This window comes from Nostoc sp. DSM 114161, assembly GCF_052692665.1.
On record NZ_CP195141.1, the window covers coordinates 6321269 to 6551954 of the forward strand.

Genomic DNA, 230686 nt, shown 5'->3' on the forward strand with positions numbered 1-230686 from the left:
CTCGTCCGCCACTGCGGGTAAATTTGATGGCATTGGACAATAAATTCCAGACAATTTGCTGGAGGCGGGCAGGATCGCCAGACACTTGTCCAATATTAGGTAATAAGGTGTCAATTGAGATCGACTTAGCTACGGCTGCTGTTCTTACGGTATCGAGGGCGGCTTCAATGATGAAAACCAAATTGACGGAGGTTACATTTAAGCTGAGTTTGCCGCGGACGATTTTAGCAACATCAAGCAGATCGTCAATTAATTGAGTCTGCAATTTGGCATTGCGTTCGATGGTAGCTAGGGCTTCGTTAGTTTTGGTTTCACTGAGTTTGCGCGTTTGTAATAACCTTGACCAGCCAAGTATGGGACTCAGGGGCGATCGCAATTCGTGGGAGAGAACAGCCAAAAAATCATCTTTGATGCGATTTGCGCGTTCGGCGGCTTCTCGTGCTGCTTGTTCGCGCCGCAGTAGTTGTTCCCGTTCTGCCTCAGCCCGTTTTTTCTCAGTAATGTTGAGAACTGTACCGATGAAGCGAATAGCTACTCCTGCCTGGTTGAAAAAGGCTTTTCCCTTTGCCGCAATCCACCGTTCTATGCCGTCTTCCATGCCCACGGTGCGGTACTCAATGTCATACTCGCCGCCGCTTTCAGGATTGAACGATTGTAGTACAACCTCATGGGTGCGATCGCGGTCTTCTCGATGTATGCCTGCCAGGAAAATATCGTAGTTGACTTCGGCTTTGGGCGACAGTCCAAACATGGCTTTGCATTGCTCGTCCCATTGCAATACTTTTGTAATTGGGTTGAAGTCCCAGGTTCCTAACTCGGCTGATTCCAGGGCGAGTCGCAGGCGATTTTCACTTTCACGCAATGCTGCTTGTGTTTGTAGGAGATCGGTTATATCAGTATTAGTGCCAAACCAGCGCAAAACCTCACCTTGTTCGTCACGCACCGGAACGGCGCGAGAGAGAAACCAACGATACTGTCCATCTTTACCGCGTAAAGGGAAGGTATCCTCCCAGATTTCGCCTGTTTGAATACAGCGATAAAACTTTTGAAACACTCGTTCAAAATGGTCTGGGTGTTGTACTTGCTGAGAACCCTTGGACTGCATTTCTTCCAAGGTGAAGCCTGTGTAATCAAACCAGCGTTGATTGTACCAGAAGATCTGCCCGTTTTTGTCTGCCATCCAAGCAAACTGGGAAATGTTTTCTGCCAAGGTGCGGAAGCGGTCTTCACTCTCCCTGAGTTCCTGTTGTACCTTGGTAATTTCGCTAATGTCCATCACTGCTACCCCGACTCCGATCGCTTCACCATTAGGCAAACAAACAGGGTAGTGATTGGCAATTGTATGGCGAAATACACCGGGTCTGAGTTCGCCATTGAATTCCAGATTCAGGACGGGTTGTTGAGTTTCCATCACCTGGAGGAGTAAAGGAGCAAACTGAGATGCTATCTGAGGCACAGATTCCCACAAGGTGCGTCCTAAATGCTCATTTAAGGGGACTTCATTGATTTTTGCTAAAGCTTCGTTGGCATACAGAAACCGTAACTGGCGATCGAATAAGGCTAAGGCAATGGGAGATGCTGCCATAAATGCCTGAACGATGGCTTCACTACGCTGACGTTCTAATTCGACTTGTTTGCGATCGCTAATATCTCGCCAAGCAACGATACCGCCTGTAATTTCCCCTTTGGAGTTATAAATGGGGCCAGCGTTACACAAAACGACAATTTTTTGTCCGTCGGGTTTTCGCACTACCCATTCTTCATTGGTGACGACTTCACCTTGCTTAACAGCACGAGTCAGGGGTAAGGCCTCAGCTGTCGCCCTAGTTATGCCATCAGTACAAAAAATATCCCAGGCTTCTACGTGTTGTTCGGCGGGAATGCCCTCAAGCACCTGTGGCGATCGCCCAATCAATTGTTGACCGTAGCGGCTGACTTGGCGTATCCTCACATCAGGAGCATCGGCAATGGTGATTCCTTCCGGAATGTATTCCATCAGCGCATCTAGAATTTGTCTGCCTGCTTCTGCTTCCTCGATTTTTTGTTCTAAAGCAAGTTCAATTTGTCGGCGCTCATCAATGTCAATCACTGAACCGATGTAGCCTTTAAGTTCACCATTTTCTCCAAACCAGGGATTGGCTGCATCGATTACCCAACGATATTCTCCGTCCTGACGGCGCAATCGATATTCTAAGCGAAATGCTTCGTGACGCTCATTTGCCTGCAAGAAGATGTCTCTAGCAAATTCCCGGTCTTGTGGATGTAACGCATCTAACCAGCCAAAACCCAACCCTGTTGTTTCGGTTTGTCCGGTGAATTCACACCACATTTTGCTGAGGTAAGTACACTCACCAGTAGCATCTATCACCCAAACCATCATTGGTGCGTTATCCGCCATGTTACGAAATCGTTCTTCACTTTGACGCAGTGCTATTTCTACCTGAACCCGCTGGGTTACATCCAAAATAACCCCAAGGGCGCCGCGGATTTGATTTTTCTCGTCCCGCAAAGGAGTGGCAGATGCCAATATCTGGCGCACTGTGCCATCACCGAGCAGGATTTCAAATTCTCGATCTCGCACGTCTATACCCAATCTGGCAGCCACTTGCATCGGCAAGTTTTCTGCTGGTATTTCTTGGCCTTTTTCAAAGACTCGATAAGCAGGTTGCTCGTCGCTGGGGGCACTTTTAGAGATTTTGGCACCAGGAGGAACGCCTAGCAATTGCCGAATGTAGGCATTACTTTCCATTTGAATGCAAGTTGGATCTGTGGCGATCGCAATACCCACAGGAATTATATCTAACAGCGTTTGCAGTTCGCTCACCCGATTTGTCAATTCCCTGTTGAGTTGTTCGATGGCAGCTTGGGCTTGTTTTTGCGGCATTAAATCCATAGCGAAGATTAAATGCTCATCGCTGCGTTCCATCCACTGGGTTGCACTCAGCAAAACGCAAATGCGCCCTCCATTTCGATGTAGTAACTGCGTCTCTTGCGGCGGGAGAAAGCCCTGTTGCTGCACTTGCTTGACTGCTTGCTCGCTACTTGCAGAAAACTCTGGAGGGATAAAGTCGCGCCAGTTAATACCTTGTTGCTCAAACTCTTGCCGGGTGTAACCGTGGAGGTTGAGCATATCGTCGTTGATGACTCTGACTTCGCCGCTGACTGAGGCAATGCAAATGCCGATGGGAGCCTTTTCTATCAAATGTTGTAGCTTGTGTTGCTGTTGTTGCAAAGCGGCTATGGTCTGGTGCAGTTGGAACTCTAAATGTTTGCGTTCTGTAATATCGCGCCAAGATGCAACAAACCCATCATTTAACTTGGTTGCTCGAATATCAAACGCCCGTATCAACTTTTGGTCGCCAAAGGAGTCTTCGTAGACTAGCGAATCTTTGATTAATGGCTCTCCGGTTTTCACTACCCGACAATACTCGGCAAATAGCCCTGTTTCTCGATGAGCAGGGAAGATTTCACATAATCCTTTGCCAATTTGCATTTGTTTGGGCATCCGGTTATTTTCGCAGGCGGCTGCATTCAAATAATCGATGCGAAAGTCTATTATTTCCCCGGACTCATCTCTGATGGATGAGAAGATACCAAAGCAGTCGAGCATATTTTCCACTGATGTTTGAAATTGCTCGTGGCTGCAAAGTTGTTTTCCTCGTAATTCGGCATTTTTCATCGCACTGTGCATGGCTTGGCGCAAATTATCGCCAGTCATGCGGTCTTTTACCAAATAATCTACCGCTCCACTCTTGAGGGCTTGCACTGCTACCTCTGCATCAGGGCTGCCAATTACTACAATTGGGGGGCACTGTTGCCCCATTTGTTCGCTTAGTTGCCCGATAAGATCGATGTTGCTAAATTGAGAAGAATTTAATTCTAAGAGAATGACATCAATTTGTTGCGATCGCAATAATACCAAAAAATGAGTGTTAAATTGTTGTTTAATAATTTTGTATGTAAAACTCTCATCAAGTTGTAAATGATGCTCATAATCCTTATCGTCCTCATCAGAGCCAGCAATTACAACAACAGTCCGCTGAGTTAACATACTTACATACCCAATTGGCAAAATTAAAATTCAGTCGCAGACACTAATAATAAAGGATTTTCACCAGAAGTAATTGAGTTATTTTTATTAGTATTAATGTTGTCGCTCATAACTCAAATACTTTTCTCGTTCCCTCTCCCTATCATTGGGTTTGAATCCCCCACAACAAACTTGGCAAGTGTTGATGGGGCTTGAAATTCTTTATCAAACGGCAGTCCTGTTCCCTCCTAGTAAAATATATCCGAAGATAGAAGAAATTGCACTTGGTTTTACAACTAATTTGTCAACTCAAGTATAATATTTACCTATGTAAGGGTTTCATGAATTTGAATTAATACAGCACTTATTCGCTGAAACTTAAACCTGGTAATGATTTGAGTCTCGTGAATATTTTCTTTCCAAATCAACTTTTAACCTTTGTAGGTATTTGTCAATGTTCGTCATCGTCAAATATGTCTAAATTTGGAGAAAATAGTAGCTATTTTCGGGTTAATTCTACCTTTATATTGCTATTGAGTATCAAATTCATCAGTGTTTAAATTCAGTAATCTCTGATTTATTGCCTATCCAAAGTATTATAAATATATTGGTCTTTCTAACTAAAGATAGAAGTTGAAAAAATTTGAAATTCGTAGGATTTGAAGCGGAAACTTATTTTTGTTGATGTAGTTTGAAAATAAGTTTTACATTTTTCACTCATGCGAAGTCAATTTTACATATCAGTAGAAGAAAAGGAAAAAATATTTTGTACGGAATTAATTAGGTACGGTGTACCATACGAAAAAGCTCGAAAAGCAGCACAGATTTTGGCCTCTGGTCAACCTGATGAGCTTTTGACACCTGAAGAAATTTTAATTGTCAAAGATGCTTGTAAAATTTGGTCAAAGCAGCATAAACGCTATCAGCGCTTGCAATCTATTATGCAAGAATTAGAGAACTGCAAATTTGATATTAAAGATAATAAAAATAAAGATTAACTTTCAAGCCAGCTACCGAATTGTTAAAGAGTGCATTGATAAAATTTAACAACACTTTGAGCGATTGCAGCGATGTCTAACTTTGTGTTGTCATAATCAATAGTGAAAATACTTAAAAATAAAAATGCTGAGTGCTATCATCATCGGATAAGTCTTTTTCCTTGGAACCTTCTGTCTTCTACTTAAAACTGGTTGTAATTTTTTATAGCTGATAAGGTGTAAAACTATGACTCATGCTTGTTGTGGCCCTGGCTACGCTTCTCCAGAAGCAGCCAGCAAAGCTGAAAGAGAAAAAGTGCTTTATGCGATCGCTCTCTACACTGGTACTGGCATCGAACAACCAGATTATCTTGCCACCGTAGACGTTGACCCCAATTCTCCCACTTATTCCCAAGTGATTCATCGTCTATCTATGCCTTACATTGGCGATGAATTACATCACTTTGGTTGGAACGCTTGTAGCTCTTGTCACGGCGATGCTGGTAAATCCCGCAGATTTACCGTCATACCTGGGCAACGTTCTAGCCGCATCTATATTGTTGATACCGCAGATACCAAAGCGCCAAAACTGCACAAAGTCATTGAACCACAAGAAATTCAAGAAAAAACCAATTTAACCGCACCCCATACAGTACACTGTCTAGCAGATGGCCACGTAATGATTTCCATGCTGGGCGACAGTCAGGGAAATGGCCCTGGTGGATTTTTGTTACTAGATGAAAATTTTGACATTGCTGGACGTTGGGAACATCAAGCCGAAGGTATGCGGTTTAACTATGACTTTTGGTATCAGCCGCGTCATAACATCATGGTGAGTAGTGAATGGGGCGCACCCAAAACCTATTATCCGGGTTTTGACCTAAACGACGTAGCAGCCGATAACTACGGCCATCACGTACATTTTTGGGATTGGTCAACACGAGAAATTATCCAAAGTTATGACTTAGGACAAGAAGGATTAATTCCCTTAGAAGTGCGCTTTCACCATAACCCCGACAGCACTCATGGGTTTGTCGCCGCAGCACTCAGTAGTAATGTTTGGCATTGGCACAAACCTAACGGTCATTGGCAAATAGAGAAAGTAATTGATATAGCTTCAGTAGAGGTGGAAGGTTGGCCGATACCAGTGCCATCTTTGATTACTGATATTTTGATTTCCATGTGCGATCGCTATATTTACTTTTCCAATTGGTTGCATGGAGATATCCGCCAATATGATATCAGCGACCCATCCCATCCCCGACTCACCGGTCAAGTTTGGTGCGGTGGTTTGTTGGGTAACGCTGGTGAAGTTCGAGGTCATAAATTGGCTGGCGGCCCCCAAATGCTACAGCTGAGTCTGGATGGCAAACGGCTTTATGTGACAAATTCCCTATTTAGCACTTGGGATAATCAGTTTTATCCTGATTTATCCAAAACCGGCTCATATTTATTACAAATTGACTGCGACACCGAAAATGGCGGACTCAAAATCAACGAAGATTTCTACGTTGACTTTGGCAAAGAACCAGCAGGCCCCTCTCGCGCCCATGAGATGCGCTATCCTGGCGGTGATTGCACTTCAGATATTTGGATCTAACCCGTTCTATTTTGGATTTTAGATTTTAGATTTTGGATTTGAGGTTTTGGATTCTCACCTGCCCCTCTGCCCCCCTGCCCCCCTGCCCCTCTGCCTCCTAAAGTAGAATTCAATCATGATTGACCTCAACGCCGAAGCTTGGGAAAAACGGTATCAAGAAAATCGAGATCCTTGGGATTTGGGCTGTCCGGCTCCACCATTTATTAATCTTCTGGCATCAGTTCAAGCCCCCAAACCCGGACGAATAGCAGTTCTAGGCTGTGGAAGCGGACAGGATGCGATGTTATTTTCAACAGCAGGGTTTGATGTCACTGGGTTTGATTTTGCTCCCAGCGCCATCGCCCGTGCCTCTACTATTGCCAAAGCACGAGAACTGAACGTTCAATTTTTACAACGCAACATTTTTGAATTGGAACCAGAGTTTTTACATAGTTTTGATTACGTATTAGAACATACTTGTTTTTGTGCCATCGATCCAACGTTGCGATCGCAATATGTACGGGTTGTAAAAAACTTGCTACGTCCCAATGGTCAACTGATTGCCCTGTTTTTTACCCATAGTCGGTTAGATGGCCCCCCGTTTGGCGTGAAACCGCAGGCAATTTTGGATAGCTTTTCACCCTACTTCGATATCATCTTGTTTAAGGCTGCGAAGGATTCTATCCCCGCCCGCAAAGGCGAAGAACATTTAGCAATTTTCCAGGTGACATCGAGCTAGCAACCACAACCACCTGAGGCTGCTTCCTCGTCCTCTGCTGTAAAGAGCTGCTTTAAATCGTCCAGCGCTCCACCCGATAGCACCCCATAGCCCAATACGCTTGGTGTTAAGGAAATTTATCTGTTAAGACAGGCAGGGGAGGCAGGGGAGGCAGGGGAGGCAGGGGAAGCAGGGGAAGCAGGGGGAGAAATACTATATCTGATTGCAACTTAGTATGAACCGAACCTTCTGCCTCCTGCCTTCTGCCTTCTGCCTCCTGCCTCCTCTCTAATTCCAGACTACACGCGATTCCCGGAAGGATATTGATGTCCTAAGATGGTATGGGGTTTGTAGGGTTCTTCCAAGTAATTACGTTCTCCATCTGAAAGCTTCAAATCCACAGCTTCAACTGCTTCTTTGAGATGTTCGATTTTACTAGCGCCAACGATTGGCGCTGTCACACCCGGTTGATGCAATAACCAAGCTAGGGCTATTTGTGATGGTTTGACACCGCGTTTTTGCGCTAATTCAACGACGCGATCGACAATTTGAAAATCTGAATCTTGATAGTAGAGTTTGTGGGCAAATTCGTCGGTTTTTGCCCGCACAGTTTGACCGTAGTCTTCTTTGCTGCGATTACCAGCTAGGAAGCCTCGCGCTAAGGGACTCCAGGGAATAATTCCAATTCCTTGGTCTAAAGATAGAGGGATGATTTCTCTCTCTTCTTCTCTATAAACTAAGTTGTAGTGGTTTTGGATGGATACAAAGCGATTCCAACCGTGTTTGTCAGCCAGGAAAAGGGCTTTGGCAAACTGCCATGCGTAAACGCTCGATATCCCCAAGTAACGAACTTTACCTATTTTTACGAGATCGTGTAGTGCTTCTAAGGTTTCTTCAATTGGCGTTTCGTAGTCCCAACGGTGAATCTGGTACAAATCCACATAATCTGTCTGTAGACGCCGCAATGAGGCATCAATGCTATCAAAAATATGTTTGCGAGATAGTCCGCGATCGTTGGGGCCGTCACCGACTTTGCCATGAACTTTAGTAGCAATAACTACTTGGTCTCTTTTGGCAAAGTCTTTTAATGCTCGTCCCAGGATTTCTTCGCTGACACCCAAAGAATAAACATCGGCGGTGTCAAAGAAGTTAATCCCCAACTCCAAAGCCAGTTTGATAAAAGGGCGACTTTCTTCTTCTTCTAACACCCATTCTCGCAATTTGCGATCGCCATAAGTCATGGTACCTAAAGCAATGCGCGATACTTTCAGTCCACTTTTTCCGAGATTTACGTATGCGGTCATACTGTTTGCTCTACTTTTTGATAACGTTGTGATAGTTCTAAAGCCAGTTGGGAAGCTCGATGTGCTTCATCGGTGCGTCCTAGCTGGCTGTAAGTGTTAGCCAATTCCCGCTGAATTATGGGAATGTTGCTGCGGGCAGCTTGGCGTTTTTCCAAAACATTCAAGGCTTGGTGATACTGCCTTTGGCGGATCAAAGCATTAAGATAAATTTGCTCAAATAAATCTCGTTGAGCGTGAGATCCACCTGTGGATTGCAACTCTGGCAATACTGGCTCTAGTTGGGCGATCGCTTCTTTCAAATCTCCACGAGCATAGGCTATCATCCCTTTAGCTGCGGGTATTCCAATGTCTGCCCAAGTACGCCTAGCATAGGGTAATACTTTTTCGGCATGATCTTGCATACTCTCTAACATTTGGGCCGCCCAGTCTTCTTTACCCCCCCGCACCAATGCATAAATGTACTGCAAATCCAGGAAGGCGAGGACGTGTTCGTGTATCCGTGGTTGTAAATAACCTGCAAGTTCCTGCCAGCGCGAACCCACATCTACACCGCGTAACTCTAGCCTGAGCAACAAAGCGATCGCATTAATCTGTTCGCGACCGCTGTCTTTTTTCGCCCGTCCCCAGATACGGGTGTCATATATTTCCACCACCTTGGCAAAATTTTCAATATCCAGGTAGTAAAGAGATGTATGCCACCAAAGATGTCCATAAAAAGCCGAGCTAGTATATTCCCAAGTATCACTTAGACTTTCCATTAAGGTAATCCCTTCTTCGAGGCGTCCTGCGGTTTCTAACACATGAGCAATGGCGTGATGCGCCCAACGATTATCTCGTTTGAGTGCGATCGCTTGTCTTGCGTATTTTTCTGCTTCTGGTATCTGATGGCACTCTTCTAGTCCAAATGCCAGCATCCCGTAGATATAGGGATTATCTTGATTGGCGGCGAAAACTTTTTCAGCGATGCCCAGCATTCCCTGGCTGTTACCGCAATTTCTATAGTGAAATTGGGCTATATGCACTGAGACTAAATCGCGGGGATAAACAACAGTAATCGCTTCATGATAAGCGATCGCTTGCTGGATATCGCGGTTTGCCCAAGCTTCTATTGCTGCAACGTAAAGTTTTTCACGCTCGTTGGCTGTTTTGAGGTTTGCTTTAGCCGCATTCAGATAAAATGTTGCCTGGGTTGAGGCAACACCACCAGCAAACAAGTAAAATGCGGCAACTTGAGCATTGGCGATCGCACAAGTTGGATCTGCCTCAACTGCTTTGAGAATCACATCAGCATCGTTCCCGACGCTAAATAATCGATCCACAAAGCTATTAATGGCATCTACCGCAGCCGATGAATCGGTAGTAATTTCCAGTCCAAATGAATCTTTGACCATTGTTTTCCCAGAGCATTGCACAGCTACAAGGGTTACTTTGCAAAAGCTAAGTTATAAACTACTGTATATCAATCAGATAACCGTAGATAATAATTATTAGATTAACAATTTTCGATAAGTAATGCTGTCATGGCGATCGCTTTTGTGGAAAATCAGGTAGTTGTTGGCTGTTAACAGTCATCAGTCAACACTCAACCTCAAGACTAATTTGTATGAAAAGTTACCAAGTGCAACTTGTTAATCGCAATAACTTCATTGTAGAAGTATCAGAAAGCCAATACATATTAGATGCTGTAGAAGCCACGGGTTTGCGGTTACCTGTGGGTTGCCGATACGGTGCTTGCATTACTTGTGCAGCGCGTCTAATTGAGGGTAAAGTCGAACAGTCTGGGGCGATCGCCCTCAAATCTGCACAGGAAGCAATGGGCTATGTTTTACTTTGCATTGCCCATCCCCGCTCAGATTGCAAGTTTGAGGTGGGTGTGGAGTGCCAAGATGAACTTTACATTAATCCGTTTAAAGGTCGTCGGTGATAAAGGAGGCAGGGGGCAGAAGGCAGTCCAGATGAAGCAAGTTTTAAGCCTTATCGAAATAATCGGGTCTAAAATCTCGCCTTTTAAGGCAAAAAGTTAGGCAAGCGGGGTATAAATCCCCGTTACAAAAACGGCCTCCTGCCTCCTGCTTTCGTTAAATGAAAGTGGTTTTTTCCCCAATCCCCAGCCATAAGTTAATCAGATTTCAAATTTGGGAAGAATAAAGTCTGGTGAGATTACGCAAGCGACTGTAATTCATAAAATGAGGCTTTAATCCCTATGAGTTCTGATTTTCAACCGCCACCTAAAAGCTTGTCCATTTTGGCTTCCGTTGGAGGAGTGGTGACAGCTGTTGTCGCGATCGCTGGTTTTAATTTTTGGTCAAAACAAATTTCTCCAACTTCTGTTGAAAAACCTGAAATATTAACATCCAAGACAGCTGCACAAGCAAAGGAACCCGTACCAAAGACTCCTTTGACTGCTCAAGAAACTGAAACTATTGCCAAGCTTGACGCTACATCTGTAGTTTTACCAGGGGAACCCATTCCTCCTAACCAATTGACGATAGCCATCACTCCTTATGTTGCTCCTGGTGCAGGATCGTTAACAAAAGAGGAAATTGCCACTGCTCGTCAAGCTTGGTCATACTTCCAGCGTAACTGGAATGACGAAACTGGCTTGGTTAATTCCGTTGATGGCTTTGCCGGCGTGACTATGTGGGATCAAGCAGCAGCGATCGCCGCCTTAGTCAGTGCTAGAGAACTCGATATCGTGCCTGCGGCTGAATTTGATGCCAAAATGACCAAAATGTTGAAAACGCTGGCATCTATACCCTTATACAAAGAAGAACTACCCAACAAAGTCTACAATGCCAAAACCCTCATACCCGTTAATTATGGCGAACTAGAAAAACGGGAAGAAATTGGTTGGTCTGCCATTGATTTGGGGCGGATGGCAATCTGGCTGAAGATTGTTGGTGCCAAGTATCCCGAAATGCGATCGCTTTCCAAGGACGTTTGGAAACATTGGCAAGTCAAGCGCCTTACCAACAATGGGCGAATGTACGGTACTAGCGTCATCAAAGGTAGAGAACAGTATAACCAAGAAGGTCGCTTGGGCTACGAGAATTATGCTGCCTATGGTCTGAATCTTTGGGGCTTGGATGTTAATAAAGCCTTAGATTATCAGTCTCATACTGCCTTCGCAAATCTTTACGGGCAAGGAATTCCTTACGACAAACGCGACTATAAAAAATCTGAAGCTAATAATTACGTTTTGAGCGAACCTTATATATTAGACGGTATTGAAACTGGGTTTCAAGCTTTGCCCAAAGCCTACGCCGATAGAATTTTAGCTGCTCAAGAATCTCGCTATCAAGCGACAAAACAATTAACTGCCGTCACCGAAGACAACTTGGATAGGCCTCCCTACTTTGTTTACAGCAGTTTGTTTGTCAACGGAGAACCTTGGGCTACCATCACAGACACTCGACAACAGCGTAATGATTTGCGCTTTTTAAGTGCTAAGGCAACAGTAGGCTGGCATGTGCTTTATAACACTGGTTACACCCGCCAGTTATTTGATTTCGTCCAAGCCAACCTCAAGTCAAAAGATGGCTGGTATAACGGTTTTTATGAATCTCTGCGTCAGCCGAATAAAACTCTGACAGCCAATAATAATGGTGTGATTTTAGAGAGTCTGCTATACAAGCAAGTCGGACAACCGCTTACCATTTGGGCAGGAGTTAAGAAAAGTAGCAAGTTATCAAAATAGGGTAGGACTTACGCAAACTCTAGGAACTCTTGGCGTTCTTCTCTACGAGACGCTGCGCGTACCCTCCGGCAAGTAAGCTACGCACAGCGTGTCGCAGACAAGCGTTCTGTAGGAAAAGCGTCTACGATAAATTAAGCGAAGTTGGCTATTTTTGCGTAAGTCCTGAATTATTAAAGTGAAACGGTATTAGCCACCTCTCGCCGCAACACATAGCGTTGATGAAGTTTGTTTCCAAATTGCTGGGGTGGCGCTATGCGTATCACTTCAAAACCCTGCTTCTGCCAAAAAGCAAATCCTAGCTGATTTTCTTCCAGAACAGCTAAAAATACATATTGCGCTTGTTGCTGTGCCACCCAACTTTCATAAGCTTGGTAAAATTGAGAGCCTAATCCTTTGGTTCGGTGTTCTGGAGCCAACATCATTAAACCTATCCACCAACTTTTATTATCAGGATAATGCCGAATACTTTCGAGCATTCCTATAAGATTGTCATCTGGAGTAAATAAACCAAAAATAAATTTATCTTCTATAGTTTTACCTTCAGGTAAAGCTAAAAATTCCTCAGCAGCAGCAGAAGGTAGAGGCGGATGCCCATCCGTCATAATAGCGTAGTCAGTACATTGCTCGAAAAGGTGCTGAAGAATTTTCTCATCACTTGGGTCTAGTCTTGTTGCTATGTGAGCTGCATTATGTAATATTAATTTATTTAAATTATCCATATAGATTTAATAGTTTTAAAAACAAAGGCTTTGAAAAATCTCAATATATGAAGTTTATTATTGATTAGTTTTCTCTATGATTTACAAGAGGTGAAATATCTATATAACAGAGAAAACCATTTTTTATTTTAGATGTTAATAACACCTTATTTTCAGGATTTCTGGGTATTTTTTGGCTTTCATAACGTTTTGAATCTGGTTGCGAGGCTTACTGATTTGATATTCAGTAAAGTGAATTTGAGAATTAGCTATTTCTGCCTCATGTTCTCGATAATATAGTAGACAACTACCTAAGCTAGGCACAGGGTGTTCAACCTCTTTAATTGGGATTTGCCTGGGGTTATCAATCAAGTAGGAATAAAACTTCAGATGTATATAGTTTAGCGAGGAAAGTTGATTCATGAAGATAACTTCTTTGGGATTTCGATCTACAGCAGCTTGAAGAGACTCTTTAAAATTCAAGCTGTCCATAGCTTTGGCGCTATAAGGTGGGTAGAATATAAAATAATTAAACTGATAGCCAATTATTTCAAATAAAAGAAAGATTAGTACGCAGGTAATTAGACCTTGCTTTCGATAATAATTTGGAATTGATAAGATAAATTCGATGGCATAGCAAGAGATCGTTAATATGTAATAAGCGATCGATAAACTCCTCAAGGCATGAGGAGAAACTCCCGAAGTTAATGCAGCAGCCACAGGTGATAACAATAAGTTAATTAAAATAAAGATATTAAATTTATTGAAAATTAGCTTTTTGCTAATCAAAATATTTATTAGACCTAGCAAAAAAAGAAACCAAGTTATGCTAAAAATAACCCCTCCATACCCAGTTGCATGTCGTAAATTTGTATCGCCGCTTCGGATCAAAAAGTCTGGCGACCAATACTTAATATAATTTTGAATAAATATGAGTACTTTATCAAATATGGGTATAGATTTATAAATGTAAGAAATTTTACTAAATCTCGCTGTTAAACCGCTTGGGTTATTAACTAAAAACAGGATATACGGAATCAAACAAATAAGGAATGTTAATGTGATACCTATTAGCTTCTTGATGTTATTTCGTTCATAGTAAACCACCCATAATGAAATTAACATCAAGAATGACAAGATACGAGCAGTAGGATATGTATATACAGAAGTACCCAAAGCTAACCCGCAAAGCAACACTTTAAAGTAATTGAACTTCCCTTCTTTGCGTTCATGAAATATCATCCACACGAAAAGTGCAGTTGCAGAAATAGCAGCTAGTTGAGAAATTACTTCAAAACCAATTCTAGATACTGTAAAGAAGTGTGGTAAGAATCCAAAGGATACAAGAGCATAAAACAAAAGAATTTTGCTTCCTTGAAATATTTTATAAATCAGAATCAGTGTAAAAATTAAAGACAGAATGTAAAAAGTAAAGCTAGTGAATCTGAGATTGAATTCTGATATTCCAAACAATTTAAATATCAAAGCAACAGCGTATATATAAATAGGGGCCTTGTAATCATTAAAGCTTCTAAAGTATGTGGGAAAGTAGGTGCCGTATTCATCCATTCCCGTTTGACCAATTAGAGCGGCGTTGTAACCGATAGCAGATTCATCAAGAAAGAAACCAGTTGGTATCTCATCTAATTGATAGAGGTGAGCAATTAAAACGGCTATAAAAATGGCTATAAATACTAGTGCAACTACAAAATTGTAGCTTCTGTTTGCGTATGCTCTAGAAATGAAAAAATCTCTAACGTTCTCCCAATTCATATTCAAAATCCTCATATAAAGGTACATACATATAACGTGCTTATGGGATTTTCCCATGATTAGCCGTCTTGATATGCCAAACTCTAAAAGTTTAGGCAATCAGGTTTAGTACACTTGCACGAGGTAAATTTAAATAAAAAAACACTTTGACTAAAAGTGCTAGCCTTAGCTCAACCGGATCGCCGCCGTAGAGGTATGCCCTGTTTGCTCCCCAAATCAGGACTTGCGTTTGTACATTGTTTGTGAAATACTACTTACAAAATACGGTAAATCGGTAAAGATTAAGTATTTTGCTAAATTTACCAACAAAGATTCCTACCTCAAAGCGATTGGAAGCTAATCTCAAACGATGACAAACACAGAAATTCGCACTAGTCAGGTTAAAGTCCCCAACGGTGATTTACAAATCGACGCTTACTTAGCGGAACCGGCACAAAAAGGAACTTTCCCAGCGGTGATTGTAATTCAGGAAATCTTTGGGGTAAACATACACATTCGGGAAGTTGCTGAGAAATTTGCCAAACAGGGGTATGTAGCGATCGCTCCGACTTTGTTTCAACGCACTGCTCCCGGTTTCGAGGCTGGATACAATCCTGAAGATATCGAAAAAGGGAGACAATATAAGGAGCAAACCAAAGCAGAGGAAATATTGAGCGATATTCAGGCTGCGATCGCTTATTTGAGAACTTTACCGAATGTGCAAGGGGATGCGATCGGTTCCATTGGTTTCTGCTTTGGCGGTCACGTCGTTTACTTAGCTGCTACATTACCAGATATTAAAGTTACCGCTTCCTTTTATGGTGGTGGGATTACAAACTCAACTCCCGGCGGTGGAGAACCAACCATTACGCGCACTCCCGATATTAAAGGCCCCATCTATGCATTCTTTGGTCTAGAAGATCGAGGAATTCCCTTAGAACACACACAACAGATTGAAGCTGAATTAAAGAAATATCAAATTCCCCATACCATCTTCCGCTACGAGGGAGCAGGACATGGTTTTTTCTGCAACCATCGCGCTAGCTATAATGCCGAAGCTGCTGCTGATGCTTGGGAAAAAGTTGTAGAACTGTTCCAAAAGAATCTTCAGCTGCAAACAGTCTAAAAATCAATACACCGTACACCGTAGGGGCAAAACAGCTGGGCATACGTGCCAACTTAACGTCAAACCCTGGTGAAAACGTGATGAGCGAGTTCTACTCACTTACTATCAAGATCCGCGTTACCCCACCCCGGCTTTGCTGGCGCAAAACCTCCCCTCCCCTTGCTAAGGGGAGGGGTTGGGGGTGGGGTAAAATGCCTGTGGGATAAGCGTTTGAGCTTAAGTTGACACCAATGACACCTGTAAAACCCCTACCAACGAACACAGCAAATAAAAACCAACTATTACACCCATGATTACTGCCTTCAAACAGCCACGAGTGAAAATTTTTCAAAAGTTTTCACTATTCGTATTACCAGGATTATTAACAATTTCAACAACCTTAGTTAGTTGCTCAGTCGAAACCCCAAAAGCAGAAAATAAGACTACTGGTTTTCAAGCCAAACTTGTTCGCATGGGATATCAAAGTTCTGGGGATATTGTTAGACTCAAAGGATTGATTGAAAAGCGTTTGCAACCTTTAGGCGTTTCCGTTGAATGGGCGCAATTTGCCGCCGGGCCACAACTGATGGAAGCGATGAATGTGGGTAGAGTTGATATTGGTTCTGTAGGCGAAACTCCCCCAATATTTGCTCAAGCCGCTGGTACATCTTTGGTTTATATTGCTAGCAACAAACCAAGTACTGGTAAAGGAAGCGGCATTATAGTTCAAAAGAATTCACCTATTCGTACTTTAGCTGACCTCAAAGGGAAAAAAATAGTTTTTCAAAAAGGTTCTGCATCCCATTATTTATTAGTAAAAGCCTTAGAAGAAGCTGGTTTAAAATATAGCGATATTCAAGCCCTGAGTCTACCTCCTTCAGAAGCCCGCGATGCATTTATTCAAGGAAAAATTGATGCTTGGGTAACTTGGGACCCTTATTTAGCAGTGGCAGAAAAAAAGGCAAATGCCCGTGTTTTGAGAGATGCTAGCGGCATTTCTACTCAAGGCGGATATTATATGGCAGCGCGAAAGTTCGCTACAGAAAATCCCAAATTAGTGCGATTAATCCTTGAGGAAGTAGATAATACAGGCCAATGGGCTGACAAAAATCGAGCAGAAGCAGTAAAACTTATTGCTCCTCATTTAAAAATCGATGAAGATATTTTAAAAACAATGGTTTCAAGGCGCAATTACGGCTTAAGACCAATTACTCCAGAAATCATGGAGAATCAACAGAAAATTGCCGATTTATTCACTAGGGAAAAAATAATTCCTAAATCTATCAGTATTAAGGAAGCGATGCTGACTACTGAACAATATGCAGCTATCACCCCAGAAACTATTACTCAAAGCAGTATTAGATAGTGAGTGACTGGGGACTGGGGACTGGGGAAGATGAGGGAGATAGAAAGAGAAATAACTAATGACCAATGACAAATGACAAATGACAAATGACTAAATTTGAAACAGAGGGATTATGGAAGTTTTTTGGTATTTGCCTACACAGGGAGATGAGCGTTATTTAGGCACTACAATTGGTAGGCGTCCAGCGACTTATCCTTATATGCAACAAATTGCCCAAGCTGTTGATAAATTGGGTTATGGCGGGATGTTAATTGGTACTGGACAAAAACAGGATACCTGGATTGTAGCTAGTTCTTTGATTTCAGTTACCGAACGTTTGCGGTTTCTTGTGGCTTTTCGTCCGGCAATTATGTCGCCTTCTTTAGCAGTGAGGATGGCCGCTACTTTTGACCAGATTTCTAATGGTCGAATTATTTTAAATGTGGTGACTGGTGGCGATACGAAAGAACTAGCTAAAGATGGAATTTTTCTAGAGCATGACGAGCGTTATGAACTGACTGATGAATTTTTAACAATTTGGCGATCGCTAATGCAAGGTGATGAAGTAACCTTTAATGGTCGCCATCTGAAAGTTGCAGGTGCAAAACTGCAATTTCCTCCCGTACAAAAGCCTTATCCGACTTTATATTTTGGCGGTTCTTCCGATGCTGCTCTCCAAGTTGCTGCTAAACATATTGATGTGTATTTAACTTGGGGCGAACCACCAAATCAAGTTGCCGAAAAGATTGCCAAGGTACGCCGATTAGCAGCAGAACAAGGTAGAACGGTACGTTTTGGAATTCGGATGCATGTCATAGTCCGGGAAACTACGCAACAAGCTTGGGATGCAGCTAACGAATTGATTCAGTATGTGGATGATGAAACCATCGCTGCTGCACATCGGCGCTTTGCTCAATCGGAATCAGAAGGACAACGCCGCATGGCGCAACTACATAACGGTAGTCGGCAAAACTTAGAAATTAGTCCCAATTTATGGGCAGGTGTTGGTTTAGTGCGTGGTGGTGCTGGAACTGCCTTGGTAGGAGATGCAGATACAGTTGCAGCGCGAATGCTGGAATATACCGATCTAGGCATTGATACCTTTGTATTTTCGGGGTATCCCCATCTCGAAGAAGCCTATCGAGTCGCAGAATTATTGTTTCCCCGTTTACCAGTGCAAACGCCAGCGTTAGCATTACCGCAACAAGTTGCAAGTACATTCAGCGAATTTGTTACCAAAACAGATTTACTCAAACCGCAACCTGTTTAAAGGGCATGGGGCATTGGTTACTAATTCTTGTAAATAGGGGAAACAGAAATAATGAGTACGAAAAAACGTCAACTGAGACTGGGTGCATTTTTATCAAGCAGTGGTCATCATATCGCCTCATGGCGACATCCCGAAGCACAGGCGAATGCTGGTTTGAACTTCCAGCATTACAAAAGGCTGGCACAGACGGCGGAACGCGGTAAGTTTGACATGATATTTTTTGCAGACGGTGTAGCTGTCCGCGCTCGCAATCAAGAACCTGACGTTTTTAGCCGTAATGGGAAACTCGTGCAGTTTGAACCCCTCACCTTGTTGTCGGCTTTGTCTGTGGTTACAGAAAATATCGGTTTGACGGCGACAGTATCGACTACTTATAACGAGCCTTATCACCTCGCCCGGAAGTTTGCGTCGCTAGATTATCTCAGTGGTGGTCGTGCCGGTTGGAATCTTGTCACCTCTGCCACTGAAGCAGAGGCGCTGAATTTCAATCGGGAAAAGCACATGGAGCATACGCTACGCTATGAGCGTGCCCGTGAGTTTGTAGATGTGGTAACAAAGCTTTGGGATAGTTGGGAAGATGATGCTTTCCTCCATGACAAAGAGTCGGGTATTTATTTCGATCCAGATAAGCTACACACTCCCAACCACAAAGGCGAGCATTTTTCAGTGCGCGGGCCGTTGAATGTTGCCCGTCCCATCCAAGGTTATCCGGTGATAATTCAAGCTGGTTCATCTGAGGATGGTAGAAATTTGGCTGCTCAAACCGCGGAAGTAATTTTCACTGCCCAGCAGACCCTTGCAGAAGCCCAAGCGTTCTATGCAGATGTGAAGGGGAGATTAGCTGAATATGGACGCTCCCCTGACCATCTCAAAATTATGCCTGGTGTGTTCCCGGTAATTGGCAAGACTGAGCAGGAGGCTAAAGATAAATTCGATCGCATTCAGGAATTGATCGATCCGGTGGTCGGTTTAAATTTGCTGGGAACGATGATTGGTGGATTTGACTTATCTGGCTATCCTTTGGACGGGCCGTTGCCAGATTTACCAGAAACAAATGGTGGCAAAAGCCGCCAGAAACTCTTGATTGATTTGGCTAAAAGAGAGAATTTAACCATTCGAGAACTGTATTTATGGACGGCTGGTGCGCGTGGGCATCGTCAGATTTTGGGTACGCCAGAACAAATTGCCGACCAGTTAGAAGATTGGTTTGTCAATGATGGGGCGGATGGATTCAATATTATGCCTCCCTGGTTACCTGGAGGTTTAGATGAGTTCGTAGATTTAGTGATTCCTGAACTGCAACGTCGGGGTCTGTTCCGCACAGAGTATGAAGCAGCAACTTTACGCGAGAATCTTGGTTTACCTCGTCCGGTAAATCAGTTTAACAAAGTTAGCGATCGCGAAGTGGCGATCGTCTAACTTCTGATAAAGCGATTTTTGGAGCAAAAAGGCTCAAGCATTCCTGCCTGAGCCATAATTAAATTCAAATTAAAGATTAGCTTCAAGAGCTAAATCTTTAAATTTTAGTAACGATTGCGGAAGTTACTGTTTCCCCGATTACCAGCAAAGGAACCTCTGCTTTCTTTGGGCTTAGCCTTATTTACTTTTAGGTCGCGTCCCATCCACTCAGCACCATCAAGAGCATCAATGGCAGCTGTTTCTTCGGCATCTGTGCCCATTTCTACAAAACCAAAGCCACGCATACGACCTGTTTCGCGATCGGTAGGTAGCTGAACCCGCTTTACAGCACCATATTCTGCAAATACGGCATTTAAAGTTTCTTCTGTAACATCATAAGAAAGATTGCCTACATAAATTGACATAAACTGTCTCCAAAATCATAGAGGTGTAGAGACTTAGATTTCGGAGAAAAGTCTGTGAATACCAAAAGGAAAAAGCCTGTCAATAATAAAAACAAACAAGGTCACCGAATCAATTCTCATTTTTTATTCTTACATAGTAGGTAAATATTTAGGCAGAGTTTTTGTAACTGTTACGAAAAGTAATCTAAGCAATTCCTAGCTCCGTAACTGGAAATAATTAAACGTCAAATCGTTTATTTTTGACAGTTTTGATGCGTTATCAAAACACATGCATATTAAAACAATTTAAGCAACTCACTCAAGCTATATATTTGAGTATCTGGAATACAGATATCTTGTGAGAGAATTTTTTTAGAACGATTAATCCAAATACCTCTAATGCGGATTTTCTGCGCTCCTTTGATATCTCGACTTAGATTATCGCCCACCATCGCAGCATTTTCAGCAGAGATGCCAAGCTTATCAAGTGTTAACTTAAATATGCGCGGATCTGGTTTGCCAAATCCTTCTTCTCCAGAAATAGTGATGCATTCAAAATATTGGAATAGGTTAGTTTTTTCTAATTTTTCATGTTGTAAATCTGAAATTCCGTTGGTAATTAAAGCCAAGCGATAATTTTGGCTTAGTTGCTTGAGCGTTGATTCTGTTTCGGGAAATAAAATCAGGCGTTGGCGTAATTCATTTCCAAATAAATCAACCAATTCCCGAACAAACTTTGGATCGTTTATTTGAAATTCAGCCAAAGCATTTGACCAAACTTCATATCTATAATTATGAATGCGATCGCGGATAAATTGCAAGTTGCGATCGCCACCGATGAACTTTCCCCACAATCCTTCCCAATATCCAATACCAATGCGATCGCAGTATTGAATGTTAGCAAAAGCATTCCATAATTGACGACCATGATTTTTGACTGCATGGTATAACTTTTGAGTATCGATGCCATATTTTTTGTGGACTAGCTCACAGATTGCCAAGAATGCTGCTTCAACAGCCGCTACCTCAACAATTAGCGTATCGTCTAAATCGAAAATGATGCTTGCCCAATCTCCTAATTTACTCATGTCTGTAAATATGTTTTTGTCTACAAATTTAATTTGAACATGGGCGGGCAATACGCCCCAGCCCACAAAAGTTTAATTTAAATATGTAAACTATAGGAATCCGGTTTGATTTTTGAAAAAAATCCGTACACTTCTAATCCCCTTCTTAACTATTGCCTATTGCCTGTTACCTGTTCCCTGCCTCTACGAGTAATTTCAAAAATCAAATACTAGTCCTATATATGTTTTTCAGCTTCATCAAAATTAAGGCTTGATTTCTGAAGGAGTCAAAGCAGTATATTGTTCTGAGGAAAGTGCTACTTCTCTAACATTGATTTTCTTGGTGATGAATTTCTGTTCATAGAACAAGTCAGCAATCTTTTGCTGGCCTGAGAGAATTTCATCAGTAATCGGTCTTAAAGTATAACGCCTGCGCCTGACTACTTTTTCCAACGTTGGAATATCTAGCTTGGCATCACGCGCGATTATTTCAGCAACATCTCTTGGGTTTGCCTCTGCCCATTTGCCTACATTGTTAACTTCTTCAAGAATAATTTTCACGAGTTCCGGGTTATCTTTCACAAAGCTGCGTGCTGCTAACCAGTAGCCTCCTTGGGTTGTAATTCCCTTACCGTCTCGGAGAATCCGAACTCCTACAGTTCTCTGAAACTCGGCAAGCTGGGGATCGTTAATTACACCTGCATCGATGCTACGGCGAAGAAAGGCTGCGCGAGTTTCTGGTGATATGAGATTTACATATTTGACATCACTCAATTTCAGTCCTACTTCCTGCAAAGCCTTCACCACAAAGTATTGACTAGCAGTTGCTCTTTGAAAAGCCAGGGTCTTACCCTTTAAATCTGCTAAAGTCTTGATTGGGGAGTCTTCGTGTACTACGATCGCAGTTCCTTCTCCAGTTGCAGGTTTAGTACTAGCAATATAAACAAAAGGTATGCCAGTTGCTTGGGCAAAGATAGGAGGAGTTTCACCAACAGCACCAACATCCAAACTTCCTACATTCATCGCTTCTAGAAGTTGTGGCCCAGCGGTAAATTTTGCCCATTCGACTTTAATACCTAGTGGGTTCAAGCGTTTCTCTAAAACTTGTCGAGATCGGGTTATATCTCCAGCCGTCATATAGCCCATTCTTAATACCTTTGTCTTGATGCCACTAGGGGCAGCAACGGCGGCTTTTTCTGGTGTATTTGGTGCTTTACAACTAACTAAACTCGTAGATACAGTAAATACTCCAGCTATTAATAAGATTAAAAAGTTGGGTTTTTTAGCTAGCATAATTTCCTACTCCCTTTCTCAGGTTTAATCAAACAGCAATATTGGCGTCAGTCCCCAGAATTATCGAATTGAATTCTGTTTCAATCGTGGATGAATAAACAGGTTGAAATACCCCAGTAAATTGAAAATATACTGGACTACAATTAGTAGCGATCGCTACTCCTAACTAATTAATTTTGAATTCTCAAGGTTTAACTTCTGAAGGAGTCACAGCAGCATATTGTTCAGAAGAAAGCGTTGCTTCTCTAACATTAATTTTCTTAGTGATAAATTTCTGCTCGTAGAATAAGTCAGCAATTTTTTGCTGTCCCGACAAAACTTCTTGGCTCAGCGGTCTTAATGTGTAAAACCTACGTTTTGATACGAGTTCTAGTGTCGGGACATCAATTTTTGCTTCAGGCGAAATAAGTTCGGCTACTTGATGCGGGTTAGCTTCAGCCCATTTACCAATGGTATTGACTTCTTCTAAAATAATTTTCACTACCTCAGGGTTATCTTTGACGAAATTACGCGAACCTAACCAATAGCCTCCTTGGGTTGTAATTCCTTTACCATCTCGGATAACGCGAATACTGCCAGTTTTTTGAAATAGGGCAAGGTGGGGATCGCCAATCACAGCTGCATCAACAATTTTACGTTCAAATGCTGCACGAGTTTCTAATGGTGTGAGGTTGATGTGTTTAATATCGCTAAGTTTCAATCCTGCTTCTTCGAGGACTTTAATGACGAAATATTGTTGTGCTGTCGCTCTTTGAAATGCTAGTCCCTTGCCTTTGAGATCGGCTATTGTCTTAATAGGGGAATCTTTATCGACTACAACAGCAGTTCCTTCACCGGTCCCAGGTTTCGTGCTACCAACATAAACAAAAGGTACGCCAGATGCTTGAGCAAAAATAGGCGGAGTTTCACCCACAAAACCGAAATCTACACTCCCTACATTCATTGCTTCTAGAAGTTGCGGGCCAGCAGCAAATTTTGACCATTCAACTTTAATTCCCGATGGATTTAAACGTTTTTCTAACACTCCTTTCATCTTCAGTAGATCTCCGGCCGTCATATAACCCATGTGGAGGACTTTTGTCTGAGCACTAATCTTAGTGCTATTAGAAGCGTTAGCAGCTTGCTCTGGTGTATTTGGCGCTTTACAACTAACTAAACTTGTCGATAATGTGAATATTCCACCTACTAAGAATAGTAGAAAGTAATTAAATGACTTGAAACGAGATTTGCTGGATATTTCTACCATAATGCACTAGGAAGTTTTGAATGTTTTTGCTTTTTCAGCACTAAAGATTTGCCCTTTGTACTATTGACAATTGGCTGAAAAGTTATACGACAGGTTGTAGCCGATTAATTCTAGAACTTACCCACTCAGATCCCCCAACCCCCTCAAAAAGGTGGCTTTATTTCCCCCTTTTTAAGGGGGATCGGGCTTTCAGGCTTCAGTGCGTAAGTCCTAAATTCAATTAAGCAGCTTTGCAAATGCCGGATAATCCAGATCGGCTTTTATTTACGGTAAGTCGATAGGATTACAGTATTTTGTAGTTGCACGGATATTATCATAGACTCTTTCAAGAATCAAGCAGCAGATTTAAGCGCACCACTAAAGTAATACCGTTTCACTTTAAGGTTGATACATTTAGGCAAGCAGGGGAGCAGGGGAGCAGAGGGGAAAGAATTTATATCAGGATTTTAGTGAAATGGTATAAGGGTTTAGTAAGGGTTTTGCTTATGGTTGGTATCGAAAATTTTATATAAGTGTTAAGTAGCTGGTAGTAACACTCACTTAAGCTTCAAAACCTTCACAGCAGATGCTTTTTGGGCTAAAAATAAATCAAATGAACTCAACATACTCAACAATTGTTCCATCAGGATGCATGGCTAGCATATTAACTCCAGTGGGAACTTTGTTAGGTTCCGTCAGAATTATTGCACCTTGCTGAGTCAGTGCTTCTCGAAAATCATTGAGTGAGTCAACGAGAAATGTTGCGTGTGTACTTTTGAATGGCGAGAGTGCTTCGGCTGAACCGGCAATTAAAAGAATAGAACCAACGCCAGCGAGTTCCAACTCGGTTTCGGAATATTGAAACCATAACCAGCATTTTTCTGTAAAGAGATTTTCATAGAAAGCGATCGCCTCATCCAAGTCTATGGGACTAAGATAGACTCTAGTTAGTACTTTAAGAATTTGCATTGCGACCTGTCTATTAGGTGGCTATTGTATTCGAGCTTGTTAGTGAATTCGGGTATTAACCACCCAAAGGACTACCTTGGAAACTTTTCCAACGCAGTGGCCGCTTTTAAGTGCTGAATTGTTACCTTGAAAACAGGTCTTTAACTCTGTGTTCGCCTATTTCAAGATAACGTTACTCGCCATCACTCAAAATTCATTCCATTTCTACACCTTTAGACCAGTCTCAGTCATCTGTATGGTTATTACGAATATATATACATGCTTAAGTACCATTACCTAATTTCAGGAGCGTGTAATAAGTAGTCACGCAAAATTAGATTCATTCATGGAGAGAGTGAATAGAGTTGGGGGTTGGGGAATGGAAAAATACTGTATCTAATTAATTTTTAGTTCTCAATTCTTCTTCAATATCTTAATAAATTTATTTAAAGTTGTTTGATATTTGTCTCCAGCTTCCCATAATAAATCATTATGGCTAGCCTGCTCAACCCAGAAAGAAAGTTTTGGTGATGATGCAGCAGCAAACAATTTTTCTCCATGAGCAAAAGGAATAATTTCATCTGCTTTTCCATGTACTACTAACACAGGACAGTTAATATTTTTAATTTTGTCAATATTAGAAAATTTATCAAAAGGTAAAATGCGGAATGGTATTATTACTTGAAATGCTGAAATAAAAGTACTTTCAACAATTAAACCTGCTACTGGTTTTTGGGCTGCTAAATTGACAGCAGAACCACCCCCTACAGAACGTCCCCATACTATAATTTTTTGTGGTGATATTTTTAAGTCTTTTGTTAAGTAGTTATAAGCGCTATCAATATCCTGATAAGCATTCTTTTCTGTGGGGACACCTTCACTTGTACCATAGCCGCGATAATCATAAGATAAAACGCTAAAACCCCAAGCGTGTAATTGCTCTAAAGTTTGTTTAATATTACCTAAATCTTCTGCATTACCGTGAGCATAAAGAATAGTATAATCAGCTTTAGGGTTATACAAATATCTAGCAGAAATTTTGGTGTTGTCAATAGCTCTTAATTTGATAATCTCCCGATTATCTTGATAACTAGACTGTTGTGGTAAAAAAATCATACTGTCTGCTCTGAAATAGACATACAAGCCAAAAAATACATAAATAGAAATTAAAGATTTTATCAATCTCTGCCAGGTCAAATCCCCGATTATTATTTTTAGTAATTGCTTTTTATTCATATTTAATTTTTCTTAAATTTTAGGTTTTGTTAGTAGTAAAGTAGTTGAATAAAATTTCTATAATTAATAGTTTTTTTGCAAAGCTAAGTACACCTTTATTCCTTTTTATCTGTTCTCCAACCCTGTTACCTCTCTTTAAAAGAGATTCCTATATATATTTGCAAATCACAAAACAAAGAAATTTGCTCGAATTACCCTCTACAAGAGGGCTGATAATTTCTTATTTACATCTTTCCCCATTGTTGAGTCAGGCTAACAGATGTGGTGTAAAATAATGATTCGGGTAAGCTAGGCGATCGCACTCAACACAAAGCATGGAATGTTTTGGCGATCGCATTGTCTCAAGGATGCACAAAGCCCTGTTTAGAGTAGCGCAGGCAAGGCATCTAAGAAGATGTTACTGATTTTGCCACGTAATTGAGAAAAACATTATTCTGCTTGTATTCAAGATAGGCGATCGCTCCATTCGCCTAAACTTGAAACATAAAACTTAAAATATGTTTATTATCCTTTAAAATCATTTGCAGAGATTTAGGTACCAAATATGGCTGATATTGTTGATATTGCTGTTAATGCTGAGTCTTTCAAAACACTAGTAGCGGCTGTACAAGCTGCTGGTTTAGTAGAAACATTAAAAAGTCCCGGCCCTTTCACCGTCTTTGCTCCCAATGACGATGCTTTTGCTAAGTTACCACCCGGCACCATTCAAACTCTGTTACAAAATATTCCGCAGCTAACGCGTATTTTAAAATATCATGTCGTTTCTGGAAAGCTCTTTGAGACAGATTTGGCAGAACTTGGTACCGTGAATTCTGTAGAAGGTTCACCGATTAAAATTAGTTCTTCTGATGGTTTTGAAGTTAAAAATGCCACAGTTCTAGCAGCAAATATCGAAGCTGATAATGGTGTAATTCACGTTATCGATACAGTGATTTTGCCTGGTTAATTCGGTCAGGGTGGGCATTCCCCACCCTAACTATACAAAATTTTTAGGATTCATTAGCATTAGCTATTGTTACTATAAGAACTTAATTGAATTGTTTAAATAATGTTAAAATTTCAATTTTGTTACTCTCGACCTATGCTAAGGTGGATTTCAATATATAGAAATAAGTTACATTAAATTATAGGTTTCTAACATTATCCCCAGGATCTTGATGTTCGATTTCAACACCTTAACTGAGTTCTCTCGCGCAAACTGCGTCAGTATTTGTGCATTTCTTGTACCAGCCAATTTGCTGGCCACAATTTTGACAATGATTTTGACAGCACTACGTCGCCCATCACATCAAATCTGGCAGTCTGCGGCAATTGCCACTTTTTTCGCTTCCGTGATGATCTTGCACGTATACACTTGGTTTATGATTGGCGTGGTGATGGCTCCTACTTATATTTTGATGTCTTTAGCAATCACCTGTTTGCTAACAAATTTGGCAGCAATTCTTTTTCACAGACGCTACGCTAATAGCCCTAGTCTTTCCAATAATGCCTGATGTTTTTTGTCATTTGTCATTTGTCATTTGTCCTTTGTCTTTTGTTTAGAGACTGACAAATACAAAAATATGCAATTATTTCTTCAAAATCCCTTATTTACTAATGACCAATGACCAATGACTAATGACTAATAACTAATGACTAAACCAATTATTTGGGTACATGGAGACTGTCTGAGTCCATATAATCCCGCGCTACAAGAATACCCTGATGCTCCTGCTATTTGGGTTTGGGACGAGGCTTTAATTGAGGAATGGCAACTCAGTCTTAAACGCTTGACGTTTATTTACGAGTGTTTGCTAGAGTTACCTGTTGTCATTCGCCGTGGTAATGTGGTGCAAGAAATTCTGACTTTTGCTCAAGAACAAAAAGCAGACTTAGTGGTGACAGTAAATAGTCCGAGTCCCAGGTTTGATGATATCTGCAATCAAATTGAGCGTTCCCAAAAATTGGAAGTTTTAGAGGTGGAGCCATTCTTTGATTATGATGGCTATATTGATTTGAAACGATTTTCGCGTTATTGGAAAGTGGCTCAAAATTATGTTTTTGAGTAGGTTGGTTGTAGAATTTTAGTGTATGGCGATCGCTCAAGTCTAAAATTATCAACCGATCTTATAAAGTTGGGAATTTTGTTGTTTAATTACAAGACTGTTTCAAACTTTCTTCATCTTCTCGATGAGTTGGTCTGTCTCATTAGTTCTGAAGGGTTAGCAATGGTCAGATCCCCGACTTCTTCAAGAAGTCAGGGATCTTTCGTAAAGCCTATCTTTTTAATTAGCAGTTCCTCAGCTTGTTCTTATAGACAAGCTGAGAAAAGTAATTTATTAATAGTCTAATTGTCTGGGGTCAAAATTTTCTTGATAACTTTTTCTTTCAGTTCCAATTTATTTTGTTGGATGGCATCCAACTCTTTTTGTAATTCGGGTAAATGCTTTTTGATATCCCTTAGAACTGTAGTATCGGTGTCTCCAGTGTTGACTACTGTATCGGCTTGTGCCAGTTTTATAGTATATTCAGCGATTTTACTATCAGAATCTACAATTGTAAGAATTGCCAAAAAGTTAGTTAAATCTGATAATTGCATATTTCACTCCTGATTTGAAATAAAAAAATTAGTTAACCAGCTATAACAAAATTGTTTGGAGAAATATTACCTTTTAACAAGCTTTTGAGTATGCTTGTTAAACTTGATTCTTTAAGTTAGTTAATGCTATTAACGTTCCTAAAGAAATTGTATTCTTTCATGAGTTTTGCTGGTAGCAGCTATTAGTAAATAAACAGCTTTTTTACTAAATTGACTACATTTATAGATATTCTGAAAATTGAGGCAAAATTACAAGGACAGTTAAGACAGTTAAGAAATTAATTGAGACAGTTAAGACAGTTAAGAAAAATTCAGTGCCGAACGTGTATAAACGAGTTTACAAAAATACTGATTTCAGCTTTCAAGATTTAGAACAAGCAGAGCAAAACAAAATACTTACCATTTCTCGCAGCCGCAAACCGCCAGATCGTCGAGAGCAACTCCACTACCTCCCCATCCGGTGTATCGACAATCCACCCGCTCAAGCAATTTCGCTTCAAGTTGATTCAATATATGAAGTCTTCAACTTACTGACCGCATTCTCATGCTAAATTACTAAAGCTTGGGGTTGGGAAACTCCGGTGAAATTCCGGGACTGTGCCGCAACTGTGATGGGATCGCCTAAGTCAGAATGCCAACTCTCAGGATGTCCTCAGGACATACTCGCCGTCTACTCCCTGCGTTGCACGGGGAAGGAGTTCTCAGTTTGCTTTCAGGATTTGCCACTTGTCCTGGCTTGTTTTATCCTACACCCGCCGAAGATGGTATACTGTCTCGTATGAGAATCCCAGGCGGGATTATTAGTAGCGAACAGTTTTCCGCGATCGCAGATATAGCAGACCAGCATGGCGGCGGCTATGTGGATGTGACTAATCGAGCTAATTTGCAAATCCGCGAAATCCGCACTCAGATAAATTCTCAAGTTCTCAACCACCTACAGGATATCGGACTCGGTTCTCGCAATACTGATATAGACCACATCCGAAATATTATGACCAGCCCAACTGCTGGTATCGATCGCCAAGAATTAATTGACACTCGTCCTTTTGTTCGAGCTTGGGATAATTATATTGCTATACATCCGGCATTATCGGCACTGTCAGCAAAATTTAGCGTTTGCTTTGATGGTGGTGGAATAGTTCGAGTGAGCGATCGCCTAAATGATATCCTATTTGCCGCTGTCTTAGTTGATGGTAATGTTTACTTCCGCCTTTATCTTTGTGCGGGTGCAAAGAAAGAACCACCAAGCGATACGAAAATTTTGTTAACGCCAGACGATTGTTTACCCGTCTTGGCAGCGTTAACAGATGTCTATCTGAATCATAGCGATATTAGCGATCGGCCTCGGCTACGTTTGAGAGATTTATTAAATACTTTGGGTTGTGAAAATTATCTTCACCAAGTTCAGCAACGTCTACCTTTTACTCTTTCCCGCCGCGAAACATCCCCAGTTGGACAAAAAATAGATCCTAACTCTCAGCATCTTGGCATCCATTCCCAACGCCAGCAAGGATTATTTTACATTGGTGTCGTCTTACCTCTTGGACGAGTGGAGAGCGGACAAATGCGGGGTTTAGCAGATTTAGCAGCAAAATACGGCAGTGAAATCAGGCTAACCCCTTGGCAGAATTTACTTTTAACAGATATTCCTCAACAAACACTTACCCATGTCCAAAATCAAATTACTCTTTTAGGATTAGATTCCTCAGCCACCAATATCAAGAGTTCATTAATTGCTTGTTCTGGTAACAAAGGTTGTGCCGCCTCTGCCACCGACACCAAAAGTCATGCATTAGCATTGGCGGAATATCTTGAAAATCGCCTTACTCTCGAACGCCCAATTAATATTCATTTTACTGGTTGCCAAAAATCCTGCGCCCAACACAGCCAAGCTGACATCACCCTACTCGGCGTCAACTTCGAGGCAGACAATCAAACAGTCGAAGCCTATCACATTTATCTAGCTGACACCAACAGCAGCCACAAATTCGGCCGCGAACTATACCAATATGTCACCTTCCCCGAACTACCTCCATTAATAGAGCAAATCTTACAAGTCTATAAAATTCAACGCCAAAATTTTCATGAATCCTTTCGAGAATTTGCCAATCGATATCCACTTTCCCAATTACATAATTAATGACTCCCTTCAATCGAATTTCTCTGTGTTCTCTGCGCCTCTGCGGTTAATTAAATTAAATATCTATCAACAAATCAATCTAAAATCCCAAATTGAATGCCCGACTACATCCGAGACGCCAACGAAATTTACCGCAATTCCTTTGCCATCATCCGCTCAGAAGCCAACCTAGATGTCCTTCCTCCAGATGTAGCGAAAGTTGCAGTACGTCTCATCCATGCCTGTGGAATGACGGATATCGTCACAGACTTAGGATATTCACCAACAGCAGTACAATCCGCAAGGGCAGCCCTAGCCGCAGGAGCAACCATTCTCTGCGATTGCCGCATGGTTGCTGAAGGTGTAACCAGGCGGCGCTTATCTGCCAACAATGAAGTTATCTGTACCCTCAACTATCCGGAAGTCCCAGAGCTTGCTAAACATCTCGATACTACAAGGTCGGCAGCGGCTTTAGAATTATGGCGATCGCACCTCGAAGGATCGGTAGTAGCAATTGGCAATGCTCCCACCGCACTATTTAGACTATTAGAAATGCTCGATGCAGGAGCGCCGAAGCCTGCTATAATATTAGGCTTTCCTGTGGGGTTTGTCGGTGCAGCCGAATCGAAAGCCGCATTGGCAGCAGACAGCAGAAATGTACCATTTTTAACATTACACGGTCGGCGCGGCGGTAGTGCGATCGCCGCCGCCGCAGTTAACGCCTTGGCAACGGAGGAAGAATAATGAATACCAAAGGTCGTCTTTATGGAATTGGTGTCGGCCCTGGCGATCCAGAATTATTAACTCTCAAGGGGCTGCGGCTATTACGTGCGGCTCCTGTGGTAGCCTATCAATCAGCTACAGATAAAGAGAGTATTGCTAGAGGAATCGTGGCGCAATATCTCACCGGGGATCAAATCGAAGTGTTATTTCACCTCCCCCGCGCCTTGGAACCAGAAAAAGCCAAGTCTATTTACGACAAAGAAGTTGAACCAATCGCGGCTCATTTAGCAGCAGGTCGAGATGTGGTGGTGCTGTGTGAGGGCGACCCCTTTTTCTATGGCTCCTTCATGTACCTGTTCACGCGGTTATGTGACGAGTACCAAACAGAAGTTGTCCCCGGAGTTTCCTCACTGATGGCTTGCCCAGTAGCTTTGGGCGTACCTTTCACCTACTACAATGATATTCTCACAGTCTTGCCTGCCCCCCTGCCAGCAGAAGAACTGACCACGCAATTGTTGATGACCGATGCAGCGGCAATTATGAAACTAGGTCGTCATTTTACCAAAGTGCGGGACGTTCTGCATAAATTAGGTTTAGCATCGCGGGCAAGATATATTGAGCGAGCAACAATGACACAGCAACGCATTCTACCCTTAGATGAAGTCGATCCCGCAGAAGTACCTTATTTCGCAATGATCGTGATCCCAACCAAAAATCGACTATAAAACTTGTCGAACTCACGTTTAGTTAATAAAGTGGGTAACTTGAGTAAATAACACACAAAGATAAATCCATGCTCATGTTACTCTTCAAAGTTGGCAATGAGCGGTACGCCATCGCCTCTCAAGATGTTGTAGAGGTGATACCGCTAGTTTTGCTGAAAACCTTGCCACACAAACCAGAACACATCGCTGGTGTATTTAACTATCGCGGATGCATTACACCAGTCATCGATTTATGCCAGTTGATGCAGGGTAAACCCTGTAGCGATAATTTGAGTACGCGGATTGTATTAGTTAATTATTGCGGCCCTAATAATACCAAACATGTTTTAGGTTTAATGGCACAACAGGTTGTGGAAATATTGCACAAGTCTGAAAGTGAGTTTGTTGATTCTAATATTCAAATAGATGCTGCGCCATATTTGGGCAAGATGATATTAGATGACAAGGGCATGATTCAGTGCATTCGTATTGAATACTTGTTGTCTGAAAGCGAGCAAATTAATCTCTTGCCTGAAAGAATTTTAAACAAAGCAATTTAGATTGGTGTGAAGATCGCACAAATGGCACAATCTGTCATCGAAGCTTTACTGAGAAGCAAAATTGGTTTAGATGTTAATTCAATTGGTTCTGCGGCGATCGCCAGTGCCATTTATCAACGAATGGCAGATTGTGGTATAAACCAGATGTCTAGCTATTTGGAACATTTGCAAGATTCTCCTCAAGAATGGGACATACTAATTGACAGTGTGATTGTCCCAGAAACTTGGTTTTTTCGCGAACCAGAATCATTTGCATTTCTCAAACGTTACGTATTATCAGAATGGTTGCCAAAAAAACCGCAAGGTGTATTGCGGGTTTTGAGCGTACCCTGTGCCACAGGTGAAGAACCATATTCCATTGCGATCGCCCTCTTAGAAGCAGGATTAACACCTGCTCAATTTCACATCGATGCTGTTGATATTAGCAAACAATGTTTATTAAAAGCCCAACGAGGAATTTACGATAATTACTCGTTTCGTGGCAATCATCTTTCTTTTCAGGAACGCTATTTTCAATCAATCAATTCAAAATATCACCTGCGATCGTCAGTCCAAACCCTGGTAAATTTTATCAACGGCAATTTAGCTAATCCTAACTTTTTAGTTAATACACAGCTTTATGATGTAGTTTTTTGCCGCAACTTATTGATTTACTTCGATAGCACCACTAAAGAACAAACTATTCGCATCTTAGAAAAGTTACTCATCGAAGGGGGTTTATTATTTGTTGCCCATGTTGAAGCTGCGTTACTGATGAAAACTCAGTTTTTCTCAATGCACCAATCTTCAGCAGTTGCCTATAAAAAGTTGAGTAACCATCAAAATTTTGTTGAGAAAAATTATACTATTCCCAGCAGTTATAAACCAACAATTAATCCTCAATTATCAACACAAAAACGCTACACCTTTCCTATCAAAGACAGGGTGGAAGTTCCTCCCCAAAAACCGATAGCTGCAAACAACCCCAACACAGACTTATTAGATCTAGCTAAAACTGCTGCCGATCGAGGTTGCTTAGATGAGGCCGTGCAACTATGCAACGACTATCTCAACGAAAATCAAATGAATGCTGAGGCTTATGTTCTCTTGGGTGAAGTGCAACAAGCAATGTCGCACAACGAGCAGGCTGCACAGTCTTTTCGTAAAGCAATTTATCTACAACCTGGCCACAAAGCGGCATTGATTCATCTAGCCTTGCTTAAGGAACAACAGGGAGATAAGGTTAGTGCTAGTCTGCTTTGGCAGCGGATTTACAGATTGCAGCATCAGAAAAATGATGCTATGGAGTTGGAATAAATAGGCTTATCCACACTAATATGCTCAATACAGCATATTGCAAATGAATGAAATACAAAGCTTGAGGATTAAAGCTAGATATTTACTATAATATTTTATTTTTTATTTACCTGTATATTAATAAGCTTAATTAGCTTAACAAAGCTTATTAATTTTGAAGCTAATAGTTGTTAATTTAGCCTCCAATTTGGGAATTTTAGTGACTGGAGGTTTTTTGCCTTTGATATCAGTTAACAACAGTATATCTAATACCAATTTTGAATTTTTAATTTGGAATTCGATGTATTTTGCAATTGGCTATTTTAAGTATTAATACTATCTAGCCTCTTTAATCTCAAGTTACAAAATTTAAAGTTAACAAATTATTTATATAGTATGTTAGGCTTGATTATTTCAGATTATTAGATGGTCAAAAATTAAAATGTTGAATAGTTGGAAACTCAAAGATAGAACTTTACTAGGATTTTCTATCCCTACAATTTTAATCTTCGTTTTTAGCGTCATAGTTTATATCACTACAAATCAGGCAGCAAGAACCTATAAACAAGTGGCGTTTTCACACGAAGCTATTATCGGAACAGATGATATGGTTTTGGGTATAGCGAATATGGATCGGACAATTCGCCGATATTTATTTGATACGAAAAAGCATCACGATGCTCTAGAGAGATATATAAATTATAAACAAACTTTTCAAGATGGTTTAAATCATGTATTGAATATTTCTGAAGATAAATTACAAAAGCAAAGATTACAAGATATGCAGAAGATGTTGGAGGAATTTGATAGTTTTGTTCAAGATATTATTAGAACGCCGAATATTGATAAAAATAAATTTGTGATTGAGAAATATATGGAGCGTTCCAAAGAAGTAAATGATAAATTTTTTCAAACAAACCAACAGTTTCAGAATCGAGAAAAAGAAATCATGGGACAAAGTATTGAAGGTACAAAAGTAATGCTCAACTTTATGAGCTTATTAGCGGTGCTGGTGACACTTTTAACTATAGCGATCGCAGCTTTTATAACTTCCATAATTTCCAAGGCTTTGGGCAGTAGAGTCTCTACTGCTGTAAATGTAGCAGATAAAATTTCTGCTGGCGATTTAACTTCATCTTTGGCTGAAAATCAATCAAATACTAAAGATGAAATCGGACAACTTTTGGAATCTTTTAAAACTATGACCCAAAAGCTGAGTAGTTTAATTCGTCAAGTACAAAGCTCAGGTATTCAAGTAATGACCTCAGCTACCCAGGTAGGTGCTTCTGGTAAACAATTAGAAGCAACACTCTCAGAACAAATTGCCTCTACTAATCAAGTCACAGCCACAGCTAAGGAAATTGCCGCCACCTCCAGAGAACTAGTCAACACAATGGAACAAGTGGTAACGATGTCGCAAGCCACAACTACAGCCGCTAGTATCAGCCAAAAAGATTTGATGCGAATGGAAGCAAGTATGGGACAGTTAGCAGAAGCAACCAATAACATCGCTGCTAGATTGGGAATCATCAGCGAAAAAGCTAACAACATTAATAATATTGTCCTGACAATTACAAAAGTAGCCGACCAAACTAATTTGCTGTCGTTGAATGCAGCCATTGAAGCCGAAAAAGCAGGAGAATATGGCTTAGGTTTTGCCGTAGTCGCTAGAGAAATTCGCAGATTAGCAGACCAAACCGCAGTCGCTACTCTCGACATAGAACAAATGGTCAAACAGATGCAATCTTCCGTGTCTACAGGGGTAATGGAGATGGACAAATTTGCGGCTGAAGTTGGGCGGAGTGTGGCAGATGTTGGCAGTATCAGTACGCAGATTGGGCAAATCATTCAACAAGTGCAAAATCTAAACCCGCGTTTTGAATCTGTAAATAAAGGGATGGAAATTCAGTCAGTAGGGGCGCAACAAATTAGCGATGCGATAACGCAGTTGAGTAGTACTTCAGTGCAAACTGCTGATTCCCTGCGGGAAATTAATAATGCCATCGCTCAACTCAATCAAGTCGCCCGTGGCTTGCGTCAGGAGGTATCTATTTTCAAGGTTAAGAACGAGAATATTTCATCCTTAACTCCGCTAGATGCGACTGCTTAGTGAAGAGGCAGAGGGGCAAAAAAAACTAATGACTAATGACTAATGATTACTACATCTTTACCATCTCAGATTGAGTCTTGTTGGAATGTAATTGGTATTGAAGGCGATCGCTCCTGTCCGCAACTATCCATACACGCTCACTGTCGCAATTGTCCAGTTTATTCGGCAACATATCCTAATACCAATTCTTTATGAAGCTGCGCTAAATAAGGCTTCAAGAATAAAGTCGTAAGAAGTGAGAGAGGCAATCATCGAAGGTGTAATTTCTTTGAGGACATCAGTTAACTTGTGCTGTAGTTGTGTGAGAGTTTTACAATTTTCCCATTGGAGTTGAGATTTGAGAAATTCCCAAAACCGCTCAATTGGGTTGAGTTCAGGAGAGTGAGGAGGTTGAAAAATCGGGATAATGTTATCTGGGATATCGAGAGCTTTAGCTTTGTGGAAAGATCCTTGGTCGAACTGGATAACCGCAATATCATCACCAAGATCAGCAGATAGCAACTTCAAAAAGTGTTGAAAACAATCAGCATTCAGGTAGGGGAACTCATAGAAAAAGCTGTATCCACTTAGAGGTTCTACAACTCCGTATAAATAAAAATTTTCACGTTGCCATTGACTTAAGCCCACAGGTTTAACTCCTCTAGCTGTAATCAAACGTCCTGCAATTGTCTTTAATCCTAAACGTGTTTCATCCTGACCGGAGGCGGAGCGTCTCCGGCTCCGCACAAGTACCTCAATCGTTTCCCCGCTCCAAATTCCTCCTGCAAGAATTTGAATGCTAAAGGCAGTTTTTTTTAAAGTGAGATAGACTTTGTGGGTGTTGTTTGGTACTTTGAGGACGAGGCACTTTTAACTTCGCACCCAAACGCTGGCGAACAATTTCATAGACTGTTTTGTAGGCAAGTGAAACCCCTAATTCGCTCTTGAGCCATTGTTGAATTTGGCCATAGCTAGTAAACCCAGATGGCTCCTGTAACCGCTGTTCCAAGCGTTCTAAGTCTGAACCAATAATGCTCGGAGCTTTTCCGGGTGCATGTTTGACTTCAAGCAAGCCCCTTGTTCCTTGATCTTTATACTTCCTTACCCAACGAGTTATGGTTGCTACCAGAGCGTCCTAAACGTTCTGCAAGCGATCGCCTGCTGCTAACTTGACCACTCTTGAGCCAATAGAGCATTTGTAATCTTTCTTTACTGCTTGCCGTGGTGGCATGTTTGACAGCTTTCTCCAATTCTTCTTGGCTTTCTGAAATCTCAATTTGGAATGGACGACTCATCACAAAGTTACTCAATGCACCCATCTATAAGTTTGACCTAGTTTGGCGCATCTTCATACAGAATTGGTATAACTTACTAGAACGCCCAACACCAGAACACTATCGTCATGAGTGGACGCAATTACTGGCTCAATCTCAAGGCGAGAAAAATCTGCAAATGCCTAGCTACACCGTCGCCACAACAGAAACATTGACAGTTGTGATTTTTCGTTTGCAACGAGAATGGCTGGCACTTCCCGCTCAAGTCTTTAAAGAAACGACTCCTCCAAGCGTGATTCATACCCTACCCCATCGCAACAACCAAGTTTTGCGGGGCTTAATCAATATTCGCGGTGAATTGCTGTTATGTGTTTCCTTAAACCACTTGTTAAATATCGAATCTAGCGATACTCCCCTATTGCTGAGTTCAGTGGTGCATTCCCGCATGGTGGTAATTGAAAAGGCTGGTAACGCTTGGGTGTTTCCAGTAGATGAACTCTATGGTCTACACCGATTCCCTCGTCAGGAATTGCACGATGCTTCCAGGAATATGACTCAAGCAGCCCAAACCTACACTCAAGGGTTATTTTCCTGGCAACCTGCTAATTTCCAGACATCCCACACTGTCAGCTATTTGGATGATGAATTATTATTTACCACTTTGGCGAGGAAGGCGCAGTAATCATGGAAGACTCCGATCTCAGTCAGCTTTCTTTGTTGGATTTATTCAACATGGAAGTCAAAACTCAGGTTGTGGTGCTGAACAACTGTTTGTTGGCGCTGGAAACAAACCCCGATCCTAAATCAGAATTAGCAGCCTTAATGCGGGCAGCCCATTGTATTAAAGGCGCAGCTAGAATTGTCCAAATTGAGCCGGCTGTCACCCTAGCTCATGTCATGGAAGATTGTTTTAGTGCGGCTCAAGCTGGAACAGTTACTTTAACTGCCGATAGCGTTGATGTTTTGTTGCAAGGGGTAGATTTGCTGCAACACATAGCCCAAAACCCCAATCTGCAACCAGGAAATAATCCTCATATACAATCGCTAGTGAATGCGATCGCTAATCTTTCGACTTCTGTAAATATCCCGGTAGTTGTTCCACAGGTAAATATCTTGCAGCCAACACCGGAGATAGAATCTCTGCAACCGGAAATCATCCCCTCCCCAGTTGAAGAATTAGTTGCTACCCAAAACCGGAGTGTACGAGTAAGTACAGATAATCTCAATCGGTTGATGGGATTAGCAGGAGAAACAATAGTGGCAACCAAGTGGTTAGAGCCATTTACAGACTCTTTTTTAAAGGTCAAAGCTAATCAAGTAGAGCTATCTAACCTAGTGGCTAAGTTACAAGAATTATTGAGCGATCGCCCACTCGATAAACACATTAAAGAACATTTGAGCGCGGTATATCAAAAAGCCAGCGAATGCAGTCAATTAATTAGCGATCGCCAAAACGAATTAGAATCATTTTCTCAACGGTCTGGAAATCTTGCCCAGCGCCTCTATCGGGAAGTAATTGCAACGCGAATGTGTTCCTTTGCTGAGGGCGGACAAGGATTTGGGCGCATGGTACGCGACCTCTCCCGCCTGCTGGGTAAACGCGTGAAGCTGGAAATTAAGGGTAAGTATACCTTAGTAGACCGAGATATTCTCGACCGATTAGAAGCGCCTTTAACTCACATCCTCCGAAATGCGATCGATCACGGCATCGAATCTCCCCAAGACCGACTAGCCGCAGGCAAACCAGAAGAAGGAAAAATTGAAATCGAAGTTGTCCATCGTGCTGGGATGTTATTTATCACTATCTCTGACGATGGCCGGGGAATTGATGTCGAGTTTTTGCGTCAAGAAGTCGTCAGAAAACAAATGACGAACGCAGAAATGGCAGCCCAGCTGACGGAAGCTGAATTAATGGAGTTTCTGTTATTACCTGGGTTCTCTACTACCCAGGTTGTTACGGAAATTTCTGGTCGGGGTGTAGGGTTAGATATCGTCCATAGCACAGTGCGGGAAGTTGGCGGGACGCTGCGGGCAGTTTCTCACCCAGGAAAAGGTATGGCCTTTTACTTACAATTACCCCTTACCCTATCGGTAGTTCGCACTCTGTTAGTTGAGATTGCTGGCGAACCATATGCTTTTGGGCTGGCAAGAATCGAACAAGTGCTGATGTTATCCAAGTCAGAGATTGCTGTTTCAGAAAATCGCCCGTTTTTCTTACTGAACAATCAACCTGTGGAGTTAATTTCGGCGCGTCAAGTTTTAGAGTTACCCTCACCGGCGGTAAATCCAGACTTACTACCAGTGGTTGTAATTAGCGATCGCCTCAACCATTATGGATTAGTCGTTGACCGATTTCTTGGCGAACACAGTTTAGTTGTTCGTCCTTTAGATTCCCGCCTCGGTAAAGTCCCCAACATTAGCGCCGCAGCCCTTATGGATGACGGTTCTCCAGTATTAATTGTCGATGTCGAAGATTTAGTACGTTCTATTGCTAAGGTGTTTTCTAGCGGGCAACTTAGCCAAGTGAATCAGTCGGGGCGTCAGGTACTAACTAAAACCTACAAGCGCGTGCTAGTTGTCGATGATTCAATTACCGTCCGCGAAATGGAACGCAAACTTTTAGAAAATAACGGTTACAAAGTTGATGTAGCGGTTAATGGTATTGATGGTTGGAATGCAATCCGCAGCAGCGATTATGATTTGGTAATTACAGATATTGATATGCCACGGATGAATGGCTTTGAACTCACCAGCCAAATCAAAGCCCATGCCAAGTTGAAGCAAATACCTGTGATTATTGTCTCCTACAAAGACCGCGAAGAAGACCGAATTCAAGGCTTAGAAGCTGGTGCAGATTACTATCTCACCAAAAGCAGTTTTCATGATGACACATTGCTAAGGGCGGTAATTGACTTAATTGGTGAGGGTTAATTAATGAGAATTGCCATTGTCAACGATATGCGGATGGCGGTTGAGGCGCTGCGGCGCGTTTTAGCCACAATACCAGACTATGATTTGGCTTGGGTTGCGTATGATGGTGAAGAAGCTGTTAGCAAATGTGCAGTTGATACCCCCGATTTAATATTGATGGATGTCTTGATGCCGTGCATGGATGGAGTGGAAGCCACACGGCAAATTATGAGCAAATCTCCTTGTGCAATTATGATGGTGACTGTCAGCGTTAATCAATATGCTGGCAATGTATTGGAAGCCATGACTTATGGAGCTTTGGATGCAATCAATACACCTGCTGAGGGTAGTGTAGGTCTACTCAAAAAAATTAGCACGATCGCTAAATTAATTGGTGTATCTTCCCAAGGACGAACACTCAAAAAAACCAGAGTTTTTCAAAAATCTTTACCCCCACTAATTGTTATTGGCACTTCCACTGGCGGTCCCCAGGCATTGGTTCAGATTCTCTCACAATTTCCCCAAGACTTTCACGCTGCTGTAGCGATCGTTCAACATTTAGATGCTCAGTTTGTTCCAGGTTTTGCAGCTTGGTTAAATGAGCAAATTCTCTTACCTCTAGAAATAGCAGGTAAAGGTTCTAGACCGCAACCAGGAAAAATTCTTTTAGCGGGTACAAATCATCATCTCGTCATGGGTTCTAACCTGAGTTTTGACTATAACGAACAACCTTCAAATTGCGTTTATCGTCCATCAATTGATGTGTTATTCAAAAGTGTGGCAGATCGTTGGACTGGACAAGGAATTGGGGTGTTACTTACAGGTATGGGAAGAGATGGCGCTCAAGGTTTAAAACTCTTGCGGGAAGCTGGCTGGCACACCATTGCCCAAAACCGCGAAACTTGTGCTGTATATGGTATGCCCAAAGCTGCGGTGGAATTGCAAGCCGCCGTGGAAGTTTTGCCAGTGGATGCGATCGCTCCTGCTTGTACCAAGTTATTACGGATGTCCGCAAACAAACCTATATAAAATAATTTTTATCCCGTGAATTTACTGTTCTTTAATCAAATAAAATGGATTGAATTTAGATTTCTATCTTCAAATTTTTGTCTGAATTAAAGTATTTAATCCATTTTATTTACAATATGTAAATATTTTTACTTTTATATCCCTTAAGTTATAATCAACTGAATAATATCAATAAATATTTAACAATTATTAATAATTATATGAGCCAGCAAGTCAACCATATCTCTCAATTGCAACAAGCAGAAATATTATTACCTAGCTTGAGTATAAAATTGGCATCGACAGACTGTGTAAATGAAGTCAAACTAAACACAGAAAATGTCAATGTTTTGCTAATCGACGACCAAAAAATAATTGGTGAGGCAATCAATAGAATTATTGCTAACGAAGCGGATATTATTTTTAATTACCTCAGCGACTCAACTCAAGCGATTCAAAAAGCGATCGCTATTGAGCCAACGGTGATTCTTTTAGATTTGATCATGCCAGACATGGATGGCTTAATGCTGCTGCGTTGGTTTCGTTCTCATCCTTCAACTCGTGATATTCCCATCATCATGTTATCGAGTAAAGAAGAAGCAAAACTCAAAGCAGAAGCCTTTGCTGAGGGAGCAAATGACTACTTAATTAAATTACCTGATGCCATTGAGTTAATTGCCCGCATCCGCTATCATTCCAAGGCTTACAATAATCTCAAAGCACTCTCAACTGCAACTGCAACTGCCAAACTACAAGCACAGGAACTAGAACATACTGTACGCAAATTGCAAACAACTCAAGTGCAATTAATTCAAACCGAAAAAATGTCTAGTTTGGGCAGAATGGTTGCAGGATTAGCCCACGAAATAAATAATCCCATTAATTTCATTCATGGTAATTTTAATTATCTCCACGAACATATTAACACTCTTTTACATTTGATAGAATTTTACCAAAAAGAGTATCCAGAAGCGCAAAAAATAATTTCAGATGAGATTGGCGAAATCGACCTGAATTTTATCATAGATGATTTTCAAAAAATTATTTTATCTATGAGATTAGGAACTCATAGAATTCAGGAAATTATGGTTTCTTTAAAAAACTTTTCTCGCCTCGATCAATCTGATAAAAAAGCTGTAGATATTCATGAGGGAATTGAAAGTACGCTATTTCTGCTCAATCATCGTCTCAAGCAAAAAATAGAAGTAATTAAACAATATGCTAATCTTCCGCTAGTAGAATGTTATCCAGCACAATTAAATCAAGTATTCATCAATGTTATTAATAATGCAATAGATACTTTATTAGAAAACTCAAATCATCAAAATCAAAAACAAATTATTATTAGAACTGAAGTAACCGATTTAGGAACTATCAAAGTTAAAATTATAGATAATGGCTCTGGTATTGCTCCAGAGATACAAACTAAAATATTCGATCCTTTTTTTACAACTAAACCTGTTAATAAAGGTACAGGTTTAGGTTTAGCAATTAGCTATCAAATTATTGAAAAACATCATGGCAGTATTTACGTAAAGTCTCAACCTGGTGATGGGGCAGAATTTATCATCGAAATTCCAGTTAGAGTCACTAGTTAATAGCGAAGGTATCGTTTCCTACGCCCTTATACAGTTTCTTTTTGAAGTCCAAGATGCGGTATTCTTCTGTCAAGTTGAAAGCCCACACTTTACCGTTAGGGAGCGTGTGGGTATACAACCATAGATTCATTTTTACAAGCGCTGTAGCAAATTCAAGCCGTGGGTATCAGTACCGCAGGTATTGAAAAGAAGATATTCATCAGCCAATTTTTGCACTTGTTGTGATTCTACAGCGCTGGGTTTCCAAGGATTGGGGTTATTGTAGGCATAAAAAGCTTCCACGCCATCAATACCCTTTTCGGCCGCAGCTGGAATTAAATCAAAATGCGATCGCTTGTAACGCGCAGGATGAGCTAAAACTGCCAATCCCCCAGCTTGATGAATAGCAGCGATCGCGTTATGTGCTTGATATTCTTTACCTGTAGTCGGCCTTCTTTGCAAATAGGGTTTGATACTAGGGTGTTCTAGGTCGAAAGCGTAACCCAAAATGTGAACTTCTATGTCTAAAAGGTTGGCATTGATTTCCACACCGCTCCACAATATAGGAGTGCTTGCGCCAGGATTATTCCACTTCCAATCCTCTAACCAAGCTTGTGCTGCTTGATAGCCGCCAATACCATGATGATCGGTAATCGCTAGCCCTTTTAGCCCAATAGCGATCGCCTGTTCCATCAATGTACTCGGCTGCAACCTGCCGTCCGAATGGACGGTGTGCATGTGAAAGTTGAATAACGTCGGACAACTATGTGCATCAATGTTCTGGAATACTTGCCTCAACAGTTCTCTGGAAGCAGTAGTGCGGGCCAAATTTACAACCATAACCCCTCTAGAAAAAAATATATATTCCTAACACACTAAAACGCCACACCTACACATGAGAAATACTCACAACTGTAAATTAGTGCTAACAGCTAATTTCTCAGCTTTATTAGCAAATTTTTCGATATGTTAAGACTACGTTAGCAAATCTCAACGTCAGTAGTCATGATTAGTTTGAATTCCCTCAAAAATTAGTAGGTAATAAATATTGCATCTTAATTTTGAGCGTATGCTTAAACAAGCTGTACTAAGTACCTTATACAGTAATTCATCAGTAGAGAAAGTAACTCTAATAACCTAAACAAAAATTTTATTCTTTGTATAAAAAATATCTATCACAATGGTAATCCCACTAATTCTCCTGAACCTGTAATGACTTCACCGATGGCAAAAGCTGGAATTTCATTTGAGTGAAAGTGGCTGATTGTCTGCTCAACTTCATCAGGTGACACTAGCAATACAAATCCAATTCCCATATTGAATGTGTTGTACATGGCTTGGGGACTGACTTCTCCTACTTCAGCTAGCCACTGAAATACAGGGGGAACATTCCAACTGCTGTTATCAATTTTTATTGCTTGACCTTCTCCCAAACATCTAGGCAAATTTTCTGGCAAACCACCACCTGTGATGTGAGCCATACCATGAATTGACAAACCTGCTTTGAGTGCTGTTAAAACTGGTTTGACATAAATGCGCGTGGGTTTGAGAAAAGTTTCGCTGATAGTTTCACCGCTTAACAATTCTGGAGTATCGCTCCAAGCAAAGTTGCCATCATTAACAATCTTTCGTACTAAACTAAAACCATTACTGTGTACGCCTGTACTAGCAAGGGCGATCGCTACATCTCCGACTTTTACTTGAGAGCCGTTCAACATCTGGCTTTTTTCGACAATTCCCACACAAAACCCAGCCAAATCGTACTCACCCACTTGGTAGAAACCGGGCATTTCTGCCGTTTCTCCCCCCAATAAAGCGCAACCAGCTTGCTTGCATCCAGAAGCGATACCCGCAACCACATCAGTTAATTGCTCTTTGTCCAACTTCCCGGTTGCGACATAATCTAAAAAAAACAGCGGTTCTGCACCAGATGTCAGCACATCATTAACGCACATCGCCACCAAATCAATCCCGACAGTATCATGGCGGTTGAGAATGTGGGCGATTTTCAGCTTTGTTCCCACACCATCTGTTCCAGAAACCAAAACAGGTTCCTTAAAACCCCCTGGTAGTTGAAAGCATCCACCGAAGCCACCTAATCCACCAATTACCTCCGGTCTGAAAGTACTGTGAACCAAGTTGCGAATTTGATTTACAAAGCCTCGACCAGCCTCAACATCAACTCCTGCATCCCGATAATCCATTCCTGACTACACCCTTATGAATTTAAGTTAGAAATCAGAAATTACCAAAATTCCTAACTCTTGTACAGACGCGATTCATCGCGTCTCTTTAAAATACCTCATCTTCAATACCCTGCCACCATTCCCCCAAATTCATCAAGTCTTGGAAAATATCTTCCAATTCTTTGTTGTAAGCATCGTCTGTTAACGTAGCTCGACGCTCTTGCAATTTTTTGAGACGCAATTGAACCAATAGCCAAGGTTTAGTAATGCTATTCGTTGCCTCGATATATTGTGCTAATTCTTTACTATCCATATATTTTAAAATCTTACTATTTTTAAGATACAGGAGGCAGCACTCTTCTAGATCCTGTAAAAACTCGCTCTGTGAAGGGATTGGGGACTAGTAGTCTGGCAAGACAACTTGGCGGGGTAAAGGAAAAGGGGGAAGGGGGAAACGTTTTTTATCCCTTACCCTTTTCCCTTTAACCTTTCCCCAGCCCTCACCCAGCATTTTTGGCTTGGCAGACCGCTTGGGACTGGGAATTAGGGAAGAGTTTTCCCAATACCCAGTCTCCAGGTTTACGGAGTTGCAAGGAAGTTAGCAGGGGGAGTGCTACGACCATTACGACCAACAGCTGGGATTTCCGTCAAGGCATCTGTCGCTTTTCCGGTACCGTCGTTGGTGACGGAGATTTCGTTTCCTGGATGTCCATTGGGGATAAACAACTGCGGATGATCGAAGGGTGCTTTTTCGTAACGAACTCGATTGTCAGTTAGCGACTTCAAGAAAGCCACAAGTGCCTCTTTGTTTTCGTCGCTCAGATTCAACACAGGAAGGCGGGGTACATTTGCATTGTCGTCCCCAGCGCCGCGACTGTAGAAATCGACCACTTGCCGCAGGGTCAACATTCCACCATTGTGCATATAGGGGGCAGTGAGTTCCACATTGCGGAGCGTAGGAGCTTTAAAAAGTCCATCTGCTTCCACAGGGCCAGGTGTAATATTAGGTGCTTCACCAAAGACCTCCTGGAATTTTCCTTGTTGAGCTAAACGTGCTTCGGATAAGGGTCGCGATACAGGTAGCCCATCATCAGCCCCCAGACCCAGGTCTTCAAGCTCTGGTCTGACCCCAATCTTGAAGAAACCCGTGTCTTCGATAGGATTTCCCGGCGCTGGTGAGCGTGTGAGTCGCCCACTGTTCTGGACATTTCTCACTGAAGCAGCAGTGAATTCTGCTCCGCTATGACAAAATATACAAGCATTGGCGGGGTTCTCAAAAATAGCTTTACCCTGTTGCTGCTGGGGAGTTAGGGCGTTAGTGTTCCCTTCTAAGAACTGGTCAATGGGCGCATTGTTAGATACTAATGTAGACTCATACAGTTGAACCGCTAGCCCGAAGAACAGCGAAAAGTTGTACTCCATTTGCGTATACTCTTCAGTAGTGCTTGAGAGATCTGGCAGCAGTACGACTTTCCGGGTATTACCGTTGGCTTTATCAACCTGGATTAACTGGGTAGATTGCCACCACTCTGGTTTGAAGGCTGCTTGGATCATTTGGCTGTAAGTCAGCGTCGTCAGACCCTTTTGAGGTGCTCTGCTGTACTGACCTAGTACACTGTCATCGGGATGGACAATCTGCTTTCCAAGGGGTCTTAAGGGAAGTAACTGTTGAGCGAGTTCTCTAGGAAGAAGCAGCTTCTTGCTCTTGACAACATCGAATATCTTGTCGAGCAACCCAAACCCAAATTTGTCACCAATCTCCTCAAACGTGCGCCCATCTGCCGACATCTCAAACGAACTGAGTGGCGGCCCCACTGCTTGGGAAGCTAGAGATGCATTTTTAAGTTGAACGGTGAGTGGTTGTAGTGGACTTAAGATGCTTGATGCTTTATAGACCTTGGCATTGGGGTCTCTCGTGCCAAAGGGATTAACCCCATTGAAAACGTTCTGTGCGCGTCCGTCCCAAAAGTTGCGGAAGTTGAACGCCGCATTAATCACAGTTGGCGTGTTGCGCGGCTCCACACGACGGGTTTCGATACCTCCCACATTGAATACCGGATCGTCCACAGGAATACCAGGATCGTTATTAACAAACTTGGAATTAAAAACTCCTTGGGAGGAGGCGACATCATTACTGTCCGAGAGAATGGCAGAAAAACGGTTATTTGGGTCTGCCAGTTTGTGGAATGGGTAATCTTCTGGCTTGAGTGTGGAGTTTGGCTGACCGATGCTGAAAGTATTATCGGGATTCGGAGTTTTATCTGCATTCACTCGCAAAATCCCTGGACTAAGCTGGTTTTTAGCTCTGTTATCCGCACCGGCATGGAAGTGGCAACTGGCACAGGAGGTGATGCCATCACTACCAACTTGCATATCCCAAAAAAAAGCCTTTCCCAAAGCGATCGCTGCAGTTTTATTCTTAACGAATTCTCCGAGATTGTCCGGTTCTGGAACCGTCACCGTCTTTAGGGAAGCTATCGTTGGGGGCGATACTTGCGCTGATACAGTATGTCCCGCTAAAACGGCGATCGCAACCAATAGTGCGATCGTGGTAGCGCTTTTGATTTTCCTAGATAACCTTGATACCAGATTGGTAAGTCTGGCTAGCGCACCAGCCACATAAGTGGCTCCAAATTGGATTTTCCTCATGTTTTACTATGAAGGTTAATTTTATCAAGAGTTGAAGCATTACTACTCCACTCTCAAATCTGAAATTTTGTTGTATTTTCTTACACACAAATTTTAAAATATCAGCTTTTTTATACTAAAGTAAGTAGGTAAGAATAAATCAAACTATGTTACAAAATATAAAAACTTAATTTGGCTTATATTGAGGGTTTTAGCCCTATTTTTTGACTAAAATAATCAATGCCAACCTTCAATTATTTACACCCACTTTCTCATAGCAATTAAATTTGGAAATGTCCGATTATACCCAAGTAATACATGTATATATAACGCCGGGAACCTTCAGTAGTCGCTACCACGAAATGAGAAACAGGGAAAAATAAATAACGAATAAAGCCGTACTAATTTTTGTTACACAAATCAAAAAGAAATCCTATATAGCCTTTCCTTGTCTGCTCAGGTACAAATCTCTGCGTAGCTCTGCGCTTTACTCAGCGTCCCTGGAGCATTTCAAAATATTATCTGTACCTCAGTTAACCGGGAATCGGTATAGTCTCTTTTTAATAGAGAAAAAATCCTCAAATCATGGAATTGTCCTTTCCAAAATGCATATTCTCTTAAAAGCCCTTCCTCCACAAATTGCAAATTCCCTAACAATTTGATAGAGGCAGTATTCTCTGGTATAACAAATGCTTCAATGCGATTCAGATCCAACTTGTGAAAACCCCAGTGAATGATAGCTCTTAAGGCTTCTGTCATTATGCCCTTTTTCCAATATTTTCTTGCAAGTTCGTAGCCAATTTCTGCCTGGAAACAGTTTTTAATGCTATAACCACAGGAACCAATAATTACATTATCTTCTTTTTTAGCTATTCCCCAGCGAATACCTTGTTTATTTTTAAATCGCTCTGCACGACGCTCAATTATAAACTGAATTTGCTCTAAACTAGTGAGAGTTTCTAAGTCATGATACTTTGTTACTTCATCATTTGAAAAAATCAGAAAAACTGCTGGTACATCAGCTAGTTTTGTTTCCCGCAAAATTAAATTTTCAGTTGTTAGTTCAGGAAAATTGTTGAAAGCAGTACTGAAGTTTTCCATATTAGTAAATGAGATAGACACAGCTATAGGTGTTATAGATGATTTGTGAAATCTTACATTTAGGCTGTTGACTGTTAACAGCTACCACTAACATTTTTAACAACTCAAATAGGATTGCTATAGTTGATAAGAAAGTTTTTACTCTTGATTTCAGTCTCAGCTTTTTTGGTATCTTTTTCAACTCTGCTCTAAATAGAACTGCTATGTATAAGTAAGTGGACACAATTATTTAGAAGACGCATTTCGACCCTTCTCTACGAGAGGCTTCGCCAACGGCAAGCTCAGGGCATCGCTGCGCTCAATGCTCGAACCTTGAGAAAATGAGGGTTGAGTTTCGACTACGCGGTAATCGAGCGTTCGCGTAGCGTCTCGTAGAGAAGTCGAGATTCAACTTCCGCGAAGTCGAAACCCGGCAACCTCAAGTTAAGTTTAATTTAGTCCTTCTATTTAGCAGTTAACAATCAAAAGTCAACCATCAACATTCAAATACGGTTCGGTTAACGTGTTTATTCCTCGAAGATCTCCCCAACCTCCTTAAAAAGGCTTGCTCATAACCCTCTTTTACCCCCTTAAAAAGGGGGTCGCCGTAGGCGGGGGGATCTTAACCGAACCGTATTGGTCAGCATTCCCCCTCACCCAACAAACCAAAAACAGCCACGACACAAGATCGTGACTGCTGGGAATTTATTGATAACTGTTAAAAGCTACTGTCACAGCCAGTTAAAAATCGGCTGTTGATTAAGCTCTTGCAAGGTTTTCAGCAACGAAGTCCCAGTTGACTAAGTTATCTAGGAAATTCTTAATGAAGGCTGGACGGGCGTTTCTGTAGTCAATATAGTACGCGTGTTCCCAAACATCCAAGGTTAAGAGTGCCTTCTGGCCATGAGCTAGAGGGTTCTCTGCATTTGGTGTTTTAATCACTTTCAGCGTACCGCCATCATCAATTAACCAAGCCCATCCACTGCCGAATTGAGTTGCAGCTGCGTTAGAAAACTCTTCCTTGAATTTGTCGAAGCTACCAAAATCTTTATCAATCTTGGCTGCAAGGTCACCGGTGGGTGCGCCACCACCTGCTGGTTTCAAGGAATTCCAAAAGAAGGTGTGGTTCCAAACTTGGGCTGCGTTGTTAAAGATTCCGGTTTTAGAGGAGTCATTGAAGGAAATTTGGATCACCTCTTCTAGAGACTTATCAGCAAGTTCTGTACCTTCAGTCAACTTGTTGAGGTTATCTACATAGGCTTTGTGATGCTTGCCATAGTGGTACTCGAAAGTTTCAGCTTTCATACCATACGGTTCTAGAGCATTAATGTCGAAAGGTAGGGGGGGCTGTACAAATGCCATTGTGTGAAATCCTCTCTTTAGCGGTTTCCAGGTTTAAGCTATTGCAGAAGCTTAGAAAATTAGCAGCTTTTATTTTTGGCAGTTTTATGTCTTTTATGATGAAACATAAAACTTAACATCGTCATTTTACTACCAAAGTGAAGATAAAAACAAAGTACTCGTCTAATAAGTAAAATAAGTCAAACTGCTAGGGAATAATGGCTATAAATAAAAATGACTAATATTTCATAGCTAAAAGCCAATATTGCAATCTGATTTGAAACACATCAATCGCAAGGCTTATATTTCCGAATTCTCTAATAAGTCACAGACTTTTTTGTTCAGCAATAATTCAGGATTGCTATAACAATTGGTATTAATACGAATTCTCTATGAAGATGGACATAACAAGACCCCCCTGTAGTCCCCCCTTGCCAAGGGGGGACGGCGACAGCCGGGGGGCAAATATATGCAGCTTCACAAACAAACGGTATAAGTAATTAAAAACAGCAATTAAAGCTTTGAAACTTCTACCTTTAGTTAGATGAATTGCTATCTAAATAATCAGTCGAAAGCTAGATGAATTAATTCTTAAAAAAAATTACTGTTTTGAAAAAGTTTTGCATAAAATTAAATTCATCAAAAATAAAACTATTTAATATCTATCTGAATTTTGGCTTTGTGTCTAGGTGTAGGAAATCTACAGTTATGGAGGTAGTACAGGGCATTCCGCTCGTATCAACAAGGTTATTTCATTATCAATAAACTCCAAAAGCACCTCATTAATCTCTGCTTATTGAAAAAGATTTTAGAGATTGCCTTGAAGTTTACAAAATTAAATCAAACAGTAAATGCTGAAGCTGATTTTTTCGTTGATTCTTAACCTTGGTTATGAGAAGTCTAATTTAGATGCGTTTGCCTTAGAGTCTGCCTCCTTACAAAGCATAAAAAGAAACTAATGAAACACTTTACCCTGTTTACTTTCCTGTATCTAGTAGCGGGAGTTTGCCTAAGTGCGATCGCACTTGGGCATCGTGACATCGCTCAAAACCATAAAACAATCCTGCTAGTTAATGCTGGACTGTTATACCTTGTCACTGTCCTCAGTACCTTTCCATTTTGGCGACAAGGCTTTATACGCAAGCAAGAGAGACTGCGCGATAAACCTGCTTGGGATCGAAATTTTTTCAAGATCTCATCTTTGCTCATCATTGGATTGACGCTTTTTATAGCGATCCCTGACTTGGTGAGTCACAACTGGGCGATCGCCTCCATCGCCAGAGCATCTGCCGCGCCACTGCTCATTCTGGGAAGTGTAGAACAACTCTTAGTCAGAAGCCAAATTCGGCAATAATACCAATTACTAGACAGGCAGCATAGAACCAGACAAACGCATCTTTGCTAACTAATCATTAGTAAGCACAAGAGCATAACAGAAGCGGCAGACAAGGTGACAGTAGCAGAGATTGATTAAATGGTTGTTCTCCTGTCTCCTTGTCCTGTTCGGTGGCTACCACTCAGATAAACGTTGCTGGTAGTAGTTAACGATTTGTGCTGTGACTTGAGACACGTCTAAACCGTCTGTTTGCAGTTCGATCGCATCTGCCGCTTTTTGCAAAGGAGAAATTTTACGCGTACTATCTTTGGTGTCACGTTCGGCAATGTCGCGTTCGAGTTGTTCTAAACTCACTTGGGGTTGACCAAGTTTTTGAAAATCTTGCTGGCGGCGACGTGCGCGTTCGCTAACAGAAGCGGTTAAGAAAATTTTCACTTCGGCATCGGGGAACACATGAGTACCAATGTCCCGGCCTTCAGCTACTAAACCGCCTTTTTTACCCCAGCTTTGCTGTTGTTTAACCAGTGCTTGACGTACAGCGCTTTGTGCTGCGATCGCGGATACTTGAGAGGTGACCTCAACCGTGCGAATTTCTTGGGTAACATCAATACCGTTAATCCAAACCCGCACGGGAAATTGTAAATCCTGGGTGGGAGTAAGTTGAATTTGACATCGGCTAGCTAATTCGGCGATCGCACACTCATCATTAATCGCAATACCCTTTTGCAATACCAACCAAGTCACAGCGCGGTACATTGCTCCTGAATCTAAATACACTAAATTCAGCTTTGCTGCTACTTGACGCGCCACTGTAGATTTTCCAGCACCGGCTGGGCCATCAATGGCGATGATGGGTTGACGATCGCGCAAAATAATATTATCAATCAAGCGTGTAGAACCCAAACGTGCTGCGATCGCCAGCATTCCTTCCTCCTGAACTTTATCTAATGACATCAACGTAGTCGGTTCAACCAATTCAATATATTCCACTAAAAGCGTGCTGACCATTGTCAGTTCTTGCTGTATTATTGCTATCAACTTGCTGCCATTACGAAGTCCTTGGCGAAACGCAGCTTCAGCTTTTAGCAAGCCGCGATACAGCACCGCTGCTTGCTCTTTTTCTGTTGCAGTCAAATAATGATTGCGAGAACTCAAGGCAAGACCCGATGCTTCCCGTACTGTTGGACAAGCAACAATCTCCACTGGCAAATTTAAATCAGCTACTAGCCGCTTAATAATTGCCAGTTGCTGACCATCCTTTTGACCGAAGTAGGCTCGGTCAGGCTGTACCAAGTTGAAAAGCTTGGTCACAATCGTAGCGACACCCTGAAAGTGACCCAGCCGAGAACGACCACACAAGCCTGTTATCATAGCAGATGGGGGGATAACTTGTGTAACCTTTGATTCTTGTATACTTTTCTGGGGTACCGTCATCTCTTCCGGAGTCGGCGCAAAAATCGCATCTACCCCAAATTGTTCGCAAAGCTGTTGGTCTTGCTCTAAAGTCCGCGGATAACGTTCGTAATCCTCATTAGGGCCAAATTGCAAGGGATTGACGAAAATACTGACAATCACCGTGGAATTTTCTTGCCGCGCCCGTTGAATCAAGCTTAAATGACCTTGATGCAAATTCCCCATTGTCGGCACCAGACCGACTGCCGTCTGATGCCAGCCACTCGTTTCATCTAGTGCCATTTCTGGAACCGCAATCAGCTTGTTTTCCAAGCAGCGTTTAGTTAAATAGCAGCGTAAAGCCGCAACTGTCGTCAACAGGCGCACAAAAATACCCCTAGTTCTCTCATCCCTCCCCCGTTAGTTTATATCTGAAATAGAGGAGATGGTTGAACTAGAGGAATTTAGTATGGGCATTGGGCAAACAGGGCATGGGGAAAGGGAAAGGGGTAAGGGGAAAAGGGTAAAGGAATAAATTTAATCTTTCCCCTTTTCCCTTTAACCTTTCCCCTTGCCCCAGGCCCCAGCCCCTTTATCTTCCCAAAACTTCAACATGCACTGGTGCAACACCACTACCCATCATTCCTAAAATTCGAGCAGCACCAGCGGACAAGTCAATGATTCGACCCCGAATGTAGGGGCCTCGGTCATTAATCCGCACCACTACAGAACGACCATTGCGGGTGTTGGTCACGCGAACTTGTGTGCCAAAGGGTAGGCTACGGTGGGCTGCGGTCATTCCTTCTGGGTTGAATCTCTGGCCGCTAGCAGTACGATTGCCGGAACCGTCATAGCCGTAATAAGAAGCTATGCCTCTGAAGGCAGCTCGGACTCCGCCGACGGCAATCTCCTGCGGTAGCTTGCGTATTGATACTGGCTGACGCGCTGGCATGTTTGCAACCTCGCTTAAGGGCGATGCATTGCCTAGTAGTCTCCGCAAACGATTGGTTGCTTGCAATGCATCTTGCGCCAGATTGTTGGTGGTATCTGCTAGCCGCGTACCTTGATTGATTTCTACTAATTCTTCGCCGTTAACTTTGATTGTATAGCGATCGCCAGATCCCGGTTCTACAGGGAGACTCTTACCTTGGGGAAGATTTGCAACTTTAGATTCCCCGCCTGCTTTCCAACTTACGGTAATCTTGCTCGCGTCTATATTTTCCCGGTTTAACTGGTTAATTTTAGCTGCTATTACTCCAGCTATCTCAACCGGATCGTTGTCAACAGAATTAATCTGATTATTTGCTCCGGCTACATTTCCAACACTCGCCGTTTTTGGTGAGTTGCTAGCAATAAGGGCGTATGATTGTACGCCCTCTGTTTCGTTTATTGCACCAACTTTTTTAGTCTCAACACTTGTATCTGATACAGAACTCAAAAAGGTGAGAACGGGAATATTTTTGATATAAAGAGTTGCCGCCTTACGTCCTCCAATGTTGTAAGGATGAATTTGTGTAATCACAGCATCCGAGGTTTGCTCCCCTGCTCCTGATTTGTACTCTCCCACTTTCACCACATCAGATGCAGGCGATTTTGGGGCAGCTAGCGCATTTCCCTTGGTGGTTTGAGTACAACCAATTGAAGGTATTCCCAAAACAGTCAGAGACAGAGCAACAATTGTCCAGAAATGTCTTTGATTCATGCGTCCAATTTTAAAGCGACTGTAGAACTTAAGAGAACTTAAGTCTTATAATTTTTGGGATTTTTACGTAGTAAATACGTGAATTCCCTTGCTAAAAACTCGAATTCGTTCCGCTTTCACTTTGTATTTTGTAACTGCAACAGACTAGCATGAACCTTTTAGCTTGGGGATCAGGGTTTTACCGTAATTCTTGACAACTTTACCCAAAACAAATTGGTATTTTCACCGCGAAACCTTGCTTGAATGCGGATTTTGACTATGTAACGTTTTTTTCGGCAAGCCAAAATTTTCTTAACAAAACTTTACATTTTTTGGGAGCGAAACTCATAGCACCTTGTCGGCATAAGTTTCTAAGGCTCACAATCATGTGTGTATTCTATATGACATTATTTTGTACGGTTTTCTTTAGATAGTTAATATAACTTTAATTAAATGGCATCGGCACAAATACTCAAAAATTCTTATTTTATTAAATCTTTAGATTTTCTTATAAATACTCTGTAATGGGAGTTAGAGATAAAATCACCGTCCAAATCAGTGGAAGTTGATTATCTTTTTTTTGAAGTATTTTCTAGCTAAATTAACCACGATTTGTATTATTCATAACTAGGTTAGATTTAGTAATTTATATAACTTGCTATACCAGTATTACTGTGTATAAAAAAAAGAATAGTACGCAAGCGAAATTTTTTTATGATTAATCATAAAAAAATTGGAAAAGCTTGCCGATCGCTTCTAGGTAATTTTTATAATGTAATAAAAATTACATTGAATATTTTTATATCTAAGTATGGTTCGACAATAGGGAGTACGCAATGGGCAGTAGAGAAAGATTAATTGCCTCTACCTTAAGGTATACATTATTTTTTCACGCAATCAGCTTGAATTGCTATATGTGTGGCAAGTTTTTCGTAAAATGCTATCAGCTTCGTAGCAAACCAAGTAAATTCAGGAGATTTAGAAATAGACTCGTCATCATTATTAACTGTTCTCAACGACTTGCATTCCCAGTACAAGTCATTGGGCGAGGGTGCAGTAGCCAAGTACATTCCGGAACTAGCAAAAGTAAACCCAGACTTGTTTAGTATTTGCATTGCTACCGTAGATGGTCAAGTTCATAAAGTTGGGGACTGGGAGCAGTTCTTTACGATTCAGTCGATCTCCAAAGTATTTGCTTATGGACTTGCTTTAGAAGATCGTGGGCGGGATTATATGTTGACGAGAGTTGGCGTCGAACCGACGGGGGATGCATTCAACGCGATTATTTTGGATGAGCAATCGAAGCGGCCTTATAACCCAATGGTAAACGCTGGAGCGATCGCCACCACTAGCTTAATCAAAGGATCTGGCGCCACCGAACGTCTGAATCGGATGCTGGAGATGTTCCAGCGATATATTGGCCGCGATGTGTTCGTTGACATATCAGTTTTTACCTCAGAACGGAGTACCGGACATCGCAACCGCGCAATGGCACACTTAATGCTCAACTTTGGGATGATAGACCCCAACATTGAAGAAGCATTGGATCTTTATTTTCAGCAGTGTGCTGTGCTGGTGAATTGCCAAGACTTAGCAGTGATGGCGGCGACTCTGGCCAATAGAGGTGTTAACCCCATTACCAAAGAACGAGCAGTAGATAAGCCTTACATCAAAGATATTTTGAGCGTGATGTACACCTGTGGAATGTACAACTTTGCAGGTGAGTGGGCTTACAAAATTGGTATTCCGGCGAAAAGTGGAATTTGTGGCGGAATTATTGCCGTTGTACCAAATAAAATGGGCATTGGAGTTTTTTCGCCACCGTTGGATGTACGGGGTAATAGCGTGCGCGGGGTAAAAGTGTGCGAAGAACTTTCCCAAAGATTGGGTTTACATTTATTTGACTGTTCAAATGAAGAGGCAAAATTTGAGTAAATTAGAAAAACTAAAAAATAAACTTACCAGCGTTAAGCGTTTAGCTTGGAAACCAATTGTTCGAGAAGGCGATGGAGGTTTAACTGCATCAAAGTTTGGTGGTAAACCTTGGCTAAATGCCGATGAAGAATGGCCTATTTGTCCAAACTGTGGTAAGCCGATGCAGTTATTTTTACAACTTAATCTAGATGAGCTTCCGCAAAACTTAAACACTAAATTTGGCAGTGGAATACTTCAATTCTTCTACTGCACAAATGAAATTATAGTAGAGCATGATACTGGATTGTTTGGAAGAACAGTTGAAGAATGCGAAACTTTAATGATGAACTTACCTCATGATATGCCAATCAAAGGAAGAATTGGCAAATATGTAGATTGGGAAGGGGATATTGGAAAGGTAAAAATTTTAGCTTGCGAACAAGATTGTGTTAGTGATTGTGAAGGCTGGTCTCCATTTTCCAGATGTCAACTTGTGAGAATTGTCAAGCAAAAAAATTATCATACATTTTTTGATATTCCAGAAATAGGAAATTTGTTTGAACCTAAGTTAATTGTTGGATGGGAAGAAGTAAATGACTATCCTAATTGGATAGAAATTGATGACTTGGAAATTAGGCTAGATGAAGATGAAAAAGATTTTTTAGATGAAATTTTAATGGAAGAACTTCATCAAGGTGGCGATAAATTAGCAGGTTGGGCTGATTGGGTACAATATCCTGAATATCCAAATTGCCCAATTTGTAACCATCCAATGAATCAATTTGTATTTCAGCTTGAGTCAGATGATAATATTCCATATATGTGGGGTGATGGAGGAGCAGGCTATATTGTCCAGTGCTCACAGCATCAAGAAATAGTAGCTTTTTTCTGGCAATGTGCTTAAAGATTTTGAATCAAGAGCTAAAGAGAATTAGTTTCATAAAAAAGCACAGCGATAGCTGCTAAGTAAGCGGACACAATTATTTAGAAGACGCATTTCGACCCTTCTCTACGAGAGGCTTCGCCAACGGCAAGCTCAGGGCATCGCTGCGCTCAATGCTCGAACCTTGAGAAAATGAGGGTTGAGTTTCGACTACGCGGAAGTTGAGCGTAGTCGAAACTCAACTTCCGCGAAGTCGAAACCCGCCAACCTCAAGTTAGGTTTAATTTAGTCCTTCTACTTATAAATAGTAAATAAATTATTGAGAAATAAAAAATTTAACCCGATCGCCTTTTACTAAATTATCTTTTTAATCATAGCTATTTGAACTTATCTATTACTGCTTGCAGGTACTTTTTAGAGGCGGCTTCTGCTTGAGAACGGATAATCAATGGGGTTTTTAATTCAGCGCGAAGCTGGCAGTAAAAGCTAATGGTATATTGGAGCGATCGCGCAATTTCTTGGGCATCGTGTTTAGCAGGAATAGTCTCGCGAAAATCGCTCACCAAAGATGGAATTTCCTTTTCCAGATTCCTCACACCGCGTGGAAGCAGTCCAGCTTGGACTTTGGCTAATGGCGCTAGGACTTGTCCGCGCAGAAAAGAAAGAAAATCAATGAGTTCAAAAAGTTCGCCTCTTCCTAATTTCATTGCACCGTAGTGTACCCACACCCAGAAACGGTCTTCAATCCACTGTTGGTCTACGGGTGGATAGTTTCGCGGGTTTTCACAAACAGCCAAGCTTAGTAAATTTCCTCGCTCCCAAAGAACGATAGGATTTTCTATGCGGTTTGTTTGGAAATGTTCTAAAAGCAAAAACTTCAAATCGACGTGTACGAGAGGTTCGTCATAGAGACAGATTAACAATCTGGGTTCGCCGACGTGTTCGCCAGTAAAAGCAGCCAGCAGTTTTCCCAGCTTGCTGGCTAAAAGCTGACGTTCCTGTAAAACTTGTTGATAATGAGCATCATCGACAACGATAATTAGATCGAGGTCAGAATACTCATCCATTTCTCCAGTTAAATAGGAACCAGCGATCGCTACACCTAGCAAACGTTCATCCGTTTTTAAGTTTGCCAGAATTTGCTCTAGTAGTTCTCGTTGTGGTTCGGGAACAGCCATATTAACTCCAATTTAGCGATCGCAAAACAGAGTATGGGAGACAAGGAAGTGTGGGGAGTGTGGGGAGTGTGGGGGGATGGGGGGGGAAAGACGAAATGGAGGAGTGTGGGGAGTGTGGGGAGTGTGGGGGGAAAGACGAAATGGAGGAGTGTGGGGAGTGTGGGGAGTGTGGGGGGAAAGATTTCTTCCCACACCTCCAACACCTCCCACACCTCCCACACCTCCCACACCTCCTGTTTGCCCCAATCCCCACTCACAATTCTTCTGCTTGGGGAAGTGGGAAGATTTCACCATCTAAATAAGCTTGAAAGTGTTTCTGGAAGTACAACCAAGAAGTCATATCTTCACCATCAATAAAGCCTTTTGGCGCTTTTTTATATAAAGGAATACGGTTATTGATTTCGTCTTGGAGGAATGAGGGGAGGTCACTTACACCATTGACTTTGCTGCCAAATGCACTGTAGATCAGTTGACCGGGGCGATCGCCCATTTTCATCCAGGGAAGCCATTGACCAATTCTATCCCAACCCAGTTTCAGTTCAGAAACTGAGTTGAGTGCTGGATTGAATAAATCTGCTGTTGGCACGGTTAATTTAAATAATTCTGCTGCCTGATAAATTGGATGTGGGCTGTATTCGGCAAACTTGGGATCTTCTGCTAAAGGATTGGGGTAATAGGGGAATATATCAAAAATGAAGGTTGTACTGTCACCATCTACTTGTGCGGGAAAATTTCCCTTAAATATGCCCTGCACTGGATTATTTGCAACGTGGATAACTGGAACTGTCTCCCCTGTCCAAGGATTTTCCCATTTCCTCAACACTTCCTCTGTTTGTGGATTTAGGTAGTAAGTCAGTTCCCTAGAAGTAAAATCCCAGCTACCTTCTTCTGTGGGAATACACCTGCTAACACTCAAGCCGAATATTTTAAACAAAAGTTGTCTTTTCTCGCCGGGGATCAAAGCGTAAATTTTACCTTTCCAGATTAGAAAAGTGGATTCGCTAGGGTCGAGGGAAGAACGAGTTTTCACCCAGTGCTGCGCTTCAAGTTCTTGGATTTGGGCAACCATCTAAAACATCCTTTGTGTATGGATAACAAAAGGATAAGCGAATTTGTCATTAGGTATTGGGCATTGGGCATTGGGCATTGGGCAGAGGGGCAGAGGGGCAGAGGGGCAGAGAGGCGCGGAGGAGAAAGAACTTGTACAAAAACTCTCCCCTGCTCCTCTGCTCCCCTGCTCCCCAATCACCAGTCCCCGATCCCTGAATCAAGTTGCTTATCTAAACAGCTAAATAAATACACCCAAAAAGGTAAAGAACTGTTAATTGCAATTAGCCGTACTAAATGGCCAGTTGTGACGATTTCAACATTATGATTTAGTGCTAGGGAAACTAGAATCATTTCTGCTGAGCCTCCTGGTGCTGTGACTAAAAGACAGGTTAACCAGTCCCAAGAGGTTAATTGCATGGCAAGTATAGCAGCGATCGCTCCAGTTGCGAGGGTCATTGTCACAGATATCAAAGCATAGCCGACAGTCCGCTTGGTAAAGTTGGGTTTGTCTCCCCAATACTCACCAATGGTGATTCCCAGCAGCATTTGACCGAATAAGTTAATTAAAGGCGGTGGAGTAAAGCTAATATCGCTCGCAAAAGGCAGCGAATTGAGTAAAGGATTAAACCCGATACCAATTAACAATGCACCAAAAAAATCGCCTGCGGGAATTTTGAAAAATATAGCCGGATAAACTACTAATGCAGTAATTACAAGTAACAATAAAAGTAATCCTAGTTGAGATGGATCGAAATTGAGCAAAGCACTTTTGACGGGTAGTGTTTGCATCCAGGAATTACCAACTAATGTTCTAGCGATGAAGGGAAACAGAAAAACTACTGAGGTAACGCGAATTGCTTGAACTAAAGCAACCAAGCTTACATCTTTATTGTAATCAGCAGCGATCGCTGCCATGATTCCTACCCCACCAGGAACCGTAGCTAGCATTGCTGTCAATAGGTTGGTTTTGCTGATGCGGGAGTAAATGTAACCAATACAACCGCCGGTCAGCAACAGAAACAATGTGAGAAAAATAAAGATGGGAATACCAGAACCAATATTAGCTAAATTAGTATGAGCATTGGAAGCGCCGACGGTTAAGCCTACAAGTGCCATTCCCACTTTTCTGGCAGTGCGGTTTGGTTTGGGCAAATATTCATAGAAAATTCGACACCCTTGGAGAACTACTACACCAGCTGCAATCCCAGCAAATATCCAAGCAATTCCACCAATGTGAAACTTTGCTAGACCTATGCCCACAGGCAATGCTAAAAGTATTTCCAGGGCAAGAACAATTGATTGTTTTACAAATAATTGTTGCTTGGTAACAGTAGGATTTTTATGAGTATGTTCTTCTAGGTTGGGAGCAACACTGAGACTTTGATTCATCGATATAAGCTTTATTATTAATTTAATACTAATTTCAATACCTTAGCCATTCTTTTGTGTTATCTTCTTTAATTTAGTCCATTAGACATATTGCCATTAATGTTAAGGGCGGGCGAGACGCCCACCCCACAATAAATGAATAGTTGAATATTTTTTGTTTAGAACTTCCTATAAATTACTGATTTTACTTACCACAAGGAACGGGGTTGGAATTTTCTTGTTTGTATGGCTTTTTTGTTAAAATTTCTACTTGATTTACCTGCAATTTGCTGTATATTAGCTTATTGTCAATTCTCACTTATGAAGTCTGCTTTTAGGGGGATGTTGGGTTTTGCTATAGCTTAACCCAACGTACTTTTATTTTTAACTGAATTCTGATTCAATCTTCATCGAGCGCCGGAAATACTTCCTCAAATTGCCACAATCTGTCTTTATTTTCAACGAACCAAATACGAGTTTCTGGAGTTAATTTACTCCAAATGTCTTCAGCAGGAACGTGAGGAGATGCATATTGATACTGCTGACCAAGCGATTTCAAATTATTTGCTACATCGCTGGGAATTCCGAATTGTTCCCAGTCAATTTTTATATTTCTTCCCGAAACTCCTGCTGTAGGATCGAAAATCAATTGTGCAGTTCTGACTAAATCAGCAAAGTGTTTCGGTTTGAGTTTGGTGATTTCCTGAAGTAGTGATTCGTGATGTTCTGGAGGCATTTTACTAGCAGTGGTGAAGAGTTTTAGTGTATTAAATTAGTCAACAGTCGAACAGTTTTTCACTTGCAAATCGTAAAACTGTTCGCGAATAACTGATTTTTGAACTTACTGCCAGAGATTTATATCCCCATGTTTCTAGCTTAGCGCCGAGTCGCTAACTTCATTATGACTAAGATTATGGATTAGGGATTAGGCGTTGGGAATAATTTCGATTCCATTTCAGAGTCATTATGTACCTAATTCTCACTGCGCTTTGCTGACGTAGGAGTTGCGAGTTCCCCAATTCCTATTTTAGATATGACATTTAATTAAATATTGCAGATTTTACTTTAGCTAATCATTTTCGATCAGAACTGTAACAGCTGCGATCGCAATCAACATTTCGTCATTTATATCGTTGAGTTCAGGAATCGCTCGTCCTTGAACTACCATTCCTCCAGATTCTACTGTCAGAGTTTTTTGACCAAATGGTAGTACGGCTAGTACTTCCTCTTGCCTAACTTTTTCTGGGTATGGTACTGCTACTTGCACTTCGACAATCATTTCATTGGGATGGCTTAAACCAGCCACTTCCCAAACACCAGGTAAAGCATTATGAGCGATCGCATTGCGTACCGCCCTAGATGCTGCTACTGTTGGTTCTTGTCCATGCTGATCTACTCCCATCCCCATTTCAATTATCAATCGTTTACGCGCCATTAAAACCTCCGGCAAATTTTTCACCTTACGTCAAAAAGAGGCACAAGGGCAGGGGGGTGGAGGCGCAGAGGGGAAAGACTTGTTGGAAGTTCTCGCCTTGTTACCTTGTCTGCCCATCTCCCCAGACTCCCGCCCTGCGGGAAGCTAAAGCTATTCTTCCTCATCCATTTGGAAGCCTTTAGAGGGTATGCAATAACTTACTCAGACGCTCTGAGTAACTTTTCATTACCTTGATGGCAAACATTGGTGTTTCCTGAACCGCAAACAGAAATGCTTTTTCATCGAGGAAAGCAAGTTTGCAGTTTGTTTTGGCAATGGCTGTGTAAGTTCTATTTTTTACCCCTACAAGTATGCCCACACCAAAAACTTCACCTATATCAATGGTTTCTACAACTTTACCATTGACTAATATATCTACTTGCCCTTCCACAATGCCGTACATGATATCACCAGTCTGCCCTTCTTCAAAGATGACTTCGCCTAGTGAAAATACTTTAGGATTGGGTTGTTTTTGAAATATACCGACTGTGACTACAGGACTTAGCATTAGAGCAACACCAAAATTCTTAGTTTTTGAATGAAACCTTTAGATAGGCATCATGAGAACCCAGAAAAGTATACTACTTTCTGTTGCTTGACTCCAATTTCCGCAACATTTCTGATTAGTTAAGAAACAATTAACGAATGTTAAAGCTGGATTTATCCACTTCAAATACCAATACAGTTAAGTTAAGACTCGATTCTCCCTAACTTTTCAAACGCCTTCTAAGGGTAATATTTGCTATTTCCTTAATTTATCTAGTTCAAGTGTTACAGATTGCAAAATGCTAAACCGCAAAGTCAAAATTATAGCTGCACTGGCTAAACCAATTGCTAACCCGCACCAAAGACCAATTGCTCCATACCCTAACCATATACCCAAAGCATAACCAATAGATAAACCAACACCCCAATAAGAAAAAATACCAATTAACATAGGAATTCGCGTATCTTTTAGCCCTCGTAATGCTCCGGCTGCTGTGACTTGGACTCCATCAAAAATTTGAAAAATTGCAGCCACTACAAGCAATTTAACTGCCAAGTTGACTACATCTTCATTGCTAGGATTGTTAATGTCGAGGTAAAGAGAAACAACCGACTTTGGTAATAACCAAAAGATAATCCCTGCAATAGCCATAGACAAACCACCTAAGCTAATGCCCACATATCCAGCTAGGCGAATACCGACTAAATCTTGCTCTCCGGCTAATTGTCCAACACGTACAGTTGTTGCTAAAGAAATACCAAGTGCAACCTGAAAAGATATAGAAGCTGTCTGCAAGGCAATTTGATGGGCAGCTAGGGAAGTGGTTCCTATTTGCCCTAATATAAATGTGACAACTGTAAACAGCCCTCCTTCCACTGCAATTAACCCACCAATGGGCAATCCAACTTGAAAAATTTGCCAAAAGATGCGCCAATTTTCTTGAGTGAAAATGTAGCAAAATGAAGTGTGAAATATGCGATAACTTATAAATCGATGCTGGCTATGTATATAGGTTGCTAAAGCAATAAACATACTCCAAAGTGACAATGTACTCGCCCAACCAATCCCAGCTAGTCCTAAAGCAGGTAGCCCCAGTTTGCCAAACATCAAAACATAGTTCGCTGCAATGTTAAGCAAAGTACCTAACACAACAACGATCGCAATCAACTGCGCCTGAGACACAGCAGAAAGAAAACTTTTGAGTACAGCAAAGCCCAAACTAGGGATAAAACCCAGTGCGATCGCTCTTAAATAAGTTTCTGCTAGTGCTGCTGTGGCGGCATTCTGACCCAATAACAGTAGTAAAGTCCCTCCATTCCAAAGTAGTATTACAATCGGTATCCCCAACAGCAGAGATATTCCCAATCCTTGCTGGACAATCTTGCTTACTCGTTCGGGCTTTCCAGCTCCGTATGCTTCGGCAACTAAAGGACTAACAGCAGAAACAATACCCGTAGTAATTAAAAGCAAAAAAGTAAATATCGCAGCTCCCAAACCTCCAGATGCAATAGTCTGACTTCCCAACCAACCCATCATTACAGTATCCACAAAGCCAGTTGACGATTGAGCAAGTTGCGCTGCTACCAAAGGAACAGCTAATAAGAGACATTGTTTAATTTCAGATATCAATCTGTCTCTACGGCTCGTGTTATTCATGAAGCTAAAAAAATATCTCTAATAAAATGGACTAAAATTTGGATAGCTAAATAGCAGTTAATTTCTTGTAATGAATCCCTACACTATCCTTAATCAGACCGAACTTCAGCGTGTTAGTGATGGCATGACCCGACCCTTATTAGAAAATTGCGAGGCTGCCTCACATATCCTTATTTTAGTCTGGCCGCAACTTGGGGATTTTGATAGTCTTGAATATGCGTGGTGGTTACAGCGCGAAGCTGAAAAATTACCTCCGGAAAAACTTGCTATTCGCGCAGTGGGAATTGGCGATCGCGCCTCTGGAACAAGATTCTGTGAATATACCGGATTTCCACGCCAAAATTTATTTGTTGAACCTAATGCACAACTACACCAGCAACTCAAACTTTATTCTGGTTTGAATTTTCGCGTCCCTGGGCTTTCTCCATCTGTGAAAGCTTGGCTAAATCTAATTTTAATGTGTGCGGGGTTGGGAAGTCCTGGAACGTTAAAAGAAGTTTTTCGAGGATACAAGGGCGATCGTCAAGCCCCTCAACTCATTGAAGATGATGAAATTATTCAAGCTACTCCTCTACCTGCTTTTAAAGGCTCGTTTTTCCAATTAGCCGGCGGAAATGGATTTCAACGTCCCTTTGAATTAGCTACTCTCCGGCTACGAAATATGGTGGAAGTTCTGAGCAATTGGCGCACTTATGTACCTAATTCTGCCTATTTAACTCAGCGTGGTGGAACTTTTCTGTTCGATTCCAAAGGTCAGTTACTTTACGAACATCGAGATCCAGGAATTCTAGGCTTTGCTGCTAATATGAGTCAGCCCTTGTCATTTTTATCTTTTATCGAAACAGATACCTTTACCTCATCTTACTAATTTTTGATTGCTAATTAAATAACTGAATCTCTACATCAGAAGTTGAAAATTTATTACTCAAGAGATACGCACCTGCGCCAAGCATTTTATACCGTAAAAGGGTAAAATTCAGGCTCAGATCGTGACAAACTTTACTGTTGGCGACTATTTAATACACCGTCTGGCGCAGATTGGCATCAAGCATATCTTCGGTGTTGCTGGAGACTACAATATGGAGTTTCTCGATTCAATTGTTAAATGCGATCGCGTCGAGTTAATTCCCGCTTGCAACGAACTCAACGCCTCCTACGCTGCCGATGGCTATGGTCGAATTAATGGTGTTGCCGCATTAGTAACTACCTTTGGTGTTGGCGAACTCAGTGCGATTAATGGTATTGCTGGGGCTTACGCGGAACACGTTCCTGTGGTAGCAATTACTGGCTCTCCTGCTACTAAAATTCAATCATCCCACTCAATTGTTCACCATACCCTCGGCACTGGTGATTTTTCTCTGTTTGCCCAGATGTATGAAAAGGTAACGGTAGCTCAAGCGTATTTAACATCAGATAATGCCACAGCTGAAATTGATAGAGTTTTGGGCGTCTGTCTTCTCAAAAAGTTGCCTGTCTACATCTCCATACCTATGGATGTTGCTAAACATGAAGTCGCTGCACCATCTGATTCATTTCCCCTTCCCTCCTTCCAAAGCGACCTGGATACTTTAGCTGAAGTTGTTGATGCTTGTGTAGCGATGTTGGAAAAATCCACCCAACCAGTGATTCTTGCTGATGTTGGTGTGACTCGTTATCGCTTGCATCAACAATTGCGAGAATTGTTAACAGCTACTGGATATCCTTATGCCACTCTGAACATGGGCAAAGGGTTGCTGGAAGAAACCCATCCCCAATTCATTGGTATCTATGGTGGTGCTGCTAGCCAAGAAAATGTCCGAACGCGTATTGAACAAGCAGATTGTGTTTTGAGTATCGGTGTCTTGATGACCGATCTCAGCACAGCCAAGTTTTCTGCCAAACTCGATCCCGGTCGTACTATTGAATTGCATGGGGAATATGTAAAAATTAAACGTGCTTTATACAAGAATGTAGCTATGGCTGATGTGCTTCCTGCTTTAAGCCAAAGGTTGCAGCACCGCGATGCCCAAACGCTAAATTTTAAGTCAGCAACAGAGAATTTAGATCCTGGCTTTACAACTCCTTTGCAAAGTGATGATGCAACTATTACACAACGGCACTTTTGGTATAGATTCGCTGATTTTCTCCAAGAAAATGACATTATAGTTGCCGAAACTGGAACTTGTTTATTTGGTGCCTCTGTCGTACCCCTGCCAAAAGCAGCGACCTTTATTGGACAAGTGCTTTGGGGTTCTATTGGCTACTCTGTTGGTTCATTACTTGGCTGTTGCGTTGCCGCGCCACAACGTCGCTCTATTTTATTAGTTGGTGACGGATCTTTCCAAATGACGGCACAAGAACTATCGACTATTTTCCGCTACGATTTCAAACCGATTATTTTTCTGATTAATAATGATGGATACACCATAGAACGTGATATTCATGGCGAGCGGATGCCGTATAACGATATTCAACCTTGGAATTATCATCAGCTACCTGAAGTTTTTGCTGGCAACGGCTGGGGAGTTAAAGTCAGTAATCAATCTGAGTTAGAGGCTGCATTGCAAAAAGCCGAACAAAACCGCGATCGCCTTGCTTTTATTGAAGTGGTAATGGACAAAATGGACAGTCCAGAAGTTCTTTTAAAGGTGTTGCAGCCATAAATCAATATACTGCCTCTCGCTATAGTTGCTAAGTTAGGCGGTGTCACAGAGTTACGAAACTGCGATCGCTCTGTCAACTTAGAATTTCCATGTTCGCAGATCTCTCTTAAGTCAGAGATCTATTCTGTGCTGCGGTAGAAGATTTTTTGATTCTACTTGAGTATTCTAGTTGAGAACCAAATATCAGAGAAATCATCGATTTCCTATTCATTAACCAATCCTCAGTTTCTTTCCCAGAGAGATATATCTCTTTTAGGTTTATGCTCTTAGCAAACAAATACTACTAAAACAATAATAGAAACAATGGCTAAAAGAAACAAAGTTAATAATAGCAAAAATGATTCGGAAGGCGATATAGTTTTATCATCTAATGAATCCAAAGAGATAACTAAAACAATTAATATAGATGGCAAACGCCCAGTCGATCCTAGTAACATCGAGGTTAAGAAAACTATTGACATAGATGGCGATCGGCCAATTGTAAAAAACGAAAATCTTAGCACTCAAACAATTGATATAGATGGTCACCGCCCAATTGGTAAGAGCAATTTTGAAGAGCATGACACGCTAAACATAGACGGTAAACGTCCAATCGATCCTAATGATTTAAAGGTTGAGGCTATTCTTGACATAGACGGCCAACGTCCCATCGGTAAGAGTAATTTTCAAGTTCGAGATACTCTAAATGTAGACGGTAGTCGCCCAATAGTTTCAGATAACACTGTTGATTCGCCTTTCCCAGTGGATTACTTAGAATAAAATCCAAACTTAATTAATTGCCGATAGTTTGCATATCTAAATTTACAGCAATTTGCAGATGAATAGACCACAGTAGGGGCTTTAGCATTGTTCATTGGTGTCAACTTAAGTTCAAACACTTATCCCACAAGCATTTTACCCCACCCCTAACCCCTCCCCTTGGCAAGGGGAGGGGCGATTTTGGCTTTAGACAAAATCGGGGTGGGGTAACGCGGATCTTGATGCGAAGTGAGAGAACTGAATATCACATCTTTATAAGGGTTTCACGTTAAGTTGACACCAATGAACAATGTTGTGCCCTTACGATAATTTAGTATTCAAGCATGTATTCCATCCAAATGAAAACCGCTGTAATACAACTCTTGTGGGGTGGGCCGAAAAGCCTGCCCTATTTATGCAAGTTAAAAATGGAACAGCTTATGTTCAAAAAATAGCATAAACTAAGTATAAAATGTATTTAAATTAACTAAATTTTTACTCTTAATTGTCGTTACATAGTTATTAATTTTCTCGGCGATTTACTTGAATATAGTACGTTAACAACCCCAAACCAGACAGATATAATGTCAAAAATATGACTTTATAGCCGATATTTATATGACTAAAGTAAATATTTAAAATGCCATAATTGCCTAAAATCATAGGTTATGCCTAAAATTTATAGGTATGATGCTTATAAAACATTAGACTTTACGGACTTGTGCTATTAACCTGAATATTTAAGGTTATTAATTGCAAAAAGCTTAATTCCGTGTCAGTGGATATAATTAGCTAAGGAGTGCGTTAATTGTTCCAAAATGTTACTTTGTTCGGTGTGCTTGCGATCGCTATTGGTGCAATTCCTGGTGCGCTGGGTCGGTATTATCTAACTGAATTTTGCAAAAGAGCCATAGGTATAAACTTTCCTTACGGCACTTTTATTATTAATTTCACAGGCTGTTTACTAATGGGCTTTTTCTTCACCTTATTTAAGGGGATAAAAGGATTTCCACCTGAGATAGATTTATTGGTCAGAACTGGTTTCTTGGGTTATTATACAACCTTTTCAACTTACGGATACGATACATTCATGCTGTGGCGAAATGGTAAGCAGGGAGCCAGTATTTTTTATTGGGCTGGTAGTGCGATTTTAGCAGTAGTTGGTATTATATTAGGCAATCGTTTAGCGCATCTATTTGTGAAATAATAACGATTCTCTTCAACAAAAATATTAATCTGTATCCAATTAGTTAATTACAAAGGAAATTTTAATAATGCAAAATAGTTTTATCCGCACTGTTATGGCGATCGCTTTGGGTGCGATTCCCGGTGCTTTAGGACGCTACTTGATAACTGAATTGACCAAAGGAATTGTTGGGAAAGATTTTTCATATTATGGTACGTTTTTTATTAATGTAACTGGGTGTTTTATCATTGCTTTGTTTTACACCTTAAACGAGCAAAAGTTTAAAAGCCTTTCACCTCAAATTCGGTTAGCGATCGCCACTGGTTTTTGCGGTGCCTACACCACATTTTCGACTTACGGATTAGAGACTTTTACCCAAATAGATAAAGGCAATACAACAGTAGCTTTCATCTATTGGTTAGGCAGTATGGTAGCTGGCACGATCGCTGTGCAATTGGGTGTAGTTTTAGGTAGCCTTAATTCTAAATCTAGCATTAGTGATTAATATGAAAATAGACAAATTTTTATTAGCTCAAAATATGGCGTTTTTAATCGCCATTCCGCCAGAAAGTAATTTAGCAAAATTGTTGTCTTTTTGTTTAACAGGGAACAGCCAATAGTTTAATACTTAATCGAGCAAAATTTATTTGAAACGAAAAGGTCGTGGTCTGGCAATTCCATAACCTTGAGCATAATTTACTCCCAGGTTTTGAATGACTTCTAACACAGCCTTATTTTCTACAAACTCAGCAATAGTTTGGAGTCCCATCACTTGACCAATTTTATTGATAGCGTCTACCATTGCTAAGCTAATCGGCTCTTCTACAATATGTTTGACAAAACTGCCATCGATTTTGAGATAATCTACTGGTAGATTTTTCAGATAACCAAAAGAAGACATACCGCTACCAAAATCGTCTAAGGCAAAACAGCAGCCAAATTCCTTGAGCGAGCGAATAAATGCAGCAGCTTTACCCAAGTTTTTGATGGCGACAGTTTCAGTAATTTCAAAGCAGATTGCTGTGGGTGGTATTTTGTATAAAATAAATTGTTCGCAGACAAAATCAATGAATCGATCGTCATTTATACTAGCGCCAGAAAGATTAATTGTATACAAAGAGCCACGACTGTTTTTAAGCGATCGAGAATCATGCCATTGAAAATTCCCCTGTTGCGCGAGATTAGCAAAAAACGTGTGAATCACCCAGCGATCGATAGTTTGCATGAGATTGTAACGTTCAGCTGCTGGAATAAACGCCATTGGTGACACCACCTCACCCGTTTCATCGATTAGCCGTAGGAGAACTTCGTAATGCTCTGTTAAAGAATAAGTCTGCGATACGGGAACGATAGATTGGTAGTAAAGGCGGAAACGATTGTCTGCCAGCGCTTGATTGATTCTTCCTACCCATTGCATTTCGCCACGTTGCTTTACTAGCTCAAGATCGTTCGTTTGGTAAACATGTATGCGATTAGACCCTTGATTTTTCGCAACATAGCAAGCTGTGTCGGCAGCACTTAAGGCAGTGTTCGTATTGTCGGTATCTGCGTCGATCGCAACTAAGCCGATGCTGACGCTCAAATTAAAAATTTTCTCCTGCTTCCACACGAAGCGAAAGTTTTGGGCTGCTTCACGTAGCTGCTCGGCAATTAATAATGCTGTATCTAGAGAACAATTATTGAGTATGATGCCAAATTCATCTCCGCCTAAACGTGCAAATGTGTCATTAGAACGCAGATAAGTTTTAAACAAACTAGCAACTTGGCACAGTAGTTCATCGCCAGCAATATGACCGCAAGTATCATTGACAATTTTAAACTGATCTAAATCTAAATAACATAATGCGTGCTGTTCTTTGGCAGACTGAGCGCTCCTTACAGCTTCTATTAAACGATTTTCAAACTCGCGTCTGTTAACTAGTCCAGTCAAAGCATCGTGGCTAGCTTGCCAGGATAATAAACGTGCCAAATCGCGGTTTTGGCTAACATCGCGAAACACTAAAACAACACCAATGATTTGACCGTCCCTAGTACGAATCGGTGCAGCGCAGTCTTCAATGGACAACTCTGTGCCGTTGCGGGTAATTAAAACTGTGTGGTTAGCTAAACCCACGATCGCACCAGAAAGCAAAACTTTTTCTACTGGGTTTTCTACGGTTTGACGGCTAATTTCATTAATAATTCTAAAAACTTCTGTCAACGGCAAGCCTAGTGCCTCGCTTAAACTCCAGCCCGTCAGGACTTCTGCAACTGGGTTAAGATATTTAATCGAGCCACTTCCATCAGTTGTAATGACGCCATCGCCAATAGATTGCAATGTCACTAAAGCCAATTCTTTTTCTTGAAAAAGAGCTTGTTCTATAGATTGGCGCTCGACAATTTCTTCTTGTAACCGTCCCAGAATCGCTAACAATTCCCTTGTGCGTGAAGACACTCTCTGTTCTAGCTCTTCATTTGCTTTTTTAAGCGCTTTTTGCGATCGCTGACGCTGGCGATCGATCGCGTTGAGCGAACGAGCATTCCACCAAATTAGCATTACAAAGACAATAATATTCAAAATGCTTAAGGCACAAAGTCCAAATTCAGCAGTATAAATTTGCATTCGGTAACCAGCTAAAACTAGCCAGCATATAACTGGCGGAAACGCAATTGCGGCGGGTAATAAAAACCTCGCCACAATCCCACCTGCATTTTTACTGGTGAGTACGACCATCAACCCACGGTTTGGACAGGCAAATAAAATCCCATACGCTAGCAACAACAATGCAACTGCTGTATGCACTGCAATTGATGTTAAGGAGCCAAATCTATAAAGAAACGCGTTGCCATATATGTACCCCAATAGCCCCATTCCGGCAATGAAAAATGCCACTATTGCACATACTTGAGCTAGTAAATATTTAGGTGCAGCCAAATTCAACAGCAGTAGACTTAATCCAAGTAACACAAAAATAAACGCTGTATGAACTGCCATTCGACCAGGAGCCGCATCACCTAGCGGGTCAATTCTGGTATGAAAGAAGATTTGGTCAATGCCAAGGTCTACGTTGAAGGCATACTGAATTAGTGTCAACAGCCCAATTAATAAGACAAAAAAGGCACAGGCTTTAGCAGTACTACGTATTATGGCAATTCTCGGTTGCCAATGCCACAGCCATAAAGATGTTCCCCCCAAAATCAAACAGATAGCTGTGTTAGCTTTCATAGCTACCCATCCCGGCACAATGCTTTTGAGAACTGTAATATCTTCTATCCAACCAACGATCGCAGCACAGCCAACTAAGGCAACTACAATACTCGCTTTTTGGGAAAAAGACCGGAATAAAGCGTTAAGTGCGGGAGCCTGATATCGAGATTGGACATCATGAATAGCCATAGCTTTATTTAATAAGTAACTACCAACTATTATGCTATCTGCTGTTTATCATAGAAATTAACTAGATGCAAGTACTTGAGTTCGACTAGAAAACAAAGTTTTTCGAGTGTGAATTACATGAAGTGCGATCGCCAAAGTCTATTTCAGAAAAATTTTTAGTATCATAATCCTTAATATTTCTCTAAGATAATTGATGAAAAATATTTATTTTGAGGGCCGCTTCGCTTTAACATAAATTCAAATTTTTGGTACTTCTCACTCACTTGAATAGACATTTTATTGCTAACAATTCTTTTCAAATAATTTACAAAAATTATCGAAAATAAAAAATATTTTTTATTTTAGCTTTTTCTTCTATGATACTGGAAATAGTCAAGATCCCGGACTTATTTAAAAAGTCGGGGAGCTTTTTGTTCGTAATAAATATGTTATAGAAAAACTCACTGCGATCGCATTTATTACAGTGTCAGGAGAGCGAAAAAGGTAAACACTCCTTTTGAATTGAAGAATTCAGAATTCAGGAGTCAGAACAAGCATCAACTCAAATCAGCACAAGATGATTTAAGCGATCGCTAATTCTGTTCTTAGAGGATGTTTGAAAGCACCGTCTTCAAACCAAAAACCCAGTCGTGATGACCGGGTTTTTGGTGGGCTATATGACCCCAAGGTTAGTTATAGAAGTTATATATTAGTCTTTCGTTGTTCTAATAACTGCTACAACGTCGAGATTGCGAATTCCAGAAAACTAGTTAGCGCTTACACCTTTACCTACCAAACATCAAGCTGCTTGCTAAATTGTAAAATTTTATACAAATATGAGTCCTCTTGCAAAAGTGCTTTTGCACTCTTGTGGGAAAAGGGACTCATGTTAAAGGGGAAAGGGAAAATACCAAACCTTTCCCCCTTTCCCCTTCCCCTTTTCCCGACTTCTGCAAGAAGTCTATTGTGGAGTGCGATCGCCAAAAAATTATTTGAATTATGGGACTATGATTTGATTACAAAAAACTCCCCCTCAGCTTTAAAAGCCTGATTTCTTACTCCCTACTCCCCATTGTTTCCCCACGCAAACAATTTAAAAAATCAAATCATAGTCCTATATTCTAACTACAGTTAACTGCTGAAGCTGAGTTTACCTTTGTTAAATCTCCAGTGAATATGGCTGTATATTTATAAGGTGATGAACCAGAACAAGTCATAGGATTTGTATTAGCGCGACGGGGAGTCCACCACGAATCTGCATTCACAGTCAAATTGATACCATTCCATGATAATCCTGTAATAACTAAAGAGTTAGTTTTGCCATCATTAGCCTTTTTTGCAGTCAAAAATGTGGCATAGTAAACGCTACCATTTTCTGGATTAATTTTTGCGATGATTGCCACTTTAGGGCCGCCACCGCTTCCATAACTACTTAGCCAACGACCGCTAGCAAAGCGTCGAAAATCATTACCAGGCTGGCTACCGGTGGATGAAAAAACGCCGTACAAAACGTTTCCCCCATCCGAAAATAGTCCGTAGCCCGTACCATCATCATTAGTTGTTTCGTAATCGCTGCGACACCATTTTTTGATGCCATTGTCAAAACGGATGATGCGAGGGTCTTTGTTTAGAGATGATACTTGTTGATAACCAATATAGATGTTTGTTTGCCCAAAACTCACTCTGGGGCCATTTTTATTTTTGATAGTTGTCTCGCTGTCATTGCATGTAAAGCTCACACCTTTACCAATAGATGGCTGTGTAGTAGTTTGGGCAATAGCTGAAGTAATGGGTAAATCAGCAGCCAATACTACTGATAAGAATGAAAATGCCAGATATTTCGGCAATTTACGGCGATAAATCATTAAATTTGTGTGGTTAAAATGTCCAAAAGGACACCATATCACAAAGTTTCCCTAATTAGTAACCCCTAAACAAAATCAGCCATTTTTTATTTTGGGTTACCTGTAGGATCTTGATAAGTTCCTCAAACGCCACTTGCTTTAATAGCGTTTAACTGGTGGGGTAGCACAGCTAGCACAGCTAGCTTGTGGGAAAATATAACAGGACTGATATTTAATTTTTGTGAAGCCAGATACAACTCAAAAGCCTGCTTTCTGGTCGCCTAAGCAAATAAGTTATTCAAATAAAACCATAAAAATTTATCAAAATAAAGATTTCTGATTTTTCTTTAGATGAGATTAATAAAAAGATAAAAAGGAGTGACGAGATTTGATATTATTTACACCTCATCTATCACTCCTAATAACTTGCGCGTTGATAAGCTGTTACGCATTGTTAAATTACACCAGTTTAGTAGTTCATTTATCCTCTAACTAAAGAAACGAATATTTGTTAAAATTTTATGTGTTCTTCTATACATTGTTTTATAAAGTTATAAAATCTATTTTTCCATTGAAAATATAGTAGTTTAACTATTGCTCGTTCTCAGTAGTCTTACTTTAACTGTATAACAGCGATATATATTGACAATTCATTAATCTCAAAGGTATCTAAAAACACAAATAAAGTTAACTAAGATTATATATCTTTGGTAGTAGTGGCATGATTCTTGTGATGGAAGTTTGGTAATAATGGAAACAATTACCATTAAGGTTCAATAATTAAAGGAGTAAGATAGCGCATTTAACAAGAGCGATCGCTTAAGGTCGAAATCCACGTTTTTCAAGTGTCCTGTCCGTTATAGCTTATCTTTTATTCATAATTTTGACAGGCTAATCATTTATTCACAAATCAGCATTTAACTGAGTTTACAGAATTTTCTTACCAAAGGTAGAAGTAATACTTAAGTAAATGCTATAAGCTATACATTTAAAACTCTCTGCTTGGCAAAAATATTAATGTTTACTAAGCAATTTTTAGATTCAATTTATATTAAATGTCTAGAGCTAATTGTGATATGTGTCATTTAAAAAACTGACTCGGCTGTAGCATTTTGAGACATAAATTGTTGAAAACCCTCAGTAAAGGTTTTTTCATCAATCAAATTGAACAATAATTGCAGCTGCATGAAACTTAAATTCGTTACTCAACAAAATTATCAATGCTGCAATTTTCTAAATCTTTAGCTAGTAGATTTATTTTGCTCAACCTCTGCAAGTAAGTAGTGGGAATTTAAGGTGAACATAGAAAAATTTATTCAACGCGCAGAAGTATTGCACAAGCGTTTAGCAGATTTATACCAAACTGCTAGCGTATTGCCTTGGATTCCACCAGATCTTCTGCCACAGGCTTTTAAGGAACTGTATAGCACCTCAAAGATAGTCCAGTTAGCGGCAGAGGAATTGCATCAACAAAATGAGGAACTAATACAAACACGCAATTGGCTAGAAGCAGAACGTCAGCACTATCAAGATTTATTCGAGTTAGCGCCGGATGGCTATTTAGTCACTGATACAGAAGGTATCATTCAAGAAGCTAACCAGACAGCAGCTAAGTTATTTAATGTTTCAAAGCATTTTCTAGTGGGCAAACCAATGATTAATTTTGTCCCACTAGAAGAACGTCAACAGATTCGCAATGAACTTATAGAACTATCCCAATCACTCAGAGGTAAAGAGTTATTAATACGTTTGCAACAAAGTCACGGCGAATTATTTGATGCTGCTTTGACAGTGCTTGTTGTTCGTAATTCGCAAGGAAAAACAACTTATTTGCGCTGGATGATACGTAATATTTCTCAACGTCAGCCTTTAGAATCAGCAGTAGTCAAGAATAATGGCAGCGATTTGTTTGCTGGTCATCCCGTGCATAAATATTCTAAAGGAGAAACTATTCCTCTCAATCCATTGGTAATTTGGTATGTTTGCCAAGGTTTGGTGAAGCTAACTACTTACTGTGAAACAGGCGAAGAAATACTATTAGGATTGGCGGCAGCAGAAATGGTTTTTGGTAGTAGTTTGACTTCTCTAAACATTTACCAAGCAGTAGCCCTTTGTGATGTCGAGTTAGTGTCAATTTACACAGCAGATCTAGCAATTTATCCAACTATCAGTCATACTCTTTTACCAAAAATTAATCAGCGATTACAGCAAACAGAATCTTTTTTAGTCATTTCTGGAAGGCGACGAGTACAGGAACGTTTACACTATCTATTACGACTTTTGAAACGAGAAATCGGGGAAACTGTACCGGAGGGAACTCGTTTAAGCGTTCGTTTAACTCATGAAGATATTGCTAGTGCTTGTTGTACTACGAGGGTAACAATTACACGATTGATAGGTAAATTACAAGACCAAGGTGTAATTGATTTTGATTCAAAAAAACATATGATTTTGAAAAATTTAGATTAATGATTAATGCCTTGATAAATAAAAAATATCAAACTATTTATTAGACCTCTTGCAAAAGTTCTTTTTGCAAGAGGTGGGAAAAGGTTAAAGGGGAAAGGGAAAATAACAAACCTTTCCCCATTTCCCCTTCCCCTTTTCCTGACTTCTGCAAGAAGTCTATTGTGGGGTGATACCATAGCATAGACCCAACTGTTCGCCAAGTTACTCAAGTCATCATCGGCACCCGTGTTCCCATCTCTATTATCATCGGTTTCCTTGCAGGTGATATGAGCAAAGAAGAAGTTATGCAAGAATACAAAGTTACTCAAACACAGTTTGAAGCTGCTTTGGCTTATGCTGCCGAGCTTGTCAAGCAAACTGAAGTTATTGCTTTGGGAGCATAAGTTTTGAAAATATGCCTCATTGGTACTCAGACTACAAATATCTAGTACTGCTATCTTTAGGCTGTGGGGTAACAATGGAGGTTAGCGGACTCGAACCGCTGACATCCTGCTTGCAAAGCAGGCGCTCTACCAACTGAGCTAAACCCCCGTAAAATTAAAATAGCGGGTAACTTTGTTTGATTTCGTTATTGTAACTTATATTGTTCAATTACTAAAGGGATGAAGCCAGAAAATATCCAAGTCGTCGCAACACTATATAAATTCGTCAAGCTGCCAGATTTTGCCGAGAAACGAGAACCTTTGCTGTCCTATTGTCAGGAGCAAGGTATTAAGGGAACAATTTTGCTGGCAGAAGAAGGAATTAACGGTACTATAGCAGGTTCGCGTCAGGCGATCGATTCTGTTCTCTGGTTTTTGCGTTCCGATCCTCGTCTAGCTGACCTAGAACACAAAGAATCTTATACCCAAACTCCACCTTTTGAGCGGATGAAGGTGCGGTTGAAGCAAGAAATTGTCACTTTAGGGTTGCCAGAAATTGACCCAAACGAACGAGTCGGCACTTATATCACTCCCCAAGAATGGAATGATTTAATTTCCGACCCAGAAGTAACTGTCATTGATACCCGCAATGATTATGAGGTGAATATCGGTACTTTCCAAGGAGCAGAAAATCCGCAAACTGTGTCATTCCGGGAATTCCCCGATTATGTGCGGCAACACCTCGACCCAACAAAACACAAAAAAGTTGCTCTGTTTTGTACGGGTGGCATTCGCTGTGAAAAAGCCTCATCCTTTATGCTTAGCCAAGGCTTTGCAGAAGTCTATCACCTTAAAGGCGGCATTCTCAAATATTTAGAGGAAATTCCACCCCAAGAAAGTTTATGGGAAGGAGAATGTTTTGTCTTTGATGAACGGGTAGCCGTCAGTCATGGGTTGGAGGAAGGAAGTTATGAGTTATGCCTGTGTTGTGGGTATCCCATTTCTGAGGAAGATAAATTATCTCCCAAATATGAACAAGGTATCTCCTGTGCTTATTGTTTTGATAGCCTGACTGATGAAAAAAGAGCGCGTCAGCAAGAAAAATGGCGACATTACCAAACCCAACTTGCTAATAAAAATAAGGAATAGATTGGGTATGGGGCATGGGGCATGGGGCATGGGGCATTTGTCATTTGTCATTGATTATTCTCCACGTCCCTGTGTCTTTGCGACTCCCCGCGTCTCCTTTTAAGCCACCAGGTATTCTCAGCTTGGCATAATCGCCGCCGAGTTGAACCTTTGAAGGTGATTGGTGTAGGACTACACAGCATCTTTGAACTGCGGCTTGGTACTCTCGCCATTGCTTACGAATTGCAATACTTCCAGCATCATCACCTAAATCCGAAAATCTTAGCCCTGCGCGAATCAGCCAAACTTCCACATCTGTTGTTTCACCCACCATTTCGGGAATGGGATCGATATTTTTCATGAGTAATCTCTTATACAAGCATATAAAATTGATAATTTCACTCTAAGAGAAAGTATTAATAATAGCCAATAGCATTTGTTTTCAAAATCATAAATAAAAATGATTAATATAAAAATTGAGATCTGAGTGTAGACACTCAGATCTCAGAGGATAAATCGCGATCGCACTTATCAGATATCATTAGCTTCTGAATCAGCTGTTGCGATCGCTAGAAGCGATAACCCAATCCGGCTTGGAAGCTCACGGCATCAGCATCGCTGTTTCTATAAGCGTCAATGCCCCATTTGGTATCACCATAGGCGATGACATTGTTAGCAACTTCTGATTCAACACCAAGGGTGACTACAGGTGCATTGCGATTGCCTAATGGGCTGTTTTGACCTTCGTCAGTTATGAAAGAATAACCACCACCGAAGTAAACGTTAGTGTTTTTGGCGATGGGTGCATCATAAGTAACTATGGGCATAATGGCAGCAGAATCACCACCGTACAACACAGAACCCCGCAGTGAAACAGGTGCATTGGGAATAGCGTAACGTCCTTGAACGTTTCCACCAAGTTGTGCGCCATCGTTTCCTTGTCCGCCACTGGTTGCACCAGCCGCAATACCAGCACCAATATAGTTACCGTTAGTACCGTTAGTACCCGCTGTTTGGGCAGAAGCAATACCACCTGAAAGAATTATGGAAGCAGCAGCGAGGAAAGAGGCAGTTAATTTTGTCAGTTTCATAAGATTCTTCTTACTAGAGTTAGGTAATATCAATGTTCTCTATTACCAGAATCTCTTTTTTTACAAAATGTAACCTCCCACACTCGGTTCACCTTGGTGGTTGAATTGTTTTTCACCCAGTAGGGTGATATAATCGCTAACTTAAAATTTAATTTGAGTTGTTATTCCTCCCCGTCCTCTGCGTCCTCTGCGGTTGCTTCGGTTACCTGTGCGTAAGCTCTCTTTTTTTTCCCAAAGCGCTGACGCAGACGAACCACAAAAGTATTCACCTCTGGTATTTTCATCCATGCAGCGATCGCCGCAAACACAGCGATTCCCACGCAGCTAGATATACACAGCTGCAACAGTAAAACCACTAAACCTGTTTTACCTAAAACTTGCCCAGAAGCAATTAAAGTTCCATAACTGGCTGCTCCAGCTACCACACTTCCGGCTGTTAAACCGAGAATTGGCACACTCCACTCACGCCAAGGTAAACCATTAATTTTGCGATCGAGCAGCCACAACAGCATCAATAAAGAACTGCAATTGACACCCACTGTTGCTAATACTAAACCAGGTGCGCCAAAAGGCCCGACCAAAATCCAATCGAGTGCAGCATTAAGAAAAATATTAAAAGTACTGATGCGAAAGGGTGTCTGTCCATCGCCCAAAGCATAGAACACCCGCACCAAAACATCACGCCCTAAATAAACAAACATCCCAATGCCGTAAACAACTAGCAACTCGGAAACTAACTGCGTCGCATCCCCCTTAAAAGCACCGCGTTCGTAAACCACCTGGACAATGGGTACAGATAGCGCCACCATCAACGCTCCCAAAGGTAACATGGTGACAGCACTAAGTAACAGTCCCTGACGAATACGTAATTTTAAGTCGTCCCAATGTTCTGGAGCTGCAAGCTTGGCAAATATGGGTAATAACGGCAACAAAATGATATTAGAAATAATTCCTAAGGGAGTTTGCACCAGCAAATTAGCATAGTTGAAACCCGCAGCAGCACCAGGGATAGGACTCGCGAAGTAAAGCACAGTCGCAAAGTTAATTGGCATCATCCCTGAAGAAATTGTTGCCGGAGTCATGATTTTAATTACTTCTTGGACTGCTGGGGTTTTAAAATCAAACCGCAGCCGCAATGTACCTAGTCCTAACCGCCACTGGACAACTAGCTGTACTAACCACTGGAGAATTGCCCCTGCCAAGGTTCCCCAAGCTAACACCATACCACCGATGAAAGCGTATTCTGGCTTGATTATGTCCTTACCCAGTTGCATAGTCATGAAAGCAATGCCGATGACAACTGTGATGCTGGATAACAGAGGACTAATGGAGAGTAACCAATATTGATTAGCAGCATTGAGAGTACCGAAGCCAATACCAATTAATCCAGAAAATAAAGCCATCGGGGCCATGATTTGGATTTGTTCGATCGCGATCGCTCTGGTTGTAGGATCTAAACCGTGACCGACTAAATCAACAATTTCATCTGCCAAGAAAATTTGAGCGAATGTCAGCACTAACAGCAATCCACCCACCAGTGTTGTCACTGTTTCCACTAGGGGTGCGGCTTCTTGTTGTCTGCGCTTGGCTAAAACACTGACGATCGCACTGTGTAATGGCCCATTCACACCACCTAGTAATATCAATAGAAAGCCAGGAATAATATAAGCGTAACTATAGGCAGTAGCAGCCGCACCAACACCAAAAGCAGCAGCGATGGCTTGCTGCCGAATTAAGCCAAAGATTTTACTAATTAATGTAGCAATGGCAACAATGCCAGCAATTCCAGCAAAAGAACGAGAGGGTTTTTGGTCTTGTTGTGTCACGAAAAATACCTGAATACTCTTGCAAAGTCCATACCTGAAAACATTTAACCTAAATTTTATGGTCTGTCAGGCTGATTTTAATAAGTCAGTCATTAGTCTAACGGTATATTAGCCAAGTGCGTAGACACAAAGCGGCTTGTTGTCAGACATCGCCTTTTCCCTTGGAGACGTACTAGAAGGAGTGGCAAAGCGATCCCCACAAAACCACAACAATATTTCATTAGGCAAGTGCCAACTACTGCCTGTATACATATTTTTATGTATGTTTAAAAACGTTAAAGTTTTATACCAACTTATCTTATACTCAGGCATTCGATCGAATTAGCGAACAAAGTACTAATAGACTTTGCACTTTGTCATTTGTATTTACAAAAGATCGATGACTAATGACTAATACTTCTGGAGCAAGAGGCTGCGCCAACGACTTACTTCGACTTCTCTACGAGACGCTACGCGTAGCTTGCTTCCCGGCAGGGGTACGCTCAGTACAAGTCACTCAGGACAAGTGACCAATGACTAATTGTTAACGACTTGTGAAGATAAGTCAAGAAAGGGGAACTATAACAATAACCATCTTCTTTACAAGAATTGGATACTTCAAAAAGAAGTTTGTCATACTCAGAAGCTTGACACTCTTCAACCTGACAAAGTTTGACATCATAAATTTTTGTAAAACATCCCTAAAATCAATAGCAATGGAACTCAATTCAACTTTCGCGGAAAATCAACTTATATTGTCAAGCAGTCAACTTCAAGAACAACTAGAGAAACAAAAGGCTCTGGCGAGTGTGATTGTAAGAATTCGGGAGTCTCTTGAGTTAAAGACGATTTTTCAAACTACAGTTACAGAAGTGCGCCAGTTGCTCAATGCTGACCGAGTTGGAGTCTTCCAATTCGATCCTGAAAAAAACTGGGAAGGAGAATTTATTTCTGAAGATGTTGCAGTTGGTTGGACTTCAGCAATGGCAGTCAAAGTCCACGATCGCTGCTTTGGAGAAGAATTTGCTGCTAGTTATCAACAGGGAAAAGTGCAAGCAGTTTCTGACATTTATGAAGCGGGACTGAGTGATTGCCATATAAAAATTTTAGGTCAATTTCAAATCCGTGCCAACCTTGTTGTTCCTCTATTGCGAGAGAATAAACTATGGGGATTAATTTGTATTCATCAGTGTAGCGAGGCTCGTAATTGGAAAGAATCAGAAATTGAATTTATTCGCCAAATTGCTGACCATTTAACAGTTGCCATCCAACAAGTAAAGCATCTTCATGAAGTCCAATTACAAGCTGCAAAATTAGCTCAAGCAGCCCAGCGCGACCAAGTAATCGCTCAGCTTGTTGATACAATTCGTTCGCCTCTCGATATTGACACCATCTTTAAAACAACAAGTGAAGAAATACGCAAACTACTGCAAGCCGATCGAGTTGCAATTTTTTGCTTCCATGCCGATTGGAGTGGTAGCTTTGTAGCTGAATCATTTGCCGAAGGGTGGACTCCCTTAGTTGGAATTCAAGGAGCGATCGCTGATACTTATTTACAACAAACTCAAGGAGGACGCTACCTTAAAAATGAGACATTTACAGTTAACGATATTTATCAAGCTGGATTAACAGATTGCCATGTTACTCTGTTAGAGCAATTTCAAGTAAAAGCCTTTGTAAGTGCGCCAATTCTGCAAGGAGATAAACTTTGGGGAATTATTGCTGCTTACCAAAATGCCTCAACTAGAGAATGGCAATCCTATGAAATCGAATCTTTAAGTAAAATTGGCACACAAATTGGTGTCATACTGCGACATCACGAATTGTTAGCACAAGCCCAGTATCAAGCAGAACAACAAAAAACATTAACCAGCGTAATTACTCGCATTCGCAAGTCGCTGGATTTAGATACGATTTTTCAAACTTCTGTCACGGAAGTCCGGCAGATGTTACAAACAGACCGAGTGGCAGTTTTTCGTTTCGACCCTCAAAAAGACTGGGAAGGAGAATTTATTTCGGAAGATGTTGTCACTGGATGGGACTCAGTAATCGCAGCCAAAGTATACGACCATTGTTTTGGAGAACAGTTTGCTATTAATTATCAACAAGGTCGGGTGCAAGCAGTAGCAGATATTTACGACGCGGGATTAAGTGAATGTCATGCAGTAATTCTGGGAAAATTTCAAGTGCGGGCTAATCTTGTGGTTCCCTTATTAAAGCAAGGTGAATTATGGGGGTTATTTTGCGTCCATCAATGCAGTAATCCTCGAACTTGGCAACCTTCGGAAATTGAATTTGTTAGCCAAATTGCAGAAAATTTGGGGGTTGCTTTACAACATAATAAACTTTTACATGAAGCTCGATATCAAGCAGAACAACAAAAGATATTAACTAGTGTTATTGCTAGAATTCGAGAATCTTTAGATTTAGATACTATTTTTCAAACTTCTGTTACAGAAATGCGGCAACTACTCAAAGCCGACCGAGTAGGGGTGTTCCGTTTTAATCCTCAAAATGATTGGGAAGGAGAATTTGTTTATGAAGATGTGGCTGATGGTTGGACTTCAGCAATCGGAGAACAAGTTTACGATCACTGCTTTAGCGAACATTTTGCACCGCTTTACGCCCAAGGTCGAGTAAATGCGATCGCTGATATTTATCAAGGAAGTTTTCAAAGCTGTTATGTGCAAATTCTAGCAGCATTTCAAGTACGTGCTAATATGGTCGCTCCACTTTTGAAAAAAGGCGAGCTTTGGGGCTTACTGTGTATTCACCAATGTAACGCTCCTCGTCAATGGCAACCATCAGAAATTGAATTTGCAACTCAAATCGCCGAACAATTAGGAGTAGCATTAAAACAAGATTCCTATATCAAACAAGTTCAAATGCAAGCTGTCCAGTTAGCAGAAGCTACCGAACGGGAAAAAGCAATGGAACGACAAGAATTATTAGCTGCAACTATTGATAAAATACGTCAATCGCTTGATATTCAAACTATTTTTAGAACCACTACTCAAGCTGTGCGAGAGCTACTCGAAGTCGAGCGAGTCGCAATTTACCGCTTTAACTCAGATTGGAGCGGTAAATTTGTAGCAGATTCTTTTAAAGATGGTTGGAAACCTGTGGTACAAACTCAACCATTGATTCTAGAAAATTTTGAAGATACAGATGATGATAATGAACTTCCACGCAACGAAACTTTCGTTCCCATTCGTCAAGGTGAAAAACTATGGGGTTTGTTAGTTGCTTATCAAAATTCCCAACCGCGTTATTGGAAAGAAGAGGAAATTAATCTTCTGGCTCAAGTGGGAGTGCAGTTAGGAATTGCGATTCAGCAAGCAGAATTGCTCGAACAAACTAAACGTCAAACTTCAGAACTTACTCAAGCCCTGCAAGAACTAAAACAAACTCAAAGCCGATTAATTCAGGGTGAAAAAATGGCTGGTTTAGGACAACTTCTGGCTGGAGTTGCTCATGAAATTAATAACCCGATTAGTTTTATTTTTGGCAATCTTATACATTTAAAAGAATATACTCAAGAAATACTGGATGCTGTAAAATTTTATCGTCAACTTCCAGATGTGCAAAAAAAATTTGAAAAGACTGATTTGGACTTTATTATTGAAGATTTACCCAAAACAGTTGATTCTATGCAGATAGGAGCAGAGCGCATTCATGAGATTGTGCTATCACTGCGGAATTTCTCTCGTACAGACGAAGCGGAATTGAGAGCAATAGATGTTCATGAAGGATTAAATAGTACTTTACTGATTTTAGGGCATCGGTTGAAAAGTAATAGCGATCGCCCAGCTATTGAGGTTATTAAAGAATATAGTACGTTACCTTTACTCGAATGCTATCCCGCACAATTAAATCAGGTATTCATGAATCTCCTGAGTAACAGTGTTGATGCATTAGAAGAAAAATTTAAAACTATCCAGCAAAAATATTTAAATTCAAGAGAAAAACGTCTCAGGATTCCCTTGACTATTTGGATTAGTACCCAAATAGTTAATAAGCAAGTTTTAATTAGAATAGCTGATAATGGTTTGGGTATGCCAGAGGAAGTGCGATCGCACATTTTCGATCCCTTTTTCACCACAAAAGAACCAGGTAAAGGTACAGGCTTAGGATTGTCTATTAGCTATCAAATTGTGGTTGAAAAACATCATGGTGAAATTAAATGTTTGTCCAAACTCGGAGAAGGAACAGAGTTTTTAATTAAAATTCCCACTGATAATTAATGTCGGACACATCATGTACTGACAAAATGTTTGTAGAGACGTTGCAATGCAACGTCTCTACATGGATTTGAATAGCGAAAAATTATATCAAATTTTAGTCAGGGGACATGTTGCTATGTTCGTTTGTAGTCAATATAGTTTAGGATAATTTGGAATGCGATCGCACTAATTCCTTTTGAGCTATAGACACCTACTAATTTGCAGCGAGAAAACTTTTTATCATCTTAACTATTTCTTGTTTCTCTTCAAACCCAGAACTATAGCACCCAGTCAAAGGTACGGTTTCACTAGATGCCAACATTAAGGTAACTCGATAAACAAAGCCACCTTCGCTAGAATCAGACTTTTCAACTTTAATATCAACAATTTCATTCAACGAGTACAAAAAAACCGCTTTACCCAATTTCCCAAACCATCGATAGCGGCTGATAGTTAAACTATTTGATTCTTTATCAAAATTACAGTTAATAAATGAACCTGCTGCTATGATGAGTAAACCTACTAAAAAGAAAAATAGGGTTCCGCCAATTGCAGCATAAACGCCTGCGGTATCATCTTGCGTAACTACTAAACTTTTTTCTAAAGGCTCTGCCAAGAAATTCTTAATTTTTAATATGATTAACTTTGCTTCTTCTAAAGAATAATCGCTGTAACTAATTCGTCTAAATGGAATACTTTCTGTATTAGTTAATAACTCAACTGGATATGTATAGAATACTTTTCCTTCCTTATCAGTTTTAGTTTGTTTTTCTAAACGAGTTCCAATTAATCCAGAAATTTCTTTTTGGCTTTTTTGATTACTAAAAAAATCAAACTCTCTCAACTGACATATAATTGTTGATGATTTTTGTTCAATACTGGAAGCTTGCAAATTTTGTGGTACGCGTTCACAACTTAGTTGTGTGACTGGTATAATCGTAAAAATAGTATATAAGCAAATTATCCCTATTTGTGCAATAAATAACCCAATAAATAGAAACCACTTTGGTTGAATAGTAAAGTTAAGTTTATTTGGCGTTTGCTCATCAATTTTGAAATTTTTACCTCTGAGAAAATACCAAAATAAAAGCAGATTAGTAATTAATAATATATAACCTAATAAAGAAGGTTGATTTTCCATTTTTTGAGTTAAATATCTCTGTTTTACATCTCAACGCTCAGATTATCTAATTACAACCCAAACTATCTCGCGTTGACACACCTGTAACTGGATTTACGCCATCGGCTCTTTCACACAATAGCGACACTTGATAGCGGTCAATTAAAGCATCGCTAAAATCAGCGCCAGTGACATCAGCATCATAAAAGCGGCTGCGGGTTAAAGTTGCTTCTGTAAAAATGGCATTTTTCAGATTAGCACCATCCATAGTGACGCGATCGACTAAAGCGCCAGTTAGGTTCGCACCTTCCAGATTTGCTTTTAATAAAACTCCTTTAGTCAGAATTGCGTTGGTTAAATTCGCGCCTTGAAAATTTGCCCCTCGCATTTCTGCAGCGACAAAAGTTACACCCGCCAAATCAGTATGGGAAAAGTCGCGATTTTCCAAATTTGTACTGTTGTAGTTGATTGTGTTTAGTTGAGCAAAAGCAGGTTTGGGATTAAGTACTATCCACATAAATGCTAGTATCAAAATTACAATCAAACCCAAAAAGCGGAATAAAATCTTTTTCATAACTTTAATTATTAGTCATTAGTTATATCTTACAAAGCGATGAGCGCCGGAAGCCGACGCTCATAACTTGCGGTTTATCATTTGTTCAATGACTAATGCAATGCCCAATAGACCTCTTGCAAAACCCCACCCCCAACCCCTCCCCTTAGCAAGGGGAGGGGAGACAAAGCGTAGCTTTGGCGGGGTGGGGTTCTTCTTTTTGATTTATGCAAGAGGTCTAATGACTATTTCCAATCTTTCCCAATACGAATTGTCAGGTCAGATTCTAAATCACCAATAGCCGCTACCTCGATTTGACCCAAACCTAAGATTTGTTGCAAATCAGCCCCAACTTGTCGGTTGCCTTTTTGGACAACAATCTGAGTTTGACGTTGGGTATCTGGCCAATCAGGAACTTTGTAAATATTAGTAAAGCCTTTCTGTTTAAGATAAGCAATAACTTTTTCAGTTAACTGAGGTTGATTGGAAGCATTTTGAATAGCAATTTTGAGGTTAGGAACCCGACGGGTATCTGGCTTAAGACCAGGTACATTTACCCCAACATAATCATTCAGCAGGCTTTGTTGTCCGGTCATGTTCAGCCAATAGCTATCAGGGTCTTTGCTAAAGCGGCTAAAGGTACCAGGCAAAACGGTCATTTGGAAGTTATCTCGATCTAAGTTCAGACCGAAATTGACCAACGCCATCATTTCTTCCATTTTCAGGTTGGTGTCAAAGTATTTTCGCATTAGGCGAGTTAATTGAGGCAACCTGGGTAAGAGAGTGGGGCTATTGAGGCGTTGCAGCAGTGCTGCGATGAGTGCTTGCTGACGCTGCACCCTTGGCAGATCTCCCAAACCGGGTTCGCGGAACCGGGCAAATTGTTCTGCTTGTTCGCCGTTGAGGGTTTGCCAACCACTAACCAAATTAATCGACAGCTGGCTACTGGAGTCCTTATATTCCATTGATTGGGGAACAAAGACTTCAACTCCGCCTAATTGATCGACTAACTGGCGTAAACCGCTGGTAGAAATGCGAATATAGCGATCGATTGGGGCATTGTTTAAAGTACGGCTAACTACCCGTGCAGCCAAAACTGGCCCGCCTTGGGCATTGGCATCAGATACTTTAGTTAAACCCTTTTCTCCCTTTTCTGGGATCGCAATCATCGTATCTCTGGGGATGGAAAGTACCCGTACAGATTTTTCATTAGGGTTGAGGCGTACTAGCAGCATAGAGTCGCTTTTACCAGCAAAGCTTTCTGGCGAACCGTCAACAGTACCCTTGACTGGTTCAATCCCCATAATTAGGATGTTCATCGGTCGTGAAAGCTTGTACTGAGAAATTTTGCTCCATAGCTCGCCCGGTAGCGGGATTTTTTGCTCGTCCTTAGTACCGGTTCCTAAATCATCATCTGTTCGATCTAAATTGCTCCATAAAGGAGTCCATAACGCTAACGTTGACACCAGCAGCCCTGATAATATGATGCCGATAACAATCGTCATGAACCATAACAGCCATCGAGGCATGGTCAAGCCCAATCTCTCATAAAGCTGATTGGGAATTGCACCCACCGATTCGACAACGCTACGGTTGGTATTTGCTGGCGCTTTGAGTTCGACCTCTTCTTGGGGGTCTGCTACTGATGGAAGTGTTGCTTGATTTTCCGGATGTTCGAGTTCCGGCGATCGCACTTCATCTTCAAATACTACTTGCCCAGATGTGACCTGATTTTCCGACCATTCGACTTGTTTTATCACGATTATCTCCCCACTGAACCACTCCCTAAAAGTATGTTAATGCAAGCTACAAATATTGCCAGTGGAAAACCTCACTGTAAACTTGTAATGTTCTTCAGTAGACGTGTATGACAACATGAATACTTTATTGTTCCCTGTAATCCTTGCTGGTGGTAAAGGCGAACGTTTTTGGCCTTTAAGTCGGCGAGACCGACCCAAACAATTTTTAAGTCTTGATGGTAGCTCTAGAAGCTTATTACAAGCAACCGCCGATCGGTTGTTAAAACTCGCTGGCGGGTGGGATTCCTTGTGGGTAATCACTTCTAGTCAGATAGCCGAAGGGGTTAGACAACAATTACCCGATCTACCATCTAGGAACTTACTAATTGAGTCAGAAGGAAGAGACACCGCTGCCGCCGTTGCTTGGACAAGTTTAGAAATCAAACAACGTTATGGTGAAGACGCTGTGATTGGCTTTTTCCCCGCTGACCACTGGATTGCCGACCAAGAGGCGTTTGCACGCACGCTAAGTGCAGCTGTGCAACTGGCGACGACCACAGAAGCCATCGTCACACTGGGGATCAAGCCTACTTTTCCATCAACCGGTTACGGTTACATTGAACAAGGTGAAAAAATAGGTAGCTTTAATGAGTTGCCAGCTTATCACGTCAACCGCTTTACTGAAAAGCCCAACCGTGAAATAGCAGAAACTTTTTTATCTACGGGACGTTTTAGCTGGAATAGTGGCATGTTCGTCTTCCGGGCAGGAGTTGTTCTCAAGGAACTACACACCCATGCTCCAGAAATCATCGAACCATTACAACAACAGGGGCCTAATGTCTATCCCCAGTTACCTAAGAAGAGTATAGACTATGCACTCATGGAAAAGACAAGTCTAGCATACGTTTTACCAGTTGACTTTGGTTGGGACGATTTAGGAGATTGGAATGCGATCGAACGCTTACTGAAAACAGAAGAGACTCCCAATGTAGAGCTTGCTACCCATGTAGGACTAGATACCGAGGGGGCAATTATTTATGCTTCAAATCCAGAGGATGTAGTTGTTACTATTGGTTTAGACGATGTGGTGATTGTGCGCGATCGCAACGTCACCCTTGTTGTTAAAAAAGAACGTACCCAGGAAATTAAGCAGATCCTGAAAATTCTCCAGAGCGATTCCCGATTCACCGACCTGCTGTAAAAGTTAAAACCCTTGGCAGAGGCTAAAAAGTCTATTTTCTCATTATAACTTGAATGTTGAAAAAGGAGCATTGGGAATTGGGCATTGGGCAAACAGGGCATGGGGAAAGGGAAAGGGGTATGGTTCGACAAGCTCACCAACCGGGGAAAACGAGAAAGATTAAATTTATTCCTTTTCCCTTTTCCCTTTGACCTTTTCCCCTGCTTTCCCTTGCCTCCCCTGCCTCCCCTGCTCCCTCATCTTTCCACACTCCCCACATCCCAAAATGTTTCTAACTCAAACTGTTCCCCGTCAACGAGAAATTATTGAAGTTTTCCTTCGCAATGGCTGGGACTATATGCGAAGGTTGCTGACTGGTGGCAAAGCTGATGAACCCCAGCTACCTACACCTGCGGTTTTAAAAAATATTCTGGTAGATTTAGGGCCAGTCTATGTCAAACTCGGTCAGCTACTCTCCACCCGTCCAGATTTACTTAGCGCATCTTACATAGAAGAACTGTCAACCCTCCAAGATGAGGTACCGCCAGTTCCCTGGTCGGAGGTGGAAATAGTCATTCGTAAAGAGCTAAAACGCCCATTGGCAGAAACTTTCAGTACAATCAATCCCGTTCCAGTAGCAGCGGGATCTATTGCCCAGACGCACAGAGCTACATTAGTAGACGGTCGAGAAGTTGCTCTTAAAGTGCAGCGTCCGGGGATCGATCTTACCATTGGCCAAGATATTGCTTTAATTCAAGGTATTGCCGATTTAGTGGCGCGTACTGATTTTGGGCAAACCTACGAAATCAAATCCATCGCCGAAGAATTTACCAAAGCCTTGGAAGCTGAGTTAGATTTTACACGAGAAGCAACTTTTACTGACCAACTGCGACGTAACTTATCCAATAGTCGCTGGTACGATCCCAAACAAATAGTGGTTGCGGAAATTTATTGGGATTTGACCACAGAAAAATTGCTGGTGATGGAATGGCTGGACGGGGTGCCGTTCCTCGCGGCAGATTTGAACAGCAGCAACAATGGCAAAGACCCTGCCGTAGAGCGTAAAGAAATAACTACTTTATTATTTCGGGTATTTTTTCAGCAACTATATATAGATGGATTTTTTCATGCCGATCCCCATCCAGGTAACTTGTTTTATCTCAAAGATGGACGGGTTGCGCTTTTAGACTGTGGGATGGTGGGACGACTCGATCCCCGCACACAGCAGATATTAACAGAAATGTTGTTGGCGATCGTTGATTTGGATGCTGGGCGGTGCGCTCAGTTAACTTTGCAGCTTTCAGATTCTGCTCAACCAGTAATTTTATCGCGGTTAGAAAATGATTATGACCGGATGCTGCGAAAGTATCACAACGTCAGCCTAACGGAAATAAACTTCAGTCAGATAATTTATGAAGTTTTACAAGTTGCCCGCAACAATAAAATTAGGTTACCTAGCAATATGGGATTGTATGCCAAAACCCTGGCGAATTTAGAGGGTGTAGCGCGGACATTCAACCCAGAGCTTAATTTTTTTGATGAAGTCAAACCATTAATCACAGACTTGTTTCGTCGGCAGTTATTAGGGGATAATCCAGTGCGATCGCTCCTAAGAACAGCCTTAGATCTCAAAAGTCTGTCTTTGCAATCTCCCCGACAAATTGAACTGTTATTAGACCGAGTTACCTCCGAAACCCTACAGTGGAATTTATCGCTGCGAGGCTTAGATGGCGTGCGGCGGACTATGGACGATGCTGCTAACCGATTATCTTTTAGCATTTTGGTGGGTTCCTTAATTATGGGAGCAGCAATTATTACTACCAGAGCGCAGACGGCGCAGCTATCTTTTTTAAGCAGCGCTTTGTTTGCAGCCGCTAGTTTATTGGGTTTGTGGCTAATTATTAGTACGCTGCGATCGGGACGTTTACGGTAAAATTGATGCTTTTAGAGTCAATAACTCCCAATATGGGAACTTCTGATTACTAAATTTGCATTTGATTATTTGGAACTAGACAAACACAGATAAATTATCTGTGTTCATCTATTTTTGAGCTTCATCTGCATTTATAGCAGGGAACAAACAGGCAATAGCCAATAGGCTTGAAAGCCTTTTACTAAAGGGATTTTACAAGCAGCCTATATCCTCAACTATGCTCGTGCATTTAAATTACAAACGATCAATTGCGAAGAGGTTGACAACAAAAGTATTTTGTGGTTCTCAATTTTTACAAAGCTTTTCAAATAATTGAACTACACCACTCCCTACTCCGTACAGACAAGGGTTAACCCTTGTCTCTACCCATTCCCATTTTCCGTATCAATCTATGGTTAAATATCTCAAAACTACTGTAATTGCCGATCTGTGGTTCTAATATAAAAAATATGTCAATTATCGTTGTTGAAAAGCTAAGCAAATCTTATCCTGTGGCGATAAAAAATCCGGGTATTAAAGGCACAATCAGCCACTTTTTTCGCCGTACCTACCGCACAATTCAAGCAGTTCGCGATGTTTCCTTTGAAATTGCTCCTGGTGAAGTAGTGGGGTTTTTGGGGCCAAATGGTGCTGGTAAAACCACTACACTCAAAATGCTCACGGGGCTGATTCATCCTTCAAGTGGTACAGTCAGAGTTGCTGGACAAGTCCCCTTTCGTCGCCAAGAAGCATTTTTGCAAAAAATTACTTTGGTAATGGGGCAAAAGCAGCAGTTAATCTGGGATTTACCAGCCCTAGATTCTTTGAAAATTAATGCTGCTGTGTACAACATCTCCGATAAAGAGTTCCAGCGGCGGGTAGGAGAATTAACAGAAATGCTTTCCTTGGAAGGCAAACTTACTCAACCAGTGCGTAAGTTGTCTTTAGGCGAGCGGATGAAGGCAGAACTATTAGCAGCACTTTTGCACCGTCCCCAGGTATTGTTTCTAGATGAACCAACCCTGGGACTAGATGTCAATGCTCAAGCGGCGGTGCGCGACTTCTTGCGCGAATACAATCAAATTTATCAAGCTACAGTGCTGTTAACGAGCCATTACATGGCTGATATTACAGCCTTGTGTCAACGGGTGCTATTGATTCATCAAGGAAGCCTAATGTATGACGGTAGCTTAGATGGACTGTTAGAACGTTTCGCTCCTTACCGCGAAGTCGATATCGAGTTAGCCCAACCTCTAACAATACAAAAACTCATGACCTATGGTGATGTGCAACTCCTAGAAGGGCGAACAGTGCGTTTTCTGGTGCCACGAGAGGCGCTCACTCGCACTGTATCTAAGATTTTGGTCGATTTAGAGGTAATTGATTTAACAGTTACTGAACCGCCTGTAGAACAGGTGATTGGGCAAGTTTTTCAGGCCGGGGTGGTGGAGTGAGTTAGGAGTTAGGAGTTAGGAGTGCTGAGTTCTGAATTGTGAATTGCGAATAATCTTTGTTTTGGGAAGTAAATAGATGAAGCGGATAATCAGAAAAGCCTTAACTTTTCTCTCTGTATACTATGCCTATATGGTTGAATATCGAGCAGAACTACTTTTATGGGTTTTGGCTGGAACTTTGCCGATTATCCTCATGGGTATCTGGATACAAGCAGCCCAGGGTGGGCAATTTGGACTATCACCTGTAGATTTTGCACGTTACTTCATTACCGTTTTTCTTGTCAGGCAATTTACCGTGGCTTGGGTAATTTGGGATTTTGAAAGAGAGGTGGTAGAAGGCAAGCTTTCGCCCAGATTGCTACAACCAATCGATCCAGTATGGCATCATCTTGCGGGGCATATTTCTGAAAGATTTGCCCGTTTGAGCTTTGCTTTTTTATTAATGGGATTATTTTTTATTCTTTATCCTCAAGCTTTTTGGTTACCAAGTTTAAGCCAATTTTTGCTATTTATATTGGCCGTGATGCTGGCTTTTACTTTGCGTTTTATAATTCAGTACACCTTTGCTATGTTGGCTTTTTGGACAGAACGGGCTAGTGCTTTAGAAAATTTTTGGTTGTTGTTTTATCTATTTTTATCTGGTTTGATAGCACCTTTAGAAGTTTTTCCAGAACCTGTGCGGAAAATAGTTATGTTTACACCTTTTCCCTATTTGGTTGATTTTCCTGCAAGTATTTTGGTAGGCCTACCTGCCGATGTATGGCGAGGATTTTTCTCAATGGTGGGTTGGATATTAATATTTTTGGGTGCGAATCGCTTGCTTTGGCGTGCGGGTTTGAAGCGGTATTCTGGGATGGGAGCTTAAATTATTAATAGCGTAGTAGCGTGACAAGGCTAAAATAGTGCATAAAATTTAGCTGTTGTGGGGTGGGTCGGAAAGCCCGCCCGGACGGGTGAGGACACCCATCCTACAATAAAATTTATTGCAACATTTTAGTCTTGTCACGCCACTACAATTATCTTTAGCACCAAGCGTATTGCATTATAAATTAGTTGGTATCGTCTTAAATTTATCCAATGAACCCAAAGAATAATCTTCTAATTTAAAATCAGCAAAAGGCTTTTTTTCTAACCTATTTCGTAAAGCTTCATCTACAATTACGCTCGTTGATTCTTTTTTAACGCCAATAATTATAATACTTCTTTGATATGTAGTTAAATCCTGATGTGTTTGACAATCACTCCGTTTAAATTGACCCAAGTTTAATAAGCGATAGCCTTTGATGCTGGGCTGATTAATAAATATTTTTTTTACTAAAAGTTGTATTTGTAAGGAACGTTCTAAAGCTACGCGTTGTTGAAATTCTATATTCCCTTTGCAAGAAGTTGTACCGACAGAAATAATTTCAGTAGGTTCTTCCATTATATTCTGTATTCCTTCTTGTTCTAAGTTCAACTTTAAAAGGTTAAGGCTAATAGTTTGGTCGTTATGTTGAATTTGAAAATTGCTGCCTACAACCCATTTATATTGTTGTGATAAAACAGCTATGTTAAATTTGGCGATTCTTCCCTGACTATCTCTACCTTCTTGATAGGGAAAATAATCAATATTGCCTTTTTTTTCGGCAAATTGCCCGTAATTTGGTATCAAAGAACTTTTTGATGTCTGCGTTGCTATTAATACTATACTAAGTAATCCTAAAACTACTAGCAGCGCTGCGAAAATCCGCAGTAGGGGTAATTTTTCTAAATTGTTATTTGCATTGGAAAAATTTCCAGTAATTGGTAGCGTTTCGTCGGTTTCAACCTTATTTACAAATTCGGTATCTGAAGTATTATTTTTTATTAGTTTTGTTTCAATTTCTTCTAAAGTTTGCAAAATTTCCTGTGCATTAACGGGACGTTTTTGTATATCTGGCGCTATGAGCCAATCAATTAAATTTAATAATAAGGGTGAGATAGCGATCGCATGATTTTTCCAGTGCAACAAATTGTGCTGGACATCATACATATCTAAGGGATGTTTTCCTGTTAGCAAAAATACAAAGGTGCGTCCTAAAGCAAAGAAATCTGATTGTGGCAGTGCTTCACCATTCATTTGCTCTGGAGCGCTGTAACCAGATGACATCAGCGCCGTCATTTTAGGGCTTTCGTCTGGGGAGTTTTTGACAATTTCATTGGCAGTACCAAAATCAATGATTACTAATTGCCCATCGGGTTTAATCATGATGTTGGATGGCTTAATATCTCTATGCAGGTATTGTTTGCTATGGACTAAATCTAAAATTTCTGTTAACTGTTTTAACCAGGCGATCGCTTGTTCTTGGGAAACAGGTTGATTGTGCTGTTGGAACCATTCTTCTAAGTTGCAACCGTCGATTTTTTCCATTGCGATGCAATGCAAAACCAAACCGTTTCGAGTTTGATATTGGAAGTAACTATCTTTCTTGGGAATGCCAGGATGATTCAGTTTCAAAAGGACAGTGAACTCATGCTGAAATAGTTCTACTGCTTGGGGGTTGCTTGATAAATCTTCTTTGAGTATTTTAAGGATTTTGGCGGTATTTTGCTCGTATGCCTCATAAACTTTACTAAAACCTGTTTTGTCACTTAACAGAGAATTCACCCGATAACGCCCTAGCAATTCCAGATGAGAACCACAACTTTGACAAAAACGGTTTTGATGATTATTTGGGTGATTTGGTTTAGGACAAACGGGATTGATACAAAGGCTCATGACTGAGGGTAGGGAGTGGGGGAGGCAGGGGGAGCAGGGGAGGTGGGGCAGGGGGAAAGGTTAAAGGTTAAAGGGAAAAGGAATAAATTTAATCTTTCCCCTTTCCCTTTTCCCTTTTCCCCTTTCCCTTTCCCCATACCCATAGACATCGCTCATCTTAATTCTTCTGTTGTTATGAGATAATCCCGTTTAAATAATCATGAGATTTTCGATCTGTGTTCTGCTAAGAATGCTGCTACGGTTTGGTTAAATGGCTCTGGTTGTGTCAAAAATGGCCAATGATTGCCGGGAACTTGGGAAATGCGTAAGTTTTTCAGATAGGTTTTGTAGGGTTGGATTTGCCAATTTTGGCGGTTCAGCCCTTGTTCTGGTTGGATGAAGAGGGCAGGGGTATCAAGGGGAATTGTAAAACCAGGCACTTGCATTACTGCTGCAAAAATTCCATCGCGGGCGGGAATAGTAAATTTGCTCCCCCAACTACCATCGGGTTTTTGCTCAATTCCGGCTTGGAAAACTTGCTGTTGTAGAGAACTCCATCCTTGATATTGCTTTAGTTGCCGTGCTTGCTGTTCGGCTTCTTCGTGACTGGCAAAGGGGCCCATACTTTTAAGAAAAGGCAAGAAGCGATACAACATTGGAAAAGTTAGCCTGAAGAAGCTGGGCATTTTCCAAATAAAAATTGGATCGATTAAAATTATGCTTCGCAAACGCTTTGGGTTTTGTCTTGCCCAAATGGCAGCTAATTTGCCTGTCCAAGAGTGACTAACAATATGGGCAAAAGTCCATCCGAGACGATCCATGAGTGCTTCAAGATCTGCGATCGCACTCTCAAAGCTATAATCATTCTCTGGCTTACTACTTTCGCCATGTCCGCGCATATCTGGTGCGACTATGTGGTAATCTGCCGCCAAGTAATCTGCCAAATTAGACCACACAAGAGCATGATCGCCTAAACCGTGCAACAACAGTAAAGGTTCTTGACCCTGGTTCCACTCTAAATAAGAAAGCTGGATATCGGGTTTTGATAAAGTCTGACGTACAGGCATCATTGCACATCCATCTGTGGAGAGATATCTTTGCGTTTATATCGTACTGCGAAAGGGGAGGCAGGGGAGGCAGGGGAGGCAGGGGAGGCAGGGGAGGCAGGGGGAGAATAATTCTTAACTTCTAATTCCTAACTCCTAACTCGTCAGCCAGCAGTCAGCACTTCCCGAATTCAGTTACCAAATACCACTTTGTGAGTCTGAGGATTGTACTAATTGACACGAAATAATGAGACTGATGAATGCCAAGATCTAAGAATAAGGATGCCCTAAGGATATTGAAAGTACTATGCCAGAATTACACCAATCAATTGCTCAGCATTATCACGAACGGACTAAATACGACCCAGAGACTCTGGCTTTGAAAACTCAAAGGATAGACTGGGCTAAGCAGCCAGTACCTTTCAAGGAATACAAAATTGGCTCTACTTACGATCTCAAACCTTATATCCAAGAAAAGCCAGAGGCATTTGCTAATAATCTAGATGCTCAATGGTGGCAAAGGCTCTCGCGGTTGCTGTTTCGCAGCTATGGACTAACGGCGAAAATGCCTTCTATGGGAAGCGCGGTTTATTTACGTGCGGCTCCGAGTGCTGGCGGGTTGTATCCTGCGGAGGTGTATTTAGTTTCCCGCGGTACGCCGTTATTACCTCCAGGTCTGTATAATTACCAGTGCCGGACTCATTCGCTGATGCATTATTGGGAAAGCAATGTTTGGCAAACTCTACAAGCAGCTTGTTTCTGGCACCCTTCCCTAGAAACTACGCAATTGGCAATTATTGTGACGGCGGTTTTTTATCGTTCTGCTTGGCGCTATGAAGACCGGGCTTACCGTCGGATTTTTCTGGATACGGGTCACCTTCTGGGCAATATCGAGTTAGCTGGTGCGATTACCGATTATCGCCCCCATTTAATCGGCGGTTTTGTGGATGAATCAATAAATGATTTGCTTTATATTGATTCACAACATGAAGGTGCGATCGCCATTCTACCTCTGGCAGATTTGTTAGATATTAATCAAAATCTGCCTTTGGGATGCACTGCTTTACCTTCTGCAACTGAAACGAGTTATCCGCAAATTCCCGATGGCGAACTGCTGACATACTTCCACAAACACACCCAAATTCAACCCGGTGTAACTGGCAAGCTCAATCTACCAGCTATCAAACAAAAAAAATCTTTGGAGGATAAATACAATTTTCCTTTCTGTTTGAAAATTCCCACCACCACTACGCCTATACAGTGGGGAGAACAACTTTCAGAACTGGAAATGACTATGTATCAGCGGCGTTCTACCCGCGCTTACAATGGTGATGATTTAACTTTTGACGAACTAAAAAGTTTACTTGATTTCACCTATCAGCCGCAAAGTTACATCGATCAAGGTTTAGATATTTCTCCAGACTATTTTGACTTGAATTTAATAGAAACATTTATTGCTGTTTGTGGAGTCAAAGGGCTGGAAGCGGGTTGTTATTATTACGCGCCCAAAGCTCAAGAATTACGCCAAATTCGGTTTAAAAATTTCCGCCGAGAGTTACATTTTCTCTGCTTGGGGCAAGAATTAGGACGAGATGCGGCAGCGGTGCTATTTCATACAGCCGATCTTAAGGCTGCCATCGCTCAGTATGGCGATCGCGTTTACCGTTATTTACATATGGATGCTGGCCATTTAGGACAACGCCTGAATTTAGCTGCAATGCACCTAAATATAGGCGTTAGTGGCATCGGTGGATTCTTTGATAACCAAGTAAATGAAGTTTTGGGTATTCCTGCTGATGAAGCTGTTTTATATATCACTACATTTGGACGCCCAAGATAAAACGAACCGCTCCAATACAAAGGGTACACAGATTTTCTGATTTCTTTGCATCTGGAGCGGCTCGATTTCGTTGCTAAATGTTTGGTGGCAAATATATGCTTTTACTTTTACTTTTTTACAGGGTTAATACCCTGACAATAAGCATTTAATTGTAATATAAATAACTTTGTAGTACGTATTAAGTACTGATGAAGATTGTTTGTTTTTTATAAAAGTTGTTAACTTAATTAAAAATACTTATTTAAAATCAAGTAGAATATGTCAGAAAGACTATAGAGGATAAATTATAATTTTTAAAAAAATTTAGTTAATTAAAAAAGAAATTTTAACTAATTCAAAAGAATAAAATAAGTATTTTATAAAAGCAATAATTCCGTAATTGGGATTTTTTTACAATTCAAGTATATCAATATTAAGTATCAAAAATGGTTTTATCGCTAAAAATTAATGCTATTTCCTGAAAACGAAAGTCAACGATTAGAAGTACTTAATCAGTATCAAATTTTAGATACACCTCCAGAAAAAGTTTTTGATGGACTAGCTCAACTAGCTGCTAACTTTTGTGAAACACCAATTGCTTTGATTACTTTAGTAGATGCAGAACGCGAGTGGTTCAAATCAAAAATTGGAATAACTACTTCGGAAGTGGCTCGAAACATTTCCTTTGGTAATTATACAATCAGGGAAAGTCAAATATTAATTATTCCCGACACTTTGGAGGATGAACGGTTTGCCACAAACCCTTTTGTAACATCAAATAATGGTTTTCGCTTCTATGCAGGAATTCCTCTAATTACCTCTGATGGCTTTGCATTAGGTACTCTTTGTGTGATTGATTTTGCTGTACGAAACTTGAATCCCAAGGAGCAAATAGCTTTACAAAATTTGGCTCAACAAATAATCATCCATTTAGAGTTACATCGGCAAAAAATTATTGATGATATCCAAAAAAGCTTTAATCTTATTTTTTCTCCAAATCCTAATCCCATGTGGGTATTTGACGAAAATTCCCATCCAATAGGCTATGCCAATCATAAAGCTCAGTTAGTTAACAGAAAAGATATTACAGAGAAACAAATACAAATAAGCTTTCAAGAAAGTGAAGCGAGATTTAGAGCCATTGCTGAAGCTATTCCCGTGCCATTAATTATTTCACGTGTATCTGATGGTTTAATTTTATATGCTAATCCTGAGTTAATTAGAGCTTTTAAATTTTCTCAAATAGATTTAGTGAACCGCAAATATTTATTAGAATTATACCATAATTTAGCAGATTTCAAAATACTGTCAGAAGCGTTAAAACAAGATGGTTGTATTCGGAATTATGAACTTGAATTAAAAAGAGTAGATGGTACTTATTTTTGGGCGATCGCTTCACTACAATATTTAAATTTTAATAACGAAGCAGCAATTTTAACAGTATTTTATGATATCAGCGATCGCAAAAAAATTGAAACTAAACTTCAGGAAAAAAATGAATTTTTGCGGTTAATTTTTGAAAATATACCGTTGATGATCGCACTCATTAATCCTAATGGTAAACTCCAGTGGGTGAACCAAGAGTGGGAAAGTGTTCTAGGTAGGAAATTCCAAGATTTTCAAAATTCTGATGTTCTAGAAGTCTTATATCCTAATCCCGAATATCGTCAGTATGTGATTAATTTTATTCAGTCTGCCCAACGCAACTGGGGTGACTTTAAAATTCAAATGCGGGATGGCCGTTTACTAGATACGTCTTGGACTAATGTTAAACTTCCAAATGGCCAAATTATCGGTATTGGGCAAGATATCACAGAACGCAAGCAAACTGAACTTGCGATTATTGCTCAAGCCGAACGAGAGCAATTGATGAGGACTGTCGCTCAAAGAATTCGTCAATCTTTGAATCTGCAAGATATTCTCAATGCAACAGTTGAAGAAGTGCGAAATTTGCTAAAGGTTGAACGAGTAGTAGTTTATCAGTTTGACTCTGAGATGATCGGCACAATTATGGCAGAATCCGTAGAGCCTGGATGGACGGTTTCTTTAGGCGTAGAGATTCATGATACTTGTTTTCAAGAAGGTGCAGGGATAGAGTATTATCAAGGACGCAAACGAGCGATCGCTAATATTTATCAAGCTGGATTAACTGAGTGTCATATTGAGCTATTAGAACGGTTTGATGTCAAAGCAAATTTAGTCGTACCTATTTTACTAGAAGTAAACTCTCAAAATCCTGGTTCGCGCATTTGGGGTTTACTAATCGCTCACCAATGTTCTCGCTTTCGGGAGTGGGAAGAAAATCAATTAGATTTGCTCGATGGAGTTACAGTACAGTTGGCGATCGCCATTCAACAATCTAGCATTTTTGAGCAAGCTCAAACTGAACTTGTTCAAAGACAAAAAGTTGAAAGAAAGCTCAGAAGCGCCTTGGCTGAAAAAGAAGTTCTCTTAAAAGAAGTACATCATCGAGTTAAAAACAATTTGCAGATTGTCTCTAGCTTATTGCAACTCCAGTCTCACACAATTAAAGACCCAGAAGTCATTAAAGTTCTCAGAGAAAGCCAGAACCGTATCGAGTCAATATCTCTAATTCACAAAAATTTATATATTTCCGCTAACATTGGACAAATTGATGTTGGTGAATATATCCATCATTTGGCAACCAGCCTGTTAATTTCTTATCAAATAGTTCCCGGTACAATTGCCTTAGAAACTGAGATAGATTCAGTTAGCTTAAATATTGACCAAGCCATTGCTTGCGGGCTGGTGATTAACGAATTAATCTCCAATGCCCTCAAGCACGCTTTTCCCAACCAACAAGCAGGTACAATTCATATTACTTTACGAAATCTTAATAATATTATCGAGATGACTATCCAAGACAACGGTATTGGTTTACCAGATAATTTAGATTGGAGAAATACTGGTTCTTTGGGCCTCTCTTTAGTGTATGACTTAGTTACAGAACAACTCGAAGGTGAGATTACTCTAGAACGCGATCGTGGAACAGTATTCAAAATCCAATTCACACAGTTAACTTTGGATTAGTAAATATCAAATGCCTCAAGCTAGGATTTTAGTCGTTGAAGATGAAGTGATAGTGGCTAGAACTATTGCTAGCCAACTTAGCCAACTAGGATACACCGTCACAGGTACAGCTTCCTCCGGAAAAGTTGCCATTGCTAAGGCGTGGGAAACTCAACCAGAACTAGTATTAATGGATATTATCCTCAAAGGAGAAATGGACGGTATTGCGACTGCCTCTCGGATTCGCGAACAGCTAGATGTTCCCGTGATTTTTCTCACTGCATATGGCGACGAAAATACTCTAGAGAGAGCAAAAGTTACTCAACCTTTTGGATACATTGTTAAACCATTTACGACAAAAGATTTAAGAATAGCTATTGAAATCGGTTTATTAAAACACCAGTTAGAACGCGAATTGCGCGAGAATCGAGATCGGTTAGCAACTCTTTTAAACTCCATGAGTGATGCTGTAATTGCTACCAACGAGCAAGGAATGGTGACATTCATGAATCCCGCAGCTGAGGCGATAACTGGATGGCAGCAAGAAGATGCTTTAGGCAATGAAGTGTCAAATATTTTTCATATTGTCGATGAAGTCACAGAAACTACTATAGAAAACCCAGTCACAAGAGTACTGCGAGAACAACAGGTTGTTTATTTGGGAGAATTCACATCTCTAATTACTAGGGATGGGAAAAGAGTTCCCATTGGCGATAGTGCTTCACCACTAAGGCGGCATCCCGACCAGATAAATGGTGTAGTAGTTGTTTTTTGGGATCTTAGCGAACGGCGTCAAGCACAATTGCTAGAACAAGCATTACAAAAGGAGCAAGAACTCAACCGTCTTAAGTCTTTATTTATCTCGACTGTATCTCATGAATTCCGTAATCCCTTAACAGTTATTCAAACGGCAGTAGAACTCATAGAACTTCAAGGTTCGCATTTGACAGATGTTAAAAGACGCACCTATTTAAACCGCATTCAAGGAGCTGTGCAATCCATGAATCAACTCATGGAAGAGGTGCTATTTATGGGTCATGCGGAGGCAGGAAAACTCATATGCAATCCCGCTCCAATGAACTTAGAACAATTCTGTAGAGAATTAATTGAAGATTTTTCTACTGTTATAAATAGTGTAAGTCAAATTATTTTTACTTGTCACAGTGAGAATACCAACGCTGTGATGGATGAACGGCTTTTACATTACATATTTGTAAATCTACTATCAAACGCAGTCAAATATTCTCCCAGAGGTGACAATATTCATTTCGATTTAATATGCGATCCTACGGATAAAGTAGCAATTTTTTATATTCAAGATCGAGGCATTGGTATTCCTGAAGCAGACCAAGCCCGACTTTTTGAATCATTCTACCGAGCCTCAAATGCCCAATCAATTCAAGGCACTGGATTGGGGTTAGTTATCGTTAAAAGATGCGTTGATGCTCACAAAGGTCAAATTAGGTATACAAGTCAAGTTGATGTCGGTACTACATTTACAGTAATTTTGCCTTTGAATCCCCAATCGTAGGAATAGGGGATGGGGAGGTGGGGAGGTGGGGAGAGAGGGGAGATGGGGAAGTGTGGGGAGTGTGGGGAGTGTGGGGAGAGAGGGGGGAAAGATTTCTTCGCCATCCTCCCACACCTCCCACACCTCCTGCTTGCCCCATACCCTGTTTGCCCAAGATCAATAATTTTGTTGCACGCCGCCGACTACTGGCTTAATTTCAGAAAATGGATCGGTGCCACCATTCCAGTTAAAATCACTAATTCGGATGCTTACAGCACCTAGCTCCAGTACCGGATTGTAACGCAAGGTAATGCCATAGGTGCGGCGGCTATATTCCACAATGTAGTCGGTGCTAGTTTCTTTACCTGTATCTAAGTTAATTGATGTTTGAAAGCCTAAGCGCAGAGGCCCATAAATTTGCTGTGTAATCCCAGCACTCAATACTTTGTTATCAACGAAGCGATCGAATAAAAAAGGCGATAATCCGTTATTTAAACCTTGAGAATAAATAATATTAAAGGCAGTGTAGTCGAAAAGGGGTCGAGAAAAATTACCAATTTGCCCTAGTAAGCCAACTCTACCAGTTACGGTGCTTTGGTTATCTCCATTGCTGTAATAACTGGTGGTGCCCGTGACGCCAGCGATCGCTAGCAAGTAAGGAACTACAGGGGTAGCTGTGTATCGTAATCCCTCACTGGATGTCGGTGGTAATGGTTTTCCCTGCCACAGTCGGAACCCAGTACTGAGGTCAGCACTAGCTTGGAGGCGACCTAGTGAGATGCGATTGTTTTCCCGCACCGGGTCTAGTAAGTCTAAGCGGTCGGTGTTGGCATCGATATACTGGGCACTTGCTTGATAGCTAAGATTGACGCCACTTTTGCCTAGAGGAATCACAGGAGAGGTAACCAGACCGCCAAAACTACTCTGAACGTCTTGAAAACCAAGGGTGCCATTGTAGAGACGCTCGCGGTAATTATATTGCAAATTCAACAGATGAGGAAGGCGATCGCCTAAAGTTTGGCGCAATGCCAAATTCGCCCGGAAGCTGTCTTCTAGGTTGTCGAAGTCAAAACTGGTTAACTCTCCAGTACCTTGAATTACAGTTCGTGGACTCAAAACAGAATTTATCCTGGTTCTGACGCCAAATATTCCGCTTAAATTACCTGTTCCTTCTATAGCCCTTTGTACAAATAACTGAGGCGTAATTGTCCAGCGCGTCTGGTCTGTATCGATGACTTGAAAGCCACGCTCAACATAGAAACCACCCCGGTCTTCTTTGTCGTAGCCGGGAGAAACAATAAAGGGTGTAACATCGCGCTCTCGACGGTCAATCGTCCGTTCACTTACGGGAATTGGTAAGGAAATCGTTTGATCTAATACCAAACGCTGTCCGCGTGTCTGGATGCGGTCTACCAAGGGTGATTCCCGCGTGGAAGTGACTTTATCCGCACGTAACTCTAATTCTGGGGGGGAAAAAGGGTCATTGGTGATGCGGACATCGCTTGCTTGCCAGCCTTGAGGGTAAAAATCAATCTGTTGGGCTTCAAACCTCAGGCGTTTGACTGCACCTCCAGCTTTCGGGGGCGGGAGATTGCTAGCTTCTGTCTGACCGCCACCAACTGTAATATCGATTCCTCCAGGACTGCTGACACCTGAAAGCGGCTGATTAGCTCTAATGCTATCGCTCGGCAAACGTTGTGGTACTCCACCAGCAGTTATGTTTGTGGATGAGAAAGCAAAATCTGTACTGGCTGAGGGTACGTAAATTTCCCCACTACCATTTAGCATTTCCCCGCTATCTTGAACAAAATTATAGGTAAAACGTTGTCCCCGCAGTATTTGATCGCCTCGTGTGAGAATTACATTACCTTCTCCGGCTGCAATCAAGTTATCCAAATTGACTTGTAGGCGATCGGCATCTACTACCGCTCCATCAAATCGAACAACCACATTACCAACAGCCGTAATAATCCGCCGTTGTTCGTCATACTCCTGCCGATCTGAAGTCACTTCCACAATTCTCGGTGCGGCTGGCGGCGTAGTAGCTGGCGCTTGTGGCTGATTTGTAGTGTCTACTTGTGGCGCGGGCGTTGGTGTTGGCGATTGGGAATAAAATTCTACAGTGAAGGGTGCAGAAAGTTTGTTTGTTGGGTTGCGAGACTTGAATTGAATTAAATTTTGTACTGATTGAGAATTTGATGCAGAAACAGGAGGGGGGGAGGCGGGGAGGGGAGGATGCAAAGACGCGGGGACGCCGGAAGTGGGAGACGCCAAAAGGGAAGAGTCTAATGAAAATTGTTTTTCTTGATTGCTGGAGTCGGGATTTGGCGATCGCTGTTGAAGTTCTCCAGATGCTTCAGGCTTACCCTGTTTGTGTCCCTGGCTCTCCCCGTCCCCGCGTCTGTCTGCCTTTGCATCTTCATTTTCAGCAAGATTAAAAATTTGAACTTGCTGCGTGGGATAACCAACTTCTAGAGATTGCCCCAGAAGTGCCGCACTTTGGGAGGCGTTACCAGAAGAAAACTCTGGTGGAAAAGTTTGTGGTGGATTGGGTGGAGATGGAGTTTCGGCAACTAGCAGTTTATTAGCAGTTGAGTAGAACGAAGTTGGCGATCGCGGATAACTTTTCGTGTCACCTGCGATCGGCAAATGAGCTAAATTCTTGTCATGCTTGGATTTGTCTATCTTGAAGCGTATCCCAGTCTTGACACCTGAAGCAGATTTGGTATTGCTAACAGATGAGACAGGATTGGCAATTTGTAAAGGTTCGAGAATAGGAGGCGGATCGGGCGGCAGAACTGGATGAAGCATATTTGAGCAAAACCGAGCTAACAAACAGCCAAATGGCGAACAAAAGCATGAATATACATTTTGCCTTTCGACTGTCGCCTTCTGCTACTTGGAGCAGGAAACTTACTAACTTTAACCTAGTAAGTTTCCGTGGCGTTGAGTATTTTCCGCCTTCCAAAGTTGTGGATAATTTATCGCTCTTTTACTCCAAGTCCCGACGGCCGGGGTTACGAGCTGGGTCGTTCGACAAAAATCCGAACACGAAGATAGCTACAAAGAAGGCAACAACAATATAAACAACGATTTTTAAAGTCACCATACAAACATCTCCAACGGGTATAACAAAGAGAGCTTTTCTTTCAGTATCTGCCATGCAGAAAAAGTAGCTACTTTATATTACCCACATCTCGTCCCTTTTTGAGACGAGATTCTTGGGATTGGGGACTAGGGATTGGGAAGATGAAGGACTAAGAAAATAACACTAACTCCTAACCCAGCACTCCCAATACCCAAGTTTATTGAAAATGGTGCGTGTCTGACTTGCTAGATGTCCCTAAAAAATAACTCAGAGACTGGCTATTCTTGAGACGTTTACTAACAACATAAGTTTCCCAAAAAGTAGAGTCTAGAGAAAACACTTACCATATCCAGTTCTCAGTCATCAGTCAACACCCTGATTTTCCCTGAACTTTTGCTAGTTCCTGGCCAATCCGATTTTTGATTACTCGTGCGGGTACGCCTACAGCAACCGAGAAAGGAGGAATATCTTTATTGACAACTGCTCCCGCACCAATTACACTGCCTTGACCGATGGTAACGCCATCTAATACTGTTACTCCATGCCCTAGCCAACAGTCATCCTCGATCGCAATTCCGTTGCGAGTCACGCCTTGGGATTTCATCGGTTGCATTGGATCGGCAAAGTTATGATTATTAGCATATATCCCTGAGTGGCCAGCAATCATACAGTGTTTGCCAATTTTAATGTCTCCTGGCCCTTCAATACACACGTTGGGGCCAATGAAGGTGTCTTCATCAATATGTATATACGTATTTTCCAAGCACCCAATATCAACGTAACGTTCAATAGCGACTCTATTTCCTAGATGAATTCTATTATTTTTGTGTCCGCTAGCGTCCAACCGCACACCTTTAAAAATATATACTCCACTGCCAATTTCAATACAAGAAGTACTCTTAAATTCGACACCATTTTGGATATAAACGGGGCTGCCTATTTTGGCAAAAATAGTACGATATACTAAATTTCGCAACTTTGGGCCGAGAATGAGTGTTGGAAGATCTCCTAACACTGTAGTTACTAAAAGTTCTTGGGCGCGTTGAAATTTTGAGAAATATTGGTCTTTACGCATGGTTACAAATCTCTTCAATCAATTCTTGTTGAGGTTTTGAAGCTTTTTTGGGCTGTATCCTAATCTCGTACCCATACTATTGGTATTAGTATGTCGTAATACCTAATTTAAATTAACGGTATTACTGCCTTCCCCAGAATTTTTATATGGGTTTCCAAATTTGGAACAACCAAAGTCTGGCTTGAATGCAAGCATTTTTTTAACTTTAATGCGGTATGATTATTCAGCTGATATGCACAATTGCTTCCATCGCTAGAAACCTTTGCACCAGTAAGCTCGCGCTAAAGTTTTGCTGATTTTTCCAGAAACCGAATTAACAAAACAACATCGACGCATTGCAGAGTCAAAGTTCAGACTATTAAATTGTCTGATGGGAATATTTTCTGGTTGAGATAGGATACTTTGGTTATTGGGCAAAAAATTTTAAAAGCTTGTTACACAAATCCGCATAGAGTTGTTTACCTGAAGTTATTTATTCTCAGGCTGTTTTCGTGTGTTAAAACAACTCAGTCCTACAAGCTAATTGGCAACAAAAATACATTTAACTAGACTATTTCAAAGCTCAAAGATAATTTACGCCTAGCAGAATATGTAATTATTGTTGGATTTTCATGGGTAATTCTGCCCAAATAAAATCCAATTTAAGGTGGATTATCTCCCACATCGGCCATCACATTGAAGTTAACCATCGGTGCAAACAAGTAAGCGCTTCCCCGACTGCTATGACGGCTTTCTTGCAACGAATTTCTAGAGTATGCTGCTCCAATCATGTTGCACACGGATGATTTACAGACTAAGCAATTCATCTTTATCAATTAGATGAATGGCTTTTAATTACAATTGTTTTTAACGATAACACATTTTATTTTTAGTGGCGCAATCTTTCTGAAATCAGCGATTTTTCAGACTATTTACTGATAAAAATTCTGAAAATCAGCTAACTTTTTTACGAGCTAAATAACAAGTGGGGACACGGGGCACAGGTAACAGAGATAGAGGGGCAGAGGGTAAATAATGACTAATACTTCTGGAGCGAGAGGCTGCGCCAACGACTTCTCTACGAGACGCTACGCCCAGCCTTGCTTCCCCGCAGAGGTACGCTCAAGCCTGCGCCAACGATTTCGCTCAGTACAAGCGACCAATGACTAATGACTAATGACTAATGACTAATGATATTTATACCGCCACTTAATTCTAAAAAAAATTTTAGCTTTTGTTAAATTTAAAATGATATCTACTATACTAAATCACACCCTCTTTTTGGCAAAAATAAAAAGCTAAAAATTAGCTTCTTCCCTGTTACTTATATCTCAAAATTTGTAAATCACCCAAATGGGTGAGCCGAGCGGGTGATGCGTGCTTGGGTTTGGTTGTTATAAATTTTATGGAAGCTAAAACGTATGCGAGTTTCAGGGAAAAGTTGACAAGGCAAAATGCAATTGGAGAAATTGAGGTATCGGTTTTAACTCACACACTTGGTCTATATTATTATGGCTTTAATTAAAGAACTTGTAGAAGAAGCTCTAGCTACCGGTTATTTGAGTATTGTAGCTGAAGACGAAATCCGATCGCTAATTCAAAGTGATTATGATTCCGAAGATCTAGATGCTTGGATATTATTGCAGCGATCGATTGTTGCAGGCGATGTAAAGCAAGAATCACGGCGCAAAAAAGTTTCCCCTGCTCCTAAAACCAAGGACGCTTCATCGAGTATTAAACATGCTTATCAAGTGGCAGCGGAGATTGCCTATGCAGCAGCCATAGCTCTCACAATGTCAAAAAATACTAAGGATCAGCCTTCGCTAGGTGCATAAGAATGACAGTTATTGAATTGTTTGACTTTTGTACCATAAATCTTTGATACTAAGTAGTCTGCAATCGCTTTTTCTGCCTAACTCCTTGCGAGAGTTTTGGTTAGCAACAACTTCTGGGTAGGTGAAACAATGTCGGGCGATCGCATAAATTTAGGTTAACCCAACCTAATTCATTATCATGATTCTAGATCGGGATAATTTTATTAAAAAATAGTTAATTTTTTCTTATAGTTACAATCGAGGTGATAATATTTTCTTCCTTGTCAGGCAAAAATAATCGATCCCCAAAACGAATAATAAAATAAATATAAATAATTCGTTCAAAACTAAATTCTATTAAATGATACATACCAGTAAATGGTTAAATTTTCATATACCAAGTACATGGCTAAAAGTAACGCATAGAATAAAAAATACCTTGGTGTAAACTCTAGCAACGAGGTTAAGAAAAATTCTCAATGCTTAACAAAGTCATGGCTTTTTCACAAACTAGGCTATAGAGAATTGGCAACATTGGTAAAGAAAGTAAACAATAACCATAGCTAAACTTGGAGTTTTGCCAACCTATGCAGCCAATTCGCACATTCAATGTCTCCCCCTCACTACCGCCGCGACTCGAACCGCTGCGGCGGCTGGCATATAACTTGCACTGGGATTGGAACGTTGAGACTAAAGATTTATTTCGTCGCTTAGATTCTGACCTGTGGGAGTCGAGCCGTCATAACCCGGTGTTGATGCTGGGTACTATTTCTCAAGCGCGGCTTTTGGAAGTTGTCGAAGATGAAGGCTTCCTCGCGCAAATGGATCGAGCTAACCGTCAGTTAGAAGATTATTTGCAAGAGCGCACCTGGTATCAGAAACAACGGGAAAATAAACCAAAAGAATGCTACGCCTATTTTTCGGCGGAATTTGGACTTGTTGATTGCTTGCCCGTGTATTCTGGAGGCTTGGGCGTTCTGGCGGGGGATCACCTCAAATCTGCCAGTGACTTGGGTCTACCCCTTGTAGGTGTAGGTTTGCTTTACCAGCAAGGCTACTTTGCCCAGTATCTCAATGCTGATGGTTGGCAGCAAGAACGCTACCCCATCAACGATTTTTACAATATGCCCTTGCACCTAGAGCGCAATCCTGATGGTTCAGAACTGCGAATTGCAGTAGACTATCCAGGGCGCAAGGTCTACGCCAGAGTTTGGCGCGTACAAGTGGGAATGGTGCCTTTATATTTGCTAGACACCAACATTGAACCCAATAATCCCTACGACCACGACATCACAGACCAACTCTATGGTGGCGACATCGACATGCGTATCCACCAGGAAATCATGCTGGGGATCGGTGGCGTGCAAATGCTCAAAGCCTTGGGGCTGAAGGTTACCGCCTACCACATGAACGAAGGTCACGCCGCCTTCTCCGCCCTAGAACGCATCCGCTTGCTGATTCAGGAAGAAGGATTGAGTTATGCCGAAGCTAAACAGGTGGTGGCTTCCAGTAATATCTTTACTACTCACACGCCAGTACCAGCAGGCATTGACTTATTTTCTCCCGACAAAGTTTTGTACTACCTGGGGTACTATGCAGAAATCTTTGGCTTGCCCAAAGAACAATTCTTAGGACTGGGGCGGGAAAATACTGGCGATTTATCTGCGCCTTTCAGTATGGCAGTATTGGCGTTGAAAATGGCAACATTTTCCAACGGCGTGGCACAACTGCACGGCGTAGTGTCCCGGCAAATGTTCCAAGGCTTGTGGAAGAAAGTGCCAGTGGAAGAAGTGCCCATCGCCGCCATTACCAACGGTGTCCATGCTCGGAGTTGTGTTGCCAAATCAACTCAAGAGTTATACGATCGCTACCTGGGGCCTTCTTGGTCATCAGCACCAGTGGATAGCCCGCTGTGGGATAGGATGGACGCCATACCCGATGAAGAATTGTGGCGCAATCACGAACGCTGCCGCCTAGACATGATATTGTTTGTGCGGGAGCATTTGGTTAAGCATTTACGCGATCGCGGCGCTTCACCCTCAGAAATTGTCCAAGCCCAAGAAGTTTTAGATCCCTACGCTTTCACCATTGGCTTTGCTCGTCGCTTTGCCACCTACAAACGCGCTACTTTGTGGATGCGCGATGTAGAACGCATCAAGCGGATTTTGTTAGCCAACAAAGACCGAAAGGTGCAATTTGTAATTGCCGGTAAAGCGCATCCCAAAGATATTCCCGGAAAAGAACTCATCCGCGACATCAATCACTTTATCCGCGAACAGCATTTAGAAAAGCAAGTAGTGTTTGTTCCTAATTACGACATTCACATTTCGCGGTTGATGGTAGCAGGTTGTGATATCTGGTTAAACACACCGCGTCGTCCGCGGGAAGCGTCTGGTACCAGTGGCATGAAAGCCTCAATGAATGGATTGCCTAATTTAAGCGTACTAGATGGTTGGTGGGATGAAGCTGATTACGTCCGCACAGGTTGGGCAATTGGACATGGAGAAAATTACGACGATCCCGCCTACCAAGATGAAGTAGAAGCAAACGCCCTCTACGATTTATTAGAGAAGGAAGTCGTACCGCTATTTTACGAACATCGGGATAGTGATGGCTTACCGCGGCCGTGGGTTGCCAAAATGAAGGATGCAATTCGCTTGAATTGTCCATTCTTTAATACAGCGCGGATGGTGGGAGAATACGCACAAAGAGCTTATTTTCCAGCTAGCGATCGCTATCATACCCTGACGGTGGATAAATACGCCCCAGCCAAAGAACTAGCCGCTTGGAAAGCAAAACTCAGCGACCACTGGTTCAACATCAAAATCAAAGATATTGATGTATCCACACCTGCGGATATTGAAGTTAACCAAACTGTGGCTGTCAAAGCTAAGGTTGACTTGGCAACTTTGGACAATGATGACGTGCAGGTAGAGTTATATCAAGGTGCGATCGATGCCAATGGTGATATTGTCAACGCTGTGACAGTGGTGATGGATTACCAAGGCGAAGATTCGCAAGGATTGACTACTTACACCGGTAATATTACCTACACCACCTCTGGTTTGCAAGGCTTGTCTTTGCGCGTATTGCCGAAAAATCAACATTTGGCTAATGCCTATGAGCCAAGGTTGATTGCTTGGGCAGAATAAGACGATTGAATAATTTTTGAATACTCAAGATTAGGCGTTGCTGATTTCAATTTAGCAACGCTTTTTTCTACATAATTTCAGGTAAATAATTAATATCTAATAGTTGTTCTAAGGTATAAGTGCAAGATTGAGGTAAGTTATCTAATTTGCCTTCAGTTTTCTCAATAACATACCCTAAAGCATCATCATAAATTGATGGTAATTCTTTTTCTAAAAATTGATATAAATTCGTAGTCAAGTTACGTTTTAACTGAGTCCTAAAACTTCTAATTTCTGCTCTCCAGTGTCCATAATTATATTGAGATTCTTCTGTCCAACATTGCAGCAATAAAAGATGTCTAATAACTTGTTCTAGTAAACTAGCAACCCTGGCTTTGTCTCTTCGACCCAAATTTTCTAATTCCTCAATTAAATTTTCTAAATCTAATTCTTCAAAATGATTAGCTCTCAATAATTTAATTGTTTCTTCTAACCAGAGATGTCCATCAATTTCATAAAGCTCTTTTAAACTCAAATTAGAACTAACTTCTTGCATAAAACCTCGGTAAAAAAGACTGGAGATTGGGTTTGCAGCAATATATAGCTCATAATCTAACACGCCTCCTCTCCACCTACGTGAGATAAAATCCCATTTTCGACAACGCCATTTTAAGTTAAAATTCTTTGAGGAATAACAATGTAGCCAGTAGTGCGATCGCCAAGTACTAAATTACGTTGTTCTCCCCAATACCACCAGTATGCAGCAACATAAGCACAAACTAGAGCATCTAGTTTATCTTCAATTGCTTTGAGGGCTGCGCCTGTGATGGGAATTTCTAAAAAAAACGAATCGCAAAGACGCACAGGAGGAGAAAGAGAGGGGAGAATATTGAGAAGATAATTTTGCAGTTTAATTAATTCTAGGCGGCGTTCGCCCAGGCGTCCTTTTTTGTATTTGAGGATGCGTTCTAAGTTGAAAAGATGAACAATTGCTGGGTGGGGAAAGACTTCTATTTGATATCGCCCAAGTTTTTGCGGTTCGATGGTGGGTGCGTGGACGTAGCCGCGAGATTCTAATTCTAAGCCAAAGTTGATAGTGCGATCGGCAAAGGGTAGGTTTTTGTTAGCTGGGTAACATCCAGCGTGATATTTACCAAAGTATTTGTGGGTGAGTTTGTCGGGGAGGCGACTCCCAGTGTCGTTGGGTATGAGGGTAGGTGCATCTACGCCAATGATGGCTGGTTCGTCTGGTTGTACCCTGTCATCAATCCATGTCAGGATGTCTGCAATGGCTTCTTTGCGGTCTAAATCCAGTAGTTGCAGTTGTCCATCTATCCATTCTAAGCAGCATAGTCCGCTTGGTTGGGATTTCCAGCCTAAATCAATGCCAATAAATTTCACGATCGCTACACGAATTTTCAATCATTTTCGCATTTCTCGGCAACGCCTCACCAAAGCAGCCCCCAGTTGCATTCAATAGGGAATGAGGGAGATGCAGCTTTAGCTTTCCGCAGAATGGAAGATCTGACTGGCGATCGTAAATTAGTATGAATATTCAAGAATAACTTAGTTAACTAATATTGAATTGCAAAAAATTCCTCGCAAATAATCTTATAATCTTAAAAACATTGTCATAATTCCGGAGCCAAAATAATTGAACGATTTAGAGAAATGATGAATCAATAACGCCATAATTAATTATTCTTGAAAGAAAATATTCCAGACTTATTTCAAAATCCGGTAATATATAATTTTAAATTTTTACAAATAAAATAGCTTGGTTACGTGCTAATTATTCTAAACTACTTAAAAATTCTGAATTCTAACTCCTGACTCCTGTTTTATTTTACCTCACAATAAGCTAATTAAAATTATTGCAATGCAGATTTTATTTTTACATCCCAACTTCCCCGCGCAATTTCGCAACCTTGCCATGTTTTTAGGCAGGGATAAGAACTTCAGAGTTGTCTATGGCACAAATCGTCGTGAAGGAGAAATATTCGGCGTTCATAAAGCTATTTACGCTCCTTCTCGTGAAGCTGCTCCCCAAACGCACCACTATGTCCGCAACTTGGAAAATGCTGTGCTTACTGGTCAAGCTGTTTATCGCATAGCAGAAAAATTAAAAGCTGAAGGTTTTGTTCCAGATATAGTTTATGGTCATTCTGGTTGGGGGCCGACTTTGTTTATGAAAGATGTGTTTCCCAAAGCAGAATTGTTGTGTTATTTCGAGTGGTTTTATCATGCTCATGGTTCCGATGCAGATTTCGATCCCAACGAACCATTAAACGCTGATGATGTATGCCGAATTCGCGTGAAAAATGCGCCGATTTTGACTGATTTATACAGCTGCGATCGCGGGCTTTCTCCTACTCATTGGCAGCGGCAACAATTTCCTAAAGAATTTCATAATAAAATCACTGTCTGTCATGATGGGATTGACACCAAATTTTTTGCTCCCATACCAGACGCAAAGTTAGTTTTACCAAGAATAAATCTCGACCTTTCCCATGTGGAAGAGTTAGTAACTTATGTAGGGCGAGGAATGGAACCTTACAGAGGTTTTCCCCAGTTTATGGAAGCTGTAGCCCTACTTCAACAACGGCGACCCAAATGCCATGTAGTAGTTGTAGGAGAAGATAGAGTTGCTTATGGTAAAAATCTCCCCGATGGCAAGACTTATAAACAATTAATGCTCGAAAAATTCTCTTTAGATTTATCAAGGCTGCACTTTACAGATAGCCTACCTTACAATGAATATCTTCAGGTATTACAAGCGTCTTCTGCTCATATTTATTTAACCCGTCCTTTTGTGTTGTCTTGGTCGATGTTAGAGTCAATGTCAGTGGGATGTGTGTTAGTAGCTTCCAAAACTGCACCAGTCTTAGAGGTCATACAAGATGGTGTTAATGGACTGCTCGTAGATTTCTTTTCTCCCAAAAATATTGCGGATCGAGTTGAAGAAGCGCTGGATAATCCTCAAGAAATGAAAGCAATTCGTGTCAACGCACGAGCGACAATTCTCAAACATTATGATGTGGCGAAACTCTTACCAGAGCATTTGGAATGGATGTTAAGTACTAAAAATGCTGAGAGTAAAAAGCGCCAAAGTCCTAAAGCTTCTAAAGGATTTGGTGGAAATTAAATATTAGGAATAGGATATAGGGCATTGGCATTAAGTATTCATAAATGACCAATGACCTATGACTAATGACTAATACTTCGGCTCCGCTCAGTACAAGTGACTAATGACTAATAACATTAAAAATGCGAATTCTTCTTACTATTGCCCATTTTTTTAAACCTAGCGGTGAGGGTCGTCACGCTTCCCAACGCAAAGATCCCAAACCTCGTTTGCAAGCCTTAAGCCTAAGCCTTACTGGCTTGCACCAATTATTTGGGAAATCTCAAAGTATTATTAACATTGCTCAGCGATTAGCTTTGCCTGCTAATCAACCCCAATCTCACGAATTAGATATTGTCATTTGTACAACGCAAGATAATCATCTTTTAAATCAGCTTCCTGTACCATCCCATTTATATAAGCATCATTCTAGCAATGTAGAGCCTATGCTTTTAGGGTTTGAGTGCCAAGCTGTTCTGCAAAGTTGTCTTGGTAAATACGATTACTATTGTTTTCTGGAAGATGATTTAATCGTTCACGATCCTTGGTTTTTTGTCAAATTAAACTGGTTTACCCAACAAGCAGGTGACTCAAACTTACTCCAGCCAAATCGTTATGAAATTTCCCCTCATGGTTTAGTTCACAAAGCTTACATTGATGGAGATTTAGCTTTACGGGTAACTGCTCCGTTTCAAAATGTGCAGGAACAACAGCAACTCAAAGGTACAATTATGAATACACAAATTACCTTTTTACGTGCCCTTAATCCTCATTCAGGCTGTTATTTTTTAAATGCAAATCAGATGGCTCAATGGGCTAATCAACCTTATTTTCTTGACAAAGATACAAGCTTTGTTGGGCCTCTGGAAAGTGCTGCTACTTTGGGAATTATGAAAACATTCCGAGTTTATAAAACTTCACCAGAACAAGCTAGTTTTTTAGAAATTCAGCACTTTGGAACGGGATTTTTGGGTTTAATAGGAGGACAGGTTGGTATAGCACAGAGATAATACTAATTTGAAATAAAAATGCAATAGATAATATTTAATTAAAAATCTTTTTTTACTGTTCCTAAGTCTGTAGGACTCATATTTGATTTGTGTAAAGCTAGATACACCTCAAACTTCCTGCTTTTCTATTCCCTTTCTATACAAATATGTTCGTTAATCAAATTGGATTTTTAATATAAATAACATTATTTTTTAAGTTGACTGAAGTCCAATTAGAGGATTAGGCACAGGAAAGAGACGGTTTTTGATAACTCTAAATTTTCCATCTTGTGCATCGTAGGCTAACACTTCTCCAGTTTCAATTTCATAAATCCAAGCATGAAGTGTAAGTTGATTGCTATGAAGTTTAGAACGAATTACAGGGTAAGTTTCTAAGTTTTCTATCTGTGTGAGGACATTTTGCTCGATAGTGATTTTTAACAGTTTCTCATGAGGATAACCTTGATAGTTATCCATTACCAGACGGCGGGTAGCTTCAGCATGAGTTTTCAACCATTCATAAACTGAAGGCATTTGTTGAGCAAGATTACCTATTTGTAGTAGCCCTTTCATCGCCCCACAATGAGAATGTCCGCAGATCACAATATCTTTAATACCCAAAGCCTCAACAGCGTATTCTATACCTGCGGCTTCCGCACTATTCAACTTTCCATAGGGCGGTATGAGATTACCAACATTACGGATAACAAACAAATCTCCTGGTTGACTTTGTGTAATCAAAAATGGATCTATTCTTGAATCTGAGCAAGTTATAAACAATAGTTCTGGATTTTGCCCGTGTGATAAATGCTCGAATAACTCGCGGTGGGCAACAAAATAGTTGTCATGAAATTCATTTAACCCAGCAATAATGCGCTTAATTGGCACAATTTAATTCTCCTAATTAAAATTTAATATACGATTAACGTAATTTATTTGCAGAATTCAGGAGTTAGTAACCAGACTCCTGAATTATCGAAAATCAAGAAGCGATCGCTAATGTTGTTTTGTTTGATTCAAAACATATTAACTTTTATTTCTTGATTATAAATACTAAAGTCTATTTAATGTGCAATCCATTTGGCATCAGAAACAATACAGATATCACCATATTTTTTAATTACAGGTTAATGGCTTTCACTAATTCTTGCTCTTGAGCTTCTGTACAAATACTCATGACATATAGTAGTCTGGTTTTATTTATGATCTTATGTATGTGGGTAGGTAAGAGGCAAAAGGCAAAAGGCAAGAGGGTTATAGAAGATTAAAGGGTACGGAGTTTTGTTCAAAAATTAAATATGAGTCCTATATCGATTAGTAAGTGTATTGGTTTCTAAACCATTGATGACTCTACCTCTTTTTCCTTTACCCGTAACAGTTTTAATTACTGTATATTCAGAAACATTTTATCCAAAATTTATAGAAATTTGGGTAATTCTAAAGAATTGGTAATCACTTCTATGTTTTGACGGTTTCCACTACTAAACTTCTATTAATTTGATATGTTAAAATCCAAAATAATTTCGTTAATTATTATCTATAAAATAAAAAATTAACCTTTTACTAAAACCAAATTCTGAGTTCAAAATTCTTAACTGAGTAGTATTGATATGGTTATGGGCATACAGATATATGCCCATAAAGTTGTTTTTACTTACCAAATTTAACTAACAGGTGACAGTTGATAATTTGCTTTTTCTGTTTGTTGTGCTTGCTGCTGTTGCTTCAAAATTTCTAGTTGTGTCTCTAGTTCTAGCTTTACTTCATGACGGAAACTGAAGAAGTGTTCGCCAAAGCTTAATGCCACAAGATAATCATACAATAAATGCTGTTTCTGGAGAGCGATCGCCACTAATTGCCACCAAAAACGCCAACGAGTTGAACGAAGAATACCCTGTCGCCAAACAATTATCGGAAATAATTTTAATTCATGCCAAGTCAGAGGACGTTTGCCTTTGGGACGCTTACCTTGCATCAAGTTAAAGTGATGAAAAGTGCGCTTGAGATAAAGCATCGGCTCATACAAATTCCAAAAAGTTTCAATATACTCCCTAATAACTTCTTCTAATGGGCGAGTGGGGACAAAATTCATCAACCCTTTTTGAGAACCCATGAAATCCATCGATCCTTCTTTGAGGCGTCCTTCTTGTTTGAGACGATTCCACATAGCTGTATTTGGTAATGCTTGTAGCAAGCCAAGATGCGCTTGGGGAATACCCGTTTCTTCTACAAATGATTGAATGCGTTGTCCTGCTGCTTTTTTTTCGCCATCAAAACCAATAATAAAACCAGACATAATTTGTAGTCCGGCTCGTGTAATTTTGTAACAAGATTCTGATAGTGATTGGCGGGTATTTTGTTCTTTATTGGCTACCGCTAGACTTTCCACATCTGGGGTTTCAATACCCATAAATACCATCCTAAAACCAGCTTGCACCATCAACTCAATCAATTCATCGTCCTCCGCCAGATTTAAGGACGCTTCTGTGAGTAACATAAATGGATAGCTGCGCTGTTGCATCCAAGGAATTAGCGATCGCAATAAAAGCTTAGCATTACGTTTATTGCCAATAAAATTGTCATCAACTATAAATACCAATCGCCGCCAGCCCATTTGATATAAGACTTCCATCTCGGCTAGCATTTGTTCTGGTGTTTTGGTGCGCGGCTTGCGACCAAATAAAGTAATAATGTCGCAAAATTCACACTGAAATGGACAGCCACGCGAAAATTGCAGCGTAATTGCTAAGTAAGCATCTAAATCTAACAAATCAAAACGCGGTATGGGTGTTTGAGTGACATCGGGTTTTTCTGTCGCCCGAAAAATTCCAGAAGTTTCTCCCCTTGCTAATGCTTCTAAAAATAAGGGGACAGTACATTCTCCCTCATCCAAAATTAAATAATTAGCTCCTGCTTTCAAGGCGAATTCTGGTACTGATGTCGCAAAAGGGCCACCAACTGCCACTTTTTTACCTAACGCCACCCCTTTTTGAATTAACTCCCACAAATCTTTTTTCTGGATAATCATTGCAGAGATGATGACTAACTCGCACCAATTCCAATCTTCATCTGTCTCTAGACGGACATTGCGATCGACTAATCTAATTTCCCAATCACTTGGTAGCATTGCCGCTATTGTAATTAAACCCAATGGTGGATTTGTAGCGCGTAATCCTGCCAAATCAAGGGTTTCCTGGTAAGACCAGAAAGAATTGGGCATTATGGGCCAGAGTAGTAAAGCTTTCATCAGCAGACTCCCCGGAGTAGAGAAATTAACTCACAATTCCAAGGTTACTGCTAGTTTCTCTTAGAAAAACTTAAATTTTTTCTAATCGTGTAAACAAGAGGAATTCGACACATTCGTTATGCAAGGTAGAATTAACCCAAATTCCATAGTTCAAACCCAATCCATGAGGGTGCAGTCCTATGTTAGTCTCCAATCCACTTGTTCTAGATCCGAGCGCTTCTTATACATTTCGTAGCTACTTTGAGATGCGCTTTTCTCCAATAGACATTTTAGGAGATTTGGGGTGTAGTTTTAAGCGATCGCCACTTTCTTTACCCCATTCGTTTTGGGATACTAGCGCATTGCGACAGCGGATTGAAGCATATTTGCCTTACATTACTTTGACAAGCGAAGCAGCTCGGCGCGAATCTTTAGTAGCTCCGATTTTATTAGAACTGGCACAAACCGTTAAAACCCCAATGCAAATCGAATATCCCCTTGACAATACCTTAAAGGTGAACTCGATTACTATTTGAACAATCAATACAATCTAATTGTGATTGAAGCCAAAAACGCCGACCTTACGCGTGGAGCTGTTCAACTTGCAGTGGAATTAATTGCTTTGAATCTATGGTTAGCAAAGCGACAAGGTATTGCATCGCTACTCACTCCCCTTACCGGAGCCGTCACCACTGGCGATATTTGGCAGTTCAGTCAATACGATCCAACTCAACAACAAATTACCCAAGACTTATCACTTTATCGCATCCCTGAAGATTTAGAACCTTTGACTCAAATTCTTAAAGGGATTCTCGATAGTACCCATTCTACCGAAGCCGTAGTCAACTCTGAATTTTAACGATTTTCTATTGCTTGTGCGTAAGTCTTAGTTTTGTTAGAAACTATTAGCTATAAATATAAAAATCAGTAAAATCTTTCATGCGCCGAGATTCAATATTTTACAAACTATTCCAACAATCACCCAGTTTACTATTTGAACTATTGACAAATCCACCCCAAAATGCAGATGCTTATCGATTTGATTCGGTAGCTGTCAAAGAACCAAAATTTGAAATAGATGGGGTATTTCTGCCACCAGAAAGTGAAAGCCCAGGTGTTATATATTTCTGCGAGGTGCAATTCCAAAAGGATGAACAGTTGTATGAACGAGTCTTTGCAGAATCCTCATTATATTTCTACCGCAACCGTGCCAGATTTAGCGATTGGCAAGCAGTAATAATTTATCCATCACGCAGCGTCGAACAAAGTGATATTTATCCCCACAGAACTCAACTGAATGGAAACCAAGTCCATCGTGTGTATTTAGATGAATTGGGAGATATTCGTCAGTTACCTTTATGGGTTGCTTTGATGGTGTTGACTACAGTAGATGATGAACTTGCACCGCAAGAAGCCAGATATTTGCTTGAGCGTTCTTCTGTGGAACAGCCTGAAACTGCCAGTCGCGCCATAATTGACTTAGTGACAACGATAATGGTGTACAAGTTTGAAGGATTAAGCCAAAAGGAGGTTGAACAAATGCTAGGAATTACGCTCAAGGAAACGAGAGTTTACCGAGAAATCAAGGAAGAAGGACGAGAAGAAGGACGGGAACAAGGAGAAAGATCGCTTATTTATCGTCTGCTAACTCGACGTGTGGGAGAATTACCTCAAGATGTGGGCGATCGCATTGCAACTCTCAACCTAGAACAATTAGAAAATCTTGGCGAAGCACTGTTAGATTTTACCAGTATGGCTGATTTGCACGCTTGGTTAGAAGCACAATGATTCAATAGCCTAAACCTGAGTCTTAGTCTTTTCAAGCTTCCAGATAGAAGCTTTGCAATCTACCGAAATTCAGAGCAAATCTGCTGTCATGAGTAAATTGCTAATTCCCTGACGGCGAGTTGGCGCGGAAAATGTCAAAATTAAATGAGTTTTGCGTAAGCGCGTTTGGGTTAATGCAGCCTCTTGTAGAGAAGAGAGCGAATTATTACCAGACCGCCACTTAAATTAGCGCAGATTTGAGATAACTAAGTTGAGAATTTATGGGCAAGCAACGTGTTCTTTCTGGAGTTCAACCAACCGGCAATTACCATCTAGGCAACTACTTGGGAGCCATTCGCAACTGGGTAGAAGGTCAGAGCGAATACGAAAATTACCTCTTCGTGGCTGATTTGCACGCAATTACAGTACCACACGACCCAACACAGTTGGCAGCTGATACTTATACCCTGGTTGCTTTGTATCTAGCTTGTGGTCTCGATTTAAATCACTCCACCATTTTTGTGCAATCCCACGTTTCAGCCCACAGCGAACTCACCTGGTTGCTCAACTGTATTACACCCCTAAACTGGCTGCAAGATATGATCCAGTTTAAGGAAAAGGCCGTCAAGCAGGGAGAAAATGTGAGTGCTGGTTTGTTGGATTACCCAGTGCTAATGGCATCTGATATTTTGCTTTACCAAGCCGATAAAGTGCCAGTGGGTGAAGACCAAAAGCAACACTTGGAATTGACACGGGATATTGCAGCTCGATTAAATCACCAATTTGGAAAACCAGAACAGCCAGTTCTGAAGTTACCAGATCCCATAATTCCCAAACAAGGTGCAAGGGTGATGAGTTTGGCAGACGGTACGCGTAAAATGTCTAAGTCCGATCCTTCGGATTTAAGCCGCATCAATTTGCTAGATTCACCAGAGCAAATTCAATACAAAATTAAGCGCTGTAAAACCGATCCGATTCGCGGTCTGACTTTTGACGATCCAGAGCGTCCAGAGTGCAATAATTTATTAACTCTGTATACATTGCTTTCAGGCAAGACAAAAGAAGATGTAGCTGTTGAATGCCAAAATATGGGTTGGGGACAATTCAAGCCTTTGTTAGCAGACACAATTATTGAAGCTCTCAAACCAATCCAAGAAAAATATCAGGCGGTAACTGAGGACAAAAGCTATTTGGAGTCGGTGTTGCGGGATGGAGCCGAAAAAGCTAGAGCGATCGCTAATCAAACTTTATCACAAGTCAAAATCGCTTTAGGCTACTCTCTGCCTCTATGAGTTTTACCTTTTGGGTGTGATTTGTTATACCATTTAACAAGAAAGAATCTGAATTCTGATTTCTGACTTATTCTTTAATAAATCGAGATTTCTAATGATATGCATCACACCCATAGCCCCACTGCCTTTCGTAGAGCCGTGCAAGCAGGTGAATTTTTAGTTACGGCTGAGGTAGCACCTCCAAAAGGTGGAGATCCAAGCCACATGATTAAAATGGCGGCGACCCTTAAGGGGAGGGTTCATGCCGTCAATATTACCGATGGTAGCCGCGCCGTGCTGCGGATGTCTTCATTAGTAGCATCAGTAATTTTATTACAAAACGGTGTAGAGCCGATTTGTCAAATTGCTTGCCGCGATCGCAACCGCATTGGTTTACAAGCCGATTTGATGGGCGCTCATGCTTTGGGCATACAAAATATCTTAGCCCTAACTGGCGACCCAGTAAAAGCAGGCGATCATCCAGATTGCAAAGCTGTTTTTGACTTAGAAGCTGTGCGACTCTTACAAGTGATTCGCAAGCTGAATCAAGGCGTTGATTGCAACGATAAACCCCTAACTGATGGGGCACTAGATTTATTTCCTGGTGCAGCAGTAGATCCACAATGTAAGAGTTGGTCGGGTTTGCAAAGTCGATTTGAACGTAAAATCGAAGCTGGAGCGCAATTTTTTCAAAGTCAGTTGATTACTGATTTTGAATGCTTAGAAAAATTTATGGATACAATTGCGGCTGGCTATAAAAAACCAATTTTGGCAGGAATTTTTCTGTTGAAATCGGCTAAAAATGCTCAATTTATTAATAAGTGCGTTCCGGGTGTAAATATTCCCCAACATATTATTGATAGATTGGCAAAAGCCAAAGATCCTCTCGAAGAAGGAATGAAAATTGCCGCAGAACAAGTGCGGATAGCGCGGCAATTGTGTCAAGGCGTCCACATGATGGCAGTGAAACGCGAAGATTTAATTGCGCCAATTTTAGATTTAGCTGGAGTTACTACAGTTAATCAGTTGGTATCAAGGTAAACAAAGTAATACATTTTTGATGAAAGCAGTTGGTTGTTCCATCTGCTTTTTTTATGTTGTAATTGGTAACTCAATCAGTTGACTCCCATAACTAAAGTCGAGGGGAGTATTACTCTCCTCTCGACCATACTTTTATCGTGCCCCAAAATTGTGTATTTGTATTACTGGTAGCGATTACATTTTGCACGTCATCGAGTGCTTACTAAAGGCGATCGCTACTACATCTTTCAACTATCAAACACTTCTCCATAGCAGCATAATATCACTAATGACATAGAATACTAAGCCGCTTAGACAAGTCATTGCATTTGGGCACTCTCAGAGTTGGGTTACATTTTACCGTGTTGCAGCACTTCTTGTAGATGGTGACGAATTTCTCTTGCTTGCTCAATATCAGATTGGCGCAATTTTTGGAACAACTCTACACAAGGCTGGGAACCGACTTCTTGTGCATCTTTAATGTAAGTATCATAAGCCTTAACAGCTTCAGCCTTGTTGTGCAACACGGTGACAAAATCGTACTCCAAGTTGCTAATTGGTTCTTGAGACTGTCCGTTACCTGTATTTGTAGCCATTGTTTAAACCTCTTCTGGGATTTCTAATTAACTTATACTGAGGCTTAAAGAGTAATTCATCTTCCAAAAAGGGTATAGTTCAATACGTCGGAAGTACCTTGCAAAGGTCGGTTATATAACCAAATGACTAGTCGGCTCTTTTAAGAATTTTTTGTTAAATGCCTTAACTGTCTTATCTGAAAGCCCTTTGAATTATGATTTTTAAATTCTGATAGTAATCCTGTATGAAGATGCGCCATATATTATAACGAACCACCAAATGAATTTCTGCCTATTTATTATCGATGTTCAAAATGGATTTATAAGTCAAAATACAAGTTATGTCATCCAAAATATTAATTCTTTATTAAAGCAAAATATATTTGAATATGTTGTGTTTACCAGATTTATAAATACCTTTGATAGCCCTTATGTAAAATATTTAAATTGGCATCAAATGTTTTCTGAAAAAGAGCGAAAAATTGTTGAAGATATTAATCCATTTGCTAAAGTAGTTTTTGATAAAACTGTATATACTGCTTGCAATGAAGAAACTCTGACATTTCTAAAAAAAAGAAATATTCAGACAGTGTTTATTTGTGGGGTTGATACTGAAGGTTGTGTGTTAAAGACTGCTATTGATTTCTTTGAGAACAATATTATTACTTATGTTTTAACGTATTACTCAGCATCAAATGGAGGCGATCGTTACCACCAAGCAGCAATCTTAGTTTTAAGTCAACTAATTGGAATTAATAATATTATAACTGAACCGATAGATAAAGATAAATTAAATAAATATTTAGAAAAAATTCAACAAATTTAAATTATCTGATTTGGCACAGAGATTTTCAGTTGTAGCCTCAAACAAAGGAGCAGGGATATTAAAAAATAAAAAGGTACTATTTCTACTTTTACCTTTTATCTTTTAATTTATTAATCCACTGCTCCTTTTTTTGATGGTAATTTAGGCAATAGGTTGATTTTTGTCACATTGACGTGAATACTGAAATTGCAGATCCTTTGGTCGTTCCCTTCCTCCTTTATAGACAATAGGACACAATTTAGTGTTAGCACTTATACAATCCATGTGTGGCGTTTTAGCACAGACTATTAATAAGCCACCCAGAATAAACAATAAGCCGCAAATTGCACCTGTCTGAACGGAAGAAATCTCTAATACTCCGTGAACTACTATTTCTCTTAAAACAGAAACAATTGTTACCTCAACCGCTACTCCTACGGAAATACTATGTTCTTGTAAGTAGACCATTAATAGTCGAAATAACTCGACTAAAATCAACACAAATAGTATTTTTGCAGTCACTTGTTTATAGTCTAGTGGCTGCGTGAGGGCAATAGCTATCCCCCACAATTGGAGCAGCATAACCGCAAACAAACCCAAACACAAGACAATCACAATTAAGTCTTGAAAGGCTTCCATGTTGCGAACAATTGAGTGGCGATCTAGCCAGCGATCGCGAAATAAAAATCGACTCTTCAGGCGCTTTTGCATCACGTTTCATTCCAGTCAGGACAACTTCAGACAACACCAGCGAGTCAACCCAATAATTTTATGTTACGCAATATTAAACTTTTGTGCCTCAGGGAGTTTAATAATTTATCAGTAAACTTGGGCATTAGTTATTCACTAATGACCAATGACTAATGACTAATAACTATTCATCGATTTAAATTTTGTGCTTGTTGCAACAATTGTTCGGTATTTTTTGCCCATTGAGCATTACCCTGAGCATTGTATAAATCTCTGGCAAATTGCAATACTTGTACTGCATCGCTATATTGTTGTAACTGCATAAAAACTAACCCAGCACCATAATAAGCATTGGGATAATTAGAGTTAGCTTCGGCTGATTTTCTAAAAGCCTCTAAAGCTTCTTGTAATTTGCGTTGGTTAAACAGAATTGAGCCAATATTATAATAAGCTTCTGGATATTTAGGATTAATTTTTATTGCTTGATTAAAAGCTTCTTCAGCTCGATCGAGTTTGCCTTGTTGAAGATAGCACATCCCGATATGGTAAGGAGGTTCTGGCGCGTTTTTGCTATATTCTATGGCTTTTTTAAAAGATGCGATCGCCCGATCGCAATCTCGCTGCTGTTCTCGCAGCAAGCCCAAGTTATAGTGAGCAAATCCTAGTTTGGGGTCGAGTTCTAGGGCATGTAGCAAGTAATCGTTAGCTAACTCTAAATTATTCCCTTCTAATAGCGTACCCCCTAAATTAGCAAACGCTGGCGCAAATTTAGGATCGGCTTGCGTGGCTCGATAAAATGCGTCCGCGGAGGGTTGTAATTGTCCTGTTTGTCGCAATGCTAGCCCTAAATTATAGTGTGCTGGCGCCAATGTCGGATCTAATTGACTTGCTTGTTTAAAAGCAGCGATCGCATCTTGTACTCTTCCTGCCTGAATTGCCTGTAAGCCTTGGTTTAACTTGTCTATGGCAGTTTGACTATTAGACTGTGCCAGCTTTGAGGGAAGAGGAGCAGGGGAAGCAACCGAAGATGGGGAGATTATACCCACTACTATCAAACTTACTACAGTTGCTATGCGATATTTATATAGTAATAATCTCATAGATTTTCTAGATCGCGACAATTTCCAGTTAGTTTACTTAACAAAAACTTTGGGGAATGCTGAAGTTTTTTACAAAACTTTTCGATTGACTATTAAACTTTGTGTTGCTTAACTTTTCTTAAGCTAAATCTTACGACAGACTACAATTTTTTTAACTTTGGATTAAAGGTAGGATAATAACAAATTAAAGAAGGGGTAATTTTGACTCCAGAGAACCATTTTTTATCCCTGATATACATAGCGTAATGCGGTTGGTAATGAATTACCGCAAGGGAGGTTTTATGAACGAAAAAGTAAAATCGGGTTCGCGGAATGTTGCAATTGTTGGGCCTTATTTGAGTGGAAAAACAACTTTACTAGAAAGTTTGTTATTTGTGACAGGGGCGATTTCTCGCAAAGGAAGTGTTAAAGACAGTAACACAGTAGGAGATAGTGCTGCCGAGTCGCGCGATCGCCACATGAGTGTAGAAGTCAGCGCCGCTAGCACTGAGTATAACGGTACTCGCTTCACTTTCGTTGATTGTCCCGGAAGTGTAGAATTTGCCCAAGAGACATACAATGCTTTAATAGGAGTCGATGCTGCAATTGTAGTTTGCGAACCGATACGCGATCGCGTCCTCACCCTCGCCCCTCTATTCAAATTCCTCGACGATTGGGAAATTCCCCACATAGTTTTCGTCAACAAAATGGATCGGGCAAATATTCATGTTTTAGAAACATTACACGCCCTCAAAGCAGTTTCCAGCCGTCCCCTAGTAGCCCATCAATATCCCATCATGCAAGGGGAACAACTCACCGGCTTCATCGACATGGTGAGCGAACAAGCATATCAATATCATCCCGGCGCACCCGCAGACCCCATCCCCTTCCCCGAAAATTTAAAACAAGAAGAACATATAGCACGGGCAGAAATGCTCGAAGCTTTAGCAAATTTTGACGACCATTTACTCGAAGAACTTTTAGAAGATATCGAACCACCCCAAGAAGAAATCCTCAAAGATTTAAAAATGGAATTAGGGGCAGATTTAGTAGTCCCCGTTTTCTTTGGCGTGGCAGAACAAGATTATGGTGTAAGACCTCTAATAGAAGCTTTGTTACGGGAAGCCCCCGAACCAGAAACCACAGCAGAACGCCGCTTAAAAAATATCAAAGGCAATGCTCCCCTAGCCCAGGTACTCAAAACTTACTACACTCCCCAAGGTGGCAAACTCTCCCTGGTGCGTGTTTGGCGGGGCAAATTAACCGATGGTCTTGCCCTCAATGGTGTTCGCACCGGTGGAATTTATCGCCTCATGGGACAACAACAGCAATCAGTTAATGAAGTTGCTGCTGGTGAAATTGTCGCCTTGAGCCGTTTGGAAGGAATCAAAACAGGCGATACAGTCTCCACAGAACAATCCGCAGCGATACAATTACCCAAAGCCCAACAGTTGGAACCTGTGTTTGCCCTTGCAATTACACCAGAAAAGCGCAACGATGAAGTTAAACTCAGCGCTGCCATTACTAAGCTATTAGAAGAAGACTGTTCGCTGGCTTGGGAACAACACGGCGACACCCACGAAGTTATCCTCTGGGGTCAAGGCGAAATTCATCTGCAAGTCGCCTTAGATAGACTGCGCCGCAAATATAACTTGCCGATGACAACCCACTTACCGCAAGTGCCTTACAAAGAAACCATCCGCAAACCGGTGGCTTCAGTTCACGGACGGTACAAACACCAAAGTGGCGGTCACGGTCAATTTGGTGATGTTTTCCTCGACATCAAGCCTCTACCACGCGGCGAAGGATTTAACTTTAATGAAACCATCGTCGGCGGTGTGGTTCCGAGACAGTACATTCCTGGTGTAGAAATGGGCGTGCGGGAATTTCTGGTACACGGGCCTTTAGGCTTCCCTGTGGTGGATGTAGCGGTAACTTTGACCAACGGTTCTTATCACACCGTTGATAGTTCCGAACAAGCCTTTAAACAAGCCGCCCGATTAGCAATGCAAACGGGAATACCCCAAGCACAACCCACGCTATTAGAACCGATTTTGCGGGTAGAAGTGACAACACCAAGCGAATTTACCTCTAAGGTGTTGCAACTATTGAGTGGTAGACGCGGGCAAATTTTAGGTTATGAAGGCAAAAACGATTGGCAAGGCTGGGATAATGTAATTGCATACTTGCCACAAGCAGAGATGCAGAACTTTATTGTAGAGTTGCGATCGCTCACCTTAGGCGTTGGTTCTTTCCACTGGGCCTATGACCATTTACAGGAAGTACCAGAAAAACTCGCCGAACGCGTTATAGCTGGCAACGGCAACGGCGGTAACGGCAACGGCAAGTAGTTTTTTGAATTGCTCTAAAATCAAAGCCCTGCATTTAAAGGTGCAGGGCTATTTGTTTGTGAATATTTAATACGCTTCGGACGTATTGTTGAAATGCTAATTTTTCTTTCCCCCAACGTTCTTGGAATGCGTGTATATTTTCCCATTTTATTGCTTTTCCAAATGCAGGGAAAATTCCTTGCTACGATAGTTTAATGCTGCACTTTGTAAGCTTCAACTTAAGATTTCGATAGATTAATAATGGTAACACTGCAATTACAACAATTAAGTGTGCCGCCGGGACATAGAGTAATACTCCACGATATTAGCTGGCAAGAATTTGAGGCGATTTTAGCAGAACTTGGCGATCGTCGAGCCACTCGATTGGCTTATAGCCAAGGAACTGTAGAGATGAGAATGCCGTTACCAAAGCACCAGAAAGCCAAAGTTATCATTGGGGATTTGCTAAAAATTCTGTTGGAGGAATTAGAAATTGATTGTGAGACATTTGGCTCAACCACGTTTAAACGTGATGATATGGCTGTTGGCGTAGAGCCTGATGATTCTTTCTACATTCAAAATCATGCTCGGATGATTGGTAAAGAACGAATCGACTTAAAAATTGACCCACCACCCGACCTTGCAATTGAAGTTGATGTTACTTCTAAAACCCAATTAGATGCTTATGAAGCGCTAGGAGTTCCCGAACTTTGGCGATATGAAAATGGAAAACTGCAAATTAATATTCTTCAGTACGGCAAATATATTGAATCTGAAATTAGTCCTACTTTTCCCAACTTGCCTATTGTTGAAGCAATTCCCCGTTTTGTCGAACAGAGCCAAACTTTAGGTAGAAGTCCAACACTCAGAACATTTAGGCAGTGGGTAAGAGAGGAAATTAAAAATAATTAGAAAAGTAAATTTTTTTTACAAAATTGATGTTTCAAGTCTTGCCTGTTATTATTTGGACGTATCTACTTTGAAGATACAGATTTAATTAGTGGACACAATTATTTAGAAGACGCATTTCGACTGCGCTCAATGCTCGACCTTTGAGAAGACGAGGGTTGAGCGAAGTCGAAACCCGGTAATCTCAAGTTAGGTTTAATTTAGTCCTTCAACTTAGAAGTGCTTTTTAGATGCAAATATTTCGACAGGAGTAAGCATACAGCCAACGCATCGCCAGTTCCTAGTTTATTGACCAAGCGGCTGTAATTCTCAAGCAAGTTTGCTCAGAACAAAAGCAGCTAAAAATCCAAATACGACAATTAGCCCAGCAAAATCATGGGCCTGCTCAAAAGCTTCTGGAATCATCGTATCTGTAATCATTGCCAAAATAGCACCTGCGGCTACAGCGGTAGTTGCAGCGATGATTTCTTGTGAGAAGTGGCTGAATAAAGCATAGCCAACAAGCGCGGCTATGCCGGAAATTAAGGCAATCCCTCCCCACACGCCGAAGATGTAAGCAGCTGAACGCCCTGCTTTTTTCATCCCTGCGGCGCTAGAAAGCCCTTCAGGAACGTTAGAGAGAAAAACAGCTGCCACAGTTACCCAACTGACAACTCCTCCACCAATCATGCTGACACCAATGACGATAGACTCTGGGATACCGTCAAGTAAAGCGCCTATTGCGATCGCAAGTCCACTTCCACTGTCTTCTTCTTCCGATGGTTGCTGTTTGCCTGAACGCTTGCGATGCTTCGCACCTTGATAGGACAAAAACCAGTTTGCGGCTGTATACACAACTGCACCACTGACAAATCCGATTGCTGTTGAGTCAAATCCACCACGCTTATAAGCTTCATCCATCAGTTCAAATGCTAGCGCCGAAATTAACACCCCAGCACCAAAAGCCATAACTGCGGCGATCGCTCGTTGGGGAATTTTGGCGTAGTAACCTACTGCCGAACCAAGTAGTAGTGCTGAACCACCGACCAAACCCCAAAAACCTGCTGTTAACCAAAGCGGAAACATCAGCTACTCTCACCTCACATCTATTGTTGAGATTGCTACTTATTTCAAACTTGCTATAGCAATTCGCAATCAACATCAACCAAAAGCAGTAAGTTTCAATAGTTTTTTTACATAATTTAAATTTATTTATTTACAATTTGATAATATTTTTTCTATCAAAAAAGGATGATTCACTTCTCATTTGCACATATAAAAAATAGATTAACACGCTACTAATATGATGGCATAGCACATTACAATCTAATAATACGAGGTCAACAATTTGGAGGTAAAGCATTGGTGGAAATATCAAAATCATTGATAGGAGCGCGGCTTAATAACAAGCAAAGCACAATTAAAATAGGCTCTACCTACTTAGCTAATAATACTCCAGCGATTTCCTTAATATCTTTAGACTTTCCAACTGGTAAGAGAGAATTGATTAATCAGATTCGACCTAAAACTATTAATGAAATTGTTCCTACAACTGTAGATAACACTGATACAAAAACTGAGATTGCTAATCTAGCTGCATATACTCAACCGATTGAGCGATTAACTGGTTTAACTACTCTATCTGATGACAGATTGGTTTTTGTGACTACAGTATCAACACAGAAGGGTCATCATAATAATCTATTATTTTTTGATGGGAAATCTTCTAAATCTAAAAAACTATCAGGATTTCAAAAATGCAATTGTACTGTTGAAAATCTGCTAGCGATCGCAGGCGATAAACTCATCGCTGTAGTTAGTCTAGCTGGAGGTATTCCTCCTTTTGAGCTAGTAGAAATTGACCTGAAAAATGGAAAAGTAACTTCTGATTCTGATTTAGGTTTGCCACAGTTGCCACCAAATATACGGCTCAGCAATCTTACTTTAGGCCCGGATGGAAAAATTTATGCAACAACACTCGGTATGGAAGGTGTGACAAGATTGGTGCAACTAGACCTGGATAACAGGTCTATGGTTACTGGGAAAGGCAAGATTCTCAGCCTCTCACCATTGATTTTTGACAAAAAGCTTTTGCAACAAGACTTGTTCAGCCTGACTTTTTCTCCATCAGGCGAAGTATATGCACTTGCCAATCCTCAATATGAAGAAGCTAATTCTCTTTTCTCGGTAGATTTGGACGCTGGGAAGATGACGCTACTGTCGAAAGCAGAAGTAGATAAAATTACCTTTTCTAGGAAAAAAGACAAGTAGTAATATTTGCGATCGCATCCAAGTTATAGTTTTAGTTTTCCCCTCTGCCTAATGCCCTATGCTCTACTTCCTAATGGCTAATCTTAATTACTAATTCCGAATTCTGCTCTAATTTACGAATTACTATGTGAATCTTCTGATATATTCTTTTGTTCTGGCAAGGCACGTATTCTATTCATTTGACTTAAAGCGTATCGTGCTGTAGCTTGCACTTCGGCATCAGGGTCTTCTAGTGCATGACACAATATCTGACTCATTTGGCTCATCATGTCATAAACACGAGTCAAGTCACGGATTGCATTTTGCCGCACTTGTGGATTTTCATCTTGCATAGACATTGCCAAAGCGCGGTTCATTGGTTTGAGTGTGCGGGCGCCAATTTCGGCTAAAGCAGCCAAAATTAAACTGCTTTCTTGAGAATCAGCATCAATCATTAAGTCAACCATTGGCTGAATTGCTCTAGAATCTCCCTGTTGACCCAAATCCCAAATCGCCTTACGCCGCTTCGTCGGGTCAGGACTGCGTAAGTCTTGAATCAATTCGTCAACGATATTGAGTTTAGCAAGACGAGAAGTTTTTTCTGGTAGCAGCAATTGTGTAGTTTGTGGTTGCTTACCTCTGTGCAAACTGTTTACATTCTCTGAAGAAGGTGTTGTTACGAGATCTTTTTTCACTGGACTCAGACTTTTAGTATCTGATATTTCTGGTTTTTGCACTTGTTTGACTTGACGCAACCACCTCAGCAAGAAAAGAAATGCCCCAAAACTTCCTACAACACCAACGGCAAGTATTAACCACCAAAGAGGATCTTTTTCTTTTTCGGTTGGCTGGGGTTTTGCAGTTGGCTTGGGAAGTGCAGCGGTAGAAGTAGTAATTGGAGATTTGACAATTGGAGAACTAAACAACTGAGTTTTAGCCGCTAAGGCTGCTTGCAGTTTTCTCCTTGTTTCCAAGCCAACGATACCATCTACTTTTAAGCCCTTGACTTTTTGGAATTTAGCTACAGCTATTTCTGTAGTAACGCTATACTTTCCATCTACTGCGCCACTGTAGTATCCTAATTTTTTTAATTGGATTTGTAGTCTCTGTACATCAAACCCTTGGCTACCGAGTATTAAAACAGGTGGAGTAGCAGTAACTCTCGAATTAGCTTGTGCAAATTCTAAAACTTCAGGTACTCGGTTAGATGTAGCTGTGCTTGGGCTATTTGTATAAAAACCCAGGCAAGAAAAACAGGTAAATACCAGGATTGAGGAACGGCATAGCCTCATATTGCAAGTTTCAGCCCGAACGTGCTTTTGAAGTCATCGATATTACAATACCTTCAAGATGCCTAAATGTTAAGTATTGTTTATTATTTGTTATGGGGAATGGGGCTTTCCAGGAAGTGTGGGAGGTGTGGGAGGTGTGGGAGGATAGTGAAGAAATCTTTCTCCCCACACTCCCCACACTCCCCACACTCCCCACACTCCCCCATCTCCCCATCTCCCCATCTCCCCACTCCCTATTCCCTAGTCCCCACGGGATTAAATTTTTTAGCAGATGATTCTAAAACGGATTGCTGTATGTTGGCTTGTTCGCCAGCATTAATCTTGTCATTGTGCCCTGCTAAAGTATCGCGTTGGTTAATCAGGTAGATGCTGATTAAAGTTAGAAAAACACCCAGCCATTGTAACGGGGTGAGGACTTCTGAGAGGAAGAGGTTACCAAATAGTAAGGCAAAGATGGGTGTAAGAAAAGTGAGGGAACTCAGGCTGGTAAGATTGCCACTTGAGGCAAAGTAGAAGAATAATCCGTAGGCGATCGCACTGCCGAATACAGTAGCATAACTCAAGGCCGCTAAATCAGATGCTCCTAAATTCTGCCATTGTTGGGATTCGACCACTGATGAAACTCCCCACAGTGGCAATCCTCCCAAAATCATGTGCCAGCCTGTAGCGGTTACTGGGTCGGCATGTCGGCACACAAATCGAATCAATACTGTTCCTACTGCCATTGATAAGGCTGCTAGCAACATCAACCACTCGCCACTAGCGAACAAATCTTGCCAGTTACCAATTGTGACATTTGTACCTGAGTCGAAAAGCTGAAAAATCCACTCGTCTGGTAAGCCAATTAAACTAATACCCGTGACTCCCAAGGCTAACCCCAGCCATCCCCAAAAACCAATGCGTTCCTGGAATAACCACAACGACAGCAAGGCCACAGCCAACGGTTGGGAGTCAATCATCACAGACCCCAACCCAGCACTAGTTTTGACTAATCCCTCTGCCAAAAATCCTTGAAAAAGTGTGCCATCTACCAAGGCAAATAAGGCAATCCATAGCCACGCAGCCCAAGTTTTCGGCTGGGGTCTACCCATAAATGCTGCTGCTATCAAAATCAACACCCCGGCTGGCAACAGACGCACACCCGCCATGAATAAAGGTGTTGTATGAGGTATCACTCCCTTCATTGCTACCATTGCTGTCCCCCATAGGAAAAAGGGGGCAATTAACAAAACAGGAGCGAATGTCAGTCGTAATGCACTGAGTTTCAGTTGCATGGGTTTGCAGGCGCCTTTTTTTAACAAGCGTAAAAATTGCTTTACCCAATTTTACCGAATTATGTCGTTTTGTGAAGCAAAAATACTTGTAGCAGGGAACAGGCTTAAAACTATTCTGATGTTTAACAATCAGTTGATGTCTTAATATCACTGGCTACTGCTATATTTGTAGCTTCAAATACGTGATGCTAGTTGCTGGATGTCTCGATTTTCAGCACTTTTGAATATTAAAGAATATAAAGTTATTGAATTAATGAATACTTAACCTATAAAGCTAAAGGTTAATAAATAAGGCTTTCTTGGCTCTCAAGTTTTGAAAATAGCTATTCACAAAAGAAACTGACAATAAAACATCAAAAAGCTTTGCTGTCATACTCCCTAGTGGTGCGCCAAGGAAACTTTGCGTGATGGTTGGCAGGGGAAGCAGGGGGGCAGGGAAAGCAGGGGAGGAAAAAGCTTTGTTAAACAATAACTCTTTCTCCCCCTGCTCAAAAAAGCTCGATCTACACAGCAATGTTGTGTTGGTGAACTACTAGTTTCTATGTTGAAGCTAGTCAATCACGAGAAAATTCCACAACTAAGCCATAAAAATATTTATTTCCCTGTCATCAGCCAACAGCCAACAATCAATACTATTTTTCAGGCAAAGATGAAGTTTTATGTTCTATTGTTAGCTTTCGTTTTTTAATCAAACAGCGCAGCGTAAACAAGAGTTTGAAAACAACGACTTTTATAAGTACCCTTATGACGCTGAAAGGCAATCAATAACTTAGTTACACAATTTGTGCGTTCTTAAATATGCAACCACTAATATGCTTAAATTTGAGTATTGTTAAGTGCAGAATACCAACAAATTTACATATATATAAGAATGAGGATACCTCGGTTTCTCAAGCCTAGATATCCCCTTGCAACATAACCTAACAGTAACTAAACTGTTAACTACATTTTAATAGCTAATTTTGCTTATTAAAATACTTCTTAAGGAGATTTATATATTCTTTCTTAAGTAGGATGAAAATGTAATGGAATTATAAAGATAAATGCCTGAATTCAAATTAATAGGTATTAACGTACAGCTGTCCGCTTATGCTGTATTATACAGGTGCATGAACGCTTTGTAATGCACCTGCCTACAACTTTCTAAGAGAAACGAGCAACAGTAGATTTTTCTAAAGTCGCTACTAATTTCACACGAAATTCTTCTTCAAAGACTCCTTTTTTGTAATCTAGACTCCAGAGTTCTAGGGCACAATCATCATCCAATTGGGATGGAAAAATCGACAGATTGACTTGCCGAAAATGGGGATAATATTCACATTGTACCTGAGCGATCGCACCAATTTGTCGTCTATCTAATGCCACAGCTAATCTTAAGATGGCACTCAACTGGCTGACTATTTGTCGCTGATGTTTAGTCAGCAAACTTTGATAATTTTCATGTTTTTTCTTGGGCGGCGATTTGCGATGATAACGCGCTAAATTGGCAATGATTTCAATCTCAGTTTCTGTGTAACCGAGTAATTCACCATTGCGAATTAGATAGTAGGAGTGCTTGTGGTGAGAAGAATGGCTGACATAATGACCGCAATTGTGTAGTATTGCAGCTGCCCAAAGTAATTGTCGCTCGTCGCCTCCCCAATGGTGTAGAACGCCTTGCATTTGGTCAAATAAACTCTGGGCAAATTTAGCGACGCGATCGCTATGTTCTACATTAATGTGGTACTTATTAGCAAGTTTGAGAACATTGCGTTCCCGAACTGAACTTTGGTAGCGCAGTTTATCTTCAATTAAACCGTGAGTAAGCATCCAGTCTACAATTACACCTTCCCTCAGAGAACGTTCGCAGACTGTCACCGACTCAATACCCAAAAGGGTCATTGCTTCCTGTAAAATTACTGCCCCAGCAAGTATTACTTCTGACCGTTTTTCCGGCATTCCAGGCATAGTAGCTCTTTCTGCATTACTCAGTTTCCGCAACCGATTTACTAACTCTCGTAAATCTTTGAGGCTGAATTGGTAACCGTTGAGAGTAGAGGGAATAGCACCAGACTTTTCCCGTGCATGAATCATCGCCAAGGTTTCAATAGTGCCAGCCGTACCCACCAAACGTACAGATTCTCCCAACTCCAGATTTGCTTGCACTTCTTCTACAGAACGTTCCAGCATTCCGCGTGCGTAAGCTTGGAGATATTGAAACTCATTATTGCTAATGGGATCGGTAGTAATTAACTCGCCAGTGAGTCGTACTGCACCGACTTTAGTACTAGTGAGAGTACGAGCTTGGTGACTATCGCCTAAAACTAATTCTGTGGAACCGCCACCAATGTCAATAATGATATGGGGCTGGTTGTGGAATTCCATCCCCGACAGTACACCAAGGTAGATTCGCCGCGCTTCTTCTTGACCAGAAATCAAGTCAACGCTTAAACCCAACTCCGCTTCTATAGCGTGCAAAAAATCTTTACCATTGGGGGCTTCGCGCACAGCACTAGTCGCCACAGCAATGATTGTTTCAGCATTCATCGTTTTGGCAACTTCTTGGAAGCGTCCTAAAGCAGCGATCGCCTTTGTAATTATCTCTGGTTTGAGTTCTCCTGTAGCAAGATTGCGATCGCCTAGTCTGACGGTTTCCTTTTCTCTAGCAATAATGCTGAAAGCTGGTAACGTAGGATCGATCCTTACCACTACCATGTGTAAAGAATTTGTCCCCAAATCAATGGCAGCAATAATCCGGTGTTGGTCAACTGGTTGAGTTGGAACACTCTCCCAGCTAGCCGAAACTAAATTCTGCATCTAGTTTTCTCTCTGTATTAAGAAGTAATGGCAAACGGTGGTACGTCGGGGTAGCTGGCGCTGTTATTTATTGCAACACACTTGCTCAAATTCAGTGCTGAGTTCAGAATTTTGAGTAAATAAGCAACATTGCTTATTCAACAGTTAGCTCTAGACACTCAGTACTCAGCACTGGCTACTCAGTTCGATCGAGATTAACTGAGCTAAGTATATTCACTCTACTGGTTATAACTTAGGTGACTACTTAAAAGACTTTAAAGTTGCCACATTGAGTTATGTTTTTACAAATAACAAATAAAGTTATTCTATAGATGTAAAGATGTGTGAATTAAAGATTTGGGCATTGGGCATTGAGAATGAGGAAAAATTAAAATTATCCCTTTTCCCTTTACCCTTTAACCTTTTCCCCTGCTTCCATGCCCCATGCCCCATGCCTTATTATGTTAACGACACCTGAACGCGACAAAAAGCCAGTTTGGCTCGCGATCGTCCGCCTTTTGCGCTGGCATAAACCTGAAGGACGATTAATATTAATGATTCCTGCCCTGTGGGCTGTATTTTTGGCAGCTGCGGGGAAACCGCCTTTACCTCTGGTTGGCGTGATTGTATTGGGTAGTTTAGCCACAAGTGCGGCTGGCTGTGTTGTCAATGATTTGTGGGATAAAGATATCGATCCACAAGTAGAGAGAACGCGCGATCGCCCCCTGGCTTCTCGTGCTTTATCAGTGAAAGTTGGGATTGTTGTCGCGATCGTGGCGATGGCTTGTGCAGCAGTTCTAGCTTTTTATCTTAACCCCTTGAGTTTCTGGCTATCTGTGGCAGCGGTGCCAGTAATTCTACTTTATCCTGGGGCAAAACGGGTATTTCCCATACCACAACTAGTGCTTTCCATCGCCTGGGGTTTCGCGGTGTTGATTAGCTGGAGTGCGGTAACTAAAACTATTTCCCAGCCAACTTGGTTACTTTGGGGCGCAACTGTATTGTGGACGTTGGGATTTGATACAGTTTATGCCATGAGCGACAAAGAAGACGATCGCCGCATTGGCGTTAATTCTAGCGCTCTATTTTTTGGCGATCGTGCCCCTGTGGCTATTGGAATTTTCTTTGCAGGCACAATCTTATTATTAGCTTGGTTAGGCGTAGTCATAAACCTTCAGCTACCTTTCTGGATTAGCCTTGCACTAGCCAGCATCGGCTGGATTTGGCAATCTCTCCGACTCAGAGAGCAAAACTTACCTAACCCTGCTTATGGTGAAATGTTCCGACAAAACGTCTGGATTGGTTTTATCTTACTTGCTGGGATGATCGTTGGCTCTTTTTAAAAAAGCTGTTGACTGTTAAGAGTTAACGGTCAACAGCCAACACCAAAAGATATGCTGCGCCTGAGAGCTTATCATTCAACATTAGACATCAGAAGCTTTGAGATCTCCGCATGTGCTAGCACAGCAGCAGGTTCGCTCTGGAGGGCGTTATAATACTTTCTTTCAAAAGTATTACCTGTCTCTAAAGGCACAATTAAACTGCGGACATCGGCAATCAAATTTTGCAAATAATCCAAGGCTATTGGTTCATCTGCTGTCAACATTTCATCAATTTGCACAACAATCTCAGAAATCCGATGTAGCCATGCAAATTGTTCGTGACCGATGACTAGTTGCAGGAGTTCTGTACTCGATACCCGTCCACTAACCTGTTCGTAGGCGATGCGTTCTGTCTCCAGCAACATCTTGTGAAGATACAATAATTTATTTCGCAAATCGCGCAGATATTGATGTTGACGGATTCTTTGTAAAAGTGTGTTGGAAGTCAATTTTATCCATCCTTTCGTTACGATAGTCTTTAATAGCTGGAATAATTTTTGGCTTTGGTATTTATCAACTAAAGTTCATGTATCGATTTTCTTACTAAGACGCACTATAGTTAACATCTCTTTTTATAGCGGTCATCTCTCATATCTGATTAATCATATATTAGCATAAATATATAGCAAGTATATAGATAGGAGCTATGGAGTAAACAGTAAATTATGGAAAAACCGTTTTCATGTCGCTAGCACATGTAATTCTCGGTCTTCTTCAGCAGCAAGCAATGACGGGCTATGACCTGAAAACAAGCTGCTTCGACCAATGCATTGGCCATTTGTGGCCAGCAGACCAGGCACAAATTTACAGAACCCTGGAAAAGCTAGTTGAGCAAGGCTGTGTTACATGTACGATTGAGATTCAGCACGATCGCCCTAATCGCAAAGTCTACAGCATAACCGAATCCGGGAAAGGTGAATTAATCACATGGCTTGGTACTCACCAACCCTTAACGATTGTACGCGAACCATTGCTAGTTCAATTGCACTTTGCAGATGGATTGCCTAATGAAATGATTGTTCATCTACTAGAGCAGCAATTGACGGCTCGCAACGAAAAGCTTGCCAAATGTGAAAATATCAATTTGCCAGTACTGGGTGATGAGTCTGCTAGCCGTGAGGAGGTAATGCAAAGGCTGGTGCTGGAGTTGGTGATTCGTAGAGAACAGACTTATATTGATTGGTTGAAGACAGCAATTAAAGTCATTAGTCAGCAAGATCCACATTCATCAGAATATCAAATTTTCTAACTCTCATCAATCAGAAGAATGACAACAATAGCAGTTAATCCCTATCTCGATCGCAATTTTGCCCCAATTCGCGAAGAAATCACCGCTGACAAATTGTCAGTTATTGGCGAACTACCTCCTGACTTATCTGGGATGTTTGTTCGGAATGGCCCTAACCCTCAATGGCCGCCCATCGGTGAATATCACTGGTTTGATGGAGATGGGATGTTGCACGGCGTACAAATTAGCAACGGTGTGGCAACTTATCGCAACCGCTACGTCCAGACAAGGGGATGGAAAATAGAAAAAGAAGTGGGTAAGGCTATCTGGACTGGATTATTAGAACCACCACAAATGGATAATCCCTACGGCCCCAGTAAAAATACAGCCAACACCGCCCTAGTGTGGCACGCCGGTCAAATGTTGGCGCTGAACGAAGGTGGTAGGCCTCACGCCATACAACTTCCAGAATTAGAAACCATTGGCGAGTACACCTACGATGGCAAGCTAGTTTCTACCTTCACAGCCCATCCCAAGGTAGACCCGGTGACCGGTGAAATGATCTTCTTTGGCTACTCTCCGTTTGTACCGCCGTACCTGCAATATAGTGTAGTTTCAGCACAAGGCGAACTGTTATGGACAGTGCCGATTGAGTTGCCAATAGGGGTGATGATGCATGACTTCGCCATCACTGAGAATTACACTATTTTCATGGATTTGCCGATGACTTTTGACCCCCAAAGAGCGCAACGGGGAGAATCTGTAATCATGTTTGAGGGCGATCGCCCCAGCCGCTTTGGCATTGTACCACGTCACGGCAACAACAGTAATATCCGCTGGTTTGAAAGTCCTTCTTGCTACGTCTTCCATACCCTCAACGCCTACGAAGAGGGAGACGAAGTAGTGCTGATTGCTTGTCGTATGAGTTCTACCACAGTCTTGATTGTTGATGATTCCCAACCCGACCCAGAAGCAAACATTCCTCGCTTGTATCGCTGGCGATTTAACCTCAGCACCGGAACAGTGCGCGAAGAAATGTTAGATGATGTAGCTTCAGAATTTCCCCGCGTCAACGAAAATTTCTTGGGGCGATCGACCCGATATGGCTACACTAACAAAATGGCCAACAATCCCTTACCTTTATTTGAAGGTATCATCAAATACGACTTCAGCACCGGAAAGTCCCAAATCCACGAATACGGAGAAGGACGTTACGGCAGTGAAGCTGTGTTTGCGCCGCGTCCCGGTGCAACGGCTGAGGATGATGGTTGGCTTGTGACTTTCCTCCACGATGAAGCTTCAGATACTTCAGAATTGGTAGTGGTGAACGCCCAAGATATAACTGCTGAACCTGTAGCGCGGGTGATAATTCCCCAGCGCGTACCTTATGGATTTCATGGTATGTGGGTTCCAGAGGAATAGGCGTTTATTCATTGGAATACATGCTTGAATATTAAATTATCGTAAGGGCACAACATTGTTGTGCCCCTACTGTGGTGTATTCTAAGTTGACTTAAGAAAAACGCCAAAATAATAAAGCAAAAGCTTTTTTTGAGAAAGTCAAAGTTTATTTGAGTTGCGGAAAACACCAAAACGAGAAAGTAAAACCTGTTTTTGTTTGCGGAAAACACCAAAATCAGAAAGTAAAAGTTTGTTTTGAGAAAGTAAAACCTGTTTTTGTTTGCGGAAAACACCAAAATGAGAAAGCCAAAGCTTGTTTTGAGAAAGTAAAACCTGCTTTTGTTTGCGGAAAACACCAAAATGAGAAAGCCAAAGCTTGTTTTGAGAAAATAAAACCTGCTTTGGAGAAAGCAATTACAGCTTTTGCTGATTGAATTTCTTGAAAATATCAAGTTTAAATAAAATTCTGGAAAATATTACTGATAAATGCTGATTATTTTTCGTCCAAGTACTTTACAAGTATAAAATTATACTTTAATATGAGAATAAGAAAGGCGAGCGCCCTCCGGCAAGAGCTTGCGATCGCCTTTCCCTAAACCCTCATTCTGAGAGATAATTACCATCATGGCACAAGAAGAAGAGTTTCTACAAGAGCGATCCCAATTCCAAAAATACTTGGGTACCGAAAACTTAAATATACCTGCCTTAAATCAACCTGCTGAAAATCTATTACCCAAAAGAGAACCGATTAAACATACATTGATAGGTTCTGCAAAAGCTATTATCAGCACAATTCATTATCTACAAGTCATTGGCTACGCTAACGTTGGCGACTGGAGTCCATTAGTACCAACAGGTAACGCTGACAAGATGATGAGTATTTTAATCCGCCAGATTTTAATGCAATAAACACTATCAAGATCCCCGACTTTTTTAAAAAAGTCGGGGATCTGTCTTTCTTGCAACCCCCATAAACCAATTATTCTTGTAGAGACGCGATGAATCGCGTCTTATAATTCATCGCGGTTAATCGAATTCGGGATGTCGTTTATTGAATTCGGGATCTCGTTTCTGCTTGCCAGGCCAGTAGACAGCAGATTTGTTAACAATGGACAATAGCTAAATCTACCGCCAACTTTTGCTATTGGGTTGCTTGCTAAATTTCCCTTTGGGAAAAAGTCGCTGTTCTAATTCTTCATAGCTACCTTCAAAATCGCAATGACCATAAAGCGGACATTTTTGACAATAAACACCTTTGGTATAGCGTTCTAAATTTTCGCGATTAAAAAAATACGGTTTATGACTAAAGGTGCTGGCTACCCATTGCCACGACATATTATTACTAGCAGGATCGCCATCTAAAAGATGTTCCAGAAACCATTTAGCTCCTGCTTGCCAACGAATACGCCGCCAATGCACAATGTAAGCCGCCATCCACAACCGTCCGTGGTTATGTAAATAGCCAGTTTCTCGTAAATCACGGCTAAAACTGTCAATACAAACTCTACCTGTAGTTGCTTGTTTAATATCTTGCGGTAATTCCGGTGCATATTCAGCCACAGTGTAACCAGTTTTGTATTCTTCCTGGTCTTTCCAGATTCCATCCCCTAACTTTACATATAACCGCTGCCAATAATCGCGCCAGCCCAACTCGTTGATTAATTTAGTAGCATCATTTTGTTGCTGTACCCGGTCGAGGACAAAATCTCGAATTTCTCGCAAACTCAAAACGCCGTAACGGATGTAAGGCGAAAGTCGCGTGACTGCACCTGCAAAGAAATTGCGTGTTTGTGCGTAGCGTACTGGGTCGATTTTTTGCAGTGCTTTTTGTGCTGCTTTGCGTCCTCCCACAGTTTCGCTGATGCGGTCATCCCGTTCGGTTGCACTTGGGAATTGTTCGCGCAGGTAAGCTACCAACTCATCGCGGTTAGTAAATTCGCGTCGCATATCTTTTTTAGACATTTAAATTTTGAAGGGTGGGAATGGACAAATGAAAAATACCAGTAGGCTAAATCATTATTATGGCGGATTAACACCAGTAATTGTTCTCAACCTGATGAGAGAACTTTTCATATGGTAAACAAATATTCATGAATGCATACCTTGAAGCAACGCTTCCTAGCTTGTAGCTTGTAAGTAAAAATTGCTTTTAATTATTTGAGTTTTGCTATTATTTAACGAAAACTAATATTATTCAGAATTGCTGGTTACATGCGATCGCCCTAATTCTATGTACAATTCTAAAGCGGTTTTCACAGTGCAATCATGAGCAACATACCCCAAATCGGTCAACCAGCACCAGATTTCTCCACACCTGACCAAAATGACAATCCAACAACTCTCTCTGATTTGAGCGGTAAATGGGTTGTACTTTATTTCTACCCCAAAGATGACACCCCCGGCTGTACCACTGAAGCCAAAGATTTCAGCGAATTGCATGAAGATTTCAGCGCACTCGAAGCCAAAATCTTAGGTGTGAGTCCAGATTCTGGTAAATCCCATTGTAAATTTATCAGCAAACATAACTTATCAATCACTCTCTTAAGCGACCCCGAACATATTTTGATAGAAGCTTATGGTGCTTGGCGTTTAAAGAAGTTTATGGGCAAAGAATATATGGGTGTCGCTCGCTCTACTTTTTTGATTTCACCTGATAGAATTATTGCCTATACTTGGCCAAATGTGAAAACCAAAGGTCACGCTCAGGCAGTTTTATCTAAATTACAGGAATTAGCAGCCATATAAATGGAACGGGATGCGAGTATAGCAGTCCTAAATTATTTGTGAAAGCGTCTCGTAGAGAAGGCGTCTTGGCGGTAGCTTGTAGCAAGCTGCTGGGGGTCAGCGTTAATTTTTACAACTGAGATAGAATCGCTATATAGCAGTCTTATTTTATTTGTGAAAAATATAGAGAGGGAAACGTAGACGCGCCAGCGGGTTGCCGCAGGCTACCGCAAAGTACGCATAGACAAGGCAGTGCGTTGGGCGGGTTCCCCGACTTGTAGCAACTGCCGCACGGAGCGGCTTCCCGCAGGGTAGGACGCAAAGGGAAGAAAGAAGAAAGAGATATGTAATTTAGACAAATGATTTAGGATTGCTATAGTAGTATATCCAGTTGCATGAACTATGGTTCAAGTTATTCAAGCTCAAAATTTCACTCTTGCTTACTTAAAGAAAAAATTTGGTTTACACCAGTCTGAAGACGAGCAGTTTTTTACAGAATGGCTTGAGTTTTTACCTGAAATTTCCGAATTGGAAAAGCAATATTTAAACCGAGTTAAAACTAACTATCTCAATGTTTTAGAAAACGCTCCTCTTTTGGAAGAGGCAGTAAAATTGGTAGTATTGTCTCCTCTGCTTGATTTAGCTGGTTTTTATCTTCCTCCTTTTTATATTGCAACAGAAGAAAGTATAGAAATTAGCGAAGAAATTATTAGCGATCGCGAAATTACTGAAGAAACTAAAGAAATTATCAAAGGTAGAATTGATGTTCTTGTTCTACAGGATAAGTTATGGTTACTAATAATTGAATCTAAAAGAGCTAATTTTTCTTTGGCAAAGGCAATTCCTCAAGCATTAACTTATATGTTGGCGAATCCTCAGCCTAATTATCCTGTATATTCATTGGTACTTAATGGAGAGGATTTTCAATTTATAAAATTGATTCCAGGAGATAAACCAATGTATGCATTATCTGAGAGGTTTACTTTATATAGACGTGAAAACGAATTATACAAAGTTGTAAGTATCTTAAAAAAATTAGGTCAAATTTTAATTTAATTATCTTTCTTGTTCTTATCTTAGTTCAAAAGATAACAAGATTATAATATTTATACTGCATCTTTTAAATAAATTATGGTTCAATTTATCCAAGCACAAAATGTCGGACTTGCCTATTTAGAGGAAAAATTTAGTCTACAGCTAGCTGAAAATGAGGCGTTCTTCACAGAATGTTTTGAGAATTTACCGGAGATTACAGATTTAGAAAAGCAAGAACTAGACAAAGTAAAACTTCATTTTCTCCGTTTAGTGAAGTATCCTCCTTTATCAGAAGAAACGGTAAAATTAGTAGTTTTATCGCCTTTACTCAATTTAGCTGGATTTTATGATGAGCCTTTTTATATAAGAGGCGAACAATCGATAGAAATTTCGGCGGAAGATGAAGAAGAAATTATTCGAGGTAGAATTGATATTTTAGTTATTCAAGAACAATTTTGGGTGTTAGTAATTGAATCTAAAAGGTCTAGTTTTTCTCTTTTAGAAGCTGTACCTCAAGCACTTGTTTATATGCTAGCTAATCCTAGCCAAGACAAACCTACTTTTGGGTTAGTAACAAATGGTAGTGATTTTATTTTTTTGAAACTGACTAGACAAAATCAACTAATGTATGGTATATCCGATCAATTTACACTTTTGAAACGAAAAAGTGAACTGTATCAAGTTCTAAGTATATTAAAAAATTTGAGCAAAATTTTGAGTTAATTTATGTCTATTCGCCCTATCTATCTTGATTGCCACGCTACCACACCTGTAGATGAACGGGTATTAGCAGCGATGCTCCCTTACTTTACAGAACACTTTGGCAACCCAGCCAGTATTAGCCATGTTTACGGTTGGGAAGCGGAAGCAGCTATTAAACAAACACGAGAAATATTAGCAGCAACAATTAACGCTAGTCCTGAAGAAATTATTTTCACTAGTGGTGCAACAGAAGCGAATAATTTAGCTATTAAAGGTGTTGCAGAAGCTTATTTTAAAAAAGGTCAACATATTATTACTGTTGCTACTGAACATAGCGCTGTTCTTGACCCTTGTAATTATCTAAAAACTCTGGGTTTTGAAATTACTATTTTGCCAGTTAAAAAAGATGGATTAATTGATTTAACTGAGCTAGAAAAAGCTTTCCGTCCGGAGACGATTTTAGTATCGGTGATGGCTGCAAATAACGAAATTGGTGTGTTGCAACCATTGGCAGAAATTGGAGAAATGTGCCGCGATCGCCAAATCATTTTTCACACCGACGCCGCCCAAGCTATTGGTAAAATTCCCTTGGACGTGCAAGGAATGAAAATTGACTTAATGTCGCTCACAGCACATAAAGTATATGGCCCAAAGGGCATTGGGGCGCTATATGTCCGCAGACGCAACCCCAGAGTACAACTGGCTCCACAGCAGCACGGAGGTGGACACGAGCGGGGAATGCGTTCTGGTACATTGTATACACCGCAAATTGTCGGCTTCGGCAAAGCCGTAGAAATCGCTTTGGCAGAACAAGCCACGGAAACCCAACGTTTCACCGAACTCAGACAAAGATTGTGGGAACAACTTTCGCAACTTTCAGAAGTTCATCTCAACGGACATCCCCAAGCGCGATTAGCCGGAAACTTGAATATCAGCGTTGAGGGAGTGGATGGAGCCGCACTTTTGCTCGGATTGCAACCAGTAATGGCAGTTTCTTCTGGTTCTGCTTGCTCCTCTACAAATAGCGCACCTTCCCATGTTCTTACAGCACTGGGACATTCGCCAAAGCTAGCTTATGCATCGATACGGTTTGGTATTGGCAGGTTTAATACACAAGAGGAAATCGATATTGTAGCCAAACATGCGATCGCCACCATTCAAAGTTTGCGTAACTCGGCTTTTGTGAATTTGGGGAAATGAGGGATTTGAGATATCTGCGTTTAAATTGAGGGAAGCACTGTACAAAAAATCCGGAATTAAGTTCGCGCATAAGCTCGGCTTTCCTCTTTTTAAATCACAAGTGAAAGATAATAATTAAGCTGGCAGTTAATACACTTTACAATCAGTAAATAGGTGCTTCCTTCTCGATGGTAGAAAAGCTTCAAAACGCCCTGCCATCATACCGTTTTTATCACTTTTCCACAATTTGGGATCTTAGACTCTCGACAAATTTCAGTACTTCGTATTTCTCTGATTGACGAACCTTGTTTTCCTCAAGAGCTAGCGCTACATCGTTATAAAAGGCATTAAATTCACTGTTGGTCAGACCTCCACCAATTCCACTATGAGAAAGCTTCATCGTCCGTCCTGTATAAACACAAGGGCCACCTGCCGCTTGACAGAATTGATCTATTAGCAACTCACGCAACCTCTGTTTTGAGTTGGTACTCAAGCCAATAAAGTATTTACCAATTTGTGGGTCATTAAATACGTATTTTGCAGTATCGTCAATGACGGCTGCGATCGCGTTATAGCCTCCTAGCCTACTATAAAGAGACGTTCCTCCATGGTTAGTAGCTATAGTCATTTCTGCTGCTAATGGTTGTGCTGCTGGTGTTGTTGTGGAATAAGCCAAACTAGGACTTAATCTGAAAATACTCACAACCATAACCGCGATACAAACCAATGTTAACCAGAAAGCTTTTGTAGATAAGCTTCGTATTTTCATTCCTAAGTTCCTCTTTTAATTTTAATGCTGTATGAATACATAAAAGTTTTGAAATTACGCTTGATGTCAATTAGAAAAATTCATTGTTCCATTGGTAACTTAGACTTACCCAAAACCATAATTTTGAGCAACTCTCCGAAATTATTAATGGTTCAACTCTTAATTTACATCAAAGTAATATTTCAATTTTTATATGAAAAGTAGAAATAATTTACTTTGTACGTATTCACATGATTAATATACACCATTTTGAGACAAAAACTCTATAAACAGTTATTTTCAGCAAAATAAAATTAATTTTTTAGAAGAGGCTAGCTCTTTTATTAAAAATAATCTAGACGAGTGTAAATATTGATCTGTGACATAATATAAGAGGCAGGAGCCAGGATGCAAAATGCAAAATGGTTTGAGTTTGTCCAATTTTTCTTAATATAGATACGTTTATTTATACCTACTATTTATTAATTACTTGAATTCACGATAAAACAGGCTAGAACAAGCTGCATTATCCTTATATTTGCTTGATAATCAGGCTATTTATTGCGAAATAATCTAATTAATTTATAATCAGATTTTGACATTTTTACATTGATTTAACCTAAGAGGATGTTTGAAAAGTCGTTTTGAATACTTGAATCGTTGCTAATGGGGAGTAGAGAGTAGGGAGTAGGGAGTAAGGGGAAACGAAAAATAAGTGTTTTGAGTTCCAAATAATTCAGCGCTCTCAAGATAACAAAAGCTGAGAGCGCTAGAAATAAAAGTTAAAAATTTATTGCTTTCATGGCAGAATTGGAAAAAGCATGCTGTGAAACCACAAAAAGAATTACATATTCTTCACGCCAACTCAGTTGATGCACAAAAAAAGGTTTCTTTCCCTACTCTTCACTTTCTTTTACGGATTCTCCCGAATGAAAGTTTCAATTTCATCTAGTTCTTGCCGATCGAGGCGAAATTCCCCAGCGCCGATGATTCCTTCCACCTGTTTTGGATTGCGTCCGCCAACGATCGCCGCAGTCACCGCCGGATTGTTTAAAGTCCAAGCGATCGCCACTTCACCAGGGGAACGGCCGTGTTTTTCACCAATGTGTCGTAACACTTCCACCAGCTTCAGATTCCGAGATAGGCGCGGTTCTTGGAATTCACTGTTTTTCTTACGCCAATCATCATCTGGGAAATTAGCAACCCGCTCAGGCGTCATTTTTCCTGTAAGCAAGCCAGATTGCATCGGCGAATAAACAATTACACCGATATTGTTTTCCTTGCAGAAAGGCAAAATTTCCTTTTCAACATCAGGCTTAACTAGTGAATAAGGCGGTTGCAATGAAGTGACTGGCGCAATCTTCTGGGCGCGTTGTAACTGTTGGACATTGAAATTTGAAACCCCAATATAGCGAACCTTACCTTCATCTTTGAGCTTGGCGAGAGTTGTCCACCCTTCTTCAATTTCTGCATCTGGATTCGGCCAGTGGATTTGGTAAAGATCGATGGTTTCAATATCCAGTCGGCGCAAACTAGCTTCAACCTCCCGCCGTATAGAATCAGCCTTGAGGCTGTTACCTATTTTGCGGTTTTCATCCCAAATCAGCGAGCATTTAGTAAAAATGTAGGGGCGATCGGATCGACCTTTGAGCGCCTTGGCAACAATCTCCTCCGAATGTCCCAGACCATAGACAGCTGCGGTGTCAATCCAGTTCACGCCGAGGTCAAGAGCGCGATTGATGGCTGCGATGGATTCTTCGTCCTCCTGCGCTCCCCAACCAAAAGCCCAGTCACCTCCACCGATCGCCCAAGCACCAAAGCCAATTGGAGTAATGTGAAGCTCTGAATTCCCAAGCTGTTTGGTTTGCATATCTACTTCTCTCCCAGAATTTTTGAGTCAATTCGTAGTGTAGGCTGCCAATATTGTCTCAACTGCTATCTTAGGTATGAATAACTACTAGTGTAAACAGCATAGCTAATCACACTTGTGTAGGATTACTCAATCCTAAATATTGTGTTGAGAACATACTACATATACACTAGAGTGGCTTGAAAATACTAGCAGTTGTCAGCTAAATACAGAGAATAATATGTCAGAAGATTTAAAAGGCAAAATTGCACTTATTACAGGTGCAAACAAAGGTATTGGCTATGAAATTGCACGTCAACTAGGTTCTAGGGGTGCTACCGTTCTTATTGGTGCTAGAGATATCGGACGCGGTGAAGATGCAGCGAATAAACTTCGTTTAAATAATATCGAAGCTAAAGCGGTTCAACTCGATGTAGTAGACCAAAAAACAATCGACTCTGCGGCTCAACAAATCGAGAGCGAATTCGGAAAACTTGATATTTTGGTAAACAATGCTGGGATACTAAGCGATGGCGATCGCCTTCCACCCAGTCAAGTTGATATTCAAACACTGCGACACACTTACGAGACAAACGTCTTTGGAGTATTTGCAGTCACAAAAGCCCTATTGCCACTTTTGAAGAAATCAACAGCAGGGCGAATAGTAAATGTATCAAGTGGCTTAGGTTCTCTGACTCTCAACTTAGATCCAAGTTATGAATTTTTTGATTTTAAGTTTGTTGCTTATAACTCATCAAAAACAGCAGTAAACGCCCTCACAGTTTTATTTGCTGCTGAGTTGAAAGATACCCCCATAAAAGTTAATGCTGCCGACCCTGGTTACACAGCAACCGACATCAATCAAAATCAAGGTCACCGCACCGTCGAACAAGGAGCCACAGCAGCAGTCAGACTCGCTACCCTCCCCGACGATGGTTCTACCGGAGGGTTTTTTGACGAAAATGGCGTGGTTCCGTGGTAATGGGCATTGGGCAAGCAGCAGGCGTGGGAGGTGTGGGAGGTGTGGGAGGTGTGGGAGGTGTGGGAGGTGTGGGAGGAAAGGGAAGAGGCGAAAAAGCCGGAAGTATAAATTTTCTATCCCCCCACACTCCCCACACTCCCCACACTCCCCCATCCCCCCTCTCTCCCCACACTCCCCACACTCCCCACACTCCCCATCTCCCCATGCCCCATGCCCCATGCACACTCAATAAGGATTTGAATCGATCCTTCCCCTTTTAACGCTCCTGAGATAGTATCCAGAAGTTGGTCTGTTTCTCAAGTTGAAGGTGTCGCCACGGGGAACTCTCCAAATTTTATAGTTGGAGCATGTTAAAGGCGATCGCGGTTCGCAGACTTCCGGCATACGATCGCCTAGTACAAAGTATGCTGCACCCCTACCTATAACTTTCACCAGACCGTATTTATCTATAACTACCGACGTACTTTCGCTAACTGCAATACCCAAAACACTATTAGATACACCATCTTTAATTTGACGGGCAATAAAAGCCATAATTCGGCCCATTCGTTCTCGTCTGTCGAAGTGTGTATCTACGATGGTTCCTTTCAAATAACCCCAATTCAAAAAATTGTAAGTAAAAGTAATGTCTCGATAAGGATCTTCGAGTGCATCTCTAGTTTCAATGCCTTTTTCTGAAGAAGCACAAGCATCGTAGACATACTCACTTTGAATCATTGCGCCCGCGCTAGTGCCACCAATACCACCTCCCTTTAGGTAAACTGACTTAACAGCAGCCTCCAACTTGGTGTCTTTCCAACTGCGAACGTATTGACATTGGTCGCCACCAGCAAAGAAAATCACATCAGCATTTCTGACCTTTTCAACAATCTCAGCTTTGTTCGCTTCTTCGCGATTGCTAACAATTAAAGTTTCTACTGAGTTTACGCCTTTCATAGCAGAAATTAGGCGATTGTAATCGTGATTACCATAGGTGCGGATAACGACAACGTTGACTTTGGTGGCGGAGTTAGTACCCCCCCTAACTTCGTTAATCATCCACTGAATAGCATCATCGACATCGGGGCCTCCCCCACCCAAGCTAAGAACCGGGCCAGCCAAGGAAGGAGAACGGACATCAAAAGAGGGCGAGGGGCGAACATCAATAGTGTCGCCTAAGAAATAGCGTTTCCAATTTGCTATAAAACGGGTTATAAGGAGAATTCCCATCTTAAACAACTTGATTGCTCTACTCTTCAAGCGCCTGGGTACGTTTGGGAATGCCTTTGTCATACTAAACTTCTGATGCAGACTCCAATTATTGCTAAGCGGTTACGCATTTGAATTGCTCATTTATTCGTGAATCTTGTCCTTAGCCATTGGTCATTTGTTCTTTATAAACACAAATGACCAATGACATATGACAAAGGACAGTTTGAAGCAATTTAGACGCGCATTAGCTTAACTTTCGCATCAGAGAACGTGAAATTCCAGCGTACACGACTTGTAGTGTTTTTTCACACAAAATAACGCAGAATAATCATTTGTTCTCTAGGTTACTTTATTAAAAGTTCCACATTATTTGTAGCATTTAATTTTCGCCTAATTAAAACCACAATAGATTATGTATTGGTTGTCACCGTCCAGATATTTCCGTAATTGCTAGGAATATTTACCCAATATTCCGAACAACTGGGAACGCCGATTAAATTATTTTGTCCGTGGAATTATTCTTGATAATCGCCAGCAATTGGAAACCATACGCCCTAGATGAAAGGGAAAAAAGGGTTACCGTTGATAACCCTTTTTTACTCTTAAAATAATTATCATTCCTGTAAAAAAACTATTGCTTGTTTTTTTGGAATAATTTATTCTTTGGAAGTTCCTTAGCCTAAAACACTTATTAGACACTCAGGGAATGGTAATAGAAATTTGAGCATAATATCCTGAAATGTTTGGGAAACTGTGAAGCTGAATGCAGTTTCTCTCACCCTTCTCAAGCATTTCACGAATTATTTAGGCATCCTATACTTGTATGGGTGCCTTTGGTGGCGGTGGAACATTCGGGGGTTTAGGCTGAGGCTGTGGTACAAGAAAATATTGACTGGCGTTGTCATTTTTGTACCGCTCCCCATTCACCTTATAATACAATTTGAATCTGACAACTGCTCCCTTAGGAACTGATGCCTGTAATGTCCAAATCTTGGTATCACCATCGGTTTGCTTGGTATCAGTCAGAGGGGTTACTTCTTTTAATGCTTCTTTAGTATTGATAACTCTCCAATTAGCCGACACTTCAGTGATGCTAGGGATGGTACCGACTTCTAGTTCAAAGCGACTGGTAGAACTCGTTAAGCCATTGACAACCTCTGCTTTGCGAACCCAAGCATCATGGTAAGGCCAGCGAAAATGAAAGTGGCGATCGTAATCACTGTCATAGAGAGTTTCATTAGTATTGCGATCGAAATAACTGAACCAGATAATCAATTTTTCAGCATCGCTGGGAATGAATACCTCCTGGAAAAGCATCGATCCCTGACCCGCTACATTAATATGGGGATCGCTAATAATTCCATTGGGAGAGTACAGTTTTTTAGATTCAGTAGGCCCGTTCTCTTGAAACTGAACATGAACGAAAATCGGTTGATTGGGATCGCCATGAACATAGGTTCCATCCTGGGGCACAATCCGAAGCGGATCGTAGCTGATGTGACAATTGACGTTCGGTTTTAAATCGCCAGTGATTAGCTCATGATAGTCAAGAGTAAACGTAATTTGAGCCGGTTTTCCAAGACCAAAACCTGAAAACATAATATACTCCTTGCAAATCTAGTACAGAGTAAGCGGAGATTAATGAGAAAAAGGCAGGTAGTCAAACAAGGAGAACGAGTTAAGAGTTACATACAAACCGCATCTCCTCAGTATCTTCTACTGATACTTAAACTAACTTGCTACAATTATCGCTTCTGATTGCGTATCAAATACCTTAATGAATGTGATGTTAATATCACTATTCCAATAGCAGGCATCAACCGGCGAGGCGGCTAGTAGCGCGGCTAACTGTCCTGGTGTTTTGCCTGGTTGGTTTAGGTAAGGTAGGGCTGTGCTGCCATTAATTGTTACTGCCTTAGCATTCGTTTCCAGGAGAGCAATGTAGTAGAACTTTTCTGGAGGTTGATAGAGATCGTGTTCCCGTTTGAGGGTAATCTGCTTACTTTTATCTGGCTTGCTTTGATGGCTAATCCGGGTTGTGCGATAGGCTGCGGTAGAGGATGCCGCCTCTGTGGTGATGCCATCGTCCTGGTAGAGTAAATAGCTACCGTCAAAACCCGGATAGATATTAATCGTGAGGGGATTTTCGGGCAGTTCGCCTACGTACTGTTCCAGTTCCCGCATTGGAAGGATAGCTCCAGCACGCACATAAATAGGAACCAGTGAGAGATCCGCATAGTAGTTGTCAATTACAGTTCCGCCATTAACTGGAGGTTCCAGACGTGACTGATTATTTTTAAAGGAGTACCATTGGCTAGAAGCGGGCAGATAGATCTTGCGAACGGTTCCATTCTGAGCATTGAAAGGAGTCACAATCGGAGCAATGAGTAAGTCTTTACCCAGGAAGAATTCGTCGTCAACGAAGTATCGTTTTCCAAAAATACCCTGAGCATCGGAAAAGCCATAAATTCCTGAATCTGTTGGCTCATTCAAGAATAAGGCACGGGCGATCGGCATTCCTGTTTGCGTCCATTCATACATCGCATCGTAGAAAACCTGGAGAAGGCGATAGCGTAACTCCACATACTTCCGACAGTTGGTAATAACAGGTTCACCATAGGCGTATACTTCCTGAAACTGTTTGGTATATCCATTGTAGTGATTGCGATACCAGGGAAGGAATGCCCCCAAGTGCATCCATCGGGTCAATAGTTCTGGACTTGTAACCTGTCCGATTACTTTACCACCTTGCACTTGTGGATTCCCTGGTGGCGAAGATCCGTTACCATTTTCAAACTGGTTGCCCTCTGCAAAACCACCAATGTCACATCCGGAAATCGGAACCCCCGATAAACCAATATTCAGTACTTCGGGAATATTAATTTGTAAAAACTGCCAGCTCGATCCAGAATCGCCCGTCCATAATCCTGCATAACGCTGCATTCCAGCATAACCACCACGGGAAATAATGAAATTACGCTTATCAGGACGCAGTTTATCCACTCCCTCGAATGTGGATTTTAGAAGATTGAGAGCATAGGCATTGTGGATGACTCCGTGAGGGACGTATTTCTCACCGTTAAATTGCAGCAAATTAAGAGGAAATGTTTTGTTAGGATATCTGGGATCGTCTCCCTTTTGAGCAGGATCGGTCATATCCTGCCAAATCATATCCATACCCAAATCCTCGATCAAATGCCTGTATTGTTCGCCCCAGACTTGCTGTACTTCTGGCAGTTCAAAATTGGGATAATATCCCGGAGCCCCCAGAGGTGTAATTCCTTTGTCATTGGGAAGTCTTCCAGGGGAAGGAAATGGGTTACTGCCAAGATTCTCTCCATAGCCAACCTCACCAATATAGAGGTTAACTTCACTGTCACTAGGAAAGGGATCTCCAGCTCGCAGGTCGTAAAGTAAGCCTCCCGCTGTTGCGATCGCATTTAGTTGTTCGTAGGGAGTAACTTCACTATTCTGATCGAGCGGATTCAAGGTCAATAAAGGCGTAATATTGGTGCTGCATTTAAAGCCCATGCTATGCAAGCTATCAAACATCTCCCTGGCATTGGGAAATTTCAGTTCGCTGTGGGTAAATGTGCGGTAATTGTCCTGAAAGTCAACATCAATGTGCAAGCCATCGATAGGAATGCGGGCTGCTCGGTAAGAGTTAGCAACGATCGAAAGTAGATAGCGACTGTAATAGCCATAGCCTCCTTGATGAAAACCGAAAACGTATTTTGGAGGCATGGGGGAACGACCAGTCAAGGTAGTATATTGTTGTAGAACTTCAGCAGTACGATCCCCTGCCATGAAGTAATAATTCATCTCGCCATAGAGGGCACCAAAGTAATACTTGCCCCTCATGTCAGAGTAATCGTTTGTGCCAATGTTAATGAACGCCTGTGAAGGGTTATCAAAAAATATGCCGTAGCTGTAGGGCGAGCCTGCGTAATCCCCTTCTGGATTAAGGTTATTCTCAATCAAAAACGGAATCGATGCATAAAGCGGGACGCTGGGGTTGAGTGGTCCAGGATTGTTTGCTCCTCCCCCATACTTAAAATTATCGTAATTAAAATACGTGAGAGTGAACTCATTCTTGAGCAAATTGATTCCCGCTTTTTCCCCTAGCCCACAATATTTTGCGGTAGATGGATAAACCTTAAAATTGGTAATGACTTTTTGTCCAGCAAGGTAGACAAGATTATAGTCTGGTTGATCCTGGTGAATTAGCTGAGTACCCCGGTAGACCAAGATTGCGTAGGGCTTTTTCTGGATCTTTACTGTTAAAACTTCAGTTTTAACAATCAATGCTTCGTCTGAATCTTGCACCGTGAGACTGAGTTGCTGGTTTGCATCCTGCTCTTCCTTTGAACGCAGGTCTTGAGTGACAACGGCATAGGACTTATCCTGGCTGTAATCAAAACCTGGGTCAGGGCTGAAGCGTACCCGGAAAGCAGTTTTGGAGAGGAAAGAGATGACAGGCCCCGGACGAGTCGCTGTTTTTAGAGCAAAGGTGTTGCCGTTTTGGCTGTAAGTGACAATATCACCGATGGTTTGCCAACGTTGAGCAGGATCGCTAGGGTTTGCTGGGTTAGGCGTGAACTCGTTGGTCTTGACGAACTTGTACGATGTATCTGGCATAGTTGCCTCCAAATTCAAGCACGATGGTTGACTGTGGAATAGGAATGCACGGTTCAAGAAGTTTTGACAATCTCCTTGAGAATCCGTTGTCTGATAGCAACGACATTGAGCCTTTGGTTTAGCATTTCTCAACCCCGTTGCAGGCTTAATGTGCGGCTGTGGCTAATGGATTACCCGGTATCTCGTTTGGCTTGACCACATTGACTAACTGCATCATACCTGCATCTTCATGGTCAAGAATATGGCAGTGCAGCACAAACTGACCATCAAAATCGGTGTAGCGAGTACGCACCTTTTCAGGTTTACCTTGCACTACCAGTAAAGTATCCCGCCAAATAGTTTCCTTCTTACCATCGGGGCCTAAACGTGTATGTTGAAAGGGATTGATATGGATGTGGAATGGATGTCCTGGAACGGATGCTGGTGTTTTACCAACCGCTAAACTCCATTCTTCTGTTTTACCCAGTTCTAGAAATCGAGTTCGCCTTTTGGGATCGTCAAAGGGGGTGTCATTAACATCAAAAACAACAGATTGAATCTCTCCCGAACAATCTGTAGAGGGTATACAAAACAGATTGAAGACGACATTCTGGTTTCCTTTGACCTCCTGGGTTGTAATCTCTGGAGGCACTTCTGCCACTTTGACTGCTGCCAACTCTGCTTCGCTCGGTAATGGCATTGTGACTGGATCTCCCTTCACTTCTACCGTAGCCAGAAGATGACCATATTTTTCTGCTCCGGTTAAACCCATCGGTGATGGTAAATCCACAAGCTGATAGTCTCCTGGCTCATCGATCTTCACTAGCAAATCACTGCGATACCCTGGTTGAAGTTCGACGGTATCCCAAGAATCTAAATGCCCTAACGGAATGCCATCAACAGCAATTTCATTCAGCTTAATCAACTTGTCCGAACTGACTGGATGAATCGTTGTCTCACCCTTATCCGTTATGTCACCCTCATCTAATACTTGTCTTCCTTGCTGTAATTGAACGTCGATGGTTTCGCGGATACCTGCGTGGATAAATCGCCAGTGCTGCACTTCTCCGGGGCGCATAGCGATCTTTGGAGCAAGTTGGCCATTCACTGTGATTTGTCTGCCAGTTTTTTGCCATGCCTCTGGGCCGAACCGCCCATAATCCCTGATTCTGCCATCCTCACCATAACTAATCTGCTGAAACACAAATATCTTTTCCTGAGCAGGGGCGATCTCTGGCAATCGATCGAGTTCTCCTTCAACAATTAATGCTCCTGCCATACCGCTAGAAACCTGCATTGCAGTGGAGTGGTGCAAATGGGGATGATACCAGTTGGTTCCTCCGGGATGTACATCCGGGAGTTGTATGGCAATGTCATAGGATTTCCCTGGAACCATTTGCTTCAATACATTGTCACTATTGCCCTTGGGAGACACATGCAAACCGTGAGTATGAAGATTGGTTACGTTGTAGGTTCCACGTAATTGAGTCGAATCATTAAGACCTAAATTTGCAGTATCGGTTGGCAATTTTGACAAACTATTCTTCAATGCGATCTGAATCGAATCTCCTTTCTTCACCCGCAGGGTTGGGCCTACCAACTTGCCATTGTAAGAACGAAGATCGACATCACATCCTGCGATCTTGTTTTGCCCATACTTTACTTCCAGCACGGTTTTCAGAACTCCATTGCTAGAAGTTACTTCGTCTGGATTCTGAAAATCAGCACCTGCATACTGACGAATATCAATCGTGCCAGGCCCTTCCTTACAGGCTGGAGAAGGAATTCCATTCGATGGAGCTGATTGAGCCTTAGCGTGTAAGCTTTCTCCGGGAAATAGAACGAGGGCAACCACTATTGCAAGGGTGCATAGGGTTTTTAAGACAAACTTATTCATGGATCGAATCCTTGTCTTCAAACATCATTAGTTCGTCAAGAGTATCTAGATTGATGCGAGATGATTGAGAATGGAACTGTTTTATGCACCTATGGGTCTTCCCAAAATTTGAATTTCCATAGGCTTCACTATTACCGGAAGTACACGAACTGGACCTGTGGAAGTTCCACCGTCTACCTCCTTGATTGTTAGTCCTGGGCCTCTTGTTTGAACTACTTCTGGCTCAATGGGATCTGATTTATTGCTGAATAAAACCTTGAGGGTTTGACCATCAGAATTGATATCAGAGTCAATAATTACAAACCCAGCAAACTGAAAACTTCTACTGGTGTTAGCAACAACAACAACTTCGCGATCGTTTAAGATGCGCGAGAATGCTAGCACACCCGACCGATAGGGAGAGATACCAAAATTGAATCCATCTCCAGAGATCTGGCGGAAGTAAAATCGTCCATATCGCAGGGGTGGCTGTTCGCTGCGAAGTTTACTAATCTGTTGAATCGTTGTATAGAAAGGATGGGTTAAATCAAAAGGATTTGGTTTTCCCCAAAGAGCCTCACGGATACTTCGATCGCTATTATTGAACTGATTGCCGTGTAGTCCCTGCTCGGTGCCGTAATATAGAGAGGGAATACCAGGCAGGCAGAACAAACAGGCAAATCCCATCGTTGCTTGCTCGTCAAATTGATGGGGATTACTTTCAGAACTATAGTAGAAACGTTGCCGTTGATCGTGATTATCTAAGAAAGTAACAAAGAATCTAGTTGCCTCCCCGTGGGAACTGATAATGTTCCTCTCTATGTCCTTGCGCTGTTGATACATATTCACAACATCGCTAGGTGGTGATAATCCCTTAAGAACATTGGGAAGCTTGAAAAATAATGGGTAATCAAGGGCGGCATCTACCCCAACCAGATCCCCTGAACTGGATACGTTGCGACCAATAAATTGAGCAATTTTCTCTTCGTTGTCATAAACTTCGCCAAAGGTAAAGAAATTCTTTTTGCCCATACTTAAAGCAAATTCGCGGATAGCATTGCCGAACCTTAAAGCAAAGTTTGGGTCTAAAAATTTCAGCGTATCGATCCGAAATCCATCAATGTCATATTTTGCAATCAGGTATTGGAAGCAGCGAATTAAGACATTTCCTAGTTCATAGTTACTAGTTAGAAGTTGTTTCAAGGAACCAAAATCGCCGATTGTTTCTGAACCACCCGGTTTGGCTTGTCCCTGCCGTCGAAAGAAGGCATTACGTCGAAGCTCGTCTGGAAAAACAACTGCATCCAGATCGGGATTGTGAATATCTTCTTCACTTTTCCAATTAGATTGGGCATTCCCCTTCTCATCCCGCCAGCTTACTGGATAAGGCATATCGCTATAGTTCGCCTCCGATCCAGATGGGTAGGCAAAAACATCTCCGGTATGATTTAGAACAATATCAAAGATGATGTAGATGCCTCTGGAATGAGCTTCCTGAATAAAATCTTGTAAAACCTGGTCAACGTCCTCCCCTGAATTGGAATTAAAACGCGGATCGATTTCTAGAAAGTTTTGGATACCGTAGCCATGATAAGTTCCTTCGCTGGGGGCACCATTCAATAACTGGCAGTTTTTTAATACCGGGGTCAACCATATTGCCCCTACTCCCAAACTCTTGAGGTAATCTAGCTGCTGCTGGATTCCTTGAATTGTCCCGCCCTGAAAACCGTCAAAATCCTCATTGTAAGGCGCTTTAGGCAACGTTACAGGATTATTAAATCGATCGACCATAAGGAGATAAATCCAATGGTCGCGCCAGTCAATCGGAGATGGAGTTACCTCTTTTCCTGGAATAAGTTGACGAACCCGATCCAATTCACCCTGAACTTCTAAACTTCTAGTTGAACGAGGCATAAATTTTAAAACTAAGTAGGTAAATGGCGAAAGACAAAACTACTTAACCCTTGATTAAAAGCTCTTGGTGTTCTGAAATTTACATTGCTCATTTAATTTGATACTGCAAAGATATTAACTAGTAAAGATAAACATAAACTTAACTGTATGAATCAAGTTCAAGATAGTTGAAAAGCTTTTGAATCCTGCTCCCTCCATCCTGCCTTATTCTAATTACAGTTATTTATGTCGGTCTACTTAATATACTTACCTGCTAGTTTTATGTGTTTTACTTGTACAAATTGCTAGAGCAGTATTTAGGAGTATGTTAGCAGGATTAGTCTATTTATGGTAGTAGATTATGTGAAGAAAATAGAAGTTTTTGGGCAAAAAAGCTTGATTTACTAAAAATCATTGATTTTACAATTCAAAGCAATTCCTAGCTGATATTTGCTTTTTAAAAAGAGAAATATATGTTTACACTTCTATCCTGGAAGAATCTCAGATGACTAGGAAGTGCCACACTATCTCCGCACAAAAACTACAGCAGTTTGCAAGTGAATGAGGTAGAGAATCAATAACTCACAAATCAAATTATTCTGCCTTCTGCCTCAAAACAAGTGACTTTGTACTTCATGCAAAAGAAAATCCTTGATGAATTAGCTTTTTTACTAGTTTTACCGATTAGGGAATTGAAAAAATCTCATCCCCAACAAAATTAAATTTGCACTACTCCAGAAATTGGGGTAGTGCCTGTTGTAGATTTATCAAGGGTTAATTGAGGATTTATGCAAATTCAGAGAAAATTTACCAAGGAATTTGCGATCGCTCTTGCACAACTCGCTGATACACTTGTTCGGTTTGCTTGGCTAATTTCGGCCAGCTAAAGCGCCTTTCTAAATCTTCATAAGCATTATCCACCAGCCATTGTCGATAATCTGGATTTCTCAACACCTCTAAAATTCCCCAGGCCAAAGAATCGGCGTTATTTACCCAAGTCACGATACCTGTTTTGGTATGCTGTACTACTTCCGGAAACCCGCCTGTATCAGAAACAACTACCGGTACGCGAGAAGCAAAGCTTTCTAATGCCACAATTCCAAAGGGTTCGTAAAGGCTGGGAAATACGGCACAATCAGCAACAGTTTGAAATTTATCTAAGTATTCATCGGAGAGAAAACCAGTAAAATAGCATTGCTGCCAAATTCCCAAATCCCAGGCTTGGCGTTTGAGATGGTCAGTATTTCCACCACCAACGATGACAAATTTCACTTTACCACCCATTTCCCAAAGAATTTTGGGTGCAGCATTGAGCAATATAGGTATACCCTTTTCATAGGTCATGCGACCGAGGTAGTAAACAATTTTCTCATCGTCGCTGGCAAATTGGCGGCGAAAATCCAGAGCGTGGAAATCTTCGTGGTGTCGTTTTTTTTCCGCTCGGATACCGTTATAAATAACATCGATTTTGTCCCAAGGAGTATGTAGCGCTCGTTCTACTTCCCGTCGCATATAGTCGCTACAAACAATAATCCGCCAAGCGTTATAAGCAAGTATTGTTTCTTTACCGTTAATATAACGTTGTGTATCGGTATGGATACCGTTATAACGCCCGTATTCCGTAGCGTGAATTGTGGCAATTAGTGGTATTTTAAAATTATGCTTGAGAGCGATCGCTGCGTCTCCAACTAACCAATCATGGGCATGAATTAAATCAAACGGGCCTTCTTCCAAAATTAACTTACCGCCATGATGCCCCATACTTTCGTTGAGATTTGCCACCCAGTGGAAAAAGTCATTGCTATGTCCCACTGGCACGCGATGTATTTTTACTCCCTCGACTACCTCGTACATCGATGCCTGGCCAAACTCCACTGTAATTAAATGGACTTCATACCCTAACTTGACCATTTCCGGGTACAACTCAGCTACATGACGTGCAATTCCTCCAACTATCCTGGGTGGAAACTCCCAACTCAGTACCAGTATCTTCATCTGCTAGATTCCCCAAGACTTTACAAATATCTCAAAAACTAGATTTATCTAAAAATACAAGTCTGCCAATCTAATTGAGTGCATTTACTCATACTTTTAGATTTTTTAATAGTTATTTTGTTAAAGCTTATCAAAGGATAGGAACTATGGGGTATGGGGAATGGGGCAGGGGGCAGGAGGTAGGGGGCAGGGGAAAAGGTTAAAGGGAAAAGGGAAAAGGAATAAATAATTTAATCTTTCCCCTTTTCCCCTTACCCCTTCCCCTTTCCCCTTTTCCCCTTTCCCCTTTCCCCTTCCCCTTTCCCCTTTTCCCCTTTCCCCTTTCCCCTTTCCCCTTTCCCCTTTTCCCCTTTCCCCATGCCCACTAAAGACGCGAACAACAAACAGCACGAACCCGATCGCGTCCCTCTTGTTTGGCTATATAAAGTGCTTTGTCGGCTTCATTAATCAAGTCTTGTGGCGACATTTCGTTATTTGGCACAATGCTGACTACGCCGAGACTAACGGTTACATAGTTGCACGCGCTAGATTGAGCATGGGGAATCGCTAAGTCGCGTACTGCTTGTCGAATTGCTTGAGCTAGATGAATTGCGCCCACGATCTCTGTATTCGGCAAAATCACAGCAAATTCTTCTCCACCATAACGGGCTACTAAATCCGCAGGGCGCTTAATAATACTTAAGAGCGTACTGGCAAGTTTTTGTAAACAATTATCTCCTGCTAAATGACCATAGGTGTCATTATAGGGTTTAAAAAAATCAACATCGAATAAAATTAATGACAAAGGTACTTTCTCGCGTTTGAGTCGATCCCATTCGGTTTCGAGATATTCATCAAATCTGCGGCGATTGGCTATTTGAGTCAAGCCATCTAAGGTAGCTAATCTTTGTAATTCTTCGTTGGCGGCTTGTAGCTGCTGGTAAAGTACTGATTGATGAATAGCGATCGCAACTTGAGAAGCTAATTGCTGCAACAAATTAACTTCAAATGGCTGCCAGTTACGAGGCGTGGCAGACTGATAAGTAATCAGTAAACCCCACAAATGCTGCCCATTCAAAATCGGCACCACCATTGCAGCCTTTACCTGATAAAGTTGCAATAACTCAAAAACATGGGCTGAAAAATTAGACTGCTGAATATCATTTAAAATTGTGGGTAATCCCTGATAATAATGGCTAAAATCTTCTGTAATGCAAAATGGCAAAATTGTATGTCTTAATTGCTGAGGATAACCATCAGCCAGAGATGCCGCTGCAAAATAACCACTACCGTCAGCTGCTAACTGGTAAATAGCTACACAATCTGAACGCAAACATTCTCGAATACTATTTACAGTTGTATTTAAAACATCTTCTAAATTAAGCGATCGCCGAATTTGTTGAGTTACTTCAGTAATTAGCCTTTCCCCTGTTGCTTGTTGTCGCAGGACTTCTTCGGCTTGCTTGCGAGTGCTAATATCTTCTACTGAACCAAGAATCTGCGTTGGAGTACCGTTAGCATCTCTGGCAAATACAACTTCTCGTGTATTCAGCCAACGCCACTCACCATTTTTGTGTCGAAATCGATATTCGGTGGACATAACTTCATTGTCCTTGAGGTTGGTGAAGCGACCTGCTACGTCATAGCACAAGTGTCGGTCGTCTGGATGAAAACAATTTACGAACCATTGCGGATCTGCTTGACAAAATTCTTCTGGAGAATAGCCTAAAATTTTCAAACTTTGCTGATTAAGATAAATGCTGGTTCCTTGTAACAGGTCAAATAAATATAAAATATGCGGTACAGTATTAGCAACCTTTTCGAGAAAGTCTTGACTTGAGCGCAATGCTTCTTCAGCTTTGTGGCGTTCGCGCAAGGCGGCTTTCCATTCACTAATATCTCGTCCCTCGGAAATTATTACTGTCACGCGTCCTGTTTCATCAAGTATGGGACGTAGTGAAAAATCAATAGTAATAACTCGATTGTCTCGGCCCCAAATTTCAACTTCATAGCGAATAAATTCACCATTGGCAGCGGTGGCGATCGCACTTTTTAATTGTGCTTGTGTATCTGAAGAAATTGTCCACCATTTTGCTTCCCAAAATAATTGGCCGACGACTTCTTCTCGTCTAATTCCAGCAAAATCCAGTGCTGTTTGATTGACTTCTAAGACAATTCCATTGGTCTCAAGCAATCCCATAAACTCTATAGTTTGATTGAAGAGGGCACGGAATTTTTGCTCATTTTTACTTAAAGCCTGTTCTGCGAGTTTGCGATCGGTAATATCTCGTCCTACCGATTGCAGTTCTACAAGATTACCTTGATTATCAAATATACCTCGAACATTCCACTGCGCCCAACGTATTTCTTGGCAAGCTATAACCCGATTTTCAAAAGTGACAACAGGATTTTCTACGCTGATGGAATTGACTAAACTAAACACATATTCTTTATCTTCTTTAAACACAATCGGTTCGTAATGCTGCCCGATAATTTGTTCTCGTTTGAGTCCAAAAAATCTACAGAAAGCTTCGTTAACGAAGGTAACAGTGCCATCAGGTAAGCCTCTAGCAATCAGTTCGGTTTGGTCTTCGAGAATGGCACGATAACGAGCTTCGCTTTGGTGTAGTGCTGCTTCTATTTGTTTGCGTTCGCTGATATCAAACACTAAACCCTGAAGTACTTGAGTTTGTCCATCAGCACAGACAATGAGATTGGCTTGGTTTCGTACCCAAATTATTCTACCGTCGTGCCTAATCATTCGATACTCAATGCACAGGGTTTCTCCGGTGGAGATTGTAGTATTTACAGCTTGCCAAAGGCGATGGCGATCGTCTGGATGAGTGTAATCTAACCAACTATTGAAGAAACCAGGGTTCCAATCTTCAGGGGCTAGGCCTAATAATTCTTGCAGTTGCGGACTAATATAAGCAACTTTGGTATTAGTATTGAGCGGTGAAATGTAAACAACGCCCGGAATCTGTTCTACTAGGGTGCGGTACATTTGCTCTGCCTCAGAGACTTTTTCGTCCGCCTGCTTATGACTCATAATGTTTTGAATTTCTACAATAAAGTATAATTGCCAATGTTAGAAATCCTGCATTAAAAGCACATTCAATAACCAGTGAGCCAAGAGTAAGTCAGTCTCAAAGCGTGGGGGTATCTTCTAAAAACTCTAAGTCCTAAAAACAAATGCCAACAACAAGCCGAAAGCTCTAAAGTTTAGCTTGCTGTTGGCAGTTTAGATGTAGCCGCAAGCAGCCAATCATCTTTGAAGATTTAGCACAATCAAATTAGCTTTGATCCAGTCGCAGTACTGCCATAAAAGCTTCTTGAGGTACATCTACCGTACCTACAGATTTCATTCGCTTTTTACCTTTTGCCTGCTTCTGTAAAAGTTTTTTCTTGCGGCTAATGTCACCACCGTAGCATTTTGCTAACACATCTTTCCGCAAAGCCGGAATGTGTTCGCTGGCAATCACTTTACTGCCGATAGAAGCTTGAATTGGCACTTTAAATTGATGGCGGGGAATCAGTTCTTTGAGTTTTTCTGCCATCGATCGCCCAACGTTGTAAGCTTTATCTCGATGGACAATCATCGCCAAAGAATCCACAGGATCGCCGTTAATTAAAATATCTAGCTTCACCAGCGGATTTTCCCGGTAGCCAATCAGGTGATATTCCATACTTGCATAACCGCGCGATCGCGATTTCATTTGATCGAAAAAGTCGGTGACAACTTCCGCCAAGGGTAACTCATACGTAAGTGTGGTTCGTCCTTGGGTAAGATATTTCATATCTTTGAAAATCCCACGTCTATTTTGTGATAACTCCATCAACGTACCAACGTAGGTCTCTGGTGTAATCATTTCTACTTGAACGTAGGGTTCCTCAATTTTTTCGCGTTCGTTGGGAGAAGGTAAACGGCTGGGATTATCGATGTACAGTTCCTCACCTTTGACGGTTATGACTTTATAAACCACTGAGGGCGCTGTAATAATTAAATCTAGGTTATACTCTCGCTCTAAACGTTCTTGGACAATTTCCATGTGTAGCAAGCCCAAGAACCCGCAACGAAAACCAAACCCCATCGCACTAGAAGTTTCTGGTTCGTAATGCAGTGCTGCATCATTGAGTTCTAGCTTTTCTAAGGCTTCCCGCAAATCTTCAAATTGGTCGGCATCAATAGGGAACATGCCGCAAAAAACCATCGGGTTGGCTTCTGCATAGCCTGGTAAGGGTGTCTCAGCTTTCGCTTTACTTAGGGTAATTGTGTCTCCTACCCGTGCATCAGCTACAGCTTTAATTGCCGCTGCCAAATAGCCTACTTCCCCAGCGTGGAGTTCATCGACTTGCTTTTGAGTTGGAGAAAGAACGCCCAACTCATCAATGTCAAATTCTTTACCAGATGCCATTAAATGGATGCGATCGCCTTTTTTCAATGTGCCATCCATCACCCGGAAATATACAATCACTCCTCGATAGCTGTCGTAATAACTATCAAAAATTAACGCCCGTAAGCGTTCATTTATTGTATTGGGCGGTGGTGGTATGCGATCGACAACTGCTTCTAAAATCTCATCAATACCAATTCCTTCTTTCGCAGAAGCCAGAATCGCACCACTACAATCTAGACCGATAATTTCTTCAATTTCGCCAATTACCCTTTCTGGTTCAGCCCCTGGCAAATCAATTTTATTCAAAACTGGGATAATTTCCAGGTTATTTTCTAACGCCAAATATACATTTGCCAAAGTTTGCGCCTCCACACCTTGGGACGCATCTACTACCAATAATGCTCCTTCACAAGCAACAAGAGAACGGGATACCTCATAAGAGAAATCCACATGTCCTGGTGTATCAATTAAATTCAGAACATATTGCTGACCATCTTTGGCTGTGTAATTCATCCGGGCAGCTTGCAGCTTAATTGTAATGCCGCGCTCCCGTTCCAAATCCATATTGTCGAGAAACTGTTCCTTCATCTGTCGGTCTTCAACAGTGCCAGTAGCTTGTAGCAAGCGATCGGCGAGGGTTGATTTCCCGTGGTCAATGTGAGCAATAATACAGAAATTGCGAATGCGAACTGCGGGAACGTCAGTCATATACTATCTTTGCCTTAGCAGCAACCAAAGTTAAAAGACCAATTTACTTAATGTATTTTAATGCTTTCTTAGCCAAGACGCTCCTAGTTTTAATGGGCATGGGGCATGGGAAGAGGACAAGGGGAAAGGGAAAGGGGTAAAGGGAAAAGGGGAAAGATTAAATTTATTCCTTTTCCCTTTTCCCTTTAACCTTTTCCCCTGCCTAAGGACAAGGGGTAAGGGGAAATTTATTCCTTTTCCCTTTTCCCTTTAACCTTTTCCCCTGCCCAATAGTTCCCTCTTCACCCCATCTTTAACTTTGTATATAAATAGGTGGACATTTAAGAATATTATGAAAGTCTATTTGTCGGTGCTAGTATTCATCAGCTGGAAGCGTACAATAAATGTAAATAAGTACATGTAGGGATCGCGGGCAATTACCACCCGTAATTGTCCGGAGTCACTGATTCATCGGCAAAACTTCTAGAAAGCTCTTGTCTAGTCAGTTATATGAAAAATGCGACCTAAAATTTAAAGCTGTTATTTTGGTGCTGTTTCGGGGAACTATGTAACTATACCCTCGAAGACTCTTAAGTGGATCGGCCCAAATATGAATATAACTACTTTACAAAGCTTTAAACAAAACCAATTCAGAGTATATAAACCTATGAATATGCAACACAAACCTACCGACGCGGATAAAACACGAGCCGATAAGGTAGAAATTGCCGTCCGCTTAGATTCAGAGTTATTAGAGCAAATTCAACATCTCACTAACGATCCCAGCAAAGTGATTGAGGTGGCAATTCGCCAATGGTTGCGAGGCGAAATACTAAGAGATGATGAACTGACTCGCACCCCCGTGCGTACTCCCGTTCCTCCTCGCGGTGAATGGAACGATTGAAATCATCAATTAGCTGTCAATCTTACTTAACAAAAGTCAAGTTTGCCAACTTGAATTTCAAAACACCAAGAAATACTCAATCAAAAATGTAAAAGCTGTAAAAATTTATGCCAAAATTTTAACAGCTTTGGTAAAATCCCGGTCGGATACCCTTTGTCTATCCAACTCAATTAATGACTATTACCGCCAAATCCCAATTGCCGAATATTTTTTCTCAAAATCTGGAATCTATTACCAGTACCAGTAAAACTGATGGTTCATTGCCAACTCTTGGATCTGAGTTGGTATACACGCAAGATGGGGCAGGGCGCTATCTGACCTTTTGTTGGCAGCACAGCGAACTCCTGGGGTTAAAGACCGAAAAAATAGTTGATGAACTCAACCAGACTCAAATCTTTGCTCCTGTGGATAAGGTTGCCTATTTGGAACGATTACACCGAATTTTGACAAGTTTGGTGCCAGAAAGGTTTCAGTGCTGGTTTAGCCATCATCAGGAATTATTTGAGTTGGATTTAGTAATCAGTCCGATTATGCCAAGTTTAGGAACCGCTGCCACTACAGTTTTAGTGATGGGACGGTTAGTGCAAGCCACACTTAACAAAAAACAAGTGGGTGTGGGAGCAAAAACGTCGGCACAAATAGAATCGGCTTTACGTTCGCAGCAACATCAAAAACTGGTAAATCGGATTACGAGAAATATTCGGCGGACATTGGATTTAGACATTATTTGGCAGCAAACAGTTGATAGTTTGGGAAAAGCCCTGCGGCTAGAACGCTGCATTATTTGTCCTTATCAGCCTTGTAATACAAAAGTAGAAGTTAAGGCTGAGTATCACCAGCCAGAACTTAGTTCAATGATTGGCTCAGAAATAGATATAGCTTCTGAACCAGCCTTTACTCAGGCATTAAGAACCTTAGAACCAGTTGTGATGAACGTGTCTGGATACAATGATTCCAGGCAGCATAAAACTTTAGTAGTTGCGACTTGCTATCAAGACCAAGCCAATGGATTGGTTATTTTGAGTTGGCAAGATGAATGCTACACGTTAACAGAATCGGAATTAGAATTAGCAAAAGAAGCAGCGGATCAATTAGGAACAGCGATCGCTCATGCTACTTTATATAAAGAATTAGAAGAAGCACGTCAAAAAGCTGAAGAGGCTTCCCGCCTCAAAAGTGAGTTTCTTGCCAATGTATCCCACGAAATTCGTACCCCCCTCAACGGGATGATTGGCTTTTTAAAACTGATTTTGGAAGGCATGACAGACGATGCAGAAGAAAAAGATCAGTTTTTAGAAGAAGCTCATCAATTATCAATACACTTGCTGCATATCATCAATGATATTTTGGACATTGCCAAAATTGAAGCTGGCAAAATGGAACTAGCTTACGCTCCAGTCAAGCTAGGCGAACTCTTCACTGATGTCGAAAATTTCATGCGTCCTCAAGCAGAGATGAAAAACCTCAGCTTCCAGATGCAAATGCCGGCTACCTCTGATGAAATCATCGTCCAAAGTAATTACCAACGCTTGCTACAGGTAATGCTGAATTTGGTGAACAACGCCATCAAATTTACTCACGAAGGTGGCATCACAGTCAGTGCCGATTTAGTACTCAAAAAAGCAAAGCCGCAATTTCAAGGACAGCAATTTCCAGGTATGGTGAGAGTGCGCGTAGCCGACACTGGCATCGGTGTTTCCCTGGACAAACAAGATAAACTGTTTCAATTATTCTCTCAGGTGGATGGTTCCCGTACTCGCCAATATGGCGGCACCGGTTTAGGACTGGCAATTTCCCAGAAGCTAGTGGAAGCAATGGGTGGTGAAGTACATTTCTACAGTCTCGGCGAAGGACTCGGTTCCACAGTTACATTCACCGTGCCACTATATCAACAACCAGTGATAGTTTCATCTAGTGATAATGGTTCTATAAAAAGTCCTTAGTGCTAAGAAGTGTTAAGTTAGGAATGGGCATTGGGCATGGGGAAAGGGAAAGGGGTAAGGGGGAAAGGGGAAAGATTAGATTTATTCCTTTTCCCTTTAACCTTTCCCCTTGCCCCAGTCCCCTGCCCCAGTTTCCAGTCATTAAAAATTGACAACTAACAATCTAGGCGCAATTAGATTTAGGATCGATTTAACAAACTGGAAAATAAAATTTTGGATAATGGGTAATGAGTGGCGATTCTTAGCGTACATGGATTGGGGACTGGGGCAGGGGAAAAGGTTAAAGGTTAAAGGGAAAAGGAATAAATTTAATCTTTCCCCTTACCCCTTTCCCTTTCCCCATGCCCCATGCCCCATGCCCCATGCCCATCCCTAACTGAGTAGGTCTAAAACTATGGAACTAACAATTGACAACGTTGAAACAGTCTTAGATGAAATGCGCCCTTACCTCATATCTGATGGCGGCAATGTGGAAGTTGTAGAACTCGATGGCCCTATTGTCAGACTGCGGTTGCAAGGCGCTTGTGGTTCTTGCCCAAGTTCTACAATGACTTTGAGAATGGGTATTGAGCGCCGCCTGCGGGAAATGATTCCCGAAATTGCAGAAGTCGAACAAGTCGCCTAGAGACTGGGGGCTGGGTACTGGGTACTAGGAATAATGAACGATCGCTATTGAATCGGGAAGAATGAATTTTTTGATTCATAATTTATCATTAATACCTAGTTCCCAATCCCCAATCCCCAATCCCCAATCACTCCTTATGCCCCATCCCCTCTACGTCGCTTTTATCTGGCATCAACATCAGCCGCTGTACAAATCTCCTGGCAGCGGCACTTCGCTATCTTCTAGCCAGCAGTACCGCTTACCTTGGGTACGCTTGCATGGCACTAAAGATTATTTGGATTTGATTTTAATTCTAGAACGGTATCCTAAGTTACACCAAACGGTGAATTTAGTACCATCATTGATATTGCAACTAGAAGATTATATTGCTGGCACTGCTTTTGACCCTTACCTCACGGCTAGTTTGACACCGGAGGAGCAACTCACTCAGCAACAGCGGGAATTTATTATTCAACACTTTTTTGATGCCAATCACCACACCCTAATCGATCCTCACCCTCGGTATGCCGAGTTATATCACCAAAGGCAGGAAAAAGGGGCAAGTTGGTGTTTGGCAAATTGGCAGCTGTCAGATTATGGCGATCTGCTAGCTTGGCACAATCTGGCTTGGATCGATCCGCTGTTTTGGGATGACCCGCAAATTGCTACTTGGTTAAAGCAGGGTCGGAATTTTACTTTAAGCGATCGCCAGCGCATTTATTCCAAACAGCGTGAAATTCTCAGTCGGATTATCCCCCAACATCGGAAAATGCAGGAGGCGGGACAGTTAGAAGTTACCACCACGCCCTACACTCACCCGATTTTACCTTTGCTAGCCGATACTAACTCAGGTCGTGTAGCTGTGCCAAATATGACACTACCTACACAGCGTTTTCAGTGGGCAGAAGATATCCCGCGTCATTTACAAAAAGCTTGGAACTTTTATAAAGACCGCTTTGGACAGATACCCCGTGGTTTATGGCCTTCAGAGCAATCGGTAAGTCCAGAGATACTACCATATATTATTGACCAAGGATTTAAGTGGATATGCTCAGATGAAGCGGTTTTGGGATGGACGCTGAAACACTTTTTCCATCGCGATGGGGCAGGGAATGTAGAACAACCAGAACTTCTATACCAACCCTATCGCCTGCAAACCGCAGCAGGTGAGTTGTCAATTGTGTTTCGCGACCACAGATTATCAGATTTGATTGGCTTTACCTACGGCGCCATGCCAGCAAAACAGGCAGCAGCAGACTTAGTGGGACATTTGCAAGCGATCGCCAAAATGCAAAGAGACAGCCAAAGTCAACAACCTTGGCTAGTTACCATTGCTTTGGATGGCGAGAATTGTTGGGAATATTATTCCCAAGACGGCAAACCCTTCCTAGAAGCTTTGTATCAATCTTTCAGCAACGAACCACACCTCAAACTCGTCACCGTCTCCGAATTTCTCGAACAATTTCCACCCACAGCCACCATCCCCGGAAACCAACTACACAGCGGTTCTTGGGTGGATGGCAGTTTCACCACCTGGATCGGCGATCCCGCCAAAAACCGTGCTTGGGATTACCTGACAGAAGCCAGGAATTTGTTGGCGAGCCATCCAGAAGCAACGGAAGAAAACAATCCAGAAGCTTGGGAAGCCTTGTATGCCGCCGAAGGTTCCGATTGGTTCTGGTGGTTTGGTGCAGGACACTCTTCAAATCAAGATGCCGTCTTTGACCAGTTGTTTCGCGAACATCTGTTTGGCATTTACAAAGCCTTAAATGAACCTGCGCCGCCCTATCTCAAACAACCAGTTGAGGTTCACCAAGCACAAAGAGACCATCGCCCGCAAAGTTTTATTCATCCAGTCATTGATGGCAAAGGCGACGAACAAGATTGGGACAAAGCTGGACGCATAGAAATTGGTGGGGCGCGGGGAACAATGCACAACAGTAGCCTTGTGCAGCGACTTTGGTATGGGGTGGATCACCTAAATTTCTATTTGCGAGTGGACTTTAAAAGTGGTGTTGTCCCAGGGCGGGATTTGCCAACAGAGTTGAATTTGCTGTGGTACTATCCAGACAAAACAATGGTCAACAGCCCAGTTCCATTGGCAGATGTCCCAGATACAGCCCCAGTAAATTACCATTTTCACCATCTTCTAGAAATTAATTTGCTGACGCAATCGGTTTATTTTCGGGAAGCTGGAGACAATTATCAATGGCATCCCCGCACTAGTCGCGCCCAAGCAGCTTTAAATACTTGTTTAGAGTTGGCAGTACCGTGGGCAGATTTGCAAGTTCCGCCAGATTATCCCCTACGCCTGATTTTGGTGCTTGCAGATGAAGGACGTTTTTGTAACTACTTCCCAGAAAATGCTTTGATTCCCATTGAGGTGCCGTAAACCTTTTTTGATTTGTGCAAATTGCGACCTTCAGATCCCCGGCTTATTTAAAAAGTGGGGGATCTTGTTGTTAAGGAATAAGGGACTTCCAAAAAATAAATTATTCCAAATTATTTGTACATAGGTAGGGCATTGGTGTCAACTTAACGTGAAATCCTTATAAAGATATGATATTCAGTTATCTCACTTACTAAGATCCGCGTTACCCACCCCGATTTTGTCTAAAGCCAAAATCGCCCCTCCCCTTGCCAAGGGGAGGGGTTGGGGGTGGGGTAAAACGTATGTGGGATAAGCGTTTAAGCTTAAGTTAACACGTATGACAGCTGTAAAGCCCCTACGTTCGCGCAGCGTCCCCCAGGGATGGGATGTTTTTTAAACTGGAAGTCCCTAACACTATCCTTAGTTGAGCGGATCGAAACGCTGCAAGATGAGAACTACGAACACTACTGGCAAACCCACAGCCATACAAATGAGAGCTTGGATAAATGTCAAAGGTCTAGTGTCAAACACTTGATTCATCATACTCCACTGACTGAAAAGACATTGTAACATCGCTACAGCCACAATTCCGATCGCTGGAGCATAAGCTACGGGTGTGCGTTTACCTTGGATTCTGGCAACTAGAGATGGTAAAAACTGGGTAATGCTTAACAGGTAAAAGACCTCTGCTGCCACCAACCCATTTATTGCCATCGTGCGAGCTAAGGCTTCATTACCTGTAGTTTGAAGTATCCATTGAAATACCCCAAAAATTACCAGCCAATTGAAGACGGAAATCGCTAAGATGCGCTGGAGTAAACTACCTGATAACAGCTTTTCTCTAGGGTTGCGTGGTGGTTGCTGCATCACCTCTCCAGATTTTGGCTCAAAGGCTAAAGGAACAATCAACCCTACCGAACTAACCATGTTCAGCCAGAGAATTTGGATTGGTAAAATGGGAAGCGCAGTTGCCAGGAGAATGGCAATTAAAATCGTCATCGATTCTCCAACGTTGATCGGCAGCAAGAAAGCGATCGCTTTTCGCAAGTTGCGGTAAACTCCGCGCCCTTCCTCCACAGCAGCTTCAATTGAGGCGAAGTTATCGTCAGTTAGCAGCATATCCGCAGATTCTTTGGTAACTTCTGCCCCGGCTAAACCCATCGCTACACCAATATCTGCCTGCTTGAGAGCGGGAGCATCGTTGACACCATCTCCTGTCATGGCAACAATTTCGCCCTTGAGTTGCAACGCCCTCACCAGACGCAATTTTTGTTCTGGAGCAACTCGCGCAAATACCATGCCTTGCTCAGCTGCTTGGGCAAATTTTTTTTCATCCATCTGAGTTAATTGCTGTCCGGTGAAGACTTGTGCTTCAGTGGAGCAAATACCCATTTGGCGGGCGATCGCAGCTGCCGTGAGTGCATGATCCCCTGTAATCATCTTTACCTGAATCCCAGCAGATTGACAGGCTTTTACTGCGGCGATCGCTTCAGAACGCGGCGGATCGATTATGCCTTGCAGTCCTAAAAACACTAGTCCTTGAGCGATATCGTGGCGTTCCAAGGAGCGTTTAGCAGCAACTTCTTTACTAGCGAAAGCTAGCACTCGTAAACCTTGGTTTGCCATGCCAGCAACTTCCTGTTCCACTGCCCTTGGATTGAGTGCAGTTTGTTGTCCTTGAGCGTCAAGCATGTAGTCGCATCGTTGAAGAATTGCCTCTACAGAACCTTTGAGATAGATCGCATTCAGCCTTCGCTTGACATCTAATTCATGCAAAGTCGCCATGTATTGAAATTCAGACTCAAAGGGAATGGTATCTATTCGGGGTAATTGCTCTAGATTCTCTGGTGTCAATCTTGCTTTATTAGCAGCTACTATCAATGCTCCCTCGGTTGGGGTTCCGACTAAGTTCCACTGTCCGTCTCGCCATTCGATATGCGAATCGTTACAAAGCAATCCCGCTTCTAGAGATTCCCAAAGAGCAATATGTCCATCTGCATTGAAATCAACAGGTTGTTGATTGATTAAAATTTCACCGTCTGGGGCATAACCAATACCGCTAACAGTGTAGTGTTGCCCACCCGCATAAATTTTCTGAACCGTCATCTGATTTTCGGTCAACGTGCCAGTTTTGTCAGAGCAGATAACGGTAGTACTTCCCAACGTTTCTACGGCGGGTAACTTGCGAATAATCGCGTTACGTCGTGCCATCCGGGAAACCCCGATCGCCAACGTGACTGTAACAATTGCAGGCAATCCTTCTGGAATTGCGCTAACTACGAGAGCCACAGCTGCTTTGAAAACAGCAATCCAAGATTCACCTTGTCCCAATCCGACTGCAAACGTTAGGGCAGCCAAACCCAAGATGACGTACAGCAGAGTTTTGCTAAACTTGTCAATATTTCGCGTTAGTGGTGTTTTCAGATTTGTGCTGCTTTCAATTAATTGCGAGATCCGGCCTGTTTCAGTGGCATCGGCGATCGCCACTACAATCCCTTCTGCTTGTCCAAAAGTGACGAAACTTCCTGCGTAAGCCATATTGCTGCGTTCGGCTAATGGTGTTTCCACAGCCAACGATGGAGTCGCTTTTTCCACCGGCACAGATTCTCCTGTTAAAGCAGACTCGTCAACTTGTAACCCACGCACGCTTAATAGTCGCAGATCCGCAGGTACTTTATCCCCAGATGCTAGCAGTACCAAATCGCCAACAACAAGTTCACTCGAAGCCAGACGAGTTTTTTGACCATCGCGGATCGCAGTTGCTTCGGTGGCGATAGCTTTGGATAAAGCAGCGATCGCCCCTTCTGCTTTCGATTCTTGAATATAGCCAACGATTGCATTAATCAGGATGACAGCAAAAATTACTCCCGCATCTATCCAATCTTGCAACAGCAGCGTCACTACTCCCGCCGTCAGCAAAATATATAGTAGTGGTTGATGAAATTGCTCTAAAAATTTTAGCCAAGGACTTTTGCTAGCTTTAGTACTCAGTTGATTTGCACCCATTTGTTGATGTCGGGTGCTAGCTTCTTCATCGCTCAAGCCTGCTTCGGGATGGCTGGCTAAGGTTTGCACAACTTGTTGTTCTGTCAGAGTGTGCCATTCATAGTTGAGTAAATCGTTTGTTGTCTGGGCAAAATTATTTGTAGCGATCGTATTTGCTGTCATCCCTGTCTCCAAATTGAAGTAACCGTTTTCCTCAAGGCGTTATTATGAAAATCTTTTTTTCAGTTCGCCAACATGGCACTCTCGCACACCTCGGTAACGTAGAATGTCTTTTGCTTGCCGGATTTCATCTGCTGTTCCCTCTAGCGTTACTAAAAATTCTTCTTGAGATCTGGATTGTTGATTGAATCTAACTAGCCTTTCTGGAGCAAACCAACCTTGAAATGCACCATAAAGACCGCCAAATGCTGCACTTGCTCCACCTGCTAGCAGCGTAGCCAGCACAGATTCAACCGCTAATGCAGGCCCAACACCAGGAATAACTAATATGCCAAGTCCGCCTATAAGTGTAAGGATGCCCCCAGTAGTTCCTCCCGTAATTGCGCCTGCTTTGGCGCCTTCAATAGGAGTGATAGTACGATTACCCGTATCAGCATCCTTGGGTGACTTTTCATCTTCAGAGTTCATATTGAACACAGAAACTTGCTGCATGGGAAAGTCAATTGCTCTAAGTTCATCAAGCACCTGTGTTAGAGCTTGACGGGTAGAAATGATGCCGCTGGCATTTGTAACTGGACTGAAATTCATAACAACGTCTCCTATAAAAATGTGTCAGTTTAAAACGAAGTATTAATAATCTCAAAATAGTAAGCAATAATGCTTTGCAGTGTGAGCATGAACCGTACCGTTAGAACGATTCACGTAAACAACAACAATAGAAATCGTAAGATTTGCGACAGTTTATATAAGCAAAAGCCACGTTTGTTAAGCCGTGTTGCTTTAGCTCAATACCCTTCTATTCCAGGATTGCTCACAAATGTGAACAAAAAGTGAATGAAGAAGGCACAAGGAAAAGCAAAATGCCCGATCGCTTATTCAAAATACTTAAATGCTTTCTCAAACGCCAGTTTGCTTACTCATTTGAGTACATCGCGCATTAATTTTTCAAATTGGTATTAATTTTTGCTTTTCGATGCAACAAAGGTGCAAGGCGATGCAACAAAGGTGCAAGGCAATGCAACAAAGGTGCAAGGCAATGCAACAAAGGTGCAAGGCAATGCAACAAAGGTGCAAGGCGATGCATCAAAGGTGCAAGGCAATGCAACAAAGGTGCAAGGCGATGCAACAAAGGTGCAAGTCAAGAGACTTGTGTGTACACCGTAGCTTGGTAAGGGAGGTTAGAAGGGGTCAAAATAATAGACTTTTTGCAGAAGTCGGGAAAAGGGGAAGGGGAAAAGGGGAAAGGTTTTGTATTTTCCCCTTTCCCTTTGACCTTTTCCCTTCGATCGCAAGAGTGGAAAAAGCAATTGATTGCAAGAGGTCTAATGTGCAGCTTCACAGAGAATTGCTATAACAACAAAAATATGACAGGCTACTACAAAGCGCCTGTATATCAAAATTGGGAAGTGTCTGTACAATAGACTTCTTGCTTTTATTGGGGAAAAGGGTAAGGGGTAAAGGGGAAAGCGGCTCATAAAAACCCTTTTCCCTTTAACATGCATCCCTTTCCCCCTCTTGCAAAAGTAACTTTTGCAAGAGGTCTAATAAATTCTTAATCTTTACTGCATCTGGTTCATCATACCTCTTATGTCAGATCGACCTGCACTCCAAATCAAACTGCTCCGTGCGGCATACGCAGCCTTCAACGCGCGAGACATTGACGCTGCCCTTGCCCTCATGACTCCGGACGTGGCTTGGCCCAAAGCCTTCAAAGGCGGTTTTGTTCGTGGGACTGAAGAAGTTCGCGCTTACTGGACGGAGCAATGGAGCGAGATCGATCCCCACGTCGAGCCGGTTTGCTTTTACTCGGAGGAAGGCGGGCGCATTTTGGTAGATGTGCATCAAGTAGTGCGTGACTTGGGTGGAGCAGTTCTTAGCGATGAACACGTGGGTCATCGATTCACCCTTGAACACGGGTTGATTCAAGCGATGGAAGTCTGTCCACTTCCATCGTCCACCCCAAAGGCCTAACCACACGCAAAGAGCGAACAGGCATTTCTAGGGCGGCCTTCTTCTGTATCCTGGGTGAAGTAAGCATCCGTACAGAAAGTTACCTGTATTGTGATATACGGTGAATGTTATTCCACAATCTCATAGCGCACTAACTTTCTAACATCTTGACGAGGTAGCTTTAGTTCTTGGGCAATTGTCACTTCTATTTGGCTCAATTCTATTGTTGGAAGTTCTAATTCCAATCGCTTCAAGATGGGATCTGCTGTTTCGACTTCTACCTGAGTAATTTTCTGAGTTCGGTTAACAGTGGCGTTAATCAGCAACACATTGACTGATAGGTGTGCTTCGAGTTGAGTATCTGACTGAATTTTTTTCTCTGTAGAGTAGGATTGACTTAACTGTCCAGCAGCAAGAAAACTACAGGCAAACCAAAAAGCGATCGCTACTAGTGGTAGAAGCAACCAAAATTCTAATCCCAGCCCTTGCAGCCAACGTTTGCTAATACGCCACACACTACACCTGCCTGTGATTTTGCCAAGTTATCACATATTAAGTAGAAGGACTTAATTAAACCTAACTTGAGGTTGCCGGGTTTCGACTTCGCTCAACCCTCATTTTCTCAAGATTGGAGCATTGAGCGCAGCGATGCCCTGAGCTTGCCGTTGGCGAAGCCTCTCGTAGAGAAGGGTCGAAATGCGTCTTCTAAATAATTATATCCACTTACTTAATTGTGACTGATGAAAGACGTTTAAATTGCCTCAATGCATTATTCTAAATAAGACCGAGCCGCACAAAGGTGATGAAAATCTTATTGGCAGAGGACGATCCAAAACAATTAATGCCGCTGCAAACGGTTCTTTCACAGGCTGGACACAACGTTGATGGTGTCAAGGATGGTGAAACGGCTCAATGGCTTTTAGTTGAAAAAGAATATGACCTGCTGATTTTGGATTGGATGTTACCTCGGATTAGTGGAGTGAGTTTGTGTCAACAGTATCGGGCGGCGGGAAAAACAGCTCCCATATTAATGATTACGGCAAAAGATACCACACCCGATAAAGTTATAGGATTAGATGCCGGAGCCGATGACTACCTAGTTAAACCAATTGATATTATAGAGTTCATGGCGCGGGTGCGGGCATTGAGCAGGCGATCGCCTCTCTGGCAAGGAGACACTCTCTGCTTGGCAGACCTGCAACTTCACCTCGACGCACTGACCTTGGAACGACAAGGAGCGATCGTTTCCCTTTCCAGCCAAGAATTTCAGTTACTAGAGTATTTGATGCGTCATCCAAGACAAGTACTCACTCGTAACCAAATTGAGCAAGCCGTATGGCAGTGGGGTAGTGAGCCAGAAAGCAATGCAATCACCGTTTTAGTTCGTAAACTTCGCCAACGTTTGCAAACATTATCAGCAGGCGATTGGATTGAAACCGTCTATGGTATGGGCTATCGTCTCAACCCTCCAGAATCATCATAAAAGGGACTGGGGAGGAGAGGAAAGATGGGGAAGTGTGGGGAGTGTGGGGAGTGTGGGGCAGGAGAGACAAGGAAGTGTGGGGAGTGTGGGGAGAGAGGGGGGAAAGATTTCTTCACCATCCTCCCACACCTCCCACACCTCCCACGCCTCCCACACCTCCCACACCTCCCACACCCCCCTCTCCTCCCTCTCCTCCCACACCTCCCACACCTCCCACACCTCCCACACTTCCTGCTTGCCCCATGCCCAATGCCCTGTTCCCTGCTACAGCATGAGTTGTGTTTAACCGCAGTCGTCGTAATTTAGCTCTTTGGTTCACCCTTTCAATGGGGTGCATTCTCGTTCTGTTTGCTGGAGTTATTTATAATCTTGAACTAAAAGACAAGCTCAAAGCATTAGATCAACTCCTTTATAAAAGAGCAGAGCTAATGGCAGCTAGTTCGCAGTATCGGCTCTATCAAGGAAAAAAACAAGTCGATCTGAGCAATATACCCCTATTGGGTAGTGGTTCTCACCCTGCTGACATTGAACTGGTCTATGTTCGCTGGTATGACCCGAATGGCAAACTCAAGCGTTTTTTTGGTACTCCACCTCCAGAACAGTTGCAAACATCATCTGGGTTTGTCACCATTAAGTCCGTTGACTCGTTCGCAGGTGAGGCGCTTTGGCTTCGTCAAGTCACACTACCCGTTGAAGGAGGAAATTCGGTAATCGGCTATCTGCAAGTGGCTATTCCACTGAAAGAGACTCAAAACGATCTCAGACAATTTCAGTTAATGTTGACGCTGGCTGTGCCTGTAGCACTGGGGTTAATTGGACTTACAGGTTGGGTACTTGGTGGCATAGCCATGCAGCCTGTTCAGCAAGCCTATAACCAACTGCAACGCTTTACATCAGATGCTTCTCATGAATTGCGATCGCCTCTTTCTGCAATTTTGACCAATGCCCAAGTCGGGTTACTAATAGCAGCAGACTATCCCCAAATCCACCCTTCTATAGAGAACATCATCGATAGTGCCAAGTCCATGAGTACCTTGGTCAATAACCTGCTGCTGTTGGCTCGACATCAGGGACAATTAACTCCTGAATCTCTAAAAAAGGTTAATCTTAATAGCTTGCTAGAGAATTTAGCCGTTCACTATACTAGTGTTGCTGCAAAAACGTCCATCGAGTTGATCGGTAATTTCCCAGAACAACCCATTAACTTGTGGGGTGACTGTGATTTGCTGCGGCTAGCTGTGGAAAACTTGCTCGACAATGCTTGCAAATACACTCCGTCTGGTGGAACGGTATGGTTACGCTTAGAATCTCACTCAGATCGGGCAGTGATTCAGGTAATCGATACCGGGATTGGAATTCCAGGGGCAGATTTACCTTACATTTTCGATCGCTTTTATCGGGTTGACACAGAACGGGCGCGAGAAAGCGGCGGATTTGGGTTAGGATTAGCGATCGCTCAACAAATTGTCCAGGCTCACGGCGGTCACATCCATGTTACGAGCCATGAAGGTCAAGGCTCGACGTTCCAGATAAAATTACCCTTCATGAGACATCCTAAAAGTTAATTTTAGTATGACACTTGTCTAAGTACTACTTGTATACAGCAGATTTTAAGCAAATTGAAGTACACAAGCTATCCGATCGCGATCGGGACTTACGCAAACAATAGTCGAAACCCTTTTTTTAGGTGGGGAAATTCATCAATTGCCCGACAGTGCCTGTAGTTTTGCATAAGTTCCGGTCTAAATTCTCATGTAGATGTTTGAATTTTGGTTTTTAAATTTTTGCTTAGAGAGTAGTAATGATTTTGCAAAGAATCAGTAATGCTACTGTTGCCATAGAAGATTCGTCGTAGAATTAGAGACACTTCAGAGCAGATATTCTCCACTAATGAATCGCTTTTCTCAAAAAAACACGGATTCTTACGGTAGCATTTCCCAACAGGTTGAGTTAAGCCAGGTGTCTGGTTGTAAGCAGTTACTTCGCGATCGCTATAAAATACTCCAAGTTTTAGGTAGAGGTGGTTTTGGCATCACATTTTTAGCCAAAAATGCCCTATTGCCAGGGAATCCTCTATGCGTAATTAAACAGCTATCACCAAAAGTGACTAGCGGTCAGAACTGGCAAAAGGCATGTTCGCGCTTTGAAAAAGAAGCACAAACCCTGGCTTTACTCGGTAGCCATTCTCAAATTCCCATGTTATTAGACTACTTCCAAGTCAATAGGGAATTTTATTTGGTTCAAGAATACATACCTGGCTTGACTTTGGCACGGGAAGTGCGGCGAACTGGGCCTAAAAGTGAAGCCTCAGTTAAACAGTTTTTACAAGAATTGTTGCCAGTATTACAGTATCTTCATCAAAATAGTGTAATTCATCGAGATATTAAGCCGCAAAATTTATTGCGGCGTGAAGATGACAAGCGAGTAGTACTGATAGATTTTGGTGCAGTCAAAGAACAATTAATTGATAGTTGTGAAAACTCAATTAATTTATCTGCCAACACTAATTTTATTGGGACTATGGGATTTGCACCCCCAGAACAGTTTTCTTTACGTCCAGTTTATGCCAGTGATATTTATGCAGTCGGTGTTACTTGTATTTATATGTTGACTGGCAAAAGTCCTTTAGAATTGGATCGAGATCCGATTACTGGTGAAATTGCTTGGCAAAAAGAGGTAAATATTAGCAATGATTTTGCCCAAGTTTTAGGAAAAATGCTGAAATTTTCTTTACGCGATCGCTTTAAAACTGCGGATGAAGTCATAAAAGCTTTAGGTAAGGAAAACTTTTTGCCTGACTTGGCGAACTGCCTAACTAACCAAAACGTAAAAAAGAAAAATCTTATACACAATGAAATTCCAAATTGGGAAATTACAGATTGTCAAATAAAGCATCCCCATACACCACAGGAAAATTCTGATGTATACGTGCCGCCTGTAGTTAGAACTGCTACTGCAATTCGCAAATGGAGAGCAAGACTAAAATAAACAAGGTCAAACGCTCGATCGCATCGAGTATCAAATGGATAATCAATCGAGAAAATAGAAAATCTCAAAAACAAATTTAGTAAACATTTTGACTAGATTCGAGAGTCAGTGACGATTAATTAATCTGGCTCAGGCTTTAATACTTAGTTATTGATTGATTGCAAATATACAAGAAAAAGTGCTAAAGCTAGGAGTTCCAAAAAATTTTTTTTCAGATTATTATATAATCGAAAGAATAATTAATCCTATGGCTCTCGTAGTTTTCCACAAATGAGGAAGACTCACTCAGCTAATGTCCTCGAAAATAGCATAGATTGTCATTGAGCGTTGGGCATGGGGCATGGGGCATTGGGCATTGGTTCTTCACAAATGACTAATGACTAATGACTAATAACTAATGACTAATGACTAATGACTAAATATGCTATTTACAAAGGCTAACGATATATATAAGTAATTCCCCAATCCCCAGAACAGGGTTTTTCTACCACAGTCAGCGAGAGTCAATTATTTTAAGGGTAAATACGGGGCAAACTTAGCTTAAGTTGTCATGCAGTCGCGCCTGTCAGATCATGATCTGCTGCTTAAATCCCGATTGCCCAAATCCCCTGAATCCCAATGGAAAGAAGTTTTGCCAAAGTTGCGGTACCCCGCTGGTGTCGCTTTTGAGAAATCGCTTCCGTGTTATCCGAGTCCTTTCAGATGAAGGGGGATTTGGCAGAACTTATCTATCAGAAGACATAGATAAACTCAATGAACGCTGCGTCATCAAGCAATTAGCTCCAAAATTCCAAGGAACTTGGTCGCAAAAAAAGGCGATGGAGTTGTTTGCCCAAGAAGCGCAGCGACTACAAGATCTCGGAGAACATCCGCAAATTCCGACTTTGTTGGCTTACTTTGAGCAAGAGGGCTGTTTGTACTTAGTGCAACAGTTTATCAATGGGGACAATTTATTAAAGGAGTTGCAACAACGCAAGAAGCCGTATACTGCTAGGGAAATTCAAGCGATTTTGCTGGATTTACTGCCTGTACTCAAGTTTATCCACGATCGCAATGTCATTCATCGAGACATCAAGCCAGAAAATATTATCCGGAATAAAAGCGATGGACGATTAAGCTTGATTGATTTTGGTTCCTCAAAGCAATTCACAGCTAAAGTTCAAAATAAATCTGGTACATCCATTGGTTCTCACGGCTATTCTCCCCTAGAACAAATCAGAGATGGTAAAGCTTTCGCCGCGAGTGACTTGTTCGGTTTAGGTGCTACCTGCTTTCACCTGCTGACAGGAACTTCCCCCTTTCAATTGTGGATGGAATGCGGCTATGCCTGGGTAAGTAATTGGCGGCAATATCTACGCACTCCATTAAATGCTGAATTGGATTCGGTAATTGACAAGCTTTTGAAAAAAGACATTCAACAACGCTATCAGTCAACCGATGAAGTCCTCAGAGACTTGGTGCCAAAACAACCACTCGCACTGCCACCAGCTGGTAAATCAACTGCGACAATTCCGCTAACTAAAGCATCAAATTTACCAAAAAGTTATGGCTTACTGAGAATTTTAGTCTTGGTAAGTGCTTTTATTATGTTGTTTGGATTTAGCGAATCTTGGTATAAACATTTCCGCCGGATTCAAACTAATTTGTCTTCTAGGTTAATTCATAATAGTCCGAGCAAAAATAATCCTATTTTGGATCAAGCCCTAAAAATTAACTTAAGCAAAGTTTCCCTAGTTAACACCCTTCAAGGACACGAAAACTCAGTTTTATCCATCGCCATTAGCCCCGATGGCAAAACCATCGCCAGCAGTGGTGAGGATGGCTACGACGGGTTACGCCTACGCAAAATTAAACTTTGGAATTTAGCAACTGGAAAACAAATCTCTTCACTCAACACCTATTCTGGACAGGTGAATGTCGTAATTATTAGCCCAGATGGCAAAACTTTGGTAAGTGGTAATGATGACAGCACCATCAAAATCTGGAATCTGGTAACAGGACGACAAATTCGCACTCTAACAGGACATTCTGACTCGGTTCATACCCTAGCCATCAGCCCTGATAGCCAGACTTTAATTAGTGGTAGTGATGATAACACCATCAAAATCTGGGATTTAGCAACCGGAGAGCAAATTAAGACACTGACAGGGCATACATTTTGGGTGCGATCGGTAGCCATCAGTCCCGACGGCGTAATTCTTGCCAGTGGCAGCTTTGACAAAACCATCAAAATCTGGAATTTGGCAAAAGGATACTCCATCCGGACACTAGCGGGAAATTCTCAAACAATAACAAACGTCGCTATTAGCCCAGATGGTAAAACTTTAGCCAGCGGTAGCCGCGATCGCACCATCAAACTTTGGAATATTGCCACCGGCAGAGAAATTCGCACGCTGGCGGGACACGATAACACAGTCACAAGTGTAGCTTTCAGTCCTGATGGTCAAATTCTTGCAAGTGGTAGCCGCGATCGCACCATTAAACTCTGGAATATTGCCACAGGAGAAGAAATTCTCACATTGGCAGCCCACACCAACACCGTAACATCCGTTACCTTCACCCCTGATAGCAAGACCCTTGTCAGCAGCAGCGATGACAATACTATTAAGATTTGGCGGTTGGTTGAGTGAAGGGAGGCAGGGGAAGCAGGGGGGCAGAGGAGCAGGGGGGCAGGGGAGCAGGGGAGCAGGGGAGAGTTGTTGTACAAGTTCTTTCTCCTCCGCCCCTCTGCCCCAGATAGTATTGCATTTTTATTTTGATCGAGACTACTTTCTCCTCTGCTCCTCTGCCCCTCTGCCCCTCCGCCTCTTCTACCCTATGCCCCACTTCCCAATTACGATAAACTGTCTCAAGTGAGTGAGCAGGGGTGAAAATGAGCAATATCGCCAGCCATCGCCGCGATCGCAGGTCTTGGCTTAAAATACCGAAGCTGTTGTTTGCTTGGCAGCAAGTATTTAAAGAAGCACGTACCCGAATTTTGTTCTGGTATTTGCTGATTTTGGCGATCGCATTTCTCATTGCCATTCCAGCTTTTCGCTATCATCTTTACCAGCGCATTGACGAACGGGTTCGCCAAGAGATGCTAGAAGATATGGCAGCTTTTAATGCCTTAATTAATGGTGAAACCTTTGCTCCAGAGGATGCACTGACTGAGGACGATCCAGAAGACATAGTAATTGAACCAGACCAGTTGAAATGGTTGCTCGCTGGGAAAAAACAAATCGCTCCTCCGGCTTCCAAAGAAGATTTGATCCGGCTTTTTAGAGCTTATCTGTTGTATCGACTACCAGAGGATGACTCTTACTTCATCACCTTTATCGATGGTAAATTTTACAAATCTAGCCCTAGAGCGCGTCCTAAACCCCTTGCCAAGGAATCACCACTGATGCAAAGGTGGGCAAAACAAACTAAACCTGAGCAGGGAGAAAAAGAATTTTCTGACCCAGATGTTAGTAAGATTCTTTACATGGTGGAACCGATTAAAATTAATGGAAAAACTCAAGGAGTCTTTGTGGTTGCCCATAATACAACTGGGCAGCGGGCAGAGACTTTAGAAGCAGTTTCTGTGATTATTGAGGTTTCTAGCTTAGTCTTTGTCGTGTCCTTAATTCTGGCTTGGTTTGCAGCGGGACGAGTGCTAGCTCCTCTACGTGTAATTACGACGACTGCCCATGCGATAACTGAGTCAGATTTAACCCAACGTTTACCCGTACAAGGCAAAGGCGAACTGGCAGAACTAGCAACAACATTCAACGAAATGATGGACAGACTAGAGTCAGCTTTTGCCAGCCAGCGGGAATTTGTCAACGATGCAGGGCATGAAATTCGGACTCCTATCACCATCATTCGCGGACATCTAGAACTGATGGGAGATGACCCCCAAGAACAAAAGGAAACCTTGGCATTGGTGATGGGAGAATTAGACAGGATGAGCCGTTTAGTGGATGATTTGATTTTGTTGGCAAAGGCAGAACGCTTAGACTTTTTGCAGTTGGCGACGGTGAATGTCGCAGAGTTAACCCAAGAGTTATTTGTGAAAGCCCAAGCGTTAGGAGAGCGGGACTGGCAAATAGATGCAGTGGCAAAGGGTCAGATTATAGTCGATCGCCAAAGAATTACTGAAGCTGTGATGAATTTGGCGCAGAATGCGACTCAGCATACTATCAAGAGCGATACGATTTCCATAGGTTCTGTTATCGCTAAAGGAAAAGTCCATTTCTGGGTACGCGATACAGGCGAAGGCATTCCCCTTGTAGATCAAAAACGGATTTTTGAACGTTTTGCTCGAACTTCTAAAAGTCGTCGTCGTTCCGAAGGTGCGGGATTGGGGCTATCAATTGTCCGAGCGATCGCCGAAGCACACGATGGAAAAGTATTACTTCGGAGTCAGCTAGGAAAAGGTTCGATGTTTACGATCGTTTTACCCCTCGATCCTCCCAAGAGGGAATTTCAAGAAATATAGCAGGAGGTGTGGGAGGTGTGGGAGGTGTGGGAGGATGGTGAAAAAATCTTTCCCCCCTCTCTCCCCACACTCCCCACACTCCCCTACCTCCTCTGCCCCCCTGCCCCCCGCCTCTACCTATGCCTCACATTCTCATCGCTGAAGATGAACCCCGGATTGCCTCATTTATTGAAAAAGGATTGCGATCGCAAGGATTTACAACAACAACAGTTGCCGACGGACTGCATGTGGTAGATGTTGTACACAGTGGAGCTTTTGATTTACTAATTTTGGATCTGGGATTGCCTGGAAAAGATGGATTTCAAGTGTTGGAAGAACTGCGCGGACAGGGAGAAGATTTGCCTGTAATTATTCTCTCGGCTCGCAGTGACGTTCACGATAAAGTTGCTGGACTAGAAGGGGGTGCAGATGATTATGTCACCAAACCCTTCCGATTTGAAGAACTTTTGGCGCGGGTAAAGTTGCGTTTGCGAACTGCTAAGCCTGTAAGAGATGCCCAAGAGTTTACCTTGATTGCGGGTAATGTGGTACTGGATTTGCGGACTCGACAAGTAAAAGTAGGCGATCGCTTTATAGAATTACCTGCTCGTGAATTTACAATGGCGGAAATGTTTTGCCGCCATCCCGGACAAGTTATCAGCCGCGAACAACTGCTAGATTATGTTTGGGGCTATGACTATAATCCAGGTTCTAATATTGTCGATGTCTATGTCGGTTATCTCCGCAAAAAATTAGGCAGCGACATCATTGAAACAGTTAGAGGAATGGGTTATCGCTTGCGGATATAACAAGTACAGATAGACAATTATGCAATACCAAATTTTTGTTCAAAGCCAAAAAGATAACTTTGTGGCATCAGTGGTTGGAATGCCGAATGTAATGGTTGAGGCGAATACAGAAGAGGAAGCAATTTCCAAGATAAAATCTGCGCTACAAGCACAATTAGCGACAGGTAAGTTTGTGACTATTGAAGTTAATCCTAAAGAAATTCCTCATCAAAAAATAACTCAAATGAGGTATGCAGGAATATTTGCTAATGACCCAACATTTGACGATTTCATGGAAAAATTAGTTGCTATCCGCAAAGAATTAAATGCAGCTAAAGATGAGTAATGACAATTTATATTTTAGATACAGACCACTTAAGTCTTTATGGACGAAATCACCCCATCCTCGTCGCAAAGCTATTAGCAGCTAAAGTACAACTAACAACAACTGCAATTAATGTTGAAGAACAATTAAGAGGGCGTTTGGCTCAAGTTGCGGAAGCAAAAGATGGAGTTTTACAATCAAATGCTTATCAGCGACTCATTGAAACAGTTATGCTACTGTCTGAGTTTAATATTCTTCAGTATGATGAAAAATTCCAAGATATTTACCAAAACTTTAGAAACCAACGCATTCGTATCGGCACTCAAGATTTACGCATTGCATCCATAGTCCTTGCTAATAAAGGAATCCTCTTAACAAGAAACCTGGGAGATTTTGAGAAAATTCCAGGACTGACTATCCAAGATTGGACAACTTAGCTTTTTATCTTGTAGTTACATTATTAGCCCAAATTGCTAGTACCAGCTGTGGATGATTGGGCGTTGTTACAAGAATTTCATAGACACGGACAGAGGCTAGCGATTATTATCATCACAGCTAGTAAAGACGATCGCCTTTAATCATGGCGCAAATTACTATATCAGCAAGCCATTTCGTTTCTGTGATTTGCTGGAACCGATTCAAACCCATTTCAATCGCGGTTGAGTATGAAACAGCACAATAACTTTGATAAACTGGCTTGTGGATGTTCAAACAGTGGCGTCCAGCGATTAAATAATTTTGGGTATTGGTTCAGTCATCTGAAAGTTGGTCAAAAAATAGGTGTTGGATATGCACTGGTAGTTAGCATTGCTGTGCTGGGAACTACTATGGGTTTTTTGATTGCAGACCGTTACAAAATGAAGGCGCAAAAACGAGAAGTAGCAGCGTTTGAAGAACTATATCAAGCGTCTCAATTGAAAACAAGTGTGTTTTATGTACGCACCACTCAACACCAACTGATTCTCTACATGGATAGACCAAAACTATGGGAAAAAAATTACGCTGAATTATTGGATTATGTTGCCAAAGTCCGACAAGTGTGGTCTGAATTAACAGCAAATTACACTATACAAAAACCCAGTAAATATTATCCTGTAAATAAGCAAAAAGGCTTCTACCTTTTGTTGCAAAATTATAAAAATTTTAGTGCTTACTTACACCGTACAGAAGCTTTTTTTCAGGGTAATAATCCCAATAAATTATCACCATCTGAAATTAAGACAGCGCAAACTCAACTGTTTAATTTTATGCATGGCTCGCCAGTTTTTTTGATGGATAACTTTCTCAATGACATCACAAACCTGGTAGAAGTTACAGCCAAAGAGTACGAACAAGCCAAACAGGAACTACAAATTGCAGAAAAATTACGCTTATATATTATCGTTGGTAGTCTTTCATTATCAATTGCGATCGCCACATTACTAGCAATTTACACCAGTCGCGCCATTGCCCGCCCCATCCAAGCAGTCACTCATATTGCCCAGCAAGTTACCGAAGAATCTAATTTCGATTTACAAGCACCCGTCACAACTAATGATGAAGTCGGTATCTTAGCAACTTCCCTGAATCGTCTTATCCAGGAAGTTCAGCAACTCATCAAAGCCCAAAAGGATATTAACGAACAGCTAGAAGTATACAGTCAGGTGCTAGAAAAGAAGGTGTCCGAACGGACACAGGAATTAAATGAAAAAAATCAACGCTTAGAATTAGCTTTAGAAGAATTGCGTTCTACCCAAGCAAATCTAGTGAAAAATCAGCAGACAACAGAGGTACAGGGAGATAATGATTTATAACTATAATTTGCTATGGTAACCAACTTTGATTTATAAAAAAATTATCAGTAATGAGCAAACATAAAATTTTAAAACCCGAACAAAGTTATACCTTTAGTCAATATTTTTTGCTGCCTAATCCAACAATAGATGTATTGGCTGAGTTTGAGTACAGCTACAATCGCACTGAGCTAGAATTGCCAAAATATTTGGGCGAAATTACCTATTTAGAGTTTTTACAAAATTACTTACAGCGAAATATAAAGCTATTTAACCCAACGGCTGAGATATCAATACGAGAATTTTTAATTGCACCTATCTTTGCTGAAGTGTGCGAACAGACACAGGCTCAATTATATAGTGAGTATCCGATTAATGTTAATGAAAAACTCAAAGGAACTTTGGATTATTATTTACACAAATCTAACTCTCTATTAGTAATTGAAGCCAAACAATCAGATATCAGAAGAGGATTTACACAGCTAGCAGTAGAATTAATTGCTTTAGATCGCTCTTTAGATGCTGAATCATGCATTTTATATGGAGCAGTAACGAATGGGGATGATTGGAAATTTGGTATTCTCCATAGAGAAGAAAAACGCGTTACAGAAGATATTAAACTTTATCGCGTTCCTGAAGGTTTAGAAGATTTGCTACGGGTACTAGTAGGCATACTTTCATCGGATTAAAAGCAAACAGTCAACAATCTCGTTGTTTTTAGAATTATACAGCAGATTGCAGCTTAGTGAGGTACAGATAATTGTAAGGGCGTACCTATGTACTCATTTACCTGAAATACGCTGTAAACATTATGAGAATTTTCTCATAAAAGCTTCATAAAATACTCATCAAACATTGAGAATCTTATTAAACATGGGTTTAAAATTCTAAACCCCAATTCAAATTGGCTTTAGACTCAGTTATTTATGCGCGATTTGTACATAATTTATTATGATTCAAAAGGACAAGCTCCACTGAATAATTGAGGGATATTGAGCCATGAAACTGATGGTATATTCCCACGATGGCTTCGGTCTCGGCAATATTCGCAGAATGCTAGGAATCTGCACTCACTTATTAGATTCAATTGAAAAACTTTCAATTTTAGTAATTTCTGGTTCGCCAATGCTACACAGCTTTCGGCTGCCGAAAAGATTGGATTATATCAAGTTACCGTGCTTAAATCGTGGAACATCAGGTGAGATGTTTGTCAAGTATTTAGGGATAGAAATTGATGAAACAGTAAAATTGCGATCGGAGTTAATCTTATCAGCGATCGCCAATTTTAAACCAGATGTCTTTCTCGTAGACAAAAAACCCTACGGTGTTCGTAATGAATTAAAAGCCACCGTCGAATATCTGACAACAGAATTGCCGGAAACTCCTTTAATTTTAATACTGCGCGATATTTTGGATCGCCCAGATGCAATAATTCCAGAATGGCAAAAGCACGGTTACTACGAAGCAATTGAGAAATTTTATCACCGCGTGCTTGTTGTTGGGACTCCAGAAATTTTTGACATTCGCCAAGAATATCAACTACCGCCAATGGTGGCTCAAAAAGTGCAGTTTTGTGGCTATATTCGTCAACAACTGGGATGCAAAAGCCCAAATTTCATCCGCAGCGAATTAAAACTTACCAAAGAAGAACAACTCATTTTAGTTACGCCTGGTGGTGGTGAAGATGGTTACAGTTTAATTGATACTTATCTATCAAGTTTGGCATTACTGCCTACACGTTATCAACTGCGAAGTTTAATTGTATGTGGCCCTGAAATGCCACTAGAACAACAAGCTGCACTAAAACACAAAGCAGCTGTATATTCGCAAGTGGAAATAGTCGAGTTTACTAATGATTTAATGAGTTATATTGCTGCCGCAGATGTGGTAGTAGCAATGGGTGGATATAATACAACTTGTGAAATTCTTTCAGCGAGCAAACCAGCAGTTATAGTACCCAGAATTCGGCCATCACAAGAACAGTACATTCGTGCAGAACATTTAGCAAAGCTAGGTGTTTTGGCCGCTATTCACCCAAACGAGCTGACTCCAGATATATTACTGCGATCGCTGTTACAACAACTGCACATTCCCAACATTTCCATTCCAGAAATTAATCTCAACGCCTTGCCCAAAATTAGCCAATACATCTCCAGCTTACTTGCAAAAAAAAACAGTCTGATTCAATTTTGCTGCCAGTAACCGAAACAATTACCTGATTTAGCGATTAGTTCAAGTCAAAAGTAAAAAATATTAATTTCAATATTTATTTTACTTTTTGATCTTTGCCTTTTAACGTGAAACTTGTTCATTAAATCGAAACTAACGAGGTAAAATTTCATGAAACGTTTGATGTTTTACTGCCAACATATTTTAGGTATGGGACATCTAGTTCGCAGTAGGGAAATTGTACGCGGTTTAACCAAAGATTTCCAAATTTGTTTTATTAATGGCGGTGAAATAATTCAAGGATTTGAAATTCCTGCTGGTGTAGAAGTCATTAATCTACCTGCAATTAAAACCGATGCACAGTTTACAGAACTGGAAGTAGTGGATGATGCCTTTAGCCTTAACGAAGTCAAAGAAATCAGAAAAAATCTGCTTTTGAAAATTTTTAATGAATTCCAGCCTGATATTTTGGTAGTGGAATTATTCCCTTTTGGCAGAAAACGGTTTTCTTTTGAATTACTTCCTTTACTCGAATTAGCGAAATCAAAGAAAAACTCAACGAAAGTTGTTTCTAGCTTACGAGATATCGTAGTTATTAAACAAAACAAGCAAGCAAAGCATGAGGAAAAAGTTTGCAATTTAATCAATAAATATTTTGATACCTTGCTGGTTCATGGTGACCCGGAATTTGTTCCATTAGAAGAAACATTTTCGAGAGTCAATGACCTCAAATGCGAACTATATTACACCGGATACGTGGTGCAAGAACCACCGAATAATCCTGTTTTCAGCTATGAAGATACACAAATTCTTAAATCAGATAAACCCCTGATTTTAGCCAGCGTAGGAGGTGGTAGATTTGGTCATGAATTACTTGATTGTGTAGTCAAAACAGCACCTTTTTTAGAGAAAATATTACCGCATAACATCCAGGTGTTCGCGGGGCCATTTATCCCAGATGCAAAATTTAATGAACTGCAAGCACTGGCAAGAGATAGCAAAAATATCCACATTCGTCGCTATACTCCTTACTTGCTAAGTTATATGAAGAAAGCAGAACTCTCGATAAATATGTCTGGCTATAACACCACAATGAATATTTTAACCACAGGTGTAAAAGCTATGATTCTTCCGTTTACAGGTAACGAAGATCGAGAACAAACCATTAGAGCCGAAAAGTTAAGCGATTTAGGAATCGTCAAACTTCTCAATCCTCATGAGTTGCAACCTGATTACTTGGCTATCAAAATTATCAATTACCTCAAAGAAAAACACGCTAGAATTAGCGTTGATTTTACTGGAGTTGAGAAAACTGCAACCATTTTAAAGAATCTAGTTGTTAAGCAACAGATTGCTTAGAATTTAGAATTCAGAATTCAGAATTCTGAATGGATGAAATTCAAAAAATCATACATTAGCTCCGGAAGATCCCCCCAACCCCCCTTAAAAAGGGGGGCTTAGTTCCCTCCTTTTTAAGGAGGGTTAGGGAGATCGAGTCTTAACTCAAGTGTATTGAATTCTAAATTCTGAATTCTGATTCCTGACTCACATAACAAATCATGGATAAAACTAAAGTTTGCATTACTACACTTGAATATCCCCCAGATATTGGTGGTGTTGGTGAATCGGTGCATCGAATTGCAAAGATGCTAATTAATAACGGTTATGAAGTTCACGTTGCAGTTTTTCGCTCGAAACAACGCTTAGTTTCTGATGGAACTCGCAGACGAGCAGGTTGCACAACGACGGTTCGAGATGGCGTATTTGTGCATCGCATTAAGTCAGCAATTCGCAGCGATGTTACAGAAGTCCAAGAATTTTTTAGCGAAATTTATCTTCAAATCAAATATTTACATCAGAAATACAGTTTTAATTTGTTTCATGCTTTTTTTCTCAATGAAACAGGTTATGTAACCACGCTTTTAGCAAAAGAAAATGACATTCCGGTAATCAATAGCGTTCGCGGTAATGATTTGCATAAGCATATTTTTCATCCTAAAAACCATGCTCAAATTGCGTGGATTTTAGAAAATTCTGATTGGGTAACATTTGTCAGTCGCGACTTGCTCAAAAGAGCTAGTATTATCGCTCCAAGTGTAAAGTTAAAGTCATCAGCTTTTTGGAATTCTATTGCACCCATCAATTTTGAACAACTCCCCACACCATCTTTAGTTAAGGAATTGTCAGGTATTGTTATCGGTTCATTGGGTAGGTTTCGAGACAAAAAGGGAATTGAATTTCTCTTAGATGCCTGTGCAGAGTTGGGGAAAGAGTTAGATTTAACACTGTTGCTGGTAGGTGATTTTATTGAGAAAGAGCGAGAATATTGGCAACAGCAAATACAGCAAAGTCAAATTGGTCATCACCTCCGCATCACTGGAATTACCAGCCGTCAAGAAGCTTTAGCTTATCTGCCACACCTGGATATTTTTGCAATTCCCTCTGTGCATGACGGTTGCCCGAATACCCTCTTGGAAGCAATGTCAGCCAGCCGAGCAATAATTGGCACTCGTGTAGATGCGATCGCTGAAATTATAGAACACGGTGTAGACGGTTTGCTAGTCAACCCTGGCAATACAGAAGAATTAACTGCTGGACTGCGATACTTAGCCACTCAACCACAACTACGGCAAAAGTTCGGCGCGGCAGCGAAAACAAAAGTAACTCAACAGCTTGCGCCATCAGTAGAATACCAAAACTGGATCGAGGTTTACCAACGAGCCTTAGGAACTTTGGATGCAGCTTTCTTAGGCGAAATATCCTTTGTGTAATGCTTTTCGAGTCGATTGTTGACGCTGAACGCGCTAATACCGCAAGGCGGAATTCAAAATTAATGCTGCGTAAGCGTTTCGTTGATTTGGAACGATGTGTTTTCTGCCGATCTCTACTAATCTCTTAGAGTCGCAACTCAATTGCATCGCCTTGCAACTCAATTGCATCGACTCGCAACTCAATTGCATCGCCTTGCAACTCAATTGCATCGACTCGCAACTCAATTGCATAGACTTGCAACTCAATTGCATCGACTTGCAACTCAATTGCATCGCCTTGCAACTCAATTGCATCGACATGCAACTCAATTGCGTGCGCTTGAAAGCTCAAGACGCGATTCATCGCGTCTCTACAAGTGGTCTATTTGTCGCACGCAATTAATTGCGTCTCTACCCATTCCCCATTCCCTATTCCCCATTCCCCATTCCCTACTATATGAACAAACCACAAATCACTATAATTGTTTCCCAGCGAGAGCGATTTAGTTACACCCGCGAATCGCTAGAAAGCATTTACCAAAACACCGAACTACCTTTTTCTCTAATTTATGTAGATGGCGGTTCGCCGCAACATATCCACCGCTATCTGCAACAACAAGCCCAAGAAAAAGGATTTCAATTAATCCCCACACAACGCTATCTTTCACCAAATCAAGCCCGCAACCTGGGTTTGCAACAAGTTAAAAGCGAGTATTTAGTATTTATCGACAACGATGTAATTGTCAGTCCAGGCTGGCTAAACTCCTTACTCGAATGCGCCCAAGAAACGAAAGCTACTGTAGTCTGTCCCCTGACTTGTATCGGCAAACCTTTGGGAGAAACAGTACATTTAGCGGGTGGCGAAGCTCATATTGTTGTGGAACAAAAGGAAACTAAAATCAAACGCCGAGTACATGAAAAACATTACTTTGTCAATCGCAAAGTTGTTGAGGTACGGAATCAACTTTATCGCCAACAATGCGAGTTTGCCGAGTTTCATTGTATGTTAGTTCGCACTGAGATTTTCCGGCGAATCGGACTGTTAGACGAAAAATTGCTGAGTACGCGGGAACACATCGATTTTTGTCTTACGGTGGCTGAAGCTGGAGGCACTTTTTACTGCGAACCGACTTCGGTAGTTACTTATGTACCAGGGCTGAAGTTTGAATTGTCAGAACTAGCATTTTTTATGCTGCGTTGGAGTAATGCTTGGGAAATTGCGAGTTTACAACACTTCGCCCAGAAGTGGCATTTGACGGTGAATGATAACTATTTTAAGAAGCGCTATCAACGGATGGGACATCGCCGCCATCAGGGATTTTTGAAGCCATTGTTAAATAGCCTCACCTTTGGGCTAAATCCTTCGTGGTTGCAGAAAATAGCGATCGCTCTGGAAACAAAATTAAACTATTACATTAGCGATCGCTACAGTCAAAACCAAATTACGCCCAACACAACCAAACCCATCCGCGAGTTAGTGTCTCTCGTTCATTCGCTGGAGGGAGATAAGTAATAATGGCGGCTAGAGATTCCAAAAGTTTGAGGGCAGCTTTACCGGGAATTGTGAGGATTTTGCGGCGATTTTCTCCCCAGTTGAGCAAACAAAAGGCGCTGCTGATTGTCTCTTTTGCGGCGCTGATGGCTGAGATTTTCTTGCATTTGCTCGAACCCTGGCCGCTAAAGTTCATTTTTGACTATATTCTTGTCCCTGGATTTGAGCCTCAATCTTTGGGAATTCCTCTGTTATCAGGGTTGGGACGATTTGGTCTATTAACAGCTTTGACATTGGGGTTAGTAGCGATCGCTTTACTGCGGGCTACTGCTGCTTACTTTAGTGTAGTGGGGATGGCGCTGGCAGCTAGCAATGTTTTGACTGAAATTCGCTCTCAACTTTACAGCCATTTGCAAAACCTTTCGCTGTCATTTCACCACAAAGCCAAGACGGGCGACTTAATTACCCGCGTTACATCCGACATCGAACGGCTGCGGGAGGTGACGGTGATGGCAGTATTACCGCTGATTGCCCATTCCCTCACCTTAGTGGGGATGATATTTGTGATGTTCTGGCTGAATTGGGAGCTAGCACTAATAGCCGTCGCCGTCTTTCCGTTATTTGTTTTTTTCACCATACGGTTGACAAAACGCATCCGCCAAGTAGTGCGATCGCAACGTCAACGCGAAGGTGCAATGGCAGCAACAGCAGCAGAATCCATCGGCGCCATCAAAGTTGTGCAAGCCCTTTCGCTGCAAAATATGTTGGAGAATAGCTTTTCTCGCCATAACCGCCAAAGTTTAAAAGAAAGTGCCAAAGCCCAAAGATTAGCAGCCGGTTTAGAACGGGTGGTAGAACTGCTAGTAGGCATTGCCACTGCTTTGGTGTTATGGCGCGGCGTGCAGCTGGTATTAAAGCGAGCAATCACACCAGGGGATTTACTTGTATTTGTCAACTATCTGCGGATTGCTTTTAAGCCGATGCGCCAACTTGCCAAATATACCGGACAAATCGCTAAAGCAACCGCCTCCGGCGAACGCATCCTAGATGTCCTAGACACAGTACCCGACATCCGCGATGCGCGGGGAGCAACGGACGCGCCGCCTTTGCGGGGAGGCGTGCGTTTTGAAAATGTCAGCTTCGCCTACGAACCCACAAAAACAATCTTGCATAACATCACTTTTGAAGTGCAACCCGGTCAACGCGTCGCCTTGGTGGGGCCATCAGGTGGCGGAAAATCCACGTTAGTAAGTTTACTGTTACGCCTTTATGACCCATTGTCGGGGCAAATTTTAGTTGATGGTCATGACTTGCGCCAGTACAAACTGCAATCTGTCCGCCAGCAAATTAGCGTGGTGCTGCAAGATACGATTTTATTTGCTGCCAGCGTCAGAGATAATATCGCCTACGGTTGTTTGGGCGCTTGCGATCGAGAAATCGAACAAGCTGCGCGTCTGGCAAACGCCCACGATCTTATTATGGCCTTACCTGAAGGCTACGAGACAATATTGGGAGAGAGAGGGGCGACACTTTCCGGAGGACAACGGCAGAGAATTTCCATTGCTCGTGCTGCCATTCGTCAAGCTGCGATGGTAATTTTAGACGAGCCGACCACTGGCTTAGACAACGAAAACGAACGCACCGTCAACGAAGCACTCGATCGCTTAACTCACAAACGCACTACCTTTGTAGTGTCTCATAACCTGAGAGCGATCGAACAAGCCGATTTAATCTTTTACATCGAAAACGGCCAGATTTTAGAACAAGGTACTCACAACCAATTGCTGCACTCACGTGGACGCTACGCCGCCATGTATACCTGCGAGAAGGCAGTGGGGACTGGGGACTGGTGACTGGGGACTGGGCAAGCAAGAAGTGTGGGAGGTGTGGGAGGTGTGGGAAGAGAGGGGGCATAAATTCTCTTTCCCCCCACACTCCCCACACTTCCTTGTCTCCTCTGCTCCCCACACTCCCCACACTTCCTTGTCTCCTCTGCTCCCCACACTCCCCACACTTCCTTGTCTCCTCTGCTCCCCACACTCCCCACACTCCCTCATCTCCCCCATGCCCAATGCCCCATGCCCCATGCCCAATTTAAAAAATAGTCAATCTATACTTACCCTGTTCCTGTGGATTCTTGGAAGTAACAACTATATAGTAGGTATCATCTTCAGGTAACCTAGCTCGGTCGATTAAAGCGGTATACACGTCACCTTTGTCTTTATTTTGATCTATGGCTATGGTTTGCCCTTTAGAATTGAGCAAAGTTATGTAAGGAGAAAACTCTTCGTCAACACTATCAACACGAATGCTGATCAGCTGATTTTTTCTTCCTTGAAAATTAGAAACATTGTAAGCTCCACCATTTTGTTTCAAGGTAGAACTGTTGGCACTTAGTTGACCTGATTCATCTAAAGTATAGCTAGCTCTATCATTCCTCAAAGCCAAACTATAGCGACCTACTTCTCCGGGATCTTGGCTAGTAACTGCAATCTTGTAAGTGCCATTCACAGGCAATCGTGCAAAAATAAAGGCATCATCGCCACCACTGTTTTTGTCTAAAACACCTTTTCTAACGATGATATTATTATCGGGATCGTGCAAAAACAATAACGGTTTTAAACTTAAGTTATTTGTTCTGCGGTTATCATTACTGCCAATAAGCCTAATTTGCACTAATTGATTTTGTCTACCTTCAAATTCGTAAAAATGGAAATATCTACCTTGAGATTGAAAGTCATTTTTATCCAAAATACCCAACGCGACATCTACAAAGTTAATTTCTCTATAAACAGGTGCTGGTGACTCCTGAATATTTTGGTTGTTTACAGCTACATTAGTACTTGGCCTGCGAACTCTAGCCGAACTACCACTAGAACGATTGGTGTTTGAGCTAGCAACTCTCCGTCCAGAAGATCTAGAACCACTATTACTAGCACGATTCTCGTTTGAATTAGAATTAGCAACTCTCCGTCCAGAGGATCTAGAACCGCTGTTATTTGCAGTTCTAGAGGAACGCTGTGAATTTCCTGTATTAGACGATATACGACGAGTTTGCTGTTGTATTGGTGACTCAACAGATTGTTTCCGTCTTGGAGATGTTACCGCATTAGAAACAGGAATCTGCTCAATTCCTTTCTTTACTGCTTCTGGCTGTCTCTCATCTGGAGATTTAGCAATTAAAAAGTTTTGAGAATTTTGAGGTTTTCCCAAAGCACTGATAGGCAGCCCATTACTTGCGATCAACAAACTACTACTCAAGCAGCAAATTAAAAATTGATTTAATTTGCGACTATAGCTGTTGTTTTCTCTTAGCATGATTACGCTCCTAATTTTGCTGACGATTTTATATTTAGGGAATAAATTTAATATTTCCTGTTTTTACCCCAGTTAAATCGAGTTGGAATTTTATCTAGACTAAATTGAAATTCAAATTATTCATTTTTTAACTATTCTGAATTCTGAGTCCTGAATTCTGATTTCTGATTTCTTGCCTCAATTTAGACTACCAGAGTAAATTCCAAGTTGGTAGGTATATACTGACCTCCAAACTGAAATCACTGGTTTTCGGATTTTTGTCGATATATTTTTACCAAACTCAGCCATAATGATGCTTGACTACTATATCGAGAATGGATATGTAGAATTAACGCCGATCGATTACTTAGAAAGGCATTGTGCGATCGCAACTTTTTTCAAGTTATGTAAATTGTTGAATACCCGATGAGGTAAGGAAATTGGCGATTTGGATGGTATCTCGGTAAGATTAACTAACAAGAGAGATTATACTGCATGACTTAAGATGAATATATACCCCCAATATGGAAATGGATTCCCAGTATGCTTTGTTGTGTGAATCCCGACTGCCAAAAACCCCTAAATCCTGATAAAAACAAGTATTGCCACAATTGTCGAGCGGAATTGATACCCCTACTGGGAGGTCGCTATCGTCCGACTCAGGTATTATCAGATGAAGGCGGATTTGGTAGAACCTATCTAGCGGAAGATGTACACAAGCTTAATGAATGCTGTGTTGTCAAACAATTTGCACCAAAACTTCAAGGAACCGGCCCGTTAACAAAGGCTGTTGAATTATTTAAACAAGAAGCCAGCCGACTTCAACAATTAGCTGGACATCCGCAAATTCCGACTTTATTGGCTTATTTTGAGCAGAATGGCTATTTATTTTTAGTACAGCAATTTATTGATGGACATAATTTGCTCAAAGAATGGCAAACGCGGGGGAACTATAACGAAATAGAGATTCGAGAACTTTTGCTAGATTTATTGCCGGTGCTGAAATTTATTCACGCACTGGGAGTGATTCATCGGGATATTAAGCCACAAAATATTATTCGCCGTCAAAGTGATGGGCGATTAGTATTAATTGATTTTGGAGCTTCTAAGCAGCTATCAGCAACAGTGCAGACTAAAATTGGCACTGTCATAGGTTCCCACGGTTACACAGCACTAGAACAACTGCAAGATGGCAAAGCTTACCCAGCCAGTGATTTATTCAGTTTGGGAGCAACTTGTTTTCATCTGCTGACTGGGGTTCGCCCATCTCAACTGTGGATACAGCAGGGTTATGGTTGGACTACATCCTGGCGACAATATTTGAACCCTCCAGGTAAAGATGTAATTACTGTGTCTGTTCAGTTGGCTGAAATTTTCGATAAGCTGTTGCAACTCGACATCCAAAAGCGCTATCAATCAGCTGATGAAGCGATCGCTGACATAACATCAAAGCTACCACCATTGCCATCAATTCCGCCAACTATACTGACGCCAACATTTACAACTACTTCATTAAATACAGCCCCAGCTTCACCAAAACCAAATAACAAACGAAACACGACTCCATTTTTACCAAAACTAAATAACAACCTCAAAACTCCAGTGCTGTTAGGTACTAGCGTTTTGGTGTTAGGACTAGGGGGAGTTTGGTATTTCCAAACTCGTCCCAACGAAATGACCCAGCTTTCCGAACCAATTTCTCAGCCTGTCAGTTCCCCAGCAAAAAACATCTTGGAAGTCCCTTATTTAGCCAAATCCCTTCCAGGGCATTCCAGCGATGTGAATTCCGTAGCCTTTAGTCCCGATGGTAAAACCCTTGGTAGTGCCAGTGACGACAAGACAATCAAGCTATGGAATGTCGCAACTAAAGAAGAAATCCACAGCCTCGAAGGACACTCCAATTGGATTTGGACTATAGCCTTTAGTCCTGATAGCAAAACCCTCGCCAGTGGAAGTGCGGACACGAAAATAAAACTGTGGAATGTGGAAACAGGAAAGTTAATCCGCACCCTCGAAGGACATAATGACGGAGTTACCTCGGTGAGTTTCAGTTTTAATGGCAAAACCCTCGCCAGCGGAAGTGCTAGTAAGGATACGAAAATCAAACTGTGGAATGTGGAGACAGGAAAGTTAATCCGCACTCTCGAAGGACATACCAATGGCGTTCAATCTGTAGCCTTCAGTCCTGATGGTAAAACCCTTGCTAGTGGTAGTTGGGATAAAACAATTAAGCTGTGGAATTTGGAGACAGGAAAGTTAATCCGCACGTTAAATGGACATGGTGGTTCGGTTCTTTCAGTTGCTTTCGATCCTGATGGCAAAACTCTTGCCAGTGGCAGTAATGACAAAACAATTAAACTGTGGAATCTAGAAACGGGAAAGTTAATGCACACGTTAAAGGGACATAATGATAAGATTAACTCCGTCGCTTTTTTGCCAAAGACAGCTTTAAATAATATCATCCTTATAAGCGGCAGCAGTGACAGGACTATCAAACTTTGGAATCCAATCACAGGAATAAAAATCCGCACTTTAGAAACTGGTTCTGGATATATTTATGCTGTTGCTATTAGTCCAGATGGACAAACCATTGCTGGTGGTGGAAGTGGTGAAAATATTTTGAAAATTTGGCAGACAATTCAATAAAAACTGCTGATTGTAAATTAATGGTGAGCTTGATATCAGTGGAGGGGTATATTGTGATAATATCCTCCACAGGATTAAATTTTTTAAATTGGAACAATATCAAAATCTCCGCTGAAACCTAGAAATTTAGGTTTTAATCTAGGTTTTTTGTTGCCACAAAATTATCTCAAAACTAAAAATTTATGATTAATATATTTTTCCTGCTGATACTATTTTCTTCCCTGTTAGGGCGAATTAAATTTCCGGGACTCAATATTGGTATTCATTATTTATTACTGCCCGCTTTCAGCTTTGCTATAATTAGTTTGTCTTTAAAAGATACAAAAGAATTTATTAAAAAAAATAAAACTACTTTGATATCTGTGGGAATATTATATGTATGGATGTGGGTTTCGTCATTAACTAGTCAATTCCCCAGTACCGCGATTACTTATAGTGTTAAATATTCTAGTTATTTTATATTATATTTTGCTTTTCTCGTCTTAACTTTTAAAAAACTCAAAACCTCATCTTTAACATTTTACTATCGTTGTATATTGTACTTGTTAGAAATAATTGGAATTTTGGGTTTTTTAGAAGCTTTAGTTCCAAATCACTGGATTTTTGAACTATTAAAATTTCCGAGCTTTTATCCTCAAATTGGTTCAATAATGCAAAACCCGAATCAGTTTGGAGTAATAATGGGTATTGGTTTATGTTTAAGTCTAACTTTAGAAAAACAAAATAAAATTTCTCCAATTGAGTTATATATAAGTGAATTTATTTTTTTAATCTCCTTAGCTTTGTCTGCCAGCAGAAATGCTTGGCTGATTTTTCTGTTTGGTTTAATTATTTTATTGGGATATAAAATAATTGATATCAAAAAAGCGATCGCTATTATTAGTCTATGGCTTTTGTGTATTCTAACTATACCAGTATCTACATATAGAATAGGTTTGGGAGATAGTAAAATATTTCCATTAATTAATTTATTTTCAACAAATCCGAGTGAGATTGTGCTTCCTAGTCCTGTAGGAACAGCACTATCGAGGTTTGCTCTTTGGAAGGCAGCTATTATCGAAACTATTAAAAGACCGGTGACTGGTATAGGTGTAGGAGTTTTTGCAGAACATATAGGAACCAAAGTTTTTGGCCCTAAAGGTTTCCACGCACACAATATATTTTTAAATGTGCTAGTAGAAGAAGGAATTCCAGGATTATTGATTTTTACTAACTTTTTAGTAATAATTGCATCTAAAGTTAAATATGCTAATCCCGTGGCGATCGCTCCGATTATGATGTGTTTAGCATCTCAATTGCCAGATTTTTTTGCAGAAGATTATACCTTTACAACTATTGAATTTTATTTTCTAGCAGCAGCGATAAATTCTAGGAAAGTTATGCCAGAAAATTCCGAAATGCAATCTCTGACTCCGCTACTTAGTTCGGAACTCTAATAAATAATTTTGTCATCTTAGCTAATAGGTTAAATTAGTTGCAATGCCGAAAACAAATACGAGAAATAAATATCATTTCCAGCTAATATTTCCCAATATATTTGGTTTTAAGGGAGGGATTCAAGTTTATTCAATATTTTTGCTCAGAGCATTACAAGATTTATATCCTGAAGCTAATTATGATGTGTTTCTCAAGTACGATAAACGCAATTTGAAGAAAGATCCAAATTTGGAATTTTTAAATTCGACAAAATATCATTATTTTGGACATTTACCAAGATTATTGCAAACTATTTTATTTGCGAGGAAAATAATAACTTTTGGTATTTTGCAACGTCCTACCATAGTTATATCAACCCATGTAAACTATGCCACCGCTTGTTATGCTCTCAAACGGATAACGGGAATTCCTTATTGGGTAGTCGCTCATGGCTTAGACGTTTGGGAGATTGATAGTAAAATTACAAAATTAGCATTAAAAGAAGCAGACAGAATTATTAGTGTCAGTAACTACACTCGCCAGCGTTTGCTTTCAGAAACAGATATCGATCCTCAAAAAATTGTGGTTTTGCCTAATACATTTGATGCTAAAGAATTTCAAATTAAGCCAAAACCAACGAAATTACTCAAGCGCTACAATTTGAGAGATGACCAGCCTGTAATTCTAATGGTAACGCGCCTGGGACGCATGGCAAAATATAAGGGGTATGACCAAATTATTCATGCTTTAGTGAAAGTGCGATCGCAGATTCCAGATGTTCGCTTTATTCTTGCAGGTAAAGGAGATGACTTACCTCGAATTAAAGCTTTGATTAGCAGCTTAAATCTAGAAGATTCTATTACCATTGCCGGATTTGTACCCGACGAAGAATTGTGCGCTCATTACAATCTCTGCGATGTTTTTGCGATGCCTAGTAAAGGTGAAGGATTTGGTATTGTTTATCTAGAAGCTTTAGCTTGTGGTAAACCCGTGTTGGCTGGTAATCAAGATGGTTCTGTAGACCCATTGGCCCAAGGAAAATTGGGATGTTTAGTTGACCCTGATAACGTCGAAGAAATTGCTGATAATCTCATTCAAATCTTGCAAGGTAATTTTTCTAATCCAGTAGTTTATCAACCAGAATTACTGCAACAAAAAACTATTGAAGCTTATGAATTTAGCCGATTTCGTGCAAGATTAGCAAAGTTATTTGGTTTAGTAGAGAATAGAGAACAGGCAATAGGTAAGAGGCAATAGGCAATAGTAAAGAAAGGCTTTTGAGTTGTAGTGAGTTTTTTAGCTAATCAAATATGAGTACTATATTAGTTAGATTAGTGGCAATTGAGGAAAATAATTTGGTTATTTGAAAAATGCAAGATTCAGTATTTGTTATATTTCTGGTTTTTGGATTTATTTGGGTTTTGATGGGAGTTGTAGGCTGGATTGCGTTTTTAAAATCTGAAGGTGAGGAAATTAAGTTTGGGCAGTGGGGACTTGTAGTTGCTATTCCAATCTTAATACCAATAATTTTTACTCTGATTATTGGTGTCTGGTATCACTAATTCCAGCAATTAACTATTAATCGCACTCCTGACCAGAATTACTGTAATTTCTACACCAGAGGCGATCGCTTCTGGAATATTACCTTGAATCGCTTGCTGCAACAATCCCTCGCGTGAAGCGCCCACAACTACGACATCATAACCTTCAGTTTTCACTAATTTAATCACACCTTCGGCAACTGAATCAGCTTGTACTCCCAGAGCAACAACAGTACTAGACAATTTCCTTCGGCGCATTAACTCACGTATAGCATTTTCTAAAACTGCCATGTTTGGCTGCAACTCAGATGGCTTAAACACCTGTGTCAGCCGAATTTTTGGATTATTTCCCAAGGTAATTAAAGCCGGAAGCAATTTAATCGCTACTCGTGAATTCGGACCTCCAGCCATCGGGACTAGCCAACGGTTGAAGGAGTGGGGAGTGGAAGAAGACGCAAAGAGCGTTTGTGATAAATTCCTGTTGTCCCCGCGTGCTGGTGTCCCCGCATCTTGGGAAGTTTTGCCCAACTTGACTAAAACTACTTCGCAGGTGGCTTGGCGAATTATGGTGTCTACGACGTTGCCAAAAATCCGACCTGGGGTAGATGTGTTACCTTTCCACCCCATTAGTAGTAGGTCGATGTGTTGTTCGTTGATTGTCTCCAAAATTGCCTGGGCGACATCGTGGGTAACTCGAATTTGTGTGTGGAGGGGAATTTGCCACTTTTTCGCTAATACTTCTGCTTTGCGGAGGAGACGGCGACTTTTAGCTGTTCTTACCTGTGTCTCAGATGGGGAACTGTGGCGCGACACGAGGATTACTTGTATGCACTCTATTTCATAATGACGATCGCGGGCAATGGCAGTTGCCATTTCCAATAAAATCGCCGCTGTTTCGGGATTAGCTACCGGCACTAATAATCTACCTCTACCAATGCTGGGCGATCGCGTTTGGTAAACTACATAAGAAGGCTCTGAGCGCAGTTTCGGTTTCCTGTCATTAGCATTCAAATGGCCTGCTTCCGCCCGAATAATATCTGCACGGGTAATAATCCCAATCAGTTTTCGTCCATCCACCACTGGTAAGCGGCTGATTTGATAGCGATCGAGTAAATACAAAACATTGCTCAAAGTGTGGATTGGTGTTACTGTCATTGGGACAGCTGTCATAATTTCTTTTAAAGAAAGATCGTTGGCTAGATTGCGATCGCGGATTTTCAGCAAGTCAGTTTGCGTTACAATTCCGACTAACTTGTTATCTTCTACTACAGGAAAACCCCGATGATGCGAACGGGCAAAAGCTTGTATGGCTTCTTCTAAGCTCATCTGTGCATCCAAAGTTTCCACCCGTTCTTGCATCACATCTTTGGCAGTTAATTTAGTTAATGCTCCCTCCACAGCAATTTCTTTGGTGAGAGTAATACCTTTCAATTCCAAAAGTTTTTCATAAAGCGAACCAGGCACCGCCTTCTCCGCAACCAAATAAGCTGCTACACAAACAATCATTAAAGGTAGCACCAAATTGAAATCTGTAGTCATCTCAAACACAATCACAATTGCTGTGATTGGCACCTTGGAGACGGCGCAAAAAAATCCACCCATACCCGCTAGGGCATAAGTAGCCGGCGAACCCGCTCCTGTAATATGAAGCTCCAATACACCGATGATGTGTCCTAAGCAAGAACCCAAAATCAGACTAGGAGCGAATAACCCCCCTGGCGCTCCCGAACCAAATGCTACCAGTGTGAGTACGAACTGTGCCCCAAAAGCGATCGCTGCTACATAGGGATGGGCTACTCCAGTAATTACATATTCTCTTAACCCAGTATTATCGCGGAATGATGGCGGAAGCATTGCCACTACAATACCGGAGATAAATCCAGCCAAAGCTACCCGCAGCGGTAAACTGATATGCAATCGTTGATAACATTTAATACTAAATATTATTCCCTGGTTAAACAATCCACCGAATAACCCTGCCAAAATACCCAATACTAGGAAAAAAGGAATTTCCGGGATAGAGAATTGGCTGGAAGATTGCACCAATCGCAGGTTTAAGTCTAAACTGCCACCACCTAAAAGTCGGGATATCACCCCACCAATAAAGGAAGCAATAATCGCAGTTCCCAGAGTCAGCCCGGATAAATCCTGGAGTAACTCTTCCACGATAAATAATACACCTGCGATCGGCGCATTAAAAGCAGCTGCCAAACCTGCACCCGCCCCTGCTGCAATCATTTGCCGCCGATGATCTGGAGAAGTGGGAACCCAGCGACTCATCCCTGCTGCCAAACCTGCCCCCACTTGGACAGTAGGTCCTTGGCGTCCTATAGTCATACCGGAACCGATGGCGATGATGGCACTGAGTAACTTCACACCAGCCACGCGCCAAGATAACCTGATGGGTACATTAGCGAGACTTGCTTTAACTTGGGGGATACCGCTACCAGAAGCCTCTGGTGCCAACCTTTCCACCAGCCAGCCAGCCACAAACCCCAGAACAAGACCAACTATCGGCAGTGCCAGCCATACAGGTAACAGCCTAGTACTGTGGACTCGCCACGTCCCCAGCCATCCCGAACCCACTTTCAGCAACACCGCAGATAAAGCCGCAACCAGACCAATAACACAAGCTTCAGCGATCGCTAAACCTCTTCTAGGCTGCCACCAAGTGCGAAAGCGCTGATTCAGAACAGGAAGAGACATAAAGGATTGGGGAGGTGGGGAGGTGGGGAGGTGGGGAGGTGGGGAGGTGGGGAGGTGGGGAGGTGTGGGAGGTGTGGGAGGTGTGGGAGGTGTGGGAGGATGGTGAAGAGATTTTTCCCCCCTCTCTCCCCACACTCCCCCATCTCCTCATCCCCCCATCCCCCCATCTCCCCATCCCCCCATCTCCCCTAATTACTTCTCCCAGTCGTGGATAGCCCTTCGACTATAAGAGATGGAGTATAACAAGAACCATTCCAATCAGCATCGTTGCCGAGTGTAACTGATTGCTTGAGAGCTGCGTAGACATTACCTGCAACCATCGTATCCTTAACGCGTCCAATTACGTGACCATTTTGGACGCGGTAGCCTAAATCAACGTTGATGGAAAAATCTCCAGAAATACTGCCGCCATTACCCAGCATTTGATCCACAATTAAGCCATCATCCAACTGTTCGATCAACTCTTGTAGCGATAACGATCCTGGCTGGATGAGAAAATTAAATAAACCAGGGGTGGGATAGCTGCCTAAACTGGGGCGAAAACCATTGCCAGTGGTGTAAGTATTTAGTTGGCGACCGGTAGTGCGATCGCCATAGAAATTCTCTAAAGTTCCGTTTTGGATAAATACTAAAAATTGAGTCGGAGTGCCTTCGTCATCAAAAGGGCAACTGTAAGGGCCAGCTTGGGGATCTTGGTACAGAGTGAGGCTTGACGCCATGACTTCGGTACCTAAGCGTTCTGCCCAAGGGGAAGCTGCTTCTAAAACTCGCTTGCCGTTCAAAGCTGCTTGCACGGTACCCCAAAGCATATCGGCGGCTTTAGAAGTAAACAAAACTGGGACGCGGCGATTGGGCGATGAAACATTTTCTCTTGCCCAAATTAAGCGCTGTAAAATTTGGTTAGCTAATGTATCTGGATGGAGTTTCCCCCGCTGGGTTTGACCATCAGAAACGCTCAAAAAATCATCACCCCGCACCCATTCTGCCGAGATGTAGCAACTGAGGGTAGTGTCGGTGTAGTGGCAATCTAAGCCTTTAGTATTAACTAGCCTAGTAGTTTCAACATCACATTCCCAGTCGCCATTGCAGACAACATCCGGATAGGCATCGCGGATGAGTGCGATCGCTTCCTTGCCCCAATCTACTAAAATCTCTATCGGCACACTTTCCCCTAAATCTGGGTAAGATGGCTGAGAATTAGAGCCTAATTCCACTGCTTCCGGCTGATTAAGTTGGCTCAAAGCCAAAGCTTTTTCCACCATCACTTGGGCTGGGACAGAACCGTAAGCCACCGTCAGTCCTGGACGCCCATTTCGCCAAAGCCGCAGCGCTGTACCTTCAGATTGGCTGGTTTCTAGCTGCTTGAGTCGGTTTGCCTCAAAAAAAACTGGACGAGAAAGGGAGTGTGATTGGTACACCTCAGCTGCTTCTGCGCCAGATTTTATGGCTAGTTCCAGCAGTTCTTCCGCTAGTGTATCTTTTGACAAATTTTCAGAACCCATGACCCTTAGTGAATTGTGGATTTTGAACCGCATATCAACGCCAACAGACGCAGATAATTATCCAAAAAATCATCAGCCCGTTTTTGCAATTGCAATTTTCAACCACAGATCGACACTGATGGACGCAGATAATTATCCCAAATCATTGCCATGTCTCAACGTTTCTTATGCGATCGCAATTTTTGGGCATGGGGCATGGGGTATTAGAGGTGTGGGGGGTGTGGGAGGTGTGGGAGGAGAGGGAGGTGTGGGAGGTGTGGGAGGAGAGGGGGGCATAAATTCTCTTTCTCCCCACACTCCCCACACTCCCCACACTCCCCACACTCCCCACACTCCCCTGCTCCCCTGCTCCCCTGCCCCCCTGCCCCCCATCCCCAATTTTCAAAGATTAACCTCTTGCAACAGCCAAAAACCAGCAAATGATTCCGCTTGCGGATTGGACTGTACGCCAAGAAAATGCACTCCATTAGCTTTTTGCTTGGCCTCTTCAAAACCTTTAGCTTCTGCTAAAGTTTGAGGCTTTTTGATATTTGCCACAATCCAGCTTTCAGTAACACCAGTTTCTAAAAGCAATCTCGTCTCTTGGCTGGTGTCAACTTTCAAAAAAGCCAACTCCAAACCAGACATCCAACCCGCCAAAGGCAATGCTCTAGGTGAGAAAAATAAAACACCAGGAATACGGGTTTCAGGTGATACTTGTGCCAGATCTAGCGGGAAAGCCTCTCCAAAACCAATTTCCCACTCTGGCATCTCTGCCAAATCTGCAGCTGGTAAGCTCACAAATACCCACTGCTGCCCTTCCAAAGCATCTGGTAAACGTTGGGGCAAAGGCTTCTCCAACCGGACTGAGGGATTAGTACCCCCTTGATACCCTGGTTCTTGAGGATACACTTCCTCCATCCGCTGTTGTAACCATTGGTTAAGAATTAAAGTTCGCCGACTGGGTTGAGCGGGAATTCCCAAGTCTTCGCAAGCTTTCGTAATCATATTGTTCATTTGGCGGCGGAAAAAGCGAATTTTAATTGGCGCTTTTCCAGCTTGGCTAATAGCCTCTTGCAATGCAGTCCGCAACCAGCCCGAATTTACTTGGGTACTGGGGCAATATTGAGCATAGCGAAACAAAGAATCTGCTTTTGTGTTGGTATCCAAGGGACTTTCACAGACTAAGACTTCCCAAACTTTTTTTTGATTGGCGTCTAAAATCGGACGAGAGTAAAAATCGATTTCCCAAATACTGCCCATGTTTTACGGTAAAAATCAGGTTGTTATATTTTGCTGATATCTCGATCATACGAGTGTTAGGGCAGCATGGAGAATAAGGGAGTGGCGAGAGGGGCAGGGGGGGTAGGGGAGGCACGGGGGCAGAGGGGCAGGGGAGACAGGGGGAGCAGGGGAGGCAGGGGGAGAAAAAATGTTTATCCCAAGGTATTGTTTAAACTTTTGAGCTTCATTGTGAAATTGAAAGTTCTAGTTTTTGGAGTAATAGATTTTGGGGTGACTGGAGAATTTATAAGGCGATCGCTCTTGCAGACAAATTAGGATAACGCTAAAAGATTTACAAAGATAGAAGAATGGAACTAAAAGATTATTTTGAGTTTTTAGACCCGGATGACATCCGTATTAAAGGCCATCGCATTGGTATTGATAACGTGATTCAATATTACCTGCAAGGATATTCACCAGAGGAAATTCTAGAGGAATTACCTTCTCTAAATTTAGAAAAAATTTATGCAACACTAACCTACTACTTGCATAATCGTGTTGAGATAGATGGTTATATGTTGCGTTTAGCAAAATGGCGAGAACAAAGCTATCAAGAATCATCAGCTAATCCTTCACCTTTAATGCAACGTTTAAGAGTATTAAAAGCACAACGCAAACAAGACTTATTAAACCATTTGTGAAAGTACGTTTTCTGCTGGATGAAAATTTGTCACCTAAGCTGAAGACAGTTGGATTTGATTCCACTTTAAAAATACTTCAATTATGAGTTGTAAAGTTCATAGATTTAATTTTCCTTGGCAGCATCTCAATCATTTCCTACGATCGATCCAAACAGCTCTCAAACCAGCAGCTTTCGCTCCGTAATAATCTTCGGCAATGCTATCGCCAACATGCCATGCTGCTTCTGGAGAGCATTTATGTTTGTTTAAAGCAATGGCAAAAATTTGAGGATCTGGTTTAGCTGCACGCACCTGGGTAGAAATAGTAATAGAACTAAAAAACTCTCTCAATCCCAAACTTTGCAATACTGAATAAATCCGGGAATCAAAATTAGACAGCACTCCTAAAGAAATTCCCAACTGCCGCCAGTTAATCAAAGCTGGTACGACATCGGGATAGACAAACCACGGTTCGCCAGTTCCAAAGTGAATGTAAAGTTCGCTAAAAAAAGCCGAAAAGTCAGAAAATTGCTTGAGAACCCCGGCGCTTTCAAAAGTGTTCAGGGCAATTATCCGCCACCAATCAAACTCACGCTGGGGAATATCTTGCAATTCTGCATCTGGAAATATGGGCGGCGGCGATGCTTTAAAGCTTTGGATAAAGGTTTTATTTAATATTTCGGGGGAAACTGTAACGCCGAATTCCTGAGCTATTTCACTATAAACTTCACCTACACTACCTTTAACATCGAACAGTGTGCCTACAGCATCTAAAAAAATAACTTTCGGTTGTTCCATAACGGGGACTGGGGACTGGGGACTAGGGACTAGGGACTGGGGAATGGGGAATAAAAAGAGAGGGAATGTGAGAGTAAGTGTTTCCACTATGCCCCTTCACCTCTGCTCCTTACCTCTTCCTAATACCCAGTACTCAGTACCCAGTACCCAGCCCCTATTTAGAAAGTGTCTCTATAATAGGACGAACTAACCAATTAAAACCAACTTTAAGCTGATGATCTAAAGTTGGCAACCTGTATAAATAAGCAACGCGACGGCCGATGTATGCCAAAGGCCCATCTAGTTTGATTCCCAAGCCGGCGAGGGTGGCGTTATCTTTCCCCAATGCCATCATTTCGCCTAAGTGTTGATAGCGGAAGGGAAGTAAAGGACGATTTGTAAAAGAAGCCCAGATATTCCAAGCAGCGTAATCAGCTTGTTGGAAAGCGGCTTGAGCGGTGGCGGGTACTTGTTGTCCTTCTGCATCGTGACAGTCTGCTAAATCTCCCAAGGCAAAGATTTCTGGATGCTCGAAGACTTGCAGGTTGGATGTGGTGCTAATTTGACCGCGCTGATTTTGTTTGAGGGGAAGGGATTTCACCACTGGCGCAACTCGCGTTCCCACTGTCCAAATTACTAATTCGACGGGAATTGTGTCTACTTGATTTTTATACTCTAGGGAGATGGTATCTTGCCCGATTGATTCGACTTTGGTTTCTAAATCGAGAAACACGCCACGTGCATCTAAAGCTTTATTGGCTGCTTCACGGTTAAATTCTGGGGAAGTTCGCAAGATTTGGTCGGCGATTTCAACGATGCGAAACCGTCCTCTGTCGCCTAATCTATCGGCTAACTTACAAGCTAACTCTACGCCACTGTAACCAGCCCCGACGATCGCCACTCGAATTTTATCAGTATCGGATTCTTCCAAAAATCGCAGGCGTTCTTCTAAACGATAGGCATCGGAGATTGTCCGGAATGTGTAGGCGTAGGCTGCTGCACCAGGCACTAAATCTAGCGGTGTCTCTCCTCCTAGCGCCAGCACTAATCGGTCGTAAGGGATTTCTGGCCCTTCGTGTAAGTTTATTCGTTGTTGGTCGATGTCAATTCCAGATACCACTCCTTGATAAAAACGTACCCCCGTACCTTGTAAAAGTTCTTCAAATGGTGGGGCAATTTCCCAGGTTTGCAGTTCGCCAGTGAGTAATTCGTAGAGAAAGGGGGAAAATAGAAAGCGATCGCTTCGATCTACCAAAACAATTTCGGGTTTTTGTGTAGATTCCCAAGGTAACTGGCTTAAACGCAAGGCTGTGTAGAGACCACCGAAGCCTCCACCAAGGATGCAGATTCTAGAAGTTTGTTGAGTCATCGATTCTATGGGACGGTCATACTAGGAGGGCAACTAACTTAAGTGTAATGATTTCTTTGCCGCGATCGCCATCAGCCAACAATCCGAGTATTTTCCCTCATGGAGTTCATGGGCAGGCAATAACTTTACTTTTACAAAACCACATTTTTCATAGCAGCGGATTGCACGAAGATTATCAACATGCGGATCGATAACAATTTTCTTTGCTTGTACTTCTTCAAAAAGATAGTTAATAACTACTGACAGGATTTTCGTTCCAATTCCTCGATTCCAATAGTCAGTTTCGCCTATAAATAAGTCAATTCCATAAACATTTTCGGTTCGATCCAGACAATACAATTGTCTATCGGTTTCCGATAAGTCATTGAGTGCAAAATACTGTAAATAACCTATGGCAGTATCTTGATAGTAAAAAATACAGGGAATAACTCCCTCATCTCGTTGGATAGAAGGTTTGTATGTTTCTATAATTCTTTCTACAGCAAAAAGATTATCTCTGCCTTCATAAAATTCCAATACTTTTTGGTCAGTTAACCACTTTGCGAGTAACTCATAATCATACATTTCATCTTCCATAGGACGAATAGTAATTTCATGTTTCTTAATTAACATTTTTGATGTATATTTTTTAGAGAAACTATTTAATAATACTTTCAAGATTTACGCACAGGTAAGGGAAAATCATAGACGCAAAAGGGCTTAAGTCCTAACTTTATTCAAAATCTCTATTCTGTTGCAGCAGTTGTAAAAACGCAAAGGGGAATTTTATCCCCACTTTGTGAAAATAAAACTCCCCTTAAATTCTGACACCAGCACTGATACTCAATACTTACAGTAGACTTGAGATTGGTCAAGTACGCCATCCAAATCTTAAAGCTGGGTATAGATAAAGCAACAAAAACGTCTCCGGCTTTGCTCCTAGCTTCTAAATTTTGAATTCTGCTGTATCCAAAGTTAGATTGACTTAATTACCGCCAGAGGTAACAGATTTATTATGTATGGCAGTATCTTCAGACTTCCTTTGCCATTGACCGTTGCTGCCTGGTTCGTACTCATTTCTGACACTATTCCAAGCAATCTCGCGGGCACCTTCTTCACTCAAACCATCTTTTTGAGCGGAGCTTAATGCTGCTGCAAAAATCTGCTGTGCGTGTTCGGGCAATTGCTGTTTAATGTCTTCAGGTAATTGATTTATTCCTTGCTCTGGCATAAAACTTAATTCCAATTCTCTTAACTTAAGTTCATGCTAAAAAATTAGCAATCGAATGCCATCTTTCTCTAAGTAGAGGACTAAATAATCATACTTTTGGCTGAGTCAAACAATTTTTAAATCAATGAGGCAATAATATTAATACTCATAGCTAAAATCGTGGTATTGAAAAAGAAGGATAATATACCATGTACCAACGTCAAGCGCCTCATATCGCGTGATGTCGTTTGCACATCTGAAACTTGGCTAGTCATGCCAATTACAAATGAATAATATAAAAATTCCCAGTAGTCTGGGTAGTCGTTATGAGGAAAATCTAAACCTCTGGTAATTTCTTCGCTATTATTGCGGCTAATATATTTGTAATAAGTGTGTGCGTACTGCACTGCAAATATCGTATGCACTAATAACCACGAACCTACAATCGTCATAATTGAAAGTATGACATGTAGAACAAGCATAATTATTGAGAACTCTTTTTTATCAGTTAGTAAAAACCCAATGGCTAAAACACTGGCACAAGCCGCAGCTATCACCAACATGAATATAGCTAAATGTCCTTCATATTCACTCTCTGCATAACGGCGAATTTTTTCTGGGTTGGCTTTAAGCATTTTCCACCAAGTTATAGCTAAAAACAAATCAGCGCCAGAGTTCCAACCACAGAGAATCCGAGTAGGTAAATGCAGCCAAGGCGGAAGTATTACTGAAATTAATACAGCGACTCCGACAGCGATAAACAATCGAGGTCGTGGGTCAAAGTTTTTAAACAAATTAAGTTTCACAAATATTGTAATTTACCGTTATTAACACTTAAATGATTCGATCGTTTACCTGCAAAAACCATAATTGTGTTTGTTAGTAAGTGAATAAGTAAAAACGAAATAGTTAATGCTTGATGTAAGTATGAGGCAGTTTTATCGAGGTTTAAACTTTTGTATTTTACATTTAATTGTGTCTACCTACTTAGCAATCTTATTTGATTATGGGAAAAACGATCTATTACTTTAGGGAATAAGCAATCGTTTCCCTATTCCCCATTGTCTGCGATCGCTTTATGATGCGGTAAGTACCGTCTAAGCGAAGAAAAATTATGACGCCGACAATTTCAATTAACGATTCTGGGCGCTTGCAACTGTCACCTTTAGAAATCCCATCCCGCTTACTGTTGGGGCCTGGCCCCTCAAATGCCCATCCGACAGTTCTCCAAGCGATGAATACTTCACCAGTCGGGCATCTTGACCCCGCTTTTCTCGCACTGATGGATGAAATTCAATCGTTGCTGCGCTACGTATGGCAAACAGAAAACCCACTCACCATTGCAGTCAGCGGTACGGGGACAGCCGCAATGGAAGCAACCATCGCCAATAGCGTGGAACCTGGTGATGTAGTTTTGATTGGTGTAGCTGGTTACTTCGGTAATCGCTTAGTGGATATGGCTGGACGTTATGGCGCTGATGTGCGAACAATTACTAAGCCTTGGGGACAAGTTTTCAGCTTGGAAGAATTGAAAACTGCCTTGGAAACTCATCGTCCAGCAATTCTAGCTTTGGTTCATGCCGAAACTTCCACCGGCGCACGGCAACCTTTGGAAGGAGTTGCTGATTTGTGTCGTGAGTTTGGCACTTTACTATTATTAGATACTGTCACAAGCCTCGGCGGTGTTCCCTTATTGTTAGATACTTGGGGTGTTGACCTTGCTTATAGTTGCAGCCAAAAAGGCTTGGGTTGCCCCCCTGGTGCTTCGCCTTTTACCATGAGTCCGCGTGCAGCTGAAAAATTGCAAAAGCGTCGCACGAAAGTTGCCAATTGGTATTTAGATATGTCTTTGCTAAGTAAATATTGGGGTAGCGATCGCGTCTATCATCACACAGCCCCGATTAATTTATACTACGCATTGCGGGAAGCACTACGTTTAGTTGCCGAAGAAGGATTAGCAAACTGCTGGCAGCGTCATCAAAAGAACGTAGAATATCTCTGGGAAGGTTTGGAAGACTTAGGATTAAGTATGCACGTTGAGCGGGAGTATCGACTGCCAACTCTTACTACTGTCCGCATTCCAGAGGGATTAGATGGCAAAGCGATCGCTCGGCAGTTACTCAATGAATATAATATTGAAATTGGCGGTGGTCTTGGCGAACTTGCTGGTAAAGTCTGGCGCGTAGGACTGATGGGCTTTAATAGTCGTAAGGAAAGTGTTGACCAACTGATAGCAGCATTGCGGCAAGTTTTACCGAAGTAGTTTTGAGATAATTAGGTGCGTTGACAGTAGCTTAACGCACCTGAGTCAAAAGCGATCGCCTTGTACTAATTCGCAATTACAGCAATTTGCAGATGAATAGACCACAGTAGGGGCTTTAGCATTGTTGTGCCCTTACGATAATTTAGTATTCAAGCATGTATTCCATCCAAATGAAAAGCGCTGTAAGTAACTTAAATTAGCATTGTTTGAGAAGCAAAGTTGATATTCTACAAATCGATGCATTAACAATGCAAGACGTTTATTCCTAAAATCTTGGCAACATCTGAATTGTTGGTAGGGGCGTACAGTTGTACGCGCCTATCTATGTATAGGTTAAGCGTACCGTAAAAGCTAGATTGCAAAAGACTTTCTTTGCCTGTTGCATATTGCCTGGAATAGTTTCACTGGGAGAAAAAACCAACAACCAGCAGAGGCAAAAATATTAAGACAGACACAATCAAAACGAGGGTTGCTGGCTCAATTTTAATTTGGTTCTTCTGTGGGTCGCTCATTTGCCATTCTCTCAATCAATTAAATATAATAGCCAGCCTAATGGATGTTTATAGCTTTTTCCAAGTCCAATGAGGCTGAGAAGTGTAAATCTTTATCTAGCTCTAGTAGCTAAACACAGAGCCTATTGTAATTTGGAATTCAGAATTATGAGTCTTGAATTCTGAATTCTGCTGTATTTTTAATTTTAGAAACTGTCAATTCTTAAATCCATCGCTCCATTAGCTTATTTCTTCCAAGGTAGTTTAGTACCCATTTCCGTCAATGCCGAGAAGATGAGATAGAGAATCAGTAATCCAGCAGCTGCAAAAAAAGTTAGTAAATCGCCATCCATGAGTATTGTTAGCTAAAGCTTTGCTCATCATAACTAGATTACCGCGATCGCATCTTCGGTTAACCCCTTGGGAGCAATAAAAAAGATTTCCCGTTCGCACTCAACAGTCATCAACCTAAAGCAGGATAATTTATTTCTTTGAGTTCCCTAATCTCTACCGTTTCTCTGAATTTGTAATCTTTGGTCTTCTGGGTGCAAACTGAACCAACCGTACCAGTGACGAACTACTAGCCAGACGGCCGAGAGCAAACCTGCAAGGCTGAGGGTGACGCCGCTAAACGGTACTAATAATCCAAATATGGGTAATACTGCTCCAGCAATAGTGCAGATGATAGCAGCAAGGGAAGTACTGCGGCTGGCACCTAATCCCCATGTCAAAAACAATAAGATGATGGAAATGAAAGCCCAAGCCAATTGAGGATTTATCAAGCGAGCGAGATAGGTCAAAGCTAATAGACAAGCAAAGAAAATACTACCAGCGATCGCGATATTTTTGAAACTCATTGGCAGTGATAAATATAACAATAATATCCACCACAAAAATATTGCTGGTGCTAGCAACAACAGCCGCGGAATGATACCAGTGTGACGAATCGGTTCGGTGTTGGTAAACACTCCAAATGGATTTTTCACTGAAACATTATCGTTAAATATCCAAGTAAATTGAGTGCTGCGTCCATCAACTTTAATCTCATTCGGTACAATACCACTGGCGAAATCAGCGGGGGCAAAGTTAGCAGTTGCGGTGAGGCGGAAGTTAGAAAGCAACTGTCCTTCGGCGCTGTAAACCCAACGCGGCCCTCCTTGAGCTTGATAGGTAACTCGAAAGGTGGTTGCTTCCCCTGGTTGCAGGCGGAAAGCAAAACCATAGTCTCCGGGATTGGTTTGTTGTAATCTAGTACCGTCACGCTCTACTTTGTAGCTAGCAAGGAGCGAGTAGCCGTTAGGCGGTGGTGCTTCAAAGAAAAAATTATTAATATCGTTGAGTTGGTTAACTACTTTATAATCAGCAGTGTATTCCACGCGATAAATTGAACTGCGACCTGGAACATCTACACTTTGGTCGAGTTTGACTTGAATTTGCGAACCGCCCAACGTCAAGAAACGGGTGACTTCTCGCGTATCATTTACCTTAACTATCTTGCCGTTGACTTGGGTGGTGTAAGAATATGGCTCTTGAATAGAGTAGCGTACTTGAGGCGCAGACTGTTCGAGTCTTTCACCTGCGACGCTTTCGACAACTTGAGCTACCTTTGCTTGTTCCCAGTGATGGTAACGGTTGCTCAAAGTCGAACAAAGAAAAAATCCCGGCACTAAGAGAACTAATACTAAAGTTAAATGTTGTAATCCCCGCAACAGTTGGGAATAACGAACAGCCCATTCACCGATGACAATAACATTCTCGGTTTGATGGCGACGTAGAGAAAAACTTACCAGAGCGATCGCAATTCCTAAAGCTATAACTAAAAATACTAATAATACTGAAGCTGTAAGTGCTTGAGTTCCAAATTGCACAAGCTCAGTCGGATGTGTTAAGTCAGGTAATCCAGGAATACCTTGAGCAGAAGATGACATTGGCGTATTCTTGCAGATTTTGGAGAACCAGACTGATAAAATCTCTGAAAAGTTTCTCCACCATAGTTTTATATGATACCCGACAGTAGGGTGGGCGAGATGCCCACCTGACAAGAGTTAATTGGATATTTTTTATTTGTCAGTCCCGAAGTCCTAACTAATTCCGAAAATTTTTGCACTCCTCAATTGCGAGTCTTAAATTCTGAATTGGTGAATTGGTGAATTCTTCCTCAAGATTCATCCAACCGCCGTTGCCATTCAGCATCAATTTGTGCAGAATGTTCAACTTCTTGTTCTAGTAAGTCGGTTTCAGTGGAGTAAACCAATTCTTCATCGCCAATAACTTTTTCTGCGGCAAATTGATGGGCAAAGTCAAGCTTTTGCTGCAAGGAACTATCTGCGCTTGCTAATAGCCTAGCGCGAGAAAGGCGATCGCGGTTGCGTGCAGCAATTTTTTTATTCCGCCACTGAATCCAAAAATAACGCAATAACGGTATGCCTAAAAAACCAATTCCATAAGCCAACAGCACCCAATAAATTCCTTGGACAAAAGCTACCAGTCCCCCTAATTGAGCAGCAACAGTACCATCTCTTAATAAATTTCCCAATACTAAAGCGCCAACAAAATTGAGTACGCCCAAGCCAGCACTGAGCATAATTTGTCCTGAACTTGCAGCACTAAAACGCCAAGGAAATTCTTCTAAGTAAACTGCTATTGAACGACGACGCTTTTTAGCTGCACTTACCTGCAACTCAGGGAAGTAATATACAATTTGCCCTTGTTCGCTGACGGACGGTTGCCCATTAAATCGTGTCAGAACCGGCAGCATATAATCTTCGTAATCTCTTTGATATTCCTCCCCAATGTCATCAAGATACGGGGAAATTTGTTCGGCTATCACTGCGCCACGGTTATTCCGAATCACCGTACCAATTTCTTGCCAGCGACGTTCTTCTAAATTGGCATTGGGATTACCATCGCCAAATAAAAACGAAAACACAGCTTCAAAGAAATTCAAATCGCTTTGTTGTCGCCTTTCATCTCGCTGTTGCGGGTAGTGAGTGCCATAATCTGGGCTAAAGTACCAAAATAAATTTGGGAAATAGAAGAACCCACCGCCGGAATTACTGCTTCGGTTATCGCCGTCACGGTCTGAATTGGCAGCGGTAATGATAATAATGATGGTAATAGTTATCAGAGCGATGGAAACAGTTAAGAAAATACCAAAAGAAATCCGAATTAAGTAAAACAGAACATTCCAAACTTTTTTCCACCATTCCTGCAATCGTAACTGGAAGTATTTATTACGTAAAATTGTGCGGAAATTTTTGGGAAATAGGTAAACAATATCACCTGAATCTGCTACTTGTAAATGTCCGCCAGCCTCAGATGCTAATGCTAATAAACCTTGATTAGCTTCAGCAACGTTCAATCCTGCTTGAGTTGCCACATCACCTACGGTGACGCGGTAACCCATCTGTTCCACTGCTTGCATAATGGTGGGATTGAGAGCCATTCCTCTCCCCTCCTGCGAAAATAAATATACTCTTTCTTTTCAAGTATAAAGTTTTATTTTAAAACCCTCCTCAAAGGCATAAATAAACTAACAAATAACATGACACACAAAATGTTATAATCATCATCTTGGTTTAATTAACCAGCAAATTTTCTGCTTAAATATGGTTCAGTATACTCTTGCCCAAAGCCCAGAAATTATCCTCACTGTTTCTGGAAAAGATTCAGCCAAAGCCCGTGACAAAGCAATGGATCAGTTAATGGAACTGATGGATGCAGGTAAGCTACCCACGGAACTAGAAGAAGGATTTGGCCCTCAACAATTAATTGAGGTTAAAGAGCCAAGTGTTGATAGTGCTAACGGTGAGGATGCTATTACCCAAGCTGTGCAAGTTCTGAGTAACTTGGCGACGCTCAAGCTAAAAGTTCAAGAATCACGAACTGAAGCCTTGGAGATTCGTAAAGCAGTCGATGTTCTGTTCACTGACGAATCGGTGAGTGAAGAGGAAATTACTCGGCTAAAGGAAGGCTTTAAAGTTCTGAAAAATTTTGCCCAAGCTAATGTGCGTTATCAGGAAGCACGAGCTAAAGCAGAACAAGCTCGGCAAGTTCTGGATCTAGCTTTGAAGTCGCCTGATAAGTAATATTCTTAAAGAATGAATCTTAAGTTCTTTAAATTCAAATGCAAAAAGACAGGCTGTTTTATGCCTGTCTTTTTCTTTACTGGGGCGCTAGGATTCGAACCTAGGGATGGCGGGACCAAAACCCGCTGCCTTACCACTTGGCTACGCCCCAACAACTTCACCCTAATTAATATAACAGCTAGTCATGGGTTTGTGTCAAGTACTTTTATAGTTGATTTTAGAAGGTGGATTTTTACACAGCCCTAGACTACAGCAATGAGTTTCTGGAGCAATCGCACAAACCTTGGCATGTTGAAAAGGCATTGTGGGACAAGCAAGCCAAAGACATGAAGAGTTTGGACAATACCCAATCTATGTTCTTCACAAGCACGATATAATATACAAGGAAACAGTAGGGGTATAGTAACCTAAGATTTCCTCAGTGATGTATGTAAGCAGGCGATCGCTCAAAAAATTCCTGCTTCAGGCATTAATTTGTTTTTTACACGCATTAGTCAATTACAATTAGTTCGAGTTCAATTTTTTGTCCGCTGACAAAATGTAAAACTTGAGCTATTTTAATCAACAAAAGTATTGCATAGCTATTTTGTGATTTAGTCAGTATCCAATTAGTTGTTTTCGCAGAAAACATAGCTTTGCCAATAGCCATACCTCTCAGCTTACTAAGTATTTTAAAATTAGCGGTTTTGAATACCGAACCACAGTTAGGTGCTGTATTATCTTGATGTTCTTTTGCCCAATGTTGTCTTGAAACTATAGGACTTTCTGTAAATTCGGCTGGTTCAAATTTGAAAACTGCGCTCAATATCAGTTTGGAGTGGACGCCAGTGAATATAGTTTGTCGATAATCTCGTACAATTTGACTATTATCAAGTGTTTTTATAGAGCCATTTTCAAAGAAAGTTACACTTTCAACAAAGTCATATATTGTACGTTTATGTTGCCTTCCCCTACCAGCGTTCATTGCTAATGCACCACCAATAGTTGCCGGTACAGACGCAAGATAATAAAAAGAATCTACAGAATTTTGGTAACAGTATTTCAATACCTCCATGAGTGAAACAGAAGAAGAGACTTCTACTCTATTTTCACCTAGAGGTTTTATATATTTAGGTAGTTTATTTTTCAATATCAATGATTGGATATTCTTTTTCGCAAATAATGTATTAGAGCCATTTCCAATTATGTAAATATTTACTTGATTTTCTTGGGCCCAATTACAGTATTCTTGAAGATCGTCAATACTATTAATCTCTCCTACTCGCTGAAAGTGATGTTGAGTTCTATAGTGGGAAAAACTATTCGATGTTAAAGATTCAATTTTCAAATTAGACATTTTTATTATTTTTACTCCTGATTACATACCGCCTTATTTCTATCATCAACTGTTTCTAGTGAAATCGCTTGAAGTAAATGTTGTTTTGATTCGGCTATTTTGGATTCTAATATTTTAGATACTGATTCATAATCAATATCAAAAATTTCTTCCTGGCTTGGCTGGGCTTTTCCCTTAACGGAAAATATCCGGTTTTCTAAATTTAAATCTCTGAGAAGATCTGTGACTTTATTCTGTTTATCACTACGGAGAAATACATTAAAAGGTTTTTGGAAAAGCAGAGAAAATATAGTGCCGTGAAAGGTGTTAGTCACTATATAAGATGCTTCACTATATAGCCCAACCCACTCTTTTGGACTAGCACTTTCCAGATTTATCTGTGCTATTTTTTTAGGTTGATCTACTGAAACTATAGTGAGATTTTCAGATTTTGCTAATGATTTGATAAATTCTTCTTCTTCTGGTTCTATTTCAGCGTGGAAATATAATAAAAGATATTTACCTTGAATTTTCGGAGGTGTTTTAATAGCGTCATACTTAATTAAAAAAGTAGGATCTAAAACTTTTATCGCTTTTTGGTTACATTCATTATTAATAATATTTGCGCTATTAGAATCACGAACTAAAATAGTTTGAAATTGATCGATTAAATTACAGATTTTTTCATTGTATTTTCCTAACTTTACCGTATTACCAAAGCTAGCCGCATAGCTGATCTTACGGGTAGTTTGTTTGCTAACAAAATCCAAAAAAAACGCAGAATCAAAACCTCTAAAAGAATCTAGACACCATATTTGATCGCTGCCGCATATTACTACGTCATACTTATCGCGATAGTATTCTAAGCCTTTTTTGTCATAGAATTTTTTCGGACTCAATTTGACATGAGAAAGTAAAAACCGTCTCATTTTCCAAGCTCTTGAAATGTTAACAAGGATTTTTTCAGGCTGTTTCAGGGGAATTAAAGGCCTGAGGTATTTCCATACTATCTTTAGAGGTCGATAGTCTATGATTTCAACATCATAACCTTGGCTATTAAGGAAAGTCCAAAGAGCACAAGCTTGGAGTGTTGCTCCGTAATTAGTGACATGGTGAAAAGTTAAAATTCCAATTTTCATCTTTGGTTTCTGCAATAAACTATAAATTCGGCACTAATTTCAAGCTAGTTAACTAACCGTTTTAGTTCTCTACTCTGGTATCTAAAAAACACTTATAATCGAACCTAAGTTGTTATGCATCTTGCATTAATCAAAATTTGCAAAATGCAATAAAAGGTTCTCAAGCAATTTAAACCAAAGTTTCTTGATTCAGTGAAGAAAACTATGGCGTCTCATCAATTAAGCAAAATAATCACAGCGGCAAAATAAATTACGCTGATAAAGTTTATAGTTTGCAAATCAATAGCATGTGGTCATTGCTCGATACTGTTTGATTTGGCTAATAAATTGAATAATTAAGTATCTTCTTTTATACAATTCTTTATCATATTCACACTCTAGTCTACGGTTTTGTTTGGGGGGGAATCACGACGTGCATTTTACCCTGTTGTTCAAGTGGTTTAATCGCTTATTGGTCAGCATCATATCCCTTTTTTAGTTAATTTCTTTAATTACTTGCTTGGCTGTTTACAGCTAATTTATCTCAAAAACTTTCTCTTGATATTTATCCCATCAACTTACCTGCTCTACCTACTACTGTTTTTTAATTTTGTCGAACTCATGTCAGATACGGACGATCGCAGTTCAATAAACCTTACACTAAGAGTCTTTCTTGCCTAACAGGCGAGGAAAAAGCAACAAAAAAATCAGGCTTTTATTGCCTTTTCCTATTGAGTGTGGACTACTTAATAACTAATGAATACATTATTATGTATAGTTTTGACAATATAAATTATAAAGAAAACATAGAATATTTATATAAACCTAACAGTTAAATGGTTATACATATAGTAAAAATAGTAAAAAAAATCTTGCAAATACTTAATATTCATGAATTTTGTATACTAAGTTACTTCAATTTTGAGTATTTTTTTGAAAAAAGTTTCTCAAGTAACTGCAAATTAGCCAAAAAACTATGGCAAAATTATTGTAGATAATTTTTAATAATCTTTAATAAACCAAAATCAACTAAAAAGCAACAGTAGAATCACCAATCTTGTGAAGATATGTATCTGTAGATAGCATTAAATTTGTTACTATTTGAGTTTACGTATTTGCTCCAACTGCTCAAATAAGAGTTTTTATTTAGTTGATAGCAGCACTATGCTAAAAATATTAGGCCAGATACATGAAAAACAAGACTACTAGTGAAAAAAATAATCAGTACTTGCGTACCGATCACCTGAAGAGTGACCTGAAAGGTCGCTCTGTTAGAGGTGGAGCAGTTACCATTGTTGCCCAAGTTTCAAAGTTTGGATTGACTCTAGGGTCAAATGTGGTGTTGGGACGATTATTAACACCACAAGATTATGGCTTGGTAGGTATGGTGACTGTAATTACTGGTCTGGTAGCCATATTCAAAGATTTAGGGTTGTCAACAGCTACTGTTCAAAAGGAAGAGATTAATCACCAGCAAGTTAGTACTCTATTTTGGGTGAACGTAGCATTGAGCATTATAACTATGCTGGTTACGGTAGCGATCGCGCCTGTAATCGCTCGGTTTTATAATGAACCACGTTTGCTGTGGATTACCCTAAGTCTAGCATCGGGATTTCTCATTAGTGGGTTAGGTGTTCAACACTCTGCTTTGCTCAACCGCCAGATGCAATACAAAGCACTGACAATCAACGAGATTATATCTGTAGCGATTGGTATTGGAAGTGCAATAGCAACAGCCTGGGCTGGTTTAGGCTATTGGGCACTAGTAATTATGCCACTAGTAACGGCAATTGTTAGCACTGTCGGACTTTGGATTGTGTGTAGTTGGCGTCCAAGTCTTCCTACTAGACAATCAGGAGTACGCTCTATGCTAGTTTTTGGTAGTAACTTAACTGGCTTCAATATTGTGAACTACTTTGCTCGTAACCTTGATAATTTACTTATCGGAAAAGTCTGGGGAGCACAACAGTTGGGTTTATATGCCAAAGCTTATCAGTTACTATTGTTGCCACTCCAACAAATCAATGCTCCATTTGAAAAGGTAGCTATACCAGCTTTGAGTAGATTAGTAGATTCACCAGAACGCTATCGACAAGCATACCTGCGAATTCTAGAAAAGCTAACTATCATCACTGCTCCCCTAATCGTATTCATGATTGCAACTTCTGACTGGATAGTGTTGTTGCTTCTAGGGCCACAATGGACTGGTGCAAGTTCGATATTTTCTTTGCTTGGTATTATAGCTTTCACTCAGCCTGTTGCAAATACAACTGGTTGGCTTTTCATTACCCAAGGACGCACCAACCATATGTTCCAGTGGGGAATTATTGGCAGTACATTGTCGATTATAGCTATTGTTTTTGGTATACAGTGGGGAGCAGTCGGTGTAGCTGCCTCATATTCAATATCTGGTTTACTCATTCGCACACCTATATTATTCTGGTATGTTGGGCGGTCTGGCTCAGTTAAAGTCATGGACTTGTATCGCACAATGGCACCATCTACCTTTGCATCTTTATGCGGTCTATCTGTCTTACTAATAACTCGTCAATGGTTAGGAATATTCCATCCAATAATTAGCCTTACCATAGCTTTTTTGATTAACATAACAATAACTTTATTAGTTCTTATTGCTTTACCAGCAGGAAGAGCAGCACTTCAAGATTTCAAGAATTTAATGCCATTCATTATCAAACCTAAAAGTAACAATTCACCATTATGACTAGCAGTAAAGAAGTTCTTCGTCCAGTTAAGCAAAAACTAGATAATTTAACCTTATTATAAACGGATAAATCATCTAAAAATTCAGCATAAATCATTAATATGCAAAGAATTAAATTAACTGCATTCTGAAAATAAAAGCCTAGTCAATAAATCATTACATAAATAGGGAAATCTATCGTGAAAATATTGATTACAAATTGCGTAGCTTTAAACACTGGAGATGCAGCAATTCTTCTTTCAATAATAGAGCTTTTGCGTATACAGTTTGGTCAAGATACAGAGTTTATTCTCTACGACTCTAATCCTAATATAGCAAGTAAATACTATCCACAGCTAATATGGAGAAGATCGATTTATTCTCAAATTACGCAACCTGAGAAAAAAGAATTTTTGAAAAATTCATTACTAGACAAAGCTTGGAAACGTATAAAGCAATCTTGGAGATATAGGATTAGTTTACCTATTTTTTATTTTGCTGCATGGTGTCAAGTTAAAGGACTTAGTTATATTAGCAAGCTCTTACTCAACAAGGAACAGCTTCAAGATTTATACAATTATAGTTCAGCAGATTTAATTGTCAGCACTGGTGGAACTTATTTAGTTGAGATTTATTCACTTAAGCCAAGAATATTTGATTATCAAATATCACTTTTGATGCAGCGTCCTTTGGTATTTTATACACAGTCATTAGGACCATTCTTGAATCAAAACAACCAAAAAATATTACGAAAGATATTTAATGAATCTATCTTAATTTTATTACGAGATGAACTTTCTTTAAAGAACTTACAAGAGTTAGGGATCGGTGAAGAAAAAATGCACCTTAGCTCTGATGTAGTCTTTTCATCTAAAAGCAAGATAGAAACACTAAACTTACACTCTAACTCTAACCTTTACTTAAATTCTAAATTAAAGATAGCGATTTCAGTTAGATTTTGGCAGGCGTTTAAAAAAGTTTCTGTGGAAATTGGTATGAACAATTATCGTTCTGCTATGTGTGCAGTGACTCAGTATCTAGTGAAAAAATATAATGCTGAAATCACATATATATCAACTTGCCAAGGAATTCCCGAATATTGGACAGATGATTCAAAATTTGCAACAGAAATTTATAATTTACTACCAAATGATATTCAAGAAAGCGTTATTGTAAATAGTAATTTCCACACTCCTCAAGCTCTTTTAGAAATGCTCACAAGTTATGATTTAGTAATAGGCACAAGAATGCATATGTGTATATTAGCTTTAGCTGGAGGAACTCCTGTATTTCCTATTGCTTACGAATTTAAAACAAAGGAGCTGTTTGCTCGTCTTGGCATGAGCGAATGGGTACAGGATATTGAAACGATAAACGAAGAATCGATAATCCCATCGATCGAGGATTTTTTAGTTAATTTACCTCAGTTTAAAACTAATCTCATGACACAGGTAGAGCAAGAAAGAAATCGTGCAATCAAATCAGGAGTTCTAGTGAAAGAAAGCTTAGAAAAATGGCAGCGTAAATCTATGTAGTTATTGTATTAACTTTTCCAATTTTAATGAACCCAAGTTAATACCTTAGCGTGCTGGAAAATAATATGTCAGCTAAACTTAATCACATGAGATATTATTTTTAATAAAAATGCACAAAAAGACATAATCTTAGGTATTATTCTATTTAGTCAAATAGCTTACCTGATTAGGATATTTTTCATGAAAATAGCTTTTATTGTCGAGCCTTTTCCAACTGTATCTGAAACTTTTATACTTAACCAAATTACAGGTTTAATAGAGCTTGGGCATGAAGTAGATATTTATGCAAGTCATGTAGGAGATATTTCCAAAATCCACCCTGATGTTGAAAAGTATCAGCTTCTTAAACGTACCTACTATTACAATAAGGGGCCTGATAATTATGTTGAGCGATTGCTCAAAGCTTTGTTCTGGCTAACAGCAAATTTTTCAAAATATTCTGTACCATTAATAGAGTCGCTAAATTTTTTCAAATATGGTAGCCGAGCTATCTCCTTAGAATTATTTTACGCGACGATTATACTGCTAAAGTACAAACAAAATTATGACATTATCCACTCTCACTTTGGCCCTTTCGGGCTAAAGGCAGTTTTATGGCGTCAAATTGGTGCTATACAAGGAAAAATAATCACTGTATTTCATGGCTATGATATGACCACTTATTTAAGGAAGAATGGAGAGCAAGCATACGATCTCTTATTCAATCTCGGCGATCTTTTTTTACCAATTAGTGAACATTGGAAACAACGATTAATTCAAATTGGATGTACTGGCAAAATAGCTGTACATCATATGGGAATTGATTGCCAAAGATTTGCTTTTGTTGTACGCAAACCTCGACCTGATGGACAAGTTAATATTGTTACAGTCGCTCGATTAGTTGAAAAAAAAGGTATAGAATACGGTATTCGTGCAGTTGCTAAATTAATACATAGCAATTTTAATATTAAATACACTATTGTAGGTGATGGTTATCTAAGGAAAAAATTACAGCAGTTAATCAAAAAACTAGGCGTTAGTGACGCTGTAAAGCTACTAGGTTCACAGCAGCAAGAAGAAGTAATTGAAATTCTCAATAATTCACATATCTTTTTGGCTCCTAGTGTTACTAGTAAAAGAGGTGACCAAGAAGGCATTCCTGTTGCGCTAATGGAGACAATGGCGAAGGGTCTACCAGTAGTAACTACAAAGCACAGCGGAATTCCAGAATTAGTACAAGACGGTATTTCAGGGTTTCTTGTGCCAGAGAGAGATGTGGAGGCATTGACCGAAAAGTTAAGCTATTTAGTCAAGCATCCAGAACTATGGTCTAAGATGGGTGCTGCAGGTAGGAGCTTTGTAGAAAAACACTACAATATAAGTAACTTAAATAATCAATTAGTAGAAATATATCAGAATTTATTAGATGATAAACCAGTTAACTCAGAGAGCAACACAAGGTCTAATATTAAGTCCGCTTAATTATTTATAAATAATAATGTAGATTTCTATTTGCGTTTGAGCATTAAATATAGTTATTTATTGCTCAAACGCAAATAGAAATCTAGGGCGTCTCATCAATATAAAGTAAATTATAGTAAAAGCAAGATAGATTGCGCTGATAAGCTTTATAGTTCACAAATCAATAGTGTGTGGCAATAAGCGTTCTAAAAGTATGTTTTTTACTTTTTTATTCTCCAGTTTCTTGCAGGAAGACCGCTGCAATACGACTTGATGACACTAATTGCTTAGTAGCTAGCCATATAAAGAGTGGAATTGTTTTAGAATAGCGACCAAAAAGCCGACGTGGTTCTTGAACCCATCGATATAGCCACTCCAGTCCTAAGTCTCGAATTATACGGGGTGCGCGTTTGTGGATTCCTGCATAAACTGGGAAAACTCCCCCCAGTCCAATCATCACAGCGTGTATTTTGCCCTTATGTTGAGCTATCCAATTTTCTTGTTTTGGGCATCCCAAA

At 41.2% G+C, this 230686-nt stretch carries 187 protein-coding genes, 2 tRNA genes and 1 riboswitch (2 of these 190 cut by a window edge); of the genes, 99 read left to right on the plus strand and 90 right to left on the minus strand.

Going from position 1 to position 230686, the window contains the following annotated elements:
- Positions 1-4051: the 5' portion of a PAS domain S-box protein gene (locus tag NSTC745_RS26655; RefSeq protein ID WP_445633667.1), read on the minus strand. It extends 695 nt beyond the left edge of the window; only the first 4051 of its 4746 coding nucleotides appear in the window; it begins with the start codon at positions 4049-4051; its stop codon lies beyond the left edge, outside the window.
- Between the two features lie 698 nt (positions 4052-4749).
- Between NSTC745_RS26655 and NSTC745_RS26660 the strand changes: the two genes are divergently transcribed.
- From NSTC745_RS26660 to NSTC745_RS26670, 3 genes are all read left to right on the plus strand, one after another.
- Positions 4750-5028, plus strand: coding sequence for a hypothetical protein (locus NSTC745_RS26660; RefSeq protein ID WP_445633668.1), 279 nt, complete (start codon positions 4750-4752; stop codon positions 5026-5028).
- A 226-nt stretch (positions 5029-5254) separates the two neighbouring features.
- Complete coding sequence (locus NSTC745_RS26665) at positions 5255-6607, plus strand: selenium-binding family protein (RefSeq protein ID WP_445633669.1); 1353 nt, start codon at positions 5255-5257, stop codon at positions 6605-6607.
- Between the two features lie 115 nt (positions 6608-6722).
- Positions 6723-7325, plus strand: a complete 603-nt coding sequence (locus tag NSTC745_RS26670; protein ID WP_445633670.1) for a methyltransferase domain-containing protein — start codon at positions 6723-6725, stop codon at positions 7323-7325.
- Between the two features lie 278 nt (positions 7326-7603).
- On the opposite strand, the gene NSTC745_RS26675 is transcribed toward NSTC745_RS26670, so the two are convergent.
- Positions 7604-8608: an aldo/keto reductase gene (locus NSTC745_RS26675; protein WP_445633671.1), complete on the minus strand. Its 1005-nt coding sequence runs from the start codon at positions 8606-8608 to the stop codon at positions 7604-7606.
- Positions 8605-9999: a tetratricopeptide repeat protein gene (locus tag NSTC745_RS26680; RefSeq protein ID WP_445633672.1), complete on the minus strand. Its 1395-nt coding sequence runs from the start codon at positions 9997-9999 to the stop codon at positions 8605-8607. The genes NSTC745_RS26675 and NSTC745_RS26680 overlap by 4 nt, the downstream gene beginning before the upstream one ends.
- A gap of 212 nt (positions 10000-10211) precedes the next feature.
- Between NSTC745_RS26680 and NSTC745_RS26685 the strand changes: the two genes are divergently transcribed.
- On the plus strand, positions 10212-10532 hold the full coding sequence (locus tag NSTC745_RS26685; RefSeq protein ID WP_445633673.1) for a 2Fe-2S iron-sulfur cluster-binding protein: 321 nt from the start codon (positions 10212-10214) through the stop codon (positions 10530-10532).
- Positions 10533-10811: 279 nt separating this feature from the next.
- Positions 10812-12305 carry a DUF3131 domain-containing protein gene (locus NSTC745_RS26690; RefSeq protein ID WP_445633674.1) on the plus strand — a complete coding sequence of 498 codons (1494 nt, stop codon included), beginning with the start codon at positions 10812-10814 and terminating at the stop codon, positions 12303-12305.
- Between the two features lie 170 nt (positions 12306-12475).
- Here the strand turns inward: NSTC745_RS26690 and NSTC745_RS26695 are convergent, their stop codons facing one another.
- Both NSTC745_RS26695 and NSTC745_RS26700 read right to left on the minus strand, forming a co-directional pair.
- The gene (locus tag NSTC745_RS26695; protein ID WP_445633675.1) at positions 12476-13024 is read right to left on the minus strand and encodes a GNAT family N-acetyltransferase; all 549 of its coding nucleotides are present in this window, start codon (positions 13022-13024) and stop codon (positions 12476-12478) included.
- A gap of 135 nt (positions 13025-13159) precedes the next feature.
- Complete coding sequence (locus NSTC745_RS26700; RefSeq protein WP_445633676.1) at positions 13160-14776, minus strand: ArnT family glycosyltransferase; 1617 nt, start codon at positions 14774-14776, stop codon at positions 13160-13162.
- A 349-nt stretch (positions 14777-15125) separates the two neighbouring features.
- Here NSTC745_RS26700 and NSTC745_RS26705 point away from each other — a divergent pair, with 349 nt between their 5' ends.
- The 4 genes from NSTC745_RS26705 (at position 15126) to NSTC745_RS26720 (ending at position 19894) form a co-directional block, all read left to right on the plus strand.
- On the plus strand, positions 15126-15881 hold the full coding sequence (locus NSTC745_RS26705) for a dienelactone hydrolase family protein (protein WP_445633677.1): 756 nt from the start codon (positions 15126-15128) through the stop codon (positions 15879-15881).
- 289 nt (positions 15882-16170) lie between these two features.
- Positions 16171-17226: a sulfonate ABC transporter substrate-binding protein gene (locus NSTC745_RS26710; RefSeq protein WP_445633678.1), complete on the plus strand. Its 1056-nt coding sequence runs from the start codon at positions 16171-16173 to the stop codon at positions 17224-17226.
- A 112-nt stretch (positions 17227-17338) separates the two neighbouring features.
- Positions 17339-18475 (plus strand): FMNH2-dependent alkanesulfonate monooxygenase, encoded by a 1137-nt coding sequence (gene ssuD, locus NSTC745_RS26715; RefSeq protein ID WP_445633679.1) that lies wholly within the window; start codon positions 17339-17341, stop codon positions 18473-18475.
- Positions 18476-18526: 51 nt separating this feature from the next.
- Positions 18527-19894, plus strand: coding sequence for an LLM class flavin-dependent oxidoreductase (locus NSTC745_RS26720; protein WP_445633680.1), 1368 nt, complete (start codon positions 18527-18529; stop codon positions 19892-19894).
- 104 nt (positions 19895-19998) lie between these two features.
- Here NSTC745_RS26720 and NSTC745_RS26725 read toward each other — a convergent pair whose 3' ends face one another.
- From NSTC745_RS26725 to NSTC745_RS26750, 6 genes are all read right to left on the minus strand, one after another.
- Positions 19999-20298 carry an RNA recognition motif domain-containing protein gene (locus NSTC745_RS26725; protein ID WP_445633681.1) on the minus strand — a complete coding sequence of 100 codons (300 nt, stop codon included), beginning with the start codon at positions 20296-20298 and terminating at the stop codon, positions 19999-20001.
- Between the two features lie 275 nt (positions 20299-20573).
- Positions 20574-21365, minus strand: coding sequence for an HAD family hydrolase (locus NSTC745_RS26730; protein WP_445633682.1), 792 nt, complete (start codon positions 21363-21365; stop codon positions 20574-20576).
- A 243-nt stretch (positions 21366-21608) separates the two neighbouring features.
- A complete protein-coding gene (locus tag NSTC745_RS26735) occupies positions 21609-22637 on the minus strand; it encodes an aliphatic sulfonate ABC transporter substrate-binding protein (protein WP_445633683.1) in 1029 nt (342 codons plus the stop codon).
- A 184-nt stretch (positions 22638-22821) separates the two neighbouring features.
- Positions 22822-23883, minus strand: a complete 1062-nt coding sequence (locus tag NSTC745_RS26740) for an aliphatic sulfonate ABC transporter substrate-binding protein (protein ID WP_445633684.1) — start codon at positions 23881-23883, stop codon at positions 22822-22824.
- A 588-nt stretch (positions 23884-24471) separates the two neighbouring features.
- Positions 24472-24831, minus strand: coding sequence for a VOC family protein (locus NSTC745_RS26745; protein WP_445633685.1), 360 nt, complete (start codon positions 24829-24831; stop codon positions 24472-24474).
- Between the two features lie 393 nt (positions 24832-25224).
- Positions 25225-26046: an alpha/beta hydrolase gene (locus tag NSTC745_RS26750; protein ID WP_445633686.1), complete on the minus strand. Its 822-nt coding sequence runs from the start codon at positions 26044-26046 to the stop codon at positions 25225-25227.
- Between the two features lie 544 nt (positions 26047-26590).
- On the opposite strand from NSTC745_RS26750, the gene NSTC745_RS26755 reads away from it, so the two are divergent.
- The 3 genes from NSTC745_RS26755 (at position 26591) to NSTC745_RS26765 (ending at position 28094) form a co-directional block, all read left to right on the plus strand.
- Positions 26591-26992, plus strand: coding sequence for a fasciclin domain-containing protein (locus NSTC745_RS26755; protein ID WP_445633687.1), 402 nt, complete (start codon positions 26591-26593; stop codon positions 26990-26992).
- Positions 26993-27203: 211 nt separating this feature from the next.
- Positions 27204-27539 carry a hypothetical protein gene (locus tag NSTC745_RS26760; RefSeq protein WP_445633688.1) on the plus strand — a complete coding sequence of 112 codons (336 nt, stop codon included), beginning with the start codon at positions 27204-27206 and terminating at the stop codon, positions 27537-27539.
- Positions 27540-27677: 138 nt separating this feature from the next.
- Entirely contained in the window at positions 27678-28094 is a 417-nt protein-coding gene (locus NSTC745_RS26765) for a hypothetical protein (protein WP_445633689.1), read from the plus strand.
- 278 nt (positions 28095-28372) lie between these two features.
- On the opposite strand, the gene NSTC745_RS26770 is transcribed toward NSTC745_RS26765, so the two are convergent.
- Entirely contained in the window at positions 28373-28624 is a 252-nt protein-coding gene (locus tag NSTC745_RS26770) for a hypothetical protein (RefSeq protein ID WP_445633690.1), read from the minus strand.
- Positions 28625-28938: 314 nt separating this feature from the next.
- Between NSTC745_RS26770 and NSTC745_RS26775 the strand changes: the two genes are divergently transcribed.
- The 8 genes from NSTC745_RS26775 to NSTC745_RS26810 all read left to right on the plus strand — a co-directional run bounded on the left by NSTC745_RS26775 (position 28939) and on the right by NSTC745_RS26810 (position 36310).
- Complete coding sequence (locus NSTC745_RS26775; RefSeq protein ID WP_445633691.1) at positions 28939-29175, plus strand: hypothetical protein; 237 nt, start codon at positions 28939-28941, stop codon at positions 29173-29175.
- Positions 29176-29179: 4 nt separating this feature from the next.
- Positions 29180-29269, plus strand: a riboswitch (adenosylcobalamin-variant (AdoCbl-variant) riboswitch).
- A complete protein-coding gene (gene cobG / locus NSTC745_RS26780) occupies positions 29256-30764 on the plus strand; it encodes a precorrin-3B synthase (RefSeq protein WP_445633692.1) in 1509 nt (502 codons plus the stop codon). Its footprint overlaps the riboswitch before it by 14 nt.
- Positions 30765-30860: 96 nt before the next feature.
- Positions 30861-31487 (plus strand): precorrin-8X methylmutase, encoded by a 627-nt coding sequence (locus tag NSTC745_RS26785; RefSeq protein ID WP_445633693.1) that lies wholly within the window; start codon positions 30861-30863, stop codon positions 31485-31487.
- Complete coding sequence (locus tag NSTC745_RS26790; protein ID WP_445633694.1) at positions 31487-32191, plus strand: precorrin-2 C(20)-methyltransferase; 705 nt, start codon at positions 31487-31489, stop codon at positions 32189-32191. The genes NSTC745_RS26785 and NSTC745_RS26790 overlap by 1 nt, the downstream gene beginning before the upstream one ends.
- Positions 32192-32265: 74 nt before the next feature.
- The gene (locus NSTC745_RS26795) at positions 32266-32730 is read left to right on the plus strand and encodes a chemotaxis protein CheW (protein WP_445633695.1); all 465 of its coding nucleotides are present in this window, start codon (positions 32266-32268) and stop codon (positions 32728-32730) included.
- Between the two features lie 21 nt (positions 32731-32751).
- On the plus strand, positions 32752-34026 hold the full coding sequence (locus NSTC745_RS26800) for a CheR family methyltransferase (RefSeq protein ID WP_445633696.1): 1275 nt from the start codon (positions 32752-32754) through the stop codon (positions 34024-34026).
- A gap of 421 nt (positions 34027-34447) precedes the next feature.
- Complete coding sequence (locus tag NSTC745_RS26805; RefSeq protein ID WP_445633697.1) at positions 34448-36115, plus strand: methyl-accepting chemotaxis protein; 1668 nt, start codon at positions 34448-34450, stop codon at positions 36113-36115.
- 42 nt (positions 36116-36157) lie between these two features.
- Complete coding sequence (locus tag NSTC745_RS26810; protein WP_445633698.1) at positions 36158-36310, plus strand: hypothetical protein; 153 nt, start codon at positions 36158-36160, stop codon at positions 36308-36310.
- On the opposite strand, the gene NSTC745_RS26815 is transcribed toward NSTC745_RS26810, so the two are convergent.
- Together NSTC745_RS26815 and NSTC745_RS26820 are read right to left on the minus strand one after the other, a co-directional pair.
- The gene (locus tag NSTC745_RS26815) at positions 36305-36841 is read right to left on the minus strand and encodes an IS630 family transposase (protein WP_445632652.1); all 537 of its coding nucleotides are present in this window, start codon (positions 36839-36841) and stop codon (positions 36305-36307) included. The two genes, NSTC745_RS26810 and NSTC745_RS26815, sit on opposite strands and share 6 nt — an antisense overlap.
- Positions 36842-36893: 52 nt before the next feature.
- A complete protein-coding gene (locus tag NSTC745_RS26820) occupies positions 36894-37166 on the minus strand; it encodes a winged helix-turn-helix domain-containing protein (RefSeq protein ID WP_445632651.1) in 273 nt (90 codons plus the stop codon).
- A gap of 161 nt (positions 37167-37327) precedes the next feature.
- Here NSTC745_RS26820 and NSTC745_RS26825 point away from each other — a divergent pair, with 161 nt between their 5' ends.
- The 4 genes from NSTC745_RS26825 (at position 37328) to NSTC745_RS26840 (ending at position 42884) form a co-directional block, all read left to right on the plus strand.
- Positions 37328-38050 (plus strand): chemotaxis protein CheW, encoded by a 723-nt coding sequence (locus NSTC745_RS26825; RefSeq protein ID WP_445633699.1) that lies wholly within the window; start codon positions 37328-37330, stop codon positions 38048-38050.
- Positions 38051-38052: 2 nt separating this feature from the next.
- Entirely contained in the window at positions 38053-40299 is a 2247-nt protein-coding gene (locus NSTC745_RS26830) for a response regulator (RefSeq protein WP_445633700.1), read from the plus strand.
- Positions 40300-40302: 3 nt separating this feature from the next.
- Positions 40303-41307: a chemotaxis response regulator protein-glutamate methylesterase gene (locus NSTC745_RS26835; protein ID WP_445633701.1), complete on the plus strand. Its 1005-nt coding sequence runs from the start codon at positions 40303-40305 to the stop codon at positions 41305-41307.
- Between the two features lie 200 nt (positions 41308-41507).
- The gene (locus NSTC745_RS26840) at positions 41508-42884 is read left to right on the plus strand and encodes a sensor histidine kinase (RefSeq protein ID WP_445633702.1); all 1377 of its coding nucleotides are present in this window, start codon (positions 41508-41510) and stop codon (positions 42882-42884) included.
- Positions 42885-43016: 132 nt separating this feature from the next.
- Here the strand turns inward: NSTC745_RS26840 and NSTC745_RS26845 are convergent, their stop codons facing one another.
- From NSTC745_RS26845 to NSTC745_RS26870, 6 genes are all read right to left on the minus strand, one after another.
- The gene (locus tag NSTC745_RS26845) at positions 43017-43703 is read right to left on the minus strand and encodes a PHP domain-containing protein (protein ID WP_445633703.1); all 687 of its coding nucleotides are present in this window, start codon (positions 43701-43703) and stop codon (positions 43017-43019) included.
- A gap of 335 nt (positions 43704-44038) precedes the next feature.
- A complete protein-coding gene (gene purM / locus NSTC745_RS26850; RefSeq protein WP_445633704.1) occupies positions 44039-45067 on the minus strand; it encodes a phosphoribosylformylglycinamidine cyclo-ligase in 1029 nt (342 codons plus the stop codon).
- An 88-nt stretch (positions 45068-45155) separates the two neighbouring features.
- Positions 45156-45362 (minus strand): hypothetical protein, encoded by a 207-nt coding sequence (locus tag NSTC745_RS26855; RefSeq protein WP_445633705.1) that lies wholly within the window; start codon positions 45360-45362, stop codon positions 45156-45158.
- Between the two features lie 266 nt (positions 45363-45628).
- Positions 45629-47698: a cytochrome-c peroxidase gene (locus NSTC745_RS26860; protein WP_445633706.1), complete on the minus strand. Its 2070-nt coding sequence runs from the start codon at positions 47696-47698 to the stop codon at positions 45629-45631.
- A 489-nt stretch (positions 47699-48187) separates the two neighbouring features.
- The gene (locus tag NSTC745_RS26865; protein ID WP_445633707.1) at positions 48188-48718 is read right to left on the minus strand and encodes a GNAT family N-acetyltransferase; all 531 of its coding nucleotides are present in this window, start codon (positions 48716-48718) and stop codon (positions 48188-48190) included.
- Positions 48719-49516: 798 nt separating this feature from the next.
- Positions 49517-50119, minus strand: a complete 603-nt coding sequence (locus NSTC745_RS26870; RefSeq protein ID WP_445633708.1) for a superoxide dismutase — start codon at positions 50117-50119, stop codon at positions 49517-49519.
- 937 nt (positions 50120-51056) lie between these two features.
- On the opposite strand from NSTC745_RS26870, the gene NSTC745_RS26875 reads away from it, so the two are divergent.
- Positions 51057-51452, plus strand: a complete 396-nt coding sequence (locus NSTC745_RS26875; protein ID WP_445633709.1) for a hypothetical protein — start codon at positions 51057-51059, stop codon at positions 51450-51452.
- A 156-nt stretch (positions 51453-51608) separates the two neighbouring features.
- Here the strand turns inward: NSTC745_RS26875 and NSTC745_RS26880 are convergent, their stop codons facing one another.
- A complete protein-coding gene (locus NSTC745_RS26880; protein ID WP_445633710.1) occupies positions 51609-53213 on the minus strand; it encodes a bifunctional pantoate--beta-alanine ligase/(d)CMP kinase in 1605 nt (534 codons plus the stop codon).
- A 205-nt stretch (positions 53214-53418) separates the two neighbouring features.
- Complete coding sequence (locus NSTC745_RS26885) at positions 53419-54528, minus strand: septal ring lytic transglycosylase RlpA family protein (protein ID WP_445633711.1); 1110 nt, start codon at positions 54526-54528, stop codon at positions 53419-53421.
- A 921-nt stretch (positions 54529-55449) separates the two neighbouring features.
- On the opposite strand from NSTC745_RS26885, the gene glsA reads away from it, so the two are divergent.
- The gene (glsA, locus tag NSTC745_RS26890; RefSeq protein ID WP_445638696.1) at positions 55450-56442 is read left to right on the plus strand and encodes a glutaminase A; all 993 of its coding nucleotides are present in this window, start codon (positions 55450-55452) and stop codon (positions 56440-56442) included.
- Positions 56435-57325, plus strand: a complete 891-nt coding sequence (locus tag NSTC745_RS26895) for a DUF1963 domain-containing protein (RefSeq protein WP_445633712.1) — start codon at positions 56435-56437, stop codon at positions 57323-57325. The genes glsA and NSTC745_RS26895 overlap by 8 nt, the downstream gene beginning before the upstream one ends.
- Positions 57326-57681: 356 nt before the next feature.
- On the opposite strand, the gene NSTC745_RS26900 is transcribed toward NSTC745_RS26895, so the two are convergent.
- The 8 genes from NSTC745_RS26900 to NSTC745_RS26935 form a co-directional block, all read right to left on the minus strand.
- Positions 57682-58482 (minus strand): nucleotidyltransferase domain-containing protein, encoded by an 801-nt coding sequence (locus tag NSTC745_RS26900; protein ID WP_445633713.1) that lies wholly within the window; start codon positions 58480-58482, stop codon positions 57682-57684.
- A gap of 12 nt (positions 58483-58494) precedes the next feature.
- The gene (locus tag NSTC745_RS26905; RefSeq protein WP_445633714.1) at positions 58495-58776 is read right to left on the minus strand and encodes a hypothetical protein; all 282 of its coding nucleotides are present in this window, start codon (positions 58774-58776) and stop codon (positions 58495-58497) included.
- Positions 58736-59551 (minus strand): DUF1838 domain-containing protein, encoded by an 816-nt coding sequence (locus tag NSTC745_RS26910; protein WP_445633715.1) that lies wholly within the window; start codon positions 59549-59551, stop codon positions 58736-58738. The genes NSTC745_RS26905 and NSTC745_RS26910 overlap by 41 nt, the downstream gene beginning before the upstream one ends.
- A 176-nt stretch (positions 59552-59727) precedes the next feature.
- Entirely contained in the window at positions 59728-60921 is a 1194-nt protein-coding gene (locus tag NSTC745_RS26915) for an AbrB family transcriptional regulator (protein WP_445633716.1), read from the minus strand.
- 379 nt (positions 60922-61300) lie between these two features.
- The gene (locus tag NSTC745_RS26920) at positions 61301-61636 is read right to left on the minus strand and encodes a hypothetical protein (RefSeq protein ID WP_445633717.1); all 336 of its coding nucleotides are present in this window, start codon (positions 61634-61636) and stop codon (positions 61301-61303) included.
- Positions 61637-61969: 333 nt separating this feature from the next.
- A complete protein-coding gene (locus tag NSTC745_RS26925) occupies positions 61970-62335 on the minus strand; it encodes a Lin0512 family protein (RefSeq protein ID WP_445633718.1) in 366 nt (121 codons plus the stop codon).
- Between the two features lie 178 nt (positions 62336-62513).
- A complete protein-coding gene (locus NSTC745_RS26930) occupies positions 62514-62882 on the minus strand; it encodes a cyclic nucleotide-binding domain-containing protein (protein ID WP_445633719.1) in 369 nt (122 codons plus the stop codon).
- 234 nt (positions 62883-63116) lie between these two features.
- Positions 63117-64517: an MATE family efflux transporter gene (locus tag NSTC745_RS26935; RefSeq protein ID WP_445633720.1), complete on the minus strand. Its 1401-nt coding sequence runs from the start codon at positions 64515-64517 to the stop codon at positions 63117-63119.
- A 70-nt stretch (positions 64518-64587) separates the two neighbouring features.
- On the opposite strand from NSTC745_RS26935, the gene NSTC745_RS26940 reads away from it, so the two are divergent.
- The 5 genes from NSTC745_RS26940 (at position 64588) to crcB (NSTC745_RS26960) (ending at position 69588) form a co-directional block, all read left to right on the plus strand.
- Positions 64588-65385, plus strand: a complete 798-nt coding sequence (locus NSTC745_RS26940; protein WP_445633721.1) for a peroxiredoxin-like family protein — start codon at positions 64588-64590, stop codon at positions 65383-65385.
- A 121-nt stretch (positions 65386-65506) separates the two neighbouring features.
- A complete protein-coding gene (locus NSTC745_RS26945) occupies positions 65507-67159 on the plus strand; it encodes an alpha-keto acid decarboxylase family protein (RefSeq protein ID WP_445633722.1) in 1653 nt (550 codons plus the stop codon).
- 303 nt (positions 67160-67462) lie between these two features.
- The gene (locus NSTC745_RS26950) at positions 67463-67918 is read left to right on the plus strand and encodes a hypothetical protein (protein ID WP_445633723.1); all 456 of its coding nucleotides are present in this window, start codon (positions 67463-67465) and stop codon (positions 67916-67918) included.
- A 787-nt stretch (positions 67919-68705) separates the two neighbouring features.
- Positions 68706-69104 carry a fluoride efflux transporter CrcB gene (gene crcB / locus NSTC745_RS26955; RefSeq protein ID WP_445633724.1) on the plus strand — a complete coding sequence of 133 codons (399 nt, stop codon included), beginning with the start codon at positions 68706-68708 and terminating at the stop codon, positions 69102-69104.
- A gap of 67 nt (positions 69105-69171) precedes the next feature.
- Positions 69172-69588 carry a fluoride efflux transporter CrcB gene (gene crcB / locus NSTC745_RS26960; RefSeq protein ID WP_445633725.1) on the plus strand — a complete coding sequence of 139 codons (417 nt, stop codon included), beginning with the start codon at positions 69172-69174 and terminating at the stop codon, positions 69586-69588.
- Positions 69589-69726: 138 nt separating this feature from the next.
- Here the strand turns inward: crcB (NSTC745_RS26960) and NSTC745_RS26965 are convergent, their stop codons facing one another.
- Together NSTC745_RS26965 and NSTC745_RS26970 are read right to left on the minus strand one after the other, a co-directional pair.
- Complete coding sequence (locus NSTC745_RS26965; RefSeq protein ID WP_445633726.1) at positions 69727-72459, minus strand: EAL domain-containing protein; 2733 nt, start codon at positions 72457-72459, stop codon at positions 69727-69729.
- 1100 nt (positions 72460-73559) lie between these two features.
- The gene (locus NSTC745_RS26970) at positions 73560-74303 is read right to left on the minus strand and encodes a hypothetical protein (protein ID WP_445638697.1); all 744 of its coding nucleotides are present in this window, start codon (positions 74301-74303) and stop codon (positions 73560-73562) included.
- Between the two features lie 1275 nt (positions 74304-75578).
- Here NSTC745_RS26970 and NSTC745_RS26975 point away from each other — a divergent pair.
- Both NSTC745_RS26975 and NSTC745_RS26980 read left to right on the plus strand, forming a co-directional pair.
- On the plus strand, positions 75579-76751 hold the full coding sequence (locus NSTC745_RS26975; RefSeq protein WP_445633727.1) for a PAS domain S-box protein: 1173 nt from the start codon (positions 75579-75581) through the stop codon (positions 76749-76751).
- A gap of 179 nt (positions 76752-76930) precedes the next feature.
- Positions 76931-77134, plus strand: a complete 204-nt coding sequence (locus NSTC745_RS26980; protein WP_445638698.1) for a DUF433 domain-containing protein — start codon at positions 76931-76933, stop codon at positions 77132-77134.
- Between the two features lie 75 nt (positions 77135-77209).
- Here NSTC745_RS26980 and NSTC745_RS26985 read toward each other — a convergent pair.
- A tRNA-Ala gene (locus NSTC745_RS26985) sits at positions 77210-77282 on the minus strand.
- Between the two features lie 71 nt (positions 77283-77353).
- Here NSTC745_RS26985 and trhO point away from each other — a divergent pair.
- Positions 77354-78262 (plus strand): oxygen-dependent tRNA uridine(34) hydroxylase TrhO, encoded by a 909-nt coding sequence (gene trhO / locus NSTC745_RS26990; protein ID WP_445633728.1) that lies wholly within the window; start codon positions 77354-77356, stop codon positions 78260-78262.
- Positions 78263-78302: 40 nt separating this feature from the next.
- On the opposite strand, the gene NSTC745_RS26995 is transcribed toward trhO, so the two are convergent.
- The 3 genes from NSTC745_RS26995 to murJ form a co-directional block, all read right to left on the minus strand.
- Positions 78303-78602 (minus strand): hypothetical protein, encoded by a 300-nt coding sequence (locus NSTC745_RS26995; RefSeq protein WP_445633729.1) that lies wholly within the window; start codon positions 78600-78602, stop codon positions 78303-78305.
- Positions 78603-78810: 208 nt separating this feature from the next.
- On the minus strand, positions 78811-79332 hold the full coding sequence (locus NSTC745_RS27000; protein ID WP_445633730.1) for an outer membrane beta-barrel protein: 522 nt from the start codon (positions 79330-79332) through the stop codon (positions 78811-78813).
- Between the two features lie 161 nt (positions 79333-79493).
- Complete coding sequence (gene murJ / locus NSTC745_RS27005) at positions 79494-81158, minus strand: murein biosynthesis integral membrane protein MurJ (RefSeq protein WP_445633731.1); 1665 nt, start codon at positions 81156-81158, stop codon at positions 79494-79496.
- Positions 81159-81853: 695 nt separating this feature from the next.
- On the opposite strand from murJ, the gene NSTC745_RS27010 reads away from it, so the two are divergent.
- Positions 81854-85381 (plus strand): GAF domain-containing sensor histidine kinase, encoded by a 3528-nt coding sequence (locus NSTC745_RS27010; RefSeq protein ID WP_445633732.1) that lies wholly within the window; start codon positions 81854-81856, stop codon positions 85379-85381.
- A 193-nt stretch (positions 85382-85574) separates the two neighbouring features.
- On the opposite strand, the gene NSTC745_RS27015 is transcribed toward NSTC745_RS27010, so the two are convergent.
- The 3 genes from NSTC745_RS27015 to NSTC745_RS27025 form a co-directional block, all read right to left on the minus strand.
- Positions 85575-86501, minus strand: coding sequence for a hypothetical protein (locus tag NSTC745_RS27015; protein ID WP_445633733.1), 927 nt, complete (start codon positions 86499-86501; stop codon positions 85575-85577).
- A 46-nt stretch (positions 86502-86547) separates the two neighbouring features.
- Entirely contained in the window at positions 86548-87054 is a 507-nt protein-coding gene (locus NSTC745_RS27020; RefSeq protein WP_445633734.1) for a pentapeptide repeat-containing protein, read from the minus strand.
- Between the two features lie 224 nt (positions 87055-87278).
- Positions 87279-88793: an LCP family protein gene (locus tag NSTC745_RS27025; protein ID WP_445633735.1), complete on the minus strand. Its 1515-nt coding sequence runs from the start codon at positions 88791-88793 to the stop codon at positions 87279-87281.
- Between the two features lie 115 nt (positions 88794-88908).
- Between NSTC745_RS27025 and NSTC745_RS27030 the strand changes: the two genes are divergently transcribed.
- From NSTC745_RS27030 to NSTC745_RS27045, 4 genes are all read left to right on the plus strand, one after another.
- Entirely contained in the window at positions 88909-89973 is a 1065-nt protein-coding gene (locus NSTC745_RS27030; RefSeq protein ID WP_445633736.1) for a mannose-1-phosphate guanylyltransferase, read from the plus strand.
- Between the two features lie 265 nt (positions 89974-90238).
- Complete coding sequence (locus NSTC745_RS27035; protein WP_445633737.1) at positions 90239-91885, plus strand: ABC1 kinase family protein; 1647 nt, start codon at positions 90239-90241, stop codon at positions 91883-91885.
- Between the two features lie 449 nt (positions 91886-92334).
- Entirely contained in the window at positions 92335-93318 is a 984-nt protein-coding gene (locus NSTC745_RS27040) for an ABC transporter ATP-binding protein (RefSeq protein ID WP_445633738.1), read from the plus strand.
- Between the two features lie 76 nt (positions 93319-93394).
- Positions 93395-94183, plus strand: a complete 789-nt coding sequence (locus tag NSTC745_RS27045; RefSeq protein ID WP_445633739.1) for an ABC transporter permease — start codon at positions 93395-93397, stop codon at positions 94181-94183.
- A gap of 177 nt (positions 94184-94360) precedes the next feature.
- Here NSTC745_RS27045 and NSTC745_RS27050 read toward each other — a convergent pair whose 3' ends face one another.
- Positions 94361-96055, minus strand: coding sequence for a protein kinase domain-containing protein (locus NSTC745_RS27050; protein ID WP_445633740.1), 1695 nt, complete (start codon positions 96053-96055; stop codon positions 94361-94363).
- 197 nt (positions 96056-96252) lie between these two features.
- A complete protein-coding gene (locus NSTC745_RS27055; RefSeq protein ID WP_445633741.1) occupies positions 96253-97104 on the minus strand; it encodes an alpha/beta fold hydrolase in 852 nt (283 codons plus the stop codon).
- A gap of 283 nt (positions 97105-97387) precedes the next feature.
- Between NSTC745_RS27055 and NSTC745_RS27060 the strand changes: the two genes are divergently transcribed.
- The 3 genes from NSTC745_RS27060 to NSTC745_RS27070 all read left to right on the plus strand — a co-directional run bounded on the left by NSTC745_RS27060 (position 97388) and on the right by NSTC745_RS27070 (position 103460).
- Positions 97388-98920, plus strand: a complete 1533-nt coding sequence (locus NSTC745_RS27060) for a SagB/ThcOx family dehydrogenase (RefSeq protein WP_445633742.1) — start codon at positions 97388-97390, stop codon at positions 98918-98920.
- 447 nt (positions 98921-99367) lie between these two features.
- On the plus strand, positions 99368-101950 hold the full coding sequence (locus NSTC745_RS27065) for a GAF domain-containing protein (RefSeq protein ID WP_445633743.1): 2583 nt from the start codon (positions 99368-99370) through the stop codon (positions 101948-101950).
- A gap of 10 nt (positions 101951-101960) precedes the next feature.
- Complete coding sequence (locus tag NSTC745_RS27070; RefSeq protein WP_445633744.1) at positions 101961-103460, plus strand: ATP-binding protein; 1500 nt, start codon at positions 101961-101963, stop codon at positions 103458-103460.
- 156 nt (positions 103461-103616) lie between these two features.
- Here NSTC745_RS27070 and NSTC745_RS27075 read toward each other — a convergent pair whose 3' ends face one another.
- From NSTC745_RS27075 to NSTC745_RS27090, 4 genes are all read right to left on the minus strand, one after another.
- A complete protein-coding gene (locus tag NSTC745_RS27075) occupies positions 103617-106250 on the minus strand; it encodes a DUF3769 domain-containing protein (RefSeq protein ID WP_445633745.1) in 2634 nt (877 codons plus the stop codon).
- Positions 106251-106431: 181 nt separating this feature from the next.
- Positions 106432-106548 carry a photosystem II reaction center protein I gene (locus NSTC745_RS27080; RefSeq protein ID WP_190955567.1) on the minus strand — a complete coding sequence of 39 codons (117 nt, stop codon included), beginning with the start codon at positions 106546-106548 and terminating at the stop codon, positions 106432-106434.
- 346 nt (positions 106549-106894) lie between these two features.
- On the minus strand, positions 106895-107602 hold the full coding sequence (locus NSTC745_RS27085; protein WP_445633746.1) for a DapH/DapD/GlmU-related protein: 708 nt from the start codon (positions 107600-107602) through the stop codon (positions 106895-106897).
- 641 nt (positions 107603-108243) lie between these two features.
- Positions 108244-108372 carry a hypothetical protein gene (locus tag NSTC745_RS27090; protein ID WP_256091202.1) on the minus strand — a complete coding sequence of 43 codons (129 nt, stop codon included), beginning with the start codon at positions 108370-108372 and terminating at the stop codon, positions 108244-108246.
- Between the two features lie 244 nt (positions 108373-108616).
- Between NSTC745_RS27090 and NSTC745_RS27095 the strand changes: the two genes are divergently transcribed.
- The 3 genes from NSTC745_RS27095 to glgP all read left to right on the plus strand — a co-directional run bounded on the left by NSTC745_RS27095 (position 108617) and on the right by glgP (position 112547).
- Positions 108617-108751 (plus strand): hypothetical protein, encoded by a 135-nt coding sequence (locus NSTC745_RS27095; protein ID WP_445633747.1) that lies wholly within the window; start codon positions 108617-108619, stop codon positions 108749-108751.
- Between the two features lie 341 nt (positions 108752-109092).
- The gene (locus NSTC745_RS27100; RefSeq protein WP_096539094.1) at positions 109093-109416 is read left to right on the plus strand and encodes a hypothetical protein; all 324 of its coding nucleotides are present in this window, start codon (positions 109093-109095) and stop codon (positions 109414-109416) included.
- Between the two features lie 566 nt (positions 109417-109982).
- Complete coding sequence (glgP, locus tag NSTC745_RS27105) at positions 109983-112547, plus strand: alpha-glucan family phosphorylase (protein WP_445633748.1); 2565 nt, start codon at positions 109983-109985, stop codon at positions 112545-112547.
- Between the two features lie 67 nt (positions 112548-112614).
- Here glgP and NSTC745_RS27110 read toward each other — a convergent pair whose 3' ends face one another.
- Both NSTC745_RS27110 and NSTC745_RS27115 read right to left on the minus strand, forming a co-directional pair.
- A complete protein-coding gene (locus NSTC745_RS27110; protein ID WP_445638699.1) occupies positions 112615-113082 on the minus strand; it encodes a DUF29 domain-containing protein in 468 nt (155 codons plus the stop codon).
- Positions 113083-113195: 113 nt separating this feature from the next.
- Entirely contained in the window at positions 113196-113927 is a 732-nt protein-coding gene (locus NSTC745_RS27115; protein ID WP_445638700.1) for a DUF429 domain-containing protein, read from the minus strand.
- Between the two features lie 478 nt (positions 113928-114405).
- Here NSTC745_RS27115 and NSTC745_RS27120 point away from each other — a divergent pair, with 478 nt between their 5' ends.
- Together NSTC745_RS27120 and NSTC745_RS27125 are read left to right on the plus strand one after the other, a co-directional pair.
- Complete coding sequence (locus NSTC745_RS27120; protein ID WP_445633749.1) at positions 114406-115671, plus strand: glycosyltransferase family 4 protein; 1266 nt, start codon at positions 114406-114408, stop codon at positions 115669-115671.
- A gap of 122 nt (positions 115672-115793) precedes the next feature.
- Positions 115794-116660: a calcium-binding protein gene (locus tag NSTC745_RS27125; protein ID WP_445633750.1), complete on the plus strand. Its 867-nt coding sequence runs from the start codon at positions 115794-115796 to the stop codon at positions 116658-116660.
- 192 nt (positions 116661-116852) lie between these two features.
- Here NSTC745_RS27125 and NSTC745_RS27130 read toward each other — a convergent pair whose 3' ends face one another.
- Both NSTC745_RS27130 and NSTC745_RS27135 read right to left on the minus strand, forming a co-directional pair.
- Entirely contained in the window at positions 116853-117527 is a 675-nt protein-coding gene (locus NSTC745_RS27130) for a carbonic anhydrase (RefSeq protein ID WP_445633751.1), read from the minus strand.
- 775 nt (positions 117528-118302) lie between these two features.
- Complete coding sequence (locus NSTC745_RS27135) at positions 118303-119886, minus strand: B12-binding domain-containing radical SAM protein (RefSeq protein WP_445633752.1); 1584 nt, start codon at positions 119884-119886, stop codon at positions 118303-118305.
- A gap of 179 nt (positions 119887-120065) precedes the next feature.
- Here NSTC745_RS27135 and NSTC745_RS27140 point away from each other — a divergent pair, with 179 nt between their 5' ends.
- The 5 genes from NSTC745_RS27140 to NSTC745_RS27160 all read left to right on the plus strand — a co-directional run bounded on the left by NSTC745_RS27140 (position 120066) and on the right by NSTC745_RS27160 (position 123944).
- Positions 120066-120401, plus strand: a complete 336-nt coding sequence (locus tag NSTC745_RS27140) for a hypothetical protein (RefSeq protein WP_445633753.1) — start codon at positions 120066-120068, stop codon at positions 120399-120401.
- Between the two features lie 20 nt (positions 120402-120421).
- On the plus strand, positions 120422-120724 hold the full coding sequence (locus NSTC745_RS27145; protein WP_445633754.1) for a hypothetical protein: 303 nt from the start codon (positions 120422-120424) through the stop codon (positions 120722-120724).
- Between the two features lie 80 nt (positions 120725-120804).
- On the plus strand, positions 120805-121653 hold the full coding sequence (locus NSTC745_RS27150) for an Rpn family recombination-promoting nuclease/putative transposase (RefSeq protein WP_445633755.1): 849 nt from the start codon (positions 120805-120807) through the stop codon (positions 121651-121653).
- 260 nt (positions 121654-121913) lie between these two features.
- The gene (gene trpS, locus NSTC745_RS27155) at positions 121914-122924 is read left to right on the plus strand and encodes a tryptophan--tRNA ligase (protein ID WP_445633756.1); all 1011 of its coding nucleotides are present in this window, start codon (positions 121914-121916) and stop codon (positions 122922-122924) included.
- Positions 122925-123023: 99 nt separating this feature from the next.
- On the plus strand, positions 123024-123944 hold the full coding sequence (locus NSTC745_RS27160; RefSeq protein WP_445633757.1) for a methylenetetrahydrofolate reductase: 921 nt from the start codon (positions 123024-123026) through the stop codon (positions 123942-123944).
- A 329-nt stretch (positions 123945-124273) separates the two neighbouring features.
- On the opposite strand, the gene NSTC745_RS27165 is transcribed toward NSTC745_RS27160, so the two are convergent.
- Positions 124274-124519 (minus strand): hypothetical protein, encoded by a 246-nt coding sequence (locus NSTC745_RS27165; RefSeq protein WP_096539085.1) that lies wholly within the window; start codon positions 124517-124519, stop codon positions 124274-124276.
- A gap of 259 nt (positions 124520-124778) precedes the next feature.
- Here NSTC745_RS27165 and NSTC745_RS27170 point away from each other — a divergent pair, with 259 nt between their 5' ends.
- Complete coding sequence (locus tag NSTC745_RS27170) at positions 124779-125324, plus strand: isochorismatase family cysteine hydrolase (protein ID WP_445633758.1); 546 nt, start codon at positions 124779-124781, stop codon at positions 125322-125324.
- Between the two features lie 141 nt (positions 125325-125465).
- Here NSTC745_RS27170 and NSTC745_RS27175 read toward each other — a convergent pair whose 3' ends face one another.
- Together NSTC745_RS27175 and NSTC745_RS27180 are read right to left on the minus strand one after the other, a co-directional pair.
- Positions 125466-126014: a phosphate-starvation-inducible PsiE family protein gene (locus tag NSTC745_RS27175; protein WP_445633759.1), complete on the minus strand. Its 549-nt coding sequence runs from the start codon at positions 126012-126014 to the stop codon at positions 125466-125468.
- Positions 126015-126181: 167 nt separating this feature from the next.
- On the minus strand, positions 126182-127093 hold the full coding sequence (locus tag NSTC745_RS27180) for a tetratricopeptide repeat protein (RefSeq protein ID WP_445633760.1): 912 nt from the start codon (positions 127091-127093) through the stop codon (positions 126182-126184).
- 281 nt (positions 127094-127374) lie between these two features.
- Between NSTC745_RS27180 and NSTC745_RS27185 the strand changes: the two genes are divergently transcribed.
- The gene (locus NSTC745_RS27185) at positions 127375-129423 is read left to right on the plus strand and encodes an elongation factor G (RefSeq protein ID WP_445633761.1); all 2049 of its coding nucleotides are present in this window, start codon (positions 127375-127377) and stop codon (positions 129421-129423) included.
- A 240-nt stretch (positions 129424-129663) separates the two neighbouring features.
- Positions 129664-130314: a Uma2 family endonuclease gene (locus NSTC745_RS27190; RefSeq protein ID WP_445633762.1), complete on the plus strand. Its 651-nt coding sequence runs from the start codon at positions 129664-129666 to the stop codon at positions 130312-130314.
- Between the two features lie 306 nt (positions 130315-130620).
- On the opposite strand, the gene NSTC745_RS27195 is transcribed toward NSTC745_RS27190, so the two are convergent.
- Entirely contained in the window at positions 130621-131376 is a 756-nt protein-coding gene (locus NSTC745_RS27195) for a ZIP family metal transporter (protein WP_445633763.1), read from the minus strand.
- 279 nt (positions 131377-131655) lie between these two features.
- On the opposite strand from NSTC745_RS27195, the gene NSTC745_RS27200 reads away from it, so the two are divergent.
- Positions 131656-132561: a hypothetical protein gene (locus NSTC745_RS27200; RefSeq protein WP_445633764.1), complete on the plus strand. Its 906-nt coding sequence runs from the start codon at positions 131656-131658 to the stop codon at positions 132559-132561.
- A 113-nt stretch (positions 132562-132674) separates the two neighbouring features.
- On the opposite strand, the gene NSTC745_RS27205 is transcribed toward NSTC745_RS27200, so the two are convergent.
- The 4 genes from NSTC745_RS27205 to NSTC745_RS27220 form a co-directional block, all read right to left on the minus strand.
- Positions 132675-133832, minus strand: coding sequence for a peptidoglycan-binding protein (locus NSTC745_RS27205; RefSeq protein WP_445633765.1), 1158 nt, complete (start codon positions 133830-133832; stop codon positions 132675-132677).
- A gap of 90 nt (positions 133833-133922) precedes the next feature.
- Positions 133923-134054: a hypothetical protein gene (locus NSTC745_RS27210; protein WP_445633766.1), complete on the minus strand. Its 132-nt coding sequence runs from the start codon at positions 134052-134054 to the stop codon at positions 133923-133925.
- Between the two features lie 11 nt (positions 134055-134065).
- Positions 134066-135106, minus strand: coding sequence for a DMT family transporter (locus tag NSTC745_RS27215; RefSeq protein ID WP_445633767.1), 1041 nt, complete (start codon positions 135104-135106; stop codon positions 134066-134068).
- 1143 nt (positions 135107-136249) lie between these two features.
- A complete protein-coding gene (locus NSTC745_RS27220) occupies positions 136250-137902 on the minus strand; it encodes a Ppx/GppA phosphatase family protein (RefSeq protein WP_445633768.1) in 1653 nt (550 codons plus the stop codon).
- A 440-nt stretch (positions 137903-138342) separates the two neighbouring features.
- Here NSTC745_RS27220 and NSTC745_RS27225 point away from each other — a divergent pair, with 440 nt between their 5' ends.
- Positions 138343-139224 carry a 4-hydroxybenzoate solanesyltransferase gene (locus NSTC745_RS27225; RefSeq protein WP_445633769.1) on the plus strand — a complete coding sequence of 294 codons (882 nt, stop codon included), beginning with the start codon at positions 138343-138345 and terminating at the stop codon, positions 139222-139224.
- A gap of 71 nt (positions 139225-139295) precedes the next feature.
- On the opposite strand, the gene NSTC745_RS27230 is transcribed toward NSTC745_RS27225, so the two are convergent.
- Positions 139296-139712: a hypothetical protein gene (locus NSTC745_RS27230; protein WP_445633770.1), complete on the minus strand. Its 417-nt coding sequence runs from the start codon at positions 139710-139712 to the stop codon at positions 139296-139298.
- A 233-nt stretch (positions 139713-139945) separates the two neighbouring features.
- Here NSTC745_RS27230 and NSTC745_RS27235 point away from each other — a divergent pair, with 233 nt between their 5' ends.
- The 4 genes from NSTC745_RS27235 to NSTC745_RS27250 all read left to right on the plus strand — a co-directional run bounded on the left by NSTC745_RS27235 (position 139946) and on the right by NSTC745_RS27250 (position 142801).
- Complete coding sequence (locus NSTC745_RS27235) at positions 139946-140512, plus strand: PadR family transcriptional regulator (RefSeq protein WP_445633771.1); 567 nt, start codon at positions 139946-139948, stop codon at positions 140510-140512.
- Positions 140513-140530: 18 nt separating this feature from the next.
- Positions 140531-141913 carry a carotenoid oxygenase family protein gene (locus NSTC745_RS27240; protein ID WP_445633772.1) on the plus strand — a complete coding sequence of 461 codons (1383 nt, stop codon included), beginning with the start codon at positions 140531-140533 and terminating at the stop codon, positions 141911-141913.
- Positions 141914-142062: 149 nt separating this feature from the next.
- The gene (locus NSTC745_RS27245; protein WP_445633773.1) at positions 142063-142326 is read left to right on the plus strand and encodes a hypothetical protein; all 264 of its coding nucleotides are present in this window, start codon (positions 142063-142065) and stop codon (positions 142324-142326) included.
- A 190-nt stretch (positions 142327-142516) separates the two neighbouring features.
- Complete coding sequence (locus NSTC745_RS27250) at positions 142517-142801, plus strand: hypothetical protein (protein ID WP_445633774.1); 285 nt, start codon at positions 142517-142519, stop codon at positions 142799-142801.
- Between the two features lie 216 nt (positions 142802-143017).
- Here NSTC745_RS27250 and NSTC745_RS27255 read toward each other — a convergent pair whose 3' ends face one another.
- A complete protein-coding gene (locus NSTC745_RS27255) occupies positions 143018-143839 on the minus strand; it encodes an FAD-binding domain-containing protein (RefSeq protein WP_445638701.1) in 822 nt (273 codons plus the stop codon).
- A gap of 318 nt (positions 143840-144157) precedes the next feature.
- Between NSTC745_RS27255 and bcp the strand changes: the two genes are divergently transcribed.
- The 4 genes from bcp to NSTC745_RS27275 all read left to right on the plus strand — a co-directional run bounded on the left by bcp (position 144158) and on the right by NSTC745_RS27275 (position 147553).
- Positions 144158-144637: a thioredoxin-dependent thiol peroxidase gene (gene bcp / locus NSTC745_RS27260; protein ID WP_445633775.1), complete on the plus strand. Its 480-nt coding sequence runs from the start codon at positions 144158-144160 to the stop codon at positions 144635-144637.
- Between the two features lie 381 nt (positions 144638-145018).
- Positions 145019-145672: a type I restriction endonuclease gene (locus NSTC745_RS27265; protein WP_445633776.1), complete on the plus strand. Its 654-nt coding sequence runs from the start codon at positions 145019-145021 to the stop codon at positions 145670-145672.
- Between the two features lie 75 nt (positions 145673-145747).
- Positions 145748-146374, plus strand: coding sequence for a restriction endonuclease subunit R (locus tag NSTC745_RS27270; RefSeq protein ID WP_445633777.1), 627 nt, complete (start codon positions 145748-145750; stop codon positions 146372-146374).
- Positions 146375-146377: 3 nt separating this feature from the next.
- On the plus strand, positions 146378-147553 hold the full coding sequence (locus NSTC745_RS27275) for a cysteine desulfurase family protein (RefSeq protein ID WP_445633778.1): 1176 nt from the start codon (positions 146378-146380) through the stop codon (positions 147551-147553).
- 211 nt (positions 147554-147764) lie between these two features.
- On the opposite strand, the gene NSTC745_RS27280 is transcribed toward NSTC745_RS27275, so the two are convergent.
- Complete coding sequence (locus NSTC745_RS27280) at positions 147765-148301, minus strand: group I truncated hemoglobin (protein WP_445633779.1); 537 nt, start codon at positions 148299-148301, stop codon at positions 147765-147767.
- 892 nt (positions 148302-149193) lie between these two features.
- On the minus strand, positions 149194-150150 hold the full coding sequence (locus tag NSTC745_RS27285) for an aldo/keto reductase (RefSeq protein ID WP_445633780.1): 957 nt from the start codon (positions 150148-150150) through the stop codon (positions 149194-149196).
- 220 nt (positions 150151-150370) lie between these two features.
- On the opposite strand from NSTC745_RS27285, the gene NSTC745_RS27290 reads away from it, so the two are divergent.
- Together NSTC745_RS27290 and NSTC745_RS27295 are read left to right on the plus strand one after the other, a co-directional pair.
- Entirely contained in the window at positions 150371-151111 is a 741-nt protein-coding gene (locus tag NSTC745_RS27290) for an SDR family oxidoreductase (protein WP_445633781.1), read from the plus strand.
- Complete coding sequence (locus NSTC745_RS27295) at positions 151111-151371, plus strand: hypothetical protein (protein WP_445633782.1); 261 nt, start codon at positions 151111-151113, stop codon at positions 151369-151371. Before NSTC745_RS27290 ends, NSTC745_RS27295 begins: the two co-directional genes overlap by 1 nt.
- Here the strand turns inward: NSTC745_RS27295 and NSTC745_RS27300 are convergent.
- From NSTC745_RS27300 to lepA, 8 genes are all read right to left on the minus strand, one after another.
- Positions 151337-152383, minus strand: coding sequence for a cyanophycinase (locus NSTC745_RS27300; RefSeq protein WP_445633783.1), 1047 nt, complete (start codon positions 152381-152383; stop codon positions 151337-151339). The genes NSTC745_RS27295 and NSTC745_RS27300 overlap by 35 nt on opposite strands.
- 732 nt (positions 152384-153115) lie before the next feature.
- Complete coding sequence (locus tag NSTC745_RS27305; RefSeq protein ID WP_445633784.1) at positions 153116-153901, minus strand: DUF6209 family protein; 786 nt, start codon at positions 153899-153901, stop codon at positions 153116-153118.
- A 132-nt stretch (positions 153902-154033) separates the two neighbouring features.
- Complete coding sequence (locus NSTC745_RS27310) at positions 154034-156940, minus strand: TIM-barrel domain-containing protein (RefSeq protein WP_445633785.1); 2907 nt, start codon at positions 156938-156940, stop codon at positions 154034-154036.
- A gap of 145 nt (positions 156941-157085) precedes the next feature.
- Positions 157086-158816, minus strand: a complete 1731-nt coding sequence (locus tag NSTC745_RS27315) for a multicopper oxidase family protein (protein ID WP_445633786.1) — start codon at positions 158814-158816, stop codon at positions 157086-157088.
- Between the two features lie 81 nt (positions 158817-158897).
- On the minus strand, positions 158898-160709 hold the full coding sequence (locus NSTC745_RS27320; RefSeq protein ID WP_445633787.1) for an alpha-amylase family glycosyl hydrolase: 1812 nt from the start codon (positions 160707-160709) through the stop codon (positions 158898-158900).
- Positions 160710-161495: 786 nt separating this feature from the next.
- Positions 161496-162683, minus strand: a complete 1188-nt coding sequence (locus NSTC745_RS27325; protein ID WP_445633788.1) for a glycosyltransferase family 4 protein — start codon at positions 162681-162683, stop codon at positions 161496-161498.
- A gap of 364 nt (positions 162684-163047) precedes the next feature.
- Complete coding sequence (locus tag NSTC745_RS27330; RefSeq protein WP_445633789.1) at positions 163048-165711, minus strand: PAS domain S-box protein; 2664 nt, start codon at positions 165709-165711, stop codon at positions 163048-163050.
- Positions 165712-165955: 244 nt separating this feature from the next.
- Positions 165956-167767, minus strand: coding sequence for an elongation factor 4 (lepA, locus tag NSTC745_RS27335; protein ID WP_445633790.1), 1812 nt, complete (start codon positions 167765-167767; stop codon positions 165956-165958).
- A gap of 646 nt (positions 167768-168413) precedes the next feature.
- Here lepA and NSTC745_RS27340 point away from each other — a divergent pair.
- The 4 genes from NSTC745_RS27340 (at position 168414) to NSTC745_RS27355 (ending at position 173589) form a co-directional block, all read left to right on the plus strand.
- Complete coding sequence (locus tag NSTC745_RS27340) at positions 168414-168650, plus strand: hypothetical protein (protein ID WP_096539299.1); 237 nt, start codon at positions 168414-168416, stop codon at positions 168648-168650.
- 173 nt (positions 168651-168823) lie between these two features.
- On the plus strand, positions 168824-170593 hold the full coding sequence (locus NSTC745_RS27345; RefSeq protein WP_445633791.1) for an ATP-binding protein: 1770 nt from the start codon (positions 168824-168826) through the stop codon (positions 170591-170593).
- Between the two features lie 394 nt (positions 170594-170987).
- A complete protein-coding gene (locus tag NSTC745_RS27350; protein ID WP_445633792.1) occupies positions 170988-171218 on the plus strand; it encodes a NifU family protein in 231 nt (76 codons plus the stop codon).
- Positions 171219-171354: 136 nt separating this feature from the next.
- Positions 171355-173589, plus strand: coding sequence for a glycoside hydrolase (locus NSTC745_RS27355; protein ID WP_445633793.1), 2235 nt, complete (start codon positions 171355-171357; stop codon positions 173587-173589).
- Between the two features lie 399 nt (positions 173590-173988).
- On the opposite strand, the gene NSTC745_RS27360 is transcribed toward NSTC745_RS27355, so the two are convergent.
- Both NSTC745_RS27360 and NSTC745_RS27365 read right to left on the minus strand, forming a co-directional pair.
- Positions 173989-176736, minus strand: coding sequence for a cation-translocating P-type ATPase (locus tag NSTC745_RS27360; RefSeq protein WP_445633794.1), 2748 nt, complete (start codon positions 176734-176736; stop codon positions 173989-173991).
- 42 nt (positions 176737-176778) lie between these two features.
- A complete protein-coding gene (locus NSTC745_RS27365) occupies positions 176779-177321 on the minus strand; it encodes a hypothetical protein (RefSeq protein WP_445633795.1) in 543 nt (180 codons plus the stop codon).
- A gap of 375 nt (positions 177322-177696) precedes the next feature.
- On the opposite strand from NSTC745_RS27365, the gene NSTC745_RS27370 reads away from it, so the two are divergent.
- Positions 177697-177897: a hypothetical protein gene (locus NSTC745_RS27370; RefSeq protein WP_445633796.1), complete on the plus strand. Its 201-nt coding sequence runs from the start codon at positions 177697-177699 to the stop codon at positions 177895-177897.
- Between the two features lie 423 nt (positions 177898-178320).
- Positions 178321-178704 carry a nuclear transport factor 2 family protein gene (locus NSTC745_RS27375; RefSeq protein WP_445633797.1) on the plus strand — a complete coding sequence of 128 codons (384 nt, stop codon included), beginning with the start codon at positions 178321-178323 and terminating at the stop codon, positions 178702-178704.
- Positions 178705-178811: 107 nt separating this feature from the next.
- Here NSTC745_RS27375 and NSTC745_RS27380 read toward each other — a convergent pair whose 3' ends face one another.
- Entirely contained in the window at positions 178812-179198 is a 387-nt protein-coding gene (locus NSTC745_RS27380) for a hypothetical protein (protein WP_445633798.1), read from the minus strand.
- A 287-nt stretch (positions 179199-179485) separates the two neighbouring features.
- Between NSTC745_RS27380 and NSTC745_RS27385 the strand changes: the two genes are divergently transcribed.
- Positions 179486-180166 (plus strand): response regulator transcription factor, encoded by a 681-nt coding sequence (locus NSTC745_RS27385; RefSeq protein ID WP_445633799.1) that lies wholly within the window; start codon positions 179486-179488, stop codon positions 180164-180166.
- Between the two features lie 112 nt (positions 180167-180278).
- Here NSTC745_RS27385 and NSTC745_RS27390 read toward each other — a convergent pair whose 3' ends face one another.
- Entirely contained in the window at positions 180279-180503 is a 225-nt protein-coding gene (locus NSTC745_RS27390; protein WP_445638781.1) for a hypothetical protein, read from the minus strand.
- Here NSTC745_RS27390 and NSTC745_RS27395 point away from each other — a divergent pair.
- From NSTC745_RS27395 to NSTC745_RS27450, 12 genes are all read left to right on the plus strand, one after another.
- Positions 180445-181731: a sensor histidine kinase gene (locus NSTC745_RS27395; RefSeq protein ID WP_445633800.1), complete on the plus strand. Its 1287-nt coding sequence runs from the start codon at positions 180445-180447 to the stop codon at positions 181729-181731. The genes NSTC745_RS27390 and NSTC745_RS27395 overlap by 59 nt on opposite strands.
- 325 nt (positions 181732-182056) lie before the next feature.
- On the plus strand, positions 182057-183154 hold the full coding sequence (locus tag NSTC745_RS27400) for a protein kinase domain-containing protein (RefSeq protein ID WP_445633801.1): 1098 nt from the start codon (positions 182057-182059) through the stop codon (positions 183152-183154).
- A 572-nt stretch (positions 183155-183726) separates the two neighbouring features.
- Positions 183727-185784: a protein kinase domain-containing protein gene (locus NSTC745_RS27405; RefSeq protein ID WP_445633802.1), complete on the plus strand. Its 2058-nt coding sequence runs from the start codon at positions 183727-183729 to the stop codon at positions 185782-185784.
- 242 nt (positions 185785-186026) lie between these two features.
- Complete coding sequence (locus tag NSTC745_RS27410) at positions 186027-187616, plus strand: sensor histidine kinase (RefSeq protein WP_445633803.1); 1590 nt, start codon at positions 186027-186029, stop codon at positions 187614-187616.
- A 119-nt stretch (positions 187617-187735) separates the two neighbouring features.
- A complete protein-coding gene (locus NSTC745_RS27415; RefSeq protein ID WP_445633804.1) occupies positions 187736-188404 on the plus strand; it encodes a response regulator transcription factor in 669 nt (222 codons plus the stop codon).
- A gap of 19 nt (positions 188405-188423) precedes the next feature.
- A complete protein-coding gene (locus NSTC745_RS27420; protein ID WP_445633805.1) occupies positions 188424-188729 on the plus strand; it encodes a type II toxin-antitoxin system HicB family antitoxin in 306 nt (101 codons plus the stop codon).
- A complete protein-coding gene (locus tag NSTC745_RS27425; protein ID WP_445633806.1) occupies positions 188729-189145 on the plus strand; it encodes a type II toxin-antitoxin system VapC family toxin in 417 nt (138 codons plus the stop codon). Before NSTC745_RS27420 ends, NSTC745_RS27425 begins: the two co-directional genes overlap by 1 nt.
- Positions 189146-189373: 228 nt before the next feature.
- Positions 189374-190501 (plus strand): HAMP domain-containing protein, encoded by a 1128-nt coding sequence (locus tag NSTC745_RS27430; RefSeq protein ID WP_445633807.1) that lies wholly within the window; start codon positions 189374-189376, stop codon positions 190499-190501.
- 50 nt (positions 190502-190551) lie between these two features.
- Positions 190552-191169, plus strand: coding sequence for a hypothetical protein (locus tag NSTC745_RS27435; RefSeq protein WP_445633808.1), 618 nt, complete (start codon positions 190552-190554; stop codon positions 191167-191169).
- A 310-nt stretch (positions 191170-191479) separates the two neighbouring features.
- Positions 191480-192682, plus strand: coding sequence for a glycosyltransferase family protein (locus tag NSTC745_RS27440; protein ID WP_445633809.1), 1203 nt, complete (start codon positions 191480-191482; stop codon positions 192680-192682).
- A 138-nt stretch (positions 192683-192820) separates the two neighbouring features.
- The gene (locus NSTC745_RS27445; protein ID WP_445633810.1) at positions 192821-194008 is read left to right on the plus strand and encodes a glycosyltransferase family protein; all 1188 of its coding nucleotides are present in this window, start codon (positions 192821-192823) and stop codon (positions 194006-194008) included.
- 200 nt (positions 194009-194208) lie between these two features.
- Positions 194209-195420, plus strand: a complete 1212-nt coding sequence (locus NSTC745_RS27450; RefSeq protein ID WP_445633811.1) for a glycosyltransferase — start codon at positions 194209-194211, stop codon at positions 195418-195420.
- A 124-nt stretch (positions 195421-195544) separates the two neighbouring features.
- On the opposite strand, the gene NSTC745_RS27455 is transcribed toward NSTC745_RS27450, so the two are convergent.
- Positions 195545-195763, minus strand: a complete 219-nt coding sequence (locus NSTC745_RS27455; protein WP_445633812.1) for a hypothetical protein — start codon at positions 195761-195763, stop codon at positions 195545-195547.
- A gap of 93 nt (positions 195764-195856) precedes the next feature.
- Between NSTC745_RS27455 and NSTC745_RS27460 the strand changes: the two genes are divergently transcribed.
- A complete protein-coding gene (locus NSTC745_RS27460; protein WP_445633813.1) occupies positions 195857-196912 on the plus strand; it encodes a glycosyltransferase family 2 protein in 1056 nt (351 codons plus the stop codon).
- A 2-nt stretch (positions 196913-196914) separates the two neighbouring features.
- Entirely contained in the window at positions 196915-198744 is a 1830-nt protein-coding gene (locus NSTC745_RS27465) for an ABC transporter ATP-binding protein (protein ID WP_445633814.1), read from the plus strand.
- Positions 198745-198985: 241 nt separating this feature from the next.
- On the opposite strand, the gene NSTC745_RS27470 is transcribed toward NSTC745_RS27465, so the two are convergent.
- Positions 198986-200209, minus strand: coding sequence for a peptidase (locus NSTC745_RS27470; RefSeq protein ID WP_445633815.1), 1224 nt, complete (start codon positions 200207-200209; stop codon positions 198986-198988).
- A gap of 522 nt (positions 200210-200731) precedes the next feature.
- Between NSTC745_RS27470 and NSTC745_RS27475 the strand changes: the two genes are divergently transcribed.
- From NSTC745_RS27475 to NSTC745_RS27490, 4 genes are all read left to right on the plus strand, one after another.
- Positions 200732-202834, plus strand: coding sequence for a protein kinase domain-containing protein (locus tag NSTC745_RS27475; protein ID WP_445633816.1), 2103 nt, complete (start codon positions 200732-200734; stop codon positions 202832-202834).
- Between the two features lie 182 nt (positions 202835-203016).
- Complete coding sequence (locus NSTC745_RS27480) at positions 203017-204270, plus strand: O-antigen ligase family protein (RefSeq protein WP_445633817.1); 1254 nt, start codon at positions 203017-203019, stop codon at positions 204268-204270.
- A gap of 43 nt (positions 204271-204313) precedes the next feature.
- Entirely contained in the window at positions 204314-205507 is a 1194-nt protein-coding gene (locus NSTC745_RS27485) for a glycosyltransferase (RefSeq protein ID WP_445633818.1), read from the plus strand.
- Between the two features lie 113 nt (positions 205508-205620).
- Complete coding sequence (locus NSTC745_RS27490) at positions 205621-205812, plus strand: hypothetical protein (protein ID WP_096534355.1); 192 nt, start codon at positions 205621-205623, stop codon at positions 205810-205812.
- Positions 205813-205821: 9 nt separating this feature from the next.
- Here the strand turns inward: NSTC745_RS27490 and NSTC745_RS27495 are convergent, their stop codons facing one another.
- The 4 genes from NSTC745_RS27495 to NSTC745_RS27510 form a co-directional block, all read right to left on the minus strand.
- Complete coding sequence (locus tag NSTC745_RS27495; protein ID WP_445638702.1) at positions 205822-208497, minus strand: chloride channel protein; 2676 nt, start codon at positions 208495-208497, stop codon at positions 205822-205824.
- 188 nt (positions 208498-208685) lie between these two features.
- On the minus strand, positions 208686-209999 hold the full coding sequence (locus NSTC745_RS27500; protein ID WP_445633819.1) for a TldD/PmbA family protein: 1314 nt from the start codon (positions 209997-209999) through the stop codon (positions 208686-208688).
- 165 nt (positions 210000-210164) lie between these two features.
- On the minus strand, positions 210165-210332 hold the full coding sequence (locus tag NSTC745_RS27505) for a hypothetical protein (protein ID WP_445633820.1): 168 nt from the start codon (positions 210330-210332) through the stop codon (positions 210165-210167).
- 48 nt (positions 210333-210380) lie between these two features.
- Positions 210381-211241, minus strand: a complete 861-nt coding sequence (locus NSTC745_RS27510; protein ID WP_445633821.1) for a Tab2/Atab2 family RNA-binding protein — start codon at positions 211239-211241, stop codon at positions 210381-210383.
- A gap of 329 nt (positions 211242-211570) precedes the next feature.
- Between NSTC745_RS27510 and NSTC745_RS27515 the strand changes: the two genes are divergently transcribed.
- Positions 211571-211903: a DUF433 domain-containing protein gene (locus tag NSTC745_RS27515; protein WP_445633822.1), complete on the plus strand. Its 333-nt coding sequence runs from the start codon at positions 211571-211573 to the stop codon at positions 211901-211903.
- Positions 211904-212032: 129 nt separating this feature from the next.
- On the opposite strand, the gene NSTC745_RS27520 is transcribed toward NSTC745_RS27515, so the two are convergent.
- The 5 genes from NSTC745_RS27520 to NSTC745_RS27540 all read right to left on the minus strand — a co-directional run bounded on the left by NSTC745_RS27520 (position 212033) and on the right by NSTC745_RS27540 (position 216023).
- Complete coding sequence (locus NSTC745_RS27520) at positions 212033-212680, minus strand: HAD-IA family hydrolase (protein ID WP_096534360.1); 648 nt, start codon at positions 212678-212680, stop codon at positions 212033-212035.
- Positions 212681-212834: 154 nt separating this feature from the next.
- Complete coding sequence (locus NSTC745_RS27525; RefSeq protein ID WP_445633823.1) at positions 212835-214028, minus strand: NAD(P)/FAD-dependent oxidoreductase; 1194 nt, start codon at positions 214026-214028, stop codon at positions 212835-212837.
- A gap of 33 nt (positions 214029-214061) precedes the next feature.
- On the minus strand, positions 214062-214640 hold the full coding sequence (locus NSTC745_RS27530; protein WP_445638703.1) for a GNAT family N-acetyltransferase: 579 nt from the start codon (positions 214638-214640) through the stop codon (positions 214062-214064).
- 352 nt (positions 214641-214992) lie between these two features.
- On the minus strand, positions 214993-215238 hold the full coding sequence (locus NSTC745_RS27535; protein WP_445633824.1) for a ChaB family protein: 246 nt from the start codon (positions 215236-215238) through the stop codon (positions 214993-214995).
- 116 nt (positions 215239-215354) lie between these two features.
- Positions 215355-216023 carry a DUF1345 domain-containing protein gene (locus NSTC745_RS27540; RefSeq protein ID WP_445633825.1) on the minus strand — a complete coding sequence of 223 codons (669 nt, stop codon included), beginning with the start codon at positions 216021-216023 and terminating at the stop codon, positions 215355-215357.
- Between the two features lie 308 nt (positions 216024-216331).
- Between NSTC745_RS27540 and NSTC745_RS27545 the strand changes: the two genes are divergently transcribed.
- On the plus strand, positions 216332-217480 hold the full coding sequence (locus NSTC745_RS27545; RefSeq protein WP_445633826.1) for an alanine--glyoxylate aminotransferase family protein: 1149 nt from the start codon (positions 216332-216334) through the stop codon (positions 217478-217480).
- Positions 217481-218471: 991 nt separating this feature from the next.
- Here the strand turns inward: NSTC745_RS27545 and NSTC745_RS27550 are convergent.
- Both NSTC745_RS27550 and NSTC745_RS27555 read right to left on the minus strand, forming a co-directional pair.
- Entirely contained in the window at positions 218472-219899 is a 1428-nt protein-coding gene (locus NSTC745_RS27550) for a hypothetical protein (protein ID WP_445633827.1), read from the minus strand.
- A gap of 230 nt (positions 219900-220129) precedes the next feature.
- On the minus strand, positions 220130-221416 hold the full coding sequence (locus NSTC745_RS27555; protein ID WP_445633828.1) for a hypothetical protein: 1287 nt from the start codon (positions 221414-221416) through the stop codon (positions 220130-220132).
- Between the two features lie 163 nt (positions 221417-221579).
- Here NSTC745_RS27555 and NSTC745_RS27560 point away from each other — a divergent pair, with 163 nt between their 5' ends.
- Entirely contained in the window at positions 221580-222059 is a 480-nt protein-coding gene (locus NSTC745_RS27560; protein ID WP_096534367.1) for a hypothetical protein, read from the plus strand.
- A 79-nt stretch (positions 222060-222138) separates the two neighbouring features.
- Here NSTC745_RS27560 and NSTC745_RS27565 read toward each other — a convergent pair.
- From NSTC745_RS27565 to NSTC745_RS27575, 3 genes are all read right to left on the minus strand, one after another.
- A tRNA-Gln gene (locus tag NSTC745_RS27565) sits at positions 222139-222210 on the minus strand.
- A 339-nt stretch (positions 222211-222549) separates the two neighbouring features.
- Positions 222550-223395 carry an FAD-binding protein gene (locus NSTC745_RS27570; RefSeq protein ID WP_445633829.1) on the minus strand — a complete coding sequence of 282 codons (846 nt, stop codon included), beginning with the start codon at positions 223393-223395 and terminating at the stop codon, positions 222550-222552.
- 11 nt (positions 223396-223406) lie between these two features.
- The gene (locus tag NSTC745_RS27575) at positions 223407-224513 is read right to left on the minus strand and encodes a polysaccharide pyruvyl transferase family protein (protein ID WP_445633830.1); all 1107 of its coding nucleotides are present in this window, start codon (positions 224511-224513) and stop codon (positions 223407-223409) included.
- A gap of 1168 nt (positions 224514-225681) precedes the next feature.
- Between NSTC745_RS27575 and NSTC745_RS27580 the strand changes: the two genes are divergently transcribed.
- The 3 genes from NSTC745_RS27580 (at position 225682) to NSTC745_RS27590 (ending at position 230189) form a co-directional block, all read left to right on the plus strand.
- Positions 225682-227214 carry a lipopolysaccharide biosynthesis protein gene (locus NSTC745_RS27580; RefSeq protein WP_445633831.1) on the plus strand — a complete coding sequence of 511 codons (1533 nt, stop codon included), beginning with the start codon at positions 225682-225684 and terminating at the stop codon, positions 227212-227214.
- A gap of 179 nt (positions 227215-227393) precedes the next feature.
- A complete protein-coding gene (locus NSTC745_RS27585; protein ID WP_445633832.1) occupies positions 227394-228728 on the plus strand; it encodes a polysaccharide pyruvyl transferase family protein in 1335 nt (444 codons plus the stop codon).
- A 180-nt stretch (positions 228729-228908) separates the two neighbouring features.
- Positions 228909-230189 (plus strand): glycosyltransferase, encoded by a 1281-nt coding sequence (locus NSTC745_RS27590; protein WP_445633833.1) that lies wholly within the window; start codon positions 228909-228911, stop codon positions 230187-230189.
- Between the two features lie 208 nt (positions 230190-230397).
- On the opposite strand, the gene NSTC745_RS27595 is transcribed toward NSTC745_RS27590, so the two are convergent.
- Positions 230398-230686 carry the 3' end of a WecB/TagA/CpsF family glycosyltransferase gene (locus tag NSTC745_RS27595; RefSeq protein ID WP_445633834.1) on the minus strand. 509 nt of this gene lie beyond the right edge of the window, so only the last 289 of its 798 coding nucleotides appear in the window; the start codon falls outside the window, past its right edge; it ends in the stop codon at positions 230398-230400.

Coding starts and splice junctions, on each gene's coding strand:
- NSTC745_RS26660 (WP_445633668.1), top strand. CDS start 4,750: ATGCGAAGTCAATTTTACATATCAGTAGAAGAAAAGGAAAAAATATTT.
- NSTC745_RS26665 (WP_445633669.1), top strand. CDS start 5,255: ATGACTCATGCTTGTTGTGGCCCTGGCTACGCTTCTCCAGAAGCAGCC.
- NSTC745_RS26670 (WP_445633670.1), top strand. CDS start 6,723: ATGATTGACCTCAACGCCGAAGCTTGGGAAAAACGGTATCAAGAAAAT.
- NSTC745_RS26675 (WP_445633671.1), bottom strand. CDS start 8,608: ATGACCGCATACGTAAATCTCGGAAAAAGTGGACTGAAAGTATCGCGC.
- NSTC745_RS26680 (WP_445633672.1), bottom strand. CDS start 9,999: ATGGTCAAAGATTCATTTGGACTGGAAATTACTACCGATTCATCGGCT.
- NSTC745_RS26685 (WP_445633673.1), top strand. CDS start 10,212: ATGAAAAGTTACCAAGTGCAACTTGTTAATCGCAATAACTTCATTGTA.
- NSTC745_RS26690 (WP_445633674.1), top strand. CDS start 10,812: ATGAGTTCTGATTTTCAACCGCCACCTAAAAGCTTGTCCATTTTGGCT.
- NSTC745_RS26695 (WP_445633675.1), bottom strand. CDS start 13,024: ATGGATAATTTAAATAAATTAATATTACATAATGCAGCTCACATAGCA.
- NSTC745_RS26700 (WP_445633676.1), bottom strand. CDS start 14,776: ATGAATTGGGAGAACGTTAGAGATTTTTTCATTTCTAGAGCATACGCA.
- NSTC745_RS26705 (WP_445633677.1), top strand. CDS start 15,126: ATGACAAACACAGAAATTCGCACTAGTCAGGTTAAAGTCCCCAACGGT.
- NSTC745_RS26710 (WP_445633678.1), top strand. CDS start 16,171: ATGATTACTGCCTTCAAACAGCCACGAGTGAAAATTTTTCAAAAGTTT.
- ssuD (WP_445633679.1), top strand. CDS start 17,339: ATGGAAGTTTTTTGGTATTTGCCTACACAGGGAGATGAGCGTTATTTA.
- NSTC745_RS26720 (WP_445633680.1), top strand. CDS start 18,527: ATGAGTACGAAAAAACGTCAACTGAGACTGGGTGCATTTTTATCAAGC.
- NSTC745_RS26725 (WP_445633681.1), bottom strand. CDS start 20,298: ATGTCAATTTATGTAGGCAATCTTTCTTATGATGTTACAGAAGAAACT.
- NSTC745_RS26730 (WP_445633682.1), bottom strand. CDS start 21,365: ATGAGTAAATTAGGAGATTGGGCAAGCATCATTTTCGATTTAGACGAT.
- NSTC745_RS26735 (WP_445633683.1), bottom strand. CDS start 22,637: ATGCTAGCTAAAAAACCCAACTTTTTAATCTTATTAATAGCTGGAGTA.
- NSTC745_RS26740 (WP_445633684.1), bottom strand. CDS start 23,883: ATGGTAGAAATATCCAGCAAATCTCGTTTCAAGTCATTTAATTACTTT.
- NSTC745_RS26745 (WP_445633685.1), bottom strand. CDS start 24,831: ATGCAAATTCTTAAAGTACTAACTAGAGTCTATCTTAGTCCCATAGAC.
- NSTC745_RS26750 (WP_445633686.1), bottom strand. CDS start 26,046: ATGAATAAAAAGCAATTACTAAAAATAATAATCGGGGATTTGACCTGG.
- NSTC745_RS26755 (WP_445633687.1), top strand. CDS start 26,591: ATGGCTGATATTGTTGATATTGCTGTTAATGCTGAGTCTTTCAAAACA.
- NSTC745_RS26760 (WP_445633688.1), top strand. CDS start 27,204: ATGTTCGATTTCAACACCTTAACTGAGTTCTCTCGCGCAAACTGCGTC.
- NSTC745_RS26765 (WP_445633689.1), top strand. CDS start 27,678: ATGACTAAACCAATTATTTGGGTACATGGAGACTGTCTGAGTCCATAT.
- NSTC745_RS26770 (WP_445633690.1), bottom strand. CDS start 28,624: ATGCAATTATCAGATTTAACTAACTTTTTGGCAATTCTTACAATTGTA.
- cobG (WP_445633692.1), top strand. CDS start 29,256: ATGCCAACTCTCAGGATGTCCTCAGGACATACTCGCCGTCTACTCCCT.
- NSTC745_RS26785 (WP_445633693.1), top strand. CDS start 30,861: ATGCCCGACTACATCCGAGACGCCAACGAAATTTACCGCAATTCCTTT.
- NSTC745_RS26790 (WP_445633694.1), top strand. CDS start 31,487: ATGAATACCAAAGGTCGTCTTTATGGAATTGGTGTCGGCCCTGGCGAT.
- NSTC745_RS26795 (WP_445633695.1), top strand. CDS start 32,266: ATGTTACTCTTCAAAGTTGGCAATGAGCGGTACGCCATCGCCTCTCAA.
- NSTC745_RS26800 (WP_445633696.1), top strand. CDS start 32,752: ATGGCACAATCTGTCATCGAAGCTTTACTGAGAAGCAAAATTGGTTTA.
- NSTC745_RS26805 (WP_445633697.1), top strand. CDS start 34,448: ATGTTGAATAGTTGGAAACTCAAAGATAGAACTTTACTAGGATTTTCT.
- NSTC745_RS26810 (WP_445633698.1), top strand. CDS start 36,158: ATGATTACTACATCTTTACCATCTCAGATTGAGTCTTGTTGGAATGTA.
- NSTC745_RS26830 (WP_445633700.1), top strand. CDS start 38,053: ATGGAAGACTCCGATCTCAGTCAGCTTTCTTTGTTGGATTTATTCAAC.
- NSTC745_RS26835 (WP_445633701.1), top strand. CDS start 40,303: ATGAGAATTGCCATTGTCAACGATATGCGGATGGCGGTTGAGGCGCTG.
- NSTC745_RS26840 (WP_445633702.1), top strand. CDS start 41,508: ATGAGCCAGCAAGTCAACCATATCTCTCAATTGCAACAAGCAGAAATA.
- NSTC745_RS26845 (WP_445633703.1), bottom strand. CDS start 43,703: ATGGTTGTAAATTTGGCCCGCACTACTGCTTCCAGAGAACTGTTGAGG.
- purM (WP_445633704.1), bottom strand. CDS start 45,067: ATGGATTATCGGGATGCAGGAGTTGATGTTGAGGCTGGTCGAGGCTTT.
- NSTC745_RS26855 (WP_445633705.1), bottom strand. CDS start 45,362: ATGGATAGTAAAGAATTAGCACAATATATCGAGGCAACGAATAGCATT.
- NSTC745_RS26860 (WP_445633706.1), bottom strand. CDS start 47,698: ATGAGGAAAATCCAATTTGGAGCCACTTATGTGGCTGGTGCGCTAGCC.
- NSTC745_RS26870 (WP_445633708.1), bottom strand. CDS start 50,119: ATGGCATTTGTACAGCCCCCCCTACCTTTCGACATTAATGCTCTAGAA.
- NSTC745_RS26875 (WP_445633709.1), top strand. CDS start 51,057: ATGAAACACTTTACCCTGTTTACTTTCCTGTATCTAGTAGCGGGAGTT.
- NSTC745_RS26885 (WP_445633711.1), bottom strand. CDS start 54,528: ATGAATCAAAGACATTTCTGGACAATTGTTGCTCTGTCTCTGACTGTT.
- NSTC745_RS26900 (WP_445633713.1), bottom strand. CDS start 58,482: ATGGCTGTTCCCGAACCACAACGAGAACTACTAGAGCAAATTCTGGCA.
- NSTC745_RS26905 (WP_445633714.1), bottom strand. CDS start 58,776: ATGGTGAAATCTTCCCACTTCCCCAAGCAGAAGAATTGTGAGTGGGGA.
- NSTC745_RS26910 (WP_445633715.1), bottom strand. CDS start 59,551: ATGGTTGCCCAAATCCAAGAACTTGAAGCGCAGCACTGGGTGAAAACT.
- NSTC745_RS26915 (WP_445633716.1), bottom strand. CDS start 60,921: ATGAATCAAAGTCTCAGTGTTGCTCCCAACCTAGAAGAACATACTCAT.
- NSTC745_RS26920 (WP_445633717.1), bottom strand. CDS start 61,636: ATGCCTCCAGAACATCACGAATCACTACTTCAGGAAATCACCAAACTC.
- NSTC745_RS26925 (WP_445633718.1), bottom strand. CDS start 62,335: ATGGCGCGTAAACGATTGATAATTGAAATGGGGATGGGAGTAGATCAG.
- NSTC745_RS26930 (WP_445633719.1), bottom strand. CDS start 62,882: ATGCTAAGTCCTGTAGTCACAGTCGGTATATTTCAAAAACAACCCAAT.
- NSTC745_RS26935 (WP_445633720.1), bottom strand. CDS start 64,517: ATGAATAACACGAGCCGTAGAGACAGATTGATATCTGAAATTAAACAA.
- NSTC745_RS26940 (WP_445633721.1), top strand. CDS start 64,588: ATGAATCCCTACACTATCCTTAATCAGACCGAACTTCAGCGTGTTAGT.
- NSTC745_RS26950 (WP_445633723.1), top strand. CDS start 67,463: ATGGCTAAAAGAAACAAAGTTAATAATAGCAAAAATGATTCGGAAGGC.
- crcB (WP_445633725.1), top strand. CDS start 69,172: ATGCAAAATAGTTTTATCCGCACTGTTATGGCGATCGCTTTGGGTGCG.
- NSTC745_RS26965 (WP_445633726.1), bottom strand. CDS start 72,459: ATGGCTATTCATGATGTCCAATCTCGATATCAGGCTCCCGCACTTAAC.
- NSTC745_RS26970 (WP_445638697.1), bottom strand. CDS start 74,303: ATGATTTATCGCCGTAAATTGCCGAAATATCTGGCATTTTCATTCTTA.
- trhO (WP_445633728.1), top strand. CDS start 77,354: ATGAAGCCAGAAAATATCCAAGTCGTCGCAACACTATATAAATTCGTC.
- NSTC745_RS26995 (WP_445633729.1), bottom strand. CDS start 78,602: ATGAAAAATATCGATCCCATTCCCGAAATGGTGGGTGAAACAACAGAT.
- NSTC745_RS27000 (WP_445633730.1), bottom strand. CDS start 79,332: ATGAAACTGACAAAATTAACTGCCTCTTTCCTCGCTGCTGCTTCCATA.
- NSTC745_RS27010 (WP_445633732.1), top strand. CDS start 81,854: ATGGAACTCAATTCAACTTTCGCGGAAAATCAACTTATATTGTCAAGC.
- NSTC745_RS27015 (WP_445633733.1), bottom strand. CDS start 86,501: ATGGAAAATCAACCTTCTTTATTAGGTTATATATTATTAATTACTAAT.
- NSTC745_RS27020 (WP_445633734.1), bottom strand. CDS start 87,054: ATGAAAAAGATTTTATTCCGCTTTTTGGGTTTGATTGTAATTTTGATA.
- NSTC745_RS27030 (WP_445633736.1), top strand. CDS start 88,909: ATGAATACTTTATTGTTCCCTGTAATCCTTGCTGGTGGTAAAGGCGAA.
- NSTC745_RS27035 (WP_445633737.1), top strand. CDS start 90,239: ATGTTTCTAACTCAAACTGTTCCCCGTCAACGAGAAATTATTGAAGTT.
- NSTC745_RS27040 (WP_445633738.1), top strand. CDS start 92,335: ATGTCAATTATCGTTGTTGAAAAGCTAAGCAAATCTTATCCTGTGGCG.
- NSTC745_RS27045 (WP_445633739.1), top strand. CDS start 93,395: ATGAAGCGGATAATCAGAAAAGCCTTAACTTTTCTCTCTGTATACTAT.
- NSTC745_RS27050 (WP_445633740.1), bottom strand. CDS start 96,055: ATGAGCCTTTGTATCAATCCCGTTTGTCCTAAACCAAATCACCCAAAT.
- NSTC745_RS27055 (WP_445633741.1), bottom strand. CDS start 97,104: ATGATGCCTGTACGTCAGACTTTATCAAAACCCGATATCCAGCTTTCT.
- NSTC745_RS27060 (WP_445633742.1), top strand. CDS start 97,388: ATGCCAGAATTACACCAATCAATTGCTCAGCATTATCACGAACGGACT.
- NSTC745_RS27065 (WP_445633743.1), top strand. CDS start 99,368: ATGCTATTTCCTGAAAACGAAAGTCAACGATTAGAAGTACTTAATCAG.
- NSTC745_RS27070 (WP_445633744.1), top strand. CDS start 101,961: ATGCCTCAAGCTAGGATTTTAGTCGTTGAAGATGAAGTGATAGTGGCT.
- NSTC745_RS27075 (WP_445633745.1), bottom strand. CDS start 106,250: ATGCTTCATCCAGTTCTGCCGCCCGATCCGCCTCCTATTCTCGAACCT.
- NSTC745_RS27080 (WP_190955567.1), bottom strand. CDS start 106,548: ATGGTGACTTTAAAAATCGTTGTTTATATTGTTGTTGCCTTCTTTGTA.
- NSTC745_RS27085 (WP_445633746.1), bottom strand. CDS start 107,602: ATGCGTAAAGACCAATATTTCTCAAAATTTCAACGCGCCCAAGAACTT.
- NSTC745_RS27090 (WP_256091202.1), bottom strand. CDS start 108,372: ATGATTGGAGCAGCATACTCTAGAAATTCGTTGCAAGAAAGCCGTCAT.
- NSTC745_RS27095 (WP_445633747.1), top strand. CDS start 108,617: ATGACTAATACTTCTGGAGCGAGAGGCTGCGCCAACGACTTCTCTACG.
- NSTC745_RS27100 (WP_096539094.1), top strand. CDS start 109,093: ATGGCTTTAATTAAAGAACTTGTAGAAGAAGCTCTAGCTACCGGTTAT.
- glgP (WP_445633748.1), top strand. CDS start 109,983: ATGCAGCCAATTCGCACATTCAATGTCTCCCCCTCACTACCGCCGCGA.
- NSTC745_RS27110 (WP_445638699.1), bottom strand. CDS start 113,082: ATGCAAGAAGTTAGTTCTAATTTGAGTTTAAAAGAGCTTTATGAAATT.
- NSTC745_RS27120 (WP_445633749.1), top strand. CDS start 114,406: ATGCAGATTTTATTTTTACATCCCAACTTCCCCGCGCAATTTCGCAAC.
- NSTC745_RS27125 (WP_445633750.1), top strand. CDS start 115,794: ATGCGAATTCTTCTTACTATTGCCCATTTTTTTAAACCTAGCGGTGAG.
- NSTC745_RS27135 (WP_445633752.1), bottom strand. CDS start 119,886: ATGAAAGCTTTACTACTCTGGCCCATAATGCCCAATTCTTTCTGGTCT.
- NSTC745_RS27140 (WP_445633753.1), top strand. CDS start 120,066: ATGTTAGTCTCCAATCCACTTGTTCTAGATCCGAGCGCTTCTTATACA.
- NSTC745_RS27150 (WP_445633755.1), top strand. CDS start 120,805: ATGCGCCGAGATTCAATATTTTACAAACTATTCCAACAATCACCCAGT.
- trpS (WP_445633756.1), top strand. CDS start 121,914: ATGGGCAAGCAACGTGTTCTTTCTGGAGTTCAACCAACCGGCAATTAC.
- NSTC745_RS27160 (WP_445633757.1), top strand. CDS start 123,024: ATGCATCACACCCATAGCCCCACTGCCTTTCGTAGAGCCGTGCAAGCA.
- NSTC745_RS27165 (WP_096539085.1), bottom strand. CDS start 124,519: ATGGCTACAAATACAGGTAACGGACAGTCTCAAGAACCAATTAGCAAC.
- NSTC745_RS27170 (WP_445633758.1), top strand. CDS start 124,779: ATGAATTTCTGCCTATTTATTATCGATGTTCAAAATGGATTTATAAGT.
- NSTC745_RS27175 (WP_445633759.1), bottom strand. CDS start 126,014: ATGCAAAAGCGCCTGAAGAGTCGATTTTTATTTCGCGATCGCTGGCTA.
- NSTC745_RS27180 (WP_445633760.1), bottom strand. CDS start 127,093: ATGAGATTATTACTATATAAATATCGCATAGCAACTGTAGTAAGTTTG.
- NSTC745_RS27185 (WP_445633761.1), top strand. CDS start 127,375: ATGAACGAAAAAGTAAAATCGGGTTCGCGGAATGTTGCAATTGTTGGG.
- NSTC745_RS27190 (WP_445633762.1), top strand. CDS start 129,664: ATGGTAACACTGCAATTACAACAATTAAGTGTGCCGCCGGGACATAGA.
- NSTC745_RS27195 (WP_445633763.1), bottom strand. CDS start 131,376: ATGTTTCCGCTTTGGTTAACAGCAGGTTTTTGGGGTTTGGTCGGTGGT.
- NSTC745_RS27205 (WP_445633765.1), bottom strand. CDS start 133,832: ATGAGGCTATGCCGTTCCTCAATCCTGGTATTTACCTGTTTTTCTTGC.
- NSTC745_RS27210 (WP_445633766.1), bottom strand. CDS start 134,054: ATGGGGAGATGGGGAGATGGGGGAGTGTGGGGAGTGTGGGGAGTGTGG.
- NSTC745_RS27215 (WP_445633767.1), bottom strand. CDS start 135,106: ATGCAACTGAAACTCAGTGCATTACGACTGACATTCGCTCCTGTTTTG.
- NSTC745_RS27220 (WP_445633768.1), bottom strand. CDS start 137,902: ATGCAGAATTTAGTTTCGGCTAGCTGGGAGAGTGTTCCAACTCAACCA.
- NSTC745_RS27225 (WP_445633769.1), top strand. CDS start 138,343: ATGTTAACGACACCTGAACGCGACAAAAAGCCAGTTTGGCTCGCGATC.
- NSTC745_RS27235 (WP_445633771.1), top strand. CDS start 139,946: ATGTCGCTAGCACATGTAATTCTCGGTCTTCTTCAGCAGCAAGCAATG.
- NSTC745_RS27240 (WP_445633772.1), top strand. CDS start 140,531: ATGACAACAATAGCAGTTAATCCCTATCTCGATCGCAATTTTGCCCCA.
- NSTC745_RS27250 (WP_445633774.1), top strand. CDS start 142,517: ATGGCACAAGAAGAAGAGTTTCTACAAGAGCGATCCCAATTCCAAAAA.
- NSTC745_RS27255 (WP_445638701.1), bottom strand. CDS start 143,839: ATGCGACGCGAATTTACTAACCGCGATGAGTTGGTAGCTTACCTGCGC.
- bcp (WP_445633775.1), top strand. CDS start 144,158: ATGAGCAACATACCCCAAATCGGTCAACCAGCACCAGATTTCTCCACA.
- NSTC745_RS27265 (WP_445633776.1), top strand. CDS start 145,019: ATGGTTCAAGTTATTCAAGCTCAAAATTTCACTCTTGCTTACTTAAAG.
- NSTC745_RS27270 (WP_445633777.1), top strand. CDS start 145,748: ATGGTTCAATTTATCCAAGCACAAAATGTCGGACTTGCCTATTTAGAG.
- NSTC745_RS27275 (WP_445633778.1), top strand. CDS start 146,378: ATGTCTATTCGCCCTATCTATCTTGATTGCCACGCTACCACACCTGTA.
- NSTC745_RS27280 (WP_445633779.1), bottom strand. CDS start 148,301: ATGAAAATACGAAGCTTATCTACAAAAGCTTTCTGGTTAACATTGGTT.
- NSTC745_RS27285 (WP_445633780.1), bottom strand. CDS start 150,150: ATGCAAACCAAACAGCTTGGGAATTCAGAGCTTCACATTACTCCAATT.
- NSTC745_RS27290 (WP_445633781.1), top strand. CDS start 150,371: ATGTCAGAAGATTTAAAAGGCAAAATTGCACTTATTACAGGTGCAAAC.
- NSTC745_RS27295 (WP_445633782.1), top strand. CDS start 151,111: ATGGGCATTGGGCAAGCAGCAGGCGTGGGAGGTGTGGGAGGTGTGGGA.
- NSTC745_RS27300 (WP_445633783.1), bottom strand. CDS start 152,383: ATGACAAAGGCATTCCCAAACGTACCCAGGCGCTTGAAGAGTAGAGCA.
- NSTC745_RS27305 (WP_445633784.1), bottom strand. CDS start 153,901: ATGTTTTCAGGTTTTGGTCTTGGAAAACCGGCTCAAATTACGTTTACT.
- NSTC745_RS27310 (WP_445633785.1), bottom strand. CDS start 156,940: ATGCCAGATACATCGTACAAGTTCGTCAAGACCAACGAGTTCACGCCT.
- NSTC745_RS27315 (WP_445633786.1), bottom strand. CDS start 158,816: ATGAATAAGTTTGTCTTAAAAACCCTATGCACCCTTGCAATAGTGGTT.
- NSTC745_RS27320 (WP_445633787.1), bottom strand. CDS start 160,709: ATGCCTCGTTCAACTAGAAGTTTAGAAGTTCAGGGTGAATTGGATCGG.
- NSTC745_RS27325 (WP_445633788.1), bottom strand. CDS start 162,683: ATGAAGATACTGGTACTGAGTTGGGAGTTTCCACCCAGGATAGTTGGA.
- NSTC745_RS27330 (WP_445633789.1), bottom strand. CDS start 165,711: ATGAGTCATAAGCAGGCGGACGAAAAAGTCTCTGAGGCAGAGCAAATG.
- lepA (WP_445633790.1), bottom strand. CDS start 167,767: ATGACTGACGTTCCCGCAGTTCGCATTCGCAATTTCTGTATTATTGCT.
- NSTC745_RS27340 (WP_096539299.1), top strand. CDS start 168,414: ATGAATATGCAACACAAACCTACCGACGCGGATAAAACACGAGCCGAT.
- NSTC745_RS27345 (WP_445633791.1), top strand. CDS start 168,824: ATGACTATTACCGCCAAATCCCAATTGCCGAATATTTTTTCTCAAAAT.
- NSTC745_RS27350 (WP_445633792.1), top strand. CDS start 170,988: ATGGAACTAACAATTGACAACGTTGAAACAGTCTTAGATGAAATGCGC.
- NSTC745_RS27355 (WP_445633793.1), top strand. CDS start 171,355: ATGCCCCATCCCCTCTACGTCGCTTTTATCTGGCATCAACATCAGCCG.
- NSTC745_RS27360 (WP_445633794.1), bottom strand. CDS start 176,736: ATGACAGCAAATACGATCGCTACAAATAATTTTGCCCAGACAACAAAC.
- NSTC745_RS27365 (WP_445633795.1), bottom strand. CDS start 177,321: ATGAATTTCAGTCCAGTTACAAATGCCAGCGGCATCATTTCTACCCGT.
- NSTC745_RS27375 (WP_445633797.1), top strand. CDS start 178,321: ATGTCAGATCGACCTGCACTCCAAATCAAACTGCTCCGTGCGGCATAC.
- NSTC745_RS27385 (WP_445633799.1), top strand. CDS start 179,486: ATGAAAATCTTATTGGCAGAGGACGATCCAAAACAATTAATGCCGCTG.
- NSTC745_RS27390 (WP_445638781.1), bottom strand. CDS start 180,503: ATGCACCCCATTGAAAGGGTGAACCAAAGAGCTAAATTACGACGACTG.
- NSTC745_RS27400 (WP_445633801.1), top strand. CDS start 182,057: ATGAATCGCTTTTCTCAAAAAAACACGGATTCTTACGGTAGCATTTCC.
- NSTC745_RS27405 (WP_445633802.1), top strand. CDS start 183,727: ATGATCTGCTGCTTAAATCCCGATTGCCCAAATCCCCTGAATCCCAAT.
- NSTC745_RS27410 (WP_445633803.1), top strand. CDS start 186,027: ATGAGCAATATCGCCAGCCATCGCCGCGATCGCAGGTCTTGGCTTAAA.
- NSTC745_RS27415 (WP_445633804.1), top strand. CDS start 187,736: ATGCCTCACATTCTCATCGCTGAAGATGAACCCCGGATTGCCTCATTT.
- NSTC745_RS27420 (WP_445633805.1), top strand. CDS start 188,424: ATGCAATACCAAATTTTTGTTCAAAGCCAAAAAGATAACTTTGTGGCA.
- NSTC745_RS27425 (WP_445633806.1), top strand. CDS start 188,729: ATGACAATTTATATTTTAGATACAGACCACTTAAGTCTTTATGGACGA.
- NSTC745_RS27430 (WP_445633807.1), top strand. CDS start 189,374: ATGAAACAGCACAATAACTTTGATAAACTGGCTTGTGGATGTTCAAAC.
- NSTC745_RS27435 (WP_445633808.1), top strand. CDS start 190,552: ATGAGCAAACATAAAATTTTAAAACCCGAACAAAGTTATACCTTTAGT.
- NSTC745_RS27440 (WP_445633809.1), top strand. CDS start 191,480: ATGAAACTGATGGTATATTCCCACGATGGCTTCGGTCTCGGCAATATT.
- NSTC745_RS27445 (WP_445633810.1), top strand. CDS start 192,821: ATGAAACGTTTGATGTTTTACTGCCAACATATTTTAGGTATGGGACAT.
- NSTC745_RS27450 (WP_445633811.1), top strand. CDS start 194,209: ATGGATAAAACTAAAGTTTGCATTACTACACTTGAATATCCCCCAGAT.
- NSTC745_RS27455 (WP_445633812.1), bottom strand. CDS start 195,763: ATGAATCGCGTCTTGAGCTTTCAAGCGCACGCAATTGAGTTGCATGTC.
- NSTC745_RS27460 (WP_445633813.1), top strand. CDS start 195,857: ATGAACAAACCACAAATCACTATAATTGTTTCCCAGCGAGAGCGATTT.
- NSTC745_RS27465 (WP_445633814.1), top strand. CDS start 196,915: ATGGCGGCTAGAGATTCCAAAAGTTTGAGGGCAGCTTTACCGGGAATT.
- NSTC745_RS27470 (WP_445633815.1), bottom strand. CDS start 200,209: ATGCTAAGAGAAAACAACAGCTATAGTCGCAAATTAAATCAATTTTTA.
- NSTC745_RS27475 (WP_445633816.1), top strand. CDS start 200,732: ATGCTTTGTTGTGTGAATCCCGACTGCCAAAAACCCCTAAATCCTGAT.
- NSTC745_RS27480 (WP_445633817.1), top strand. CDS start 203,017: ATGATTAATATATTTTTCCTGCTGATACTATTTTCTTCCCTGTTAGGG.
- NSTC745_RS27485 (WP_445633818.1), top strand. CDS start 204,314: ATGCCGAAAACAAATACGAGAAATAAATATCATTTCCAGCTAATATTT.
- NSTC745_RS27490 (WP_096534355.1), top strand. CDS start 205,621: ATGCAAGATTCAGTATTTGTTATATTTCTGGTTTTTGGATTTATTTGG.
- NSTC745_RS27495 (WP_445638702.1), bottom strand. CDS start 208,497: ATGTCTCTTCCTGTTCTGAATCAGCGCTTTCGCACTTGGTGGCAGCCT.
- NSTC745_RS27500 (WP_445633819.1), bottom strand. CDS start 209,999: ATGGGTTCTGAAAATTTGTCAAAAGATACACTAGCGGAAGAACTGCTG.
- NSTC745_RS27510 (WP_445633821.1), bottom strand. CDS start 211,241: ATGGGCAGTATTTGGGAAATCGATTTTTACTCTCGTCCGATTTTAGAC.
- NSTC745_RS27515 (WP_445633822.1), top strand. CDS start 211,571: ATGGAACTAAAAGATTATTTTGAGTTTTTAGACCCGGATGACATCCGT.
- NSTC745_RS27520 (WP_096534360.1), bottom strand. CDS start 212,680: ATGGAACAACCGAAAGTTATTTTTTTAGATGCTGTAGGCACACTGTTC.
- NSTC745_RS27525 (WP_445633823.1), bottom strand. CDS start 214,028: ATGACTCAACAAACTTCTAGAATCTGCATCCTTGGTGGAGGCTTCGGT.
- NSTC745_RS27530 (WP_445638703.1), bottom strand. CDS start 214,640: ATGTTAATTAAGAAACATGAAATTACTATTCGTCCTATGGAAGATGAA.
- NSTC745_RS27535 (WP_445633824.1), bottom strand. CDS start 215,238: ATGCCAGAGCAAGGAATAAATCAATTACCTGAAGACATTAAACAGCAA.
- NSTC745_RS27545 (WP_445633826.1), top strand. CDS start 216,332: ATGACGCCGACAATTTCAATTAACGATTCTGGGCGCTTGCAACTGTCA.
- NSTC745_RS27550 (WP_445633827.1), bottom strand. CDS start 219,899: ATGTCATCTTCTGCTCAAGGTATTCCTGGATTACCTGACTTAACACAT.
- NSTC745_RS27555 (WP_445633828.1), bottom strand. CDS start 221,416: ATGGCTCTCAATCCCACCATTATGCAAGCAGTGGAACAGATGGGTTAC.
- NSTC745_RS27560 (WP_096534367.1), top strand. CDS start 221,580: ATGGTTCAGTATACTCTTGCCCAAAGCCCAGAAATTATCCTCACTGTT.
- NSTC745_RS27570 (WP_445633829.1), bottom strand. CDS start 223,395: ATGTCTAATTTGAAAATTGAATCTTTAACATCGAATAGTTTTTCCCAC.
- NSTC745_RS27575 (WP_445633830.1), bottom strand. CDS start 224,513: ATGAAAATTGGAATTTTAACTTTTCACCATGTCACTAATTACGGAGCA.
- NSTC745_RS27580 (WP_445633831.1), top strand. CDS start 225,682: ATGAAAAACAAGACTACTAGTGAAAAAAATAATCAGTACTTGCGTACC.
- NSTC745_RS27590 (WP_445633833.1), top strand. CDS start 228,909: ATGAAAATAGCTTTTATTGTCGAGCCTTTTCCAACTGTATCTGAAACT.